Annotated in this window: 217 protein-coding genes, 1 tRNA gene, 2 other RNA genes and 1 riboswitch (2 of these 221 only partly in view); of the genes, 123 read left to right on the top strand and 97 right to left on the bottom strand. The window is 35.0% G+C overall.

From position 1 onward, the window contains the following. From recQ to LUA91_RS03175, 3 genes are all read left to right on the top strand, one after another. A protein-coding gene (gene recQ, locus LUA91_RS03185; protein WP_231424561.1) for a DNA helicase RecQ crosses the window boundary here: on the top strand, positions 1 to 1,816 show its 3' portion. 374 nt of this gene lie to the left of the window's left edge; 1,816 of the gene's 2,190 nt are visible here — the last part of the coding sequence; its start codon lies off the left edge, out of view; its stop codon occupies positions 1,814 to 1,816. A gap of 100 nt (positions 1,817 to 1,916) precedes the next feature. Beyond that, a complete protein-coding gene (gene kdsA / locus LUA91_RS03180; RefSeq protein WP_231424520.1) occupies positions 1,917 to 2,729 on the top strand; it encodes a 3-deoxy-8-phosphooctulonate synthase in 813 nt (270 codons plus the stop codon). After that, on the top strand, positions 2,729 to 3,448 hold the full coding sequence (locus LUA91_RS03175; protein WP_231424518.1) for a YqjF family protein: 720 nt from the start codon (positions 2,729 to 2,731) through the stop codon (positions 3,446 to 3,448). Before kdsA ends, LUA91_RS03175 begins: the two co-directional genes overlap by 1 nt. A 240-nt stretch (positions 3,449 to 3,688) precedes the next feature. On the opposite strand, the gene LUA91_RS03170 is transcribed toward LUA91_RS03175, so the two are convergent. Both LUA91_RS03170 and LUA91_RS03165 read right to left on the bottom strand, forming a co-directional pair. Further along, positions 3,689 to 5,575: an OmpA family protein gene (locus LUA91_RS03170; protein ID WP_231424516.1), complete on the bottom strand. Its 1,887-nt coding sequence runs from the start codon at positions 5,573 to 5,575 to the stop codon at positions 3,689 to 3,691. A gap of 39 nt (positions 5,576 to 5,614) precedes the next feature. After that, the gene (locus tag LUA91_RS03165; RefSeq protein WP_231424514.1) at positions 5,615 to 6,238 is read right to left on the bottom strand and encodes a 7-carboxy-7-deazaguanine synthase QueE; all 624 of its coding nucleotides are present in this window, start codon (positions 6,236 to 6,238) and stop codon (positions 5,615 to 5,617) included. 106 nt (positions 6,239 to 6,344) lie between these two features. On the opposite strand from LUA91_RS03165, the gene LUA91_RS03160 reads away from it, so the two are divergent. Next, positions 6,345 to 6,680: a Rieske 2Fe-2S domain-containing protein gene (locus LUA91_RS03160; RefSeq protein ID WP_231424512.1), complete on the top strand. Its 336-nt coding sequence runs from the start codon at positions 6,345 to 6,347 to the stop codon at positions 6,678 to 6,680. 82 nt (positions 6,681 to 6,762) lie between these two features. Here the strand turns inward: LUA91_RS03160 and LUA91_RS03155 are convergent, their stop codons facing one another. The 5 genes from LUA91_RS03155 to LUA91_RS03135 form a co-directional block, all read right to left on the bottom strand. Beyond that, on the bottom strand, positions 6,763 to 7,179 hold the full coding sequence (locus LUA91_RS03155; protein WP_231424510.1) for a PIN domain-containing protein: 417 nt from the start codon (positions 7,177 to 7,179) through the stop codon (positions 6,763 to 6,765). Positions 7,180 to 7,182: 3 nt separating this feature from the next. Further along, positions 7,183 to 7,443, bottom strand: coding sequence for a DUF6364 family protein (locus tag LUA91_RS03150; protein WP_231424508.1), 261 nt, complete (start codon positions 7,441 to 7,443; stop codon positions 7,183 to 7,185). A gap of 144 nt (positions 7,444 to 7,587) precedes the next feature. Further along, a complete protein-coding gene (locus LUA91_RS03145) occupies positions 7,588 to 8,469 on the bottom strand; it encodes a bifunctional 5,10-methylenetetrahydrofolate dehydrogenase/5,10-methenyltetrahydrofolate cyclohydrolase (protein WP_231424507.1) in 882 nt (293 codons plus the stop codon). An 83-nt stretch (positions 8,470 to 8,552) separates the two neighbouring features. Then, positions 8,553 to 10,340: a translation elongation factor 4 gene (lepA, locus tag LUA91_RS03140; RefSeq protein ID WP_231424506.1), complete on the bottom strand. Its 1,788-nt coding sequence runs from the start codon at positions 10,338 to 10,340 to the stop codon at positions 8,553 to 8,555. 224 nt (positions 10,341 to 10,564) lie between these two features. Beyond that, entirely contained in the window at positions 10,565 to 11,047 is a 483-nt protein-coding gene (locus LUA91_RS03135) for a thioesterase family protein (RefSeq protein WP_231424505.1), read from the bottom strand. A gap of 67 nt (positions 11,048 to 11,114) precedes the next feature. Between LUA91_RS03135 and LUA91_RS03130 the strand changes: the two genes are divergently transcribed. Beyond that, positions 11,115 to 11,549 carry an Hsp20/alpha crystallin family protein gene (locus LUA91_RS03130; RefSeq protein WP_231424503.1) on the top strand — a complete coding sequence of 145 codons (435 nt, stop codon included), beginning with the start codon at positions 11,115 to 11,117 and terminating at the stop codon, positions 11,547 to 11,549. A 251-nt stretch (positions 11,550 to 11,800) separates the two neighbouring features. After that, a complete protein-coding gene (locus tag LUA91_RS03125; protein ID WP_231424501.1) occupies positions 11,801 to 13,117 on the top strand; it encodes a nicotinamide mononucleotide adenylyltransferase in 1,317 nt (438 codons plus the stop codon). A 54-nt stretch (positions 13,118 to 13,171) separates the two neighbouring features. Here LUA91_RS03125 and LUA91_RS03120 read toward each other — a convergent pair whose 3' ends face one another. Next, complete coding sequence (locus LUA91_RS03120) at positions 13,172 to 14,194, bottom strand: LD-carboxypeptidase (RefSeq protein ID WP_231424499.1); 1,023 nt, start codon at positions 14,192 to 14,194, stop codon at positions 13,172 to 13,174. A 365-nt stretch (positions 14,195 to 14,559) separates the two neighbouring features. Here LUA91_RS03120 and LUA91_RS03115 point away from each other — a divergent pair, with 365 nt between their 5' ends. Then, complete coding sequence (locus LUA91_RS03115) at positions 14,560 to 15,057, top strand: HAD-IIIA family hydrolase (protein ID WP_231424498.1); 498 nt, start codon at positions 14,560 to 14,562, stop codon at positions 15,055 to 15,057. Positions 15,058 to 15,231: 174 nt separating this feature from the next. Here LUA91_RS03115 and fsa read toward each other — a convergent pair whose 3' ends face one another. Both fsa and ffs read right to left on the bottom strand, forming a co-directional pair. Continuing rightward, positions 15,232 to 15,891 (bottom strand): fructose-6-phosphate aldolase, encoded by a 660-nt coding sequence (fsa, locus tag LUA91_RS03110; protein ID WP_231424497.1) that lies wholly within the window; start codon positions 15,889 to 15,891, stop codon positions 15,232 to 15,234. Between the two features lie 86 nt (positions 15,892 to 15,977). Beyond that, an RNA gene (gene ffs / locus LUA91_RS03105) (signal recognition particle sRNA small type) lies at positions 15,978 to 16,077 on the bottom strand. A 413-nt stretch (positions 16,078 to 16,490) separates the two neighbouring features. Between ffs and gltB the strand changes: the two genes are divergently transcribed. Continuing rightward, positions 16,491 to 20,990, top strand: a complete 4,500-nt coding sequence (gltB, locus tag LUA91_RS03100; RefSeq protein WP_231424496.1) for a glutamate synthase large subunit — start codon at positions 16,491 to 16,493, stop codon at positions 20,988 to 20,990. Positions 20,991 to 20,993: 3 nt separating this feature from the next. Next, positions 20,994 to 22,460: a glutamate synthase subunit beta gene (locus LUA91_RS03095; protein WP_231424495.1), complete on the top strand. Its 1,467-nt coding sequence runs from the start codon at positions 20,994 to 20,996 to the stop codon at positions 22,458 to 22,460. A gap of 249 nt (positions 22,461 to 22,709) precedes the next feature. On the opposite strand, the gene LUA91_RS03090 is transcribed toward LUA91_RS03095, so the two are convergent. The 7 genes from LUA91_RS03090 to LUA91_RS03060 form a co-directional block, all read right to left on the bottom strand. Then, a tRNA-Arg gene (locus tag LUA91_RS03090) sits at positions 22,710 to 22,783 on the bottom strand. A gap of 108 nt (positions 22,784 to 22,891) precedes the next feature. Then, positions 22,892 to 23,329: a Fur family transcriptional regulator gene (locus LUA91_RS03085; protein WP_231424494.1), complete on the bottom strand. Its 438-nt coding sequence runs from the start codon at positions 23,327 to 23,329 to the stop codon at positions 22,892 to 22,894. Positions 23,330 to 23,340: 11 nt separating this feature from the next. Continuing rightward, positions 23,341 to 23,790, bottom strand: coding sequence for a hypothetical protein (locus tag LUA91_RS03080; protein ID WP_231424493.1), 450 nt, complete (start codon positions 23,788 to 23,790; stop codon positions 23,341 to 23,343). Next, complete coding sequence (locus LUA91_RS03075) at positions 23,787 to 24,227, bottom strand: hypothetical protein (RefSeq protein ID WP_231424491.1); 441 nt, start codon at positions 24,225 to 24,227, stop codon at positions 23,787 to 23,789. Before LUA91_RS03075 ends, LUA91_RS03080 begins: the two co-directional genes overlap by 4 nt. Beyond that, the gene (locus LUA91_RS03070; RefSeq protein ID WP_231424490.1) at positions 24,227 to 25,432 is read right to left on the bottom strand and encodes an FtsX-like permease family protein; all 1,206 of its coding nucleotides are present in this window, start codon (positions 25,430 to 25,432) and stop codon (positions 24,227 to 24,229) included. Before LUA91_RS03070 ends, LUA91_RS03075 begins: the two co-directional genes overlap by 1 nt. Further along, entirely contained in the window at positions 25,432 to 26,058 is a 627-nt protein-coding gene (locus LUA91_RS03065) for an ABC transporter ATP-binding protein (protein WP_231424489.1), read from the bottom strand. The genes LUA91_RS03070 and LUA91_RS03065 overlap by 1 nt, the downstream gene beginning before the upstream one ends. Positions 26,059 to 26,284: 226 nt before the next feature. Beyond that, a complete protein-coding gene (locus tag LUA91_RS03060) occupies positions 26,285 to 26,671 on the bottom strand; it encodes a MerC domain-containing protein (RefSeq protein WP_231424488.1) in 387 nt (128 codons plus the stop codon). A 179-nt stretch (positions 26,672 to 26,850) separates the two neighbouring features. Between LUA91_RS03060 and LUA91_RS03055 the strand changes: the two genes are divergently transcribed. The 3 genes from LUA91_RS03055 to LUA91_RS03045 all read left to right on the top strand — a co-directional run bounded on the left by LUA91_RS03055 (position 26,851) and on the right by LUA91_RS03045 (position 30,242). After that, positions 26,851 to 29,310, top strand: coding sequence for a TonB-dependent receptor (locus LUA91_RS03055; RefSeq protein WP_231424487.1), 2,460 nt, complete (start codon positions 26,851 to 26,853; stop codon positions 29,308 to 29,310). Positions 29,311 to 29,458: 148 nt separating this feature from the next. Then, on the top strand, positions 29,459 to 29,899 hold the full coding sequence (locus tag LUA91_RS03050; protein ID WP_231424486.1) for a PaaI family thioesterase: 441 nt from the start codon (positions 29,459 to 29,461) through the stop codon (positions 29,897 to 29,899). Positions 29,900 to 30,062: 163 nt separating this feature from the next. Continuing rightward, the gene (locus LUA91_RS03045; RefSeq protein ID WP_157255629.1) at positions 30,063 to 30,242 is read left to right on the top strand and encodes a hypothetical protein; all 180 of its coding nucleotides are present in this window, start codon (positions 30,063 to 30,065) and stop codon (positions 30,240 to 30,242) included. 78 nt (positions 30,243 to 30,320) lie between these two features. On the opposite strand, the gene LUA91_RS03040 is transcribed toward LUA91_RS03045, so the two are convergent. From LUA91_RS03040 to LUA91_RS03030, 3 genes are all read right to left on the bottom strand, one after another. Next, complete coding sequence (locus LUA91_RS03040) at positions 30,321 to 31,592, bottom strand: nucleoside recognition domain-containing protein (protein WP_231424485.1); 1,272 nt, start codon at positions 31,590 to 31,592, stop codon at positions 30,321 to 30,323. Between the two features lie 117 nt (positions 31,593 to 31,709). Further along, complete coding sequence (locus LUA91_RS03035) at positions 31,710 to 34,574, bottom strand: prolyl oligopeptidase family serine peptidase (RefSeq protein ID WP_231424484.1); 2,865 nt, start codon at positions 34,572 to 34,574, stop codon at positions 31,710 to 31,712. A gap of 205 nt (positions 34,575 to 34,779) precedes the next feature. Then, on the bottom strand, positions 34,780 to 35,115 hold the full coding sequence (locus LUA91_RS03030) for a MerR family transcriptional regulator (RefSeq protein WP_056096320.1): 336 nt from the start codon (positions 35,113 to 35,115) through the stop codon (positions 34,780 to 34,782). A gap of 115 nt (positions 35,116 to 35,230) precedes the next feature. On the opposite strand from LUA91_RS03030, the gene alaS reads away from it, so the two are divergent. Then, entirely contained in the window at positions 35,231 to 37,846 is a 2,616-nt protein-coding gene (alaS, locus tag LUA91_RS03025) for an alanine--tRNA ligase (protein ID WP_231424483.1), read from the top strand. 104 nt (positions 37,847 to 37,950) lie between these two features. Here alaS and queG read toward each other — a convergent pair whose 3' ends face one another. Further along, positions 37,951 to 38,883, bottom strand: coding sequence for a tRNA epoxyqueuosine(34) reductase QueG (queG, locus tag LUA91_RS03020; RefSeq protein WP_231424482.1), 933 nt, complete (start codon positions 38,881 to 38,883; stop codon positions 37,951 to 37,953). A gap of 135 nt (positions 38,884 to 39,018) precedes the next feature. Between queG and LUA91_RS03015 the strand changes: the two genes are divergently transcribed. Then, complete coding sequence (locus LUA91_RS03015; protein ID WP_231424480.1) at positions 39,019 to 39,225, top strand: hypothetical protein; 207 nt, start codon at positions 39,019 to 39,021, stop codon at positions 39,223 to 39,225. Positions 39,226 to 39,286: 61 nt separating this feature from the next. On the opposite strand, the gene LUA91_RS03010 is transcribed toward LUA91_RS03015, so the two are convergent. The 3 genes from LUA91_RS03010 to LUA91_RS03000 all read right to left on the bottom strand — a co-directional run bounded on the left by LUA91_RS03010 (position 39,287) and on the right by LUA91_RS03000 (position 42,995). After that, the gene (locus LUA91_RS03010) at positions 39,287 to 40,795 is read right to left on the bottom strand and encodes a carbon-nitrogen hydrolase family protein (protein WP_231424478.1); all 1,509 of its coding nucleotides are present in this window, start codon (positions 40,793 to 40,795) and stop codon (positions 39,287 to 39,289) included. Positions 40,796 to 41,044: 249 nt separating this feature from the next. After that, positions 41,045 to 42,067: a Holliday junction branch migration DNA helicase RuvB gene (gene ruvB / locus LUA91_RS03005; protein WP_231424477.1), complete on the bottom strand. Its 1,023-nt coding sequence runs from the start codon at positions 42,065 to 42,067 to the stop codon at positions 41,045 to 41,047. A 31-nt stretch (positions 42,068 to 42,098) separates the two neighbouring features. Next, positions 42,099 to 42,995, bottom strand: a complete 897-nt coding sequence (locus LUA91_RS03000) for a 3-hydroxybutyryl-CoA dehydrogenase (RefSeq protein ID WP_231424475.1) — start codon at positions 42,993 to 42,995, stop codon at positions 42,099 to 42,101. A 1,146-nt stretch (positions 42,996 to 44,141) separates the two neighbouring features. Here LUA91_RS03000 and LUA91_RS02995 point away from each other — a divergent pair. From LUA91_RS02995 to LUA91_RS02985, 3 genes are read left to right on the top strand one after another with little or no spacing between them, the layout of a single operon-like run. Beyond that, on the top strand, positions 44,142 to 47,240 hold the full coding sequence (locus LUA91_RS02995) for a SusC/RagA family TonB-linked outer membrane protein (protein ID WP_231424474.1): 3,099 nt from the start codon (positions 44,142 to 44,144) through the stop codon (positions 47,238 to 47,240). A gap of 7 nt (positions 47,241 to 47,247) precedes the next feature. Then, positions 47,248 to 48,858, top strand: coding sequence for a SusD/RagB family nutrient-binding outer membrane lipoprotein (locus tag LUA91_RS02990; protein ID WP_231424473.1), 1,611 nt, complete (start codon positions 47,248 to 47,250; stop codon positions 48,856 to 48,858). A gap of 12 nt (positions 48,859 to 48,870) precedes the next feature. Further along, the gene (locus LUA91_RS02985) at positions 48,871 to 49,812 is read left to right on the top strand and encodes a DUF1735 domain-containing protein (RefSeq protein ID WP_231424472.1); all 942 of its coding nucleotides are present in this window, start codon (positions 48,871 to 48,873) and stop codon (positions 49,810 to 49,812) included. Positions 49,813 to 50,013: 201 nt separating this feature from the next. Here LUA91_RS02985 and pdxH read toward each other — a convergent pair whose 3' ends face one another. Further along, positions 50,014 to 50,664 carry a pyridoxamine 5'-phosphate oxidase gene (gene pdxH / locus LUA91_RS02980; RefSeq protein ID WP_231424471.1) on the bottom strand — a complete coding sequence of 217 codons (651 nt, stop codon included), beginning with the start codon at positions 50,662 to 50,664 and terminating at the stop codon, positions 50,014 to 50,016. A gap of 46 nt (positions 50,665 to 50,710) precedes the next feature. On the opposite strand from pdxH, the gene LUA91_RS02975 reads away from it, so the two are divergent. Beyond that, on the top strand, positions 50,711 to 51,274 hold the full coding sequence (locus tag LUA91_RS02975) for a YqgE/AlgH family protein (protein WP_231424469.1): 564 nt from the start codon (positions 50,711 to 50,713) through the stop codon (positions 51,272 to 51,274). Between the two features lie 68 nt (positions 51,275 to 51,342). On the opposite strand, the gene purE is transcribed toward LUA91_RS02975, so the two are convergent. Both purE and LUA91_RS02965 read right to left on the bottom strand, forming a co-directional pair. Further along, positions 51,343 to 51,861 (bottom strand): 5-(carboxyamino)imidazole ribonucleotide mutase, encoded by a 519-nt coding sequence (purE, locus tag LUA91_RS02970; RefSeq protein ID WP_231424468.1) that lies wholly within the window; start codon positions 51,859 to 51,861, stop codon positions 51,343 to 51,345. A gap of 86 nt (positions 51,862 to 51,947) precedes the next feature. Further along, positions 51,948 to 53,087 carry a 5-(carboxyamino)imidazole ribonucleotide synthase gene (locus LUA91_RS02965; protein WP_231424466.1) on the bottom strand — a complete coding sequence of 380 codons (1,140 nt, stop codon included), beginning with the start codon at positions 53,085 to 53,087 and terminating at the stop codon, positions 51,948 to 51,950. 54 nt (positions 53,088 to 53,141) lie between these two features. Here LUA91_RS02965 and LUA91_RS02960 point away from each other — a divergent pair, with 54 nt between their 5' ends. Beyond that, positions 53,142 to 54,332 (top strand): NAD(P)/FAD-dependent oxidoreductase, encoded by a 1,191-nt coding sequence (locus tag LUA91_RS02960; protein WP_231424464.1) that lies wholly within the window; start codon positions 53,142 to 53,144, stop codon positions 54,330 to 54,332. A gap of 39 nt (positions 54,333 to 54,371) precedes the next feature. Here the strand turns inward: LUA91_RS02960 and LUA91_RS02955 are convergent, their stop codons facing one another. Beyond that, the gene (locus LUA91_RS02955) at positions 54,372 to 55,088 is read right to left on the bottom strand and encodes a hypothetical protein (protein WP_231424462.1); all 717 of its coding nucleotides are present in this window, start codon (positions 55,086 to 55,088) and stop codon (positions 54,372 to 54,374) included. 302 nt (positions 55,089 to 55,390) lie between these two features. Between LUA91_RS02955 and fabF the strand changes: the two genes are divergently transcribed. Then, positions 55,391 to 56,641, top strand: coding sequence for a beta-ketoacyl-ACP synthase II (gene fabF / locus LUA91_RS02950; protein ID WP_231424461.1), 1,251 nt, complete (start codon positions 55,391 to 55,393; stop codon positions 56,639 to 56,641). Here the strand turns inward: fabF and LUA91_RS02945 are convergent, their stop codons facing one another. Next, positions 56,642 to 57,292: a YceH family protein gene (locus tag LUA91_RS02945; protein WP_231424460.1), complete on the bottom strand. Its 651-nt coding sequence runs from the start codon at positions 57,290 to 57,292 to the stop codon at positions 56,642 to 56,644. A 268-nt stretch (positions 57,293 to 57,560) separates the two neighbouring features. Here LUA91_RS02945 and LUA91_RS02940 point away from each other — a divergent pair, with 268 nt between their 5' ends. The 3 genes from LUA91_RS02940 to LUA91_RS02930 are packed head-to-tail and all read left to right on the top strand — an operon-like array spanning position 57,561 to position 61,296. After that, the gene (locus LUA91_RS02940) at positions 57,561 to 58,184 is read left to right on the top strand and encodes a (2Fe-2S)-binding protein (RefSeq protein ID WP_231424458.1); all 624 of its coding nucleotides are present in this window, start codon (positions 57,561 to 57,563) and stop codon (positions 58,182 to 58,184) included. Then, positions 58,181 to 59,164: a xanthine dehydrogenase family protein subunit M gene (locus tag LUA91_RS02935; RefSeq protein WP_231424457.1), complete on the top strand. Its 984-nt coding sequence runs from the start codon at positions 58,181 to 58,183 to the stop codon at positions 59,162 to 59,164. The genes LUA91_RS02940 and LUA91_RS02935 overlap by 4 nt, the downstream gene beginning before the upstream one ends. 2 nt (positions 59,165 to 59,166) lie before the next feature. Beyond that, complete coding sequence (locus LUA91_RS02930) at positions 59,167 to 61,296, top strand: xanthine dehydrogenase family protein molybdopterin-binding subunit (protein WP_231424456.1); 2,130 nt, start codon at positions 59,167 to 59,169, stop codon at positions 61,294 to 61,296. A gap of 65 nt (positions 61,297 to 61,361) precedes the next feature. On the opposite strand, the gene LUA91_RS02925 is transcribed toward LUA91_RS02930, so the two are convergent. The 4 genes from LUA91_RS02925 to LUA91_RS02910 all read right to left on the bottom strand — a co-directional run bounded on the left by LUA91_RS02925 (position 61,362) and on the right by LUA91_RS02910 (position 64,797). Then, entirely contained in the window at positions 61,362 to 62,975 is a 1,614-nt protein-coding gene (locus LUA91_RS02925) for a S8 family peptidase (protein ID WP_231424455.1), read from the bottom strand. A gap of 147 nt (positions 62,976 to 63,122) precedes the next feature. Beyond that, positions 63,123 to 63,719, bottom strand: a complete 597-nt coding sequence (locus tag LUA91_RS02920; RefSeq protein ID WP_231424454.1) for a DUF4142 domain-containing protein — start codon at positions 63,717 to 63,719, stop codon at positions 63,123 to 63,125. A 59-nt stretch (positions 63,720 to 63,778) separates the two neighbouring features. Beyond that, complete coding sequence (locus LUA91_RS02915) at positions 63,779 to 64,228, bottom strand: GNAT family N-acetyltransferase (RefSeq protein ID WP_231424453.1); 450 nt, start codon at positions 64,226 to 64,228, stop codon at positions 63,779 to 63,781. A gap of 77 nt (positions 64,229 to 64,305) precedes the next feature. Beyond that, a complete protein-coding gene (locus tag LUA91_RS02910) occupies positions 64,306 to 64,797 on the bottom strand; it encodes a YajQ family cyclic di-GMP-binding protein (RefSeq protein WP_056849049.1) in 492 nt (163 codons plus the stop codon). Positions 64,798 to 64,873: 76 nt separating this feature from the next. On the opposite strand from LUA91_RS02910, the gene LUA91_RS02905 reads away from it, so the two are divergent. From LUA91_RS02905 to LUA91_RS02895, 3 genes are all read left to right on the top strand, one after another. Continuing rightward, positions 64,874 to 65,626 carry a hypothetical protein gene (locus LUA91_RS02905; RefSeq protein ID WP_231424452.1) on the top strand — a complete coding sequence of 251 codons (753 nt, stop codon included), beginning with the start codon at positions 64,874 to 64,876 and terminating at the stop codon, positions 65,624 to 65,626. A 129-nt stretch (positions 65,627 to 65,755) separates the two neighbouring features. Next, positions 65,756 to 67,813, top strand: a complete 2,058-nt coding sequence (gene ppk1 / locus LUA91_RS02900) for a polyphosphate kinase 1 (RefSeq protein ID WP_231424451.1) — start codon at positions 65,756 to 65,758, stop codon at positions 67,811 to 67,813. After that, positions 67,813 to 68,694, top strand: a complete 882-nt coding sequence (locus LUA91_RS02895) for an exopolyphosphatase (RefSeq protein WP_231424450.1) — start codon at positions 67,813 to 67,815, stop codon at positions 68,692 to 68,694. Before ppk1 ends, LUA91_RS02895 begins: the two co-directional genes overlap by 1 nt. An 82-nt stretch (positions 68,695 to 68,776) precedes the next feature. Here LUA91_RS02895 and pgl read toward each other — a convergent pair whose 3' ends face one another. The 4 genes from pgl to LUA91_RS02875 all read right to left on the bottom strand — a co-directional run bounded on the left by pgl (position 68,777) and on the right by LUA91_RS02875 (position 73,422). Then, positions 68,777 to 69,502: a 6-phosphogluconolactonase gene (gene pgl, locus LUA91_RS02890; RefSeq protein WP_231424449.1), complete on the bottom strand. Its 726-nt coding sequence runs from the start codon at positions 69,500 to 69,502 to the stop codon at positions 68,777 to 68,779. 100 nt (positions 69,503 to 69,602) lie between these two features. Then, on the bottom strand, positions 69,603 to 71,117 hold the full coding sequence (zwf, locus tag LUA91_RS02885) for a glucose-6-phosphate dehydrogenase (protein ID WP_231424448.1): 1,515 nt from the start codon (positions 71,115 to 71,117) through the stop codon (positions 69,603 to 69,605). 28 nt (positions 71,118 to 71,145) lie between these two features. After that, entirely contained in the window at positions 71,146 to 72,561 is a 1,416-nt protein-coding gene (gene gndA, locus LUA91_RS02880; protein ID WP_231424447.1) for an NADP-dependent phosphogluconate dehydrogenase, read from the bottom strand. Positions 72,562 to 72,663: 102 nt separating this feature from the next. Then, entirely contained in the window at positions 72,664 to 73,422 is a 759-nt protein-coding gene (locus tag LUA91_RS02875; RefSeq protein ID WP_231424446.1) for an ROK family protein, read from the bottom strand. A gap of 163 nt (positions 73,423 to 73,585) precedes the next feature. Here LUA91_RS02875 and LUA91_RS02870 point away from each other — a divergent pair, with 163 nt between their 5' ends. The 7 genes from LUA91_RS02870 to LUA91_RS02840 all read left to right on the top strand — a co-directional run bounded on the left by LUA91_RS02870 (position 73,586) and on the right by LUA91_RS02840 (position 85,088). Next, positions 73,586 to 74,809, top strand: coding sequence for a sterol desaturase family protein (locus tag LUA91_RS02870; protein ID WP_231424445.1), 1,224 nt, complete (start codon positions 73,586 to 73,588; stop codon positions 74,807 to 74,809). 512 nt (positions 74,810 to 75,321) lie between these two features. Beyond that, positions 75,322 to 78,657 carry a SusC/RagA family TonB-linked outer membrane protein gene (locus tag LUA91_RS02865; RefSeq protein WP_231424444.1) on the top strand — a complete coding sequence of 1,112 codons (3,336 nt, stop codon included), beginning with the start codon at positions 75,322 to 75,324 and terminating at the stop codon, positions 78,655 to 78,657. A 13-nt stretch (positions 78,658 to 78,670) separates the two neighbouring features. Next, a complete protein-coding gene (locus LUA91_RS02860; RefSeq protein ID WP_231424443.1) occupies positions 78,671 to 80,248 on the top strand; it encodes a SusD/RagB family nutrient-binding outer membrane lipoprotein in 1,578 nt (525 codons plus the stop codon). 28 nt (positions 80,249 to 80,276) lie between these two features. Further along, the gene (locus tag LUA91_RS02855) at positions 80,277 to 81,896 is read left to right on the top strand and encodes a DUF5689 domain-containing protein (RefSeq protein WP_231424442.1); all 1,620 of its coding nucleotides are present in this window, start codon (positions 80,277 to 80,279) and stop codon (positions 81,894 to 81,896) included. A gap of 124 nt (positions 81,897 to 82,020) precedes the next feature. Continuing rightward, positions 82,021 to 83,433, top strand: coding sequence for a calcineurin-like phosphoesterase family protein (locus LUA91_RS02850; protein ID WP_231424441.1), 1,413 nt, complete (start codon positions 82,021 to 82,023; stop codon positions 83,431 to 83,433). Between the two features lie 42 nt (positions 83,434 to 83,475). After that, positions 83,476 to 84,381, top strand: a complete 906-nt coding sequence (locus LUA91_RS02845) for a glycerophosphodiester phosphodiesterase family protein (RefSeq protein WP_231424440.1) — start codon at positions 83,476 to 83,478, stop codon at positions 84,379 to 84,381. A gap of 26 nt (positions 84,382 to 84,407) precedes the next feature. Next, on the top strand, positions 84,408 to 85,088 hold the full coding sequence (locus LUA91_RS02840) for a GDSL-type esterase/lipase family protein (protein ID WP_231424439.1): 681 nt from the start codon (positions 84,408 to 84,410) through the stop codon (positions 85,086 to 85,088). 78 nt (positions 85,089 to 85,166) lie between these two features. Here LUA91_RS02840 and LUA91_RS02835 read toward each other — a convergent pair whose 3' ends face one another. Both LUA91_RS02835 and LUA91_RS02830 read right to left on the bottom strand, forming a co-directional pair. Next, positions 85,167 to 85,616, bottom strand: a complete 450-nt coding sequence (locus LUA91_RS02835) for a hypothetical protein (RefSeq protein ID WP_231424438.1) — start codon at positions 85,614 to 85,616, stop codon at positions 85,167 to 85,169. A gap of 77 nt (positions 85,617 to 85,693) precedes the next feature. Continuing rightward, positions 85,694 to 86,470 carry a LexA family transcriptional regulator gene (locus LUA91_RS02830; RefSeq protein ID WP_231424437.1) on the bottom strand — a complete coding sequence of 259 codons (777 nt, stop codon included), beginning with the start codon at positions 86,468 to 86,470 and terminating at the stop codon, positions 85,694 to 85,696. Positions 86,471 to 86,602: 132 nt separating this feature from the next. Between LUA91_RS02830 and LUA91_RS02825 the strand changes: the two genes are divergently transcribed. Next, positions 86,603 to 86,953, top strand: coding sequence for a GIY-YIG nuclease family protein (locus tag LUA91_RS02825; RefSeq protein WP_056849298.1), 351 nt, complete (start codon positions 86,603 to 86,605; stop codon positions 86,951 to 86,953). Between the two features lie 56 nt (positions 86,954 to 87,009). On the opposite strand, the gene bla is transcribed toward LUA91_RS02825, so the two are convergent. From bla to LUA91_RS02810, 3 genes are all read right to left on the bottom strand, one after another. Then, positions 87,010 to 87,861, bottom strand: a complete 852-nt coding sequence (gene bla, locus LUA91_RS02820) for a subclass B3 metallo-beta-lactamase (protein WP_231424436.1) — start codon at positions 87,859 to 87,861, stop codon at positions 87,010 to 87,012. Positions 87,862 to 87,900: 39 nt separating this feature from the next. Further along, positions 87,901 to 91,074, bottom strand: a complete 3,174-nt coding sequence (locus LUA91_RS02815) for a basic secretory protein-like protein (RefSeq protein WP_231424435.1) — start codon at positions 91,072 to 91,074, stop codon at positions 87,901 to 87,903. A gap of 143 nt (positions 91,075 to 91,217) precedes the next feature. Then, the gene (locus LUA91_RS02810) at positions 91,218 to 93,671 is read right to left on the bottom strand and encodes a transglycosylase domain-containing protein (protein ID WP_231424434.1); all 2,454 of its coding nucleotides are present in this window, start codon (positions 93,669 to 93,671) and stop codon (positions 91,218 to 91,220) included. Positions 93,672 to 93,812: 141 nt separating this feature from the next. On the opposite strand from LUA91_RS02810, the gene LUA91_RS02805 reads away from it, so the two are divergent. Further along, positions 93,813 to 94,691, top strand: coding sequence for a polyphosphate kinase 2 family protein (locus LUA91_RS02805; protein ID WP_231424433.1), 879 nt, complete (start codon positions 93,813 to 93,815; stop codon positions 94,689 to 94,691). Positions 94,692 to 94,754: 63 nt separating this feature from the next. On the opposite strand, the gene LUA91_RS02800 is transcribed toward LUA91_RS02805, so the two are convergent. Next, complete coding sequence (locus LUA91_RS02800; RefSeq protein WP_231424432.1) at positions 94,755 to 96,026, bottom strand: serine hydrolase; 1,272 nt, start codon at positions 96,024 to 96,026, stop codon at positions 94,755 to 94,757. 85 nt (positions 96,027 to 96,111) lie between these two features. Further along, a riboswitch (cobalamin riboswitch) is annotated at positions 96,112 to 96,300 on the top strand. Positions 96,301 to 96,396: 96 nt separating this feature from the next. Here LUA91_RS02800 and LUA91_RS02795 point away from each other — a divergent pair. From LUA91_RS02795 to LUA91_RS02765, 7 genes are all read left to right on the top strand, one after another. Continuing rightward, on the top strand, positions 96,397 to 98,280 hold the full coding sequence (locus LUA91_RS02795; protein WP_231424431.1) for a TonB-dependent siderophore receptor: 1,884 nt from the start codon (positions 96,397 to 96,399) through the stop codon (positions 98,278 to 98,280). 103 nt (positions 98,281 to 98,383) lie between these two features. After that, positions 98,384 to 98,974 carry a DUF6580 family putative transport protein gene (locus LUA91_RS02790; protein WP_231424430.1) on the top strand — a complete coding sequence of 197 codons (591 nt, stop codon included), beginning with the start codon at positions 98,384 to 98,386 and terminating at the stop codon, positions 98,972 to 98,974. A 134-nt stretch (positions 98,975 to 99,108) separates the two neighbouring features. Next, positions 99,109 to 100,044: an ABC transporter substrate-binding protein gene (locus LUA91_RS02785; RefSeq protein WP_231424429.1), complete on the top strand. Its 936-nt coding sequence runs from the start codon at positions 99,109 to 99,111 to the stop codon at positions 100,042 to 100,044. Positions 100,045 to 100,117: 73 nt separating this feature from the next. Beyond that, complete coding sequence (locus LUA91_RS02780; RefSeq protein WP_231424428.1) at positions 100,118 to 100,804, top strand: Sir2 family NAD-dependent protein deacetylase; 687 nt, start codon at positions 100,118 to 100,120, stop codon at positions 100,802 to 100,804. Further along, positions 100,794 to 101,519, top strand: coding sequence for a diphthine--ammonia ligase (locus LUA91_RS02775; RefSeq protein ID WP_231424427.1), 726 nt, complete (start codon positions 100,794 to 100,796; stop codon positions 101,517 to 101,519). Before LUA91_RS02780 ends, LUA91_RS02775 begins: the two co-directional genes overlap by 11 nt. 125 nt (positions 101,520 to 101,644) lie before the next feature. Continuing rightward, a complete protein-coding gene (locus LUA91_RS02770; protein ID WP_231424426.1) occupies positions 101,645 to 102,142 on the top strand; it encodes a YMGG-like glycine zipper-containing protein in 498 nt (165 codons plus the stop codon). Between the two features lie 84 nt (positions 102,143 to 102,226). Further along, entirely contained in the window at positions 102,227 to 102,562 is a 336-nt protein-coding gene (locus LUA91_RS02765; protein WP_231424425.1) for a Dabb family protein, read from the top strand. Between the two features lie 203 nt (positions 102,563 to 102,765). On the opposite strand, the gene LUA91_RS02760 is transcribed toward LUA91_RS02765, so the two are convergent. Continuing rightward, the gene (locus LUA91_RS02760) at positions 102,766 to 103,017 is read right to left on the bottom strand and encodes a hypothetical protein (RefSeq protein ID WP_231424424.1); all 252 of its coding nucleotides are present in this window, start codon (positions 103,015 to 103,017) and stop codon (positions 102,766 to 102,768) included. 27 nt (positions 103,018 to 103,044) lie between these two features. Further along, positions 103,045 to 103,737: a DUF3291 domain-containing protein gene (locus tag LUA91_RS02755; protein WP_231424423.1), complete on the bottom strand. Its 693-nt coding sequence runs from the start codon at positions 103,735 to 103,737 to the stop codon at positions 103,045 to 103,047. A gap of 115 nt (positions 103,738 to 103,852) precedes the next feature. On the opposite strand from LUA91_RS02755, the gene LUA91_RS02750 reads away from it, so the two are divergent. The 9 genes from LUA91_RS02750 to LUA91_RS02710 all read left to right on the top strand — a co-directional run bounded on the left by LUA91_RS02750 (position 103,853) and on the right by LUA91_RS02710 (position 110,771). Next, entirely contained in the window at positions 103,853 to 104,341 is a 489-nt protein-coding gene (locus tag LUA91_RS02750; protein WP_231424422.1) for a GAF domain-containing protein, read from the top strand. A gap of 1 nt (position 104,342) precedes the next feature. Further along, positions 104,343 to 104,948 carry a DNA-3-methyladenine glycosylase gene (locus LUA91_RS02745; protein WP_231424421.1) on the top strand — a complete coding sequence of 202 codons (606 nt, stop codon included), beginning with the start codon at positions 104,343 to 104,345 and terminating at the stop codon, positions 104,946 to 104,948. 54 nt (positions 104,949 to 105,002) lie between these two features. Then, the gene (locus LUA91_RS02740) at positions 105,003 to 105,491 is read left to right on the top strand and encodes a pyridoxamine 5'-phosphate oxidase family protein (RefSeq protein ID WP_231424420.1); all 489 of its coding nucleotides are present in this window, start codon (positions 105,003 to 105,005) and stop codon (positions 105,489 to 105,491) included. Positions 105,492 to 105,559: 68 nt separating this feature from the next. Then, the gene (gene kynU / locus LUA91_RS02735; protein WP_231424419.1) at positions 105,560 to 106,855 is read left to right on the top strand and encodes a kynureninase; all 1,296 of its coding nucleotides are present in this window, start codon (positions 105,560 to 105,562) and stop codon (positions 106,853 to 106,855) included. 3 nt (positions 106,856 to 106,858) lie between these two features. Beyond that, positions 106,859 to 107,719: a bestrophin family protein gene (locus LUA91_RS02730; RefSeq protein ID WP_231424418.1), complete on the top strand. Its 861-nt coding sequence runs from the start codon at positions 106,859 to 106,861 to the stop codon at positions 107,717 to 107,719. Further along, complete coding sequence (locus LUA91_RS02725; protein WP_231424417.1) at positions 107,719 to 108,621, top strand: histone deacetylase; 903 nt, start codon at positions 107,719 to 107,721, stop codon at positions 108,619 to 108,621. The genes LUA91_RS02730 and LUA91_RS02725 overlap by 1 nt, the downstream gene beginning before the upstream one ends. Before the next feature lie 23 nt (positions 108,622 to 108,644). Then, positions 108,645 to 109,328, top strand: a complete 684-nt coding sequence (locus LUA91_RS02720) for a pseudouridine synthase (RefSeq protein WP_231424416.1) — start codon at positions 108,645 to 108,647, stop codon at positions 109,326 to 109,328. 38 nt (positions 109,329 to 109,366) lie between these two features. Further along, complete coding sequence (locus LUA91_RS02715; protein WP_231424415.1) at positions 109,367 to 110,101, top strand: hypothetical protein; 735 nt, start codon at positions 109,367 to 109,369, stop codon at positions 110,099 to 110,101. Positions 110,102 to 110,150: 49 nt separating this feature from the next. Beyond that, positions 110,151 to 110,771 carry a hypothetical protein gene (locus LUA91_RS02710; RefSeq protein ID WP_231424414.1) on the top strand — a complete coding sequence of 207 codons (621 nt, stop codon included), beginning with the start codon at positions 110,151 to 110,153 and terminating at the stop codon, positions 110,769 to 110,771. Here LUA91_RS02710 and LUA91_RS02705 read toward each other — a convergent pair. The 3 genes from LUA91_RS02705 to LUA91_RS02695 all read right to left on the bottom strand — a co-directional run bounded on the left by LUA91_RS02705 (position 110,764) and on the right by LUA91_RS02695 (position 113,371). After that, positions 110,764 to 112,119 (bottom strand): MATE family efflux transporter, encoded by a 1,356-nt coding sequence (locus LUA91_RS02705; protein WP_231424413.1) that lies wholly within the window; start codon positions 112,117 to 112,119, stop codon positions 110,764 to 110,766. The two genes, LUA91_RS02710 and LUA91_RS02705, sit on opposite strands and share 8 nt — an antisense overlap. 131 nt (positions 112,120 to 112,250) lie before the next feature. Next, positions 112,251 to 112,877, bottom strand: coding sequence for a helix-turn-helix domain-containing protein (locus LUA91_RS02700; RefSeq protein WP_231424412.1), 627 nt, complete (start codon positions 112,875 to 112,877; stop codon positions 112,251 to 112,253). A gap of 8 nt (positions 112,878 to 112,885) precedes the next feature. After that, positions 112,886 to 113,371: a PaaI family thioesterase gene (locus tag LUA91_RS02695; protein WP_231424411.1), complete on the bottom strand. Its 486-nt coding sequence runs from the start codon at positions 113,369 to 113,371 to the stop codon at positions 112,886 to 112,888. Between the two features lie 286 nt (positions 113,372 to 113,657). Between LUA91_RS02695 and LUA91_RS02690 the strand changes: the two genes are divergently transcribed. From LUA91_RS02690 to hemF, 3 genes are all read left to right on the top strand, one after another. Continuing rightward, positions 113,658 to 113,867 (top strand): coproporphyrinogen III oxidase, encoded by a 210-nt coding sequence (locus LUA91_RS02690; RefSeq protein ID WP_231424410.1) that lies wholly within the window; start codon positions 113,658 to 113,660, stop codon positions 113,865 to 113,867. A gap of 103 nt (positions 113,868 to 113,970) precedes the next feature. Beyond that, positions 113,971 to 115,200: an MFS transporter gene (locus LUA91_RS02685; RefSeq protein WP_231424409.1), complete on the top strand. Its 1,230-nt coding sequence runs from the start codon at positions 113,971 to 113,973 to the stop codon at positions 115,198 to 115,200. A 105-nt stretch (positions 115,201 to 115,305) separates the two neighbouring features. Beyond that, positions 115,306 to 116,199 (top strand): oxygen-dependent coproporphyrinogen oxidase, encoded by an 894-nt coding sequence (gene hemF / locus LUA91_RS02680; RefSeq protein WP_231424408.1) that lies wholly within the window; start codon positions 115,306 to 115,308, stop codon positions 116,197 to 116,199. On the opposite strand, the gene LUA91_RS02675 is transcribed toward hemF, so the two are convergent. From LUA91_RS02675 to gyrA, 4 genes are all read right to left on the bottom strand, one after another. Then, complete coding sequence (locus LUA91_RS02675; protein WP_231424407.1) at positions 116,196 to 116,897, bottom strand: endonuclease V; 702 nt, start codon at positions 116,895 to 116,897, stop codon at positions 116,196 to 116,198. The genes hemF and LUA91_RS02675 overlap by 4 nt on opposite strands. A 136-nt stretch (positions 116,898 to 117,033) precedes the next feature. Further along, on the bottom strand, positions 117,034 to 118,179 hold the full coding sequence (locus LUA91_RS02670) for a lipopolysaccharide assembly protein LapB (RefSeq protein ID WP_231424406.1): 1,146 nt from the start codon (positions 118,177 to 118,179) through the stop codon (positions 117,034 to 117,036). 110 nt (positions 118,180 to 118,289) lie between these two features. Next, a complete protein-coding gene (locus LUA91_RS02665) occupies positions 118,290 to 119,378 on the bottom strand; it encodes a lipopolysaccharide assembly protein LapB (RefSeq protein ID WP_231424405.1) in 1,089 nt (362 codons plus the stop codon). A 25-nt stretch (positions 119,379 to 119,403) separates the two neighbouring features. Next, positions 119,404 to 121,992 (bottom strand): DNA gyrase subunit A, encoded by a 2,589-nt coding sequence (gyrA, locus tag LUA91_RS02660; RefSeq protein WP_231424404.1) that lies wholly within the window; start codon positions 121,990 to 121,992, stop codon positions 119,404 to 119,406. A gap of 267 nt (positions 121,993 to 122,259) precedes the next feature. Here gyrA and LUA91_RS02655 point away from each other — a divergent pair, with 267 nt between their 5' ends. After that, the gene (locus LUA91_RS02655; RefSeq protein ID WP_231424403.1) at positions 122,260 to 123,471 is read left to right on the top strand and encodes a TCR/Tet family MFS transporter; all 1,212 of its coding nucleotides are present in this window, start codon (positions 122,260 to 122,262) and stop codon (positions 123,469 to 123,471) included. Here the strand turns inward: LUA91_RS02655 and LUA91_RS02650 are convergent. Both LUA91_RS02650 and LUA91_RS02645 read right to left on the bottom strand, forming a co-directional pair. Continuing rightward, complete coding sequence (locus LUA91_RS02650) at positions 123,468 to 124,187, bottom strand: hypothetical protein (protein WP_231424402.1); 720 nt, start codon at positions 124,185 to 124,187, stop codon at positions 123,468 to 123,470. The two genes, LUA91_RS02655 and LUA91_RS02650, sit on opposite strands and share 4 nt — an antisense overlap. Before the next feature lie 83 nt (positions 124,188 to 124,270). After that, a complete protein-coding gene (locus LUA91_RS02645; protein ID WP_231424401.1) occupies positions 124,271 to 125,623 on the bottom strand; it encodes a PhoH family protein in 1,353 nt (450 codons plus the stop codon). Positions 125,624 to 126,363: 740 nt separating this feature from the next. On the opposite strand from LUA91_RS02645, the gene LUA91_RS02640 reads away from it, so the two are divergent. Then, entirely contained in the window at positions 126,364 to 128,538 is a 2,175-nt protein-coding gene (locus LUA91_RS02640) for an FUSC family membrane protein (protein WP_231424400.1), read from the top strand. On the opposite strand, the gene LUA91_RS02635 is transcribed toward LUA91_RS02640, so the two are convergent. The 3 genes from LUA91_RS02635 to LUA91_RS02625 are packed head-to-tail and all read right to left on the bottom strand — an operon-like array spanning position 128,535 to position 132,364. Continuing rightward, the gene (locus LUA91_RS02635) at positions 128,535 to 128,975 is read right to left on the bottom strand and encodes a hypothetical protein (RefSeq protein WP_231424399.1); all 441 of its coding nucleotides are present in this window, start codon (positions 128,973 to 128,975) and stop codon (positions 128,535 to 128,537) included. The two genes, LUA91_RS02640 and LUA91_RS02635, sit on opposite strands and share 4 nt — an antisense overlap. Before the next feature lie 3 nt (positions 128,976 to 128,978). Then, complete coding sequence (locus LUA91_RS02630) at positions 128,979 to 129,974, bottom strand: PorP/SprF family type IX secretion system membrane protein (protein WP_231424398.1); 996 nt, start codon at positions 129,972 to 129,974, stop codon at positions 128,979 to 128,981. Then, positions 129,974 to 132,364 carry a gliding motility-associated C-terminal domain-containing protein gene (locus LUA91_RS02625; protein WP_231424397.1) on the bottom strand — a complete coding sequence of 797 codons (2,391 nt, stop codon included), beginning with the start codon at positions 132,362 to 132,364 and terminating at the stop codon, positions 129,974 to 129,976. The genes LUA91_RS02630 and LUA91_RS02625 overlap by 1 nt, the downstream gene beginning before the upstream one ends. A gap of 270 nt (positions 132,365 to 132,634) precedes the next feature. Here LUA91_RS02625 and LUA91_RS02620 point away from each other — a divergent pair, with 270 nt between their 5' ends. Together LUA91_RS02620 and LUA91_RS02615 are read left to right on the top strand one after the other, a co-directional pair. After that, positions 132,635 to 133,834 carry a glycosyltransferase family 87 protein gene (locus LUA91_RS02620; protein ID WP_231424396.1) on the top strand — a complete coding sequence of 400 codons (1,200 nt, stop codon included), beginning with the start codon at positions 132,635 to 132,637 and terminating at the stop codon, positions 133,832 to 133,834. Positions 133,835 to 133,870: 36 nt separating this feature from the next. After that, positions 133,871 to 134,281, top strand: a complete 411-nt coding sequence (locus tag LUA91_RS02615) for an organic hydroperoxide resistance protein (RefSeq protein ID WP_231424395.1) — start codon at positions 133,871 to 133,873, stop codon at positions 134,279 to 134,281. Positions 134,282 to 134,336: 55 nt separating this feature from the next. Here LUA91_RS02615 and mgtE read toward each other — a convergent pair whose 3' ends face one another. The 3 genes from mgtE to LUA91_RS02600 all read right to left on the bottom strand — a co-directional run bounded on the left by mgtE (position 134,337) and on the right by LUA91_RS02600 (position 137,487). Beyond that, positions 134,337 to 135,686, bottom strand: coding sequence for a magnesium transporter (gene mgtE / locus LUA91_RS02610; RefSeq protein ID WP_231424394.1), 1,350 nt, complete (start codon positions 135,684 to 135,686; stop codon positions 134,337 to 134,339). 65 nt (positions 135,687 to 135,751) lie between these two features. Further along, positions 135,752 to 136,873, bottom strand: coding sequence for a magnesium/cobalt transporter CorA (corA, locus tag LUA91_RS02605; RefSeq protein ID WP_231424393.1), 1,122 nt, complete (start codon positions 136,871 to 136,873; stop codon positions 135,752 to 135,754). A gap of 2 nt (positions 136,874 to 136,875) precedes the next feature. Then, the gene (locus tag LUA91_RS02600; protein WP_231424392.1) at positions 136,876 to 137,487 is read right to left on the bottom strand and encodes a WbqC family protein; all 612 of its coding nucleotides are present in this window, start codon (positions 137,485 to 137,487) and stop codon (positions 136,876 to 136,878) included. Positions 137,488 to 137,526: 39 nt separating this feature from the next. Here LUA91_RS02600 and LUA91_RS02595 point away from each other — a divergent pair, with 39 nt between their 5' ends. Next, complete coding sequence (locus LUA91_RS02595) at positions 137,527 to 138,408, top strand: lysophospholipid acyltransferase family protein (protein WP_231424391.1); 882 nt, start codon at positions 137,527 to 137,529, stop codon at positions 138,406 to 138,408. Continuing rightward, positions 138,405 to 139,418 carry a glycosyltransferase family 2 protein gene (locus LUA91_RS02590; protein WP_231424390.1) on the top strand — a complete coding sequence of 338 codons (1,014 nt, stop codon included), beginning with the start codon at positions 138,405 to 138,407 and terminating at the stop codon, positions 139,416 to 139,418. The genes LUA91_RS02595 and LUA91_RS02590 overlap by 4 nt, the downstream gene beginning before the upstream one ends. Here the strand turns inward: LUA91_RS02590 and LUA91_RS02585 are convergent. Beyond that, positions 139,411 to 140,133: a TlpA disulfide reductase family protein gene (locus LUA91_RS02585; protein ID WP_231424389.1), complete on the bottom strand. Its 723-nt coding sequence runs from the start codon at positions 140,131 to 140,133 to the stop codon at positions 139,411 to 139,413. The two genes, LUA91_RS02590 and LUA91_RS02585, sit on opposite strands and share 8 nt — an antisense overlap. An 11-nt stretch (positions 140,134 to 140,144) precedes the next feature. Next, positions 140,145 to 140,561 (bottom strand): type II 3-dehydroquinate dehydratase, encoded by a 417-nt coding sequence (aroQ, locus tag LUA91_RS02580; RefSeq protein WP_231424388.1) that lies wholly within the window; start codon positions 140,559 to 140,561, stop codon positions 140,145 to 140,147. A gap of 60 nt (positions 140,562 to 140,621) precedes the next feature. Between aroQ and xerD the strand changes: the two genes are divergently transcribed. Continuing rightward, positions 140,622 to 141,521, top strand: a complete 900-nt coding sequence (gene xerD, locus LUA91_RS02575; RefSeq protein ID WP_231424387.1) for a site-specific tyrosine recombinase XerD — start codon at positions 140,622 to 140,624, stop codon at positions 141,519 to 141,521. Here the strand turns inward: xerD and prmC are convergent. Beyond that, positions 141,496 to 142,377 carry a peptide chain release factor N(5)-glutamine methyltransferase gene (gene prmC / locus LUA91_RS02570; protein WP_231424386.1) on the bottom strand — a complete coding sequence of 294 codons (882 nt, stop codon included), beginning with the start codon at positions 142,375 to 142,377 and terminating at the stop codon, positions 141,496 to 141,498. The two genes, xerD and prmC, sit on opposite strands and share 26 nt — an antisense overlap. 81 nt (positions 142,378 to 142,458) lie before the next feature. On the opposite strand from prmC, the gene ribD reads away from it, so the two are divergent. The 4 genes from ribD to LUA91_RS02550 are packed head-to-tail and all read left to right on the top strand — an operon-like array spanning position 142,459 to position 145,882. Then, complete coding sequence (gene ribD, locus LUA91_RS02565; RefSeq protein WP_231424385.1) at positions 142,459 to 143,511, top strand: bifunctional diaminohydroxyphosphoribosylaminopyrimidine deaminase/5-amino-6-(5-phosphoribosylamino)uracil reductase RibD; 1,053 nt, start codon at positions 142,459 to 142,461, stop codon at positions 143,509 to 143,511. Continuing rightward, positions 143,512 to 144,378, top strand: a complete 867-nt coding sequence (locus tag LUA91_RS02560; protein WP_231424384.1) for a DMT family transporter — start codon at positions 143,512 to 143,514, stop codon at positions 144,376 to 144,378. It abuts the gene before it with no gap. Further along, entirely contained in the window at positions 144,365 to 144,979 is a 615-nt protein-coding gene (locus tag LUA91_RS02555; RefSeq protein WP_231424383.1) for a YigZ family protein, read from the top strand. The genes LUA91_RS02560 and LUA91_RS02555 overlap by 14 nt, the downstream gene beginning before the upstream one ends. 42 nt (positions 144,980 to 145,021) lie before the next feature. After that, a complete protein-coding gene (locus LUA91_RS02550; protein ID WP_231424382.1) occupies positions 145,022 to 145,882 on the top strand; it encodes a nucleoside phosphorylase in 861 nt (286 codons plus the stop codon). Between the two features lie 249 nt (positions 145,883 to 146,131). On the opposite strand, the gene LUA91_RS02545 is transcribed toward LUA91_RS02550, so the two are convergent. Beyond that, on the bottom strand, positions 146,132 to 146,527 hold the full coding sequence (locus tag LUA91_RS02545; RefSeq protein WP_231424381.1) for a DUF1398 domain-containing protein: 396 nt from the start codon (positions 146,525 to 146,527) through the stop codon (positions 146,132 to 146,134). Positions 146,528 to 146,530: 3 nt separating this feature from the next. Next, on the bottom strand, positions 146,531 to 147,577 hold the full coding sequence (locus LUA91_RS02540; protein WP_231424380.1) for an aldose epimerase family protein: 1,047 nt from the start codon (positions 147,575 to 147,577) through the stop codon (positions 146,531 to 146,533). Between the two features lie 74 nt (positions 147,578 to 147,651). On the opposite strand from LUA91_RS02540, the gene LUA91_RS02535 reads away from it, so the two are divergent. The 4 genes from LUA91_RS02535 (at position 147,652) to LUA91_RS02520 (ending at position 151,576) form a co-directional block, all read left to right on the top strand. Further along, positions 147,652 to 148,803: a galactokinase gene (locus LUA91_RS02535; protein ID WP_231424379.1), complete on the top strand. Its 1,152-nt coding sequence runs from the start codon at positions 147,652 to 147,654 to the stop codon at positions 148,801 to 148,803. Between the two features lie 62 nt (positions 148,804 to 148,865). After that, positions 148,866 to 149,396: an RNA methyltransferase gene (locus tag LUA91_RS02530; RefSeq protein ID WP_231424378.1), complete on the top strand. Its 531-nt coding sequence runs from the start codon at positions 148,866 to 148,868 to the stop codon at positions 149,394 to 149,396. Between the two features lie 9 nt (positions 149,397 to 149,405). Beyond that, positions 149,406 to 150,071 carry a YdeI family protein gene (locus tag LUA91_RS02525; protein ID WP_231424377.1) on the top strand — a complete coding sequence of 222 codons (666 nt, stop codon included), beginning with the start codon at positions 149,406 to 149,408 and terminating at the stop codon, positions 150,069 to 150,071. A gap of 224 nt (positions 150,072 to 150,295) precedes the next feature. Continuing rightward, the gene (locus LUA91_RS02520) at positions 150,296 to 151,576 is read left to right on the top strand and encodes an OmpA family protein (RefSeq protein WP_231424376.1); all 1,281 of its coding nucleotides are present in this window, start codon (positions 150,296 to 150,298) and stop codon (positions 151,574 to 151,576) included. A 137-nt stretch (positions 151,577 to 151,713) separates the two neighbouring features. On the opposite strand, the gene LUA91_RS02515 is transcribed toward LUA91_RS02520, so the two are convergent. Then, the gene (locus LUA91_RS02515) at positions 151,714 to 153,012 is read right to left on the bottom strand and encodes a DEAD/DEAH box helicase (RefSeq protein ID WP_231424375.1); all 1,299 of its coding nucleotides are present in this window, start codon (positions 153,010 to 153,012) and stop codon (positions 151,714 to 151,716) included. 373 nt (positions 153,013 to 153,385) lie between these two features. Between LUA91_RS02515 and LUA91_RS02510 the strand changes: the two genes are divergently transcribed. Continuing rightward, positions 153,386 to 153,547 (top strand): hypothetical protein, encoded by a 162-nt coding sequence (locus LUA91_RS02510; protein ID WP_231424374.1) that lies wholly within the window; start codon positions 153,386 to 153,388, stop codon positions 153,545 to 153,547. Between the two features lie 240 nt (positions 153,548 to 153,787). Here the strand turns inward: LUA91_RS02510 and folB are convergent, their stop codons facing one another. Further along, positions 153,788 to 154,159, bottom strand: a complete 372-nt coding sequence (gene folB / locus LUA91_RS02505; RefSeq protein ID WP_231424373.1) for a dihydroneopterin aldolase — start codon at positions 154,157 to 154,159, stop codon at positions 153,788 to 153,790. Between the two features lie 113 nt (positions 154,160 to 154,272). On the opposite strand from folB, the gene LUA91_RS02500 reads away from it, so the two are divergent. The 5 genes from LUA91_RS02500 (at position 154,273) to LUA91_RS02480 (ending at position 157,649) form a co-directional block, all read left to right on the top strand. Beyond that, positions 154,273 to 155,463: an acyl-CoA dehydrogenase family protein gene (locus LUA91_RS02500; RefSeq protein ID WP_231424372.1), complete on the top strand. Its 1,191-nt coding sequence runs from the start codon at positions 154,273 to 154,275 to the stop codon at positions 155,461 to 155,463. Positions 155,464 to 155,636: 173 nt separating this feature from the next. After that, positions 155,637 to 156,032 carry a GxxExxY protein gene (locus tag LUA91_RS02495; RefSeq protein ID WP_231424371.1) on the top strand — a complete coding sequence of 132 codons (396 nt, stop codon included), beginning with the start codon at positions 155,637 to 155,639 and terminating at the stop codon, positions 156,030 to 156,032. A gap of 138 nt (positions 156,033 to 156,170) precedes the next feature. After that, on the top strand, positions 156,171 to 156,551 hold the full coding sequence (locus LUA91_RS02490; protein ID WP_231424370.1) for an SRPBCC domain-containing protein: 381 nt from the start codon (positions 156,171 to 156,173) through the stop codon (positions 156,549 to 156,551). A gap of 177 nt (positions 156,552 to 156,728) precedes the next feature. After that, positions 156,729 to 157,388 (top strand): hypothetical protein, encoded by a 660-nt coding sequence (locus LUA91_RS02485; RefSeq protein WP_231424369.1) that lies wholly within the window; start codon positions 156,729 to 156,731, stop codon positions 157,386 to 157,388. A 48-nt stretch (positions 157,389 to 157,436) separates the two neighbouring features. Then, the gene (locus LUA91_RS02480) at positions 157,437 to 157,649 is read left to right on the top strand and encodes a hypothetical protein (RefSeq protein ID WP_231424368.1); all 213 of its coding nucleotides are present in this window, start codon (positions 157,437 to 157,439) and stop codon (positions 157,647 to 157,649) included. An 80-nt stretch (positions 157,650 to 157,729) separates the two neighbouring features. On the opposite strand, the gene lysA is transcribed toward LUA91_RS02480, so the two are convergent. Next, on the bottom strand, positions 157,730 to 158,899 hold the full coding sequence (lysA, locus tag LUA91_RS02475; RefSeq protein WP_231424367.1) for a diaminopimelate decarboxylase: 1,170 nt from the start codon (positions 158,897 to 158,899) through the stop codon (positions 157,730 to 157,732). A gap of 165 nt (positions 158,900 to 159,064) precedes the next feature. Here lysA and LUA91_RS02470 point away from each other — a divergent pair, with 165 nt between their 5' ends. After that, a complete protein-coding gene (locus tag LUA91_RS02470) occupies positions 159,065 to 159,229 on the top strand; it encodes a hypothetical protein (protein ID WP_231424366.1) in 165 nt (54 codons plus the stop codon). On the opposite strand, the gene LUA91_RS02465 is transcribed toward LUA91_RS02470, so the two are convergent. Continuing rightward, entirely contained in the window at positions 159,218 to 160,531 is a 1,314-nt protein-coding gene (locus tag LUA91_RS02465; RefSeq protein ID WP_231424365.1) for an aspartate kinase, read from the bottom strand. The genes LUA91_RS02470 and LUA91_RS02465 overlap by 12 nt on opposite strands. Positions 160,532 to 160,799: 268 nt before the next feature. On the opposite strand from LUA91_RS02465, the gene LUA91_RS02460 reads away from it, so the two are divergent. The 10 genes from LUA91_RS02460 (at position 160,800) to LUA91_RS02415 (ending at position 170,543) form a co-directional block, all read left to right on the top strand. Beyond that, entirely contained in the window at positions 160,800 to 162,536 is a 1,737-nt protein-coding gene (locus tag LUA91_RS02460; protein WP_231424364.1) for a phospho-sugar mutase, read from the top strand. A gap of 247 nt (positions 162,537 to 162,783) precedes the next feature. Beyond that, a complete protein-coding gene (locus LUA91_RS02455) occupies positions 162,784 to 163,155 on the top strand; it encodes a hypothetical protein (RefSeq protein ID WP_231424363.1) in 372 nt (123 codons plus the stop codon). 212 nt (positions 163,156 to 163,367) lie between these two features. Next, the gene (locus LUA91_RS02450; RefSeq protein ID WP_231424362.1) at positions 163,368 to 164,138 is read left to right on the top strand and encodes an MbnP family protein; all 771 of its coding nucleotides are present in this window, start codon (positions 163,368 to 163,370) and stop codon (positions 164,136 to 164,138) included. A gap of 28 nt (positions 164,139 to 164,166) precedes the next feature. Next, positions 164,167 to 165,177, top strand: a complete 1,011-nt coding sequence (locus LUA91_RS02445) for a cytochrome-c peroxidase (RefSeq protein WP_231424361.1) — start codon at positions 164,167 to 164,169, stop codon at positions 165,175 to 165,177. Then, positions 165,140 to 166,117 (top strand): transporter, encoded by a 978-nt coding sequence (locus LUA91_RS02440; protein WP_231424360.1) that lies wholly within the window; start codon positions 165,140 to 165,142, stop codon positions 166,115 to 166,117. The genes LUA91_RS02445 and LUA91_RS02440 overlap by 38 nt, the downstream gene beginning before the upstream one ends. 3 nt (positions 166,118 to 166,120) lie before the next feature. Then, positions 166,121 to 166,576, top strand: a complete 456-nt coding sequence (locus LUA91_RS02435; RefSeq protein WP_231424359.1) for a hypothetical protein — start codon at positions 166,121 to 166,123, stop codon at positions 166,574 to 166,576. A gap of 153 nt (positions 166,577 to 166,729) precedes the next feature. Beyond that, complete coding sequence (locus LUA91_RS02430; RefSeq protein ID WP_231424358.1) at positions 166,730 to 167,380, top strand: SCO family protein; 651 nt, start codon at positions 166,730 to 166,732, stop codon at positions 167,378 to 167,380. A 92-nt stretch (positions 167,381 to 167,472) separates the two neighbouring features. Next, complete coding sequence (locus LUA91_RS02425; protein ID WP_231424357.1) at positions 167,473 to 167,895, top strand: cytochrome c; 423 nt, start codon at positions 167,473 to 167,475, stop codon at positions 167,893 to 167,895. 59 nt (positions 167,896 to 167,954) lie between these two features. Beyond that, positions 167,955 to 168,332, top strand: an RNA gene (gene rnpB / locus LUA91_RS02420) — RNase P RNA component class A. A gap of 804 nt (positions 168,333 to 169,136) precedes the next feature. Next, the gene (locus LUA91_RS02415; protein ID WP_231424356.1) at positions 169,137 to 170,543 is read left to right on the top strand and encodes a sigma-54 dependent transcriptional regulator; all 1,407 of its coding nucleotides are present in this window, start codon (positions 169,137 to 169,139) and stop codon (positions 170,541 to 170,543) included. A 96-nt stretch (positions 170,544 to 170,639) separates the two neighbouring features. Here LUA91_RS02415 and LUA91_RS02410 read toward each other — a convergent pair whose 3' ends face one another. From LUA91_RS02410 to gatB, 6 genes are all read right to left on the bottom strand, one after another. Beyond that, entirely contained in the window at positions 170,640 to 172,430 is a 1,791-nt protein-coding gene (locus LUA91_RS02410; RefSeq protein ID WP_231424355.1) for a chloride channel protein, read from the bottom strand. 26 nt (positions 172,431 to 172,456) lie between these two features. Then, positions 172,457 to 173,179, bottom strand: a complete 723-nt coding sequence (locus LUA91_RS02405; RefSeq protein ID WP_231424354.1) for an RluA family pseudouridine synthase — start codon at positions 173,177 to 173,179, stop codon at positions 172,457 to 172,459. Positions 173,180 to 173,362: 183 nt separating this feature from the next. Continuing rightward, positions 173,363 to 173,794, bottom strand: a complete 432-nt coding sequence (locus tag LUA91_RS02400) for a phage tail protein (RefSeq protein WP_231424353.1) — start codon at positions 173,792 to 173,794, stop codon at positions 173,363 to 173,365. Positions 173,795 to 173,900: 106 nt separating this feature from the next. Then, positions 173,901 to 174,590 (bottom strand): response regulator transcription factor, encoded by a 690-nt coding sequence (locus tag LUA91_RS02395; RefSeq protein ID WP_056870373.1) that lies wholly within the window; start codon positions 174,588 to 174,590, stop codon positions 173,901 to 173,903. A 103-nt stretch (positions 174,591 to 174,693) separates the two neighbouring features. After that, the gene (locus LUA91_RS02390) at positions 174,694 to 175,806 is read right to left on the bottom strand and encodes a TlpA disulfide reductase family protein (RefSeq protein WP_231424352.1); all 1,113 of its coding nucleotides are present in this window, start codon (positions 175,804 to 175,806) and stop codon (positions 174,694 to 174,696) included. After that, positions 175,806 to 177,263 carry an Asp-tRNA(Asn)/Glu-tRNA(Gln) amidotransferase subunit GatB gene (gene gatB, locus LUA91_RS02385; RefSeq protein ID WP_231424351.1) on the bottom strand — a complete coding sequence of 486 codons (1,458 nt, stop codon included), beginning with the start codon at positions 177,261 to 177,263 and terminating at the stop codon, positions 175,806 to 175,808. Before gatB ends, LUA91_RS02390 begins: the two co-directional genes overlap by 1 nt. A gap of 144 nt (positions 177,264 to 177,407) precedes the next feature. On the opposite strand from gatB, the gene LUA91_RS02380 reads away from it, so the two are divergent. Continuing rightward, entirely contained in the window at positions 177,408 to 178,022 is a 615-nt protein-coding gene (locus tag LUA91_RS02380) for a hypothetical protein (RefSeq protein ID WP_231424350.1), read from the top strand. Between the two features lie 123 nt (positions 178,023 to 178,145). After that, positions 178,146 to 178,652: a hypothetical protein gene (locus LUA91_RS02375; RefSeq protein ID WP_231424349.1), complete on the top strand. Its 507-nt coding sequence runs from the start codon at positions 178,146 to 178,148 to the stop codon at positions 178,650 to 178,652. A 35-nt stretch (positions 178,653 to 178,687) separates the two neighbouring features. Here LUA91_RS02375 and LUA91_RS02370 read toward each other — a convergent pair whose 3' ends face one another. Together LUA91_RS02370 and LUA91_RS02365 are read right to left on the bottom strand one after the other, a co-directional pair. Then, entirely contained in the window at positions 178,688 to 180,547 is a 1,860-nt protein-coding gene (locus LUA91_RS02370; RefSeq protein ID WP_231424348.1) for a M1 family metallopeptidase, read from the bottom strand. Between the two features lie 22 nt (positions 180,548 to 180,569). Continuing rightward, on the bottom strand, positions 180,570 to 181,523 hold the full coding sequence (locus tag LUA91_RS02365; protein WP_231424347.1) for a 3'-5' exonuclease: 954 nt from the start codon (positions 181,521 to 181,523) through the stop codon (positions 180,570 to 180,572). 183 nt (positions 181,524 to 181,706) lie between these two features. Between LUA91_RS02365 and LUA91_RS02360 the strand changes: the two genes are divergently transcribed. Then, positions 181,707 to 183,680 carry a DUF3857 domain-containing protein gene (locus LUA91_RS02360; protein ID WP_231424346.1) on the top strand — a complete coding sequence of 658 codons (1,974 nt, stop codon included), beginning with the start codon at positions 181,707 to 181,709 and terminating at the stop codon, positions 183,678 to 183,680. A 1-nt stretch (position 183,681) separates the two neighbouring features. Next, positions 183,682 to 185,589: a DUF3857 domain-containing transglutaminase family protein gene (locus tag LUA91_RS02355; RefSeq protein ID WP_231424345.1), complete on the top strand. Its 1,908-nt coding sequence runs from the start codon at positions 183,682 to 183,684 to the stop codon at positions 185,587 to 185,589. Positions 185,590 to 185,731: 142 nt separating this feature from the next. Here the strand turns inward: LUA91_RS02355 and LUA91_RS02350 are convergent, their stop codons facing one another. After that, a complete protein-coding gene (locus LUA91_RS02350; protein ID WP_231424344.1) occupies positions 185,732 to 187,180 on the bottom strand; it encodes an SDR family oxidoreductase in 1,449 nt (482 codons plus the stop codon). A gap of 209 nt (positions 187,181 to 187,389) precedes the next feature. Between LUA91_RS02350 and LUA91_RS02345 the strand changes: the two genes are divergently transcribed. Beyond that, positions 187,390 to 188,175 (top strand): murein L,D-transpeptidase catalytic domain family protein, encoded by a 786-nt coding sequence (locus tag LUA91_RS02345; protein ID WP_231424343.1) that lies wholly within the window; start codon positions 187,390 to 187,392, stop codon positions 188,173 to 188,175. Here the strand turns inward: LUA91_RS02345 and LUA91_RS02340 are convergent. After that, positions 188,172 to 188,615: a hypothetical protein gene (locus LUA91_RS02340; RefSeq protein ID WP_231424342.1), complete on the bottom strand. Its 444-nt coding sequence runs from the start codon at positions 188,613 to 188,615 to the stop codon at positions 188,172 to 188,174. The genes LUA91_RS02345 and LUA91_RS02340 overlap by 4 nt on opposite strands. A gap of 161 nt (positions 188,616 to 188,776) precedes the next feature. Between LUA91_RS02340 and LUA91_RS02335 the strand changes: the two genes are divergently transcribed. Next, complete coding sequence (locus LUA91_RS02335; protein WP_231424341.1) at positions 188,777 to 190,627, top strand: DNA topoisomerase 3; 1,851 nt, start codon at positions 188,777 to 188,779, stop codon at positions 190,625 to 190,627. Here the strand turns inward: LUA91_RS02335 and LUA91_RS02330 are convergent. From LUA91_RS02330 to LUA91_RS02310, 5 genes are all read right to left on the bottom strand, one after another. Beyond that, positions 190,624 to 191,001: a response regulator gene (locus tag LUA91_RS02330; protein WP_231424340.1), complete on the bottom strand. Its 378-nt coding sequence runs from the start codon at positions 190,999 to 191,001 to the stop codon at positions 190,624 to 190,626. The two genes, LUA91_RS02335 and LUA91_RS02330, sit on opposite strands and share 4 nt — an antisense overlap. A gap of 147 nt (positions 191,002 to 191,148) precedes the next feature. Beyond that, entirely contained in the window at positions 191,149 to 193,056 is a 1,908-nt protein-coding gene (locus LUA91_RS02325; protein WP_231424339.1) for an AAA domain-containing protein, read from the bottom strand. Positions 193,057 to 193,107: 51 nt separating this feature from the next. Then, entirely contained in the window at positions 193,108 to 193,491 is a 384-nt protein-coding gene (locus LUA91_RS02320) for a DUF3037 domain-containing protein (RefSeq protein WP_231424338.1), read from the bottom strand. After that, positions 193,469 to 194,260 (bottom strand): HipA family kinase, encoded by a 792-nt coding sequence (locus tag LUA91_RS02315; RefSeq protein WP_231424559.1) that lies wholly within the window; start codon positions 194,258 to 194,260, stop codon positions 193,469 to 193,471. Before LUA91_RS02315 ends, LUA91_RS02320 begins: the two co-directional genes overlap by 23 nt. A gap of 105 nt (positions 194,261 to 194,365) precedes the next feature. After that, a complete protein-coding gene (locus LUA91_RS02310; RefSeq protein ID WP_231424337.1) occupies positions 194,366 to 194,554 on the bottom strand; it encodes a hypothetical protein in 189 nt (62 codons plus the stop codon). Between the two features lie 104 nt (positions 194,555 to 194,658). Here LUA91_RS02310 and LUA91_RS02305 point away from each other — a divergent pair, with 104 nt between their 5' ends. The 3 genes from LUA91_RS02305 to LUA91_RS02295 are packed head-to-tail and all read left to right on the top strand — an operon-like array spanning position 194,659 to position 196,007. Further along, the gene (locus LUA91_RS02305) at positions 194,659 to 195,039 is read left to right on the top strand and encodes a hypothetical protein (RefSeq protein ID WP_231424336.1); all 381 of its coding nucleotides are present in this window, start codon (positions 194,659 to 194,661) and stop codon (positions 195,037 to 195,039) included. Positions 195,040 to 195,067: 28 nt separating this feature from the next. Beyond that, positions 195,068 to 195,271, top strand: a complete 204-nt coding sequence (locus LUA91_RS02300) for a KTSC domain-containing protein (protein ID WP_231424335.1) — start codon at positions 195,068 to 195,070, stop codon at positions 195,269 to 195,271. Next, the gene (locus tag LUA91_RS02295) at positions 195,264 to 196,007 is read left to right on the top strand and encodes a DNA-formamidopyrimidine glycosylase family protein (protein ID WP_231424334.1); all 744 of its coding nucleotides are present in this window, start codon (positions 195,264 to 195,266) and stop codon (positions 196,005 to 196,007) included. Before LUA91_RS02300 ends, LUA91_RS02295 begins: the two co-directional genes overlap by 8 nt. 176 nt (positions 196,008 to 196,183) lie before the next feature. Here LUA91_RS02295 and idi read toward each other — a convergent pair whose 3' ends face one another. From idi to LUA91_RS02275, 4 genes are all read right to left on the bottom strand, one after another. Then, on the bottom strand, positions 196,184 to 196,708 hold the full coding sequence (idi, locus tag LUA91_RS02290) for an isopentenyl-diphosphate Delta-isomerase (RefSeq protein ID WP_231424333.1): 525 nt from the start codon (positions 196,706 to 196,708) through the stop codon (positions 196,184 to 196,186). A gap of 6 nt (positions 196,709 to 196,714) precedes the next feature. Then, positions 196,715 to 197,551 (bottom strand): squalene/phytoene synthase family protein, encoded by an 837-nt coding sequence (locus tag LUA91_RS02285; protein ID WP_231424332.1) that lies wholly within the window; start codon positions 197,549 to 197,551, stop codon positions 196,715 to 196,717. 1 nt (position 197,552) lies between these two features. After that, positions 197,553 to 198,440: a MerR family transcriptional regulator gene (locus LUA91_RS02280; protein ID WP_231424331.1), complete on the bottom strand. Its 888-nt coding sequence runs from the start codon at positions 198,438 to 198,440 to the stop codon at positions 197,553 to 197,555. 139 nt (positions 198,441 to 198,579) lie between these two features. Then, the gene (locus LUA91_RS02275; protein WP_231424330.1) at positions 198,580 to 198,861 is read right to left on the bottom strand and encodes a hypothetical protein; all 282 of its coding nucleotides are present in this window, start codon (positions 198,859 to 198,861) and stop codon (positions 198,580 to 198,582) included. 317 nt (positions 198,862 to 199,178) lie between these two features. Here LUA91_RS02275 and LUA91_RS02270 point away from each other — a divergent pair, with 317 nt between their 5' ends. The 6 genes from LUA91_RS02270 to LUA91_RS02245 all read left to right on the top strand — a co-directional run bounded on the left by LUA91_RS02270 (position 199,179) and on the right by LUA91_RS02245 (position 203,587). Next, positions 199,179 to 199,919: a LytTR family DNA-binding domain-containing protein gene (locus tag LUA91_RS02270; protein WP_231424329.1), complete on the top strand. Its 741-nt coding sequence runs from the start codon at positions 199,179 to 199,181 to the stop codon at positions 199,917 to 199,919. A gap of 106 nt (positions 199,920 to 200,025) precedes the next feature. Continuing rightward, positions 200,026 to 200,388 carry a response regulator transcription factor gene (locus LUA91_RS02265; protein WP_231424328.1) on the top strand — a complete coding sequence of 121 codons (363 nt, stop codon included), beginning with the start codon at positions 200,026 to 200,028 and terminating at the stop codon, positions 200,386 to 200,388. 10 nt (positions 200,389 to 200,398) lie between these two features. Then, a complete protein-coding gene (locus tag LUA91_RS02260) occupies positions 200,399 to 201,028 on the top strand; it encodes a hypothetical protein (protein WP_231424327.1) in 630 nt (209 codons plus the stop codon). Between the two features lie 170 nt (positions 201,029 to 201,198). Then, complete coding sequence (locus tag LUA91_RS02255) at positions 201,199 to 202,572, top strand: exonuclease domain-containing protein (RefSeq protein ID WP_231424326.1); 1,374 nt, start codon at positions 201,199 to 201,201, stop codon at positions 202,570 to 202,572. Positions 202,573 to 202,727: 155 nt separating this feature from the next. After that, positions 202,728 to 203,081, top strand: coding sequence for an MmcQ/YjbR family DNA-binding protein (locus LUA91_RS02250; RefSeq protein ID WP_231424325.1), 354 nt, complete (start codon positions 202,728 to 202,730; stop codon positions 203,079 to 203,081). An 89-nt stretch (positions 203,082 to 203,170) separates the two neighbouring features. Continuing rightward, on the top strand, positions 203,171 to 203,587 hold the full coding sequence (locus tag LUA91_RS02245) for a VOC family protein (RefSeq protein ID WP_231424324.1): 417 nt from the start codon (positions 203,171 to 203,173) through the stop codon (positions 203,585 to 203,587). A 174-nt stretch (positions 203,588 to 203,761) separates the two neighbouring features. Here LUA91_RS02245 and LUA91_RS02240 read toward each other — a convergent pair whose 3' ends face one another. Beyond that, positions 203,762 to 204,214 (bottom strand): NUDIX domain-containing protein, encoded by a 453-nt coding sequence (locus LUA91_RS02240; RefSeq protein ID WP_231424323.1) that lies wholly within the window; start codon positions 204,212 to 204,214, stop codon positions 203,762 to 203,764. Next, complete coding sequence (locus tag LUA91_RS02235) at positions 204,201 to 205,187, bottom strand: cation diffusion facilitator family transporter (protein WP_231424322.1); 987 nt, start codon at positions 205,185 to 205,187, stop codon at positions 204,201 to 204,203. The genes LUA91_RS02240 and LUA91_RS02235 overlap by 14 nt, the downstream gene beginning before the upstream one ends. Positions 205,188 to 205,299: 112 nt before the next feature. On the opposite strand from LUA91_RS02235, the gene LUA91_RS02230 reads away from it, so the two are divergent. Then, a complete protein-coding gene (locus tag LUA91_RS02230; protein WP_231424321.1) occupies positions 205,300 to 206,496 on the top strand; it encodes a pyridoxal phosphate-dependent aminotransferase in 1,197 nt (398 codons plus the stop codon). Positions 206,497 to 206,595: 99 nt separating this feature from the next. Here LUA91_RS02230 and LUA91_RS02225 read toward each other — a convergent pair whose 3' ends face one another. Further along, positions 206,596 to 207,840, bottom strand: coding sequence for an ABC transporter permease (locus LUA91_RS02225; protein WP_231424320.1), 1,245 nt, complete (start codon positions 207,838 to 207,840; stop codon positions 206,596 to 206,598). A 200-nt stretch (positions 207,841 to 208,040) separates the two neighbouring features. On the opposite strand from LUA91_RS02225, the gene queA reads away from it, so the two are divergent. Both queA and LUA91_RS02215 read left to right on the top strand, forming a co-directional pair. Continuing rightward, positions 208,041 to 209,090 (top strand): tRNA preQ1(34) S-adenosylmethionine ribosyltransferase-isomerase QueA, encoded by a 1,050-nt coding sequence (gene queA, locus LUA91_RS02220; RefSeq protein ID WP_231424319.1) that lies wholly within the window; start codon positions 208,041 to 208,043, stop codon positions 209,088 to 209,090. Between the two features lie 84 nt (positions 209,091 to 209,174). Beyond that, positions 209,175 to 209,840, top strand: a complete 666-nt coding sequence (locus LUA91_RS02215; RefSeq protein ID WP_231424318.1) for a 2-C-methyl-D-erythritol 4-phosphate cytidylyltransferase — start codon at positions 209,175 to 209,177, stop codon at positions 209,838 to 209,840. A 97-nt stretch (positions 209,841 to 209,937) separates the two neighbouring features. Here the strand turns inward: LUA91_RS02215 and LUA91_RS02210 are convergent, their stop codons facing one another. The 6 genes from LUA91_RS02210 to LUA91_RS02185 all read right to left on the bottom strand — a co-directional run bounded on the left by LUA91_RS02210 (position 209,938) and on the right by LUA91_RS02185 (position 213,033). After that, positions 209,938 to 210,096 carry a lmo0937 family membrane protein gene (locus LUA91_RS02210; protein WP_131557824.1) on the bottom strand — a complete coding sequence of 53 codons (159 nt, stop codon included), beginning with the start codon at positions 210,094 to 210,096 and terminating at the stop codon, positions 209,938 to 209,940. Between the two features lie 168 nt (positions 210,097 to 210,264). After that, complete coding sequence (locus tag LUA91_RS02205) at positions 210,265 to 210,486, bottom strand: DUF2795 domain-containing protein (RefSeq protein WP_010603503.1); 222 nt, start codon at positions 210,484 to 210,486, stop codon at positions 210,265 to 210,267. An 85-nt stretch (positions 210,487 to 210,571) separates the two neighbouring features. Beyond that, positions 210,572 to 211,120 (bottom strand): cob(I)yrinic acid a,c-diamide adenosyltransferase, encoded by a 549-nt coding sequence (locus LUA91_RS02200; RefSeq protein ID WP_231424317.1) that lies wholly within the window; start codon positions 211,118 to 211,120, stop codon positions 210,572 to 210,574. Positions 211,121 to 211,201: 81 nt separating this feature from the next. Further along, on the bottom strand, positions 211,202 to 211,960 hold the full coding sequence (locus LUA91_RS02195; protein ID WP_231424316.1) for an ABC transporter ATP-binding protein: 759 nt from the start codon (positions 211,958 to 211,960) through the stop codon (positions 211,202 to 211,204). Positions 211,961 to 212,014: 54 nt separating this feature from the next. After that, entirely contained in the window at positions 212,015 to 212,305 is a 291-nt protein-coding gene (gatC, locus tag LUA91_RS02190; protein ID WP_231424315.1) for an Asp-tRNA(Asn)/Glu-tRNA(Gln) amidotransferase subunit GatC, read from the bottom strand. Continuing rightward, positions 212,302 to 213,033, bottom strand: a complete 732-nt coding sequence (locus LUA91_RS02185; protein WP_231424314.1) for a 1-acyl-sn-glycerol-3-phosphate acyltransferase — start codon at positions 213,031 to 213,033, stop codon at positions 212,302 to 212,304. The genes gatC and LUA91_RS02185 overlap by 4 nt, the downstream gene beginning before the upstream one ends. Before the next feature lie 306 nt (positions 213,034 to 213,339). On the opposite strand from LUA91_RS02185, the gene trpS reads away from it, so the two are divergent. The 19 genes from trpS to LUA91_RS02090 form a co-directional block, all read left to right on the top strand. Next, positions 213,340 to 214,338 (top strand): tryptophan--tRNA ligase, encoded by a 999-nt coding sequence (trpS, locus tag LUA91_RS02180; protein WP_231424313.1) that lies wholly within the window; start codon positions 213,340 to 213,342, stop codon positions 214,336 to 214,338. Between the two features lie 78 nt (positions 214,339 to 214,416). Further along, entirely contained in the window at positions 214,417 to 215,031 is a 615-nt protein-coding gene (locus LUA91_RS02175) for a deoxynucleoside kinase (protein WP_010603424.1), read from the top strand. 51 nt (positions 215,032 to 215,082) lie between these two features. Next, the gene (locus LUA91_RS02170) at positions 215,083 to 215,286 is read left to right on the top strand and encodes a DUF5808 domain-containing protein (RefSeq protein WP_231424312.1); all 204 of its coding nucleotides are present in this window, start codon (positions 215,083 to 215,085) and stop codon (positions 215,284 to 215,286) included. A 24-nt stretch (positions 215,287 to 215,310) separates the two neighbouring features. Beyond that, positions 215,311 to 216,072, top strand: coding sequence for a 3-deoxy-manno-octulosonate cytidylyltransferase (kdsB, locus tag LUA91_RS02165; protein WP_231424311.1), 762 nt, complete (start codon positions 215,311 to 215,313; stop codon positions 216,070 to 216,072). 45 nt (positions 216,073 to 216,117) lie between these two features. Further along, a complete protein-coding gene (locus tag LUA91_RS02160) occupies positions 216,118 to 216,681 on the top strand; it encodes a DUF3575 domain-containing protein (protein ID WP_231424310.1) in 564 nt (187 codons plus the stop codon). Positions 216,682 to 216,729: 48 nt separating this feature from the next. Beyond that, positions 216,730 to 217,269 (top strand): hypothetical protein, encoded by a 540-nt coding sequence (locus tag LUA91_RS02155; protein WP_231424309.1) that lies wholly within the window; start codon positions 216,730 to 216,732, stop codon positions 217,267 to 217,269. Between the two features lie 50 nt (positions 217,270 to 217,319). Then, positions 217,320 to 218,591 carry a hypothetical protein gene (locus LUA91_RS02150; RefSeq protein ID WP_231424308.1) on the top strand — a complete coding sequence of 424 codons (1,272 nt, stop codon included), beginning with the start codon at positions 217,320 to 217,322 and terminating at the stop codon, positions 218,589 to 218,591. A 13-nt stretch (positions 218,592 to 218,604) separates the two neighbouring features. Then, complete coding sequence (locus tag LUA91_RS02145; protein WP_231424307.1) at positions 218,605 to 219,120, top strand: hypothetical protein; 516 nt, start codon at positions 218,605 to 218,607, stop codon at positions 219,118 to 219,120. A gap of 285 nt (positions 219,121 to 219,405) precedes the next feature. Continuing rightward, positions 219,406 to 221,022, top strand: coding sequence for a CTP synthase (locus LUA91_RS02140; protein ID WP_231424306.1), 1,617 nt, complete (start codon positions 219,406 to 219,408; stop codon positions 221,020 to 221,022). Positions 221,023 to 221,042: 20 nt separating this feature from the next. Further along, complete coding sequence (gene yidC / locus LUA91_RS02135; protein WP_231424305.1) at positions 221,043 to 222,842, top strand: membrane protein insertase YidC; 1,800 nt, start codon at positions 221,043 to 221,045, stop codon at positions 222,840 to 222,842. 196 nt (positions 222,843 to 223,038) lie between these two features. Beyond that, positions 223,039 to 223,839: a hypothetical protein gene (locus LUA91_RS02130; RefSeq protein ID WP_231424304.1), complete on the top strand. Its 801-nt coding sequence runs from the start codon at positions 223,039 to 223,041 to the stop codon at positions 223,837 to 223,839. Between the two features lie 25 nt (positions 223,840 to 223,864). Further along, complete coding sequence (locus LUA91_RS02125) at positions 223,865 to 224,818, top strand: helix-hairpin-helix domain-containing protein (RefSeq protein WP_231424303.1); 954 nt, start codon at positions 223,865 to 223,867, stop codon at positions 224,816 to 224,818. Between the two features lie 39 nt (positions 224,819 to 224,857). Further along, on the top strand, positions 224,858 to 225,859 hold the full coding sequence (locus LUA91_RS02120; RefSeq protein ID WP_231424302.1) for a hypothetical protein: 1,002 nt from the start codon (positions 224,858 to 224,860) through the stop codon (positions 225,857 to 225,859). A gap of 3 nt (positions 225,860 to 225,862) precedes the next feature. Continuing rightward, positions 225,863 to 226,405 carry a DUF4131 domain-containing protein gene (locus tag LUA91_RS02115; RefSeq protein WP_231424301.1) on the top strand — a complete coding sequence of 181 codons (543 nt, stop codon included), beginning with the start codon at positions 225,863 to 225,865 and terminating at the stop codon, positions 226,403 to 226,405. Further along, entirely contained in the window at positions 226,372 to 227,634 is a 1,263-nt protein-coding gene (locus LUA91_RS02110) for a ComEC/Rec2 family competence protein (protein ID WP_231424300.1), read from the top strand. Before LUA91_RS02115 ends, LUA91_RS02110 begins: the two co-directional genes overlap by 34 nt. 3 nt (positions 227,635 to 227,637) lie before the next feature. Beyond that, complete coding sequence (locus LUA91_RS02105) at positions 227,638 to 227,871, top strand: hypothetical protein (protein ID WP_231424299.1); 234 nt, start codon at positions 227,638 to 227,640, stop codon at positions 227,869 to 227,871. A gap of 1 nt (position 227,872) precedes the next feature. Next, positions 227,873 to 228,649: an enoyl-CoA hydratase/isomerase family protein gene (locus LUA91_RS02100; protein ID WP_231424298.1), complete on the top strand. Its 777-nt coding sequence runs from the start codon at positions 227,873 to 227,875 to the stop codon at positions 228,647 to 228,649. A gap of 22 nt (positions 228,650 to 228,671) precedes the next feature. Further along, entirely contained in the window at positions 228,672 to 229,355 is a 684-nt protein-coding gene (locus LUA91_RS02095) for a hypothetical protein (protein ID WP_231424297.1), read from the top strand. Between the two features lie 94 nt (positions 229,356 to 229,449). Continuing rightward, a protein-coding gene (locus LUA91_RS02090; protein WP_231424296.1) for a S9 family peptidase crosses the window boundary here: on the top strand, positions 229,450 to 230,686 show its 5' portion. 935 nt of this gene lie beyond the right edge of the window; only the first 1,237 of its 2,172 coding nucleotides appear in the window; it begins with the start codon at positions 229,450 to 229,452; the stop codon falls past the right edge of the window.

Genomic DNA, 230,686 nt, shown 5'->3' with positions numbered 1-230,686 from the left:
GCAAGACAATATTGAGTTTCTGAATTTAATAAAAATATCGTTTGTAGCTGTTGATGAAGCACATTGTATATCAGAATGGGGACACGATTTCAGGCCTGAATACCGTAAAATTAAACAAGTTATTGCTGGCTTAGGAAACAATATTCCGATTATCGCTTTAACGGCCACTGCAACCCCAAAAGTTCAGCAGGATATTATGAAGAACCTTGGCATGACTGAGGCTACTTTATTTAAATCATCATTTAACAGACCAAATCTGTTTTATGAAATCCGCCCAAAAAGAGATATCACCAAAGAAATTATAAAATACATTAAATCTAATCCTGGTAAATCAGGAATTATTTATTGCCTTAGTCGTAAAAAGGTAGAGGAAGTTGCAGAAGCCTTAAACTTAAACGGCATCAGCGCTTTACCTTACCATGCTGGTTTAGAGCCAAAAATTAGGGCCGAAACCCAGGATAGATTTTTGATGGAAGATGCAGAAGTAATTGTAGCCACAATCGCTTTTGGTATGGGAATCGATAAGCCAGATGTTCGTTTCGTTATCCACCACGATGTACCTAAAAGTATGGAAGGTTATTATCAGGAAACAGGAAGAGCCGGACGCGATGGCGGTGAAGGTGTTTGTATTGCTTTTTACGCTCAAAAGGATGTAGATAAGCTGGCGAAATTTATGAAAGACAAACCGGTTTCAGAACGCGAAATTGGTACACAGATATTAAAAGAAGTAATTGATTATGCAGAATCGGGTGTTTGCCGCCGTAAGCAGATTCTCCATTATTTCGGCGAAAACTTTAATGAAACAGGTTGCAATTGCATGTGCGATAATTGCAAAAAACCTAAGAAGCAATTTGATGCCGAAGAGCAGTTATCAACCCTATTAAAATTTATTGATAAAACTGGAGAAAAGTTTGATGATGCACATTTATTAAACGTATTTCTTGGTTTAGAAACCGCTCAAACTATCGCTTATGAGCATAGTAAAGTTCCAGAGTTTGGAATTGGCAAACAGGATGGTATGCTGCTTTGGAAATCGGTTATTCGCCAGGCAGTTTTAAATAATTATCTTTTTAAGGATATTGACAATTATGGTTTATTAAAATTAACTAAGCAGGGAAAAGATTTTATTATTAATCCTTATAGCTTAAAATTTATTTTAAATGAGCCAATTGAAACTGGTGCTGAAGATGATGAGGATGATGTAAAGCATGGAACAGGTGCTTTAGATACTCATCTTTTGCAATTGCTTAAAGATTTGCGTAAAAAGATTGCCAAGCAAAAAAGTGTGCCGCCATTTGTGGTTTTCCAAGACCCATCATTGGAAGAAATGTGTACTCATTACCCGATTACTTCTGACGAGTTGAAGCAGATCCATGGCGTAGGCTCGGGTAAGGCGATGAAATTTGGTACACCATTTATCGAGCTGATTAAAAAATATGTGGAAGATAACGACATTGAGCGCCCAATTGATTTGATTATAAAAACTCAAGCCAATAAATCGCAAATGAAAGTTTCCATCATCCAAAATATCGACAGGCAAATTGGTTTAGAAGATATTGCAGATTCAAAAGGCATTACCTATGAGGAAATTTTGAAAGAAGTTGAATCGATTGTTAATTCTGGAACGAAATTAAATTTAAACTATTTCATTGATGAGGTAATTGATGATGATAGGCAAGATGAAGTTTTTGATTATTTCAGAGCTGCAGAAAGTGATTCTATCGATGAAGCACTTAACGAACTAGGCGAAACAGATTACACACGCGAAGAAATTCAATTAATGCGAATTAAATTCATGTCAGAACTAGGAAACTAGCGTTGATGTAAGATGGTAAATGTGAGATGGATAATGGGGTTTAAAAACTTAAATTATTCCTTTCCATTTGCCATCATACATTTTACATAATCCATTATACATGCTTAACTATTTAGATAAAATAAAAAATACTGAATCAGGTAACTTCTTTTTAATGGCTGGTCCGTGTGCAATCGAGGGCGAGGATATTGCCATGCGAATTGCCGAAAAGATTATTGCAATTACTGATAAACTTCAGATTCCTTACATTTTTAAAGGTTCATATCGTAAAGCAAATAGAAGTAAGGGCAGTTCTTTTACCGGTATTGGCGATGAAAAGGCATTGCGTATTTTGGAACGTATTGGTCGTGAGTTTGGCGTTCCAACCGTTACTGATATTCATGAAAGTGGAGAGGCCGCTATGGCTGCTGCTTATGTTGATGTATTACAAATTCCAGCTTTTCTTTGCCGCCAAACTGATTTATTAATCGCTGCTGCTGAAACAGGCAAGGTTGTTAACGTAAAGAAAGGACAGTTTCTTTCTGCTGGTTCGATGAAATTTGCAGTTGAAAAGGTAAGAGAGGCAGGCAATAATAAAGTGATTTTAACCGATAGGGGAAATACTTTCGGATATCAAGATTTAATTGTGGATTATCGTGGTTTACCTGAAATGCAAAGTTTTGGAGTTCCCGTGGTGATGGATTGTACCCATTCTCTACAACAGCCAAATCAAGCCAGTGGGGTAACTGGTGGTAAGCCCGAGTTAATTTTGACCATAGCGAAAGCAGCAATTGCCGTTGGTGCAGATGGTTTGTTTATCGAAACCCATCCAGACCCAGCAAATGCAAAATCTGATGGAGCCAATATGTTGCATTTAGACTTATTAGAAGAAACATTGACAATGTTAATCCGTATCAGACAAGCAATTTTGTAATGTCGGCAACTCCAAAAGTATTTCTCACAGCAGAATGGCGGAAACTTGCTTTAGCTCAATATGAGGTAAGTGCAGAAATTCTTAATAAATATTTGCCACCTCATACCGAATTGGATGATTGGCAAGGTAAATATTATGTAAGCCTGGTTGGTTTTATGTTTGTTGATGTAAAACTGCTAGGATTTAATATTCCTTTACATACCAATTTTGAAGAAGTTAATCTACGATTTTACGTTAAATACGAAGATGGCGATGAATGGAAGCGGGGAGTAGTATTCATAAAGGAAATTGTTCCTTTGCCCGCCATAACTTTTGTAGCAAATACCATCTACAAAGAAAATTATCAAACATTACCAATGAAACATAATTGGGTAGAGCAGGAGGATCAACTTGAAGTAGAATATCTTTGGAAAAACAAAACCTGGAATACGTTTTCAGTTACTGCTTCATCAAAAGCTGAAGAAATTGCTATCGATAGTGAAGAAGAATTTATAACCGAACATTATTGGGGTTATACTAAAATCGGTGTGAACAGAACTTCAGAATATGGTGTAGAACATCCACGTTGGGAAGTTTATCCAATAAAAGACTACAAGATCGAAGTTGATTTTGGAGTGAATTATGGCAATGATTTCGCATTCTTAAATCATGCTAAACCAGATTCGTTAATGCTTGCCGAAGGTTCTGAAATTAGGGTGATGAAAGGAAAGAAGTTCTAGGGATTTGCTTCACACAGTTAATTTGAGTGATGCGTTTAAAGCGGTCGTCATTGCGAGGTACAAAGCAATCTCATAAATCAAATCCATTTCTAATAAGATTGCTTAGATCGAACAAAATTGATTTTGCAGCACGGTAAGACATTCACGATGTACTAAAAATCTACAAATACTCATTCAACGAAGTTCTGCATCACTTAGAAATTCTTCACAGTGTTCAGAATATAACTTTTTTAACGTATATTAAATCTTTGTAATCACAAATGATGTTCTTCGGTTGTTTTTCCTTCCTATTTCAGTTTTATTATCTGCAATTGGTTTGCTGGCACCAAAGCCTTTAAATGTTAGTCTTTTTGCATCAATATTATTTTTCATTAAGTATTCATAAACAGCGTTTGCTCTGTTAAATGAAAGTTTCTCATTCAATTTGGCATCACCAACATTATCAGTATGACCTTGAATTTCGATATTTACACTTTCATTTTGATTTAAAAAATCAATTAACAAATCCAATTCTCTGATTGATGCAGTTAATAAATTAAACTTATTGGTATCAAAGAATATATTTTTTAAAGTCACATTTCCACCTTGCTTTATTTTTTCAATATAGACTTCAATCTGATAAGGTTTATTAATATCTCCCGCTTTTAGTTCAAAGTTTTCTGAATAAAATAAATAACCTTCGGCATTAACATTGAAAAGATAGTTGCTTCCGATTGGCATTACCGCTAAAAATTGCCCAGTTTCAGCATCGGTATAATCATCAAATACGGTTTTATTTGATTTTAAGTCAATTACCTGAACATTACTTTCAATAGTTTTCTTGGTATCTTTATCCCGAACAATTCCTTTTACATAAGAAACTTTTAAAGGTTTAGCCGCTTCAGGGATGCCGAAGCTGTAAATATCCTGTCCGCCAAATCCATCTTTTAGATTCGAAGAAAACATACCAAAATTTCCATCGGCGCTAACGATTAAGCCACTTTCATCATCAAATGAATTAATGGGGTAGCCTAAATTAATGGGTTTTTGAAACTTCCCAGCATCATCCATTCTGCTATAATAAATATCCTTACTGCCAAAGCCAGGCAAACCATCAGAAGAAAAGTATAAAGTTTTTCCATCTGCATGAAGAAAAGGCGTGTTTTCATCATAAGCTGTATTGATTTCTGGCCCAAGATTTACAGCTGGTCCCCACTTGGCATCATCGGTAATGGTGCTTTTCCAAATATCGTATCCACCAGAACCGCCAGGACGGTTGCTAATAAAATACAAAGTTTTACCATCGGGACTAATAGCAGGTTGCGATTCCCAATATTCAGAATTTACAGGCTTGCCAACATTGTAAGGCTCGCCCCAATCTTTACCTTCACGATGTGAAACGTAAATATCACAACGGCCTAAACCGTCTGGCCGATTGCACCCCGTAAAAAACAGATATTTTCCATCGGGAGAAATGGTTTGAGCACCCTCATTATATCTTGTTGTATTAATTTTAGCTGACAATGGCGTAGCTAATCCCCAAGAATTATTCTTGAATTGAGAACTCCAGAAATCTTCATTTCCGTTTACCTGCCGTGTAAAAATCAAGGTTTCGCCATCGGCAGTTAGCGCTGGGAAATATTCAGAATCAGTAGTATTTACACCATTTCCTAAGTTGGTTGGTGCGTATTTTACAGGCTTCATTATTGCAAGAGCAGCAAAATCGCAATCAGTTAAATATTTCTTTGCTCTTTTTGCCCGGTCTGAAGAATTATCTAATACCAGAAATTCTTTGAAATGCTGCTTGGCCTTATCATATTCCTGCGTTGCAAATTCCATTTCCGCCAGGCCAAATACAACTTCTGGCAAAACATTTTTATTAATGAGAATGACCTTTTGATAGGCCGCTTTTGAATCGATATATTTCCTTTGCGTTTTGTACACATTAGCTAGTAAAATATATGCATTTTGAAATAATGGATCAGCCTCGACAGCATTTTTTAAAACCTGTTCTGCAGCTGGATAATCCAATTGATCAATATACGGACCAGCTCTTTCAAAAAAAGTTTGCGCCTTCCTATTTGATGAACTTTGAGCGTAACAAAAAGCACTTGATATGCAAAGGAATAAAAGAAACCAGTATCTCATTACATTAACATTTGGTTGTCAAAGCTAATGTAAAGTTAATTAAGGAATATTTAAAAATTTATGCGTTTGCAGGGATATTTCCCATTTCGGATTCGCCATAACATATTCTATAATCAAGGGCGTAACTTCTTTTGATTTAGACCACTCAGGTTGAAGATATAGTTTACAAGTTGGAGAAACCATCGCCGCGTATTCTTCTGCCCATTTAAAATCGCTTTTATTAAAAACAATAACTTTCAGTTCGTGTGCAGAAGGCGTAATATCCGGACGAGGTGATTTAAACTTTTTGGGTGATAAACAAATCCAATCCCAATTTCCCGATAATGGATAAGCGCCTGAAGTTTCGATAAAAGTTAAAATTCCTCTATCTTTTAATTTACTGGTGAGGTAGTCGAGGTTATAAATGAGTGGTTCGCCACCTGTAATTACAACAGCTTTCCCAGGATATTGAGCAGCATTTTCTACAATAACATCTGCAGGTGTTAGCGGATGCATTTCAGCATCCCAGCTTTCTTTAACATCGCACCAATGGCAACCTACATCGCAACCGCCCAGGCGGATGAAATAAGCTGCTTTTCCAGTATTAAATCCTTCGCCTTGTATTGTATAGAACTCTTCCATTAAAGGAAGTAATGTGCCGTCTTCTGGTATGTCTTGTTTCATTTTTGAGGATGCAAATATCCTAAAAAAATATGGTGTAGTGGTTCCACATTCAAAAATTAATTCAAAGATGAAATAACACTGATATTTAAATACTTATTTTAGCCTAATGAAGTGGTTTAAAGCGCTAAATATTACTCAAATTCCTGATGCTGATTCGATTAAAACTGTTGAATTGAATGGAAAACAACTTTGCATTATCAACAGTGATGATAAAATTAAGGTTACGCAGTCTTATTGTCCGCATGCGGGAGGCCATTTTTCTGGAGGCTGGTGTAAAAACGGGCATCTGATTTGTCCGATACATCGTTATTCGTACGATTTAGAAACCGGAAGAGGAGCAGAAGGACAAGGCGATTATATTGATATTTATCCTATTGAGTTACGAGAAGATGGTTTGTATGTTGGTTTTGAAGAGAGCTGGTGGAGTAGGCTTTGGGGTTGATAGATAAAAGAGTAAGGAGTAAAGATTAAAGATAAGACGAGAATGGTGATTATCCTTCATCTTTGTTCTTTTATCATTATTCCTACTGTAAATGTCTTTTGAAAAAGTCCTGGCAATTCAATACCTCAGTATCAGCGAAATAAAAATCTTCGATATCTTCTGTGATGATACACTTGCAACCAGCAGATACGGCAGCATAATATTCTAAACCATCTTCAAAATCGTGAATGGATTTGTTTGATAATGTATCAAAAACCCCTTTTGATGAATTTGGCGCAATTTTAATGTGCTGGCAAAGCAAATCTATTTTTTGTTTAGCCAACTGAGATTTATGTTTCTTTTCTGCAAAGTAAAAAGCAATAGCCAAACGAAGTGGAGAAGTGTAAACTTCAAATTTTGGATGTGATGCTAAACTTAAAATCCTCGAAGAATAAGTAAATAATGGATATTCCTTGTTCAATACTGAAACAAGAATATTGGCATCTAAAAATATTTTCATTAATTACTTTTTAGAAGAAAAGAATTCATCTTTTAATGCCTTGCGACTTGGCTTGACGGTTTTTTTATATTCTACTTCTCCCTCTGCAACCATACTTACCCAATCAGAAATTGGATAATCTTCTAGCGATTTGTAATCATTTGCAGTAACTTGGGTTAATAAATGTTCAATTAACCTAGATAAGCTAATGTTGTTGTCAGCAGCATATTTTTTTGCTTTAGTAACTACATCCTGATTAAAACTTAGTGTTAATTTGGTATCCATGGCATTATAACTTATATCCAAATGTAATAATTTACGTATAAATAAAAAATATCATACGTAAAAAAAGCAACCCGAATTTTGAATTGCTTTTAGATATTTATAATATTAGTCTTCGCTTTAGTCTTTCAGCTTTTACCTTTTAGCTTAAGAATAAATTTCTTTTCTAGCTGATGCTAAAGTATTCTTCAATAAACCTACAATGGTCATCAAACCAACACCGCCCGGAACAGGAGTGATGTAAGAGGATTTTGGAGCAACATTATCAAAATCTACATCGCCATAAAGTTTAAAGCCAGATTTCGTTTCTGCAGATGTTTCACGGTTAATACCCACATCAATTATAATAGCGCCAGGTTTAACCATATCAGAGGTTACAAAATTCTTTTTACCAATTGCGGCAATAATAATATCAGCCTGAAGAACCTGTTCTTTTAAATCTTTTGTACGGGAGTGTGTAAGCGTAACGGTACAGTTACCTGGGTTCGCGTTGCGAGCCATTAAAATACTCATTGGGCTACCTACAATATTACTTCTGCCCACCACAACGCAATGCATTCCGGTAGTATCAATATTGTATTCTTGCAACATCAATAAAATACCATAAGGTGTAGCCGGAATAAAACATGGTAAATTGCGCATCATTCGACCCAAATTTACAGGGTGAAAACCATCAACATCTTTGCGATAGTCAATCTTTTCAGTAACCTTTTCAGGGTCTATATGCTTTGGTAAAGGCAACTGAACAATTAATCCGTCTACATCAGCATCTTGATTAATTTCCTCTATTTTTGCCAATAATTCAGCTTCAGTAACTGTGTTATCATATCTGTGGAGCGAAGATTTAAAACCTACCTTTTCACAGTTTTTCATTTTACTGGCAACATAGGTTTCACTACCTCCATCATTACCAACCAAAATAGCAACCAAATGTGGTTTTCTACCAGTTTTATTTAAAAATTCAGCAGCTTCTTCAGCAATTTGAACTTTAACTTTTTCTGATACGTATTTACCGTCTAATAATTTCATTCTTCAAGTATCGAGTGTCAAGTATCGAGTATCCAGATTTGCAAATTGTCTTGCTGCTTGATACTTAAATCTTGCTACTATTTTTAATCCAATTTCAATACGGCCATAAACGCACTTTGTGGAATCTCTACGTTTCCAACCTGGCGCATGCGTTTTTTACCTTTTTTCTGTTTCTCTAATAATTTACGTTTACGAGAAATATCGCCTCCATAACATTTAGCTGTAACATCTTTACGTAGAGCACTGAGCGTTTCGCGGGCAATAACTTTAGCACCAATAGAAGCTTGTATCTTAATCTCAAATTGCTGACGAGGGATTAACTCTCTCAATTTTTCGCAAATTTTCTTTCCGAAATCGTAAGCATTACTGCGGTGAATTAATGAAGATAAAGCATCAACTGGTTCATCATTAATTAACATATCTAAACGAACTAAATCCGATTTGCGATAGCCAATCTGATGGTAATCGAAAGAAGCATAGCCCTTTGAAATCGTTTTCAATTTATCATAAAAATCGAATACAATTTCGCCCATCGGCATTTCGAAAACCAATTCAACTCTATCGGATGTTAGGTATGATTGATTTACAATTGTTCCTCTCTTCTGAATACAAAGTGACATTACCGGACCAACAAAATCGGCCTTAGTAATAATATTAGCTTTTATAAATGGCTCTTCTACTGAATCTAGTTTGCTTGGATCAGGTAAATCAGATGGATTATTTACGAAAATTTCATCGCCTCTAGTAGTGTGCGCAATGTATGATACGTTTGGAACAGTAGTAATTACCGTCATATCGAATTCACGCTCTAAACGCTCCTGGATAATCTCCATGTGCAACATTCCTAAAAATCCGCAACGGAAACCAAAACCTAACGCTGCAGAACTTTCTGGCTCGAAAACGATAGATGCATCATTCAGCTGTAATTTGTGCATCGCTTCGCGAAGTTCTTCAAACTCATCGGTATCAACAGGATAAATACCAGCGAAAACCATTGGTTTTACCTCTTCAAAACCTTGAATAGAATCCAGTGATGGCCTTGCAGTAGTTGTTATCGTATCACCAACTTTTACTTCTCTAGCTTCCTTAATACCAGAGATAATGTAACCTACATCTCCAGTTTTTACCACATTACGTGGAGCCATATCAAGCTTCAAAATACCCACTTCATCAGCCAAGTATTCTTTGCCAGTATTGATAAATTTTACTTTATCACCTTTTTTAATTTCGCCGTTAACTACCTTGTAATAAGCTATAATCCCTCTAAATGAATTAAAAACTGAGTCGAAAATTAAGGCTTGTAAAGGTGCTTCAGGATCACCGACCGGAGCGGGAACGCGGTCTACTATCGCCTGAATAATATCAGGAATTCCCATTCCGGTTTTACCTGATGCCGGAATAATATCCTCACGTTTACAGCCAATTAAATCAATAATCTGGTCTTTCACTTCCTCAGGCATTGCCCCAGGCAAATCCATTTTATTTAAAATCGGGATAATTTCAAGGTCGTGTTCAAGGGCTAAATATAAGTTCGAAATGGTTTGTGCCTGAATGCCCTGCGAAGCATCCACAATCAGTAATGCACCTTCACAGGCTGCAATCGAACGGGAAACTTCATAAGAAAAATCTACGTGTCCTGGTGTATCAATTAAGTTAAAATTGTACTCAATATCTCCAACTTTGTAGTTCATTTGTATAGCATGACTTTTAATCGTTATGCCTCTCTCACGCTCCAAATCCATGTTGTCAAGCAATTGCGCCTGCGCTTCACGCTGCGAAATCGTCGCTGTATATTCTAATAACCTATCTGCCAAAGTACTCTTACCATGGTCGATATGTGCAATAATGCAAAAATTACGTATATGCTTCATCTTTGCGCAAAGATATAGTTTTTAATGGAAATTTTGATGTGGAAAATAGGGTGCCAAACTGTAGTAATTTTCCCAGATTTGAGAAAACAAATTAAGCGGTCACCACGGAGAGTAGACTCGTTCGTATTCTGATATTTTATGAATATTATCTGTGAATTTCAGTGAATAATCTTCTTCCAATAATTAGGCTAGTGTTTAGCAAAAACAGTTTTAGCATAAACTTATTACAACTGTTCAAAACCTAACATCTTTTGCTTTTCAGCCTCTGGAATATTGGTTGGCCTTTTAGTAGTATAGTCAACTGCTATACAAACTGTTTTCCCTTTGCTGCAAATTACTTCCTCAGCCCCTTTAATTTTTACAATTTGATATTCCAGATCAAAACTTGTGTTTCCAATTCTGGAAGTTTTAACATGGATCGCTATTTTATCATTCATTACAATTGGCAATATGTAATCTATCTCAGCATGAGCGATAACAATTCCGGTTTTTTTCCAATCCCATTTTACAATTTCTTCCCAATATTTTGTTCTGGCAATTTCTAAATAGGTAAAATAAACAGAATTATTTACATGACCCATCATATCAAAATCTACAAACCTTAAATGAATATTCGTTTTATAGTTGAATTTGTCTGAAAAATCTCGAAAATCTGTCAATTTGTCTTTTGGTTTTGATAAATTTTGCCAAAATGTCTTAAAAGTCATAAATTTTTGGTTTGGTATATAAGTTGAATAACGGTTAATATCAATTTAAAAAATAAAAATTAGAGATATGACACTTGTAAATTTTAACAACAGAACACGTAACACAGCTCCATACTTCAACAATGTTTTTGATTCATTGTTTAGTGATGCAGTAACTAAAAACAAAATGGTTGATAAATCACCCAACGTAAATATTTATGAAAATGAAACTTCATATATTATTGAATTGGCTGCGCCTGGTTTAAAGAAAGAAGATTTTCAAATCAACTTAAAAAAAGATACACTTTCTGTTTGGGCAGAGGTTAAAAATGATGAAACGCAGGTTGCTAAAGATTTTACCCGTAAAGAATTTGATTACAGCTCATTTGCAAGATCATTTAATTTACCTGATTCAGCTGATGGCGATCAAATCACTGCAGAATATAAAGATGGTATTTTGAATATCAAGATTAGCAAAAAAGAAGATGCTAAATTACAACACAAAGAAATTGTAGTATCGTAATTAAAAATATTCTCGAAAGAGGGTTTTTCATAATAGTTTAGTTTAGGTTATGAATCTTGCATCAGCAGGGATTGTGTGAGCGAAATGTTGGTAGCTGTTGCAGGTTTCATAATAGTTTAGGTTTTATAAGGTTAGCATTGGATAATGCTAACCTTATTTTTTTTCCGGATGTTAATTGGTCAAGCTTCTATGCTTTAAACAATGAGCCAAATTACGATTGGACTAATGAACGATTTTCGTACTTTTGCGCCATGGAAAGAGAAATTCTGGATACTAAACGTAAAGCACTTAAAATAAATCTTGACCCAAGAATCTATGGCACTTTTGCCGAGATTGGAGCTGGTCAAGAAGTTTCAAGAAACTTTTTTAATGCTGGCGCAGCATCTGGAACAGTAGCAAAAACCATGTCGGCTTACGATATGACATTTAGCGATGCTATTTATGGTGCTGAAGCAAATGGTCGTTATGTAAGTCAGAATCGGCTTTTGCAAATGCTTGATCATGAATTTGGATTACTGAATGAGCGATTATCAGGAGAAAAGTATGAAAGCAGAACTTTTTTTGCATTCGCTGATACCGTTACTACCCTAAACTACAAACGCACTAACGAACCCCATGGTTGGGTTGGACTTCGTTTTCAAAATGAACCAGGAAGTGCTCCAAATGAAATATTTTTCCATGTTCGCTTGCTGGATACGGATGTGAACATGCAACAACGGGTATTGGGGATTATCGGTGTAAATCTGGTTTACGCTGCTTTTTATCTATATGGAGATCCAAAATTAATGGTCGAATCTTTAGCCGATAATTTGACTATTGGCTCAGTGGAGATCGATTTAATATCCGTTAAAGGCCCAGCCTTCCCCGATGTTGATAATATCTTGCTTAATCTGTATATGATTATGAAAGATTTTTCTGCAGCAGCTATTTTTGATGCAGATACCCATCCTCGCCAAGCTAAAGATTTATTGTATAAAAAGGATATCATGATTTTGAGGACTAAATATGGTCAGAAATCATTACCCAACTTTAATCTGTTTAATAAAGCTACCGAGCAGTTTAGAAGAACTAATAAAGTTGAAGAGGGAAATCTTGCCGTTATGATCGAGGTTTTATTAACTAATGTATTAACAGATGATCAGGAAACTCCAGATGATATCGATTTGGAAGCAGTTGCAAAGCGTACGCAGGAAATGTGCGATACGGGAAATATTGTAATCGTGTCGAATTTTACTCGTCATAATCGCCTTGCGAAATACCTGGCCCGTTGCAAGCCAAAAAGTGTGGGTTTAGCAACTAACATTAATAACTTGAAATTTGTATTTAATTCTACAAACTTTAAAGGCGAAAATTATTCTGGACAGCTATTAAGCTATGTAAACGACATGTTTAATACTAACGTGCGGTTGTTTGCCTATCCATTTTTGGATAAAAAGACTAATGAGGTGATTACAACTTCAAATATGCCTGTTACACCAGAGGCTAAACCACTTTTCGATTTCCTTTTGGTAAATGGATATATTACTGATATTGAAGATTATAGCGAGGATGAGGTGAAGACGGTTTAATGTATATGGTGATAAACTACTTCAACATCTTTTGAATTAATAGAATCAAATCAGCTATATACTATGAAGTGTTGTGCCACTTTCACTTACATTTAAAACATGTTTTACTCCACATTTTAATGCAAAATTATTCCGCTGATGGCCAACAGGAAAATCGAAAGCAACGGGGTATTTATATTCCGCAATTTTCTCCATTACAATTTCATAAATATTTTTGCCAAATTCTTCGCCTGCGTCATCAGGTTTTATCTTAAAACCGCCAATTAACAAACCTTTCAGGTTTTTTAGTTTTCCATTGCGTTTTAAATTCCAGAGCATTCTATCAATACTGTAAAGGTATTCTCCAGTATCTTCTATAAAAAGAATCTTGTTTTTTGTATCTAAATCTGAATCACTTCCTGCTAAAGTTTCTATGATGCTTAAATTACCGCCTGTTAAAATTTCTTCAACTTTTCCTATTCGATTATTTGGATTTACAGGCGCAATGTATCCCATTTGCTCGCCAAGCAATGCATTTTTTATTGATAAAATTGTTTCGATTTGAATGGGTTCAGCTTTGGTCCAATCATTAGGAAAACTATTGCACATTTTAGAATGAATGGAGGCTATGCCATAATTTTTCGCTAAATGACAATGTAAAACCGTAATATCACTAAAGCCAATAATCCATTTTGGATTTTTCTTAAATGCAGAAAAATCCAGTCGATCAATAATCCTTACGAAACCATAACCGCCACGGGCGCACATAATTGCTTTGATGTTAGGATCATCCAACATATTTTGAAAATCGGATAATCTTTCCTCATCTGTGCCACCATAAGTAAAATCCCTTTTCCCGATAGTACTTCCGATTTTTATTTTAAAACCCCAATTCTCCATTTGCAAAATCGATGGTTGAACTTGCTCCACAGTGATAAATCCTGCCGGGCTTGTTATTCCAATTACATCGCCTTGCTTTAAATATGGAGGAATTTCAAAAGATGAACGCTCACTTTCCGTAATATTCGCAAAGGTTTTAAAGGCAGGGAGTATACTTGCGGCGGCAATAAATGATGAAAGGAAGTGTTTTCTGTTCATTAAAATAGGAAATAATTTTTCGTTAGGCTAATATATGATTTAAAATTTTTGCATAAAAGAAAAGGGATTTATATCCATAAATCCCTTTTTTAAACCAAACAAATTAATCTGTAAAAGATTAGTATAATGTGAATTATATACATAACCAACAATAAAATAAAATGTTTGAAGATTTACTGATAATTATTTTTTTGGGATATTTTAGGATCGGAAACTGCTATTCGAAATAGTGATTTTTGATTTAAATGAGTTAAAGGAAGGTAAAATAGGATTTCGATTGATGCTTTTATTTTAACTATTTTCGCGAATAAATTTTAATAGAGATGGCTTAGTTTATGGCTGAACATTTCCAATCTGTAATTTAAATGAATAAAGCTATTTTTCTCGATCGTGATGGTGTACTTAACCACGAAATCTACGACTATATTTGTCGTGTTGAAGATTTTAAAATTTTGGATTATCAAATTCCGGTTTTAAAGAAATTATATGATGAAGGTTATTTGCTAATTGTGATCACCAACCAAGGCGGTATAGCTTTGAAAAGATATAGTGAGCAAGAATTGGCCATTATGCACCAGATGTTAAGAAATGCTTTCGTTGCAAAAGGTGCTGATATTGCTGGCTTTTATTATTGTCCTCATCACCCAACTGTTGGCGGCGAATGTAAATGCAGAAAACCTGCATCAGGAATGATTTTAGATGCCATTGACATGTATGACATTGATCCAGCACTTTCTGTAATGATTGGCGATAAACCACGTGATGTTGAAGCTGCAAATGGGGCAGGGGTGAAAGGAATTTTAATTGAACCCGATGAACAGATAAGTTACGAGAAGGTGAAAGAAGTTTTGGCAGAGATGTAAAATGGACTTCCATTCCGATATTTAGTTTATGAATTGCCCATTGCAATAATGCTAAATATGATGGTAGATATTTTCCTTTAAATTATTCATCTTAGTTTTGGATATAACAATAAAACCCTGGGTTTTGACTAATCAAAACCCAGGGCTTTTCATTTTAGATTATTAATTCAAAGTCTATTTACCTGCTGCCTTAGCGTGGTCTGCTAAGAAAGTGGCTAAACCGCTATCTGTTAATGGATGTTTTAACAATCCAACAATTGCCGCCAATGGCGCTGTAATTACATCTGCACCTAATTTAGCGCAGTTTACGATGTGTAATGGTCCGCGGATAGATGCAGCTAAAATTTGCGTCTCGTAACCATAATTATCAAAAATTGTTCTGATATCTTCGATCAACATTAAGCCATCGCTAGAAATATCATCTAAACGGCCTAAAAATGGAGATACATAAGTTGCTCCAGCTTTCGCAGCCAATAAAGCCTGACCAGCAGAGAAAATTAATGTACAATTAGTTTTAATTCCTTTTGATGAAAAATATTTGATTGCTTTAACGCCATCTTTAATCATTGGAACTTTAACAACAATTTTAGGATTTAAAGCAGCAAGTGCTTCACCTTCTTTAATTATTTCATCAAAAGTTGTAGAAATAACTTCAGCACTTACGTTGTCTTCAACAATATCGCAAATTGCTTTATAGTGGTTGATTACATTTTCGTCGCCTGTAATACCTTCCTTAGCCATTAAGCTAGGATTAGTAGTTACACCATCTAAAATGCCAAGATCATGCGCTTCTTTGATTTGATCAAGATTTGCTGTGTCGATAAAAAATTTCATGGTTTATAAATTCTTAAGTATTTGAGTTTCATGTTGAACCCTGAAGAATTTAATTCCCCCTTCAGGGGATTAAGGGAAAAGAAAAAAAAGGGCAAGCACCTTCTATCGCACCGCTACAACCTTCTACCCTTGCTATGTTCCCATCCTGGGGGAGTTCAAAGGGAGCTGGTCGTAAAAGACTTGCCCGCCACAAAGGTAGAAAAAGATGTTGTTTTGCAAAATGCATTTTTCTAATTTTTTAATCATTTAGGCTATGTTGTTGATTAGTAATTTAATAAAATGATATTAAAATATTTTCACTAAAATAAATCATCATATAAATTGATATAATATTATTTATTTATAAATGATCAATTTGTATATGAAAATTTTAATAAATCGATTTATTATCTAATCTTGATAAAAAGACACATTTTTAATGCTTTTTATGTATTACGAAATTTGTAAATTTTTTAGATAATATTTAATGATTATTTAAATTGGGTTTCATTTTTTGCTTTTAAACTAAAATAATCCTAAAAAGTATATCAACTCTGTAATTTAAGAATCGTTTTTTGTATCTTAGTGTTTCCTATACACTAACAACTAACGAGCAAAGAATGGAACCAAACAGTGGATTGTACGATGCGCAATTTGAACACGATGCCTGCGGTATTGGGTTCGTTGCACATGTGAAAGGGCGAAAATCGCATCAAATCATCTCCGATGCACTTACTATTTTAGAAAATCTAGATCATAGAGGGGCAAGTGGAGCAGAACCAAATACCGGCGATGGTGCTGGTATCATGATTCAGATTCCCCATGAATTTTTATACGATGAATGTTTAAAAGCTGGCTTTAGCCTGCCTGAAACCAATAATTACGGTGTCGGTCAGTTATTTATGCCAAAAGATATCCGTTCAAGAGAGGAATGTAGAGAACTGATTTACCGTGCTGCTGAAAAGTTGGGGCTGGAAATATTAGGTTTTAGAAAAGTTGACGTTGATACCACAGATATCGGAAGCATGGCACTTTCTGTTGAACCTGAAATTGAGCAGGTTTTTATCGCTCGTCCTTACGCTGTAAATCCTGGGGCTGATTTCGAACGAAAACTTTATATTTTCAAAAATTATCTGATTAAACTAATCGTTAATACCGTACATGGTGGTAAAGATTTTTACATTGTTTCGCTTTCTGCGCAAACGATTATATATAAAGGTCAGTTAACCTCGTTGCAGGTTCGTACTTATTTTAATGATTTAAGTGATAAACGTGTGGTTTCGGCTTTGGGTTTGGTGCACTCACGTTTTGCAACCAACACATTCCCATCGTGGAGGTTGGCTCAACCATTCCGTTTTATCGCACACAATGGTGAAATTAATACTTTACAAGGAAATTTAAACTGGTTTAGAGCAGGTGTTAAATCATTTGCATCCGCTTATTTTACGCCTGAAGAACTGGATATGTTATTGCCGGTAATCGACGAAACCAATTCGGATTCCGGTTGCTTGGATAATGTTATTGAGTTACTGCTTCATGCGGGCAGAACGTTGCCTCATGTTTTAATGATGCTGGTTCCAGAAGCATGGGATGGTAATGAGGATATGGATCCGATTAAGAAAGCATTTTACGAATTTCATGCTACTTTAATGGAACCTTGGGATGGACCGGCAGCCATCGCTTTTACTGATGGTAAGCTTATTGGAGCTACCTTAGATAGAAATGGTTTACGTCCTTCTCGTTACGCGATTACTTCTGATGATCGTGTGATCATGGCGTCAGAAGCAGGGGCGTTGGCTATCGATCAAAGTACCATAATCGAAAAAGGCCGCTTAACGCCTGGCAAAATGTTCGTTGTGGATATGGAGCAGGGCAGAATTATCAGCGATGAGGAAATTAAAACACAAGTGTGTAGTAAAAGTCCTTATGCTGATTGGATTAATCAATATCAAATCCGTTTAGAAGAGTTGCCAGAGCCACGCGTAATGTTTACTGGTCTTTCAAAGGAATCTATTTTTAAATATCAGCAGGTTTTTGGTTACAGTAGAGAAGATATTGATCTTTTGCTAAAACCAATGGCTGTTGAAGCTAAGGAACCAATTGGCTCGATGGGTACTGATACTCCTTTGGCTATTTTATCTAAGCGTCCTCAACATTTATCAAACTACTTTAAACAATTATTTGCACAGGTAACCAACCCGCCAATTGATCCGATTCGTGAGAAAGTGGTAATGAGTTTGGCAAGTTTTATGGGAAGCAATGGTAATTTGTTAGAGGAAAATCCATTGCAATCACACTGTGTAGCTATCAAACATCCAATATTAACAAATCAGGAACTAGAAAAGCTTAGAAGTATTGATACCGGTGTTTTTCAGGCTAAGACCTTACAAACCTATTTTAGGGCTGATGGAAAACCTGGCGCCATGGCAAAAGCTTTGGATCGCTTATGCCGTTATGCTGTTGATGCTGTGGAGGATGGTTTCCAGGTTATCGTTTTAACTGATAGGGCAATTGATTCTGAACATGCTGCAATGCCATCATTATTGGCAGTATCAGCAGTACATCACCATTTAATTCGTAAAGGATATCGTGGCGCTGTTGGTATCGTAATTGAAGGTGGTGATATTTGGGAAGTACATCATTTTGCAACCTTATTAGGTTTTGGTGTGACTGCAATTAATCCATATTTAGCGCTTGAAACGATTAATGGTTTTCAGGAAGAATCAGGATTATCAGCAGAGGAATTAACCAAGAATTATATCTACGCTGTAAATAGCGGCTTGCTCAAAATATTCTCTAAAATGGGAATCTCAACCTTGCAATCTTACCAGGGCGCTCAGATTTTCGAAATTTTAGGCTTGAACAAGCAAGTTGTAAATACTTATTTTACTGGGGCAGTTTCCCGCATTGGTGGTTTAGGTTTAGATGAAATTGCTAAGGAAACATTAATTAAACATCATCGTAGTTTCGGGCCAGCAACACAAACAGAAAACTTGTTGCCAGCTGGCGGTACTTATAAATTCCGTCGCAGGGGAGAAGCGCATTTATTTAATCCACAAACCATTCATTTGTTGCAAAATGCAACACGTAAAAACGATTACAATATTTTCAAACAATATTCGAAATTGGTAAATGAGCAAACCCAACAAGCTTATACCATTCGTGGATTGTTTGATTTCAATTATACTCGTCCATCAGTTCCATTGAACGAAGTTGAATCCACCGAAGCAATTTTAAAAAGATTTGCAACTGGAGCAATGTCGTTTGGATCCATTTCTCACGAGGCACACTCAACCCTGGCTATTGCGATGAACCGTATTGGAGGAAAAAGCAATACCGGTGAGGGTGGTGAAGACGAGATGCGCTACACCAAAATGGAAAATGGCGACAGTATGCGTTCAGCAATTAAGCAAGTTGCATCTGCTCGTTTTGGTGTAACCAGTTACTATTTAACCAATGCTGATGAGCTGCAAATTAAAATGGCTCAAGGTGCAAAACCAGGAGAGGGCGGACAGTTACCTGGCCACAAGGTAGATGATTGGATTGCAAAAGTTCGTCACTCTACGCCGGGTGTGGGTTTAATTTCTCCGCCTCCACATCATGATATTTATTCCATCGAAGATTTAGCACAGCTGATTTACGATTTGAAAAATGCCAACCGAGCGGCTAGGATCAATGTGAAATTGGTTTCTAAAGCTGGTGTAGGAACCATTGCAGCCGGTGTTGCAAAAGCACATGCTGATGTAATTTTGGTTTCAGGTTTTGATGGAGGAACTGGTGCATCGCCTCTAACTTCTATTCAACATGCTGGTTTACCTTGGGAGCTTGGATTAGCCGAAGCGCATCAAACTTTAGTTAAAAATAAGTTACGTAACCGCATCGTTTTACAAACTGATGGTCAGTTAAAAACAGGTAGAGATATTGCAATTGCTGCTTTACTGGGTGCTGAAGAATGGGGTGTAGCTACGGCAGCTTTAGTAACAGCGGGCTGTATAATGATGCGTAAATGCCATTTAAATACCTGTCCGGTTGGCGTGGCAACACAAGATCCTGAATTAAGAAAGTTGTTTAGTGGAGATGCAGATCACGTAGTTAATCTTTTCCATTTCTTGGCAGAAGAGTTGCGTGAGATTATGGCTGAACTGGGTTTTAGAACTATCCATGAAATGATTGGTCAGGCCGATATTTTAAAAGTTCGCGAATTACCAGAGGAAGACTGGAAATTGAAATACCTTGATCTTTCTGCTATTCTTTTCAAAGCTGAAGATAATGGTTTGCCTTTATTTAATACTGAACAACAGGATCATGGTTTAGAGCATGTTTTAGATCATCAATTGATTGCTGCTGCTCAACCGGCAATAAATAACAATGAACCTGTTTTTGCAAGTTTTAATGTAAAAAACACAGATCGCTCTTTGGGTACAATGTTATCTAATGAAATTTCTAAAGTTCATTTAGGTGCGGGCTTACCACCAGATACCATTAACTTTAAGTTTGTGGGTTCGGCAGGACAAAGTTTTGGCGCATTTAATACCCGTGGCGTAACATTATCTTTAGAAGGTGAAGCAAATGATTACGTTGGTAAAGGTTTATCCGGCGCTCGTTTAGCGATTTATCCCTTCTCAAATTCAACATTTGTTCCGGAACAAAATATTATCATAGGTAACGTAGCACTATATGGCGCAACTTCTGGCGAATTATTCGCTCGAGGTAAAGCAGGTGAGCGTTTCGCTGTTCGTAATTCTGGTGCTACAGCTGTTGTTGAAGGTGTTGGCGACCATGGTTGTGAATATATGACTGGTGGTGAAGTACTGATCTTGGGAGATACAGGTAGCAATTTCGCGGCTGGAATGAGTGGCGGTGTAGCTTGGATTTATGATGCTAAAGGAACTTTTGCCCGTAAGTGCAACAAGGAAATGGTTGATCTTGATCCATTACAAACCGAAGATGAACAAAGGATATTAGCTTTGCTTAAAACACATATACGCTTGACGGATAGTAAAGTGGCGGAGTTTATCTTAAGTGATTGGAAAACACAATCAAATCATTTTGTAAAAGTATTCCCTAAAGAATACAAAGCAGTTTTAGCAAAACGTAATCAACAAGTAAAAACACACTAAGCCATGGGAAAAGTAACAGGATTTCAAGAATACGATAGAGTTGCGCCCACAAGAGAAGAGGCTAAAACTCGTATAAAACATTATGGGGAATTTTTAAACGAATTACCCGATCAAGAATTAAATAATCAAGCTGCCCGCTGTATGGATTGTGGCGTTCCTTTCTGTCAATCGGGTTGCCCTTTGGGTAATGTTATTCCAGAATTCAACGATGCCGTATATCAAGGTAAGTGGGAGCAAGCTGCAAATATTTTATTAAGTACCAATAATTTTCCAGAATTTACGGGTAGAATTTGCCCGGCACCTTGCGAATCCGCATGTGTACTGGGAATCAATCGTCCTCCAGTTTCTATTGAAGAGATTGAAAAGCATATTATCGAAATTGCCTTTGAAAAGGGTTTCATAAAGGCAAAAAAACCATTAATCAGAACTGGTAAAAAAGTTGCAGTAATTGGTTCAGGTCCGGCGGGTTTAGCGGCTGCTGCTCAGTTAAATAAGGTTGGTCACGAAGTTACCGTTTTCGAACGTGATGATGCCCCAGGTGGTTTATTAAGATACGGTATTCCAGATTTCAAACTGCAGAAAAATGTGGTAGATCGTCGTATTGATTTGATGAAAGAAGAAGGTATCATCTTTAGAACAAATGCAAATGTTGGTGTAAATATTGAAATTAGTACGATTTTAAGAGACTATAATGCTGTAGTTTTGGCTGGAGGTTCTACCATTCCCCGAGATTTATCTATTCCTGGTAGAGAAGCTAAAGGTGTGCATTTTGCCATGGATTTTTTAAAGCAACAAAATAAACGTGTTGCAAACAGAGAAATTATCGTTGAGGATATTTTAGCGAACGGTAAAGATGTGATTGTAATTGGTGGTGGTGATACAGGTTCAGATTGTATTGGAACTTCCAATCGTCATGGAGCTAAATCGGTAACTCAATTTGAAATTATGCCAATGCCTCCACAAACACGAACTGATAATATGCCTTGGCCAAATTATCCAATGCTATTGAAAAATACTTCCTCACACGAAGAAGGTGCACAAAGGGCTTGGTCGGTAAACACAAAAAACTTTATTGCTGATGAAAATGGAAATTTAAAAGCGCTAAAAGTAGTAGATGTGGAATGGGAAATTGATGCTGTTGGACGTCCGGTTTCTTTTAAAGAAGTTGCTGGAACGGAAAGAGATTTACCTTGTGAATTGGTTTTCTTAGCCATGGGTTTCTTACATCCTCAAAAAGAAGGATTGCTAGAAAAGTTAGGCGTTGAATTGGATAATCGTGGTAATGTGAAAGCCTCAGAGCATACTTATCAAACCAATATTGCGAAAATTTTTGCAGCTGGTGATGTTCGTCGCGGACAATCGTTAGTAGTTTGGGCAATTTCCGAAGGAAGAGAAGCCGCTCGTAAAGTAGATGAATACTTAATGGGTGTTACCAAACTGGCATCGAGAGATGCAGTTGCTTATGCTTAATGAACAGGTTTTTAATTTTTATATTTTTAGGGTCGTGGTGCAAACCACGACCTTTTTTGTGGGTTGAAAATTCGATCGCTGCAGCTCTCAGATGATTTAAGGTAGTAAAAAGATAGATCTTAGAATCTACTATAAAAGTTTATTTTAATGAACTTGATTCAGTAACTATCAAATAGATTATACAGTAAAATAAATTGAATGGTATGAATAAAAAAAGCCTCCAACTTTTTAAAGTTGAAGGCTTAATTGTACCCCGGAAGGGATTCGAACCCCTGACCCACGGTTTAGAAAACCGTTGCTCTATCCAACTGAGCTACCGAGGCCCGTTTTGTAACGAGTTGCAAATATAGAAGTTCTATCTAATAAGCAAAAATATATTTTAATTATTTCTAATGATTTTTTTACCTCGCTTTTAAAGCTTTCAGCATTAATTAATTAGCTTGATTACAGTCTTTACAAATACCAGAAACAATTAGGTTCATGTCTTCAATTTTGAAACCTTTTTCGATTTTTAATGCAGGAATTTTAATCTCATCAAGGCAATAAACTCTTAAACAGTTGTTGCAATTAAAGTGAACGTGCTCATCATGATGATGATTTTCGCTGCATGAATTAGTGCAGATGGCATAATTTGCAGTTCCTTGTTTATCCAATACACGATGAATAATTCCTTTTTCTTCAAAAGTTTTCAAAATTCTATAAAGCGTAACACGATCGATATCTTTTCCAATTACATTTTCCAAATAGGGCTGTGAAGTTGCAGAATTGCGATGAGATAAAACATCCAAAACCTGTAAACGGGCGCCAGTTTTTTTTAAGCCATTTTTAACCAATAAATCTTCATATGCTTGTGTTTCAATCGTGTTCATAACTTAGATATTTAAATAATCAATTTAGCATTAATAATGGAAACAGGTGGTTGGTAAGTGGCATTGTCATTTGTTAATTTTAAAATTCCTTTAACCCGAATTGGCTTTTCGGTAAATGTAATGGCACTTTCCATTTCTATCATAATCATAATAGGCACACCATTTTGTCCGCAAAAATAACATTGGTTGATTGGTAAAGTAGCCAATAAAAATTTTCGTTGCTTTGGGCTGTTTTTTATCGGTATCAAATATCCTTGCAAATCAAACATCTTATTATTAAACCTGGTAATACTTTCTCCATAAATTGGCAATAATTCATTTTTATCGGTTAATTCGAATTTCACGGTTCCAATTACATCCCAATTTAATGATTTTAGCTGATCATTATTGGTGTGTTTTTTGTTTTGAGCAGATGCCAGATTAAAAATCAAAAGCATCAGAATACTTAATACACTTTTCATTTTACGATTTTGGCGGCCAACAGAAAAAATTCCGATCGATTATCTCCAGAATTATTAATTATAAATTTACCCTGAATTTTAATCGGTTTCTCAGTAAACGGGAGCGGTGAAGCCATTTTAACTTCTACCATGGATGGAATATCACCAGTTCCGCAAAATGGACAAGATTCTATAGGAACAATTGATAAAAGAAATTCGGAGAACTTTGAACCCACCTTAGTTGGATATATGTAACCAGGCAATTCTATGATTTTGTTATTGAGAGCCATCAGTTCTGGAGGGAAAATACTGGCCCATTTCAATGGCTCAACCTGCTTTTCATATCTTAGCCCAATTAAGTTCCAATTTTTTGTACGCATATCTTTATGCACTTTAACCTGAGCTTTTAAATGCTGTGATGCTATCGTTATAAAGATGAAAATCAGTATTCTTTTCATTATTTCTCTTTTGAAAGTGTGCTCGCAATATCAACGCGATAAGTTTGTAGAGCGGGTATTATAGATGCCACTACGCCAATAATTAAGCCAGCTACAATGAGGTAAAATTCTTCGTTTACAAAATAAAAACCTGTTAATCTGGCTTGTGATGATTCTTGATAATCCCCAATAACTTGTAGAGCGAAGTGCCCGATAAATAAACCCAAAATGGCTCCGCTCACCGTGATTAGTAATCCTTCAAGCATCACTAGAGAAAATAATTTAAATTGGGATGCTCCCAGCGAACGCATTACAGCTAAATCATACTTTTTCTCCTTCATGGCATTGTATAGACTGATAAAAACACTCAATGCTGATATCGCCATAATCAATACTGCAAACCATTTTAGCGTTTCAATTCCAACTCCAATTAAAGAAAACAACCTTGCGCTTTCCATTGCCGGTGAGGCCGCCTGCATGTTGGTACTCTGATTTACCATCCTGGGGAAAATTACAACCGACATTGGCGAACGATATTGAATAAGAATAGCAGTAATTTCCTTATTGTTAATTTCAGCATCCTCTGTATGCGTTTCACCTTCATCATGTTCAGGCTCATGCATTTTATAAACACTTCCAATATTGGTTAAAATTAAATTATCCGTAACGTTTCCTTGCGCTTGCAAAATACCTGTAACGGTATAGGCATGATGCTTGTGCTCATCGCTGGCATCACTTAAACCATGTGCACCGAAGAATTTATCGCCTACTTTTAAATGTGCTTCGGCTGCAACGCTACTGCCAATTGTAGCTTCTAAATCTTTTGTCCAAAACTTTCCCTTTGCTAGTTTTAAACCATATAAACCTACAAAACCCGAATCCGTACCCACAATTCTATGCCCTTGAAAGTTATCTCCCAAAGCTAGAGGAACCGCTTTTTTAACCATGGGATTCTGCATCAATTCAGTGGCATCTTTTAAGGGTATATTTCCAGTAGGGAAATCGATATGGTAAATACTGCTTAGAATTAATTGTAACGGACTTCCTTTGGCACCAACAACTAAATCAATGTCTTTAGCATTTTGCTCCAGTTTATTTCCAATTTGTGTAGATGCTAAAAAGAGTATCGATAAAATGGCTACACCAAATGCAACCAATATGATATTGAGAAAAGTAGTGAGCTTGTTCCTTAATAGGTTTTTTGTACTTAGTCTTAGTATGTTCATTACAGTAAATATTCCTTATTAAGTTTATCTTTTACTCTTTTATCATGTGTGGCAATAATCAACGAAGCATGGTTATCTGAAGCCTGTTGTGTAAGAATTTTGATTACTTTTTCTGCATTTTCATCATCAAGACTCGAGGTTGGTTCATCTGCAATAAGTAATGCCGGATTATTTACCAATGCTCTTGCGATAGAAACCCTCTGCAATTGCCCTTGACTTAATTCTTCAGGATAATTTTTTGTTTTATCAGCTAAACCCAAAGAAGATAGCAAATCCATTACTCTCGATTTATTAATTTTAAGGTCTGCCATTGATGACGCCAAGGCCACATTATCGAATACGTTAAGACTTTTTATGAGGTGCGGTTTTTGAAATATAATACCAATGTTCTGTCCTCTAAAACGATCCATTTCTTTAAACGATAAGCTGTAAACATCAGTTTCATTTAATTTAACCTGACCATTTTCCGGTTTAAGTAATCCAGAAATGATATTCAGCAAAGTGCTTTTTCCACTTCCGGAAGCACCTAGCAAAAGCCACTGTTCCTCATCTAATATCTCCCAATCTGGAAATTTTAAAATCGGTCCATTGTTATAATGATGGGATAATGATTGAATACTGATCATAACTTTTTTAAAGCTTTTATTACCTGAATATTTTTAATGGCATAGCGACGATAAAGTTCTTGCGCATTATTAGTGCTGTGCCTGCATGCAGGATTTAATGTGCAAATAAAAGAGAGTGTAGCAATAAAAAGTAGTTTTATTTTTCTTTGCATGGTACAAATATATAATCCTTTTCTAGTTGAAAAATTGTTTCAATGGTATTAATACAATAAATATTTCAAATTTGTTAATGTGAATGTTTACAGGTTTTTACCAATTTGAGATTAAAAAAATGTGCCCCTGCGATAGTAAATCCTCCAAGGGGAATCATAATTGGTTCTAAAATTTCGATACCTGAAAAATGCCCGAAAATTATAGCTGCAAAACCAAGCGCCAACATAATGATAGGATATTGGTTGTGATGGATTTTTCGGTACGATTTACTCAGCGACCAGATGCCAATAAATAATGATAAAACAATCATTGAAATTTCCAATGCAGGAGTAGCTAAAAATTCTAAACCCCACAAAGGCAGTAAGGTAAAAACAAATGGGAGTAGTGCACAGTGAATTGCACATGCTGTTGATGCCGTTATACCAAGCTTATCAAGATTTACTGTTTTAAAATTCTTCATAATGGTGATTATATATTTTCAAATATAAAAGCAATTATGTTGCATTTAAATTTATTTGCAACTATATTGCATTAGCGTGATAAACGCATATCAGTCTCATGCTTCAAAAATATTATTTGATATATTTAAAAATAGATTTAGATTTGTCTAAAAATATATTTAGATAAATATCATTTCCTATGAAAATAATCGTACCCTTAATAATCTTATTTTTCTTCTTTAGGCCGAATGGCTATTCACAAAACAGCGTGATAGTTGGTAAAGTAACCTCAAAGGAAAATTTTATTGAAAATGTTAATGTGAAAATTACTGGTTTCAGCAGATCCACTAAAACAGATAAATCAGGTTATTACCAGATTGATAAAGTTTCGAAGGGTATAGTTGAAGTTCACTTTTCGGGTGTGAACTATCAGTCTAGGCGGATAAAAGTAACAATGCAAAACGATACACTTCGATTGGATACCGAACTGCTTGAATCTGAATCCAATCTGGATGACGTAGTGATAACTGGTGTTAACCGAGCTACTGCACTAAGGAAAAGTCCGGTGCCAATTGCAGTTTTATCTAAAAAAGCAATGGATCAAAATGTAAATACAAACCTAATAGAAGCGATTGTAAAAGGCGTTCCAGGTGTAACAGCTGTAACCACCGGGCCAAATGTGTCAAAGCCATTTATTCGAGGATTGGGCTATAATCGCGTATTGACTTTGTATGATGGATTGCGCCAGGAGGGACAACAATGGGGAGATGAGCATGGAATTGAAGTGGATGAATATGGAATTGTTAGGGCAGAGGTAGTAAAGGGTCCTGCAAGCTTAACCTATGGATCTGATGCTTTGGCCGGTGTAATCAATATGATTCCATATACACCAAATTTTGAGGAGAATAAATTAAAAGGTGATTTTACCACAAATTTCCAAAGCAATAATGGTATGTTAGGTTCGTCGTTAGGTTTAGCTTATATAAAAAATGATTGGAAATATACGCTTAGGGCAACTGGTAAAGTAGCCCATAATTATTACAACAAAGTTGATGGTTATGTATTTGGAACCGCTTTTAGAGAATACAATTTATCGGCTAGTGCCCGTGTAGATAAGGCTTGGGGTTATTCGAAAACTGCTGTCACCTATTACGATAACTTAATGGAAATTCCGGATGGGAGCAGAGATTCGATTACTAGAAGATTTACGAGGCAGGTTTTAGATGATGGCGATGATATCAAAAACAGGCCGATTGTTCCAACGAATGATTTAAGAAGCTACAGCATAAATCCTTTGCATCAGCATATTCAACACTATCGTTTTTACAATAACAGTCAATTCAAGTTTGGATCGAGCGACTTAAATATTCTAGTTGGCGGCCAGCAAAGTGTTCGTAGGGAATACAATCACCCCACTGTGCCAAACCAGGCTGGACTTTACGTAGTTTTAAATACCTTAAATTATGATATTAAATACAATCTTCCTGATTTTGCAGGCATTGAAAGTACTTTTGGCGTAAATGGGATGTATCAAACCAATAGAAGTAAAGATGCCACTGATTTTCCTATTCCTGATTATAATTTATTTGATGTTGGTGCTTTTTATTTCGCGAAAAAAACATTGGGAAAGATTGATATTTCTGGAGGTGTAAGGATGGATCGAAGAAACATCAATTGGAATAATTTTTATGTAGGAACTAATGCCCAAACAGGTTTTGGTAGCCAGTCAAATAGCAATGATCCAGCTGCTGATTTACAGTTTCCATCTTTCAGCAAAAACTATTATGGATTTTCGGGCAGTGTAGGTTTAACTTATAATATCTCTGATAAATTATTGATTAAGGCCAATATTGCCAGAGGTTACCGAGCACCAAATATTACAGAAATTGGTTCAAATGGATTGGATCCAGGCGCTCATATAGTTTATTTGGGTAACAGAAGTTTTAAACCAGAATTTAATCTTCAACAAGACATTGGCATTATAGCTTACTTAAAGGATGTAGATATCAGCATGGAAATATTCAATAATAATATTCAAAACTATATCTATCAATCGCGTTTAACAGATGAAAATGGAAATCCAGTAGTAATTGTTCCAGGAAATTTGACGTATCAATACCAGCAATCCAAAGCTAGACTTTATGGCGCTGAATTGGCCATTAATTTGCATCCTTCCAACTTAAAATGGCTTACTTTTAATAATAGTTTAGCTTATGTAGTTGGATTAAACAAAAATGAAACCTTATTAAATTTGCATGGAAAGGCGGCGAAGTATTTACCATTTATTCCTCCTTTGCAAATCAGATCAGAAATAAAAGCAACTGCACAAAAAAACATAGGATTTCTTGATAAACCCTATTTTAAATTTGATGCTGTGATGTTTGCTGATCAGAATAATTTTTATGCGCTAGACGATACCGAATCTTTTACAAAGGGATATACTTTGCTTAATGCGGGTATTGGCTCGACAATAAAATCTAAATCAGGCAAAAATTTAATGGATATTTTTATTCAGGTGGATAATATATTTAATGTGGCTTATCAATCGCATTTAAATCGTTTAAAATATTTTGAATACTATGAATCATCAACCAATGGCCGGTCTGGAATTTATAACATGGGAAGAAATATGAGTTTTAAGATAGTTGTACCGTTTTAAAAATGTAAGATGTAAGATGGATGATGTGAGATGGAAGATGTGAGATGGATGATGTGAGATGGATGAGATGTGATTTTGAAACGAAAATACCACCTTACATTTATAATTTACTAATTTTATCTATCTTAATCAATACAATTTAAATCAAATGGAGGAATCACTTAGCGAACAACGACTTAATTTTTTAAGGCAATCCATCGGAAAGGTGATCACATCATCACCATCAAACTTTATGAATTGGCTGGCGCCGGTCTTAATTAAAGCTGAAAGCGGGATTCTGGTTTGTAAATACACTATTCGAAAGGAAATGACTAATCCTTATCAAATTTTACATGGTGGCGTTACAGCAGGCATTATTGATGATTTAATTGGTGCAACTGTTTACACTATGGGATTAAACGATCGGTATACAACGGTTAATAATTATATTGATTATTTTGCTCCGGCAGCCGAAGGTGATGAGATCGTTGCAGAAACTGCTATTGTGAAGCGGGGAAAGACAATATTAAATCTTCAGTGTGAGATATACTTACCTTCAAAAAAGCGTTTAATAGCTAAAGGTTATTCGAATATGTTAAATATAGGTTAACACATTCCCAATAGCTTTAAAATAATTTGTTAATTCCTTTAAATTAGCGAAACATTCTCATTTATACATTGTTGTAACTTAACCAAAAATATAATGAGCCATGTTAGAAAATTATTCCACCCTGCAATTCATTGTTAGAGGCAAGATTTTTAAAGGATTTTGCATGCGTATTCAAGATGACTTTCATGAAACTTATGCCGTTGTTTTAGATGGTTACCATTCTTTTTGTATCTGGCTGGATAACAAAAACGAAAAATGGTGTGCATCTAAAAACGTGGCCATTGATCCAGATGCGATCGATGAGATCATCAACAGGATTTCACCTCGTCCGCAAGTCTCTTAACAATTCATCAGAATAATGCTCAAAAAAAAATCCCTGCTATATTTTACCTAAGCAGGGATTTTTTATGATGTTTGGTTTTTATCCAAAGAACAAATAAGCTAAACTTATCGCGGTACAAACGCCAACCAAATCTGCCAGCAACATAGCGCCAACGGCATAACGTGTATTTTTGATGCTTACTGATCCAAAATAAACAGCAATAACATAAAAGGTGGTATCAGAAGCACCTTGGAAAATACCCGACAATTTACTTGGGAAGGAATCTGCTCCATATGCCGTCATGGTATCAACCATCATTCCTCTTGCTGCACCACCACTCAATGGCCTAATTAATGCGGTTGGAAGGGCTTCAACAAATCGAGTATCGGCACCAAGCATTACAAACAGGTTTTTTATACCCATTATCACCACATCAAAAGTTCCGCTTGTGCGTAACATGCTTATGGCAACCAACATCCCTACTAAATATGGAATGATTTTAACAGCGGTTTCAAAACCATTTTTTGCACCATCGATAAATGCATCGAACACGTCAATTTTTTTATATAAACCGCCCAGTACAATTACCAGGAAAACGAATAAAATTAATCCATTACTCAATAATCCCGAAAATGATTTAATACCATCAGCATTTAAGGAGGTTACGTACAAAACCAATAACGCAATCACGACTGAAATACTCAGCACCCATCCAATAATAACCGGTTGCAGCAAATTAATTTTTTGCTTAAACGCGACAATTAGCATGGCTGCCATTGTTCCTACGAAGGTTACGATGAGGCAAGGAATAAAAACATCGGTAGGATCGGAAGCATTTTGCGAAGCACGAATGGCGATTACACTGACTGGAATTAAACTTAAACCAGCTGCATGCAGGCACAAAAACATTATTTGAGCGTTAGATGCGGTATCTTTGCTTGGATTTAATTCTTGTAAACTTTCCATTGCCTTTAATCCAAAGGGTGTTGCAGCGTTATCCAAACCCAATAAATTTGCTGAAAAATTCATTATCATGTGTCCCATTGATGGATGGCCTTTTGGAATCTCGGGAAAAAGTTTGGAAAAAAATGGACCAACAATTCTTGATAATAAACGAATTCCACCAGCACGTTCAGCAATGCTCATAAAACCCATAAATAAAGCAAGAATTCCGATTAGTTTTAAACACAACTCTACTGATGTCCAGCAGGTTTCGATAATGCCATTAACTTTGGTTAGATTAGTGGGGTCATCGGCTTTTCCAATTACCATCCAGCTAAAAATTTCCGATTGCCCGAAAAAGAAACATTTAACGGCTGCAACAATAATTGCAATTACGATAAAGCCAGACCAAATTCTACTTAATGCCATTAGGGTTTTTTAGTTTGAAGAATGTAATGTAATAAGTTTTTAGTAGTAAGTTTTAAGTTATATCAATTTTTAAAATGATTCTTAAACATAAAACTTACCACTTATAACTTGCCACTTTTAAGGTTTATCATCAGTTAATTCGAAACCCCAAGTTTTGCCTTTTTCAGTAGCAGGAATTCCGCTCGTCATCCAGGCAGGAGCTTTTGCACCTTTTAGATAATAGTCAAAAAACTGTTGTTCACGAATTTGGATATCTTTACGGTTTTGGCGTTGTACCAGGTTGTGTGCTTCACCGTTGTAATTTAACATCCAAACGGGTTTACCTAAACGGCGTAGTCCGGTAAACATTTCTATTCCCTGATACCAAGGCACAGCTCCATCAGCATCATTGGCCATCACAACTACTGGAGTATTTACTTTAGGAAACATAAATAAAGGTGAATTTTCGGTATACAATTCAGGTTTTTCCCAAAGTGTGGCACCAATTCTACTTTGTGTTTTTTCATACTGAAACTGGCGGTTCATTCCACTTTCCCAACGGATCCCACCGTAAGCTGAAGTCATGTTAACTACAGGTGCGCCTGCCCATGCAGCAGCATACATGTTGTTTTGAGTAATTAAATAAGCTACCTGATAACCTCCCCAGCTTTGTCCCTGAATACCAATTTTAGTTCCATCAACCCAACTGTTTTTCTTTAAACTTTCTACACCAGAATTTATAAATTCAACTGCAGATTGACCAGGATGACCAGTTTCGTAACTGATATCCGGAGCGAAAACCAAATAGCCATTGCTCACAAAAAACGATATGTTCAAACGAGATGGGGTAGGCGCTGGCGCTTGGTAAGTGTATAATCCATCAGAAAGCTTTTCGTAGAAATAAGCAATCATTGGGTATTTTTTACCTGGATCGAAATTTTCTGGTTTGTATAAAATGCCTTCAGCTTTGTAGCCTTTTGGCGTAGTCCATTTTACCAATTCTGCAGTACCCCAGTTGTAATTTTGTTGCTGTGGATTGGTATTGCTTAATTTAGTTTCTGATTTGAAATCGGTAGTAACATACACATTTGGCGATTCTGTGTAGCTTGCTTTATCATAAATGTAAACATCTGCATCTTTAGCTTTTACTAAATTTGAGTACTTATATTTTGCCATTAACACCAATTCTGGTGCCTTTGCCGAGCTAACATTTGTGCGGTAAAAACCATTCTCTTTGGTTAAATTGTTAAATCCATCTAACCAAACCAACTCATTTGCTTTCACAAATTTATTATCTACCATACGGTTGAAAGGATTATTATCCTGTTCTACACGTTCGTAACGGAAAGTAATCTGATTGGCTCTACCAAAACCTGAAGTGATGTTTTTAGCCGGCGATTTTCCATCCGGAGAAAACGACCAAATATCATATCTATCATTTAATAAAACAGCTTTGTCGCCTTCAGTCCAGGTGGCTACACCATAAGCTGAAGGAAGATCAGGAACGTCGTTATCCTCATCTACAAACTTAACATTTAAGCTTTCAGTTAAGGCTACAACTTTACCACTTGCAGTAGCATAAGTATACCAATTGCCATTTTTTCTATTAAAATATAAAATATAATTGCCTCCTGGTGAAGCCATTGCATAACCATTTAATTCGCTGATGATTTTTTTGCGTTGGCCGGTTTTTGTATCAACTAGGTAATAATCTTTTGATGTTGCGCCACTCCATTGTGATTCAATTCGGCGACCAAAATCTGTAGAAGCTAAAACAAAGTTTGCATCACCTTCGGCAACCATATTGGCATCAGGTAAACTTAAATCAGTTAATGGGATTGCTTTTGGATCGCTGCTGTAAACATCAATTACCGATAAATAGCTTTTTTTGCTGTCGCGATCTGCATTTTTCAATTGCATTGGCTGCAAGTAATCATCTTTATAATTCCAAACATCAACCTTTGCTACCTCAAAATCAACGATGGTAGTGTCTTTTGGTTTTTTGATAGGAGAGATACCGAAAAATAACTTCTTTCCGTCTTTACTAAATGTTACTCTTCCATCACCATTTACCGACCATTTTGCTGGTAAACCAGGCATGTCGAAATCCACTATAGTTTGTGCGGTGTCTAGTGTTAAGGAATTATAATAAACATTGTAATTTTTAATTTCCTGTTTCTCTGGATCTTGCTCACCTACAAATGCCAGGTGCTCACTTTCATCATCAAAAGCAAAATTTTTGAAACTGCCTTTGCCTTTAATTAAGGTTTTAAGCGTTCCTTTTTCTGTATTTAATAAGAAGACACCTTGTGGTGCAGTTTTGTCTTTTTTAGAACCGCTGCAAGCAAACACCAATTGTTTTCCATCTTTACTGAATGAATAATCGGTAACATATTTATATGTTTTATCCGTTCCCGTTAATAAATTTTTAACAATTAGGTCAGTTCCTTCATCAGTTTTTCCTTTACCAGCAGGTTCGTCATCAGCAAAATCGATCTCCGAATCTTTCTTCTCAATAGGTTTAGCAGGTGTTTTTTTCGCAGTATCTGGCTTTTCAGTTAGATAAGCCATAAAACCATTACCTTCCTCAGGAAATTTGAACGATTTTACACGAGCTACTTTGGTAATGGCATTCGTGGTAAGATTTGCTATACCCAATGAATCCTTTGGCATTTCATCAGGTTTCCTTTTTTTAATTTTTGCCTGGCGAAGATCTTTATTTAATGGTCGGATATTGAAAACCGCAAATTTAGAATCGTTACTAAATTGCGAATTCATTCCCCTAGGAATATTTAGTTTAGCATTTGTTTTAAGATTGGTGATATAAAGCTGAGCATCGCCTTCTTGTTGCAGCACGCTATACATCGCCCAAGTGCCATTATTTGATAATTGCTTTGTGCCAATTGCTTCCCATTTATCATAAACACTATGATCTAAAGGTTTTTTTTGTGCATAGACAAAGCCGACAATGAAAAACAGAATAATTGTTAGTCCTTTTTGCATTTTTTAAAATGAATTAATTTGTTGGTTGAGATTTAATCTCCTAAAATTGGAAATTTTTAGATCATTTGAAAACTTGTACGCCAAATATTACATTATAGATATGTTTTTTGTAGCACAGGTTTATGTTTTACATCAATCTGGAATATTGATTTTGTTGCTTGCAAGAAAATAAGATAATTATATCTGTACACAAAAAGAAATTAGCTTATAACTCCTGCGCTAAATTCACCAAAAAACCCTTTAACTTTTCTAACGAATCGATGATTTTTTGATTTTCTTTAACATCACCTTTATTGTTTTTAAGATAATCTTTTGCGCCTTTTAACGTGAAGCCTTTCTCATCAACCAAATTGAAAATTATCTTTAAGTTTTCGATATCTTCTGGCGTGAATAATCGGTTACCTTTCTTGTTTTTTTTAGGTTGAAGAATGTCGAATTCCTTCTCGTAAAAACGGATTTGCGATGCGTTTACATTAAACATTTCAGTCACTTCGCCCATAGTATAATACATTTTATTGATGTCTCTTTCTTTATACGGCATAACTTGTGCTTGATTATTAAGGTTTTACAACGGTTAATTAAAGTATTCAAATGTAGCTCGATTTTTCCTGATTAACGCAATAAAATTTTAATTTTGTTCCTCCAATAATATACTAATGACAGCACAAGAGATTAGACAGGCATTCTTAGAATTTTTTAAAGAGAAACAACATCATATTGTTCCATCAGCACCGATTGTGGTTAAAAACGACCCTACTTTAATGTTTACCAATGCGGGGATGAACCAATTTAAAGATTTGTTTTTAGGAGAAGCACCAATAAAATATCCTCGTGTTGTTGATACGCAACGTTGTTTACGTGTATCGGGAAAACACAATGATTTGGAAGAAGTGGGTATCGATACTTATCACCACACCATGTTCGAAATGTTAGGCAACTGGAGCTTTGGTGACTACTTTAAGAAAGATGCAATTGCCTGGAGCTGGGAATTATTGACCGAAGTTTATAAAATTCCAAAAGATAAATTATACGTAACCTATTTTGAAGGCGATGAGAAAGAGGGTTTAGAAAAGGATCAGGAAGCTTACGATCTTTGGAAACAGTATGTTGATGAAAGCCATATTTTACCAGGAAATAAAAAAGATAATTTTTGGGAAATGGGCGATACGGGTCCTTGCGGTCCTTGCTCTGAAATTCATGTAGATTGCCGTACCGATGAAGAAAAAGCTATGGTTGATGGTGCTACTTTAGTAAATGCCGATCATCCGCAGGTTATCGAAATATGGAATAACGTATTTATGCAGTTTAACCGTTTAAAAGATGGTTCGTTGCAAAGCTTGCCTGCAAAGCATGTTGATACAGGAATGGGTTTTGAGCGTTTAGTACGTGTTCTGCAGGAAAAATCTTCTAACTACGATACTGATGTTTTCCAACCGATGATTCAGTTTATCGCTGAAAAATCTGGAATTAATTACGGTGCTGATGAGAAGACTGATATCGCCATGCGTGTTATGGCCGACCATATTCGTGCCATCTCATTTGTAATTGCCGATGGACAATTGCCATCAAATAACAAGGCTGGTTACGTTATCCGCAGGATTTTGCGTCGTGCTGTGCGTTATGCATATACTTTCTTAAACTTTAAAGAGCCGTTTTTAAATCAATTGTTGCCATTATTGGCTGAACAATTTAAAGGTGTTTTCGATGAATTAATTTCGCAACAGGATTTCGTTCAGAAAGTTGTTTTAGAAGAGGAAGTTTCATTTTTGAGAACTTTGTCTACAGGTATCCAACGCTTTGAAAAATACCAAGCTAACAATAATTTAGTTGAGGGCAATTTTGCTTTCGAACTATCCGATACTTTTGGTTTTCCAATTGATTTAACTGAATTAATGGCTAGAGAAAAGGGTTGGAGTGTTGATTTAGCTGGATATGAACAAGCCCTTAAAAAACAGAAAGACGATAGCCGTGCCGCTACTGCAATTGATACTGGCGATTGGATTATCGTTAACGCTGATGACCAGAGCGAATTTGTTGGTTACGATGATTTAGAAATTGAAACTGAGATTTTAAAATACCGTAAAGTTAAAGCAAAAGGTAAAGAGCAATATCAAATTGTTCTGCGCCAAACTCCTTTTTACGCAGAAAGTGGTGGTCAGGTTGGAGATACCGGACGTTTAGAAGACCACAGCCGCCAGTTTTGGGTTGATATTACGGACACTAAAAAAGAAAATGGCTTAACAGTTCATTTTGCAGATATTCTTCCTGATAACTTAGAGGGGAAATTTTGGGCAGTTGTTGATGAAGATAAACGTGTTTTAATTGAAGATAATCATTCGGCTACGCACTTATTACATGCAGCTTTAAAGCAGGTTTTGGGTAAACATGTAAACCAAAAAGGTTCTTTGGTAAATGCTGATTATTTACGTTTCGATTTTTCTCACTTTGCTAAAGTAACTGATGAAGAATTGGCTCAAATTGAGGTAATTGTAAATCAAAAAATCAGACAGAACATTAAACTTAAAGAGCAAAGGAATGTGCCTTATCAGGATGCGATTGAAAGTGGCGTAACCGCTTTATTCGGAGAAAAATATGGGGATTTTGTTCGTATGATTACTTTTGATGACCATTTTTCGAAAGAGCTTTGTGGCGGAACTCATGTAAAAGCGACAGGACAAATCGGTTCTTTCAAAATTATATCTGAGAGTGCGGTTGCAGCTGGTGTTCGCAGAATTGAGGCAATTACAGCAGATAAAGCCGAGCAATATTTCTTAGATCAAAGAAAAGAATTAGGTCATTTAAAGGCTTTACTAAATGGTTCTAAAGATTTATCGGCCTCGGTTCAGGCTTTACTTGATGAAAATGCGAAGCTGAAGAAAGAGATTGAAAAATCTACCTTAGAGCGTGTTAGTAACTTGAAACATGAAATTGTTCACCACGTTCGTGGAATAAATGGTATTAATTTAATAGCAAAGCATATTGATTTGCAAAGTGCCGATGCCATTAAAAACCTTGCTTTCTCATTGAAAGACATGATTGATAATTTATTCCTTGTTTTCACTACAGAAATTGATGGCAAACCAGGAATCACGGTAATGCTATCGGATGACTTAGTGAAAAATGGCATGAATGCATCAAACATTGTTCGTGAATTAGGTAAAGAAATTCAAGGCGGTGGCGGTGGTCAGCCGTTTTATGCAACTGCGGGTGGTAAAAACTCTGATGGTTTAAAAACCGTTTTAGAAAAGGCTGAAGGTTTTATCGCCAAATAATCTTTTCACCATAAATTTGCAAAGTGGAGAAATCTTAAGAATTTATTTTATAGTTCTAAAAGGTTTCTCTTTTTTTTATTTCATTTAAATAGAAATAATGTAATTTATGGTTTCAGGAAATCGATGTTTCTCTTTAAGCCGGCGAGTTTGGTGCGTTTAACAGCAGAGCCTTTAAAAACCTTTTTAAAAACTTCATCCGTAATTTCAGTCAGGTCTTTTTTTGTCAAATCCAACAATCCATTATCTGGATTAAATGCATCTTCTGTATGAGCTTTCGAAAAGCGGTTCCATGGACATACGTCCTGACAAATATCACAACCAAACATCCAATTATTCATTTTATCTTTAAACTCATTTGGAATTTCATTCTTCAGTTCGATGGTTAAATAAGAGATGCATTTAGTGCCGTCTACAACCTGTGGTGCAATAATGGCATCAGTGGGGCAGGCATCCAAACATCGAGTGCAAGTACCACAATGATCAGTTTGGAAAGGATGATCATAATCCAATTCTAAATCAATTATTAATTCTGCCAAAAAGAAAAATGATCCATCTTTCTTGCTGATAAGATTTGAATTTTTTCCAATCCAGCCAATTCCAGATTTTTTTGCCCAGGCCCGGTCGAGCACTGGTGCTGAATCTACAAATGCTCTTCCAGAAACTTCCCCAATATTTTCTGTTATAAAATTGGTAAGTTCTTTCAGCTTATCTTTTATTACATGATGATAATCTAGTCCGTAGGCATATTTAGATATTTTAGGCGCATTCGGATCTGTCTGTTTTTCTTCTGTGTAATAATTTAAAGATAAGGAAATTACCGATTTAGCATCATCAACAAGTAAGCGTGGATCAAGACGTTTATCGAAATAATTTTCCATATACTTCATTTCGCCGTGGTGATTTTGAGTAAGCCACTTTTCCAGCCTTGGAGCTTCTTCGGCTAAAAATTCTGCCTTCGAAATGCCACAAGATAAGAATCCCAAACGGATGGCTTCATCTTTTATTTGCTGGCTATATTTTGCAGAATTATTAATCACGAATAGCAAAGATAAGGCTTAAGAAGCAAAACCTTTTTAACAATCACTTGTTCTATTTACAGAAAACTAAATTAATTAATTGCAGTTCTTCAAAATTCGTTGAATTGGATTAAAAGAACTTAACTCACAATAGAAATGGAAAACATAGATCCAAAACATACGGAATCAGGAGAAGCTCCTAAGCCGATTGAACAAGATTACGAAAATCATAAAGAAGATCCAGGACCAGCGCAACCAGCTGTTACGGAGAGAGATGAAAATGGTGCAGGTTCAGTACTAAAATGGATTATTCCAATTGCAGTTGTGATTGGTTTAATCGTGTGGTTTGTAATGAAAAAATAATTAGCTTTAGATTATAAATTGAACGCCGGTTGTTGATGCGACCGGCGTTTTTTTTTGCTTATTATTTTAGAAGTTTGGTTTGATATAAATCAGTTCGTCTGTCTTTTAGAATCTTTACAGTACCATAATGATGCAATTCATCCAAAAGATGAAGATCAACATCTGCTAATAAAACCATTTCGGTATTTGGTGTTGCTTCTGCTTTAATCGCATTGGTTGGAAAAGCAAAATCAGAAGGAGTAAACACAGCCGATTGCGCAAATTGAATATCCATATTATTCACTTTTGGTAAGTTACCTACACAGCCCGCAATGGCTACGTAACATTCGTTTTCAATAGCTCTGGCCTGGGCACAATGGCGTACTCTGGTATAACCGTTTTGTGTATCAGTTAAAAAAGGCACGAATAGAATTTGCATTCCCTGATCTGCATAAATTCTGCTCAACTCGGGGAACTCTACATCATAGCAAATTAAAATACCCACCTTGCCACAATCAGTATCAAAAACCTGAACTTTATCTCCGCCTACCATGCCATAATATTTCTGCTCGTTCGGGGTGATGTGGATTTTTCTAAATTCATCAATTTTTCCCGTTCTGTGACACAGATAAGAAGCATTATATAGTTTACCTTCATCCAGCAAAGGCATACTACCAGTAATAATGTTGATATTATAACTCAATGCATATTCATGCATCTTATCAACAATTTCTTTGGTTTTTTCTGCGAGTTTCCGCATTGCTTCAATCTCCGGAAGATGATTATATGGCTGTAGTAGTGGAGTGTTAAACAATTCTGGAAACATCACGAAGTCTGATTTGTATCCACTAACTGCATCAACAAAAAATTCTACTTGTTCGTAAAAGGATTCCATATCGGGGAACAAACGCATTTGCCATTGTACCAATCCTAAACGGATGGTCATTGCAGAACGTGCTGAAGCATCGATGCCTTGATAATAGATGTTATTCCATTCAATTAACGTGGCATATTCTTTAGATTCTTTATCGCCTGGAAGATAATTTTTTAGCACTTTCCTAACGTGAAAATCATTGGAAATTTGAAAGGTTAACGTAGGATCGTAAATTTCTTTTGATTTTACTTTATCAATATATTGTCTTGGTGAAAGTGTTTCAGAATGCTGATGATAGCCTGGAATTCTTCCTCCGGCAATAATACTTTTTAAGTTGAAACTTTCGCAAAGTTCTTTACGAGCTTCATAAAGTCTGCGGCCTAACCTTAAGCCCCTAAAATCTGGATGTACAAATATTTCGATACCATATAAAGTATCTCCGTTAGGATCGTGAGTACTGAAAGAATAATCGCCGGTAATTAATTTATATGTATGTCTATCACCATATTCATCATATTCTACAATAATAGATAGGGAACAAGCTACCACTTTATCATCAACAGCAATACAAAGCTGACCTTCTGGAAAGATATTTAAAAGTTTAGCAATGCTGGATTTAGGCCATATAGACCCACCCATACTATCATAGGCTTGTAGCATTGATTCTTTTAAATCGGCATAATCTTCGAGCGTTAGCTTACGTAATTCGATATTCATAATTTGCTGGTTTTATAGGTATTGAACAGAAAACGGAGGTAAATGTTCAGATATATTTAAGGTTTTTTTCAAAAGAATCTTTTCGCTGTGCAATCATTTAACCTCTTATTGGCAATGTTAGTGTTGATTTTCATCAGAACACGGCATTCCGATTAAAAGAATATATCAAAAAGGAAATTGCCGAAATTATTGCAAAGAGATTTAGAATGATCTGCGATTTATATCTCTATAAATCTGATGAAATTTAACTTAAAATAACTTTCCAGTCTGCCCAGGGAAATTCTTTTTCAAATGCTTATAAGCTGCTTCTGTTACTTCACGTCCGCGAGAGGTACGCATAATGTAACCCTCCTGAATTAAAAATGGTTCATAAACTTCCTCGATAGTACCTTCATCTTCTCCAACGGCAGTTGCAATGGTTTTCAAACCAACAGGACCACCCTTAAATTTATCAATAATGGTAGTCAGAATTTTATTATCCATTTCATCCAAACCATGCTCATCAACGTTTAAGGCATTTAGGGCATAATTCGCAATTTCAGGATCAATATTTCCATTACCTTTAATTTGAGCAAAATCTCTGGTTCTGCGTAAAAGTGCATTTGCAATACGAGGTGTTCCACGACTTCGTCGGGCAATTTCATAAGCACCTTCGTCATCTATTGGAGTGTTCAAAATATCTGATGAACGAAGAACGATTGCGGTTAAAAGTTTAGCATCGTAATATGCCAAACGGCAGTTTATTCCAAAACGAGCCCTTAAAGGTGCGGTTAACAAACCTGAACGCGTTGTTGCGCCAACAAGAGTAAATGGATTAAGCGAAATCTGAACCGAACGGGCGTTTGGGCCAGTTTCGAGCATGATATCAATTTTAAAATCCTCCATGGCAGAATACAGATATTCTTCAACCAAAGGAGAGAGGCGATGAATTTCATCAATAAATAGAATATCTCCGGTATCTAAACCTGTTAATAAACCTGCTAAATCTCCAGGTTTATCCAGCACAGGACCAGAAGTTACCTTAATACCAGCACCCATTTCATTGGCGATAATATAAGATAAGGTGGTTTTTCCCAATCCCGGAGGACCATGAAGCAGTACGTGATCGAGAGCTTCTCCACGTAATTTTGCTGCCTGAACAAAAATCCGAAGGTTCTCCATCACTTTTTCCTGTCCGGTAAAATCTTCGAAAGCTTGCGGCCTCAAAACCCTTTCTATATCTCTATCGGTAGGTGTGAGGTTGTTTGCGTCGGGATCGAGATTTTCATTCATACAACAAATATAAAATTAAATGCTAAAAAAATTAGGATTTTTTGAATTTATCGGCAACAACTAATTCTTTTGATCCAGCGGTATATTTATAAAAACCTTCTCCAGATTTTACTCCCATTTTCCCTGCTGCTACCATATTTACCAATAGCGGACATGGTGCGTATTTAGGATTTCCAAATCCATCATGAAGCACTTTCAAAATTGCCAAACAAACATCTAAACCAATAAAATCAGCGAGTTGTAATGGTCCCATGGGGTGGGCCATACCCAATTTCATCACCGTGTCGATTTCATAAACGCCTGCAACACCCTCATATAAAGTATAAATGGCTTCGTTAATCATTGGCATTAAAATCCTATTGGCAACAAAACCAGGGTAATCATTTACTTCAACCGGTGTTTTTTCAAGCCTTTCAGAAAGTGACATAATTATTCGCGTAGTTTCATCGCTGGTTTGATAACCTCGAATAACTTCAACCAATTTCATCACCGGCACTGGATTCATGAAATGCATACCAATCACTCTATCGCCACGATTTGCTACCGCTGCAATCTGGGTAATGGAAATGGATGATGTGTTACTTGCAAGAATAGCATTTTCAGGTGCGGATTCATCCAAATCCTTAAAAATTTTAAGTTTTAAATCGATGTGTTCAGTAGCGGCCTCAACAATTAAATCAGCTGTTTTAACCCCTTCTTTTATCGAAGTGTAAGTTGAAATATTTTCAAGGGTTTTTGTTTTTTGATCTTCAGTAAGTAATTCTTTAGCAACCTGTCTATCCAGATTTTTTGTAATCGTTTGAATGGCCTTATCTAAAGCATTTTGGTTGATATCTACTAAACTAACAGTGAAATTATATTGTGCAAATACATGTGCAATACCGTTTCCCATAGTTCCCGATCCTATAATTGAAATATTTTGTATCATAAATGAAAATGATTTTTGGTTAGCCGCAAACTGATCTTATTTATTTTAGAAATTCTTCAAATATATTATTAAGTATCGTAAGTATAATATTGTTTTTAGTTTGGTTTTTAAAGGTTGTTACTATCAGTTAAATATATTTAATAACTCAAATTCTATATGTTTTGACTCAAAAAGATATTCCTAATTGATTTGTAAACAATCAGCATTATTTACATTTTAAGATCAGGTAAACTATTATAAATTCCATTTTCAATTATATTTAATTAATTGATTTACAAATTTATACAGTTAATAAATGTTAAATTGAATGTTAAAAATGCTTAAATATTTATTGGTCGATACAATGCGAATATTCATCGATACAAGCTTTTTTTGAGGATCTTTTTGACTGAACTTTGATGTATCAAGAAAACAAAAAAGCTTTTTAATTGCTTGATAAATACAAGAAAATAGTCGTTGGAGTTTTAAAAAACATAGACGTTTATATAAAGGTACTTCCTGATAAAATTTAGGTTAGTTAATGATTAGTTAAAATAGAGATATGGCTGGATGGCGTATCTCTATTTATTTTTAAAGCCATTTAAAATTACAGCAATATTAGTCTACCAATTTTTTTAAATCTGCATAGTGATGCTAAAGGCTGTAAAATTTTGATTATTTACTATATTATTATCGTTTGTATACCTCATGTCTAAGATAAAATAAATTTAAATCTAAATTTTGATCTATTTTGCTATTTATACGGCATAAAAAATTCATTAAAAGATGTAAAAGATAAATTTAATGATTTTATAGAGCTATTTTGTTTATTTTATCTAATCAATACAATTTCACCAACTTAATTGTGTGCTAATTTTACTTATATCTATACAATATTAACAAATCATTAAAAATTCATTAAATTATATTGCAGACTTCTATAATTTTAAATATTATTGCTCTCAGTAATAGTTTTAAAGAATTAATTCACGTCATCCCTGATTAGATTAGATCTTTCTAGCATTCAAAAATAAAATAAGCCAATAACTTGAGGCTTTTTTAACCAACAAACAAACAAACTCGTACATCAATTTTTACCAAATGCATATTTTGGCCGTATTGGTTATGGCCCATATATATTTATTATTAACCACTAACTAAACTTAAATGAAAAGAAAACTACTTAAATGTTTGTTATTCTTTCTTGTGCTATCTGGTTTAAAAACCTATGCTCAAGACAAAACAATTACAGGCTTGGTAACCGCTAAAGATGATGGTTTGCCAATACCTGGCGTAAGCGTAAAGCTAAAAGGTACAAATCGAGGCGTAGTAACCAATGCCAAAGGGTTGTATAGCATTAATGTTCCTTCATCAGAAAAGGATTTCTTGGTTTTCACCTTTGTAGGCTACAATGCAAGGGAAATCAGTACCTTATCTAAAACCATTGATGTTTCATTGGAATCAAATTCAAGTACCCTTGATGAAGTGGTAATTGCAGCTGGTGGTATTAAACGAGCCGCAAGAGAGCAGGGTTACGCAACTACCCGGATTGATGCAGAAACATTGACCGCTGGTAAATCGCCAACAATTGCTGGTGGTTTAACTGGAAAGGTTGCAGGTTTACAAATCAATGCTGTTGGAACTGGAGTAAATCCTTCGTATAGGTTGGTATTAAGAGGTGACCGCTCCATTACGGGAAACAACCAGGCACTCATCGTATTAGATGGTGCTATTGTTCCAAACGAACTATTAGGTAATATTAATCCTGATGATGTTGATGAATTAACAGTTTTAAATGGTGCCAGTGGTGCTGCTTTGTACGGGTCTGATGCTTCTAACGGCGTATTAATTATCAACACTAAAAGGGGCAAAAAAGGCGCTCCAATTATCAAGCTTTCCAATACAACTGTTGTAGAAAAAATTAGTTTCTATCCAGAACTTCAAAATCGATTTGGTTCTGGAACGGATGATTATCCGGTTGTTTATGAGCCAATTGAGAACCAACAATATGGTCCAGCTTTCGATGGAACGATAAAGCCTGTTGGTCGCATCAATCAATTTGGGCAAACGCAAATGGTTCAATATTCTCCAAATAGAGATAAATATGACTTTTGGGATACTGGATTATCTAATCAGACTGATTTTTCCTTATCATCTGGCGATGAAAAATCATCAACTTATATGTCTGCTCAATATTTAACAGGTAGTGGAACTACACCGAAAGATGAATATAATAGAATAGCGTTGAGGTTTAATGGTGATAGAAATATTACTAAAAACTTTTCTGCTAAGTACAACATCAGCTTTACTCAAAATAAGTATGATACCACCCCTAACACATCAGGTATTTACAATAATTTATTAAATACCCCAGCGCAAATTCCATTGTTGAGTTATACAGATTGGCAGGATTTAAGAAGCTGGGCAAATCAAAATAATTACTACAATGATTATTATGCAAATCCATATTTTTCTATAGACAATTCTCGCCAGAAACAAAAGAATGCATATATCACTGGATTGGCAGAATTAAATTACCACCCAACCGAATGGTTAAGTTTTATTTATAGAGCATCATTAAGTAACCGCTACTATGAAAGTAAAACAGGAACAGATGGATTTACCTATACAGATTTTGTATTGGGCTCAGGTTCATATAAATCAAATTCTGCAAGTAGTGTTACAGAGCGAATGTTCCAGAATAGCAATTTCAACACAGATTTTATTGCTAACGTTAAAACAGATGTAAAAGATTTTTCTTTTAACATATTGGCTGGCGCTAACTTAAGGAGCTTTAATTATAAAAATATGACTTCTTCGGGTAGTGGTTTACAAGTTCCTTATCTATATAATTTAGGCAATATTACGGGTACCCCAAATGCATCAGAAAATATTGAAAATACAAGAAGGTATGGTGTTTGGGGTGATGTTACAGTGGGTTATAAAAAATGGTTGTACGTTCATGTTACCGGAAGAAATGACTGGGTTTCAGTTTTAGCACCGGCAAATCGTTCATTCTTTTATCCTGCAGTTGATGTTTCCTTTATTCCGACAGATGCATTTGAATGGCTAAAAGGTAGCAAAGTATTAGACTATTTGAAAATAAGAGGTGGTATATCTAAAGTAGGTAATGTAAACGTAGATACTTATGCATTGCGTTCTACATTTGGATCGCAAACAGGTTATAATTATGGTACCGGATATACTCCAAGTGCTTCTATTGTATCGCCAGATTTAAAGCCGGAGATTACAAATGGTTATGAATTCGGTGCTGATTTTAGACTATTTAACGGAAGAGTGGATGGTACGGTAACCTATTACCATACAAGCTCAACAGGTCAAGCGATTAATGCTCAAATTGCACCAACAACTGGTTACACTGGCTATCTACTAAATGCTGGTGAATTAACAAATGCTGGTTTAGAAAGTGTTTTGCATATCACGGCTTTTAATAAGGGTAATTGGAAACTTGTAGTTGGTGGTAACTATACACACAATGAAAATAAATTGCTATCGTTAACTCCAGGTTTGACCCGTATTGGAGTAGGTGGTAGCGGTACTATTTTTGGTGATGTTAATGTGCAAACCTATCCCATAGTTATAGGTAGTGATTACAATAGAGATCCAGAAGGAAGAGTAATTATTGATCGCAATACTGGAAATCCAGTAGGTACAACCCCAGGGAAAGTTTTAGGTAATACACAACCAAAAGATAGATTAGGACTTGATTTTAATTTATCGTGGAAAGGTTTAACTCTTTCTGGATTATTTGAATACAGAGGTGATTTTGTTCAGTATTCAAGTGCCGGTAGCACTTTCGAATTCTCTGGATCAAGTATTCGTTCGGTTTATTACAATAGAGAGCGATTTATATTTCCAAACTCATCTTATTTTGATGCTGCTTCAGGAAGTTATATTGCGAATAATGATATCAGTGTATCCACCGGTAATTCAGGATTTTGGTCGAGCAGTCAGTTTAGAGGGACTACCAGTAACTACATTTATTCAGGAAATTTCTGGAAACTAAGAGAACTTGCAGTTTCCTACCGTCTTCCATCATCGGTTTTGAAAGACATTAAATTTATTAAAACAGCTACTTTAAGTGCACAAGGAAGGAATTTATTTATCTGGTTACCTAATTCAAATAAACTTGGTGATCCAGAAACCAGTAGCAATGGATCTGATAGCAATGCGGTTGGTATCACCTCTTTATCGCAAACGCCTCCAACCAGATATTTCGGTGGAACTTTAGCATTAACCTTCTAAATTTATTATGATGAAAAATTATTTTAAAATAACAACCATATTATTTGCACTGGTTTTTGGGTTTACTAGTTGTAAGAAAAGTTATTTGGATATCAATGAAAATCCAAACTCAGCCACATCTTCTACACCTCAGCTCGTATTGCCAGCTTTGCTAAATAACATGTCGAGCAATTTCATGACTTACTTTAATTATGGTGGTAGGATAGTAGGATACATGGCCAATGCAGGTGGGGTATCATTTGTTGGTAGCACCACAATAACCTATAATTTTGATAGCGGAAGTAACACTGGTTTATTTACAGCAGCTTATTCTGATTTGAGAAGTATACAATACCTCATTAATACAACAACTGATGCGCCGCAATATGCTCTTTATAACGGAGTTGCAAGGATTCTGAAATCTTATTATTACCAGCGTTTGGTTGATGAATATGGTGATGTTCCATATACAACAGCTTTAACCGGGGCTGATAATTTAACACCTAAATATGATAGTCAAACGGCAATTTATCAATCTATCGTTACAGAACTTGATGCGGCTATTGCTACGCTTAAAGCAAATGCTTCGTCAACAACTGTTACTAAACTAACCGTTAATGGTGCCGATATTGTTTTTGCTGGAAACGTTACGAAATGGATCCAATTTGCAAACAATATTAAATTGAGAATTTTAACCAGAGCACAATCCGGATCTTTAGCAAGCTTTGTAAACACTGCTTTTGGAACTTTCTCATCAGAAGGGTTTTTATTAGAAGATGTATTGATTCAGCCTGGGTATGTGAGTACAAGTGCTCGCCAAAACCCAGTTTGGGATGCATATCAATCTTCATATACAGGAACAATTACTGGTACTTCTTATATTCCAACAACATGGATGTATTCATTTTACAATGGTACAAAATTAACTGATGCTGGTAGAGGGGTGTTAACTTACCGATTGTTTAATGCAGGAACAACGCCGCGTGGACAACTTGGTGCTCCTAACAACCCAAATTCTGGCGGTCCGAACTGGTACGTTGGTACTGGTACAGGTTTAAATTCTACAGAAGCTGCCGGTTTATTGAAAAGTAGGGTAATGGGCTTGTGTATTTTTCCAGCATCAGAAACTTATTTCCTGTTGGCAGAAGCAGCACTTAACGGTCGCACTTTACCAGGTACTGCATTAGCGAATTTCGAAAATGGAATTAGAGCATCATATAATTATTTAGCCAAAACAGGTACCTCTACCGCTTCTCAATCTGCTACAGTATTGGATAATTATTTAACTGCTTATAAAGCCGCAAATACAACGAATGCAAATTTTAATTATTTAGTAAATTACAATCTTGCAACTACAAATGCACAAAGATTAGAGGCTATCATTACTCAAAAATATATAGCACTTAATTTTATTGAAGGTTATGAGGCTTGGCAAGAATACAAACGTACAGGCTATCCAAGAATAACGGGCACAACTGCAAGTACAACATTTGTTTCTACAGAATCTATTGCGCCAACTGCCGATCGTTTACCGGTACGGAATTTATATCCAACTACGGAGTATAATTTAAATCCAAATGTACCTCCGTTATCAAGCATCAATGTGTTTACAACTAAAGTTTTTTGGGATAATAATTAATAAAAAGAAAAAATGAAAATACAATCGAAAATATATACTGCAATAATTGTAATGGGTATCTGCCTTTTTACATCTTGCACTAAGGAAGAAAACATTTTCACCGATGATGGAAATGGTGGTGAAAGTGCACTTGTAGAATTAGGAGACTTGCCTCCAACCCGAATTGCGGGTATTCCAACCGTTACATATACTACTGTAACAAAATCATTTGATGCAGCACCAGAAGTAGATGTACCTATTATTGTTAATTACACTGGCGTAAATGGTGCTCCTTCGGATGTTACTATTCAATTAGGTGTCTTCAATGATGCCGTTACAACAATGAGTACAACAGCAGCTCCATTAACTATACTGCCTACATCTTTATATACAATACCAAACAATACTTTAATTATACCTAAAGGACAAAAGAAAGCTACTATGATTGTTAAAGTTAGGGCATCTGCATTTAATTTTGCTTTAACCTACGCACTTGGAATCAAAATTATGTCTAGTACAGCAGGTGTTATTAGCGGCAATTTTGGTACAGGTGTCTTTATTATGTCGGCTAAAAACCAATGGGATGGGATTTACCAAGTAGTTTCAGGTCAGGTAACACGTTTTACTGCAGTTGGTGTAGTTGAAAATCCTAGTACATTGAATGGATCATTAGCTGGAAATCCAAATATAAATTTGGTAACAACGGGAGCTTCTACTGTTGAAGTTCAAAATATGAAATGGTTTGGCGGATCGTCGAATGTAGCAGGTATTGATAACACACGGGCTACCGTAAATCCAACAACTAATGCGGTAACTATGGCAGCATTGGGTAATGCCACACTTGCCAATAGAACAGGATTGCTAAATGCTTATGATCCGGCTACAAAAACATTCACATTAAATTTCGACTGGAATCAAACTACAGCTCCAAGGCAAATGAATTTAGTATTGAAGTATATTGGTCCAAGACCTTAAATTGCAGATAATTCTTGAAGTAATCAGTTATCTTAGCTGATTACTCATTTGATCTATCCTATTAAAAAGGAATATATTCTGTTAGAAGATATCTTCAATAGTCAAAGATCAAATTAAAGATACTCCCTAAAATTAGGTAGTTAAATGATTAAATTGAAAGAGATCTGGCTGGATAGCAGATCTCTTTCTCATTTGTTAATATTATGGTGCTAACCTTGTTTTAATCCAGCTACCTTTTACCAATTCAAAATTTATTCTGTCGTGCAATCTACTGCGGCGGCCTTGCCAGAATTCAATTCTTGTAGGCTTAACAATATAACCTCCCCAGTGTGCTGGTTTAGCTATACTTTTACCTTCGCTTTTTGATTTTAACTCCTCAAATTTTTCTTCTAAAAACTCTCTGTTAGGTATCACCTGACTTTGCGGCGATGCTACAGCACCAATTTGACTGGCAACCGGACGGGTTACAAAATAATCTTCAGAAGTTTCCTTATCTAATTTTTCTACAATTCCTTCGATCCTTACCTGGCGTTCTAAATCAGGCCAGAAGAAAACCAAAGCTGCATATGGATTGCGTTTCAACTCTTTTCCTTTGGCGCTTAAGTAATTGGTGAAAAACCTAAATCCATCTGTATCAACGCCTTTTAATAGAACAATTCTTGCGTTAGGTCTTCCAGCTTTATCAGCAGTAGCCAATGTCATTGCATTAGGCTCATAAACTTGAGCTTCAACAGCTTGATCGAACCATTTTGTAAATTGGGTAATGGGATTGTTATCTACGTCAGATTCATCTAACGTGGCGCTTTTATAATCTTGGCGCAGGTTTTGTAGAAATTCGTTTGTAACTTGCATTTAACAAAAATAAGCATCTTTTATGGTGCTGCAAACCATTATCGTCATGCTGAACAATATAAAACCAAAAACAGGCCGATTATTAATTTCTGAACCATTTATGGCAGATCCAAACTTCAAACGTTCGGTTGTTTTGTTAACGGAGCATGGAGTGGATGGTACAGTTGGCTATATTTTAAATCAGGTTGGTAACTTACTTTTGAAAGATGTTATTCAGGATTTGTGGGATGCAGACAATCAAATTTATTTCGGAGGACCGGTTGCTGCAGATACCCTTCACTTTATTCACAGAGCCTATGATAAATTACAGAGCGGGGAGGAGATTGGAAACGGAATTTATTGGGGTGGAAATTTCGAAACGCTTAAAATCCTTATTAACACAAATGCAATCGATGAAAGTGAAATAAAGTTTTTTATGGGTTATTCTGGTTGGGATGACGGACAATTAACGAAAGAACTAGAACAGAATGCCTGGATGGTTAGCGATATTTCGCATCCTGATATTATTTTTGGTGATGATGATGAAAAGCTTTGGCGGGATGTTATTGTAAACTTGGGTCCGAAATATGCCCACGTAAGCAACTTCCCGATAGACCCAAGTTTGAACTAAGCTTTATTCAGAGATTTGATGTCTCAGGCAGTGGTGTTTGTAAGAACATCAAATCTTCCGAATTCATACTACATACTTTCTGCGCTTTCCTCAACTTTTCTTCTTAAATCGTCTTTATAAGCCTGCATTTTCACCGTTAACGATTCATCCGCAGTGGATAAAATTTGTACGGCCAATAAACCTGCATTTTTTGCAGCATTAAGTGCTACGGTTGCAACCGGAATGCCATTTGGCATTTGTAAAATGGATAAAATGCTATCCCAGCCATCGATTGAATTTGATGATTTTACAGGGACACCTATAACTGGCAATGTTGTAATTGAGGCAACCATACCAGGCAAGTGTGCGGCACCACCTGCACCTGCGATAATTACTTTTAAGCCTCTTCCTTGAGCTTCTTTAGCATAATTAAACATGCGTTCTGGGGTCCGGTGTGCAGAAACTACCGTGATTTCGTAATCGATTCCAAAATCTTTTAATACATCAGCAGCATCTTGCATAACAGGCAAATCAGATTTGCTGCCCATAATTATTCCTACTAAAAACCCCTCCGCCCCTAAAGGGGAACTTGAATTTCCATCATTCATATTTATTGCTTATTTTTTAGTGCTTGTGTTATTTGTTATGTTATTTCCACCCAGCTATTAGTTCCCCCTTCAGGGGGATAGGGGGCTTATGCGATTACTTTCAATGTTTTTTGAACGTATCTCGCTTTCTCAATAGCCTTTTCTCTATCAATATCAACAATGGTTACGTGGCCCATTTTGCGGAAAGGCTTGGTATATTTTTTACCATATAAGTGTACAAATACACCATCAATAGCTAAAATCTTTTCTAAATTTTCATATTTGGCAACCCCTTCCGAACCTTTTTCGCCAAGTAAATTAATCATGATGGCATTGGTAATGCTGGTTGTATCACCCAATGGAAAATTGTAAATCGAGCGAAGATGTTGTTCAAATTGAGAAACATAATTGCCTTCAATTGTTTGGTGCCCACTGTTATGTGGTCGAGGTGCTACTTCATTAACTAAAATTTCGCCATCTCTCGAAACAAACATTTCTACAGCTAAAATCCCAGTAATATTCATTGAGGAGGCAATATTCTTAGCAATGTTCTCAGCTTTTTGTTGCAAACTTTCAGCATAGGTTGATGGCGAAATCAAGAATTCAACTAAGTTGGCCTCAGGATTAAACTCCATTTCAACCATCGGGAAGGTTTTCATATCGCCGTTTGAATTACGGGCAACAATAACGGCTACTTCCTTTTCAAAATCAACAAGTTTTTCAATGATACATGGTGCTTCAAATGCTTTATCCAAATCAGCAGCACTATTAATTCTCATAACACCTTTACCATCATAACCATCTTTTCTGAGTTTGAGGATGTATGGAAAAGGAATTGAACTGTTCTCCATATCTTCCTTTGTATTTACAATTTGAAAAGGAGAGGTTGGGATATCATTTTCTTTGAAAAACTGCTTTTGAATGCCCTTATCCTGTATTAAACGAATCACTCTCGATTGAGGAAAAACCATTTTCCCCTCTTTTTCAAGTTGTTCCAAGGCTTCAATATTTACTTTTTCGATTTCTATTGTGATGATATCTGCCTTCTTCCCGAAATTGTAAACCGTATCGAAATCTATTATCGAACCGTTTTCAAAATAATTTGCAATGTGTTTGCAAGGCGCATCAGGGTCTGGGTCTAAAACTAAAGATGTTACATTATAATTTATAGCTTGCTGAATAAGCATTCTGCCTAATTGTCCGCCACCTAAAATACCCAATTTTAATTCGCTAATCTGTTTTGCCATGCGCTTGAAAATAATGCTACTTTTGTGCAAAAGTAACCATAAAAAGTTTTATTGATGAATGCAGATGCAATAATTATTGGTGCAGGTGCTTGCGGATTGATGTGTGCAGTACAAGCGGGCTATCTAGGCAAGAAGGTAATCGTGCTTGAAAAGAATGAAAAACCCGGTGCCAAAATTTTAATTTCGGGTGGTGGTCGTTGTAATTATACCAACCAATATGCATCTCCTGAACAGTTTATTTCTGCAAATCCGCATTTTCTCAAATCATCATTTACCCAATGGACGGTAGACGATACCATCAGCTTTTTTGAAACTTACGGTATTCAGGGTAAGGAAAAAACTTTAGGACAATTATTTCCGGATGAAAAAAACGCAAGAGATGTAGTGCAGGTTTTTACTTCGGTTTGCGAAGATTTTGGTCAGGAAATTCGTTGTAACGCCGATGTAAAAGACATTGAAATTCTGCCCGATGGTTTTCGGGTTACCTATGAGAAGAACGGTAAAAAGATTGTTTTAAAATCTGAAAAACTTGTTATGGCTACGGGCGGCTTACCCATTCCGAAGATGGGAGCTACGGATTTTGCTTTACGTTTTGCCCGAAAGCATGATTTAAAAATTGTAGAAACCGCACCGGCATTAGTTCCGCTAACCATTACCGGGAAGGATGAAGAATGGTTTGCACAACTATCTGGCAATTCTGTTTTTTGCGAAGTAAGTAACAATGAAATTGCTTTCGAAGAAAATATTTTATTTACACACTGGGGTTTAAGCGGACCAGCAATTTTACAAATTTCTACGTTCTGGAGAAGAGGAGAGGTAGTTAACATCAATTTATTGCCACATCATGATATCGTTGCTGTTTTAGATGAAGAACGAAAAATTAACGGCAAAACACTTTTATCAACGTTGTTAAATCGGTTTTACACCAAAAAGTTTACCGATGCTTTAGGTAAATTTTTGCCTTTAATTAAGCCAGTCGCTGCATTAACCAATGCAGAGCTTCAATTAATCAAACAAACCATTCATGAGTTTAAAGTTAAACCAGCTGGTGATAAAGGGTACGATAAAGCTGAAGTAATGCGTGGAGGAATTGATACCAATGAAATTTCATCTAAAACTATGGAATGCAAAAAAATACCAGGCTTGTTTTTTGGTGGAGAATGTTTAGATGTAACGGGCTGGTTGGGTGGCTATAATTTTCAATGGGCTTGGGCAAGTGGTTTTGTAATAGCGCAGAATATATAGTTCCAAGAAATTCTTTATTGAAACACGACAGTTTGCGCCTTACAAATAAACATTAGGCATAATTTCCCAGGCCCAAGGTTTTTTAAATGTTTTAAAAGTTCTCAATTGCGAAAAATAAAGCACCTCACTGGTTTTGATATTCGCCACATCCCTTCTGTGCAAATTGCCAATGGTGGTAAATAATTCGCGGGTTTTGAAATCATAAATCCTCTCAGTCATATCGCCAGTGTTTTGATTAAAATATAAGTTTATCGCACTCGTTAAAAACCAATCATTGTTCTCAAACTTAAATGTATAACCCATTTCCCAACGCCATTCTGCACCACCCTGAAAGCGGAGATAAAGTTGTTGGTCTTTAATTCCGATCTGGCTGAGCGGATCGCCGAGTTTGCCGCCCTCTTGAGAACGGAGAATAAAATCATTGTTTTGATTAGATAAGTAATAAACCCCTGACGATTTATCTTTAAAAAACAAAGCCAAAATTCTTGGTTTCTGTGTTTCCTTGATGATTTCGCTATTATTATCGCCGTAAGTTCTGGTTTCGTCTGTGATTTTATCCGATTCGAAAACCACCGCTAAATCATCGGTTCCATCATTATTTAAATCGCCGTTTGCAGTTTCAATCACCGTCCAGTTAATGGGTGTAAGCTGTTCAATTGAAGTGACTTGTGACTTTATTTTAGGGAAAACAAATGTTTTTTGAGCAAAGGCGATTTGCGCCAGGAGCATTAGAAAAAGAAAATTAAAAACTTTCATCCAGGTTGAAAACGGTGTTGATGTATTTGTAAAACGCTTGGATTAAGGATTTAGTTTAATTTACTCGAAGGTTAACTTATATCTGTACAAATACGGTTTGGTCATTTGGTATAAAAACACTGGAAGTTAAATCATAAAAAAAATATCTTCTGCCTTTATTATGGCAATTTTTACAATAGGAATTGTAACCTTTGCAGCCATAAGCATAACTTGGGTTTTGGCAACAAATTTTTAGAATATGTACTGCAAAGCTCAGGTTTGCATGGCTAGCCTGCTTGCAGGATAAAATAAAAACTAATAAAATGAAACGAGTAGTTGTAACTGGATTAGGCGCAATAACGCCCCTTGGGAACACTGTAGAAAGCTTTTGGGAAAATATTCTGGATGGTAAAAGCAGCGTTGGCCCGATTACCAAATTTGATACCACTAAGTTTAAAACACATTTTGCGGCAGAAGTGAAAGATTTTAATCCCGAATCTTTTCTTGATAAAAAAGAAGCCAGAAAATTTGATACGTTTACGCAATATGCCATTGCATCTAGCGACCAAGCAATTACTGATGCGGGCTTGGATTTTACCGCAATGAGTGATGAACAATTAGCTGAAGTCGGCGTAATATGGGCTACAGGTAATGGCGGTATAACTACCTTTGAACAGCAATTGGCAGAATTTCATCAAGGAGATGGAACACCAAGATTTAGTCCGTTTTTTATACCAAAAATGATTGTAGACATTGCTGCTGGCGCAATATCAATCCGCCACAAACTCCGCGGACCGAATTATTGTACGGTTTCGGCTTGTGCATCGTCAAACACAGCTATTATAAATGCGTTTGATACTATTCGTTTAGGGAAAGCAAATGTGATGATTGCAGGTGGTTCTGAAGCTGCAATAACAGAAGCTTCGGTTGGTGGTTTTAGTGCCGCACAAGCTTTATCTAAAAGAAATGATAGTCCTGAAACAGCTTCCCGACCATTTGATGAAACCCGTGATGGCTTTGTGATGGGCGAGGGTGCTGGTGCTTTAATTTTAGAAGAATTGGAACATGCACTTAAACGAGGTGCACATATCTATGCCGAAATTGTAGGTGGCGGAATGGCTGCTGACGCATATCATTTAACGGGAACTCCGCCCGATGGAATTGGCGCAACTCTGGGCATGAAAAAAGCATTAAGTGATGCCAATATTTCTCCAGATAAAATAGATTACATTAACGCTCATGCCACATCAACCGGTTTGGGTGATTTGAGCGAATTAAACGCGATCAAAAATGTATTTGATGGCTTGCCTGTGGTAATCGGTGCATCCAAATCCATGACTGGCCACTTGTTAGGTGCTGCAGGTGCTGTGGAAAGTTTAATCAGTATTCTCGCAATTAGAGATGGTGTAATTCCGCCAACTATAAATACTACAAAGCTCGATGAAAAAATTCCACAAGGATTAAACATTGTACTCGGTCAATCGATTAAAAAGGAAATTAACTACGTTTTAAATAACACTTTTGGTTTCGGCGGACATGTAGCCAGTACAATTTTCAAGAAATACGAAGCTTAATTATTTATCCATTAAAAGATTGATAAGTTCTTTAAGCTCCTCGATTTCTTGCTCCAGTTTAGCAACACGATTTTCCAGCTCTTCACTGGGCTGGGAAATTGTTGTATGCGCAGCCTGTGGCTCTCGTTCCTGAATATCAGTTTGCTCGCCCAGCAAATGAACAAATCTAGCTTCTTTTTGTCCGGCTCTTTTAGGAAGTAATTTTACATAAGGTGTTTCCGATTCTGACAGTTTCTGCAGTTGTTCCAAAATTTCTTCAATGCTTTCGAATTCATAAAGTCTTCCTGAATTACTATTGATTTCACCCGGCGTTAACGGTCCTCTTAAAAGCAATAAACAAAGAATAGAAAGATCTGATGGAACCAGAGGATAAACAATTCCCAAATTATGTTTATATTTAATTACTCTACTCGAACCACCTGTTGCAGTGGATATTAAACCTTTAATTTTCAAAGCATTTAGAGTCAGTGTTACCATTTCCTCATCATAATTTACAACGGGATTTCTTGAGCTCTTCTGGTTACAAGCTGCCGTTAAACTGTTTAAAGTCATCGGATAATAATCTGGCGTAGTTCTGCTTTTTTCAATTAGTGAACCTAATACACGTTGTTCCTCAGTTGATAAATCGGGTAGTGGTTTAATGTCTTCCATTTGCTAAAAATAGAAATTGAGATCACATTTTCGAAATTATTTTGTCAGAAAGAGTAGGCATCTTTTCGACCGAAGCGTAGCGTAGTGGAGATATCTTTGGTTCATGTGTAAATTACAAAGATTTCTCCACAATGGTCGAAATGACGATTTGAATTAAACCTTGCTTGGAACATTAACAAATTCTCTTATTAGAATTATTCTAAATTTCTAAATTAAGCTAATTTAAGCCTAATATTAACGAACTTAGAGAACATCTCAAAACATATATATGCAATCATCTGATAAGGAATCAAATCAGGGCGACAGCAGAAGAGACTTTTTAAAGAAAAGCTCACTTATCACTGCCATCGCTTTAACACCATCTGTTGCGGTTAAAGCTGCAGAGAATCAAGCTGATGAGCGTTTCGCCGAGCTTTTCGAAAAAATTCCGCTAAACCTTACCGTAAATAACAAGGCTTATAAAACCTCAGTCGAACCTCGGGTTACGCTTTTGGATTATTTGCGTGAAGAGCTTCACCTAACAGGAACTAAAAAAGGCTGCGATCATGGTCAGTGTGGCGCTTGTACCGTACATGTAGATGGAGAAAGGGTAAATTCGTGCTTGAGTTTGGCCGTAATGAATGAAGGAAAAAAAATCACTACAATTGAGGGGCTGGCTAATGGAGAAGAATTGCATCCAATGCAGGCCGCATTTATTAAACACGATGGTTTTCAATGTGGTTATTGTACACCTGGACAAATTATGTCGGCGGTTGCTTGTGTAAATGAGGGGCATACAAATTCAAGAGCAGAAATTAGTGAATACATGAGCGGAAATATTTGTAGATGTGGTGCTTATCCTAACATAGTTGATGCAATTGTTGAAGTTTCGAAAGGAGGAACTAAAGCATGATAAACTTTCAATACTTAAGAACAACCTCTGCAAAATCGGCCCTGGCTTTGTTGGTAAAGGATAAAAACTCAAAATTTATTGCCGGTGGAACAAACCTCATCGATTTAATGAAAAGAGGCGTAACAGCTCCTGAAAAATTAATTGATATCAATCATGTTCCGTTAAAGCAAATCGAACTGGTTGGCGATAAAATCATTATTGGTGCCCTAGCATCAAATACCGCGGTTGCAGAAAGTTCATTGATTAAGGAAAAACTTCCGCTTTTGGCAATGGCTCTAAATGCAGGTGCATCTGCACAATTAAGAAATGTGGCTACTGTTGGTGGCAACATGATGCAGCGTACTCGTTGCGGTTATTTTTATGATACAGAGATGCCATGTAATAAACGTCAGCCAGGTTCTGGATGTGGCGCTATTGGTGGCTTTAATAGAATGCATGCTATTTTCGGAACATCAGATAAATGCATTGCCGTTCATCCGAGTGATATGTGTATTGCACTAACCGCTTTTGATGCAAGTGTTGTGCTGGCAAATAATAAAACTGAACGCAAAATTTTATTTAAAGATTTTCATCGTCTTGCGGGAGATACACCGCAGTTAGACAATAACTTAAAAACAGATGAAATGATTATTCGATTGGAAATCCCAACAAATAATCTTGGTAAAAATTCCCATTATCTCAAAGTGAGAGATAGAGCATCTTATGCTTTCGCATTGATTTCTGTAGGAGCCGCATTAGAAATTTCGAACAATAGAATTACTGATGTTCGCCTGGCAATGGGTGGCGTTGCACATAAACCATGGCGTTTAACAGCATCAGAAAACTTTTTAAAGGGAAAGGAAGCAACAGTTGAAAACTTTGAGAAAGCGGCAAAACTTGCAATGGTGGATGCAAAAGGATTTGGAGAAAATGATTTTAAACTTCAAATGGCACCAAATTCAATAATCGAGGCATTAACAGTAGCAAAATCTAAAGCTTAATCATGGAAAAACAACTTTTAAGAGATGAAAATGACCGTGTAGATGGCGTTTACAAGGTTACAGGAAAAGCTAAATACTTTGCTGAATATGAGCTACCTGGATTAACTTATGGTGTTTTGGTTACCAGCACCATTACGAAAGGTAAAATTACTTCGCTTGATACAAAAGCTGCTGAAAAAGCACCTGGCGTAATTTCGGTAGTATCGCACTTAAATAAACCATCGGCTCCCGCTTATGAGCAGGAAGGTGGTTCGCCATTTAAAATTTTCTATACCGATAAGATATTTTTTAATGGACAGCCAATAGCCATTGTGGTTGCAAATACTTTCGAAAGGGCTACTTATGCAGCATCGCTGATTAAAGCAACTTACGCAAAAGAAGATTTTAATACTGATTTCGAAAAGGCAGTGGGAGATACCAAAGCCAAGAAACTTCAAGGTCAGCCTGATTATAAACGTGGGATTGAAAATGCGTACAAAACTGCTGAAGTTATTGTAGAACAGAAATACCATCTTCCAATTGAAACGCATAATCCGATGGAATTACATGGGATTATTGCCGATTGGCGCCCTAATAATCAGGTTACGGTTTATGCAAAAACACAAGGTGTAAAAGCTACACAAGGTACAATAGCTAATGTTTTTAAAATTCCTATTGAAAATATCCAGGTAAATTCTGAATTTGTTGGCGGTGGTTTTGGCATGGCCTTAAGAACCTGGCCTTTGGAAATCGCTACCGTTATGGCATCAAAGCATATCGGTAAACCTGTAAAGTTGGTTATTACCCGAATGCAAATGTTTACTATGGTTGGCAATCGCCCGGCCGCTGTACAAACCATTGGTTTAGGTGCAAATAGAGATGGAAAATTAACTGGCATTACACACCGTGCTTTCGGCGAAACTTCGGTTTACGAAAATTTCACTGAGGGCGTGGTTAACATGGCAAAATTCATGTATCAATGTGATAATGTGAATACTCAATACACAGTTGTTCCTGTTGATTTAGGTGTGCCAATTTGGATGCGTGGACCAGGTGAGGCCACAGGTGCTTTTGCATTGGAAAGTGCAATTGATGAAATGGCACATGCTTTAAACATGGACCCACTTGAATTTAGAATTAAAAATGATCCTGAAAAAGACCAGCAACGAAACAAACCTTTTTCAGATAAAAATATTAAAGAAGCTTATCGTATTGGATCACAAAAAATCGGTTGGAAAGAACGCAAAAACAAACCTGGTAGCCTGGTTGATGGTCAATGGAAAATGGGTTATGGCGTAAGTATCGGTGTATTCAATGCAAACAGGGGCAGAGCCAGCGTAAAAGGTATTTTGAAAGCCGATGGTACATTGGTTTTGCAAAGTGCAACCAGCGATATTGGTCCGGGTACAGGAACCGGAATGACTTTAATTGCCAGTAAATTATTAAAGATACCTGGTGATAAAATTAAGTTTGAACTGGGAGATTCTTCTCTTCCACCTGCACCTAGCCAAGGTGGCTCTGCTACACTTTCAACGGTTGGTTCGGCTGTAAATGATGTTTGTGTGAGCTTAAAATCGACTATTGCAGAACTTGCCGCAAATTCGAATATGGACGCCACTTCTAATTTTATCGATGTATTAAAGAAAAATAATCTTCCATCAATTGAAGTAACTAAACAAAGTCAGGCAGGAAAAGAGCGTGATGATTATTCCATGTATTCGTTTTCTATCCACTTTGTGAAAGTAAAAGTGCATAGCCTAACTGGAGTAGTAAAAGTTGATAAAATTGTTTCTGTAGGTGATTCCGGAACAATTGTGAGTCCAAAAACTGCTCGCAGCCAAATGGTTGGAGGTGCAGTTGGAGGTGTTGGAATGGCGCTTACAGAAGAATCCATAATCGATCATCGCTACGGAAGATACATCAACAATAATTTTGCCGATTACCATGTTCCGGTTAATGCAGATATCCCTGAAATTGAAGTTCATTTCATTAACAAGCCAGATCCTTACATTAATCCAATGGGGGCAAAGGGAATGGGTGAAATTGCTTTAATTGGTTTCTCTGCGGCAGTTGCGAATGCGGTTTTTAATGCCACTGGAAAAAGAATCAGAACCTTGCCGATTACGCCAGATAAGATTTTGGCCACTGCTTAAATTATATCACAAAAAAAAGGGCGAACCAAAATGGTTCGCCTTTTCTATGTAAAAATTTTTAGTGATTACTTTGCAGCTGTTTTACCACCATAAGTAGCGGCTAGTTTCAAAGCTTCATAAGCATTAACAATACCACCACTAATGCATAAATCAGAGAAAGACACAGAAACTGATTCTTCGCTACCTTCTTCTCCTTTTTTGTAAGAAACATTGTGATTAACTTTTGTAACCGATTTAACAATGATTTCTTTCACTTGTGCAGCAGATAATTTTGGGTAATAAGAACGAATTAATCCAGCTAAGCCGGCAACAACAGGTGAAGCCATACTTGTTCCATTCAGATTTTTGTATTTAGAGCCAGTAACAGTCGAATAAATTTGAACGCCCGGAGCAAAAACATCCACTTGGGTTTTACCAAAGTTTGAGAAACTTGCTTTCAAAGTTTCATCATCCTTCGGTCCTGATGCACCAACTGTAATCCATGATGCAATTGTTTTTTCATCTAAATCTTTATGGTTAGGGAAATTATTCTCTGTATCGATATCTTTATTTTCATTTCCGGCGGCTTGAACTATTAGAACATCTTTCGAAGCTGCATATTTCATCGCCTCGTTTACAACAGCTTTATCCCAGCTATAAGCTTTACCAAAACTCATGTTAATTACTTTTGCGCCATTATCTACCGCATAACGAATACCATTCGCAACATCCTTATCGCGTTCATCACCATTTGGAGTTACACGAACGCCCATAATAGCAACATTATCAGCTACGCCCATAATTCCAAGTTTGTTGGTTCTATCAGCAGCAATAATTCCTGCAACGTGAGATCCATGCATTGCGTCAGGGCCAGTTACATCGTTATTTCCATAAAATTTTTCCTTTACATCGTTTGGATTATCGCCTACAATGGCACGTGGATCATAGTCAACATTTAAATTGTATTCTGCCTGGCGTGTGTAGTACTCAAAGCCTTCCTTAATCTGATCTTCGTAAAAATCTTTAAAACTGGTATTCCCAAGTTGTTGTACCAAAATACCTTGAATCCGACCATCCATTTCTGATGTTGGCTTGTAGCTTTTAATTTCTTCTAAAGTTGGATTTTCTTTACCCATCTTTTTTATAAACGCATCCAAGGCGTTTTTAAAACCAGAAATGTTAGCTAAACCTGCTTTAGCTTCACCAAGTTGTTTCTCTAAATCAGCTCTTCTGGCTTTAAAAGCATCAAAATCAGCTTTGTCTTTCGCTGCAACATCTGCATCGGTAGTATTTTCAAACCGAGCTTGATCACGACGAACCAAACGCGTTAATTCCAAAGTTTCGAAATTGACAGATTCTTTTGGTCCGCCAATGAAATTCCAACCGTTGATATCGTCAGCGTAACCATTTTTATCATCGTCTTTACCGTTGCCAGCAATTTCCTTGGCATTTACCCACATGATTCTTTTTAAGTCTTCATGCGTAGCTTCCACGCCGCCATCATTAACGGCAACAATTACCTTCGTCGATTTTTTACCTTTCAGAAGTTCTTTATATGCTTTTTCGGTACTGATTCCAAAGGTAGAGTCAGTTTTAAGATCAAGATTTTGCCAATTTGCTTTTTGTGCATTAGCTATAAATGGTACTGCACTAACCACAGCAGCGCTCAATAACGCTCTAAAAATTCTACTCTTATTCATTTATTTATTTTTGTATTAAACGGCGAAAGTTAATTTTAATTTTTCAAATTAATTAAAATGTATTAAAAATGATGATTTGTACACATTTCTAAAATGCAAAAATCCCGATCAGTAAAACCAATCGGGATTGAATATGTAATTTATAACTTATTTTAATCCAGAAGCAATTTCCTTTGCAGTAACATCATGTCCTTCAATTACTTTGAGGGTTTTTGTTGCCCAGCTTTTAAGACCGGCATCACGATTTTCAGCTCCATCTTTAAATAGCGCTATGGTTTTTTCATGATCTGTTACCATCATCGTCATATAATGCTTGTCAAATGCTGCACCAGTCATTTTTTTCATTTCATTAAGATGGATCTGGTCATCAGCTGGCAAAGCATCGGGCGTAATAACTTTCTTTTCTACGGCAAAGGCTTTAAGTTCTGCATTGGCTTTTGTATGATCGGTTAACATTTGCGAAGCAAAATCTTTTACCTTTTGGCTTGAAGCATTTTTAATCGCAATTTTAGCAGCTTCCACTTCCATAATGCCTCCAACTGCAGCTTTTCTTAAAAAAGTTGCCCCAGCCTCATCCAAACCAGATTGTGTACTTTCAGCTCCGGTAACGTGATTCCCATTTACCATATTGGTATCATTTGCTACACTATCTTTGGTGGTAGCCGATTTTTTATCTGCAATTTGACAAGCTTGAAAACTAATTGTAAATGCAATTGCTGTTGATAGCAAGAATATCTTTTTCATGTGATTTCGATGTTTTGATGTGTATGGAAAACAAGGAAGCTTGAAAAAGGTTTTTCGAATTAATCTTCAGTTGATGATGAATAAGCATCGGGAATCACGATTGCCATTTGTCGTTCTGGATTTTGAACAGGTGAAAAACCAAACTGTTCGTATAAACCATGCGCATCTAATGTGGCCAATTGATAGCGACGTAAATTTTGCAAATCGGGATGAAAAATCATAAACGACATTAGTTTTTTTGATAAGCCTTTACCTCTATGAGCTGATTCTACATAGACATCGCAAAGCCAGGCAAATGTGGCTTTGTCAGTTATCCAACGGGCAAAACCAATTTGTTTGTTATCATTATAAATGCCAAAACAAAGTGAATTTTCAATAGAGCGTTTTACTGTATCCAAAGGAATATTTTTCGCCCAATAAGATTCTCCACTTAAATAATGGTGAATGGAATCGATTTGGAGCAATTCCTTATTATCAGAAAATATAAATCCGTTTTCGGTTATTTCCATTTTTTTTAATGTAATGATCCACTGATTTAATTGTTAGATGGGAATAAAAGCCGATTAAGCAATTTAACAGTTACCAATTAATTACGCATATTAATAAACTGCAATGGCTGATCAAAATCTTCGCCCCGGCATAGAGAAATCACTGCTTGCAGATCATCAATTTTTTTGGCCGTAACACGTACCTGATCATCCATGATGGAAGGCTGTACTTTTAAACCGCTAGCCTTAATTTTAGCCACCACTTTTTTAGCTGCTTCTTTGTCTAATCCTTCCTTAATCGTAATTTCCTTGCGGATCATATTACCAGAAGCAATCGTCTCTTTGCCAAAATCCAAACTTTTAGGATCTAAATTTTGTTTCATCATCCTAGAAATAATAGACCCTTCAATTGCTTTTAAACGCATATCATCTTCTGTAACAATGGTAACTACGTTTGTTTTTTTATCTAAATCAACGGTACTTTTCGAACCATTAAAATCAAATCTATTGAGGATTTCTTTTTTGGCATTGTTAATCGCATTATCAAGAGTTTGCGCATCAACTTTACTTACAATATCAAAAGAAGGCATGTTTTTAGCTTTAAATTAAAAAATTAAGTAGATTTAGTTGAAAATAAATCTAGCGCACAAAAAAACGAAAAATAATATGAAAACCACTAAAGCGAAGTCTCAAAAAAAAGCTACAAAAAAAGAAGCAGCCAAACAATTGGAGCAATCTATTGCCTCACAGTTTTTAGATGTAATTAAAAGCTTAGGTCATGATGCATCGGAAATTAGTGCTGAAGTTGCAAAAGCAAGCAAACGTGTGGCTAAAAAATTAACCAAAAAATTTACTGTCATCAAATCTGATGTCGGCCATAAAATAGATGATTTATTAAAATCGTCAAAATCTAAAGCTAAAGATGCTAAAAAGCCGATCACAAAAGCCGTTAGCAAGGCGGAAAAATCGGCTGCCAAGGTTGTTAAAAAAGCAGTTTCAAAAGCTAAGCCAATTGTTCAGAGTGTTAAAGTAGCAACAATAGCTTCGCAAGAGAAAGCTGAAAAAGCATTATCCAAACCAGTTGAAGCTGTTAAGAAAGTAGTAAATAAATCTGCGGCAGCAGCAAAACCAAAATTGGCTACTGCAAAAAAAGAAGTTAATAAAGTAGCAGCTACGCTAAAACCAAAAGCAGCTGCAATTAAAGAGACAGTTACAGATGAAATAAAGGAAGTAACTAAAACTCCTGCGCCGGTAAAAAAAGCTACAACTGCGGTAAAACAAAAAGTTACGGCCGTTAAGAGAGAAACCAATCCTGTTAAAAAAGTTGTAAATAGTGCGGTTAAACCAATTGCAAAAGATGCGGCAAAAGTTGATGGAGACAAACCAAAAGTTAAAACTACTCCAAAAAAATTACTTTAGTTTTTATATTATGTGTTAATGAGTATACAATTTGTTAACGTTAACACTTTGATTTATTAACATCAATTTAACAAATTATTTTGCAGCTTTGAGCATCCCTGTACCTACAGGGATTTTTTATTTTTTTAGATGAGCAAGAAAAAAATACCATTTTTAAACCGAGAGATTAGTTGGTTATATTTCAATGATCGCGTGTTACAAGAAGCGGCTGATGAAACGGTTCCACTCATCGAACGGATCAAATTTTTGTCCATCTTTTCATCAAACTTGGAAGAGTTTTATAGGGTTCGTGTAGCTACAATGTCGCGGTTAACCAACCTCAACGATAAAGCAAAAGCATTATTAGGCTTTAACCCAAAGAAAATCCTCAATGAGATTAAAAATATTGTAGTGAAACAGGAGCGAAAATTCGATCAGTTGTTTCAGGCTACACTTATTAATGAATTGGCTCAAAATCGGATTTTCATATTAAATGATACGCAACTCAACGTTAACCGTGGTGAATTTGTAAAAAACCATTTCCGCGATAAAATTTTATCCAATTTAGTTCCCATCATGTTGGATATGGATAAGCCATTTCCCGAACTAAAAGATAGGTTTTTGTACTTCTTCGTCAAGTTATCTAAAAAAGATACAAAGGTTAGAGAAAAATATGCGTTGATAGAAATACCGCCTAGTTTACCTCGCTTCCTTGTCTTGCCAGAAACAAATGATTTGAAATTTATCATCTTGGCTGAAGATATTATCCGTTATTGTTTGGATGATATTTTTTATGTTTTTACCTACGATCATTTAGAAGCATATTCTATCCAGCTAACCAGAGATGCTGAATTGGATATTGATAAAAACATTGATGATAAGTTTATCGAAGATTTAAAAAGCAGTTTAGAGAAACGTAAAAAAGGAAAACCCATGCGTTTACTTTACGATTCGGCAATGCCATTAAACATGCTAACTGTTTTGGTAAATAAACTAAAATTGGATGCCGATAGCCTAATTCCGGGAAATAGTTATCATAAATTTGGCGATTTTATTTCCTTCCCAAATGTGGGTAAAAAAGAATTGGAATATGCTCCAAATATTCCTTTAAAAGTACATGATTTACCTCGAACACAAAGTGTGTTTAGTAGAATTGCCCGTCGCGATTATTTGGTAAATCTTCCATATCAATCGTACGATTATATTATTTTGTTTCTTCGCGAAGCAGCCATTGATCCAAAAGTTACCGAGATACAGATCACACTTTATCGCCTCGCTGAAAACTCAAAGGTGATTAACGCATTGATCAATGCAGCAAAAAATGGCAAATCGGTTTCTGTGGTCTTGGAATTAAAAGCCCGTTTTGATGAGCAGGCCAATATCTTCTGGACTTCGCGTTTGATGGAAGAAGGTGTGAAGGTAAATTATGGTTTAACCGATTACAAAGTTCACTCAAAAATTTGCTTAGTAAAACGTATAGAAAAAGATAAACCCGTTTATTATGCAAACTTAGCTACAGGTAATTTCAACGAAAAAACCGCAGGCTTGTATTGCGATCACAGCATTTTTACAGCTAAAAAAGAAATTACCAATGATTTAGTAAAGCTTTTTGATGCGCTAAATAAACGTACAGTTACCAAAGGTTTCAAACATTTAATCGTTTCACCTTTAGAAAGTCGTTCGAAGCTGATCAATTTCATCAATAGAGAAATAAGAAATGCTAAAGCGGGTAAGCTGGCTTATATTATGCTTAAGGTTAACAGTTTAGCTGATGAAGGTATTATTTCTAAATTATATGATGCCAGCAACGCCGGAGTAAAAATTCAATTGATTATTAGAGGGATTTGCTGTTTAGTGCCAGGTGTAAAAGGCTTTAGTGAAAATATAACGGCCATTAGTATTATCGATAAATTTTTGGAGCATGCAAGGATTTATATTTTTAGTAATAACGGCAAAAATGATATGTATTTATCTTCTGCAGATTTAATGAGCAGAAACTTCGAACATAGGGTAGAGGTTGGCTTTCCGGTTCTCGACACAGAGGTAAAACAAGAAATTCAGGATATAATTGATCTTCAATTGCAAGACAATACAAAATCGAGACAAATTAACGCATCCAATAACAATAGATATCATAAAAATAGATTGAGCAAAAAAATCAGGGCTCAGGTAGATATTTATAACTATTTAAAAACCAAACACCAATAATGTTAAGATACGCAGCTATAGATGTTGGCTCAAACGCAGTTAGATTACTTATCGCAGACATTAGCAAGAGCGATGGAAAATACAAATACAAAAAGAACACTTTAATTCGAGTGCCGTTACGATTAGGCGATGATGCTTTCTTAGATCAGCATATTTCTGAAAGGAAAGCTGGTGATTTAGTGAAAACGATGTCGGCCTTTAAAAGTTTAATGGATGTTTATCATGTTTCAGAGTATTTGGCTTGTGCTACATCAGCCATGCGTGAGGCCAGTAACGGACAGGAAATTGTTAAATTGATTAAAGCGCAAACCGATTTAAACCTGGAGATTATTGAAGGACAAAGAGAAGCCAATATTATTTATGCCAACCATATCGAAGCAGATTTAGATGAAAGCAAAACTTATTTATACATTGATGTGGGGGGAGGAAGTACAGAACTTTCGGTATTTGTGAAAGGAGTTCCAGAGGCTTCGAGATCATTTAACATTGGAACGATAAGGATGCTCGATAACCAGGACAAAGAAGAAACCTGGGATGAGATGAAAGAATGGGTAAAGGAACATACTAAAAATCAAAAACAGCTGGCTGCAATTGGAACGGGTGGTAACATTAATAAATTATTCAGAATGAGTGATGAAAAAGATGGAGCTCCACTTTCAATTCAAAAATTGAATGGCCTTTATAATAAATTAACAAGTTACTCATTGAAGGAACGTATTCATGAGTTAGGTTTAAACCCCGATCGTGCTGATGTAATTATTCCAGCAAGTGAAATTTATTTAACTTTAATGAAGTGGACGGGTATTAAACAGATTTTTGTACCGAAAGTTGGAATGGCCGATGGAATTATAAAATTGCTGATCGAAGAAAACCTGGACTAGATAAATAATACTGCATAAAAAAACGGAATAAACTTAAGGTGTATTCCGTTTTTCTATTTAAAATAAGTTAATTATTTAGCAGTTATTCTTCCAATAATTTAGTCGCTGCCTCGTCGGTAAAGAACGTTAGCTTACCATCAATAGGATCGATTAGTTGTGATGGATATTGGTCGAAATCTTTCTGTTCATCGCCAATAACATGCTTAATGGCTTCAGCTTTATTCTCTCCAAAAACAAGAAATGCTACATTTTCTGCTTTATTGATTAGCGGAGCAGTAAAACTAATGCGATATGTATTTAGCTTCTCTACAAATACAGATGCTACATCAACCTCTTGATCCTTAATTAATGTTGTGTGTGGGAAAATAGAAGCCGTATGTGCATCATCGCCCATTCCGAGCAAGATGAGGTCGAATACTAGATCTTCACCATTAAAGTGCTTATCGATTGATTTTTTATATTCAATGGCTGCCTTTTCCGGGGCCAATGAGGTGTTCACATAGAAAATATGGTCCTCTTTAATGTTCAATGGATCAAGCAAAGTTTTCTTTGCCATTAAGCCATTATAATTTTCATCATCAGCAGAAACATTACGTTCATCGCCAAAGAAAAAGAACACTTTTTCCCAATCTATCCTATGTTCGCATTCTTTTGCAAGATATTGATATAACGCTTTAGGCGAACTACCACCAGTTAAAACGAAATTGAAACGATCATTTTCTTCAATGGAAAATTCGGCGATCTTAATAATAAAATCAGCTAAATCTTCGGTAAGTTCTTCAAGCGTTTTATAAATTAATAAATTCATATATCTAAAATGTTAAACGTCATTGCGAGGCACGAAGCAATCTTATCAATCAATTCCCGGGAAATAGATTGCTTCGTACCTCGCAATGACGAGTAGTTTATTATTCTTTATTCTTAAGAGGCAAATTAAACCAGTGGAAACCATCTCTGGCAATAAGGGCTTCAGCTTCTTCAGGACCCCAACTATCAGCAGGATAATTAGGGAAATTGATAGATTTTTTGCTTTCCCAAGTATTTATAATCGGCATAACCAATTCCCAGGCAGCCTCTACCTGATCGCCACGCATGAAGAGTGTTTGATCGCCCATCATGGTATCTAACAATAAAGTCTCATAAGCTTCAGGTGTATCGCCTTCATAAGTTCCTTTGTAATCAAAAACCATGTCAACAGGATTTAGCACCATATCCAATCCAGGTCTTTTTGCCTGCACTTGCATGCGAATACTCATTTCTGGTTGGATGCTGATCACTAAACGATTTTGTTGCCAGCTTTCCGTTACATCTGAAGAAAAGATTTGATGAGGAACATCTCTAAACTGAATGGTAATTAATGATGAAGTTTGATTTAAACGTTTTCCAGTTCTTAAATAGAACGGAATTCCCTGCCATCTCCAATTATCAATATGGAATTTAACTGCTGCAAAAGTTTCTGTATTCGAATGTGCATCAACACCTTTTTCCTGGCGGTAACCCGGAACTTCTTTTCCTTCTACCCACCCTTTGCTATATTGGCCACGAACGGTATGGAAACGAATGTCTTCAGCTGAAAACGGACGCATGGCTCTTAAAACTTCAACCTTACGATTTCTAATTTCATCGGCATTGAAGTTAATTGGTGCTTCCATTCCAATTAAACATAACAACTGCAGCAAATGGTTTTGAATCATATCGCGTAAAGCTCCGGCACCTTCATAATAGCCACCACGATCTTCAACACCTAATTGTTCGGTAACCGATATTTGTACATGATCGATGTACGATCTATTCCATAGCGGTTCGAAAAGTGCATTAGCGAAACGGAATGCCATCATATTCTGAACGGTTTCCTTGCCTAAATAGTGATCGATGCGATAAATTTGTTTTTCCGTAAATATGGTACTCAACAATGCATTCAATTCTTTTGCTGAGTCTAAATCATGGCCAAAAGGCTTTTCAATCACAATGCGACTATTGTCATCCGTTTCGGTGATTTTGTACTTTTGCAAACATTCTGCAATAACCGGGAAGAAATTTGGTGCTACGGCTAGGTAAAATATCACCTGTGTATCCCCTCCAAATTGTTCCTTATACTTATCGACTGATTTTTTTAAATTTTCAAAGGTTTTAGGTTGAGCAAAATCCGTTGGACAGTAATGAATAGTGTTTCCAAAATCATCCCACAATTCCTTTTTTACTTTACCACTACGTGAAAACTGGTTAACAGCTTTTTCTAAAGCACTTTTATAGCTATTATCTGTAAATTCAGTTCTACCTGTTCCAATGATGGCAAATTGATCAGGCATGTAACCCTCAATGTATAAATTGTATAATGCTGGAGCTAATTTTCTTTTGTTTAAATCACCTGTACCACCAAATATTACAAATATTGTAGGGTTTAATGCGGTTTTGGTTTTCATTATATTTTAAAGTTCTTAATCAAATTTATTAGGATAATTTGTTCCAATCAGCGTGGAATACACCGTCTTTATCTATGCGCTCGAAAGTATGCGCTCCAAAGAAATCTCGTTGCGCCTGAATTAAGTTTGAAGGCATTCTTGCGGTAGTAATGGTATCAAAATAAGTTAGGGTAGAGGCGAATGCCGGAATGCCAATACCTGTATTGATACAAGCAGAAATTGTTTTTCTGGTGCCCGAAAGAGTAGTTTTTATGATTTCCTGAATACCGCCATCTCCAAATAAATGCTCTAATGCATTATTTTTATCATAAGCCTGATAAATATCTTCTAAAAACTTTGCTCTGATGATACATCCACCACGCCAAATTTTCGCAATTTCCTGTAACTGAAGATCATATTGATATTCTTTTGATGCTTGCACCAATAAATGCATACCTTGCGCATAAGCACTAATCATAGAAAAATAGAAAGCATTCTCTAATTCATCAACAGTAACATCAATCTTGTTATCTTTTTTTCCAAAAGCCTCTTCCAATGAAACTCTTAATGCTTTAAATTTTGATAAATCGCGATTTGAAACAGCTTCGTTTATGGTTGGTACAGGCAATTGAAGTTCCATAGATACTTCTGAGGTCCACTTTCCTGTTCCCTTTGAACGTGCTTCATCTTTGATTTGATCTAACAGATCGTTCTGTGTTTCAGTATCTTTAAACAAAAATATTTCAGCTGTAATTTCTAAAAGGAACGATTGGAGTCTGCCCTCATTCCATTTTTTGAATACCTTATAAATTTCTGCATTTGAATAACCTAAACCGTTTTTAAGTACTCCGTAAACTTCGGCAATCAATTCCATAATGGCATACTCAATACCATTGTGTACCATTTTTACAAAGTGACCAGAAGCACCAGGGCCAATGTAGGTTACGCAAGGATCACTACCCACTTTTGCCGCTACGGCATCAAAAACATCCTTTACCACATTGTAGGCCTGCTTATCGCCACCTGGCATCATACTCGGACCAAATCTAGCGCCTTCTTCGCCACCAGAGATACCCATACCGAAGAAATGCAAACCTTCTTTTTCCAATTCATCAACACGGCGATTGGTGTCGGTGAAATGAGAGTTTCCGCTGTCAATAATGATATCTCCCTTACTCAATAAAGGTTTCAATTCGTTAATAACGCTATCTACAATTGGTCCGGCTGGAACTAATAAAATTAAAGTTCGGGGTGTTTGTAAACTATCGATGAATGAGTGAATATCATCATAACCTTTTAGATGATGTTCCTTTCCCTCTTCTTCCAGTTTGGCGATCATTTTATGATCTTTGTCGTAACCTGTTACAGAGAAACCTTTATCTGCCATGTTTAACAATAGATTGCGGCCCATAGTGCCCAAACCTATCATTCCCAATTTGTAATTTTTAGACTCGTTATTTGACATTTTTTGATTTTTTGCTTGTTACCCAAAATTAGGGTTTACATTTTAATATAAGAGATGATGATGTTAAATGATTGTAATAAAAATATCCAATTAGTGTACAATTTACACTTTGGGTTCAACCGTAAATATATTGTATTTATCGGCTAATTTCCAAAGCTTGGCGCCACCTTTTATTCCATCTCTATTGGTTACGAGTTTAATATTATCATCCAATTTAAAATCTATTTGTTTAGAGTTACCGCCGCCAATGTAAAGAAAGTCGTAATTGAACACTGTTTTATAGGTTTCAATTACTTTTTTAAGGCGCTTGTTCCAACGTTCACCGCCAATTTTTTCGAAAGCTTTATTCCCAATATAATCATCATAATCTTCCTCTTTATTTAGTGGGAAATGGGCAAGCTCCAAGTGGGGCAATAGTTCGCCGTCAAATAGGAGGGCAGTTCCAAATCCGGTACCTACTGTAAAAACAATTTCGAAACCTTTACCATCAACCACTCCTAAACCTTGCTGATCGGCATCATTTACTAATCGTACAGGTTTGCCAAGCGCATTGGCAACACGTTGAGCCAAATCTACATCAGCCCATTTATTCTTCGCTAAATTAGGAGCAGTTTTAACAATCCCGTTTTTTACATAACCTGGAAAACCGATTGAAACCCTATTATATGTTGTAGGTATGGGTTTTATCAATTCTTCAATACCCGTAACAATATCCTTTGGCGTAGCACCTTCAGGCGTTTTGCTTTTCATATATTCTGAAAGCATGTTTCCATCCTCATCAAGCAATACTGTTTTAATACTGGTTCCGCCAATGTCTATCGATAGAATGTTTTTTTGATCGGTACTGTTTTTTGCTGCCATATCTATTTTATTATACTTTAACTGATTTTTACAAATTAATAGAATCAAAAAACATAAAACGAATAGAAAAGGATTTAATTGAAAATAGTAAACTACTAAATCTATGTAATTAGTAGAATATTATTAAGTTTGTAGCGTTAATTACGAAACAGATCCTACATATATGGGCTTAAACTATCTTGCATTTGCCATTCCAGCTTTCTTCCTTTTTGTATTTATAGAATATAAGATTGCCCAAAATCAAAAAAAAGCAAACGTTTTTAAATATGAAAGTACGGTAGCTAATTTTAGCATTGGTATAGCAGAGCGATTGTTAAATTTATTTATAGCCGCAAGCTTTTATCAGGTATACGATTTGGTATATCGCAACTATGCATTATTTGATATTTCATCTGCCTGGTACGTATGGGTTTTAATCTTGCTTGCAACTGATTTTGTGTGGTATTGGTACCATAGATTGGGGCACGAAATTAATTTCCTGTGGGCTGCACATATTGTTCATCACCAAAGTGAAGAATTCAATTTATCTGCAGCAGCAAGAATTACTACTTTTCAAGCCGTTTTCAGAAATGTTTTTTGGTGTGTACTGCCCTTTATAGGTTTTCATCCTACCATGATTATTACTATATTATTGGTGCATGGTGCTTATTCATTTTTTACCCATACGCAAATGGTGGGTAAATTGGGCTGGCTGGAAAATATTTTTATTACGCCATCACTTCATGGGGTACATCATGCAAGCGATGAAAAATATTTAGATAAGAATTATGGTGATGTATTTGTTTTTTGGGACAAGCTTTTCGGTACTTTCCAAAAGGAAGAAGAAGCACCGAAATATGGCTTAACGCATCCATTAAAAAGCTATAGTTTTTTATGGCAGCATTTTCATTATTATTTAGAAATAGGAGAGGCCTACAAAAGGGCAACAGGATTTAAAGCGAAATGGAATGCAATTTTCGGCAGCCCAGCTATGATGGACCAAAACATCAGGCCTATTTTAGAACGCAAGTTTCATCAAAACAAGGTAAAACAGAAATCGAATAAACATTTTAGGATTTATTTAAATATTCAGCTCATCACAGTAGTAGCCATGCTAACAGGTCTTACGCTATATTTTAATCAAATCGATACTTTAGGCCATACCGCTATTTTATTATTCATTTTAATCACCTTAATTAATATCGGCGCACTTTTGGAACAAAGAAAATGGATATACTATTTAGAGTGCTTTCGTTTAATATTAATTCTTGCTTATGTTTTCTACGTTTTAAATATTTTTAGCTTTGTTATTTTACCAATAGCCGTATTGATTACACTTGAGCGAACAATTTCTTTAAGTAAAATTTATATTAAATACGTATTCGCTTATCAAAATAGCAAAGTTTAATGTTTCTTTATCTTTCACTTATCGTGATACATGAATGTTACAATTGTGGTTTCATTTTATTTAAATTACTTTAATGAATATTTAATTGTATTTAAATAATTTAAATGTAACCACATTATTACATCTACCTAAACGTTTAAAATCATTAATTGGATTTCTTATTTTAAGGTTTTACGACCCTTTACAACAGCTAATTTAAGTTATTCAGCCTGCCTGAGTAATAAATTATTCTCCTCTTCATTTCCTTTCCATTATATTCGGTTGCCATTTAAAAAGACAATTTATTTCAGAATTTTACAAATTGTTTTTAGTTTCGATTTGTTTTGCTAAATTTATTTATCGAAACCATTAATAATGGCAAAACGAACAATTCGTAATTTTATGAGCGTTTCTTTTGTTTTCTTAATCGTTGCTTAACATATCCTTAATCTCCAAGGGCTTATTTTGCAACTATTCCGAAAGCGTAACTAAACGAAAATTACAAATTAAACAAGCTAATAACCGGATATAATATGAACAAACTTTTTACTAAAACTAGTTCCATGTTTTGGCATGGATCAAAAACTGTCGATGAAATCCCTAAGCATCTTCAGCATGATGAACAGAAGTCTTTTCTAGCAGTAGTGAGTCATTCCTTTTCATTTTACATCAAAATTTTTCTCTTGGGTATTTTCCTTTCTTCTAATTTAGGTGTATTTGCCCAGCAGCCTGCGCAGCGCTTTGTAATTAAAGGAAAAGTACTTGATGATGGAGATGGGCAACCACTAGTGGGTACAACAATTAGCGATGGTGCTAGAAAAGTTTTGGGCGTAACAAATGATAATGGAGATTTTTCGGTTACGCTTCAAGGTGCTGGTACAATTTCATTTAATATGGTTGGTTACACCGTTGTAAGCAGAAGCATTTCTGGAAACTTAAACGGACTTACCATTAGATTGAAATCATCAAATAGCCAACTAAATGAAGTTGTGGTTACCGCATTGGGTATCAAAAGAAATGAAAAAGCTTTAGGTTATGCTACCACTACTATTGATAGTACGCAATTAACAGAATCGGTGGCAACTAACTGGACTGATGCGCTTTCAGGTAAAGTAGCGGGTTTAAATTTAGTAAGATCAAATAGTGGCCCAGGTGGTTCAAACAAAATTATTTTACGTGGTGAAAACAACTTAACAGGTGATAACGAAGCTTTAGTTGTACTTGATGGAGTAGTAGTAAGTAGTAGTGGAGGTCGCCGTACTGCCGCTACATCTGGAGGGGTATACGGAACTGGAAGTGATAACATGCCAGCCGATTACGGAAGCACCATTAATGATATCAACCCGGAAGATATTGAAAGTGTAACGGTTTTAAAAGGCCCTGGTGCATCGGCATTATACGGTCAACGTGGTGCAAATGGAGCAATCATTATCACAACTAAATCGGGTAATTCTAAACGTAAATCAATAGGGATAAAGTTTACTTCAAATGGTTCATTTGAAGAGGTAAATCGTTGGCCTGATTTACAATATGAATATGGTCAGGGTTTGGATGGTGCTGCATATTATTCTTATGGTGCAAGTGCTGATGGCGCAAGTACAAGTGGAACAAGTTCTGCTTATGGACCAAGGTTCGACCCAAGTTTAAGCTTTTTTCAATATGATGGCAGCAGGCAAAATGTAGGCTTAACGCGTACGCCATGGGTGCCATATACCAATCAAATTAGAGAGTTTTTTAGTAAAGGCGAAAACTTAACCAACACTTTGAGTATTGACGGAAAATTAGGGAAAACAACAAATTTCCGTACATCGATATCTAATCAGAGCAATACTTGGATTATTCCACTTTCTGGCATAGAGCGTACCAATGCTTCATTGGCAATCAATTCTGATATTACAAAGAAGTTGAAGTTAGCGGCCAAAGTTAATTATGGTAACAGATATAGCGATAACTTACCTGGTAATGGTTACGGAAATCAATCCATTATGTATTGGTTCATCTTTTGGCAGCCAAATGCCGATTTGGAATCGATTAAAAACTACTGGGTTAACGGACAGGAAAACAGACAAATCAAATATCCTTATAGTTCTTTTCCCGAAAATCCTTACGCTGTAGTTAACGAATTTAAGAACAAGCAGCGCCGTAATAACATAACAGGAAGTCTTCAATTAAGCTACCAGTTTACAAAAGAATTGAGTTTATTGGTAAGATCGAGCATCGATTATGCTAAGCAGAAACAAATGCAGGAGCGTCCGTATGATGCTGGGAGTAAGTTGATTTTTGGTTCATATCGTGAGCAAAATAGCCATTCATCAGAAACAAACAGCGATTTCTTGATCAGATATGATAAAAAAGTAAGTAACGATTATAGCTTCAATCTATCAGCAGGTGGTAGTCAGTTAAGAAATAGATACGACAGATCAGACATTCGTGCTGATGGATTAAAAATTCCAAACATTTACGAACTTTCTAATAATTTATATCCGCTTTTATCAATTCCAGATACTTCTCGATTAAACATTAACAGTTTTTATGGGATCTTATCCAACAGTTATAAAGACTTCTTATTCTTGGATATCACTGCTCGTAAAGATTGGAATAGTGCATTGGCATCTGCAACAAGAACAGATAATGTAGGTTTCTTCTATCCATCAGCAAGTGCGAGTTTTGTATTATCTGAAATTGTAAAAATGCCAAAGTTTGTAAATATGGCTAAGTTCAGGTTCTCTGCTTCGCAGGTAGGTAGCGGAAGTTTAATTCCATACAGAACTGCATATACTTACGGACTTGCCTTTAGCGGATCTTATCCGGATAGTGCCCTGGCCAATCCAGGTTTATTAGCCAATAGTAATCTGAAACCTTTGAGAACCACCACTTATGAATTAGGTGCGGACATTAGGTTATTTAAAAACAGGTTAAATTTTGATTTTGCTGTTTATGCCGGTAAAACTAACGATCAGCATTTAACAAGGATTGTAGATAGGGCAACTGGTTACAACCAAATGTTAATCAACGCTGGTCAGGTGAATAATAGAGGTTTAGAAATTTCAGTAAATGGTAAACCTATTCAAAGTAGAAACGGTTTCAATTGGTCTGCATTTATGACCTTCTCAACCAACCAAAATAAAATTATCGACATGAATGGTGATAGTTCTGTAGTATTAAGAACCGGACCTGTAGCTGGCGGGCAAATTGTTGCCAAAGTTGGCGGTAGCATGGGCGATTTGTATGGTAGAGGATATGTTCGCGATCCGCAAGGAAATGTAGTGTTCGACGCTGTATCTGGTTTAGCAAAAATAACCAATGATGTGGTTTATTTAGGCAATACCATTCCTCGCTTTAAAGGTAGTATCGGAAATACATTCAGCTACAAAAATTTCAGCTTAAATGTATTGTTCGATGCTCAGATTGGTGCAGTAGCGCACTCATTATTAAATTATAAATTGGTAGAGCAAGGTAAACTGACTTCTACATTACCTGGTAGATATAGTGGAATTATAGGTAACGGTGTGGTTCAAAATCCAGATGGAACTTTCCGTAAAAATGATGTAATTGCAACTGATATTGATGAATATTATCGTTCAAATATGGGAGCTGATAACGCTGAAGGTAGTACTTTCAGTACCGATTTTATCAAATTTAGAGAGGCTGCCATTACTTACAAATTCGCTCCAAAATTCCTGAAGAAAATTGGTTTAAACACAGCTTCATTCGGGCTTTATGGACGTAACTTATTTATTTGGTCTCCATGGCCAATGTTCGATCCTGAATTTGGTACCATTAGCGGTTCGGATATCGTTCAGGGATTTGAAATTGGACAATTCCCATCAACCAGAAGTTATGGCTTTAATCTATCAATTGGAATATAACTCGAAAACAATCATGAAAAATAATATAAAAAAGCTTGTTATACTTTTAGTTGGCTCCAGCTTAACATTTAGCTCTTGTCAGAAAGATTTTATAGCAATTAATACAGACCCGATTAACATTATCGATACTACACCTGATAAATTGATGGCGCCAGCATTGGTTAATTCATTATCATTAGGCATGTTTCGCAATAGAAACTTCAGTAATGAATTGATGCAGGTTACTGTAAATCAAGATGATGGTGATGCAACGGTTTTCAGGTATCAGTACAGGCGTACATTTGCAGATTATCTTTACAATGGTTGGTATATCCAATTAACCAATTTTAAGGATATGTATACTAAAGCTTCAGAACCTTCAAAGCTAAATAAATCATATCAAGGTATTTCATTGGTGATGCAATCGTGGCTATATGCGAATTTAACTGATACTTATGGCGATATTCCTTTTACGGAATCGAATAAAGGTTCAGAAATTACAGAGCCTAAATTTAATACACAGAAGGATGTTTATCTGGGTATTTTCAAAATGCTGGAAGAAGCCAATACTTTGTTAAGTACAGGAACACCAATTGTTGCGATAAGCGATCCATTATTTAAAGGAGATGTAGCAAAATGGCGTAAATTTTCAAATTCATTATATTTAAGGTTACTGTTGAGGGTATCTAGAAAATCTGATGTTTCTGCACAGGTTATTGCTAAAATGAAAGAAATAGCAAATACCAATACCACTCAGTATCCAATTATATCGAACAATGGCGAGTCTGCAAGACTTCTGTGGAATGGCGGCATCAACGTATCCGATCCTTACACTTCACCATTGGTTAATGGTATTCGTGAACAGGATTACAGAGCACCTGCCATTGCAAGTTTCTTTATCGATAGATTAGTAGGATGGAAAGATCCACGAATTGATATTTCTGCCGCTAAAGGTTATGCAAATGCTGGAATCAACAGATGGGGGATTTCTCAAGGGCCCTCAGGTTTTGCAGGTGTACCAAGTGGATATATAGTTGGTGGAGGTGCGCCGAAACAATCATATTTTTATTCATTTGCACAAACGGTATCAAGTGTAGCATTAAATGCAAGATCATTACAAGCCAATCCGTTAACTGGTATTTTTATGAATTATGCAGAGGTGCAGCTCATATTAGCAGAAGCAGCTTTAAAAGGATATATCACCGGTTCGGCTGAAGCTTACTATAATACAGGCATAGCAAATTCAATTAATTATTGGGTGCCAAGTTTTACCACATCTACCACAGCAGCAGAATTTTTAGATTATATAAATGAGGCTGATATCGAGTGGGGAACTTATAATACTGGTCAGTTTGAAGATAAAATGGAACAAATACACATGCAAAAATACTATGCTTTGTTTATGGTAGATATGCAACAGTGGTACGAATATCGCCGAACAGGTCACCCTTATTTACCTAAAGGTCCTGGGCTTTCTAATGGTGGCGTTATGCCAGCTCGTATGACTTATCCTGTTTATATCCAGTCGACTAACCCAACAAATTATAAGTTGGCACTAGCCTCTATGGGTGGCGACGAAATTAGCACACAAGTATGGTGGCAAAAACCATAAGCGTTAAACAGTATTAAAAATTATCGACATGAAAAAAATTCTAATAAATAGCTTCATCTTATTTTCAATGGCCATTATTGGTTTTGGATGTAAAAAGCAAAATTATCCGGGCGGAGAGGTAAGCCCTTTTTTACCTATTTTTGATTTACGAGGCTTATATAAAGGAGCAGATATTACCCTTAATCCTGATAATATGTATGGCTCAAGTAGCATTTCTGCTGTTGTAGTTTCTGACCATTCTGGCAAAAACTTACCATCGGGTTTATTAATTGTACAAGATAAAAAACGTTTATCTCAACTAAGGGGTATTGCCATTCCACTAGGCGCAGATGCAGCTAAATATGTGCCTGGTGATTCTGTTGTCATTAATGTATCAGGCGGTATTCTTAGTCGCGTAGATGGAATACTTCAAATTAAAGGCATTGCTCCAACTGCTGTAAATCGTGTAGCGCAAAACAAACCAATTGCTAAAAATCGCGTTCCAAGTAGTTTTATTTTAGCTGATCCAAATAAATACGAAAGTACTTTGTTAGCCATCGTAAAAGGTGGTTTTGATCCGCTACCAACCCCAACAGATGTATTATCAGGAGACAAAACTTTAAATGATGGTTTTGCAAACATTACCTTACATACTGAAGCAACTGCCACTTTTGCCAATAATCCATTGCAATTTTCAGCAAATTACTATGGGATTTTGTTCAATAAAGTAAATTCATCAGGCAACCTGGTTCCCGAGCATCGCATGAGAACAGCTAGTGATGTGATCACGCTAAGTTCAACTCCAGAAATTCCTGATTTTATTATTTCAGGATGGATTCCTGATCCAAGGGGTACAAACGCCAATAATAATTATATTCAATTTATTGCTACCAGAGATATCAACTTCGCGGTAACCCCATTTTCTGTGGTAACTACTAACAATGCTGGTGCTTCAACACCTGCAGGTTTTCCAACCAATGGTTGGGCAACCGGAGGCTTGCGTACATATAAATTTAATTTAACAACTGGTACTGTTAGAAAGGGTGGTTATTTTTATGTAGGTGGAACAGGAAGAACGATAAACAGTACGGGTTCAACACCAATACCAACTGCACAATATATAAGAGGTATAAATTATTCTACAACTGCTGGAGACGGATTTGGTGCTATAACCAGTACATTATTAGCTAATAGTGGAAATGCCTATGGAATTGCTGCTTTTAGAGGTACAACTGTAACTGCTACTACAAGGCCAATTGATGTTGTATTTATCCACAACGGTGGTAGCTTATTTACTCCAGGACCGCCAGCTGTTGGTTATCTCATTGCAAATAATGATTTTTACGATGTATATGATCCATTAGAAGTTGACCCAGCAGATCCTAATAAAGGTTTTCAACCTTTTTATTTACAGGGTACAAATACCATAAGATTCAGTTATCACAACAATACAGTAGCCGATCTTGGTTGGTATTATAAAGCTGGAGGTATTTACAGTGTAACTTTAGGTAAATGGGTTAAAGCGAGAGATATGAAATACATTATTTTGCCGAAAGACAATTCGCCATCAAATATGTCGATAATTGAAGATGACAATATTGTTGTTAATACAAATGCGGCAGGTGTAGAAATTGGTAGAGATACCATTCCACCAACAAGAATTAGATAATATAAATCATAAATTATAGATGCCCAGGATTTAAAAATATTTTGGGCATCTTTTTAACCGCTCAATTAGCAAGTAAAGCACATGATGTTGATTGAGGTATTTATTTTCATCATCCCTAAATAAAATGAACAGAAGATCATTTATCCAAAAAACTGGATTACTTACTACAACGTTATTCGTTAGCTTAAAATCATATTCAGCATTTTCCTTTCTAGATTTAGACAATAAAGTCAGCGGGCGAGTAACCAGCAAAGGCAAAGGAATCGCAAATGTTGTAGTTTCGGATGGTTTTAATGTAATTCAAACCGATAAAAACGGGAAATATTCAATTGAGGTGAACCCTTTAGCTAAATTTATTTGGATTAGTACACCATCGGGATTTGAATTTACCACAGATAGTCACTTAGCTAAATATTACGAACAACTCAATGCAAAAACTGAATTAAATTTCGAGTTGAAAGCAATGAAGCAAAATGATAACCGCCACAATTTTATTATTTGGGCCGACCCACAGGTGAAAAATAAGAAGGATGTAGAGAAAATGATGACTACATCAGTTCCTGACACTAAAAAAGTAATCCAATCAATGGGAAATGTTCCGGTACATGGCATAACCGTTGGCGATATTGTATGGGATAATCATGAGTTATTTGCCGATTACAATATTGCGGTTAAAGAAATGGGTATTCCATTTTTTCAGTGTTTGGGCAATCATGATATGGATTACAGAATGGGTGGTGATGAAACGTCGGATAAAACTTTTCAGGAACATTATGGGCCAACCTATTATTCTTTCAATCGTGGCAAAGCGCATTATGTGGTTATGGATGATGTTCGCTATTTAGGCGAAGAGCGAAAATACGATGGCTTTATTTCTCAACAGCAATTAGATTGGTTGGCAAAAGATTTAAAATTTATTGCAAAAGATGCGCTCGTGATCATCAACCTTCATATTCCGGTTCATAATTCAGTAAAAAATAATACCGATCTATATGCTGTTTTAAATGGTTTTACCAATGTTCACATCATGTCTGGCCATACGCATTACACTCGAAATGTAATAACAGGTAATGTTTTTGAGCACAACCATGGTGCAGTATGTGGCGCCTGGTGGACAGGCCCTGTTTGCGAAGATGGAACGCCAAGAGGTTATGGCGTTTATGAAGTTGATGGTACCAATTTGAAATGGTATTACCAACCAACAGGCTTAAGCAGAAAAGAACAAGTTCATATTTATGTTGATGAATTGACCAATCAAAAAAGATTAATCGCCAATGTTTGGAACTGGGATCCGCAATGGAAAGTGGAATATTTTCTCGATGGAAAAGCAATGGGCGTAATGGAAAACCAAAAAGGTTACGATCCGCAAACTGTTACTTTGTATAAAGGTCCAACTTTGCCTGCCGGAAGAACTTTTCCCGAACCACATTCAACTGAACATTTATTTGTTGCACATTTTGCACCAACAGTAAAAACAGTTAAGGTTGTAGCTACAGACCGCTTTGGTGAAAAGTTCGAAGCTGAATTTAAAGGATAATAACATTTAATCGAGATAAATATTTTATTTAAATTAATCTATATGTATTTTAAAGCAGCAGTTACAGTTTTTTGCGTTGCACGTTTATCAGCGTCAGTTGGCTTTACGCAACAAGTCAAATTTCCAGCTTTTAGTGCTGAAGCACACCGGGGCGGGAGAGGTTTATATCCTGAAAATACCATTATGGCCATGTTGAAAACCATGAAAATTGATGGAATAACCACCTTGGAAATGGATACACACATTACAAAAGATGGAAATGTAGTAGTAACACATGATGATTATTTGAGTCCGGCATTTATGTTAACGCCAGATGGAAAAGAAATCCCCAAAGGTGATGCTAAGAAATATGTGATTTTTGGAATGAACTATGATGAATTGCGAAAATTTGATCTTGGTACAAAACCACATGAATTATTTCCTCAACAACAAAAATCAAAGGAATATATTCCACTGCTAGCCGATTTAATTGACTCTGTACAGTTGGATATTAAGAAAAACAAACGCAAACAATTTTTTTATAATATTGAAACAAAGTGCAATCCGAATGAAGATGGCATTACAAATCCAGTTCCTGAAACCTTTGTTAAATTATTAATGGATGTTATTGAAAAGAAAAAAATAACGCCTTATGTAGTTATTCAGTCTTTTGATAAAAGAACGATCCAGATTATTAATAAAAAATATCCTGAAGTAAAAACCTCCTTTTTGGTTGCCAATAAAAAAAGTTACGAAGAAAACATTGCAGATTTAGGCTATAAACCATTCATTTTAAGTCCGGTTTGGCAAATGGTTACCGAAGAAATGGTAACGAAGGCGCATAATGATGGTGTAAAAATTATTCCTTGGACCGCGAATACCGCTGAAGATATAAAAAAATTAAAAGCCTTAAAAGTTGATGGAATAATATCAGATTATCCGGATGTTTTAGTTCAAACTAACTTATAGTCTAACTTCTTCAAAGATCATTCTTTATGAAAAAAACCTTAATCGCATTATTTATTTTATCGTTTGCATGCTACAGCGATGTTTTTGCACAAACTGTAAAATGGGATAGCACTTACCGTCCGGGGAAATATGTTGAAATTGTAAACAAATTTCAAGCCGATACCAAATCAAAAAAAGATATTGTTTTTTTAGGGAATAGTATTACAGCTGGAACTGATTGGGCAAAATTGCTGGATCTACCACAAGCAAAAAATAGAGGTATATCTGGTGATATTACTTTTGGTGTACTTGATCGTTTGCAGGATATTATTGACGGCAAACCTGCTAAAATCTTTATTCTAATTGGAATCAATGATATTTCAAGGAATATTCCCGATAGTGTAATTTTAAGGAATTATAAATCAATGATTTCGAGAATTAGAAAAGGATCAAAAAGAACCCAGATTTATTTTAATACACTTTTGCCTGTAAATAGTTCTTTTGCAAAGTTTAAAAATCACTATGGTAAAGATGAGCACATTCTTTGGTTAAATGAAGAAATCAAAAGGTTTGCCGCGAAGAATGTAACAGTTATTGATTTATACTCAAACTTTACTGACCAGGATAAACATTTGAGAGCCGAATTAACCAAAGATGGATTGCATCTAATTCCTGAAGGATATAAAGTTTGGGCAGATTTCTTGAAAAAAACAGGCTACTTAAATTAATGTAATTTGTTTCAGATGTATAAAAAGAAAGCGACCAAATGATGAGTTTGGTCGCTTTTTAAATATCGAATATTTTTTTTATCCTTGAGTAGGTGGGTTAGAAACCACTGGTGGTTTTTCTCTTTTACCTTTGCCCATACCTTTTCTCATTCTATCACCTTTCTCTCTGGCTTCAGATCTTATCGCCTCCATCTTTGTTTTTTGTTCAGCTGTTAAAATGCCATCAATTTTAGCTTTTTGCGCTTGCATCGATTCTTTACGATCTTTCATTTTACCTTTCATATCGCCTTGATCAGCCGATCTCCATGTATCAATCTTTTTCGCATTTTCCAATTCTACTGCATAAATCTTAGTTTTTTGATCTGCTGTTAAACTAAGTTCTTTCTCTAATCTTGCCGTTGCTTTCTCTGCTCTTTGTTCAGCAGTCATTTTAGGCATTTGTTTTCTAACTCTTTTGGTCGTGTCTTGAGCAAATGCAGCAGTTAAACCCATCACTGCAATTGCTATTGTTAAAATTGCTTTTTTCATGTCTATTATTTTATGTGTTTGTTTTTTAATAGATATGAAATAGGGTCAACGGTTTAATCGCAATAAGTTAAAAAGTGTTAATTTTTATTTAGCTGAGAAATTGATTTCTGCATTTGCGACATCATTTGTGTTAACGTTTCCATCGTTGGATCAGGAGCAGGCTCTGGTAGAGATGTAGATATATATGCCTTGGCTTTCCAAATTTCCAAAATATCATCGGCTGCGATAGTGTATGGATCGTAAACTTTATTATCTGATATCAACTTTAGATCTTTATTTTCTTTGAAGCGATTGCCGGCTCTTTTGTAAACAACACCTTCATTTTTGCTAATCACGATATAAGTTTCGCCAGTTTTTACTTCATTCCAATTATCCAAGTACTCTCCAATAATTACGCTGCCTGGCTGAACTGGTAACATACTGTCGCCCATAATCTCAAAAGCTCTAAAAGTACCTTGCCTTAAAGCTGGAAGTGGAAGCTGGAATTTTGGCAGATCGCTAATATATTGAGGATCAGAGAAACCATTTAAATAACCAGCACTTGCTTTAACAGGAACCAATTCTATATTTTCTCTATCATTTTGATCAACAGAAATACTAAGTACTCTTAAGTTTGATCCAGAGCTTTTTGGTTTCGGTTTCCAGCTATCGCTAATCTTTTCATTGATAAATTCATCAATAGTCAGATCAAAATATTCAGCTATTTTTTTTAGTAAATCATATTTGGGTTCTGCCCGGTCTTCTTCATAAGCTCCAATTAATGATCGCTTAATTTCCATGATATCAGCAAAATTCTGCTGCGTATGGCCTTTTTTCTTCCTGAGGTACTTTAAATTATTTGAAATATTCGACATAAAAATAAATTTTAAAATAAATTTGGAATTACTAAAATAGTTAGTAATTTTATGCTCATAAAGTTAGTAATATTATTTTGATTTGCAAGAGGGTATACTAAATAGTTTAGTTTTAATTTATAATCCGTTATTATGAAAAAGTTTGTTTACATCGTTACCGACAGAAACCGCACCAGCATGCATGTAGGCATGAGTTCAGATTTAATTAAAACTTTGGATTTTTATAAGCAGATGCCAAATTTATTCTTCGATAATGGAAAGCAATTAACGCGTTTGGTTTACTTTGAAGAGTTTAAAACCGAGCCACAAGCATTGGCTAGGTTTAAAGTAATTAGTCGATTTACCCGCATGCAAAAAGAAAGATTGGTAAGATCTTGTAATCCTGACTGGATCGATTTAACTATAGGTTTGGATTTCGAAAATATATTATTGCATAGAAATATGACTAACCAGGTTAAACTTGCATTTACAAGTTTATCATAAAAATTATTGAAATTTTAAAATAGCACTTAAAAACTTAACCATTCGGTGCAGGCCTATTATTTAATCTTTTGAAGGAAAGCATTTTCTAAATTACTAAGACTTTTAAAGTAAGCTTCTTTATCCGAAAATAATTTTGGGTTATAAGGAGCTCCAGGTTTGCGTTTTTCGTGTAAGTTAAATTGACTAGCATGAGAGGCAACCCATAAATCGAAATTGATATTTTTCATCGCTTTAAACGTGTTGGCATAGTCGTTTTGAATGCTTGGATAATCTTTCACTTCAGAAAATTTTCTGTCGATAATGATCGATGGAAGATTTGCGATTAAAACTTTATAGGTTTGCTTGCTATCTTTTGTGTCAAAGATAAAACTGCAAGAACCTTTGGTATGCCCGGGATGATGAAGCATGGTAAGTGTAACGTTGCCTAAACTTATTTTCTCGTTATTTTTTAATAGATGATCGGGTTTAATAGGCTTAAAAGTTACCCCATATTTTCCCATTTCATAATCAGATTTTCCTCCAGAAATAATTGCGTCAGCATCTTTTTCATCAACATAAAGTTTTGCACCTGTTTCGCCTTTAATATCGGCCATAGCACCCAAATGATCAAAATGGGCTTGGGTAAGCAATAAAATTTTTATTGCTTTATAATTAAATCCTAGCGTTTTAATGTTCTCTTTAATAATAGGAAGAGAATTCGCTAAACCTGTATTGATTAATATGTTACCCTTGTGGGTCACAATTAAATAAGCGGCAAGATCATAAGTGCCCACATAATAAAGGTTTCCTGCAATTCTGAATGGTTCTGTTTTTTCCGACCACTCTTTAGGATTATTTTTTGGTTCGTTTACCTGTGCAAACAATCCTAAGCTACATAATGTGAGTAGTAAGAATACAATATTTTTCATTTTGTATATTCAATCAAATAACAATTTATCATTCACCGATTACCAGCCTGGAGCGAAAGTTAAACCAAAAACACCTGCTTTAACATCCTTACGCTGGAAAGGAATTGCATAATAAGGCTCTAAAACAAAATAGCCAAATACATTTACCCTTAACGATATACCCACACTCATGGCTGGTACGCGTTCATTTGTAGCTTTATAGGTAACCTGATTACCTTTACTATCTACAACAGGAACCCCATTAGCATCTCTAACTACTTCAGTTGTATAAGTTGGCTCACTTTTAAATTTAACCTTGGTATCATTTGTCCATGCTAAACCTGCATCAAAAAACAAATTTAAATCGCTAAATAACAATCCAGATGGAATAGCAGCCAATTTCTTCGGACCAGTAAAAGGTAATCGCAACTCAAAATTAAAAACCGCTATTTTACTTCCCGTTAGTTGGTTAATATCAAACGATTCTGAAGATTGAGCAGAAGTTGTTTTATAGATTGAATTAGATTCGTAACCTCTAATTAAATATGGATAACCAACATACATTGGATATAAACGATCGGCATCTTTTCCAATTCTGAAAGTATTATAAGACCTTGCTGCGATAGTTACTGGTTTTAACCGCCAATATTTCCTTAAATCCGCAGTAGCACCAGCAAAATTATATGTTCCGAAATATTTCTCTCCACTAACACGATATCTAAAACCATCCAATGGTCCTGTTAAACCAAATATGGAGTTATCGCCCACGAAGCCTGCATTTAGTTGGTAAAGTGTAAATGAATTAAAGGGCACACCATAATCTAAAGTAGCCTGCTCATTATCAAGTCTTTTTCTATCTGATCCAATATAGTTACCTGCAGTATTATAATAATTGCTGTAACGATCAATTCTATAACTATATCTCGAAAATGCACCACCAAGTTCAAATCGATGGATCTTACTGAAAGGGTAGGCCCCGAAAAGTTGAACTTGATCTTCGAAAGTTCTGATGATATCGGTTCTCTCGTTCAGTGCATCAATTGTAGTATTATTATCGGCAGGCAGCTTTTCATATCCATAAGAACTGAAACCAGAAACATATGGTATGTGTGAAATCGCTGCACCCCAATTAATTCTGCTTTTCTGGTTAATGTAACCAACTAAACCTCCTGCATCGTAAATTTCTCCGTTTACAGATATGTTGGCAATAATTTGATTGGTTCCTAAAATATCGCTAAACATACCAACAATTCCTCCAGAAACGCCGGCTCCAAATCGACTGGTAGATACACCGACGCCACTATTTGCTAAATAATCGAGTTTGAATTTCGGCCGGTAAGCAACCGTTTTTATTGAATCGGCTACGATTTTCTCAAACCTATCAAAATTATTTAGGTTAGAATTGATGATGTTTACGCCATAATTTTCCATTGGAGGTAAAATGGCTGCATCGAAATTCTCTTCCTGGTTGCCAATTCTTTTCTCTTTAAAACTGCTTAATTTTGCATTGTAAAGTGTGTAGCGTTGATAGCGATAATAACTGTAAACGATATCATCAGTATTTGAAACTGAAATCGCGGGCGAAAATTCTGTAATACCGCTAATCCCGGTAAAATAATCGGTTAATTGATCTACTGAATTATCTGCAAAATTATATTTATACAAATTTCTAAATCCATCTCTATTTGATAAAAAATATATTTTCTGACTATCAGACGAGAATTGTGCATTTAAATTATTTGCTCCTGGAAAAACATCGAGGTTATTTACAGTTTTAGATATAATGTCGTAAATAGCCAAATTGATTGGCAAAACTGCATTGATATTTTTATTCTGTATGGCAGCTCTATCAGATGAGAAAACTATTTTTTTACCATCAGGAGAGAAGCTTGGTGCGTAATCTGAATAAACATCTTTGGTAATTTGTGTAATTACCTTTGTGTCTAAATTGTACGAGAAAATGTCACTCTGGCCTTCAACCATACCTGAAAATGCAATGTCTTTTCCATTTGGCGACCAAGTTAGGTTTCCAAACTGCTGTACCTGATCCATTGCCGTTTGTGAAACTGTACTTCCGTTTGCCACATTTATAATCATCATTTGGTTTTTACCATGACTAAATATGCTAAAGGCAAACTGTTTGCTATCTGGCGACCATGCACCTGCAGATTCTATAAAGTTAAAATCATCGATATGTCCGTTGGAAATTTGGCTGGTGAGCTTTCGAATAATACGACCTGTTTTGGCATCGGCAAGAAATAAATCGATGCCGAACAAATCCTTTTCAGACATGAAAGCAACATATTTTCCATCGGGGCTGATGGCAGGAGCCACGTTCATGTTTCCTGCATTTTTATTATCGATGATTTTTGTTCCTGTGATCTTTATTTGCGAACTATCAGCTTTAAGCATTGGTTTGTAATGCGCATCGATGGAGTTTTTCCATAAACCAGATAAGGTTTTGTCATCATAGCCAAATGTATACCTGATTGCATTTTCATACCCATATTTAGCTGTGTTTTTAAACAATGGAACAATGGTCGTATCACCATATTGTGAACCAATATAAGTCCAGAATGCTTGTCCATAGCGATAAGGAAAGTATTTATTTGAATTTGTAAGATCCTTTAATGATGGAATATCCCGGTTCAGCATCGCATCACGCATCCACATGGAAGTAAAGGCATCTTTTTTACCGATAGATAGATATTCTGCCATCCCTTCAACCATCCAAAGTGGCGTTTGGCCAACATTTTCTAAACTGATAGAATCTTTCTCCAATAGAATATGGTACTGAAATGCGTGAACCAACTCATGACCTAAAACGTGGCGAGTTTGGCTATTCAACTCCATAACAGGCATAATTACCCGATTTTTTAAAGCTTCGGTAACGCCACCAGTCCCAATTCCAATTTCTCCTTGCAGTGCAGTAGTTTGCTGAAAATCAGGGTGATTATTGTATAAGATGATTGGATTTTTAGTTAAAAATGTATCCCTGAAAACTTCCTGGTGCATTTTATACCAGGTTTCTGCATCCTGAGAAAAACGCTTTAGCATATTTTCGTTTTTCAGATAATAATAAATCTCAAAATGTGGTGTTTGCAGAACCTTAAAATCAAGCTTTTTATATCTTACTTTATTTTGCCCGAAGTACTGAGCCTTTGCGGAAAAAGAAAACATAAGCAAAAGCAATACTGGAATATACTGCTTCATATAAGTAGTGCTTATTTTCATAAATGTGTGTTTTTTGGTTATTCAATAATTACTCGATGAAGAGCTATTTTGGAAATAAAAATAGTAATACTTTAAATTACAATCAGGAATTTAACAGTTTTTAAAGGTGTTAAAACAACTTAGATAATTAATAGCGATATTGATTAATTCCCACCATTCTCATTTTTCTTCTTTTCACGTTCTTCTTGTCGTTGCTTCCTCCGCAATTCTCGCTCTTCTTTTTTAGTAAGTGGGGCCGTTGTAGCAGGTTGGTTTTGCACAGGATCTGGTTTCTTCTCATCCTTTTTAACTTCTTGTTCGGTAGGTGTAACTGGTTGCGCAACCTCCGGAGTTTCAGTCGGACTAAAATCAGTAGAATCTACTTCCACGCTATCTGTTGAAGTGGTATCACGAACATATTGCGGACTAGGGCAGTTATAAGTTCTGGTAATTTCAACTGTTGCTTTTGGAAAAGGACCATAAGTGTAACCACTTGAGGGATCCATGTAAACCTTGTCCATAAATTTAGCAAAAATCGGTAAGGCAGTTCTCGAACCTTCGCCTTGTTCGCCATTTTTGAAGTGAGCAGTTCTTTCATCACAGCCAACCCAAACACCTGTTACCAAATCTTTAGTTAAGCCCATATACCAGGCATCAACGTAGTCTGACGAAGTTCCGGTTTTACCGCCAATCTGGTTATTTTTCTTAAATAAATTTGGCCATTCCCATAACGCTTGCGAGGTGCCTCTCGGCTCTTCCATACCACCACGGAACATGTAAGTCATTAACCAGGCAATTTCTTCAGATAAAACTCTTTTCGTTTTGGGTTTAAATTCCTCTATGATGTTATTATCCAGATCGGTAATTTTTTCCACCAAAATCGGATCGGTTTTAATTCCTTTGTTCATGAAAGTGGAATATGCTTTAACCATTTCATAAACACTAACATCATTTGAACCTAAACTAACTGATGGTACAGATTCCAGATGACTATCAATACCGCATTCATGAGCATACTTCACTACATTATCCCATCCCACTTTTTCGGTTACTTGTGCCGTAATGGTGTTTACTGATCTGGCCATTGCCCAACGCAAACTCATTTCCTGGTAGGTTACACTATAATCGGCATTTTTTGGCTCCCAATATTTGGTCTCACCTTTATCTTGGTAGGCAATTTTAACAGGCTTATCTGTAAATTTATCGCATGGACTCATTCCTTGCTCTAATGCAGTTAAATAGGCAAATGGTTTAAATGTAGATCCAGCCTGGCGTTTAGCCTGATTAACATGGTCATATTTAAAGAACTTGTGGTCGATACCACCCACCCAAACTTTAATTTTTCCACTGGCAGGTTCCATCGTCATCATACCCGTATTTAATATTTTTCCGTAATAACGGATGGAATCTAAAGTTGAAAATAAAGTATCTCGATCGCCTTTATAAGTAAAGATTTGCATCCTTTTCTTCTTATTGAAATAAGCCGCAACCGAATCTGGTTGATTTGGAAATTTCTTTTGAAGCATTGCATAAATCGGAAGGTTCTTCATTGCCCGATCTGGATAATCAACCTTCTTTTTTTCAGAATCATACCAAGGGTCTTCATTTCCCCAAACACTATAAAATCTGCGTTGTAAAGTTTTCATTTGTTCGGCAACCGCTTCCTCGGCATATTTTTGCAATTTAGAATCGATGGTGGTGTAAATCTTTAAACCGTCTTCATTTAAATCATAGCCATTTTCAGTACACCATTTTTCTAAGTATTTCGAAACAGCAGCACGTAAATAAGAATCGCCATCGCTGCCATCTTCCATTTTACCTTCTTTAAGTTTGATGGGTTCTTTGGAAAGTATGGCCAAACTATCTTTGCTTAACTTGTTGTTCTTATTCATTTGGCTCAATACCACATTTCTGCGGATCAAAGCCTTCTCTGGATTTTTGGTAGGGTTGTACAGACTGGTACCTTTTAACATTCCAACCAGCATGGCAGCATCGGTTGTTGCTAAATCTTTAGTTTCCTTATCAAAATAAATACGTGCTGCTGTTTTAATTCCGTAAGTATTATTTCCGAAAGAAACCGTGTTTAGATACATCGTAATGATATCATTCTTTGAATAGTTCGATTCCAGTTTTACAGCAGTTAACCACTCTTTAAGCTTTACGATTAAAGTTCTCACCAAAGGGATTTTGACTAAGAAACCTTGCGATTTATTGTATCTGGTTCGGTATAAATTTTTTGCCAATTGTTGCGTAATGGTACTGGCACCACCATCTTTACCTAATCCAACTACAGCACGCCCAACGGCTTGTGCATCAATACCCCAATGTTTATAAAAACGGACATCCTCTGTAGCTACCAAAGCATTGATTACACTTGGGGCAATATCTCCAAAACTAACTGGAGTACGGTTTTCTTTAAAATATCGGCCAATTAGTTTTCCATCGGAAGTATATAATTCAGAACCAACACGTAAAGTAGGTGTTTTAATGTCACGATAACTTGGTGAGTAACCAAATAACCATAAAAAATTCAGTTGGAGAGCCGAAAAGAAAATAATTATAAAGAATATAAAGATTGTAAAATAACGTAAGTACTTGTTTTTTATCTCTTTGAACATATTGAATGGGCTGATAATTTGGTAAATGCCGTGGCGATAAATATAAAAAACTCTCTATGCAAATTAACGTTTTTAATTTACTAAATTTTTAGTACTATATTTAAATCATTGATGCTGCAATATTCTAAAACTTAATAAAAAATGAAAAACGAATTTAAGGAGCTTATTATACAAGGAGATAAAAAATTTACAATTAAAGGGGCAAAAACTGATTTTACCGGGGGATATAATAAAGAAAAAGCCAAAGATGCGTTGGTAAAATCTAAAATTGAAGTGAATCATTTACAGGAAAAATTATACGCATCAGCAACGCATTCACTGTTAATTATTTTTCAGGCAATGGATGCTGCCGGAAAAGATAGTGCCATTGAACATGTTATGAGTGGATTAAATCCACAAGGATGCCAGGTTTTTAGTTTTAAAGTTCCAACATCAGAAGAATATAAACATGATTTTTTATGGCGACATGTAAAAGCCTTGCCCGAACGTGGACGAATCGGAATCCATAATCGTTCGCATTATGAAAATGTATTGGTATGTAAGGTTCATCCTGAATACATTTTAAGTGAAAGCATACCCGGATTTGATGAAGTAAAAAAAATCAATAAAAACTTCTGGAAGCAGCGCTATGAAAGTATTAGAAATTTTGAAGAACATTTGTGTGCAAACGGAACCGTGGTGCTCAAGTTTTTTTTAAATGTAAGCAAAGACGAACAAAAGCAACGTTTTTTAGATAGGATAGAAGATCCTACTAAAAACTGGAAATTCTCTTCGGGTGATATAAAAGAAAGAGCGCTCTGGGATGATTATATGAAAGCTTACGAAGATGCCATTAATGAAACCAGTACGAAAGAATCTCCCTGGCATATTATCCCGGCAGATAAAAAGTGGTTTGCCAGATTGGCCATTAGCGAAATCATAGCTGACAAACTAAAAAGCTTGAATATTAAATTTCCTGTTTTGGATGAAATTGAGCAAGGAAAGTTAGCAGAAACTAAAACAGCATTACTAAGCGAATAACGTTACCCACTCCAAATGTTAATCCGAATACATTCTTCTATGGTTCATTTGGAGTGTCCCACTTTAATCTTTAGCTAAACACATTTCATCATTACCTGTAATCATTTTAAATTTAGATAGATCGGGTTTTTGCTTTTTGCGATTTAATTCAAGTTCATAGATCATCCTACCCAAATTTTTCATAAACGGAAAACACACCGTTTCGTATTCATATTTATTATCATTAAAAATGCCATCTTCATTACTTTGAATTACAGCAGTTAGCAGGTATTCGACTCCATTTTTAAAATCAACAAAATAGGAGTTATCAATGATATAACCATAACTGTCTCCGTATTTATTAAAAATCCTGATGTTTGGATCTAATGTTACGTTTTTCTCTCGTCCATAATAAAGCATTTTTGCATAGGTTGGCCAAAATTCTTTCAGATCATATTTTGGAAAATTACTCTCCGTTGGATATTTACTCATGTACGTGTAAATCAACTGATAATCCAATGGTGTCAAATCAAATCTTTCTTTTGCTGGAAAGGCTTCGGGAAACATCAGTTTCTGCATAAGATGATGCTGATCATTAATGGCAAAAGCATTTTTGTTGGCTAAACTAAAAGGTTTGTTCACTAATCGATCTGCACTATCTAAATAACCTTTTCCCATAACCAGATTCGTTAACTGCAATTCATATTCTTTTGGATCATATTGGGCTTTTTGATCATAAACTAATTGCTTATTGTTGTAAAAATGAATAGGATTGGTATGCTTGGCGCTTTCTCCTGCGTCACCAATTGCCAACCTGTTTAAGATACGACTGTCGATAAAGCCATATTTTTTTAGCTTCTGATTTATTTCAGCTCGCCCGATAAACTCAAATAAGCGGTTAAAAGCATCGTTATCGCTGGTAAGTAAAATCTTTTTAATATAATGCTCAATAGATGGGAGACCATTTTCTGCACTGGTATCTTTTAAAACTTTGGTTTGACCACGAAAGGTACTATCGGTAATCATAGCGCTTTTAGTCGTAAGCCCTGTACTTTTTAATTGGTTCACTTTTTCCAAAGCAAAAATAACTGCAGCCAATTTAACCGTACTGGCCGGATAAAAATAATGGTGCGGGTTTAAATTAAAACTATAACTTTTAAACTTCGGTTTGTTTTTGGCATCACGGGTAATCTGTGTATATAAAATTTGAACTTGATTTTTATCTGGATGATTAAGAACTGTACTGAAAAATTCAGGCTTCGATTCCATTAGCTTTTTTAAAAAAGTTGTGTCGGTTTTTTGCGCCATTGTAGCAATTGTGTTCATTAAAAAAATGATCAAAAGGAGGGTTCTCATTGGTTTAGATTTGATATTTAAAGTTAAACTTTTCAATCAAAAGAGCGGTTTTCCATCATCCATTTTACAACTTGTTTAATTTTGCTAGCTTTGCCCCGCTTTTGGTTTCTGTGCTGCCACAGAATTAAAAGGGAATTTGGTGTAAATCCAAAACTGTCCCGCAGCTGTAAACTCTGTAATGATTTTTATTTCGATGCCACTTTTTCAATATTGAAATGGGAAGGCTAAAAATCAGGAGTGAGTCAGAAGACCTGCCTTCAGCATATAATTTCATAGCTTTCGGGGATTGAAGCTTGGATTGAGGTACTTATCGATTTTGTATTTTCATTTCCTTTTCTATCTGCTGGCTGTGGGCAAAACTCACAATCAAATGAACAAAACTAAAATTTTAATTGCTGCAGGTTTAGGCCTTGGGCAGATCGTAATTGGCCAATCGGCAAATGCACAAGACACTTTGAAACTGAAAGATGTTGTAATTTCAGCTACCAAGAACGATCAAAAACAATCACAAACTGGTAAAGTAGTAAGCATTATCAGCCGTGAGACATTGGAGCGCAGTCATGGTAAATCGTTGCCAGAACTTATCAGTGAACAAGCCGGTATTATCGTAGCCGGATCGGGAAGTAATCCAGGCGCCAATAAATCTGTGTTTTTCCGTGGTGCAGGAAGTGCCTACGCCGTTGTGCTGATTGACGGTATCGTCCAAAATGATCCTTCAGGAAATGGTGGCGCATTTGATCTTCGTTTATTTGCAATTGATCAAATCGATCACATTGAAATTTTAAGGGGAGGCCAATCGACCATTTACGGTTCTGATGCGATTGCTGGTGTAATCAATATCATTACGAAAAAAGGTGGTCCGAAAGGCAATACGATCTATGGCGTAGCAAGTGCGGGCAGTTATGAAACTTATAAGGGTACAATTGGCCTAAATGGTAGTGTTGATGCATTTACTTATAATATCAACTATACCCATCATAAAACCGATGGAATATCTGAAGCGGCAAATCCAGTTGGAAACAATACTGAATTTGATAAAGATGGTTTTAAAACAGACGGTGTAAATGCCAATTTTGGAGTAAAACTAGATCAGCACTTTTCCATAAATCCTTTTATTAGGTATTTTGAAGGCGATTACAAAATAGATGAAGGTGCATTTACTGATGGCATCGCTGCAAACCATTCAGTGCTCAAAAATTTTAGCACTGGTATAAATTCAAAATATGAATTTGGTACAGGTAAAATCAATTTAAATTATAGTTATCAAAGCAACTCGAATAATACTTTAAGCAGTTTCGATGGTTTTCCTTACGAAAGTAAAGGTGCTGGAAGAATTAGTTTGCTCGATTTATTTTATAATCAAAAGCTAGGAAACAATCTTGATTTATTGGTAGGAATAGACAACAGGGTGATGAAACTTTCGGCTGGCGCAAATAAACCTGAGAGTAATATTTTTGCAGCTTACGGATCATTGTTTCTGCATGATTTAAGTGTTTTCAATTTAGAGGTTGGAGGACGTTATAATAAACATGAACAATATGGAGAAAACTACACTTACACCATTACACCCAGTATCAATGTAATTAAAGAATTAAAATTATTCGGTACAGTTTCAACAGCATTCAAAATCCCAACGTTGAACATGTTGTTTGGTCAATACGGTGCCAATTTAAATCTCAAGCCAGAGAAATCGCAAAATTATGAAGCCGGTTTTAGTTTGAGTTTATTGGAAGATAAGTTCTCATTACGTGGTGCAGCATTTAAACGCGATTTAAAAGACGCCATTATTTACGACTTTGCTGTTGGTTACATCAACCAGGAAAGTCAAAAAGTGAAAGGTTTTGAAATTGAGCCTGCATTCAAAGTTTGGAAACTAACTTTTAACGGTTATTATGCATACACAGAAGGAAATGAATATAATAGTGTAAATAACAAAGTTGAAGATTTCCTTTTCAGAAGACCGAAACATGTTTTTGGAATTACTACAGGAATCCAGGCTACAGATAATTTATTTGTTAATGCTAATTTCAGGAATTTTGGTTCACGTACTGACGGTAATTTTACCGATTATGTTGTTGAAACATTGCCTGGCTATAAACTGCTAAATGCCTATGCAGAATATGCTGTTGCGAAGAAACGTGTTAAAATTTTCTTTGATGCTAAAAATATCCTAAATGAAAAGTACAATGAAATCATTGGATATAATACTATGGGTTTCAATTTTAATACAGGTGTTAGTTTTAATATCCGCTAATAAAAATTTACCTTTGCATAAAGGTTAGTGGTGTTTTTATAAATGAACTATCTTACTACTAAGCACTATACAATTTATACTAACTACTATATACTTATAATATATGTCTAACTTAAAATTTAATCCGCGTAACCTCATTCTTCTATTAATGATATTGGTTATAACATTATTTCGATTATTAGTTACTTTTAATTCAGATGAGTTGCAATTTGCTAATTTTTCAAGTATTGGGGCAGTGGCACTCTTCGGTGGCGCTTACTTTAAAGATCATATCAAGGCCTTTGCTTTTCCGTTGGTAAGTTTATTTTTAAGCGATTTTATTTTAGCCAGTACAATTTTTAGTAAGTATAGCAATGGAATTTTATACGATGGCTGGTATTGGACTTACCTTGCCTTTGCTTTGATGGTTCTGGTTGGAAGAGTTTTACTAAGAAAAATTAATGTAGTAAGCTTGCTGGCATCAACTTTAACTATCGTTTTTATCCATTGGATTGTAACCGATTTTGGAGTATGGTTTCAAAACCCTTCATATACGCAAGATATTGCTGGCTTTTGGTTATGCTTAGAAAGAGCAATTCCATTTGAGATAAGATTTTTAGAAGGAACTTTAATTTATGGTACAATTCTTTTCGGAGCATTCGAAATATTAAAGTCTAAGTATCCAGTATTGAAACTCCAAACTCAAAATGCTTAAGATTTTTAAATAATACATTCAATCCTCTTTTGACCTGCTTCAAAAGAGGATTTTTTTTAACTTTATGTTTTTCAGACTGGAATTACTCCATATGAAAAATATCGTCCATTTTCTACTATAACATCTTACCTCCAATGAAAGTTGTTTCCTTTTTACCTGCCGCAACCAAAATGATTTACGATATGGGCTTGCAGGAATATTTACACGGTGTAACATTCGAGTGTCCGAAAGAGGCGGCAGATCAACCAAAAGTGGTAAGATGCATTTTAGAAGGTAAAAATTATTCCAGCATCGAAATCGATCGAATTTTTTCTGCCTCAAAAGCGCAGGGAAAAAGTTTGTATTGGGTTGATGATGAACTTTTAGAAAGCATTGCTCCGGATATTGTTTTCACACAAGATATATGTGAAGTTTGTAATATCGACACGGTTTGCACAGAAACAGCTGTAATGAAGCTTTCTAAAACACCAAAGTTGGTTCCGTTATCGCCTAATAATCTTCAAGATGTTTCTGAATGTGCAATAACCATAGCAAAAGCATTGGGTAAAGAGGAAGTTGCGTTAAAGTACCTGGCTAGTCTTCAAAACAAAACAGAATACATTTTAGATCAATTAAGAGCAAATAAAGCGCCTTTAAAACGAGTAATGCTAATGGAATGGATTGAGCCAATATACAATTGCGGACATTGGATTCCTTTTCAAATTGCAGCGGCAGGTGGGATTGATATGTTGTCAAATCCTGCTGGAGATTCAATTGTTACCCAATGGGAGAAAGTAGTTAAATATAATCCTGAGGTTTTAGTTATTGCACCATGTGGTTTTGATAAAACCAGAACGCTTGAAGAAATGAGTCTCCTTGTAACCAAAAATAATTGGGATCTATTGGAAGCGGTTAAAAATAATCAGGTTTATATTGCAGATTTTGACATGTTCACACAGCCTAGCATAGGCACTTTGGTTGATGGTATACAAGCTTTAGCATGCATGTTTCATCCCAACATATTTAAAGCCGATAAAAGAATTAGTGAAAAATTCATCAATTTTTCTGATGCCAAAGTACTTCAGTTTTAATACATCTAGTTACTAATCAAATTATGTTGATTGTGCATCAATCAGTTCGATAATTTAGTTTTATAAGCTACATATGAAAATAGTTGTTTTAACTGGAGCAGGTATCAGTGCCGAAAGTGGATTAAAAACATTCAGGGATTCTGATGGTTTGTGGGAAGGTTATAATGTATATGATGTAGCTACCCCAGAGGCTTGGGAACGTAACCCTAATTTGGTACAGGAATTTTATAATGAGAGAAGACGCCAAATAATTGCTGCCGAACCCAACCAAGCTCACCAGATTTTAGCTCAGTTAGAAGAAACATTTGATGTCGAAATTATTACACAAAATATAGATGACTTGCATGAACGAGCTGGTTCAAAAAAAGTTACCCACCTGCACGGAGTGATAACAAAATCGCAATCTGACCTCAATCCAAATCTTACCTATACCGTAAATGGAGCAGAAATTAAAATGGGCGAACTTTGTGAATTGGGTTCACAGCTACGTCCGCATGTGGTTTGGTTTGGCGAGGCTGTACCCATGATTGAAGTTGCCGCTCGAATTTGCACCCAGGCTGAGGTTTGTGTATTGATTGGAACTTCATTAGCAGTTTATCCTGCAGCTGGTTTGGTAGATTTTGTGCCTTCTGAAGCGACTAAATATATCATAGATCCAAAAACCCCCAATGTTAAAAGATACAAGAACATTGTCAAAATTGAAGAAAATGCTGTTCAGGGTATGAAAGAATTAAGAAATATGCTTCTTAATGGAAAATAAAAAGCTTTGCATTTTCAATTGGAGCGGTGGAAAAGACAGTGCCCTAGCGCTTCATGATGTACTTCAAGATCCATCTATAGAAATAAAATACCTTGTTACCACAGTCACCGATCAATATAACCGGGTTTCGATGCATGGTGTAAGGGAATCTCTATTAATTGCTCAGGCTGAAAGTATTGGAATACCACTTTATCAAATCCGTTTAGGAGAAATGCCAGATATGGAAAGTTATGATCGGGTAATGCATTCGCACTTATCAAAATTTAAAGATGAAGGCATTACACATTCTATTTTTGGCGATATTTTTTTGGAGGATCTTCGTAATTACCGCGAAACAAAACTTGCAGAAGTAGGAATGAAAGCCATTTTTCCACTTTGGAAAAGTGATACTAATCAACTCATTAAAAAGTTTTTAGATCTGCACTATAAAACCATCATTGTTTGTGCACAACAAAATTTGGAATTATTTTGTGGAGAAATATTAACCATTGATTTAATATCTAAACTTCCATCGGATATTGATCCTTGCGGTGAAAACGGAGAGTTCCATACCTTTGCTTTTGAAGGCCCTATTTTTAAAAAGAATATTCCATTTAAGTTAGGGGAGAAAGTTTTTAAAACTTATAATCAACCAAAAAAAGACAATAATATTAAAGATGATATTGATTCAAAAAATGATAAAATTGGATTTTGGTATCAAGATTTAGAAAATTAATTACACTCATTAAAACTTTTTGGCATCATTTTTTCTTTAGTGTATGTAATTAACTAAAATACACATCCTAATGAAACCTGTTTGTGAGGTTAGGTAGCAAACAAGATTCATATAAACAAAAAGTTATGAAAAAGATATTTGTAGTAATCGCATTGAGTTCAGTAATGTTTGCTTGTAACAATAAAGCAAAAGAAGAAGCTGCATTGAAACAACAAGAAGCAGAAAAACAACTTGCTATTAAAGCAGTTAAAGATAGTTTAAGGTTAGATAGTTTTAAAAGGGCAGAAACTGCCAAAGTTGAGGCTGAAAAAGAAGCTCAGCACCAGGCAGAATTAGCTGCAGCGAGAAGAGCTGGTGCAGCTTCATCAAAATCATCTAGATCATACGCCAGTTCAGGCGGTAGCAGCTCAAGTTCTTACGGAGGTACACAACCAACAGCTAAGAAAAAAGGCTGGAGCGATGGTGCTAAAGGTGCAGTAATTGGTGGTGCAGCAGGTGCAGTTGGTGGCGCACTAATTGATAAGAAAAAAGGTAGAGGTGCAATTATCGGTGGTTTAGTAGGTGCTGGTGGTGGTTACTTAATCGGTAGAGGTGAAGATAAAAAATCCGGAAGAGTACAGTAATCAATAAAATAATAATTATTTCAAGAGCGGCTATTTAATAGCCGCTTTTTTTGTTTAAATAAATCATATCCAAAAGATATTATCATGATAGGAAATATAAACCTTAATCAGGGAAAAATTCAACACTTCGTTTTATTTTGGTTAAAACCTCAACTCACAAAAACTGAAATTCAAGATTTTGCCAACTTTTTTGAAAGTTTAAAACCTATAAAACTGATTAAAAGTCTCCATTATGGTCTAGCGGCAAATACACCAGCAAGACCTGTAATTGATAATTCATTTACCTACTCGCTTTCAATTATTTTCGATTCAATAGAAGATCATAATGCTTACCAGGAGGATAAGATTCATTTAGATGCAGTAGAAAAATTTTCTAAAAATTGGTATAGGGTAGTGGTGCATGATACCGTTCTCGCTTGATGTTTATTTTATTTATTTGGTAAATATTGATACAAAATATTATTTTGTATCGATTATTATTTCCTTTTATATCAGCAAGTTAAGTTAATTTAGCTAAATAAAGAATTTAATTATTATAAGATTATTTGGAAAAGATTGATCCATTTCGCGAAATAAAATTCTGATCACAACTATAATGCATTGAAAGAGAATGCTTTATCGTACTAGAATTGATGCCTTTTATATGCTGCAGTAAAATCACCACGCATAAGCTTAAATCGATCAATTACTGTCGAAATAAATTCTTCATCCAAAATTTCAAAAACATCATTAACACCACCTCCACTCAAATCCAATTCGGCAAGTTTATAACTTTGCTCAAATGTTCCTTGCTCAAATTTTACGATGTATTTATGATTCATTGAAAAAATGCTAATCTTACATTCTGGATGTGGTAATTCTGCAATAATTCTCATTTACTTTTGTTCTTTACTGATGTGTATTTATTTGATTGAAAAAGATTTTCCGTTAAGTGTGCCCCAGCTTTTAATAATTTCAAAACGGGCAAAAAGTTCTTCAGAATACCATTTGCGTTCTCTTGTTAGTTTGATTACGTCAGCATGATTATGTGATTTGTAGGCGTAATTTTTCATGCTTTGCGCATTTTCCCATATTGAAAATGTAGCCTGATCTAAAAGCGGATTTTCTCCAACGCCGGCAGATAGGATGTATCCTTCTGCATTTCGCATTTCAGTCGCAGCCCTTTTAATATTGGTTCTGAATTCTTTTACCTTTCTAAATCTGATAGCAGCTCTGGTAATTACTGCTATATTACCACAGGAAGGTGTGTAATTTTTATCATATATAAATGGTTGTTTTCCAGACCATAATCCATGAGAAGATAAAGGATTTAATAATATTGTGAATTCCTCGTTACCAAATAATCTAAACCACTTTATCGGAAAAGATTTTCTATAAAACTGATCACAATCTAATTGATTATTCCATGTTGTTAAAATTGCCCAGTGCTTAAAATCTGGAGGAAGATCTACTTGTGCATCTCTACCGCTACCCATTAACTTCCAAAAATTACAATTTCTATTTAACCATAACGGAACCCGCAAAATGGCCATTCCTAAAAAAGCAAATGGGATAGCAACTCGATTGAATTTGGTAATGGTTAAGGCAACAATCATTTTTAAGGATTAAATTGTTTCAAAACTAATGAAATTAATATGGCGTATCATTCAATTTTTTGTCATTATCAATCAATAGCTCAAAATTCAGGAAAATCCTATTTAACTTTGGATAATGGCAGAAGATTTAGCAATTAACAGAACCGCAACAAAAACTGAACAATATCAATCTATAATTCCGCAGATTAAGGCTTTGATTACTGGAGAAACAGACTTCGTGGCAAATATGGCGAATGTTGCCGCCGCTTTAAAGGAGCAATTCAATTGGTTTTGGGTTGGTTTTTACCTTGTAAAAAATAACGAATTGGTACTCGGGCCATTTCAAGGACCAGTTGCATGTACAAGAATAAAAAAAGGAAAAGGGGTATGTGGAGCGTCTTGGGAACAAAATAAAACTTTAATTGTGCCCGATGTGGAAGAATTTCCAGGGCATATCGCTTGTGCCTCAGCATCCAAATCGGAAATTGTACTGCCACTAATAAGTGAAGGGGTAGTAATTGGTGTATTAGATGTAGACAGTGAATTTTTAAACCATTTTGATGAAACTGATCAGGTTTATTTAGAGCAGGTTATATTAATTTTATTAAATCATTCATTTAAATAAATTGAAACTCTCTCCCCATTATTATTTGAATGAAGATGTTGTAAATCTAGCAAAGGATTTGTTGGGCAAAGTGTTATATACCAATATCGATGGACAAATTTCTGCAGGTATTATTGTGGAAACTGAAGCCTACTTTGGGATTAATGATAAAGCTTCTCATGCTTATGGTGGAAGAAGAACCAATAGAACGGAAACCATGTACGCCGAAGGTGGTGTAGCCTATGTTTACCTCTGTTACGGAATGCATAACCTTTTTAATGTGGTAACCTCAGCTATCAATGATCCTCATGCGGTTTTGATTAGAGCAATTGAGCCTTTGCTAGGTAAGGAATTTATGGAGGAGCGAAGGAATATGCCATCTACTAAGTCTGCTATTTCTTCTGGACCTGGTTCTGCTGCTAAAGCTCTAGGTATAGATCGTACATTTAATGCAAAGGATTTAACTGGCAATGAAATTTGGATTGAAGACCACAAAATTAATTACGATGATAATGAAATTGCAGCGCTCCCGCGTGTTGGAATTGCCTACGCACAAGAACATGCATTACTTCCTTGGCGTTTCTTTGTTAAAGGCAACAAATATGTAAGCAAACCCAATAAGGTTTAGTTTTAATCAAACATTTCAATCTTCCTGCTGTTTTTCATTCAAATATCTATGATCATGAAAAACGAAAAAAATATAGCAATATTAAAAGAAATGGCCGAAAGTGTTCGCACCTGTATGTTTACCACTTTTTCGGCAAGTGATGAATTTGGTAGCAGACCAATGGGCACCGCTAAAATTGAAGATGATGGAAGCATTTGGTTCTTCACAAATGAATACTCTTTAAAATCAAAAGAAATTTCTAAAGAAAATAATGTATTGCTGGCCTACAGCGATCCCTCTAAAAATACTTATTTAACGGTTAAAGGTAAAGCTGAATTGGTGGATGATCAGGTTAGAAAGGAATCTTATTTTTCGCCTTTTGTTAAAGCCTGGTTCCCTGATGGAGTGGAAGACCCGAGGCTGATTTTAATTAAAGTTACGCCCGAAGAAGCCGAATATTGGGATGCATCATCATCAAAAATTGTGGTGCTTTTTAGTATGCTGAAAGCTGTTGTAACTGGAGATACGCCCGATTTAGGAAAACATGATACTATAAAATTTTAGTGATTTAATTACACTTGAAAAAAGGCAGGATTGGAAACAATGCCTGCTTTTTTTGTATTATTGAGGCGATGAAACCAGAAAATACCTTAGCCTTTGCCAATGAGCTTGATGAAAGAGATGAACTTAAAGATTTTAGGTCACAATTTCTTTTTCCTAAACACAAAAATAAATCATTTATATATCTGTGTGGTAATTCGTTAGGGCTTCAACCTAAAGTTGCAAAGGATGTTTTAAATAGGCAACTAGATAATTGGGCAAATCTTGCAGTGGAGGGTTGGTTTGATGGAGAAGAACCTTGGATGTTTTATCATAAAGAGCTTAAGAAATTAATGGCTCCAATAGTAGGTGCTTTGCCGAGTGAAGTTTGTCCAATGAATACGCTCACAGTAAATTTACATTTGCTAATGGTGAGTTTTTACCAACCGAAAGGTAAAAGATTCAAAATAATTATGGAAGGTGGTGCATTTCCGTCTGATCAATATGCTATTGAAAGCCAGGTTCGGTTTCATGGATTTGATCCCAATGAAGCAATTATCGAGGTGTTCCCACGCGAAGGTGAAGAGATACTTCGAACCGAAGATATCATTGCTAAAATTGAAGAGAACGGTAATGAAATTGCATTGGTTCTTTTTGGCGGAATCAATTACTATACTGGTCAGTGGTACGACATGGAAACCATTACAAAAGCTGGCCATAAGATTGGTGCAATCGTTGGATGGGATTTAGCACACGCAGCTGGAAATGTACCTGTTAAACTTCATGATTGGGACATTGATTTTGCCTGTTGGTGCTCATACAAATACCAAAATTCTGGGCCAGGTGGAATTAGTGGAATATTTGTTCATCAAAAACATTTCGGCAATACAGATTTAAACCGCTTTGCCGGGTGGTGGGGTTATCAGGAAAATAAGCGCTTCAAGATGGAAAAAGGATTTATTCCCGAAGCCGGGGCCGATGGTTGGCAGGTGAGTTGTACCCAGGTAATGCCAATGGCTTTATATCACGCCTCACTTCAAATTTTTGAAATGGCAGGTTATCTAAACACTTTGCGGAAGAAAAGTATAGATTTAACTAACTATCTAGAATTTATTATAAATGAGGTGAATAAAGAAATTGGTTTATTGCAATACAAAATCATTACACCAAAAGATCCAAAGGATAGAGGTGCTCAACTATCCATCATTGCCGCTCAAAAAGGCAAAGAAATTTTTGATGGATTGGTAGATTACGGAATTCTGGGCGACTGGCGTGAACCAAACGTAATACGATTAAGTCCTATTCCATTATATAATTCATTTGAAGATATCTATCTAACTGGCCAGGCACTTATTGAAGTATCTAAAAAGCTCTTAAAATCAAATTAACCCATGATTAATTATAACCCTAAAGATTGGTTTACGTTTATTTTTCATTTCCATAAAGGCGATACTTTCCGTAAACTATGGCCATTAATGATCAGCATGTCGATTTTTTCGGCTTTTGTTGCTTTTCTCGAACTCAATGTATTTAAACTTTCTAAAAGCGATTATGTAAGCAATATTGGAATGATGCATAGCCTTTTAGGATTTGTGATTTCGATGCTCTTGGTATTTCGAACCAACACCTCTTATGATAGATGGTGGGAAGGCAGAAGACTACTTGGTCAATTAACCAACGTAAGCCGCAACTTTGCAATGAAAATAAAGGCTTTAAATTTACCATATGAAGAAATAAGATTTTTTGAATATGGCATTCCTAAATATGCTTTTGCTTTAAAAGAACATCTTCGTGAGAAGAAATATTTTGGCAAAAACAGTTTTTTAATTGAAGTACAAGAAAGCAAACACATACCAAATCAAATCGCCAGCAGCATGATTTCCCGTTTGTATGACTTAACCAGACTAGGTTTGGTTTCTCAAGAGCAGCTGATTGTATTAACAAACGACGTCAATCAATTTACTGATATTTGCGGCGGTTGTGAGCGTATTAAAAATACGCCTATCCCATTTTCATATAGTGTGTTTATCAAGAAATTTATCTTCATTTATGTTCTAACCATCCCAATTGGTTGGGTGTTTAGCTTAGGCTACTATTTGGTACTTATTGTTCCTTTTATCCTCTATGTATTAGCGAGTTTGGAGCTGATAGCTGAAGAAATAGAAGATCCATTTGGATATGATCCCAACGACTTACCAGTTGATCAAATTTCGAATAACATTGAGAAACACATTGAGGAAATTTTAGGGTAATGATCAAAATTGCCTGGCATCCTTTATATGCACACCCTCTACCCGAAGGGCATCGTTTTCCGATGTTAAAATATGAATTGATTCCAGAACAATTACTTTACGAGGGGACAATAGATCAGGGTAATTTATTCACTCCGGAATTAGTTGATGAGGAGATTATTCTCTTAACTCATCAAAATAAATATTGGGAGCAACTCCGCGATTTAACATTGCCGGCTAAAGAGCAAAGGAGAATAGGCTTTCCCTTAAATGCCCAACTGTTGGAACGGGAGTTGCGCATAACCCAAGGCACGATTGATGGAACTGGATTTGCGATTGAAAGCGGAATTGCTTTTAATGTGGCGGGAGGCACGCACCATGCAGGTAGTAATTGGGGCGAAGGATTTTGCTTATTAAATGATCAGGCAATCGCAGCTAACTATTTACTAAATAAAAAGATAGCCAATCGGATATTAATTATAGATTTAGATGTTCACCAGGGAAATGGTACTGCCGAAATATTCCAAAATGAGTCGCGAGTATTTACATTTTCAATGCATGGCGATAAGAATTTTCCTTTTAGAAAAGAAGTTTCAAATTTAGATGTGCCATTAGATGATAATCTGGAAGATGATGCTTACCTATCTCTACTTGAAACGAATTTGAAGATTGCTTTTGAAAAATCTGATCCAGAATTTGTATTCTATTTATCTGGGGTTGATGTACTCTCAACTGATAAGCTGGGAAAGCTATCATTGAGCAAGTCTGCTTGCAAAGAACGAGATAGGATGGTGCTAGAAACCTGTAAAAATAAAGGCCGTCCGTTACAGGTGAGTATGGGTGGTGGCTATTCTACCGATATTAAAGATATTGTAGATGCGCATTGTAATACTTATCGTTTAGCTTTTGATCTGTATAGTTAATTCAATATCCTTATCTTCGCCGCATGTTGGAGATCATTTATCAGGATGAATATTTAATAGCCATTAACAAACCGCATGGACTTTTAGTGCATCAATCGTCGATTGCAAGAGATGCCACTGAATTTGCCTTGCAAATGTTGCGAGATCAGGTAGGGAAACATGTAAGCCCTGTCCACCGATTGGATCGAAAAACGAGTGGCATATTACTGTTTGCTTTTGATAAAGAATCTGAAATTGCCATGCATCAGCAGTTCATGAATGCAGAAACCAACAAAAAATACCTGGCCATTTTAAGAGGCTTTACACCAGAGCAAATGGATATTGATTATCCTTTAGCCAAAGAAAATGGAACCATGCAAGATGCCTTTACTTCGTTTAAAACATTACAACAAGCAGAAGTTGATGTGGCATTTGGAAAACATCAAACTTCAAGATATTCGCTGGTGGAAGCAAGTCCTAAAACTGGTCGTATGCATCAGTTAAGACGGCATTTTAGTCATATCCTACATCCTATAATCGGTGATAGGACACATGGTTGCAACAAGCAAAATAAATTTTTCCTCGAACAATGGAACATGACAACTATGCTTTTACATGCTTCGGAATTAAGTTTCGCTCATCCCAAAACATCTGAACAAATACATTTAAAAGCAAATTTGCATGATGAATTTAGAAGAGTGATGGATTTTATGAAAATGAAACTTTAACACAATTTTTATCGCGAAAAACTGTTTATAAAACATCTATGAATAAATACTTACGTTTAGCCTTTCCAATATTAGCGCTTTTTGCCAGCAGTTGTTCTTCAGTTTATATGCCCAATGTTCCAAACACTCCAATGCTAAGTAAACAAGGCGAATTTAGTGGTGGTGGTCACATCTCACTTAAAGGAAACGCCAGTATTAATGGTGCTTATGCTGTTTCTAACCATATCGGTGTGTTATTTAGCGGCTCTTCTATGAGTAATGAAAGAAGAAGTAAGGATTTTGGACATAAATTAATTGAAATTGGTGGCGGATACTTCGACACATTCGGTCCTGATAACAATAGAATTATCGAAATATATGGAGGAGTAGGAAAGGGTTGGAGTGACATTACTTTTAGAGATTACAAAAACGATGTTTTAGTAAGTAGCGAACTTCAGGAAGTGGATTATCGAAAATCGTTTTTACAGGTTAATTATAGTTCAAAAAAGAAAAACAATTTGAAGTTATTTGGTAAAGCGTTTCCGTTGAATTATGGTACGGCGCTAAGAATTAGCCATGTGAAAATGGATCGTTTTTTCTTAAATGGAGTTGTTCAGCCTAAAGAAGATAATATATTCTTTGAACCCATATTTTTCACCAGAATGGGTTTGAGTAAAACTATTCAGCTTCAATACACTACGAGTAGCAATATTGGATTGAAAAATCGAGATTATATGTCTGCAGGGAATTCCATATTCACTATTGGCGTTGTGGTTAATGTTGGCGGAAAATAAATTTATCTCACCATTTAATTTTATATTTTAGCGTTCTATTTTCAAAAAAATGCTTTCTATAAAATCACTATCAATCTCTATAATTGTTTGGTTATTTCTTTGCTTTAATCCTTCTTTTGCACAGAAAAAATCAGATTATGTAATATTAAAATCTGGCGACACAATTTTCACCGACATTGTTCGAAAATCCAACGATTTTTTCTTTAAAGTAAAACAAACCGATACACTCGAAAAAATTACAGCCGATAACATTAAAGCGTTTTTCATTGTCAAAAATAAAATTCCTTTAGCTTTAAAATATGTTGAAGGGAAAGATAAGCCTGTGTATCTGACCATTTTAGAAAGTGGAAAAATTAATCTATTTGAATCTTCATCGTCAAATTCTGTAGCTGGTGTACACATTAGCGGCATGGCCGGAAGTGGCACATTTGGTGGAGGAAGATCATCAGATATTACTTATTATGCACAAAACAATGGTGCAGATAGCCTTCTTTTTCTTAAGACGAATGGTATAAGTAAATCAAATGCCAAAGGTAGGCTATGCTTCGAAAACTTAATTTCTGATGATAAAGAATTGTTCGATTTCTATAAATCAAAGGAAGAATATAGTTTTGATGTAATTAGGGCGATGATAAAAGCATACAATCGGAGACACACAAAAGTTAAATAGCTATTTTCTTGGTTTTATTTTGAAATCGTAAAAACAATAAGATCGAAGCTGTTAACAAGCCGAAAGTTAGTCCATACCAAATACCATTTACACCTAAGCCGAAGGTAAAACCCAATAGGTAACCAACAGGAATACCTACAACCCAATAAGCTAAAAATGTGATAAATGTTGGCATATTTACATCGCCAATACCGCGAAGCACTCCTAAACCAACAACTTGGGTTCCATCAAATAATTGAAAAAATCCTGCAATAATTAATAACTGACCAGCAATGCCTACTACTTTTAAATCATCGGTATAAATAAAAGGCATAATATGATGAGCAATTATGAAAATAATTGCGGTAAAACTCATAAATAACAATATTACATGGTAACTGGCTATTGCTGATTTACGCAAATCATCAAAATTTTTCTTGCCAAAATTGTTACCGGTTTTAATGGTTGCCGCCGATGCGATACCACTGGCAATCATATAAGTCATTGCGGCTAAACTAATGGCGATTTGATGTGCAGCTTGTTCAGTTGCTCCAATTGTACCAATTAGAATTGCTGCACCACTAAATGCACTAATTTCGAAAGAGTATTGCATGGCAACCGGCGCACCAATCTTAATAATTTTCAGGGCGTATAGTTTATCAATAAAGGTAGCCCTAAAACCAATGAGGTATTTTTTGAAATGTTTTGATCGTAGAACGTAAATAGCCATCACAATTGCCATTAATGATCGATCGATTAATGTACTTAAACCAACGCCGCTTACGCCCATGGGTTTAATGCCAAACATCCCTTTTACAAAAATAATACCTAGGGTAATATTTAAAATGTTTCCCCAAATGGAAACGTACATTGCCTGTTTGGTAAAACCTAAACCTTCTGCAAACTGTTTGAATGTTTGAAAAACCAATAAGGGAATAATAGATATCGATAATAAGCCAAGGTATGGTTTTGCATAAAATACTACTGCAGGTGTTTGATTCAAATGATCTATTACCAACAGTACGCCGAAATGCACCAAAATATAAAGAAATATGCCCACCAAAATATTGATGATCAAACTGCTTGACAAAAGCTTTCCGCACTCTTGATCATTCTGCCTGCCATTTTCTTGTGCTATTAATGGCGTTAAACCATAAGATATGCCCAAACCAATAACCATGATTAAAATAAAAATGCTATTTACTAAAGAAACTGCCGCTAATTGAGTTGTATCGGTAAAATGCCCAATAATTACACTATCGGCCATGTGTACCAATGTGTGGCCAACTTGCGAACCCACAATTGGGAGTGCCAAATGAAGATTTTCTTTGTAGTAAGGCTTGTATTTGGCGTAAATTTTAGAAAACATAAGTCTGCAAAGGTCGGTTTTTTTAACATTAAAAATAAAACCTGTGAAAAGTTAATTTCAGTATTACAAATTCTGCTGATTATACTTATAATAAAAATGTGATTTGTAGGCTCGCAGGATATACTGATTATCTATACGGCAACAAAATACTCTTCTTTTTCTGAAGTGTAAGCTCTAATAACATTCGTTAGAATAAGGCTAACCAGAATTTTTTGCGCCTTGCGATAGGAGCAACGAAGCAATTTGCTCAGTTGCTTTAATGTAATGCGTTCGTTAGCATTCAAATACTCCAAAAGCTTCTTCTCATTATCTGAATAGGAGATGAGTACGCCTGTATCTTGGTGATCATTTTTTAATACTTCAACAATAATCTTACTTGCTAAAACACTTTTATCATCAATCCGAATATAAGCCCACCATTTTTGATGATCATCTAAAGCATAATGTGGTTTAGTGTCGCTCTGCGGAATATTTACAACCAAAACGAGCTTATCATCTACATATATTTCTTCGAAATTAGGCTCTATAGCAGGTTTACAAAATTGATGCGCAGCAGTCAAGATCATGTATTTTTCTTCTTCTTCTGATTTAACGCCTTTAATTGTACCATCATCGGCCACGCCAATTAACAATTTACCACCTTTGTTATTTGCAAAAGCCACCAAACTCTTAGCAATTTTTTCAGTATTGGTTATTGTCTTTTTGAAATCGAGCATAACGCCCTCACCCTGTAGAATCAAACTTTTAATACTCGGCATATCAGCAATTAGTAAGCAACCGTTGGCGTTTCGCCTTGGTGCAGGTTTCGGATGTAAACTTCATTCATTACGGTAGCGCAAAGCTCTCCGTTTTTATTGGTAATTTCCATTGGGTAAGCTTTTACAAACTTTCCAATAGTTTTTAATGCTTCTTCGGCCTCTGCAATCATCTCATCAGAAACATTAATGGTGAAATACAAATTCTCACGCCCAGGTTTTAAATATTGGATGGATGCACTTTTTAACCAAACCCTCACTTTAAAACCCCTGCGCTGCATTAACTGATCAAATAAAAGCGCATAAAATGGATCGGTTGCTGCATAAATTGTTCCGCCAAAAATAGATCCATTATAATTTTTGTTTAAAAAGCTTTTGCTTAGCTTAACTGTACAGCTTCTAAAATCATTTTCAAATTTCTGAACCCAAATGCGCTGAAAAAATAGAGGTGGATAAAAGCGCATTACCCATTTCAAGGTATTTTGAGAAATAATCATATTGTCTAATATCAGAAAGATTTGCCACCTTTTAAAGTTTTACTAATGTTGATTGAGTAATATTTTGGTAAATAACGTGGAAGTGTGTTTGTACAGAATAATTCGAAATAACCTGTATTATTGTCATATCTATAAATTGCAGTTTATTCTATGGTTATGTCGTCTAAATCAAATCGTAAACAGCCTATTAATCAGTGTAGTAAAATAAAAATAATGATGTTCGGAAGAAAAAAGTAAAACCAAATGATTTAAAGGTTGTTAAGTTTACAGATAACAATAAAAAACTATGAAAAAAATAATTTTAAGTCTTGCTTTTGCTGGCTCATTAATGATAGCCACATCTGCATGCAATTCGTCTAAGAATATGGCTGGAACATCAGATACTACTATGACGGATTCTACAACAACGGCTCCAATGGATACGACGAAAACAACAACACCGCCAGATACATCTAAAACGATGCCACCTGATACGACTAAAACACCTCCAATGTAGGATACTAAAAGCCGCTCTTTACCGAGAGCGGCTTTTATTTTTGCAATCTATTTTATTTATTTGCGCTTATTTGTACTTTCATCAAATAAACCAAATATCACAAATGGACCCCCAATCAAAAGCCAACAACCGCAATGTAATTTTCCTGGTAATTGTAGCCGCACTTGGCTATTTTGTAGATATCTACGATCTTGTTTTATTTTCTGTTGTACGTGTACAAAGCTTAACTGAAATTGGTGTTTCTGCAGAGAATATGCAATCTGATGGATTTCTAATCATTAATTCGCAAATGTTTGGTTTGCTATTAGGCGGAATTTTATGGGGTGTGCTAGGCGATAAATTGGGACGCATTAAAGTGCTTTTTGGTTCTATATTATTATACTCATTAGCCAATATTGCCAATGGTTTTGTAACATCCGTTAATAGTTATGCCATTATAAGATTTATTGCTGGAATAGGTCTTGCTGGCGAACTTGGAGCTGGAATAACGCTAGTTGCCGAAACCATGGATAAAGAAAAACGTGGCTATGGAACTATGATTGTTGGGGCAATTGGCTTATTAGGTGCAGCAGTAGCCGCAACTGTTGCTTCTAAATATACCTGGCAAACTTCATATTTTGTTGGTGGAGGAATGGGTTTGGTTTTACTTCTTTTACGTGTTGGCACCTTCGAATCGGGCATGTTTAAGCATGCTGCTAATACAGATGTATCGAAAGGAAACATCTTTATGTTGTTCAATAACAGAAAAAGATTCTTAAAATATTTGTACTGTATATTAATTGGGATTCCGTTATGGTTTGTAGTTGGAATATTAGTTACGCTAGCCCCGGAATTTGGAAAAGCTTTAGGCGCTACCGAACCATTAAAAGCTGGAACTGGGATTATGTTTACCTATTTCGGAATTGCTATTGGCGATGTAGTTACAGGATTACTTTCACAAGTGCTAAAATCTAGAAAAAAGACTGTGTTTATTTTCCATTTGTTATCTGTACTTAGTGTGGTGGTTTATTTAACCAGTTATGGATTAACAAGTAGTTCCTTCATTTGGATTTGCTTGTTTATGGGATTTTCGGTTGGTTATTGGGCAACTTTTGTAACCATCGCATCTGAACAGTTCGGCACCAATATTCGAGCAACAGTAACCACTACAGCTCCGAATTTTGTAAGAGGGGCACTTATACCAATTACATTTCTTTTCGAATTTTTAGCCAAAAAATACAACCTTATCACAGCAGGTTATTTGGTTATGTCCATATTAACCGTTATAGCTGTTTTTGGTTTAAGTCAGTTAAAGGAAAGTTTTAACAAGGATTTAGACTATCTAGAAGAATAAAGCTTAGCGCATTTCTTAATAATGTCAATCAAATGTACTATCTAAACATAAATCAATATTGCTGTTTTAATAGCTTTAAATTTGCGTGTACTTAATCGCACCGCCATGTTTAAAGAAGAAGTTGCAGAACGTTATAAGCAGATACAGGATGAAATTTGCAGAGGATTGGAAATTGCTGATGGAAAGGGCAAATTTCAAGAAGAGCTTTGGGAGAGAAATGGTGGGGGAGGTGGCCGCACCCGGATTATGCAAAATGGTTCGATCATTGAAAAAGGTGGTGTAAATTTTTCTGCTGTTTATGGAAAACTTCCTGAAGCAGTTAAAAAAGCTTTTAATGTTACTGAAGAAGATTTTTTTGCTACTGGCGTATCAATTGTAATACATCCAAACCATCCATTAGTGCCGATTATACACATGAATATTCGGTATTTTGAATTAAATGAGGAAACCCGTTGGTTTGGTGGTGGAATTGATTTAACACCGCATTATGTTTTTGAAAATGATGCCCGTTTTTTCCATCACAAATTAAAACAAGCATGTGATGACTTTAGCACAGATTTTTATCCAAAATTTAAAAATCATGCTGATGATTATTTTTTCATTAAACATCGTGAAGAAACCCGTGGCATTGGTGGTATTTTTTACGATCGCTTAAAGCCAGAGAATACAAACTTATCATGGGAAGAAATTCTTGATTTTTCATTAAATGTTGGTGAAACTTTTTTACCAATTTATACAGAATTGATCGATCGCAATCGGGATAAGGATTTTACCGAAATACAAAAGGAATGGCAATATCAACGCCGTAGTCGTTATGTTGAATTTAACCTGGTATATGATTCCGGAACTAAATTTGGTTTGGAAACCAATGGCAGAATCGAATCTATACTAATGAGTTTACCACCTCAGGCCAATTGGGGTTACAATGTTCAACCAGAAATTAATTCTGAGGAACATAAAACAATGCAATTCCTCAAAAAAGGAATTAATTGGGTTTAAAATAAAGTTAAAAGCTGGTTTACAGTGTGATAACCAGCCAATAATTTTCCCAATCTAAATTGATTAACAATTTCGTGAGCCATTCTGGTTGGTTCTGGTATTCTATAATTTCCAATACATCTTTTCATTATAGCTAAACTTTGTTCCTGCGTTATCAGATGACCAGCAGAAATATAAACTGCTTCACAATTTAATTTAGTTTTTAAGGCAAAGCCAATTGTTGTGCCATCAATATTTCTTATTTCTGCGGTACTATATTTGGCGTTTTCTGGTTGATGATTTGATCCGTGCAGCAAGCTTTTCGCACAGCCAATTGTGGATTGATTGGCTAAAATCCCGAAATGAGATGCAACACCCATACTTCGTGGATGCAGAATTCCATTTCCGTCCAGGACAACAACATCAGGTTTATTGTTGATTAGTTTCCAAACTTTCAACAGAGCCGGCACTTCTTTAAATCCTAAAAATTCTGGCTTGTATGGGAATGTTGTTTCGAAAGTTTCGACTGCAAATGATTGCAAAATCATTTCTGGACATTTGAAAATAACAATTCCTGCAAACATTGTTGAGCTATCTTTATTAAAAGAAATATCAGCGCCAGCAATGGTTGTGATTTGGCTTACAGCTTGAAATTTTAATTGCAGTGCCAATTCATTTTGCAGTTTTGCTGCTTCTTCAAAAGACAAATGATCATACATAAATTATTCAACAACCATAAACTAATATTAGTTCTACAGACAAATAAAAATTGTATTAAAATAAGTCTTATAATTAATATTATGTTAAGTTGATGTTTTCAGCATCCTATCGCCCTTCTATAATTATCATCAACAATTAAAGTTCTTGGAGTTTACGATTCAATTCTTGAACCTTATCAGTGGCATTTTTTTTGGTGTAGATATCAACAAGTAACTGAACTGTTTTTTTATCATTCGGATTTATTTCGTTGGCACGTTGCAATGCAAATTGCGCTCGGTTTATTAAGTTATTATATTTGGCCGATTTATCTGCTTCATTTTTTGCAAGCGTTTCATTCGCACTATTTATATAAGCCAAACTTATTTGGTACAATGCATCAAAATAATTTTGATCTGTGCTGAGTGCTTTATCGTATGCTAAAATTGCTGTAGAATTATTACCACCTGCTTGTTGCAAATATCCATAAAGGAAATATAAAAGTTTATTCCCTTTTTCCACTTTTAAATTACCTTCGATAAGTGCGGCAGCCCTGGTGTAATTTTCTGTATCCAATAAAAGATTAATATAATCATTGGTTAAATTTCTTTGAAATGGATTTTTGATCAAACCATCTTCTAAAGTTTTGATCGCAGTTTCGTTATCATATTTACCTACATAAAGTTGGGCAAGCTTTTGAAACATTCCTGCATTTCGAATTCCATTATCTTGAGCTCTTTTAAAATAATTTATTGCTTCATCATAATTTTGAATGTTTAAAGCACAAATTGCAGTGTTTAATGCCAGAGTTGTATCCGCTGGGAAATTATCGCTTACTTCTTTTAAATCGGTATACGCTTCGGTAAAATCATTATTAAAGAATGATGAATTTGCCTTTTCTTGTTTTTTGATTAATATGTTATGATGTGAAGCTTTGATTAAGCCAGAGTTATCTTCGTATTTATCCAAGCTCCTCGCCTGTTTGATTGCTGCATTGGCAGCATCATAAAATTTATCCGCATTTGCTTTATCGGTATCAATTAATGATGCGTAAGAAGTTAAATACGATTTTATTGCCCAGGTTTCTGCCCAGTTTTTTGTTTTGTTATCTTTTTCAGCAGATTCTATTGATTTAAGACCTTCAGTAATTATAGCCAGTTGTTTTTTTTCATCTTCCTTGTTACCAATTGAGGCCTGTAATTTTCCGACCGAATTTCTAGCGATTAAAATTTGACTTTTTTGAGCTAAAGCATTAAGTGATGTGAAAATTAAGAGCACTAATAATAACTTTGAACCGCTTTGCATAAAATAATTGTTGTGTAATAAATGATAAAAATAAATGCTAATGCTGTAAAAATAAGCAAAAAAAAAGAGTCCCGATTTAATTCGGGACTCTTTTTTAGTTTTACGATACTTTATTGTTTCGGAAGCGCATCTAAACGTTTCTTAATATCCTCATAATTTTTGGTATCATTTCTAAACCCATAAATGGTTTTTAAAGTTTCTAATGCACCAACATTTTTAGCATCAATTTCTAATGCTTTTTTGTAAAAAGGTAATGATTTATCTAACAAACCATTCATTTTAGCAGTTACATCATTAAACTCTTTTACTTTTTTAGCATCAATTTTATTTCTATCATTTTGAAGCTTCAATGCTTGAGAAAAATAAATGTTACCTAATAATACCTGATAACTAGCATTGTTTGGTTCTTTCGTTGCCAAAGAATTTAACATTTGCTCCGATTTTGCTGCATCTCCCCTGTCAATATAAATTTGAGTTTCTGTTTTAATTAACTCAACATTTTCAGGATATTTTGCAGCTGCTTCTTTAATTAAAGCCAATGCAGCAGTTGTATCTTTTTGCTTACGTAAAGTAATGTCAACCAACTCATTATATAAATCTGATGATTGTGGAGAATTTAAAGAAATCACCTTTTTAAATTGCTGAATTGTTGCAGGATAATCTTCAATATTTCTTGCTGCAATACCAGCATTTAAATACATTGAGGTATCTTGTGGATTAATAACTGTAGCCTGAACAAACTTTGCATAAGCAGTTTTATAATCCTTTTTATTATAAGCATTAACACCTGCATTTCTAATCGCATTAGCAATATTGGTTTCAGCTAAAGCAAAATTATCCTTTTCAGCGCCTTTGGTATCTATTTTTTTGCCTTCAGCAACAGCATCTTGAGCAATTTTTAAATTCGCCTCAGCATTAGCTACATCAACTGTATCCATAATTGCTGCAGATGAAGCAAATAAGGCACGGTATGACCAAGCTTCTGGCATTACTTTAGATTTCTCATCAGCAATAGCTTTATCAGTGTTTGCTAAGCCAGCTTTTATAGCATCCATTTTCTTCGCCAAAGGCGTGCTAGCGCCCTGAGAAGTTAATTGGAAAATACCCCATTTCTTTTTTGCTTCGTTAACCTCATTTTTCTGAGCAAATGCAGTGCTTACTGCACCTGCTAAAATTATACCTAGAAATACTCTTTTCATAATTTTTATTCTAATCCTTATTTAGTTAATTTTCTTCTTCCGTTTCATCATCAGCATCTGCTTCATCATCAGTATCTTCAGCTTCTGCAGTATCTGGCTCTAATTCCTCACCATCTGTAACTACAACATCAGTTAAATCTACTGCTTCTTCTTCATCCTCTTCATGATCGATTTTAGTTACCGAAGCAATTTCATCATCACCTTTAAGCGATATCAAACGAACTCCCTGAGTGGCTCGGCCCATTACTCTTAAGGCAGAAACTGGTATTCTAATTACAATTCCAGATCTATTGATGATCATCAAATCTTCGCTATCCGTAACGTCTTTAATTGAGACTAATTGTCCTGTTTTTTCGGTAACGTTAATTGTTTTTACACCTTTACCACCACGATTTGTCACACGATAATCTTCAATGTCTGTACGCTTTCCGTATCCTTTTTCTGATACTACTAACACCGTAACCTCCGGATTGTTTACAGCAATCATGCCAACAACTTCATCTTTGTCATGTGCCAATCTAACTCCGCGTACGCCAGTTGCTGTTCTACCCATCGGACGAACCGTACTTTCGTTGAAACGAATCGCTCTTCCTGAACGTAAAGCCATTACCACTTCACTCTGTCCATTGGTTAAACAAGCTTCTAATAATACATCGCCATCATTAATGTTAATAGCATTTATACCGTTAACACGAGGACGTGAATAAGCTTCGAGAGAAGTTTTCTTAATGGTACCTTTTTTAGTACACATAATGATGAAATTGTTCTCTAGATATTCCTGATCCTTAAGGTTTTTGACTTTGATATAAGCCTTAATTTTCTCGTCTTTTGGAATGTTGATGATATTTTGAATCGCCCTTCCTTTACTAGTTCTCGAACCTTCCGGAATTTCATAAACCCTTAACCAGAAACATCTTCCTGCTTCGGTGAAGAACAACATGTAGTTATGGTTGGTGGCCACCAGCATATGTTCAATAAAATCTTCATTTCTTGATGTACTGCCTTTTGATCCTTTTCCACCTCTACCCTGCGCCCTAAATTCTGTTGCTGGTGTACGTTTAACGTAACCTTCGTGAGAAATTGTGATAACCACTTCTTCATCATCGATGAAATCTTCCATGCTCATATCTTCAGCAGAATGAACAATAGTCGTTTTACGTTCATCACCGAATTTTTGCTTAACTTCTTCTAGTTCATCTTTAATGATTTGCATACGCAAACCTTCGTCGTCTAAAATAGATTTTAAATATTCGATGGTTTTCATTAATTCAGCATACTCTTCTTTAATCTTATCACGTTCTAGTCCGGTTAAACGACGTAAAGTCATATCCAGGATTGCACGAGCTTGAAGATCGCTCAAGCCAAATTTTTCCATTAAGCCAACACGGGCTTCTTCTGGAGTTTCTGATGCACGAATTAACTTAATTACTTCATCTAAGTGATCTAAGGCAATTAAATATCCCTCTAAAATATGAGCACGTTTTTCAGCTTCAGCTAATTCATACTTGGTGCGGCGTACAACAACATCATGGCGGTGATCTACAAAATGAACAATTAAATCTTTGAGATTTAACATTTGAGGGCGCCCTTTTACCAATGCGATATTATTTACACTGAAAGAAGTTTGTAGAGCCGTATATTTATAAAGATTATTTAAAACGATTGATGCATTGGCATCACGCTTAATTTCGTAAACGATACGAATACCATCTTTATTTGATTCATCTTTAATATTAGAAATTCCTTCTAGTTTTTTCTCGCCAACCAATTCAGCAGTACGCTCAATCATTTGTGCTTTATTCACCTGGTAAGGAATTTCGGTAACGATAATTACCTCGCGGTCTTTAATGCTTTCAATTTCTGCTTTGGCACGCATCACAATACGTCCGCGACCCGTTTCGAAAGCTTCTTTTACACCTGTATAACCGTAAATGATACCACCTGTTGGGAAATCTGGAGCTTTTACAAACTTCATTAATTCCTCTATAGTGATGTCTCTATTATCGATATAATTTACAATACCTTCAATACACTCCGTTAAATTGTGGGGCGCCATATTGGTAGCCATACCCACCGCAATACCACTCGATCCGTTGACTAAAAGGTTGGGGATTTTTGCTGGTAAAACGGTTGGTTCTTGTAAGGTATCATCAAAGTTTAACTGAAAATCTACAGTATCCTTATTGATATCAGCAAGCATTTCTTCAGCAATTTTAGAGAAACGTGCTTCAGTATAACGCATTGCAGCAGGTGAATCGCCATCTATGTGACCAAAGTTTCCCTGTCCATCTACCATTGGATAGCGTAAGCTCCAATCCTGAGCCATACGAACCATTGTAAAATATACAGATGCATCACCATGCGGGTGATACTTACCTAAAACCTCACCCACGATACGGGCAGATTTTTTATGGGGCTTATTACTGGTTACACCAAGATCGAGCATGCCATATAAAACGCGGCGGTGAACTGGTTTTAATCCATCGCGTACATCAGGCAAAGCCCGGGATACGATTACCGACATTGAATAGTCAATGTAGGCCGATTTCATCTGCTCCTCTATATTAATTTGGATGATTTTGTCGTTTTGTTGATTTTCTAAATCTTCTGCCATAAATTATTATTCTCGTTATCAAAAACGATATTTCAAAAAAGGTATTATTATAACCTTGCGAATTTAGCAAAATTATGCCGAAATAAGGCATTGTGGAAAAGTTTTGAGCTTTGATAAGGGTTTTCTGGTTCGATCTTTTTTTTAGTTTCTTAAAGAGGTGTTTAAATGATTTTTAATTTCGGTAAATCCTCAATAATTAAACGATTAGCTTTTGAATCTGAAATTAATTGCGCTAAATTTCTATTTTTGTGTAAAATCCCCAACTTAATGGCTAAGCAGAAAAAATCAGCGATGATTTTTATAATGATCACTCTTTTGATTGACTTTACTGGTTTCGGAATCATTATTCCAGTATTGCCGAAATTGATACAGGAATTTACTGGTGGCAGCGTTAGTGTGGCCGCAGATTATGGTGGTTATTTAATGGTTGCCTTTGCTTTGGCACAATTCATCTTCTCTCCAATTATGGGAGGTTTAAGTGATAAATTTGGAAGAAGACCGATATTGTTATTTTCGCTTTTCGGTTTAGGCATCGATTATATTTTTCTTTCATTTGCACCATCCATATTTTGGCTTTTTATAGGTAGAATTATTGCTGGAATTACCGGCGCAAGTTTTACAACGGCTATGGCTTACATCGCAGATATATCCGAACCAGAAAAAAAAGCGCAAAATTTTGGTTTAGTTGGTGCTGCTTTTGGTGTAGGCTTTATATTAGGCCCCGTAATTGGTGGGTTGTTCAGTACCTTCGGTTTAAGGGTGCCATTTATGATTTCAGCTGGGTTGGCATTAATCAATTGGTTGTATGGATATTTCATTTTACCCGAATCTTTAAGCAAAGAAAAGCGCAGAGATTTTTCGTGGAAAAGGGCTAATCCTGTAGGCTCTTTTTTAAATGCATCTAAATATCCAGCTATTTTAGGTCTGCTAGCCACACTCCTACTTTTATATATAGCAAGTCATTCGGTTCAATCAAACTGGTCGTATTATGTGATTGAAAAATTTCAATGGAACTCTACCATGATTGGTTATTCTTTAGGTGTGGTGGGTTTAATGGTTGCAATTGTACAAGGTGGTTTAATCAGGTTTATCATTCCAAAAATTGGAAACCGAAAGGCTATTTATTTTGGATTAATACTTTATGTGATTGGCTTTGTGTGCTTTGCTTTTGCAAACAGCGGCTTAATGATGATGATCTTTATTATCCCCTATTGTTTAGCCGGAATTGGCGGACCTGCCATGCAGAGTATCATTTCCAATCAGGTTCCGGAAAATGCACAAGGTGAAATCCAAGGGATTACTACAAGTTTACAAAGTTTAGCAGCCATAATTGGCCCATGGTTAGCCAGCCACATTTTTGTATATTTTATTCAGGATGGAACACCTTTATATTTTCCTGGTGCACCCTTTATATTAAGTGCCTTTTTAACATTGATAGGTTTATTTATCCCCATCAGAGCCATGCGGAAGTATCATTAAAAAGCAGCTTTTAGAATTTTATATTCATTGGAAGCCATTACTACATTATAAACGATTAGTATTATGGCTTCAGTCTTGATAATTTTAGGCGTATCAATTTTTGTTATTTCGCCAAAAATAAAAATCATCACAATTAACCCGATAGAGATAAAAAAGGATAATTTAAAAGAACGGTATAGCATTGATAATCTAAATAAAGTTTTTTTCTTAAAGAGTACAGGATCTTTGATTAACTGAATGATATTACCCAGCACAAAAAATAAAATCAAAATTATTGTAATGCCTGATGCGGTGCCCTGATTTAAATTTGGGATAACCAATAGTCCATCATAAATAAAATAGGCTACAATTAAAATGCATACCACTAATTTTAAGAGTTGCCAATTTCTCCCTTTCAATATCCACCTCATAGATTCAAATTCCGTTCTATTGGTTAGTGTTTCTAATTTTATTCTGGCTTCATCCGAAAATGATACAAATGGATTGATTATACTGACGATAACAATGAGTAAAGTACTCACGAATTGAAAAATACCGTCAGAAACAAGTATGTGGATTCTATCTTCGGTTAAGATTTTTGGGCTAAAAAACGAAGCGACTATCAATATAATAATTACTACATGAAAAACGAGTGGGAAATAGTTTTCAATATTTCCGTTCTGAGCATTGGGATTATCAGCGAGATTAAATTTATCGTTATCAAGATATTTGTTCATTAACCGAATAATGACCAATAAAATAAAGACTGAGAACATGTTAAAAGAGTTATGGATTTATATCATACACACAAGTATACAACTTATAGCAATACATTAGCAAGATTAGCCAATTCGCTCCGCTCTCCTTTTTGTAAGGTGATATGTGCATACAGCGGATGATTTTTTGCATTTTCAATTAAATACGATAATCCGTTACTTTCTGAATCTAAATATGGCGTATCAATTTGATAAATATCGCCTGTGAACACAATTTTAGTATGTTCACCTGCCCTGGAAATAATAGTTTTTACTTCGTGAGGAGTTAGGTTTTGTGCTTCATCGATAATGAAGAAAATTTTAGTCAATGTTCTACCTCTAATGAAAGCCAATGGTGCTATGGCAATTTTTTCTGTCGTAATCAATTCATCAATTTTGGCCGACATTTTATCATCACCAATAAACTGATCTTTAATAAAGCGAAGATTATCCCAAATGGGCGCCATAAAAGGATCTGTTTTTGATTTTGCATCGCCAGGCAAAAAACCAATATCTTTATTGCTTAATGAAACAATTGGACGGGTAATGTAAATTTGCCTGAAATTTCTACGCTGTTCTAAAGCGCTTGCTAGCGCCAAAAGTGTTTTGCCTGTTCCGGCATTTCCCTGGATGCTTACGAGTTTGATATTATCATCTAATAAAGCATGAATGGCAAATGCCTGCTCAATATTTTTAGGTTTTATTTTAAAAATTGCATCAGTAGAAACCGATGAAATGGTTTGATTATTATGGTTATAAAAAACGTTGGCAGTTTTTCGTTTATTTTTTAAAATAAAAAAATGATTTCCCTCTTTAATTGGAAGTCCTATATTTTCAGAATCTAAAATTTTAACTTTTTTAATATCATCAATTATTAATTCGTTAAAATTAACAAGCTCAGTTTTACCGGCATAAAGTTCATCCACATTTTTAATTTTACCGGTTTCATAATCTTCTGCATGTAAATCAAGCGCTTTAGCTTTTAAACGCAAACAAATATCTTTAGAAACAAGAACAACTTTTTTATCTGGATATTCTTCTCTTAAACTTAAGGCTGCATTTAATATTTTATGATCGGTTTTGCCCTTTCCAAAAACCTCTTCAGCATTTATTTTTAATGGTTGCTCGTTTAGTATTACCTTAAACTTACCTGAATTTTGCGCATTAAGCGCAACCCAATCGCTTATTAATTTTTGCTTTGATGTTTGATCTATCAATCGAATAAAACTGCGGGCTTCAAAATTTCGGGTATCGTTACCACTTTTAAAATTATCAAGTTCTTCTAAAACCTGGATTGGAATGGCTACATCATGCTCGTGAAAATTATTAATCGCATCATGATCATATAAAATAACTGATGTATCTAAAACGAAAATCTTTCTTGTGGGGATTAAAGCTGATTTACCTTTTGTGGCCATTTGGTAAATTTAATGTTTTAGCAATAATTAGCCACAAAATAGATCATTCTTTTTTCAAGGATTAAAAAAAGAGCAAAAACAAAAACGGGGTTCTTCTTCTTTCGATTCAGTTCCCCGTTTTAACCTTAAAATCAACCGTAGTTGTGTTTTAAAGCATCTAATTCTTGTTACTTTGATTTTTCCGTTTTCGCTAGGTTTTGCAACTTTTACGATTCGTGAAAATTTATTTCCAACTATTCTGTCCGTAAACTTCCTAGTTTTCCATAAGCTCTGTTTGGGCCTATTCGATTTTCTTATATAACCAATCTTTCGATTTGGAATATGTATATTCTTAATCGGTTTAACCCTTTTAGAAATCAATCGTTTTCCCTGTAAACTTATCCGAAATAAATCCCTTTTCAGTTCTTTATATCTTTTGGATTGTTTTGTCAGAATTCAAAGTACTTCGTATTTGATATGATCTAATTTAGGTGGAAATCATACATCTGTCAAGAGAAAAATTAAATAAATTATAAACAAAGTTATCCACTTAAATACCCTGCTTATCAACATCTTAAATACGATCATTCTTTATTTTACAGGTGATAATTGATAATACCTAAAAGTTTATTAACATTTCTTTAATGATGAGTTATGAACATTGACTAACTTTTTGATAATCAGATCAATATTGAATTCCTACCTAAAAGGGTAATTTTTTTTAAAAACTTAATTTTACAGATAACAAAAACATCTGTATTATGTTATTTTTGTACATGCAGATTAGGCAACCCATCAGAAATATTCAGGACTTTTTATTGAGTACCTATTTTGCTGATGGTTTGCGCATTACCATTGGTGTACTTCTCCCCTCACTCATTCTGGCACAATTTAGTATGCTAACCTATGGCATGACGCTATCTCTTGGCGCCTTATGTGTTAGCGTGGTTGATAGTCCTGGACCTATGGTACACAGGCGAAATGCCATGTTGGTTACAACAGTACTCATATTTGTATTCTCGATTATTACGGGCCTAACCAATAAAAGTCATTACTTTATAGGTTTTTTATTAGCCATTTCGAGTTTTATATTTTCGATGTTTTACATCTATGGCGTTCGGGCAGCATCTGTAGGAACAGCAGTGTTACTAATTATGGTGTTGAGTATCGATGATGTTCGCCCGTGGCAAGATGTAATTATACACGCTTTAATGGTTTTGGCTGGTAGTTTATGGTACACCGGGTTAAGTTATTTTGTTTACCGCCTCCGCCCCTTTCGTTTAGTTCAACAATCTTTGAGCGATTCTATCCTGGAGGTAGCTGAATTTTTAAGAGAGAAGGCAAAATTTTATCACCAAAATAATAATTACGATAAAACATACGCAGATTTATTGCAATTGCAGGTTTCTGTTCATGAAAAGCAAGATGCTGTACGCGAACTTTTATTTAGAACCAGAGAGATTGTAAGAGATTCCAGCCCGGAAGGACGTTTTTTGCTATTGGTATTTGTAGATATGGTTGATCTTTTTGAGCAAGTGATGTCAACATATTACAATTACCAGCAATTGCATGATCAATTTGATAAGGCTGGTATTTTGTCGGATTATGAAATGGCCATTAAGCGAATATCTTATGCTTTGGATGATATTGCATTTGCCCTAAAAAGCGGCGGTAAACCCGTAATTTCTAAACGGTTATTAATTGAAATTGAGCGTTTAAGAATCAAAATCAATAATCTGGAGAAAAATAATACCAATCAGGAATATAGCACAATAGGAATTATTGCCTTAAAAAATATTGAAGTTAATATCGAAAATATTTTATCGAGGGTAAAAACCATATTCAGCTATTTTAAAGTTCGAACCAATAAAGATATTCGGCAGGCAGAAGTTGATACCGAAAAATTTATTAAGCGGCAGAAATTCGATTTTGATCTTTTTAAGGAAAATTTAACCTATAGCTCATCAACTTTTAGGCATTCGTTACGGGTAACAGTTGTAATGTCGCTCGGTTTTATCGTTTCTCAAATCCTTGATTTCTCGCACAGTTATTGGATCCTGCTAACCATTTTGGTTATTTCTAAACCTGGTTTTAGCTTAACGAAAGAGCGTAATTATCAGCGTTTAATTGGTACAACGGTTGGTGCATTTATAGGCATGGCGGTAGTGAGTTATATTCACGATAAAAATGCATTATTCATGATTTTGCTGATTTGCATGATTGGCAGCTATAGTTTTCAGCGTAAAAATTATGTAGTGAGTGTTTTATTTATGACGCCATACATATTAATACTCTTCGATTTTTTAGGGATGGGTTCTATCGCACTGGCTCGTGAGCGTATTTATGATACTTTTATCGGTTCAGGCATTGCTTTACTTGCGAGTTATTCGCTTTTTCCAACCTGGGAACATGAAAAGCTAAAGGAAGCAATGACTGACATCATCAAAGCTAACAAAGCTTATTATGAGCAGGTGGTGCGATTGTATTTTGAGAAAGTGTATAACAGAACAGATTATAAACTGGCTAGAAAAGAGGTTTATGTGGCAACAGCTAATTTGGCTTCGCTGTTTCAAAGAATGTTTTCAGAGCCAAAAAGTAAACAACTGTATATCAAAGAAGTGCATCAATTTACAGCACTGAGCCATTTATTATCATCATACGTAGCCACACTTTCGCTCTATAATAAAGAGCATGAGTTTACTTTTGAAAATTTTGATTCACTTAAACCAATGGCTCAAAATACCGATTACTTATTGGATACATCAATAAATAATCTCATTGAAGGTAAAAATACAATTGAAAATGTTCCGCTAATTAGATTGGCTGATACTGGAATGAAAATAAATGAAGGTAAAGATTTAGTGCCCGAACAATTTGATTTGATTCAAAAGGTTGCCTACGATATTTACAAATTAACAGTGAAAATAAAAATTTAATTTTTGGCGATATACTTTATCGCATTGCAAGTATTAAATGGCAAGATGTAACTTAATCCAGTATTGAGCTTAAATACAATTTCTGCTTCACAGGGAATTTTTCTATCTATTAAATCTTTTGCATCAAATATTATTGGATAAAACTTCTGCTCAGGATTATCAGATTTAACAACTTCTTCTCTTACTTTAAATTTCAGTTTTAATTCTGTTTCTCCAGATTTTAAATACACTTTATCTATTTTTTTAAAATTAACGTTAGCCGTAAAATTTATCATCAATTGATTATTAACAGCTTTATTATCAATGGTGAATAATTCAAAGGCATAATAATTGGTGTTATCTCTGAAATACTGGTAATCGATACTCTGCTTATTTTGCTGACTATATGCCAATTGTCCGATTAGAATTATAGTAAATAGTAAAATTGTGTTTTTCATAATTTAAAACTTAGGACAAGGAACTTTAAAACCTTTAAAATTGTTATGCCTGTATATAAGCGATAATTCATAAGTACGCGGAGTTGCACTCATCAATTTGTCACCATAAACGGTATAGTTTAAACCTGCACTTACATTTCCCATAGTTACACCTAAGTATGGATAAAAAGATGCTTCATTAAATTTAAACCACATACCAAAATTTAACTTCAAACGAGTTTCATCATTGGGTTTTAAACCTACTACAGAGCCAATTATGGTGTCTTTATTGTTGCGTTGAACGTTATAAACTCCAGTTAAGTTTAAATCGACATAGTTATTTAGTAAATAAAGCATGCCAAAGTTAACAGTCTGCCGTGTGGGTACATATTCATTTACATTGTTTAATAATGTTTCTTGCGGTTTAGTTAAATGATAATGTGCATAGCCTAAAACAAAACTCACATGGTCAAAAGTTGCAGAGAAATTTCCCCCAATATTTACATCAAAGTATGATGTTTTATCATTTTTCAAATCCAGGTAATTGGGTAGTGAATTATCAAAGCCTCCATCGGTATATTGAGATGCAAATGTTAATCTATTATAATCCAGGTATCTTGAAACATAAGAAACTTGTGGCGCTAAACCGAATTTGAATCGATGATCTACATCTAAATATTGGTAGTAAGACATGCTTGCACTTATGTACTGCGATTTTAAAGCCTTATTAAATGATTCATCAAATAGTCCACTTAATCCTAAACTGAAAACACTGTTTGTAAAATTTTCATCTTCTACCAATTTTACATCGCCAGAAACGCTGTAGGTATTATAAGGATCGCCTAAATTTCCCCATTGCTGGCGTGTGTTAAGGGCCAGACGATATTCTCCATCAAAAAAACCGGTAAAAGCGGGATTTAAAGTTAATGGCGATGCAAAATATTGTGAGAATTTTGGATCCTGTGCCGAACAACATATTGTAATTAAGCACAAAAATGAAAGGAGAATCGATTTGTACATTATAGTATTAATATGGTTTTGCCTGTAGTTTGAAATTTTCCACCAAATGCATCAATGCCCTCTGCAAACCATGAAAATGTTTCCAAAGGTTGCATTTTACTTTTAAATTGTCCATCCCAACCATTTGACGCTAAATCAGTTTGGAAAACAAGAATCCCCCATTTATTAAAAACTTTAAAGCTTGTTAATTTTTGGATACTTACTAAGAATGGATACAATCTGTTATTGGTTTCTTTGTGCGGCGTAAATGCTGTTGGTACAACAATTTTAGGTTGTGGTAAAATATTAAGTTCAATCGAAGCTGAAACAGAACATCCCTTATCATTTTGAAGTGAGATGTAGTACACGCCAGCTTTATTAATCTTTGAAGGATCACTGATCGGTCTGTTTAACGATGCATCATAAAAATATCCGGTTTTTGAATAATCTTTACTGCCTTTAATAATTTCTGCTGATGTAAGATCAATAAAATCATAGTCAAAAATAGGTTTGGGCTTATTTATAACAATGGTTGGTAAAGTATTGATCACCACATTTATTTTATCAAAAGCATAACAACCCGAAGAATTGGTAGCTTTAACATAATAATTACCAGATTTGCCAACAGCTTTTGGATTGATTAGTTTATCTGTTAAAGCCTCGTTGGTGTAAAATGAATAATTTAGTTTTTCAGAGCTTCCTTCAAATAAGTTCGTATTGGTAATATCTACTTTCTCTGGATAACATACTTCCGAAGGATTTTTGACCACTAAAACAGGTAGATCATTAACGACTACATCAATTTTATTATTTGCATAACAACCTTGTGCATTGGTAGCAGTAACATAATAAGTTCCTGTTTTACTGATTTTCGGATCGGTTATGGGAATGCTCAGTGCGGCATCTTCAAAGAATTTATATTGAAAAGTCGCCTCATTGCCTGTAAAGATGTTCGCAGCAGAAATATCAACTTTATTTGGAAAACATACAGCATTTGGATTATTGATATTTAATATCGGTTTCGGATTAATTGTAACTACGACAGGCACAATTTTATTACAACCAAAATTATTTTTTAAATTGATAAAGTAGGTTCCAGATACTTTTATAGCATTTGGGTTCGCAAGCGCTTTCGTTGCTTTATCATCAATAAAATAACTTCTGGATATTCCATTCAAATTGGAATAAAGTTGTTCATTTGTGATATCGACAGTTTCATTATAACAAACAGCTAAAGGATTTTTGATGGTTAAATTTGCGATATCAAAAACGGAAACATCGATGGTTGCAAAACTTTCGCAGCCTTTGTAATTGGTAGCTTTAATATAATATTTACTATTTCCTGTAATTTTGGCTAAACCTGTAATTTGCTGGGTTAAATCTTTATCCTGATAGATTAAATAGGTAAAACCGTCATTTTTGTTTAAAATATAGTCTGCACTGGTTAGATCAATTTCAGCATTTTCACATACTGTATTTTTTTCTCGTACCAAAACTTGATAATCTACACTATGCACCACAGTTTCTACCGAACTTGGGCATCCAAAGCCATCATAAGGAATTAAATCCAAAATTATTTTTGAACCTTCTGCAGGTGTTGGCTTTAGGGAAATGGATTGCCCAAAACCATATTTAATAGTTTTATCTGCATTAAACCAGTTGTAGGTTTTAAAACCACTTGGTCCTGATATTTTTAACTCATCGGCACTTTTGCAATAGGTGTTTCCAACGATTAAATCGCCACACAGATTATTCACATCTACATAAGCATAGCCAAAATGACCTCCCAAAGCACAATCGGCGCTTATAAATTCTATTAATAATTTTTTACCCTGATAACCTGATAAATTGATGGTTACTGGTGTCCAATCTTTATAAATGACTGTATTTGCAACCTTTGATTTCGTAAAGCCAGGCAAAGATGAGGTTGCCACATACTCGAATGAGGCGCAAGAGATATAGGTGTTCTGTTCTACATCTTTAACTCTTGCGATAAACCTGGGCTGTTCTTGTAAAGGATGATTTGGGTCTTCCAAAACCACAGCATATTGATAGGTTAAAGTAAATTCTGGCCGATCAGCAGGAACATTTAATAAATAGGAAATACCATCTACTTGTGCTCCTGTTCCATTGTTGCCCAATTTTACAGTAAAATTGCCGCCATTTTTTGGAATTAAAGGAAAACCACCATAATAATCTTTTTCTAATTTATTAGAGATGATGGTATGCCTCCCAAAAGCTGGAGTGTTGATCTCATTGGTGTAGATAACATTCTTATTTTTATCAATAGTTGCAAGACCGGTAAAAAGCTTCCAATTCGAAAAATTTCCATTTTCGAACCCTATATTCTCCGGACAAGTTTGTGCACACAATTTTGATGGCATAGCAAGTACTGCTACGAGCAATATCAACAACAATTTATTAATCAACGGGACGATAATTAAAATGTGATATCGTAAAAATATTGTTTTAGTATATGCTTAACATTCGTAGCATCGCTTAAAATCATTTTTTTACACGAAGTCTTATTGTTGTTGTTTAGAACAGTTTTCTTTATCTATATTTGTATAAGAAAAATAAAATTATAAAATACTGTTAATCAACTATTTAAAATTTATTAACTTGATTTATTTTTGCCAAAAAATTATTGTTATAAAATATTACGCTTAATATTCTTTTGAATGAATCCCTCATTTTTTACACAAAATATTAAATCTTTTTACCATAATTTCAACAAAACAGGTGTCATTTTATCCATTTGGTTAATTATAACCCTTGTATTTTCACTTCAGGGCCTACTCTCATTTCGCTACAATAACTATCTCATTTTTGAAAATGCCTGGAGAAATTTAACTCTTCATCAGAATTTTTACTTGCCTTACCCAAACTTTCATGAAGATGCTAATCACTACGGACCAATTTTTAGTGTTTTTATTGCACCATTTGCCTGGCTAAATAACGGTATTGGACTTTTTGCATGGAATATTTTCAACTGTTTGTTTTTATTTAAAGCCATTCAAACACTAAAAATTACTGAACAATCAAAAATAAATATCAGTTATATCGTGGTTCCTTGCCTTATTGTATCCATGCTTAGTGAACAATTTAACCCTACAGCAGGAGCCTTGATTATCTTAAGTTACACACAACTCAATAAAAACCGTGGGTTTTGGGCGGCTGCGTGTATTGTGCTCGGTACCTTTATAAAACTGTACGGCATTATGGGTTTGGCATTTTTCTTTTTTGTAAAAGATAAACCCCAATTCATTTTATATGTTATTCTTTGGTCGGTGATACTATTTATTTTACCAATGTTGTTTTCTTCGAAAGATTTCATTTTACAATCTTATCAGGATTGGTATCATTCTTTAGTACATAAAAATCAATCGAATGTTGCAGATAGTTCTTCAGACTTATCAATATTAGGATTTATAAGAAACGCTTTAAATTCACCTGACATGTCGAACTTGCCAGCGTTAATTTGTGGTTGTATATTGTTTCTAGTACCATTTTTGAATATCAAAAATTACAGTACAAAAGAGTTTCAATTGTATATTCTGGCTTCTGCATTATTATTTCCCGTTTTATTTAGTTCGGGTGCAGAAGATTGTACATATGTAATCAGCATTGCTGGCGTTGGTATTTGGTTTATTTTAGGAAAGCCAGGTTTAGTGAAAAATATTCTCTTAGCAATTCTATTGATTTTTGCGTGTAACCTTCCTTTGGCCATTTTTCCAAAATTTGGAAAAGAATATCCAATTTTTATGAGCATTTTGAGCGTTCCATTTTTTATCGTTTGGTTGATTGTTATTTACAATGCTACCTTCTTAAAAAAATCTTCAAATCAGATGCTTGTAGATTACAATCCAAACAATGGTTAAAACTGTTTGTTACTCCATGTAAATAAAGAAAATATTATGGAAAAGCTATATACAGCTGAAGTTACAGCTACTGGAGGAAGAGACGGACACATTAAATCGAGCGATGGAATTTTAGATTTCGAACTGAGAAAGCCAAAAGAACTTGGCGGACAAGGCGGGGCTACAAACCCTGAAGAATTATTTGCTGCAGCCTGGGGACCATGTTATTTAGGTGCTTTAGGTTCAGTTGCAGAACGTGAAGGCGTTGATGTGAGTGAAGCAAATGTTAAGGTTTTGATATCGTTTAATAAGGATGGAAATGCTTTTGTTTTGTCTGCAGATTTAGATGTGCATATTCCTGGAATATCGCATGAAGAAGCACAGGCTATTGCTGAAAAAGCACATAGGGCTTGCCCATATTCGAAAGCGGTTAAAGGAAATATCGAAGTAAGAGTAACTGCAGTTTAAGTAATCTGCAATTATTATGATAAGTCGGAGGATTAAATTCTTCCGACTTTTTTGTTTATAGCAATAATTTACTTGCTAAACCTAAAATTAAAAGGAAGCCAAAAACATCAGTAAAGGTTGTTATAATGATAGATGATGCGATAGCCGGATCGATCCCAACACGTTTCAAAATTAATGGAATTCCTGCTCCTGTTACTCCAGCAATTAAGAGATTCCCTGTCATGGCTAAAAATATTACCAAACCCAACATTGGGTTTCCATCAAAAAAGAAGGCAAAAATAAATACGATCAGTCCATTTACAGCCCCATTGATTAGTCCAACCGTAAACTCTTTCAAAACCGTTCTATATGCTTGTTTATCAGTTAAATCGTAAAGTGAAATACGCCTTACCGTAACCGCCAAAGCTTGTGTGGCTGCGTTACCGCCCATCCCTGCAATTATAGTCATGTAAGCCGCCAAAGATGGAATTAACTTTATTGTAGGATCGAAATAACGCACTACAGATGACGCTAAAAATGCCGTACCAAGATTGATAATTAACCATGGAAGACGTGATTTTACTGCCTCAACCCAATTACCACTCAATTCCTCATCTTCTGATACCCCAGATATTTTTAAGATATCTTCAGTACTCTCAGCCTCCATAACATCGATTACGTCATCAAATGTTACACGGCCCAACAATCTTTGGTCGTCATCAATTACCGGAATACTCGTTAAATTATATTGGGAAATTAGATTTGCAACTTCTTCCTGATCGGTATTTGGATGTACATAAACAGCATCCATTTTAACCAACTCAGTAATTTGAGCGTTATGCTTTGCTTTGATAATGTCTTTTAATGAAACTATTCCTTTGAAAATTTTTTCGTCATCAACCACGTAAATGGTATAGAATTCTTCCATTTCCTCACTTTGACGAATAATTTCTTCAATGGCATCCTTTTTAGTCAGGTTGATATTAACACAGATTAATTCTGTGTTCATTAAACCCCCTGCAGTTTTTTCGTCGTAGGTTAAAAGGTTTCTAATTTCTGATGCATGCTCATCTTGCAGATCTTCTAAAATTTCTGCCTGTTCATGATCTTCAAGTTGAGAGATGATATCTGTTGCATCATCATAATCAAGTTCCTCAACAATTTCAGTTCGTTTATCAGGATGAAGTTCGAAAAGTAAATCCTCGGGATGAGATTCTTCATCCATTTCGGAAATAATTTCTGATGCAATTTCTGCAGGAAGCAGATTAATAATGTGCCTTTGCTCCGATTTATCTAATCGTTCGAATAAAATAGCAATTTCCGAAGCATGGTATTCATCCAAAACTTCTTTTAAAGTTTCATCTCCAGCTAAAATGGCATTTTTTACCTTTAGTACATCGCTTTTATCTATCTCGAATGACTGCATTGCTCCTGTAACCTAACCAAAATGTGTTAAATGCCACTAAGGTATAAAAAGCAAATAGAATTTTCTTACTTAAACCAGCCCTTACGCCAAAAATAAATCACTTGTACCACAGCAATAACACCCATTACAATCCAAGTCCATGTGTAACCATGTGGACTGTAAAGTTCTGGCATATTATCTGGCATTACTTTGCCTGTTACAGGATCTTCTCTGCTGAAATTCATGCCGTAAATACCGGCAATAAATGTTAAAGGAATAAATATGGAAGAGATAATCGTTAATACTTTCATAATCTCATTCATCCGATTACTAATGATGGAGAGATTCATATCAATATTTGCAGAGGCAATTTCTTTTAACGATTCTATAAAATCAATGATTTGAATACAATGATCGTATGCATCTTTCATGTATGTTTTAGTGAGATCAGAAATGAGTGGACTATCTGTTCTAATAATATCATTCAATTTATCTCGCTCTGGCCAGGCAATTTTTCTTATGGTAATTAATGATCGTTTTATAGCCTGAGTATCGTACATTATCCTCTTATCCGGGCGATCATAAAGTCTATCCTCAATGGCATCAAGTTCCTCTCCCCAAAAATTTAGCAGAGAAAAATAATTATCAACAATCACATCCATTATGGCGTACATTAAATAACTGCTTCCCCCAATTCGGATATTTCCTTTACCAATTTCCAGGCGTTTTCTAACCGGCTCGAAACAATCAGAATAAGTTTCCTGAAAGGTAATTAGTGTTCTTTCAGAAAGGATAAATGAAATTTGATCATTGCATAATACATCCTCTTCACCCAAATAAAGGTGTCTGCTAACTGCAAATAGATATTTATCGTTATCATATTCATCGAGTTTTGGCCGTTGATAAGAACTTGTAATATCCTCTAAAACCAATCTGCTGATGTCGAATTTCGAAGAAAGCGTTTCAAAAATATTGGGATCTGCTAAACCCTTAATGTCGAACCAATAATTGAAACTTTTATCCTGAATTAATTTTTCGATGTTGCTTATGTTTTTTAATTCTTCTTTTTTATAAGATTTGTCGTTATAGGTATGAAGAACAATTATGGGTTTCAAAGCCTCATCATCAATGGCGTATAAACCAGGACTAGTTCCCGGAGCAGGAACATTATAATGCTTGTGGCGACTACGAGGTTTGTTTTTTCCCATTTCTATAAATACAACTTGGCCTGCGGACCTTGGTTAAACAACAAATCTACTATACTTAAGTTGTTTAAAAATTGATGTCTGTCTTCAAAAACCTGATAATATGGTTTATTGTTTACAATTTCGCCATTTTTTTTAGGATTCATCATTCCCCTGTAATCTAGTTCCGGAGCAATTGCATCTTCATAAGAAGAGGTTGTGTTTAGCGCAAGCTTTAATTTCAATTTTTTAGTAAGCCATTCTATCAATTCCAAATTGTAGTCAAATAAAAATTCAAACTTATCTTGATAAAATCTTGATAGTTCATCCTCGTAGTATTCAAAATATGCGGAGCTGCGGTAACAGGTTTCCAAACTAAGCCAATGTAAACGTTGCCAATTAAAATCGTAACTGATGCGAACATCTTTCATTTTTTTATGTGTTTTAGAACCCTTTACCAATGGAACGGTTAAATCTAATTTTCCATTTGGAGAATAAATGCTTGCCCTGTTGCGGTAAGTTTGTTTTGCTAAATGCTCGTGTTTTTCAATTAAAAAATCATCACCCAACTGTTGTAATAAACTGAAATAACCTACAGGTGGTAGATAAAATAATGGTAGTATAGCTGTATTTTGCATTTGAAAATTTATGTTTGTAGCTGGAAACCAATAAAAATAATGATTAAAAGAGTGATAGCGCACCTAGGCGTATTTTTTTTATACCTCGTGTCGTTGCTTCCACTGCCAATATTATTTTTTTTTGCAAGATTACTATATTATCTCCTTTATTATGTAATCGGCTATCGAAAAAAAGTTGTTCGTCAGAATTTAATTAATTCTTTCCCCGAGAAGACTACTGCTGAAATAATTTCCATTGAAAAAAAATTCTTTCTTTTTTTATCAGAATTGATCTTTGAAATCGTAAAAATGACGACTATTTCTAAAAAAGAAACTTTGAAAAGAGTGAAGTTTTCGGGCTTAGAACACTTAGAAAAGCATTTTGAAGCTGGTGAGAGTGTATTGGCTTGTACAGGCCATTATGGTAATTGGGAATTAGGAACGTTAGCTCTTGGTTTAAATATATCGGCTAAAACAATGGTGATTTATAAGCCTTTAACCAACAAGATTTTCGAAAATTGGTTTAACAGGTTTAGGACAAAATATGGTAACATTTTTATCGCCATGCGACAAACATTAAGGGGAATGGCTGCTTATAAAAATGAGCCGACTTTACTATGTTTTGCCAGCGACCAAGCACCTACACGAGAAGAAACAAAGTATTTTGTCGATTTCTTACATCAACCTACTGCTGCATTGTTGGGAGTAGAAAAAATTGCCAAATCAACCAACAGGCCAATCTATTATTTTAAAGTTACGGTGGTTAAAAAAGGTTATTATCATGTTGCCGTTTTGCCAATGTGTTTAAATCCATCAATAATGGATGAGTTCGAAATTACTAACTTGCACTTCAAATTTTTAGAAGATATTATTAAAGAGCAGCCTCAATATTGGTTATGGAGCCATAAACGCTGGAAATTTAAACCCGAATCGAAAGAATGAATCCATCAGTAGCCGTCGTAATATTAAACTGGAACGGAAAAGCCTTTCTACAAAAATTTCTACCGGGAATATTGCTTTCCCAATATGATAATTTACAAGTCATTGTTGGAGATAATGCTTCTACAGATGATTCTGTGGCATTTTTAACCGAACACTTTCCGACCGTTAAAATTATTCAGAACGATTTAAATTATGGCTTTGCAGGAGGTTATAATAAAGTTCTTGATCGTGTTGATGCCGATTACTTTGTGCTTTTAAATTCGGATGTGGAGGTAACGCCCAATTGGATTAAACCCGTTATCGATTTAATGGAAAGCGATTCTTCTATTGCGGCCGCACAACCAAAAATCAAATCGCAGTTAAAAAAAAATGATTTTGAATATGCAGGTGCAGCTGGTGGTTTTTTAGATATTTATGCTTATCCCTTTTGTCGCGGCAGGTTGTTTAATGTATACGAATCAGATCATGGCCAATACAATGATCAAAAAGAAATTTTTTGGGCAAGTGGTGCCGCATTTTTTATCAAAAGCAAATGTTGGATAGAAACTGGTGGTTTAGACGCCGATTTATTCGCCCACATGGAAGAGATAGATCTTTGTTGGAGATTGAAAAATTTAAACTACAAAATTATGTACTGCCCAAATGCCGAAGTTTTTCATGTTGGCGGCGGCACTTTGCAAACTGAAAATCCATTTAAAACCTATTTAAATTTCAGGAATAACCTAATCATCATGCAGAAAAATTTACCCGCTGATGATGCTATTTTTAGAATAACCATTAGAATGTGGATAGATTTTGTGGCTTGGTGGCATTTTCTGCTATCTGGAAAGCCAAAATTTACAATGGCTGTAAGCAAAGGGCATTGGCATTTTATTAAATCAGTTTTTAAAACAAACAGAAAACGTAGCTCAGTACAAAAACCTTATGCTAAACATGCAGGCGTATATAACAATAGCGTAGTTTGGGCATTTTTTATTAAGAAGATAAAATACTTCAGCAAGCTTAGTTAGCTTTTAATGATTCATCAATTGATTTTTCGATCCATGATATGGTGTTTGGAGCTAAACCAACTGTTCCAAATTTAACTTTACTATTCCTATCTATTACGGCATGCGTTGGATAAGCAGCAACTCCAAATTTATTGGCTAAATATCTTCCGCCATCAACAATATTATAGTGGTATGGATTTATTTTTAAGAAATTTTTAATATCATATTTTTCATCAAGCGCTATAGCGAGAAAAACAACATTTGGATTATCTTTATATGCTGCAACTAATTCATTTAATTGCGGGATTTCATCAACACAAGGCGGACATTTTATAAACCAGAAATTCAATACCAGCACTTTATCTTTCGCCGTACGGAAATCAAACTTATTTCCATTCATATCCGTTACCTTAAAACCCTTGAAGTCATCTCCCTCTTTAAATGCATCACTTGGTCTTGGCTTTGGTAGTTTATCGAAATAAGCTGCTCGTTGATCTGCTGTTAATTCGTATAACAAATATTCTGGATTTCCTCTATCTGTGGAAGTATTTCTTCCCTTTATAGCATATTTACCAGTTGATATAAGTTTCTTCCATGAAGAATATGGATAAACTAAGCCATCTTCACCCCTCACAACAGATTGCTCATTTAAAATATTTCTTTTTGAAGTGTTTTCCTGAGCTATGCTGTGAAGCGAAAACGATATTAAAATGATGGAGAGCATTTTTTTAAGCATGATATTATTTTTTATTTAATTAAACTTTCAATTGCTAAACGATAGCCTTTCATTCCAAAACCAGTTAAAACCCCCTGGCAATTTTTACCAGTTAATGAAACATGCCTGTATTCTTCGCGAGCATAAATATTTGATATATGCACTTCGACCACAGGCGTTTTAATTGCCGCAATTGCATCGGCAATTGCTACAGAAGTATGAGTATAGCCTCCAGCATTTAATACGATGCCGTCATAAATAAAACCAACTTCATGTAATTTATTAATAATTTCGCCTTCTAAATTGCTTTGAAAATACAGTATTTCTATAGTTGGATATAGTGATTTTAGTTCCTTAATATAATCTTCAATACTGGTGTTTCCATAAATAGAAGGTTCGCGAACGCCAAGCAAATTTAAATTTGGACCGTTAATTATTTGAATTTTCATGATTGATTAATGGTTTAATATTGTAACGTTGCAATGTTATAAAAAATCTTAAATAAAAGCATGCTTTGGCAATCATATATTAAAGGGTTTAAGGCTTATTTAAAACTCGAGAGGTCACTTTCTCATAATTCAGTTGATGCATACCTAAATGATATCGATAAACTAAATCAATATTTTGCATCCATAAATGAAGAACCTAAATTAGTGGATATTAAGGCTGCGGATGTGAAATTATTTATTACCTGGCTAAATAATTTAGGTATGTTGGCCAGTACCCAGGCTAGGATAATTTCAGGTCTGAAAGCATTTTTTACCTACTTGATGTTGGAGGACGTCATTCAAAACGACCCCATGGCATTAATTGAGGCACCAAAATTAAGCAGAAAATTGCCTGATATGCTGAATATCCATGAGATTAATGATCTCATCGCAGCAATTGATGCTTCAAAGCCTGAAGGTATGCGTAACAAAGCCATTATCGAAGTGCTTTATGGATGTGGATTGAGGGTGTCTGAATTAACAGATTTAAGAATCTCAAATTTATATCCCCAAATTGAATTTATTAAAGTTATAGGTAAAGGTAATAAAGAGCGTTTGGTACCAATTGGCGGGGTGGCATTAAAGTTATTAGATATTTATCTACATGAAGTTCGCAATCATATGTCAATCAAAAAAGGAAATGAAGATTATATTTTTCTAAATCGCTTTGGTGCAAAACTTTCACGTATCTCCATATTTAATTTAGTAAAAAGTCTTGCGGTTGCTATTGGACTTAAGAAAACCATTAGTCCGCATACCTTACGCCATTCGTTTGCTACACACTTAATTGAAGGCGGGGCAGATTTACGAGCTGTGCAAGAGATGCTGGGCCATTCGAGCATTACCACTACAGAAATTTACACACATATAGATCGTGATTACTTGCGTGAAGTGATTACACAATTCCATCCCAGATCCTAGTATAAATTTTCCTGCTAGCCTTTATCATGCGGTCTTTACTTTGCATATCTTTTTTCAATTCAATTTCGGCAAAGCCCTTACTATTGAGCATTTCAATGGTTTCATCTGATAGGTATTCATTAATTTCAAAATAAAGGTTACCTCCGGGTTTTAAATTGGTTATAGCAAAGTCTGCAATAGCATTGTAGAAAATCAGTGGATTATCGTTTTCAACGAATAATGCTAAATGTGGTTCATGATTTAGCACATTATGATGCATCTGTTCTTTCTCTAAATCCCTGATATAAGGTGGATTACTCACTATTACATCAAATTTTTCTTCAGTTGAATAAGTTAATATATCTGCATGGATAAAGTTTATTGATATATTAAGGTTAGTCGCGTTTTGTTGAGCTACCTCAATTGCAGCAGATGAAACATCTAATGTGGAAATCTCAGCTTTTGGCAAGTGTTTTTTTAAGGTGATTGGAATACATCCAGAACCGGTTCCAATATCTAAGATTTTGATGTCAGTGAAGTTTTCCGTTTTGAAATCAGCAATAATCCAATCAACCAATTCCTCTGTTTCTGGTCGTGGGATCAGCACATGTTCGTTGACTATAAAAACTGACCCGTAAAAATGGGCTTCACCCAATATGTGCTGAATGGGTTTACCAATGATTAGATCATTCAGGATACTTAACATTTTTTGAAGATGAATGAAATCCATGGCGCTATCACCCATCATCCGCAATTTACTGGGCGAAAATTTTAAAACGTGTTCAGCTGCCAAACTAAATAGTGCCTTAGTCTCATCGCCATCATACTGCTGATTTAATTCTTCTACAAAATGCTCTTCTAGCTCACCTAATTTCATTGCTGTAAAATTACTTATTTTGAAACCATATCAAATTGTTTTTGTAGCACTCATGACTCATTTTTTAGTATTTTTGCGCAAATGACCGATGAATTTTACATGAAACGCTGCTTGGAATTAGCGGCGTTAGCAATTGGAAACGTAAGTCCAAACCCGATGGTTGGCTGCGTAATTGTTCATAACGGAAAAATTATCGGCGAAGGTTATCATCAAGAATATGGTAAAGCTCATGCTGAACCTAATGCTATACAATCAGTTTTCAATCGCTTTGGCGATGAAGCAGGCCATTTATTAATACAAGCTACTGCTTATGTTAATTTAGAACCTTGCGCCCATTTTGGCAAAACGCCTCCTTGTGCAGATTTATTTGTGAAACATCAATTAAAAAAAGTGGTGATTGGTAATCGCGATCCTTTTTCTGGTGTGGATGGGAAAGGAATAGAAAAGCTAAAAAATGCCGGAATCGAAGTTACCAGTGGCATTCTAGATGAAGAGTGCAGATACTTCAATCGAAGGTTCTTTACAAGAATCCAAAAACAACGCCCTTACATTATCCTTAAATGGGCAGAAACTGCAAATGGGTATTTTGCTACTAAGGATGGTCATCAAAAATGGATTAGCGGGGCTTTGGCGAAAAGATTGGCTCATCAATGGCGTACAGAAGAAGACGCAATTCTTATTGGGAAGCAAACAGCGATAATTGATAACCCTCAACTTACAGCAAGAGAATGGCCAGGTAAAAACCCTGTTCGATTGGTTATTGATAAAAACCTACAAGTTCCGCAAAACAATCATATTTACAATGATGAAGCAAAAACCATTATCTTCAATGAAGTTAAAACAGATGTGATTGGAAACATTCATTACATTCAAATGGAGGATATGCAATTCTACCTTGCCCAAAAAATAGCTTTCCAGCTTTATTTAATGGATATTCAATCGGTAATTATCGAAGGTGGAGCAAACATTTTAAACAAATTTTTAGATTCTAATCTTTGGGATGAAGCCCGCATTTTTACTTCGTCGGGCAGTTGGAATGATGGGATTGCCTCGCCAGTAATCAACGGCTATTTACAAGAGCAGATCAACATTCAATCTGATAAATTATCAATCTATATAAATCCACTCAATTAAATGATATACATCCTATTAAGTATTATTTGTAGCGTTACTGTTGCCGTTTTACTAAAATTGGCAAAACGTTATCAAATTAATATCATTCAGGCGGTTACTGTAAACTATTTTGCTGCTTTAACATTTTGCTATATTTTTTTTAAGCCAGATATTGCTCTTTTAGATTCTCATGCCCCTTGGTCAATTTATTTAAGCTTGGCTATTTTATTGCCTTCTGTATTCTTATTTCTTGCTGCATCGATAAAGAATTTGGGGATTGTGAAAACAGATATTGCACAGCGTTTATCTCTTTTTATTCCCATTTTGGCAGCGTATTTTATTTTTCAGGAAGATTTCAACCAATTAAAAATTATTGGCTTATTAATTGGTTTTCCAGCTATATTTCTAACCTTTCTACGCAAGCAGGATATTAAAGAACAACAAGGCAACTGGATTTACCCAGTAATGGTTTTTGTTGGCTTTGGGGTAATAGATGTACTTTTCAAGCAAATCGCTTTATACAAGTTGCTTCCTTACACCACCTCACTTTTTATTGTTTTTTGCTTGGCTTTTATAGTTTCGCTTGTCATTGTTATCGTGATGGTAATTAGGAGAAAAATGAAAATTCAGCTGGTTAATTTAGCATGCGGCTTGGTTTTAGGCCTGTTCAACTTCGGTAATATTTTGTTTTATATGAAAGCCCACAAGGCACTTGCCGAAAACCCATCAACTGTTTTTGCTGCAATGAATATGGGTGTAATTGTGGTCGGCAGTTTAATTGGCATCATCGTATTTAAAGAGAAGTTAACCAAAATCAATTATCTAGGAATAATTTTAGCTCTTGCGGCTGTAATTTTTATCACCCTCTCGCAAAATGCTGTTCGATGATTCTTATAAAACAATCGAAAATCCTTCAGAAGGAATATTTCGAGATAAAGGTAGTAAGTTCATCGCATATGCCTATCCCATTCGCAATGAAGATGAGGTTAAACCAATCATTGCTAATTTACGCTCCGAGCATTCGAAAGCAAGGCATTGGTGTTATGCCTATCGTTTAACACCCGATCGTTCTGTTTTCAGAATCAATGATGATGGCGAACCATCGGGAACAGCCGGACGACCAATTTTGAATTGCTTGCTTTCTGCGGATATTACCAACGTCATAATTGTAGTTGTCCGCTATTTTGGTGGGACTTTACTGGGCGTTCCGGGTTTGATAAATGCGTATAAAAATGCCAGTTTGGATGCTATTGCTACAGCATCAATTGTTACTAAAACGGTAAATGATTTATATGAGGTTTATTTTGAATACCTGCAAATGAACGACGTAATGAAATTGGTTAAAGAAGAAAACCTAATCATTTTAAATCAGCAATTTGATTCCAATTGTATTTTAAAATTTGAAGTAAGGAAAGCACAACTAAACCAAGTTTTAAGTAAGTTTGATAAAATTGACCATGTAAAGCTAAAATACTTACAAACAATTTAAGGGCTTAAAAAACAAGTGTTTAAATATTAAATCTAACCAAACATGAAAATTGCCGAAAGCGACTTAATTATTAATCCTGATGGAAGTATATATCATTTAAATTTATTGCCTGAAGATATTGCAGAAACCGTAATCACGGTTGGCGATCCCGATCGTGTGGGAGAAGTAAGCAAGTTTTTCGATCACATAGAATTAAAAAAGGGTAAAAGAGAATTCATTACGCATACGGGTTATGTTGGTAAAAAACGGGTTACAGTTTTATCTACCGGCATCGGCACTGATAATATCGATATCGTTTTTAATGAACTAGATGCTTTGGTTAACATCGATTTCAAATCCAGAGAGATCAAAAAAAGCCTTACCTCTCTAGATATCATTCGGGTAGGTACTTCCGGTGCTGTGCAGGCAGATATACCCATGGGTACCATTCTGGCATCGAGCTATGGTTTAGGTATGGACGCCTTGATGAATTATTATGTGCATGAAATTGCTGGCGATGAACGAACTTTAATGGACGATATTAAAAGCCATTTTGGACATTTAAAAAACATTAATCCATATTTAACTGCAGCGAACGATACATTATTAAGTACAATTGGTAAAGATTTGCCTAAAGGAATTACCATTACTGCCCCCGGTTTTTATGCCCCGCAAGGAAGAATAGTTCGGGCAAAAAATGCTATACCCAATTTTATCAGCCTAATAAACAGTTTCCAAAGCAATCAACATCGCATTACTAATTTAGAAATGGAAACTGCTGGCATTTATGCCTTGGCCAAAGTTTTAGGACATAAAGCATTATCAATCAATGCAATACTAGCAAGTAGAGTAAACTTCGAATTTAGCAAAGAACCCAATAAAATTGTAGAACAGGCGATTAAGTTGGTATTGGAGCGGATATAATTTGTAGAGATATGTGAAAATGAATGCAGGTAGTTCTTCGGTTAAAGCAGCCCCGCTAACGTTTCAAATCCTATACCGTTAAGGTTAGCAGGTAAATTTTGTGTCAGCAATACGGTATATGGGTTTTCCACTTATATGGGTTTATAAACAGCAGAACTATTCCATGTAGCCGAGGCCTGCTCCCACCAAAATATAAATCCGACAGCAATGGAAATATTTTTTTGTTGCACCTTTGAATATATTGTCATGCTAAACAACAGGAATTTTTTCCTGTACCAATTCATTTCCTTCACTATCTAAATAAGTACAGGTCATATGGCCTAAATCGATCACCCACTTTTCTACACCAGCATCTGCTGCCTGTTTACAAAAAGTAAAATAATCTGTTTCTCCATTCTGATGGATTTTTAATGCATGCGTTAATTTATCTGCAGATGATTCATCGTTTACAACAAGTTCTGGATAATCTGCCGGACTTGCTTGCTGTACATTATCTTCATCATCAAAATAAATGGATAATCCGTTGGAAACGTACACATCATTTCTAACCACACCCATTTCTTTAATTTCTTTAATGAACTGTGGGAAATCTGCACCTGTTTTAATTTTTGCTTCTGCAGCTTTAATATCCTGAAGGCTAAACATATATTATTTGGTTAGTGATATTTTATAAATTGTGGTTTGTGTGTATAAATCGTCGGGTTGTAATACGGTGCTTGGAAATTCTGGAATATTAATTCCATTTGGATGATGTTGGGTTTCAATACAAAATGCACTATAAGCTCCATAATCCTTACCACCTTTTCCATTTTTAACATCTACGTATTTAGCAGTATATAAATGGGCAACCGGTTCTGTTGTGTATACACTTAAGTTCAAACCGCTTTTAGGTTCACTTGTTTTACTAGCCAAAGATAAATCACCATAAATCTTATCGAGCACTATGGTTTGATCATAACCTTCTTCCGGGTTCCAATCTTTACCAATTTCTTTTGGTTGTGTAAAATCAAGCGGTGTACCATTTACAGGAACTAGTTTCCCGGTTACCGAGTAATTATCATCTTGCTCTAAATAATTAGAACCAAAAACCTGAAGCTGATGATTCTGAATATTTTCACCATCTGGAGATAGATTGAAATATCCATGATGCGTTAAATTGATTGCTGTAGCTTTATCAGTTTCTGCTTCGTAACTTAAAATAAGTTCATCGTTTTCAGTCAGTTCAAAAGTTAATGCAATAACCAAATTTCCAGGGAAATTTTCCTCCCCATCTTCACTTTCATATTCTAAAGTAACAGATGATTGTGCTTCATTAATATCAACAATATCCCAAACCTTCCTATCAAAACCTACCGTACCACCGTGTAGTGTTGCAGCACCAGAATTTTGAACTAATTGATAACTGTCATCACCAATAGTAAAGTGACCGTCTTTGATGCGATTGGCATAACGACCTATCACTGCTCCGAAATAGGGATAATTTTTTAAATATGCAGGATCAAGATATTGTTCAAAATCATCAAAGCCCAATACAATATCCTGCATTTCTCTTTTAGCATTTTGAACTATAAATTTGTTAATGATGGCTCCGTAATTGAATATTTTAACGTAAGTACCTTTATTATTGGTTAGTTCGATTGCGAAAACCTCTTCGCCATCAATAAATTTTCCCGTTGATGTTTGCTGAACGCTCATAAATTGTAACTTAGGATTTTTGTTTCCTTAACAAACATAGCATTATTAATGCTATGATAAATATTTTTAACCAAATGAAAATTGAACTTGAGCAAAATTTTTTAGCACAATATCATCGAAATCATGAAGCTGTTTACTTCACTCCAGGACGTATAAACTTGATTGGCGAACATATAGATTACAATGGTGGTTTAGTTATGCCCTGCGCCATTACCCTTGGTACCTGGGTTGCAATTGCCGCGAACACAGATGGAAAATTTAGATTTAAGAGTTTAAATTTTGAAGCACAAACTGAAGTTGAAAGCAATACCATACATGAGAAAAATGGTAGTTTGTGGGCAAATTATCCAATCGGTATTATAAATGAATTCTTGAAAGATGGAAAAGAAATAAATGGATTTGATTTTCTGTTCTTTGGTAATATTCCAATCGGTTCTGGCCTATCTTCTTCAGCTTCCATTGAAATTGCTACAGCATTTGCATTAAACGATTATCTTGATTTAGGCTACGATAAATTGGAGCTCATTAAAATTGCCAAGCGGGTAGAAAATGATTTTATCGGATTAAATTCTGGAATTATGGATCAGTTTGCTGTGGCAATGGGTGAAAAAAATAAAGCCATTGTGTTAGATTGTGAAACATTGAAATACAAAATGGTTGATGTAGATTTGGGAAAATACGTTCTGGCAATCATAAATACCAACAAACCAAGAGAACTTGCTGAATCGAAATATAATGAGCGTGTTGAAGAATGCCAAAAAGCTTTAAAATTGTTGAAAGAGGAAATTACACTTCATCATTTATGCGAACTAAATGCCGAAAAGTTTGCTTTGCATAGCCATTTGATTCAGGATGAAACTATTCTAAACCGTGCAACACATGTTGTTAAAGAAAATGATCGGGTACATCTGGCTGCTAAAGCACTTAATAATGGAAATTTAGAGGAATTTGGCCGCCTAATGTATACTTCACACAAATCGTTGAGAGAACTTTACGAAGTTAGTGGAAAAGAATTAGATGCTGTTGTTGATTTTTGTACAACTTACCACCATGTTATTGGTGCACGAATGACAGGTGCTGGCTTTGGTGGATGTGCCATTGCTTTGCTTGAAAAAGGATTCGAGGAAGATTTCGCCAGGCATTTAACTAATTATTATGTAGAAAAAATTGGTTATCCTGCAACTATTTACATCAGCGAAATCGGTAATGGGCCAATTAAACTTTAAATTAATTATCAAAAGCAATAGCAATAATATTAGAGATAAACTGCAATTTTGCGGTTAATAAAATGAGGAAACTGAAATTAGACGAGCTTAATCGTCCGGATATTGAGAAATTTAAAACACAGGAAAAACTGCCTGTTGTGGTGGTGTTAGATAACGTTCGTAGCATGCATAATGTAGGCTCAATTTTTCGTACCGCTGATGGATTTGCTTTAGAAAAAGTTGTTTTATGTGGAATTACTGCCCAACCTCCACATCGCGAAATTGAGAAAACCGCTTTAGGAGCTACACAATCTGTTGAATGGATTCATTATCCAGATACTTTATCGGCTTTAGATTCATTGAGAACAGCGGGTTATGAAATTGTTGCTATAGAACAGGCTGAGAAAAGTACTATGCTAAATACTTTCAAACCAGATATAAATAAGAAATACGCCTTGATTTTTGGAAACGAAGTTGATGGCGTAAGTGATGAAGTTATGGCAACCATAGATGAATGTATCGAAATTCCACAATTTGGAACCAAACACTCTTTTAACATAGTAATTTCTGCGGGTATCGTATTTTGGGATTTCTTTGCAAAATTAAGACTCTAGTTTATTGTAATGGAGAATTTGTTTCTTAAAAAACTGAAGGTAAAGCCTGGCAACAAAGTTAATATTACTGGCGCCCCGGCAAATGCCACATCTATTTTTGGACAAATTCCTGATACTGTAAATTTATCTTTTGATAATTTATCAAGTAGTGATGTATTAATATTTTTTGTGTTAAGTAAGGAACAATTAGATAATCAAATTGAGTCTTATTTGAATTACATAAATGCTAAAACTATTTTTTGGGTTTTTTATCCAAAGAAATCCTCTAAAATCAAATCTGATTTAGACTTGATGAAATCTTGGCAAGAGCTGTCTAAATACCGCTTAGCACCATGTTCATCAATATGTGTAGATGAAACCTGGACAGGCTTACGTTTGAAGTTTGAAATGGAAATTAAACCTTCAGGAATGCGTAACGATCATATAAAAACCAATTTGTATGGTGAATATATCGATCCAGACACTAAAACAGTAAAACTTCCTTCTGATCTGGAAGTGGAATTGAGTCAACATCCCACAGCTTTAAACTATTTCGATACACTTGCATACAGCCACAAAAAGGAGTATGTTTTATGGGTAATATCTGCTAAGCAAGATGCAACCCGGAGTGCAAGAATCGTTAAAATGATCAATCTTCTTTTAAAGAACAAGAAAAATCCTTCCGATAAAAACTGACTTGTTTTTAATCAGAATCTAATGTCTGTATACAATTGCATACAGTTTTCGACTTTAGTATGAGGTATAAGTAACATTTTTGTGTATTATTTTTAATCATCTAATCTTCTGATTTTATGGTGTTTGAGGCGGTTTTTTATATTATGGCAAGGTTTTTTCTTATGGCAAGCAAAACAGAATTATAAAAAAACTGTTAAGAGACTATTATTTATAAATTGAAAAAAATGAATTCGAAAATTACAAAATCAACAATGTTGGTTGCCTTATTAGGATTATCATCACAATTATTTGCACAAGAGACTCCAACTACAACAAGTAGATTTGGTAAACAATCACTAAGAACTTGGAGTGTTGGTGCTCATGGAGGTATTTTAAGTCAAAACACTTTTTTAGGTGGACAAAGCGTTAAAGCTAGAGAATTTAAAAGTATTGGTTATGGTGCTTTTGTTAAAAAGCAAATCCTTCCAGCTTTAGGTCTTCAAGCTGATTTCTTACGTGGAGAAGTTAAAACATTAAATACTACAAGCACTATTGAGCAAGTAAACAGCATTAACTGGTCTGGATCATTAACAGCAGTATTAAACATTGCAAACTTCAGCTTGAATACTGAAAATGCAGTTTTAATTCCTTACGTTAAAGCGGGTGCTGGTTATATGTCATCTGACTCTCAGGTTGGAACTGTTCAATCATTTACTGATAGAGAAGGATGGTTTATCCCTACAGGTGTTGGATTTAAGTTAGGTGTGTCTAAAGGAATCAACTTAGATTTCGGTTATGACATTAACTTCATCAAATCTTCTCCAACTGTTAAGAGTGTTTATAATGAAAGCAGATTTTCTTACGCTCACGCAGGTTTAGAGTTTGCATTGGGTAACAAAGAAAACTCTCAATTACAAAATTATAGCGCTATTGCAGACTTACGTAAACAAAGTGCAGAAGAAAGTGCTGAATTAAGAAGAGCATTATCTACAGCTGAACAAAATGCTGCCAGAGATAGAGAGCAATATGCTAAAGATTTAGCTGATGATGATAATGATGGTGTAGCAAACAAATTTGACAAATGTCCAGGAACACCTTCAGGAACAGTAGTTGATGGTTCTGGTTGTCCATTAGCAGCTCCAAAAACGATTATTAAAGAAACTACTGTAATTACAGAAGCAGATCGTAAAGTTGTTAAAGATGCGATTTCTAACTTAGAATTCGATTTAGGTAAATCTACTATCCGTTCTAAATCTTATGCTTCTTTAAATAGAGTTGCTGGTTTATTAGTAGAGAAAAACTTTAGCTTGAAATTAGCTGGTCACACAGATAACACTGGTGGTAGAGAATTAAACTTACGTTTATCTAAAGAAAGAGCAGAATCAGTTAAAGCTTATTTGGTATCTCAAGGTGCTAATGCTTCAAGAATCGAAGCTACTGGTTACGGACCTGATCAACCAATTTCAACTAACAAAACTGCAGCTGGTCGTCAAGAAAACCGTCGTGTAGAATTTACATTATACTAGTAAATAGTTAAATGAAATAGAAAAAGCCCCGATGCAAATCGGGGCTTTTTACGTTATTAGTATTTTCGTCATTGCGAGGCACGAAGCAATCTAATTAATCTAAATAGATTGCTTCGTGCCTCGCAATGACGGATTTTTTATGATAAACCTTTTTTATTTTTATAAGTCATTTTTGCTTTAGTACCAGCGCTGTAATTATAATTTTTTAAATTACTAGCCTTCTTTTCGTGGAAAGCTGCACCACGTTCAGACTCATCTTCTTCCTCTTCTTTTTTCTTTTTCTTAGTTTTAGCAGCAACATCAACTACTTTTAAATCATCAGGCAAATCCATTACATCCATACGCTTACCTATGGCCTGTTCAATTTTCTTTACCTCAATTAATTCAATATCTGTAGAAAAAGTGATGGCTACAACATCCTCATCATTATGTTTTACAATACGTTGAATGAGCGTTTCTTTTTGCTCTGGTAATTCCAAATGTAGAATAAATGGAATGCCCTCAATGTTTAAATCATCTAAATTTTCGTTGGCAACGATTAGAATCCGAGCGTCTGGATTTTCTTTAAAATCTTCAATATCATCGTAACCTTTGTCATCAAAAAATAAAGACCGATAGATACTAACTTCACCAACTTTTGGATTGTTAAAGTTTTTATAAACGGTTTGGGCAGTTAATCTGGTATTTACAAATACAACAACTTTATCGAAAAACTCGGCGTCGTTCAATAGTAAAGTTAAAAGATTAAGCTTAGTTCTAAAATTTGGGACTTGATATAACATCTGCGGATAAACCTCTGCTTCTTTCTCGCCAATTTCATCTACTTCTATAGTCGTTGCAGAATCCTTCATAAAAGGAGAAATCATGTGGTTTAATTTTTCATGCATAACCTCTGTGAATACTACATGTTGAGATTTATATGCACTGTTAGCCAACTCAACAACAGGCAACTGCAAACCTTTTTTCACAATCAGTTCGGCATTATCAACGATAAACAACTGAATTTTGTTAGTATTTAAAGCCAGCTTTAAGTATAAAGCTCGTGCTCTATCAGGCACTGCAACAATAATATCACAGCCATCCGTTATTTCATTCATTTGTGTATCAACAGCTCCTCGACTGTCGATTCCTAAAATTCTGAAACTATTATTGCGGTTCAATAATTTAAATTGTTCTAAAACATGATCAACATGCTCCGCATCCGGAACTAGGATTAAAGCTCTAGGTGCCTCCTCAAAGGCATATTTTAATTTCATTAGCGTGGCTAAAACATAAGTCGTTGTTTTTCCTGCTCCCTCTGGTCCTACCGCTATAACATCCTGGCCACCTAAAATTCGAGACATAGTTTTAGTCTGGATCTCCTTCGGAGTTAAAAATCCAGCCTCAGTCATGGCTGCTACAAGTGGTTTGCTAAGTTTTAATTTTTCTAATGACACTCTTATCGTTTTAATGTATGAAAGTGCAAATATCCTTAAAATAATTAGCTTTTCAGAAATTGAATTTATGGGCTTGGAAATGAGTGCCGCTAATTCTTAGATACTTCAGCCCTGCTATCCATTACTTCCGATGAAACCTGTGCAACAAGCAAGCATACCATTAAAAAGAAATACTCATGCTTAAATCGGAATCATTTCTATCAGGTTTAGATAACAAAATTCGATTGTATATAAACGCTCTACCTCATTTAAAAAATTAATATACTGATTATAAATAAGTTAAACATTCAATCAAATTAAATACTACTAATTCTATAGATATTATATACTTATTTATATATTTGTCTCAACGTAATTATTTAACAAAAAAATCATGTCGATCTATTTTCAATATCCAGCAATAGATGAATATCCAAACTTGAATAATCAGGTTAAGATTGAAGTTTTAAATAAACAAATTTCAAAGGATAAAGATAATCTAAATCAGGAGCAGATGGTAGAATTAAAAGATTTTTTAGCATTAAAACCAATTTAATATATACGGCCAGTTGACCGATTGGGAGGTGAAAGTTTCATAAACTTTTAAATAATGGTTCGAATCCATTACTAGGCCGCTAAGTGTATCTCATAGCACTTAAACCTGATTCCTGCTCAGATCAGGCAAGATTTGGTTATCTTATATTTGTTTTGTTGTTAGCAAAGGCTACCTGCGATGGGTAGCCTTACTTATGTTATGATGTCTAGCGGTAATGCTCATCATTAGTTTTCAATCTGATTAAATATGCGCCTTTAGGTAAGATAATTTAACAAATGAATGCCCGATTTGTCCTGGCATTGGTGGATTTAATTTTTTCATACTCACATTTACAGTATCTACAAAAGGATAAAGCTCTATAACTTTAGAGATGATATTGTTCAAAACCGTTTCTAAAAGTTTTTGAGTATTTTTCATTTCCTCACGGATAATCGTATTCAAATCTTCATAATTTACCGTTTGGGCAAGTTCATCATCGAAACCCTGAGGTGTAAATTCAGCGTCTAAATCGATAATAAAATGATTTCCGATGATTTGTTCTTCAGGGTAATAACCATGCAAGGCAAAGCATTTTACATCTTTTAAAGCTACAGTTTGTTTAAATCGACTCATGTATGTTTTGTATGCTGTAAAATTAAATTTTTATTCACGAATATAATGCCCCTTGCGGTAAATTGTTACCTTTGAAATGAACGCGATTTCTTAACCAGATAAGACGATATTACATGAGCAATTTAGTGAAAAAAGACCTGTACGAGGCACCAGATTACTATTTATTGGATGAATTATTAACCGATGAGCATAAATTAATTCGTGCTACGGCAAGAGAATGGGTAAAAAAAGAAGTAAGTCCGATTATTGAAGATTACGCTCAAAAAGCTGAATTTCCGAAGCATTTAATAAAAGGATTGGCTGATATTGGTGCTTTTGGGCCAACAATTCCTGTAGAATATGGTGGTGCTGGTTTAGATTATACAGCCTATGGAATTTTGATGCAGGAAATTGAACGCGGTGATTCGGGAATTCGTTCAACTGCATCTGTTCAGGGCTCATTGGTAATGTATCCTATTTATGCTTACGGTAGTGAAGATCAACGAAAAAAATACCTTCCAAAGTTGGCAAGCGGAGAAATGATGGGCTGCTTTGGTTTAACCGAACCTGATCATGGCTCTAATCCTGGCGGAATGGTAACCAATATAAAAGATGCTGGCTCCCATTACATTTTGAATGGTGCTAAAATGTGGATTAGCAATGCACCTTTTGCAGATATTGCGGTTGTTTGGGCAAAAGATGAGGCTGGAAAAATACGAGGAATGGTTGTTGAACGTGGAATGGAGGGGTTTTCGACACCTGAAACACACAACAAATGGAGTTTAAGAGCTTCGGCAACAGGCGAATTGGTTTTTGATCATGTTCAAATTCCCAAAGAAAATGTTTTCCCGGAAATTAGTGGATTAAAAGGTCCGTTAGGTTGTTTAAATCAAGCACGTTATGGAATTGCCTGGGGTGCTCTGGGCGCCGCAATGGATTGTTACGATACTGCATTGCGATACTCTAAAGAAAGAATTCAGTTTGGAAAACCAATTGGAGGATTTCAATTACAACAGAAAAAACTGGCCGAAATGGTTACGGAAATTACCAAAGGTCAGCTTTTGGTTTGGCGTTTAGGTATGCTGAAAAGTGAAAACCGAGCCACTGCTGAACAGATATCAATGGCTAAAAGAAATAGCGTAGAAATTGCTTTGGATATTGCCAGAAATGCCCGTCAAATGCTTGGTGGAATGGGAATTACGGGCGAATATTCTATTATGCGCCACATGATGAACTTGGAATCAGTAGTTACTTATGAAGGAACCCACGATATACATTTACTGATTACAGGAATGGACGTGACGGGGTTGAACGCGTTTAAGTAGAGAATAGAATTTTATGTGATTTTAGGATTTACAGGATAAGGCGCATATTAACAGGTTCAAAACAATAAAATTATAATTCATTTAATAAATCTTTTAAGTATGGATTTTTCTAACTAAATCCTTAATTCCAATTCCCCTATTGTTATAATTTCTAATCCACAAATTTTAATAAAATGGATATTGAAGATTTGACTTATCGGATAAACGGATGTGCAATGAAAGTACATAAGGTTTTGGGAAATGGATTTCAGGAAGTAATTTATCAGAGATGCTTAGCAATCGAATTAAACAAAGCTGGAATAAAATATAAGAGAGAAGTTGAACAAGATATTTTCTATGATGGTTCAATTGTAGGAAAGCGTCGTGCTGATTTTGTAGTTGAAGATTTAATTACTGTTGAACTCAAAGCATGTGTGAATTTGGAAAATCACCATTTAGCTCAAGCAAAAAATTATGTTGTTGCTTATAATTTCAATATCGGATTATTGATTAATTTTGGTGCATCAAGCTTACAATTTAAAAAGATTTACAACCCTTTAATAAATAAGTATAGGGCAGGTTTAAAATGATTTAAGAATTTGAATCATAATGCGTAATAAATAACAAAAGAAAATAAATTTCCATAAAAATAAAACCTCAGATGGGATGTTGAATTGATAGAATCCATAATCTTGAAAATCCTTATATCCTACAAATCTTGATACAGAATGAAAGATTATAAAAAATACACCTACATACCAGGTTCTCCTGAAGAAGTTTATTTAGCACTTACAAAAGATATTAGCATTAAACTCTGGACCGGTGCCGAAGTAGTATTCGAAGAAAAACCCGATACTGAATTTTCCCTTTGGGATGGTGATATTGTTGGAAAAAATCTTGAATTTGAAACCAACAAAAAAATTGTACAGCAGTGGTATTTTGGAGAAGATGCTGAACCATCAATCGTTACCATAAAACTTCATGAAGATAAAAAGGGTACATCACTTGAATTTAAACAAACCAACATTCCCGATGAAGATTATAAGGATTTCACAGATGGAATTGAGGAATATTTCCTAGGTGGATTAGTCGATTTCTTTGATGAATAACTTAAATCTATAAATTAACGTATTAAATTAATCATGCTCTACTCTAAAAATTCGTTAACAATAATTGCCTCATTTGCAATTCTCTTACTTTCATCCTGCAGTGGCTATGTCAGTAATCTTCCTGTCTTTTATACTCCCGCTGTAACTTCAAATCATATGTCGTATATGCCAAAACCTATGATGGAAGATAGTTTGAAAGTTAAAAATTATGTAAGTGCCAGTTTTGCAAATAATAGCTTACCTTATGAAACTGGTGACATGGCCATGGGTTATTTGAACTATAATCGATCTCATGTGGTAAAAAATGTAAACTTTGCATATGGAGGCTTCGCATATTTTGGAGGTACATCTCGTGGATACGAAAATTCAAGGCGAAAAATAAATGAGGAATATCATGATAAAGGTTTTTATGGTTTAGGCTTGAGAACATCTATTGGCCTAGCTGAAAAATCTGGCAATACCGAGTTCAGGATCTTAAACTGGGAAAGTGCGTTAAGTTACGAAGCAGGAAGTTACGCGTCATTTAGAAAAAAATTACGATCCACAAATGATCCATTATCGATAGCATCTGATAAAACGACACTATTTACCACGGGAGGATCAACGGAAATTATTTGGTCTGGACGAAAAAATACAGACAGACAATATGGCTTCCGTTTATTTATAGGAAGTACCATTGGCTTACAGAAAAACATGAATTATAGCGAAGAAAAAATCACAGGTCTGGCTTCAGATTTTTCTTTTTTTATAAAAATTAAAAATGCCTACGGAATTCTTAGCAATGGAAATAATTTAATGAATAATTCTGGCAAAATTACCTTAGGATATTCATTCTAGCACAAACTTATAATGCTATATGATGTTTAATACCATAAACAAAATATCATGAATAAGACCTTAGGATTAATACTAATCATCGTTGGAATTTCCATGCTGGTTTGGACTGGCTTTACATACACCAAAAAAGAAAAAATTGTAGATGCTGGTCCGATTCAAATATCGGCTGATAAAGAAAAATCTGTGAATTGGCCGCCTTATGCTGGTGGAATAATTTTAGTAGCAGGCGTTTTTATATTTGTGGCATCGAAAAGGAAATAATTAAAACGTCATTGCGAGGTACGAAGCAATCTTATTAGCAAGATAGATTGCTTCGTGCCTCGCAATGACGACTTTGGAAACTATATTTCGTTACTATAAACAGATCTTATGACATCTCTCAAATTATATTTTGATGCCATTACTTCTCCATAAGCGCCTGCGCTACGAATGGCGAAAACATCTCCTCTAAAAGATTCTGGTTGTTCTACTTCTTTCCCAAAGCAATCGGTACTTTCGCAAATTGGTCCAACAATATCATACTTTATGATTTCAGATTTATGATTTACGACTTTAGATTGTGTTAAATTTTCAATTTTGTGATATGCCTGATACAAAGCAGGACGCATTAATTCCGTCATACCCGCATCTAATACCACAAAGTTTTTCTTCTTACCTTTTTTGATATACAGGGCTCTTGTAATTAGTGAGGCAGATTGACCAACCAATGCTCTTCCTAATTCAAAATGAACTTCTTGATTTGGTTTTACTTCTAAAAAATCATTAAATATTTTGAAGTAAGATTGGAAGTCAGGTATTTGATTATCAGGATTGTAATAATCGATACCTAAACCACCACCTACGTTAAGAACTTCGACAACAAAGCCTTTATCTTCAAACCAAGCACAGAATTCATTTACACGAACGCAAAGGTTTTTATACACATCAAGATTGGTAATTTGAGAACCGATGTGGAAGTGAATTCCAATAAATTTTAGGTTTTTTGCAGATTTTAATGTTTCTGCACATTCTGGTAAATCCCATGAGTTGATTCCAAACTTATTTTCATCCAAACCAGTAGTAATGTTATGATGCGTGTGTGCATCAACATTTGGGTTAATGCGAATGGCTACTTGTGCAACTTTTCCCTTTGCGGCTGCAAGTTCATTTAAAACTTCCAATTCCTGAATAGATTCTACATTGAAGCAGAATATATCCAAATCCAAAGCCTCATTTATTTCTTTATCAGATTTACCTACCCCTGCGAAAACTATTTTTTTATTTTCGAATCCTACCTCAACAGCTCTTCTCACCTCTCCAGCGCTTACGCAATCAGCTCCGAAACCAATTTGCTTAATTTGCTCAAGCAAAACAGAATTGAAGTTGGCTTTTAATGCATAATGGATGTGAAACTGATATGGTTTTGCAGCATCGGCACAAGCGCTTAAAGTTTTCTGCAATAAATCCGTATCATAATAGTAAAATGGCGTTTCTATATTGCTAAACTTTGATATATCTTTATCGGCGAACATGTTTAAATTCCTTATTATAATTTTAATTTTATTCTTTGGGCTAATTTATTTGGGTAATTACCTCGATTTAAAACATGGAAGAATTACCCGAAAACAATACAATGGAAAAATCCGATTTTTTATCGTTTTGCTCTTAATAGTATTGTTCCTTTTATTTATTAAAAAATGAAAATAATAGCTGCCATATTTATCGTTTTAATCATCTCATTAGGATTGTTTAATTCTTACAAGAAGCATAAAAACGGATTATTACCATCAAACTTTCTGGCTTTTCATTTCCTCATTGGCTTGCTGGTAATTTTTGGTGCATTCTATTTGCTATTCGAATAATCTATTGTGCAAACTTCGCAAAGCCTCTGTTTTATATTCGCTTAAAATCAAAAGAGAAACATTATAATTACTTCCTCCATAAGAAATCATTCGGATTGGAATATGTTTTAATCCCTCTAAAACCCTGCTTGCAAAACCATGTTTCTCTGAACCGAAATCGCCAACAACACACACAATGCTGTGGTTGGTATCTACTTCAACTGTTCCGAAGCTTTCTAATTCCTCGATAATCTTTGGCAGATTGCCTATTTCATCAATTGTTAATGAAACAGCCACTTCAGATGTGGTAATCATATCAATTGGCGTTTTATAACGCTCAAAAACTTCAAAAACACGACGCAGAAATCCGTAAGCCAATAACATTCTGCTCGATTGAATACGAATTGCTGTGATACCATCTTTAGCAGCTATAGATTTAATTTTACCTTTTTCGCTGTCATGAGTAATCAAAGTTCCCGATGCACTTGGCTCCATCGTATTCAACAAACGAACTGGAATTTTATATTTCTGTGCCGGAAACACAGATTGAGGATGCAAAATTTTAGCTCCAAAATAAGCTAATTCAGCTGCTTCATCAAAAGATAATTGAGCAATCGGTTTTGTTCCTTTAACAATCCTGGGATCATTATTATGCATTCCGTCAATATCAGTCCAAATTTGAACTTCTTCGGCCATTATAGCAGCCCCTAATAAAGATGCGGTATAATCACTCCCTCCTCTGCGTAAATTATCTACTTCGCCGAAACTATTGCGGCAAATAAATCCTTGCGTAATAAATAACTTATTTCCTTTATTCGCCTCTAATAATGGTGTTAAATGCTTTGTTGTAAATGGAATATCTGGTTCGTTATCTTCATCAGTTTTCATAAAATCTAGCGCAGGAAGCAAAACTGATTCTACACCTATAGATTTTAAATAAATATGATACAATGTTGTGGATAATAATTCACCTTGAGCTAAAACAACTTTCTCCTCAATTGAAGTAAAAATATCATTGGTTAAAACGGCTAAAAAGCTGAAATGATAATCTATCACTTCGTTACCCATCTCCTGAAAATCGGCAGATGGTAAAAGTTCAATAACAAAATCCTTATATTTTTGATACAAATTTTCTACGCATTCGCTGCCCTTCTTCTTATCTCCTGCTAAAAAATAATTAGAAATCTCCACTAAACTGTTTGTCGTACCAGACACAGCTGATAAAACAACAATTTGTTCTTCGTTTGGATTAATGATATCCAACAACTTCGTCATGCGCTCGGGACTACCTACAGAAGTACCCCCAAATTTTAGTATTTTCATTTACTTTATTATTGTTTTTAACGGTAATGAAGCTATCATAATTTATTTAATTACTTTTGGCTATAAAAAATTATGATGTTTTCATTTTTGTAATGGAATATGTAATTTACTTTATTATTGTATCGGGGCGTGAAAATAAGCAAAAGCAGTTTAAAAGCAACATCCTCAACAAAATAAAATTTGGAAGAATCGAAATATTTTCTTTCAAACCAAACTTCATTGAATCAAATTTGTTCAAAACCAGATATTAAATTAAAAATAAAGCTCAATGCAATCAATTGATCAATCAACTCAAGCCACAATTAATCAGTGGTTAAGCGGAAATTACGACGAAAAAACGAAGTCAGAAATTCAAACTCTAGTAGATAATAACTCCACTACCGAACTTACAGATGCTTTTTACAAAAGCTTAGAATTTGGTACCGGTGGTTTACGTGGCATTATGGGTGCTGGTTCTAACCGTATCAATAAATACACTATTGGAACTGCAACTCAGGGTTTGGCAAACTATTTAAACAATAAATATCCAGACGAAAAAATCAGCGTTGCCATTGCGCATGATAGCAGAAATAATTCTGATTATTTTGCAGGAATTACGGCAGATGTATTTTCTGCAAATGGTATTCACGTTTACTTTTTCGAAGCATTAAGACCGACACCAGAATTATCTTTTGCGGTTCGTCATTTTGGTTGTAAAAGTGGTGTAATGTTAACAGCGTCGCACAATCCAAAAGAATATAATGGCTATAAAGCTTACGGTGCAGATGGCGGTCAGTTTACTTCTCCTGATGATAAATTGGTTATTGATGAGGTAAACAAAATCAAAAGCATTGATGAAGTGAAGTTTGAAAGAGTTGATGCAAACGTTGAATTAATTGGTGAGGCCATTGATAAACTTTATTTAGATGGTATCACTGCACTATCAATTTCTCCTGATGCGATTAAAAGACAACATGATTTAAAAATCGTGTACTCTCCTATTCATGGAACAGGGATTACTTTAGTACCGAAAGCTTTGGCACAATTTGGCTTTACCAACGTTACACTGGTTGAAGAACAGAGCACACCTGATGGTAATTTCCCTACAGTAGTTTATCCTAATCCAGAAGAAAAAGATGCGTTAACGTTAGCGATGAATAAAGCTAAAGAAATTGATGCTGATTTGGTTTTGGCAACTGACCCCGATGCTGATCGTGTTGGTATTGCTGTGAAAGATAATAATGGCGAATGGGTTTTGCTAAATGGTAACCAAACAGGAAGTTTACTGATTAACTACCTTTTAACTGCCTGGCAGGAAAGCGGTAAACTAGATGGCAATCAATTCATTGTGAAAACGATTGTAACTTCAAACCTAATTGAAGAAATTGCTAAGAAAAAGGATGTAACTTATTACAACACCTTAACTGGTTTTAAATATATCGGTCAGTTGATGACAGAATTAGAAGGTAAAAAATATTTTATCGGTGGTGGCGAAGAAAGTTATGGTTATTTAATTGGCGATTTGGTTCGCGATAAAGATGCTGTAGTTTCTGCTGCTTTTATTTCTGAAATGACTGCTTACTATAAAGATAAGGGCGCAAGTTTGTACAATGCTTTGTTAGATATGTATGTTGAATACGGTCTGTACAAAGAAGATTTGGTTTCGCTTACTAAAAAAGGCAAAACTGGTGCTGAAGAAATTAAAGCGATGATGGAAAAATTCAGGAATAACCCACCTGCAAGTTTGGGCGGTTCTAAAGTTTCTGTATTGAAAGATTACGAACTAAGCCAGGAAACAGATTTAGCTACAGGAAAAGTTACGAAACTGAATTATCCAACTTCAGATGTTTTACAATTTATTACTGAAGATGGAAGTATTGTTTCTGCTCGTCCGAGTGGTACCGAACCTAAAATTAAATTCTATTGCAGCGTAAATGCACCATTAGCTGATAAAGCAGATTTCGCTAAAGTAAATGATGAATTAGGTGATAAAATTAAAGCTGTTATGGCTGATTTGCAGGCTTAGGTTTAGCCACATATTTGCAGATTAAATATTAAAACCAGATGTACTAATGCATCTGGTTTTTTTTGTTACAAAATATTGCGTCAGGGGAAACTGATGGCTATAAATGAAATAGCAATTTGCTGACCTTTCTCGATTTTTCCTTTTTCAATCCTGTTCAGTATTTATGCCAGTTGATTTCAATCAATAGTTTAAAAAATGCTTTTTCTTTGCTGCAACCAATTTCTTTAATACTTTTGCAGCAGATAAAATGTTCAAAAAAATCCTGATATACCTTTTAGTGATTTGCTCGGTTTCAAATGGGGCGATGCAGTTAGTGGTTTATTCTGGTTACAAAATGAACAAAGAATACATTACCAGTGTGTTTTGTATCAACAAAGAACACCCCGAATTGCATTGTGACGGACAATGTTTTTTAGCTAAAAAATTGAAAGATTTAGATAGCAAAAATAAACAGGTTCAGGAAAATTTAAAACGAATTGTAGAAGCTGAACCGAAATTTCAGATTACTGCAATCAATCACCAAATCCCATATTTCATTATTAAATCAGAAAACGGTTATATCGAAAAGCCGGTTAAAGATCTTTCTGTTTCTATTTTTCATCCACCGAAAACGGTTTAAGTTAAATTTTTTTTTTACTGTTCGTCATCCTCAAATACCGATATAAAATCATTAGGTAACTTGGTTGGCATTTTACATGGACGGTCGTCACTCTGAACTTGATTCATAGCCTTTGTAGCAAGACGGCTTAGCATGAAAGATGCTGAAATAAATTCAGCATGACGACTGTATTAGAACACACTCAATTTTATTACTTATCCAAATTTTCAAAAATGAAAATATCACAATATTTACTGGCATTGTTATGCCCAATTATACTTTTATCATCATGCAAAAAAAGCGATGATGATATCACAGCAAATACGAAATCAAGCTTTACCATCGAATTTGAGCACCAGGTTAATGGTGCAGCTTTGGCTTTAAATACGAATACTTACAAAAATGCAAAAGGCGAAGATTTTAAAATTAACGTATTCAAATATTACGTAAGCAACATTAAATTAAGCAAGGCTGATGGATCAACTTATTTGATTCCTGAAAGTTATTTTTTAATTGATGAATCAAAAAGTGCTTCAAAATTGATTACTATAAATGATGTTCCAACAGGAGATTATACTAAAATTGAATACACCATTGGCGTAGATTATGCCCGCAATTTTGCAGGTGCGCAAACAGGTGCATTAGACCCAATTAATGGAATGTTCTGGACCTGGAACAGCGGTTACATTTTTGTGAAATTGGAAGGTAGCTCACCGAAATCCACAGCAACAAGCAATATGTTAACTTTTCATATTGGTGGAGTTGTCGACCCGAACAATACCATTAGAACCTTTTCTACCGAAATCAATGCTGCGAATCCTTTACGAATTAGGACCGACGCCAAACCCAATATGCACTTTATTGTAAATGCTGCTGCATTATTTACAGGTACAACCGATATCAGCTTTGCTTCCTTAAATTTTACAATGGGTGGCGCTAATTCGGTTTTGGTAGCTAACAATTATGCGAAAGGTTTATTTCGTTTAGACCATATTCATAATTAATATGTGGCGGAAATCAATCGTCTTTGCAATGCTTGTTCTGAGCATTGCATTGATGTATGCTTGCAGTAAAAATGAAGATGTAATTAATCCTGAAGAAACGAAAATAACTTTTTCGGTTCCATCAAATTTCCCATCGCCAGCATATCAATTCGAAGATAATCAACTAACAAATGCAGGTTTCGCATTGGGCAAAAAGTTGTTTTATGATGCTCGTTTATCGGCTGATAAAAGTGTTTCTTGTGGCAGCTGCCATCAGCAATTTGCAGCATTTGCAAACCTCGACCATAAGGTTAGCCACGGGGTTGATAATTGCCAAGGGAAAAGGAATGCCCCACCCCTTTTCAACTTGGCTTGGCAAAAGGCTTTCTTTTGGGATGGCGGTGTAAAAAACCTCGAAACATCCCCATTGAACGCCGTTACCGATGCTTGTGAAATGAGAACAGATATTGAAACCATTATTGCTTTTTTAAAAAGTACAGCTCCTTATCCTGAGTTATTTAAGCAGGCTTTTGGTTCTACTGATATCAATTCACAAAGGATTTTGAAATCGATGACGCAATTTACAGCTGTACTGGTTTCAGGAAATTCCAAATATGATAAGGTAATGCGTAAAGAGAGCGGTTATTCATTTTCATCAACAGAATTAGCAGGATATAACTTATTCAAAGAAAAATGTACATCATGTCATGCAGAGCCATTCTTTACTGATTTTTCATACAAAAGTAATGGCCTGGATTTGGTCAGTGCTGATGAGGGTCGATCGCACATTACAGGCCTGAGTACAGATTTTGGAATATTCCGAGTACCCACACTGCGCAACATCGAATATACTGGACCTTACATGCACGATGGCCGTTTTTACAATTTGGATGAAGTTTTAGAGCATTACAATTCAGGCGTTAAAGCAGCGACAAATTTAGATGCCAGATTGAAAAATGGCATCTCGCTCAACGAATCAGAAAAAGAACATATTAAGGCATTTTTAAAAACATTAACAGACAATGAATTTATCAAAAACACATTGTATAGCGAATCGTAAATTACTCATCGTGCTATTCGTTTTGGTGAACAGCAATGTTTTTGCATGTGATATTTGCGGCTGTTTTATGGGCATTACACCATATTATAATCGCAATAGCATCAGCTTATTATATCGCTATCGCTCATTTAATGGTTACGATGGTCAGCCACATTCGCTGTTTCCTAAAGGAGGAAAATTTTTTATCCCCGCCCGAAGTCAGAATTCACCGATAACTAGCCATGCAGGTAATCCTGATGATTATGAATTGTATCGTTCTATGGAGATCAGAGGAAAATACTTTATCAACAGCAGATTGGAAATCAATGCCATTCTTCCTTATGTATCAAATAGCGAGCGATATAATGGCTATACTTCATCCATTTCGGGGATTGGTGATGTTAATTTTTATGTAGGATATCATGTTGTCCAAAAATTGGAAGATAATTTTAAGCAACAACTCATTGCCGGCGTAGGATTAAAACTTCCGACAGGAAAAAACGACTTCAAAAATATTGAGGGAATTCGTTATTCATCGCTAATGCAAGGCGGAACAGGAAGCACTGATGGTTTTATTTACCTAAACTATATGGTTGGTTTAGGCAAATTTGGTGCAAATATAAACACCTCTTATAAAATTAATGGAACAAATAGCCGTGATGAGGGAATTGCAAACAGCACCACCAGTTTCCTTAATATTTTCTACACCCAAAGAATTGGTAAAGATGTACAAGTGATGCCATCAGCCCAGTTTTTCTATGAATATTCTGGAGGAGAAAAATACAAAGGCATAAAAACAGGCGAACACGTAATGAATAACTTGATGGGTGGTGTTGGTGCAGATATTTTCTATAAAAACATTGCGCTTAATGCTGGCATTCAGAAAAACATTTGGGAAGCAAAAACCGACCATCCCATGAGTGCAGGTAAAGTTTATGTTGGTTTAACCTATAATTTTTAAAAAATGAAAAATAAAATAACAGTAATTGCATCAGCGCTAATCTTGTTTTTTGGTGCCTGTAATACAGATCCTAAAGCGAACGATATTAAAAAAGAAGTTTTAAATATCCACGATAAATTAATGATGGATGGCGAAAAAGTGATTAAAAATAAAATGAAATTAGAATCTATTCTAAAATCTGATAAAATTAAATCTGCTAAAGATTCTCTAAGTTTAGCTGAATTAATCTTCAGATTAAACAAAGCCGATGAAAATATGATGGATTGGATGCATTTCTTTAAAGATGATTTTAAAGGTAAAACTGAACAAGAGGATTTAGATTACTACAAATCAGAAATGGTAAAAATCAGAGCAGTTGAAGATGGGTATATCAAGGTTACCGGAGAATCAGATTCTGTTTTAAAAGTTTATAATATTTTGCCAGCTGAAAAGATAGACACAATGCACCATAAACATTAGGTAATATATTTTCCTGCGGATTACGCAGATTAACATTAAAAATTAACAAAATCTATTTAATCCGTAGGAATCAAATTTAAACAAAACAATAAAATCTCTATAAATTGCCATCTGCAAAACAGAGGTTGTATATTTACACTTTAAGAAATCACCATGAATAAAATTATTTCTTCAATAGCATTTTGTTTGCTATTTATTACAATACTTTCATCTTGTCAGCAAGAAAAGAAACTGCCATTTTACGGCGAGCGCCATGCAGAAACTGTTAAAGATGCAGCTGGCGTTGAGAAGATTGATACCGTTTATCAAACCATCCCCAATTGGTCTTTTTTAAATCAGGATAGCATTGTTACCACTAATAAAGCAACCGACGGAAAAGTGTATGTGGCCGATTTTTTCTTTACATCTTGCACCACAATTTGCCCAACTATGCACCGCAATTTGATGACGGTTTACAATGAATTTAAAACCAATCCCGATGTAATGTTTGTATCTCATACCATCGATTTCAAGTACGACAGGCCATATGTTTTAAAAAAATATGCTCAAAAATTAGGTGTTGATGGGGCTAAATGGCAATTTCTTTATGGCAGTAAGGATAGCGTTTACACTTTAGCAGAGAAAAACTATTTAGTAGCAGTTGGCGAAGACAGCACAGCAAAAGATGGCTATATTCACCAAGGTTATTTGGTTTTAGTTGATAAGGATAGGCGGATCCGTGGTGCTTATGATGGAACCAAAGAAGACCAGGTAGAACAATTGAAAAAGGATATTCCTGTTTTATTAGCAGAATATAAAAAGTAAAATATTTAGCCACGGAAACACAGATTTACACGGAATAAATTTCTAATTTTCTGTGCTTTTAGTGTTTCCGTGGCAAATAAAATAAACCATCTATGCGCAAATACATCATCAATTCTATTTTTCTGCTTTCAATTGTTGCTATCATCGTTTCTTGTCAAAACCAGGAAACCATCGATTTACAGAATTATATGTCTAACGGTAAAGATATCTACAAAGCTAAATGTCAAAATTGTCATGGCGAAAATGGTGAAGGTTTGGGTCAGCTTGCACCTCCGTTAACCGATTCAGTTTTCCTTAAAACCAACAAAAACCGTTTAGCTTGCATTATTAAAAATGGAGCTAACGAAACTTTTACTATTCATGGCAAAGAATACAAAGAAAAAATGCCAGCATTTCCCGAATTAGCAGATATTGATGTGGCGCAAGTGATGGTTTTCGTTACCAATTCATTCGGGAACAAACAAGGATTTGTACCGTACACTCAAGTCTCTACTCAACTGCAAAATTGTAAATAACTGCAAAAATCTTAGTTTTCTTGATGTCTTTGTGGTCAAAAACAAGCATCTTTGCGCAAAATGCAGGTTGTTCTATCGCTGTCCCGATTTATTGGGAGAGAGGAAAGTCCGGGCAACGCAGGGCATCTCGCTTTCTAACGGAAAGGAATTCAAGAATGAAAACTTGAATTACGGATGAGTGCAACAGAAAATATACCACCCAACGCAAGTTGGGAAAGGGTGAAAACGTGTGGTAAGAGCGCACGAGCATTGCAGGCGACTGCAGTGGTTTGTAAACCCCGGGAGTTGAAAGACCAAATAGGCTAACGCATGTAGGGCTGCCCGTCCGATGTTAGTGGGTAGGTCGTTAGAGGTAAATGGCAACGTTTACAGTGGATTAATGATAGAAACCTTGAGCAATCGAGAAACAGAACCCGGCTTACAGACCTGCATTTTTTTATTTTTTTGAAAAGCGAAAACAGTAACTCTTCAGCTAATTCAGCCCTGCTTTCCATTACAATCTTTTTGCGTTTTTTTTATGCGTTATGGTCGTTGTTGCTAGTGGGAAGGAATTGGAAAACTATTAACTTTGTACAACAAAAAGTATTTTTATTTCAATCAGGTTTAAAAAACAAAACCTGTAGCATTGAACTTAAAAACCTACCCAAAGCCCTAATTAACTCGAACTTCCTTTTAATGTTTTGCCACGGAAACACAGAAAGCACGGAAAAGGGTTTGATTTTTCATAGTTATGCTATTATTTAAAATATTGAAATTGTTTCGTCTTCGTTATTTCGATTGGAGCGCAGCGAAATAGAGAAATCTTTTGAATCTAACAATATATGCCAAAGATCTCTCGGCTTCGCTCGAAATGACGATTTAATTTTATTAACAGTTTCCAGATGATGTTAGATGCAGAAAATTATGTAAAATAAACCTGATGGAAATGGCAGCCCCCGATTTAAACCGCTGTTTATTTTTTATCAGGTAAGTTTTGCTTTTGCACAGGTATATATCGGGGCTACAATGTACAGCAGGACTATTTCATCCGATGAAATTCTATCTAATTGTTTCTAAATAATTATAAACGCTCTCTCAAAAAAGAATAAACTAAAGGATGGATTTTCTATCCTATATTTTTGAGATAAAATTTAAAACCTTTTTATCGATTTCTCGTTTATAGCCTAAATCATTGTATAAAAAACTATACATTAATTTAAAAATAATATATTCGCATATCAATTAGAATAAACACATATTAAATGGCCAAACTACTAATTATTGATGATGAGCGGGCGATAAGAAGCACCCTTCGAGAAATCTTAGAATACGAAAACTACGATGTTGAAGATATCGATAATGGTATCGATGGCCTTGAAATGATTAAGAAAACCAATTTCGACTTGGTTCTTTGCGACATTAAGATGAATAAGATGGATGGTATGGAAGTGCTAGAACAGGCACAAATCATCAAACCAGATTTACCTTTCATCATGATTTCTGGTCACGGAACGGTTGAAACGGCCATTGAAGCCAGCAAAAAAGGTGCGTTCGATTTTATTTCAAAACCACCAGATTTAAACCGTTTATTAATTACTGTTCGTAATGGTTTAGACCGTGGAACTTTAGTTACTGAAACTAAAGTATTAAAGCGTAAGGCAAGTAAAACCCGCGAAATACTTGGCGAATCCGAAAGCATTTCCAAAATTAAAGAAACTATTGAGCGTGTAGCACCTACTGAGGCCCGTGTTTTAATTACAGGCGCAAATGGAAGCGGTAAAGAATTGGTAGCGCGTTGGTTACACGAAAAATCAAATCGTGCTGACAGCCCTTTAATTGAAGTAAATTGCGCTGCAATTCCATCAGAATTAATTGAAAGTGAATTGTTTGGCCATGAAAAGGGCTCATTTACTTCAGCTGTAAAACAACGCATTGGTAAATTCGAATTGGCTAACGGCGGAACTCTATTTTTAGATGAAATTGGCGACATGAGCCTTTCTGCACAAGCAAAAGTACTTCGTGCTTTACAAGAGCATAAAATTTCTAGAGTAGGTGGTGAAAAGGAAATCGAAGTTAATGTTCGTGTTTTGGCAGCGACCAATAAAGATCTGTTAAAAGAGATTGAGGATGGTAATTTCCGTATGGATTTGTACCACCGATTAAATGTAATAAATATTCACGTTCCGCATTTAACGGAACGAACTGATGATATTCCGGTAATTGCACAAAATTTTTTAGAGAGTATTTGCAATGATTACGGCATGCCGGTTAAAAAAATTAACGACAGTGGGATGGCAGCTTTACAAGCTTTGCCATGGACAGGTAATGTTCGTGAGTTACACAACATGATCGAACGATTAATTATTTTAAGTGATAAAGTAATTACTGAAAATGATGTTCGTGCTTTCGCTAATCCAGGTGGTGGAACAAACATTGGTGCTGCATCAAGCACACAAATAGCAGGCAATTCAGGAGGTTCGGGTATGTCATCTTCTTTCGATAGTTTTAATAATTTTCAGGATTATAAAGACCACGCAGAAAAAGAATTTATCAAATTTAAACTCGAGAAAAACAACTGGAATGTTTCCAAAACTGCTGATGAGATTGACATTCAAAGAAGTCATTTATACAGCAAGATTGAGAAGTTTGGGTTGAAGAGAGCAGAATAACATCAGTTGAAAAGTTAAAGATTATAAGGTTGAAATGTTCAGGGCTACCAAAACGTTTCAACCTTAAAACTTATCAATATTCCAACATTTTTAATTTTAACCCATATAATCGTTCTGCCTCATTAGCAAAGCCCTATATTTATTGAAGATGGCTGTTTTCGAAACAAAGCCCTTATAATGATTATCACTATCAATTACAGGTAAAATCCATGCATTTTCTTCTTCCATTTTTTCTAGAATCTGTTTTAGATCGTCGTTCTGATTAACGGTATTTGGCGCCTGCTGAAGCAAATAGGATGCAGTTAAAGAATCTTTATTATCGTTTTTCATTATCTCATTAAAAACTTCTTCCACATATATAATCCCTTTAAAATCACCCGATTCGTCGGTAACTGCGCAAATATTTTTATGAGATTGTACGATTTCGTTCATCTTCAATGAAATTAAATCATTCATATTTAGCGTTGGATAGTTTTTCTCAATCAAATACTTCAATTTCATTTGATTTAAAACCGTTGTATCCTTATCCTCATGAGATAGGAGTTCGCCTTTATCAGCCAATGCTTTTGTATAAATAGAATGCTTTTGCGAACTGCGGTTAACAGCATAGGATATGGCCGTTGTTATCATTAAAGGAACCATTAAAATATAGCCACCTGTAATTTCTGCAATTAAGAAAATGCCCGTTAAAGGTGCATGCATAATTGCGCCTAACGCGGCTGCCATACCTGCGACAATAAAATTTGACACATTTAAATGCGCAATTCCCGAAAGATTAACAACGTAAGCGAAAACAAAACCAATCAATCCGCCCATAATTAAACTTGGGGCAAAAGTTCCTCCATTTCCGCCAGCACCCAATGTAACCAATGTGGCTATTGATTTCATAAAAATAGTAACCACAGTAAAGAGAATAATTAACGCAGGAATGGTATTATAGTCAGAGAAAATGCTATTATTAATAACAGCCAAATAATCACCCCTTAGCAAACTTTTAATCGTGATGTATCCTTCGCCATACAGCGTTGGAAAGAGGAAAACCAAGGCTCCAAGCATTAAACCACCAATAATTACCTTCGTATATGGATGTTTGATTTTATAGAAAAAACCTTTTACCGCATAGTTGGCTTTTGTGAAATAAATCGAAAACAAACCAATTAGTATGGCCAAAATTACATAGTAAAATAAAGCGTTTATTTCCCAGCCCTCAGTAACTAGGAAGAACAATTGTTGCGTATAAAATAGCCTCGCTACCACTGCTGCAGTAGCAGCTGAAAGTAGCAAAGGAATAAATGCAGGAATGGTAAATTCAGGGAGTAATATTTCAATGGCGAATACTATTCCGGCAACAGGGCTATTAAATGCACCAGCGATTCCTGCAGCTGCGCCACAAGCCACTAACATGGTTATTTCCCGGTAGGATAAGCCCAAAATCCGGCCTAAGTTTGAGCCTATAGCCGAACCACTCGTTACAATTGGTGCTTCTAATCCTGTTGAACCACCAAAACCAACAGTAACAGCGGCAGTAATAATTTGTGAATAAATATTGTGGGCTTCTACCCTGCTAGATTTTTTAGAAATCGCATACAGCAAAGGCGTTAAACCTGTTTCGAATTTGCTTTTGCGGATAAAGTATTTGATGTATAAAACTGTAAGAAATATACCAATCATCGGGAATAGCAAATAGAGATAGTATTTGTATTTCCACTGCCAATCTGATTGAAGAAATTCTTCGATATGATGCGTTAAGCTTTTTAAAGCTGCTGCTGCCAAGCCTGCCAAAATACCAACAACAACTGCAAGTATTACTAAGAAATTACGGTTTGATATTTTTGATTTTCTGTATCGGTTAATCTTATCAAGGTAATTTACAAAGCGGATATACATGTTATTTTATTTCTGGTTATTCAAGTTTAAGCATCGAATTTGTCAAGCAGCTTAATTAAGGTTGCAAAATCTTTTGGATATGGCGCATCAATGATAATGTCTTGATCATCCATTCCTTTGAATACCAAATGACGGGCATGAAGTGCAAAACGTTTCATAATGGGTTGCTCTTCTTCGCCTTTGGTTAATTTATAGCCGCGTTTAATTGATGATAGAAAAACTGGTTTCCCTCTATACATTTCATCGCCCACAATCGCTGCACGTTGGGTAGCCAAGTGAATGCGAATTTGGTGCATACGGCCTGTAATTGGCTTACATTCTACCAAAGTGTAATGCTTATAATATTTTAAGGAATCAAAAATGGTTTCAGCTCTTTTTCCCTCTGCCCTATCAATGGTTACGTTTTTATTCCCGTCGTTTAGAATGGGTAAATCAACTAAAAGTTCATCGAAAATAACATGTCCATCAACCAGAGCATGATAAGTTTTATTTACTTTTCTACGTTCGAATTGCATAGATGCATGCCGATAAGCCTCTGGATTTTTTGCAATAATTAAAGCCCCAGAAGTTTCCTTATCCAAACGGTGGCAAACCTGTGCATCATCGCTATACTGCTTAGCTAAACGCAAAACATTGGTTTCGCCAGAACCACCTCTTTCATCAAGTGAGGCAAGAAATGGTGGTTTATTGATAACGATGAAATCGTTGTCTTCGAAAAGAATAAGATCTTTAAAATTTGGGTACTTCAAACTGTAGTGCTATTAATGAGCCGCAATAATACGGATTTATTTTAATTGCGATAAGAATTAGCTACATATAAAGCATATGATCATTGATAGTAGGTTTTAAAACGACTATTGTTGTAATGAGAGATGAAATTTTTTCGAAGAAAAAGAATAATTTTTTAGTTATATCCTCTAAACAATTACAAGCTATGGAGTGGTTACGGTTAAGCCCTCATGCGTTAATTCAAGCGTTTCAAATGCAATTTCACTATCATTTGAAATCAAAATTGGACCATTATATTTAACAGGAAAAGCATTTTTTACCATCCATATAAAAATGGGTTCGTGCTCTTCATTAAGTAATTTAATGGTGATATTCCTTCGTTCTATATTTCCAATACTTTTTGTGTTAATCCAGTTAAAAAAATCATTGTCGTTTTTAGCAATACCTCTTTTTAAAATAATATTTGAAAACTTTCTAAGACCAGGAATCTTTCTACCACTATCAACAGGATTTGAGCTATCTCTCGTGACAACAGCCTCTATTTCAATATCCAATCCTGATATTTCAGTAAAACCAATTCTACTTCCTCCCCAATCTGCTGTAAAATGGTATCGATTAATCGCGTTTTCGGACATAACACTCTATTTAATTACTTGAAATACAATATAATAACAAAATTCAAACAAACAAAAAAGCCAAAGATTAATAAATCTTTGGCCTAATATTTTAAATTTTAATTTATCAAGAAAGCTCAAACTTATAACCAACACCTTTTACAGTTGATACATAAGTTTCGCCTAACTTTTCGCGTAGTTTCCGAATGTGAACATCAATGGTTCTATTGGTAACTACAACAGAATCTTCCCATATATTTTTAAGGATTGATTCCCGGGTGTAAACTTTACCAGGTTTCGATGCCAAAAGATATAACAATTCAAATTCTTTTTTAGCCAAAACAACCTTGTTTCCGCCTTGAAAAACCAAATAAGCTTCACGGTCGATCACTAAATCACCGATTTCTAATTTATTTTCTGATACCTCTTCTGTACCAGAATTTCTTCTTAAAATAGCATTGATGCGACTAACCAAAGCACGTGGTTTAATCGGCTTTGCGATATAATCATCAGCACCTACATTAAAGCCAGCTATTTCAGAATATTCTTCGCTCCTTGCGGTTAAAAAGACCATGAACGTATTTTTGAATTCAGGAATGGCTCTCATTAAGCGACAAGCTTCAATTCCATCCATTTTCGGCATCATGATGTCGAGAATAATTAAATCGGGATGAACCTTCTTGGCAACTGTAATTCCCTCTTGTCCGTTAGATGCCGTAAAAACCTGATAACCCTCTTTTTTTAAGTTGTACTCAATCAACTCCAGAATATCTGGTTCATCATCAACAATTAATATTTTCTGACCTGCGTTATTCATAGTTAAATATTTGTTACGAAAGTACTGTCTCTGATGTAATTTTCAGTTAAGCCTAAGTTAAGAAATTGTTAACCACTTAAATTAGTTTAACATTGAGTTTCTTTTAACGTAACGTTTTTGCTAAAAATGCATCCAGTTCATCGCCTCTAAGGTTTTTAGCCGCAATTTTTCCAGTAGTATCTATAATGTATGAGGTTGGAATAGCCTGAACCTGATATTTTTTAACCGTTTCTCCATTGAAATCTTTCAATTCTGAAACATGGGTCCACATTAAACCATCTGCTTTGATTGCGCCTAACCAGGCTGCTTTGTCTGTATCTAAAGAAATACCTAAAATGTCGAAATTTTTAGCTTTGTATTTATTGTAAACCTTAACAACATTTGGATTTTCCTGGCGGCAAGGTTGGCACCATGATGCCCAAAAATCAACCAATACATATTTTCCTTTGTAATCTGCTAAGCTTACAGGTTTTCCATCAGCTGTATTTAAAGTAAATGCCGGTGCAACCTGACCAACCTGAACGGTTTTTAATAAAGTCATTTGCTTAACAAAAGTATCAACAGTTGCGTTCCCTTTAATCTCGTCTTTCACCTCATCAGCAAATTTTACCATTTCAGCTTCAAACTCTTGCGGACTCAAAGTATTCATCGCGTAAAAACTAGCTAAAGTTCCTTTGTTATCTGCAGCAAATTTTAAGATTTGAGTATTCAATTGTTTGATATAAGATTCATATCGAGGCTTCATTTCCTCTAAAATGGTTGCTCTATTTTGTGGTTGCGTAGCCACTTTAGCCTCAAAATCAGCTTGTAACTTCTCAGCTTGTTTAGCAAAATTATTTCTAATGGTATTCAGTTCTGATAATTTTTCTACTTCATTGGCGCCAGAGATTTTGTAAGCCATTGTTTTATTAGTTAAATCGGCTTCTAACTTAATTTCATCGCCATTTTTGGCAATTAACATAAACTCATGGTTGCCAATAGAAACACGGAAAAAATCAACTGACGGCGTTTTGCGGATAAATTTAAATTCACCCTTTTCTGATAGATTAGTAGAATCGATGGCCACCATTTGGCTGCTTTGCATTCCATATAAGTAAACTTTCTTTTCCGTTCCGGGATTTTGGAAAGTTCCATCAATTGTAAAACTATCTTTTGGTTTACAAGCTGTAAAAGCAATCGCAATTAATACGATAAGGCTTAAGGTTTTTAATCTCATTATTTTAATTTTTCAAGTATCAATTCATTTAATTTTTTAGCATCTGCTTTGCCTTTGGCCAACTTCATTACATCGCCAACAAACAAACCTAAAACGCCCTTTTTACCTTTTTTATACGCATCAACCTGCTGTGGATATTTATTCAGTACTTCATCGATAAAACCACTTAATTCATCGCTATTTTCAGAAATCAGTAAGTTTAATGATTCTGCTAAAGCTGCAACATCAACATTTTCATTTTCTTCGATAGCTGGTAATAACTGTTGAATGGCAATTTGTTGTGTAAGTTTCTTATCATCAACCATATTTATTGCAGCGCCCAGCTGTTCTGGTTTAACATTATAATCACTAATTGCTATTCCCTTTTCGCTTAAAATAGCCCTAATCGGACCGATTAACCAATTGATTAATGTTTTTTTAGTGTTTACAATTGGCAATGCTTGATTGAAATAAGTAAGTAGATCTATATCTTCGGCAAATAAAGTTGCGTCTGCTTTGCTGATACCGAATTCAATAACCATTTGTTTCGAAATTTCATTTGGTAAAGCAGACATTGCCGATTTAATTTCGGCCAACCAATCATCAGAAATAAAAATGGGCTGTAAATCTGGATCAGAGAAATAACGGTAATCGTTCGCCTCTTCTTTAGTTCGCATTGGCGATGTTGTGCCTTTATCAGCATCAAAATTCAAAGTACTTTGGATAATTATTCCACCATTTGAAATCACCTCCACTTGTCTGCCAAATTCAAAATCCATCGCTCTACGTACGTTACGCATCGAGTTTAGGTTTTTGACTTCGCAACGAGTGCCAAATTCTGCTGAACCATTTTCACGGATGGAAATATTTGCATCGCAACGCAAACTCCCCTCTTCCATATTGCCATCGCTTACGTTTAAGTGGCGAACGAGCTTTCTTATTTCACTTAATAGCGCTGATGCTTCTTCAGCACTGCGAATATCAGGTTCGGTAACAATTTCAATCAAAGGTACACCAGCACGATTTAAATCAACCAATGAGTAATTATCATCCTGATCGTGAATACTCTTGCCGGCATCTTCTTCCAAGTGAATTCTATTAATTCCTATTTTCTTGATGGAACCATCAGCTAATTCCACATCCAAAAAACCATTCACACAAATCGGTTGATTATCTTGTGTAATTTGATATCCCTTTGGTAAATCGGCATAGAAATAATTTTTTCTATCGAAATGGTTGATTTGATTGATGGTACAGTTTAAAGCAAGGCCAATTCTTATTGCTTTGGCTACCACTTCTTTGTTCAATTTCGGCAAAGCTCCGGGCAACGCAAGAGAAACTGTAGATATATTTTGATTAGGTAAAGCCCCGAAAGATGCACTATCAGCAGAGAATATTTTGGTATTTGTATTTAACTGAACATGTATTTCCAGTCCTGAAACGAGTTCGTAATTGTTTTCGGTTGTCCCTAAACTCATATTAGAATGATGCCTTTAAATGTATTGTGCAGGCAAATATAGTTAAAGAATGTTAAAACGGATTGCATCATTTAAACTACTCTGTAATGCTTCTGTCTATTTCAATAATTAACACACACAAGAAACCTATAATTTAAAAACGTTATGAAAAAATTAGTATTATTTGCTGCAATTCTGACGGTTTCATTATTCAGCATTAACAGTGCAAATGCACAAGTTAGTTTGAACATTAACATTGGTCAACAGCCAGTTTGGGGACTAACAGGTTACGATCACGTAGACTATTATTATTTTCCAGATATCGACGCTTATTATAACGTTCCATCTGGTCAGTATATTTATTCTAATGGCGGTCGTTGGGTTTGGGTAAACAACTTACCAAGTCAATACAGAAACTTCAATTTATACAATGCCTATAAGGTTGTTGTAAATGAACCTAAACCATATTTACGAAACAACGTTTATGTAGCCAAGTATAGTAAATTTAAAAACTACAATGGCCGCCAGGCGCTAATCAAAGATAGTCGCGATAGTAAATATTATGTGGTTAAAGGACACCCGAACTACAATGTGAAAAATAATAATAGCAGAGTAATACAGGTTGTTCGTCCTCAAAACAGCAATCGCCCAGCTCGCCAACAAGGAAATGTTAACAGGCCAAATCAACAAGCAAAACCTGGCCAAAGCAATAATCGTGGAAATAATATGAAGGCTGGAAATAATCGCCCTGATAGAAATAACGGCAAAAGCCGCGGATAGTAAATATTTAGCTGTGATTAGAGGGAGTTTCGAAAGGAATTCCCTTTTCTTATATCTCTGTTACAATAGAAATTTTGGCATAGCGTTTGAATTATTTTTACCACACAAAAAAATGAACCGATTATGAAAAAGTTACTCATCATCTCCGCGATTGTAGGTATCGTGGCTTTAACATCTAATCAATCTAATGCTCAAGTAAGCCTTAATGTAAACATTGGGGCGCAGCCGGCTTGGGTTCCTGTTGGTTACCAAAACGTTAATTACTATTATTTACCTGAAGTTCAATCTTATTATTATGTTCCGCAAAGGCAGTTTGTTTATTTAAACGGAAACCGTTGGACAAGGTCTCGCCATTTGCCAGTAAGATATAGAGGTTATAATTTGAGCCATGGTAGAAAGGTTGTGGTTTATGGAAACAATCCTTATCGCAGTTACAATACGCATAGGGTGAGATATTCTAACCATAAAAATGTCTATCGCTCATCTTACGGAGGCGGGTACAATACTGTTAGATATGGAACTCCAAAAAAATATTATAAATCAAAAAATATCAATTACAAACATCATGATAAACGTGGGCCTTCAAGATCATTTTCTAGAGGACACAATTTAAAACATGGAAGACATTAAATAAAAAAAGAGGCTTTAGTCCTCTTTTTTTTTGATCAATTTGCAGAAAATGTATTATCGCTTTTCACTTTATCTGGTACATGGCTACTTCCCATTACCACTTTATTTAGCTTTTTAGCAGTCTGAATTTTAACCTCAACTTGCTTGCTTCCACTCTCCCAGATACCAATGCTATTGTGATTTGTTTCTTTTGAACCATCGCTATAACTCAATGTTAAATCAATTGGCAAGGCTTTGTTGCCTTTATTTTCGATTATTATGGTATATCCGCTATTTGTCTTGTCGACAGATTTAATGGCCATATCTAAAACCCCACCTTCAAAAAACCATGGCTTCCAAAACCAATTTAGATTTTTGCCGCTTCCTTCGTTCATGCTATTAAAAAAATCGTAAGGCATGGGGTGCTTTCCATTCCAGTTTTTGATGTAGGTATGCAGTGCTTTTGTAAATAATTCTTCGCCTAAATAATCCTTTAGATACAAATACGCTAATCCGGGTTTTGGATAAGAATTGGTAAAACTTCCTGATCCTTTTAAATCCGGAGTTAAGGTCATAATTGGAGAATCATCTCTACTTCCTGATGATGAAGCAGTTGGCTGAATGCCATATTCATCTACAATATTTGAATCTATCATTGGAGAAATTAGCCACTCGCCTATTGTAGCCCAGCCTTCGTCCATCCAACCGTATTTAGTTTCATTTATACCCATATAAAATGGGAACATCGTATGAAAAATTTCATGATCAGTTAAGGTAATGGCGTCTTCCCTATTATCGACTGGATTATCATTAACCATCATTGGATATTCCATTTGATCTAAACCATCAAAAATTGTTTCATGGCTGTAAGGAAATGGCCATTTTGGAAATTTATAACTCATTGATTCTACTGTTTTACGGGCAAAATCAATCACTTCATAATAATCTTTATGCTTAGGATTAAAAACAGCATCAACTCGCGTTCTTCTTTTTGTTTTTGGATCAACAACTAAACTGGTCGATTTCCAAAGATAGTGATCACTTAATGCAAACACAAAATCAGTAACATTCTTGGCCTCAAATTTAAACGTATTGAAAGTATTTTGTTTCACTACTTTCTTGCTTGCTAAATCCTGATCTGTAATTACATCTACAACCGCATCATTTTTTTCTGCCCGAACGATACGCTCTACAATTTCCCTTTGGAAAACATCGCTTGTATTTTTTAAATCGCCAGTTGCCCAAACGCTAAGACCGCCCGGAACTGTAATTTCTGCATCAAATTGATCAAAGTCATTGTAAAACTCTTCTGCGCCTGTGTACGGAAATTTATTCCAACCATCAACATCGTCATACACTGCAATTCGAGGAAAAAAATAGGCTACAAAGTGTGAGCCTTCATCAACCTGACCGGTACGCACATGAGAACCCTTGTTTAAAACATAGTGATAATCGATCGAAAAATTGATTGTTTTGCCAGGTAATACTGCAGGAACGGCAACTGTCATATTTGTTCCATCGATTTTAAAGTCATTTAAAGCTTTACCGCTCGCAACCAGTTTTTCAATTTTAACTCCCTCGCCCAAATCAGACTCTGAAATTTTTGATTTTCTTACAGAACCTTTTTTATACAAATTTGGGTAAAGTTTAAACCAAATTTCTTTTAGTGTATCAGGACTATTATTGGTATAAACCACATTAACTTTACCTTTTAGTAAACGTGAAACTGGATTAAAATCTACCTTCAAATCGTACTTAGATGAATTTTGCCAATAATTTTTACCAGGTTTACCAGATACACTTCTGGTTCCCTTTTGATAAGTGTTTTGATAAACAGGTTCAATGGGGAGTTGAACTTGTGCATCTACGCAAACTGCAGAAAACAACAGAACGCAAAATATTTTGAATACTTTCATATTTGTATTTGAGCGTTTTGTATTATTTACCAAACTTCATCTTTAACTGTTCAAGCATATCATTATTAATTGGTTGAGCAGGTTTATCTGGCTTTTGTTGAGGCTTCTGCTGATATTGAGGCTTTGGTGCTGCTGCATTTGGTTGTGGTTTTGCTACACGATTCTCGTTTTTCTTCGCATTAAACTTTGCCCACTCTTCGTCCAATTTCTTTTTAGTATAAAGTGGAAAATCTCCTTGTTTCATCCATGCATAATAACTTGGTTCAACAGAAAATACTTGTTCAGTTGTTTTTCCCTTATGCTTTCCGAAGTTAAAACAAACCTCATTTTTATCATTGTAAACCATTCTGCCAGCAAAATCAACAGGTTTATGAATATTGGTAAATATATGCAAAGCATCAACATCATTAACAACAGGTATACTTTTGTTGCCTTGTTTGTCTTCAAATTCTTTTTCCTTATACATTTCCAGCTGACCAAGCAAAACTTTATACGTTGCAATAACATCAGCCTCTGCTGCGTGTGCATTTACTAAATCTTCCTGGCAATAGAATTTGTAGGCCGCTTTTAATGTACGCTGTTCCATTTGGTGGAAAATATTTTGTACATCAACAAACTTGCGCCCGTTCATATCAAAATCCACATTGGCTCTTAAAAACTCTTCTAAAAGCATTGGAATATCAAATTTATTGGAGTTATAACCTGCCAAATCACTATCGCCTAAAAACTCGGCAATTTCATTTGCCAGCGCTTTAAAGGTTGGTTCGTTTGCAATATCTTCATCGTAAATACCATGAATTAATGAAGTTTGCAAAGGAATTGGCATTTCAGGATTTACACGCCAGGTTTTAACTTCTTCTGTACCATCTGGATGAGCTTTTAAAATGGCTATTTCAACTATTCTATCAGCACCTACATTTATACCAGTAGCTTCTAAATCGAAAAATGCTAACGGACGTTTTAAATTTAATTTCATGTTATTGGATATGAGAAAATAATACAGGATTACACTGTATAAAAAATTTATGTTTACTCAAAAGTGCTAAAAAGGATTGATTTGTTCGTAAAACCCCGTATTAAATTCAAAATTTAATTTTCAAATTATTTCTAAATGTTAAATGCTAGGTTTAAATTGCTGCAATATTTACCAACGCACTCCATGAAAAAAATATTTTTCTTTCTTCTGCTGTCTTCTACCTATCTCACTGTTTTTGCACAGAATTTTGACTTTGGCTCTATTACTTATGATGATTATGAGTTTGATAGAAAAAAGCTTGATAGCAATGCCAATGCAGTTGTACTTAAAGAGTTTGGAACGGCAAGGGTTGAAATTGATGATGCTACCGGAAGACTTGAATTACTTTTTGATTATCATGTAAAAATTAAGATCTACAATAAAGAAGGTTTTGAGAACGCAAATGTTATTGTACCATTATATAAAGATGATTCAAGGGAAGAAACCATTAACGATTTAAAGGCATCGACTTTCAACTATGTTAACGGAAGATTTGTGGAAACCCCAATGGATAAAAAGGCTACTTTTTTCGAAAACCGATCGAAATATACCAAACTTTTAAAATTTACGCTGCCTAATTTGAAAGAAGGTTCTATAATTGAATATAGCTACAGATTAAAATCGCCCAATTTATTCAATTTTAAAACATGGGAATTTCAGTGGAAGATTCCAAAAGTGATTAGTGAGTATTTAGTTTACATTCCTGGTATTTATAATTACAATGTATCGCTGCGTGGTTATCAAAAACTAACTGATCAAAAGGTAGAATTGGCTCGAGAATGCCTAAGACTCAATGGTGCAAATATCGACTGCTCGAAAATTACTTACTTAATGAAAGATATTCCGGCATTTATTGAGGAAGATAATATGACCGCTCCAAGTAATTTTAAATCAGCCATATATTTTGAACTTTCTGATGTAACCAACCCTTCAGGTGCTAAAACATCATATACTAAAACATGGAAAGATGTAGATTATGAGCTTACCAGCGATAAATCTTTTGGATCTCAAATGAAACGAAAAGATTTTTATAAAGAAATTGTTCCGGCGATTGTAAAGGATGCTCCGGACGACTTAACGAAAGCGAAAGTCATTTTCCAGTATATCAAAAAGCAAATTAAGTGGGATAATTATTATGGAATTTATTGTGCAGATAACATTAAAAAATCATTCGATAACCGATCAGGAAACGTGGCTAATCTTAACTTGAATTTAATTGCTGCACTATCGGCTGCCAATCTCGATGCTGAAGCTGTGATATTATCAACAAGGGAAAATGGAATCATTAACAAACTATATCCGGTAATTTCTGATTTCAATTATGTTGTGGCAAAATTAAATATTGGCGACAAGAGTTACATGCTCGATGCCACAGAACCACTTTTACCATTTGGATTGTTGCCTCTACGCTGCATGAATGATCAAGGTAGAGTGATAAATCTTAAAAAACCATCTTATTGGATAGATTTAAAAGCAAGCCAAAAAACGGTTACCAATTATATTTTAAATGGAAAATTAACCAATGATGGCAAAATAGTTGGAACGTTAACCACTATATCTCAAGGCTATGCAGCTTATGCTAAGAGAAAAGAAATTAAAAAATACAGCTCGCCTGATGAGTATGTAGAAAAATTAGATGATCGATTGGTTAAAATTAAAATTTCGGAGCATGAAATTAATAATTTAGATAGCGTAGATAATCCCCTTACCGAAAAATATGAAATCGAATTTACAGTAAATGATGGTTCCAATAAAAAAGAGTTTTACTTAAGTCCGTTTTTCATTAATGCAATTTCTAAAAATCCATTTAACTTAAATGTGAGAACATATCCTGTCGATTTAGGCGCAGCATCTGATGAACGGATTATCATCAACATTGATTTGAAAGATAAATACAGTTTATTAGAAAAGCCTAAGAATTTAGCTATTGCCTTACCAAACAGTGGTGGTAAATATTTGCTACAAACACAATTAGATGAAAATATTCTTTCATTAAGTCAGATATTACAGTTTAATAATGCTGTTTATCAACCAGAAGAATATCCTTTTTTGAAGGAGTTTTACAGTAAAATCATCCAGAATCAAAAGGTAGAATACCTATTAAAAAGAGCAGACTAATATGAAATACACATTAGTTCTTATTAGCCTCTTGGCAATTTTTAATGGAGCATTTGCTCAAGATAATTATGATGTAGATTTAATACCTGGTGCGTTAAGAAATAGAGCAAACTCTTGCATTAGAAACGAAGAAACAGTTGTTGATATGCGTGCGCCAGAAAACGTGATGGTAACCGTTAAAAGAGCCATTACTGTTTTTAATGAGAATGGTGAAGACGAAGCCCGGTTGGTATTGTACTACGATAAAAATACTTCTATCAAAGCAATTAAAGGGGAAGTTTACAACGCGGTAGGCAAACCCATTAGTAAATTTTCGCAAAGTGATTTTAGCGATATGAGTGTTGCCGATGGATTCTCGTTGTTTGTTGATAGCCGTGTAAAGCATTATTTGCCGAACATAAATCAATATCCATATACCATCGTTTATAATTATGAGATCAGGAACAAGCAAAACTTAATTATTCCAAGATGGATTCCAAAGCCTGGTGATGATGTTTCGGTTGAGCGGAGTTCGTATACCTTTATTTCGAAGCCAACTGATGATGTTCGTATAAAAACCCTCAATTTTACTGGCGAACCAGAAGTAACAATTGACGATAAACAGAAGAAGATGATTTGGAAAACCAGCAACATTCTGGCTGTTAAAACCGAACCATTTAGTCCTGACCCAGAAACATACAGAACAAGTGTTCAAATTGCCCCAAAACAGTTTACTTATTATAATCACAAGGGAAGTTATCAAAATTGGGAAGAACTGGGTAAATGGGTTTATAACGATCTGATTAAACAACGTAATACGCTGGCTCCTACAACAATCTCAATGGTAAAGGATTTAGTTAAAAATGAAAAATCCGATAAAGATAAAGCCAGAAAAATTTATCAATATTTACAGGAAAAAACACGATATATCAGCGTTCAGATAGGTATTGGTGGTATGCAGCCAATTGCAGCAAGTGAAGTAGATCGTTTGGGTTATGGCGATTGCAAAGCACTGGTAAATTACATGCAAAGCTTATTAAAAGCAGTAGATATTGATTCTTATTATTGTATTGTTGAAGCGGGTAATGAAAAAGTTAGTGTCGATCCTCAATTTGCAGATTTGGCTCAAGGCAACCACATTATTCTATGTTTGCCATTAAAAGGTGATACGATATGGTTGGAATGCACCAATCAGAAAATTCCTTTTGGTTATTTAGGCGATTTTACGGATGATCGTTTGGTTTTTGCCTGTACACCTGAAGGCGGTAAATTGCTCCGAACACCTAAATTAACTGCCCAAAATAATCTTCAGGTGAGGAAAGTTAGTTTGAACATTAAAGATGATGGTACGGCTAATGGCAATATGAATACAGTTTTTTCAGGATCACAATATGATAATTCAGAATCAATAATAGGGAAATCGCTAATTGAGCAACAAAAATTTCTTAAAAATTCTTATAATATTGATAACATTGATTTTGAGAACATTACTTATTTACAACAGAAAACCGAAAATCCAAAAGTTATTGAAGATATTAAAGTAAATCTGCGTCATTATGCAAACATTAATAACGGTAAAATGTACCTGCAATTGAATGCTTTTAATGTTACACGATCCATCCCAGAGATTAAGGCAAGAAGACTTCCTGTTTACATTAATAGAGGTTATACAGATGAAGACACCATAATTTACTCTCTTCCAGATAACATATCTACTGATTTTATTTTACCACTGAAAAAGAGTTTCGAGAGCGATTTTGGAACTTATGAATCGAATGTTAGTCTTGATGGAAAAAAATTAATCTATCACAGAAAAATCAAGATTATTGATGGAACTTTTCCTGCTGAAAAATATGCTTTATTTTCTAAATTCATGAGCGATGTCAATATGGCTGATCATCTAAAACTGATGCTTAGCTTAAAAAAATAATTCCAAGAGTAATACCAATGATCATGATTAGGTACATTAATATTTCTGTACTGGCAAAGCGCTTGTATTTTGTCCAGAAGGAGTAATCGTTATCTTGATTTGGCATTTTCGAAACTTGAAATGCAAAAATAACAAAATTGCTTTATGTTTTGGGCTGATAAGTGGTAATCTCTCTGGCCATCCCTTTAAATAATACAATATGAAAAGGCCACATGGCATACCAATACATGCGGCCCCACAAACCTCTTGGTCTAAAAGTAGCAACCTGCGATAAAAACGCCTGACCATGAAATTCGATTAGTTTCAATTCCAGCCAAGCTTCCCCCGGAACTTTCATTTCAGCATAGAGCAATAACCTTTTATTCTTACGATCAGCTAAAAGTACCCGCCAAAAGTCGAGTACATCACCAGCCTGAAGATCTACATTACTTGTTCTGCCTCTTCGAGTGCCCACGCCACCGAAAATCTTATCTAAAAAACCCCTAAGCTGCCACAACCAATCCATAAAATACCAACCTCTACTCCCACCAATACTCCAAATATTTTCAAAAACTTCTTCTGCTTTGCGATCAAATGGCATTTTCACTTTGTATTCGAGGGTACCGTTTTGCGGCACTTTTATTTGATCCATGAAATCAGTTTGAAGATATCCCCTATTTAAAGCATCTTTCCAACTTGAAACAATAGAATTCTGGTCTATTTTTTCAAAAGCCAAATGCAGAGCTTCCGAATAGGTTAAACACTGTCTGGGTACAACATTTTTTATCCTATCATCTTTACAAACTACCTCATTCTTCATACTATCTACCAAACTTCTTGCTAATGAATATGGAACCGGAGTAATAAGGTTTAGCCAAAGTGATGATAATTTAGGTGTAAGAACAGGAACGGTAATAATCCATCTTTTGAGACCACGTTCATTGGCATATCCCAGCAACATATCTCTGTAAGTTAATATATCTGGTCCACCAATATCAAATGTTTCATTAAAGGCTTTTTCATTATGTAAAACACCCATCAAATAGCCAAGCACATCGCGAATTCCTATTGGCTGACATTTAGTTTTCACCCATTTGGGTGCCACCATTACCGGGATTTTTTCTGTTAAATCTCTTATAATTTCAAAAGACGCACTGCCTGATCCAATAATTATAGCCGCTCTTAAAATTGTACAAGCGATACCTGATGATTTTAATTCTTCTTCTACAGCCAGGCGTGAGCCTAAATGCTTGGATAAATGCTCATCATTGGCAATGCCAGTTAGATAAATAATTTGCTTACAGTTCGTTTTTTTTATAGCATTTGAAAAATTTTCTGATGATTTCTTTTCCAAATCAGAAAACCCTTCTTCACTGGATGACATCGAGTGAACCAGATAATATGCTGCATCAATATCATTAGGAATTTCAGTTAACGTATCAACATTTAATAAATCGCCACTAATGATTTGAACTTGATCAGTTAAATCAGACTGTGCTGCAAATCTGCGTTTATCCCTAACCATACAAACTACCTGATGCCTTTCATCCAATAACAATGGCAGCAACCTTGTACCTATATAACCATTAGCACCAGTAAGTAGTATTTTCATTAGGTAATAATTTATATAACAACACATTAAGTTGCCTTTTGTTACCAAATTCAGATGTTCAATTCCTAAATCAGCATTCTTGATAGCTCTATTATCATCTACAAAGTCATTTCTGAGTAAAACAAGACGTATTATTAAATCTACACTAAATTTCAGGCAACATTTTTTTTGTTTGATCGTATATAGTAGTATAAACCAAACATTTTTGTATGAATAAATACATTTTGGGCATTGCTGCTATTGTTCTAGCATTAATAAGCATTGTCGGAACCAGTTGGAAAGCGGTGGAGAAACCACAAACACAACAACAAGCGCTACTTAATATAGCTGCAGATAGTATTTACAATCAATACATTTTAAATTTATATCAAGCTGCTCATTTAGATTCAGCAGGCTTAAGTGAGCAAGTTTTTGAGAAAGCATTAACGGGTTATTACAACATGAAATATTCTGGTTTATTGCAGGATAAATCTATTTTAACCATTGCAGATTTCGATCAGGAAAGTTCCAAAAAACGTTTATATATTATTGATCTGGAGAAAAAGGAATTAATTTTAAATACCTGGGTGGCTCATGGTCAGAATAGTGGCGGTGATAAACCCTCCTATTTTTCTAATACTCACAATTCAAATCAAAGTAGTTTAGGTTTTTATCTTACTGGTGAAGTTTATTTTGGGAAACACGGCAGATCGTTAAAGTTAGATGGAATGGACCAGGGATTTAACAGCAATGCAAGGGATAGAGCTATAGTAGTTCATGGTGCCAATTATGTTTGTCAGGAAACCATTAATCAGCTTGGTAGATTGGGAAGAAGTCAGGGCTGCCCTGCTGTACCAACGAAATTGGCAAACAAGGTAATTGATGCCATTTCCGATCGTACTCTTTTGTTTATAAATAATTCCGATCAACAATACCGTTCATCATTTTTAAATGAAGCCTTGGCATCAAGCGTAGCTTTGAATTACAATAAAATATTTACAGCACAAATGGATTAATAAATTTTAAGATTAGTATTATTCAGGTTTCGAGGTAAAATTTTGATAAAAAACCATTCTAAACCTGATAAAAAATCCCAGACCCAACGGTTGCTATCTTTGTCTTGCTCACCGCAATCTACAACTTCAGCTCGTTCTAAAAGCTTATTTACAAAATTGTTTAATGGTTTAAGCTTGATGAATTTATTAAATTTAAGTCCAAGATAATCACAATAAACGTGGACCAATATTTCGACAATTAAGGAATTATCTGAAATCTGCAGGTTTTTCTGGAACTGATCTTTATAATCAGCCTTAATAGTTTGCACAAGCAATCTAAATCTTTCATTCGCCTTGCCATCTAAAAAACGCCATAATTCAGCATTGCTAAAAACCCTAATAATGCCATCATTAAGTTCAACTTTTATTTTACAATGCTCTAGCTCATAAATTCTCTCCATCAAAATTAAGATTCTGGTATCATTATTTTGTTACTAATATTGCATTTCAAACAGCTTAAGGTCGAAAATGTTTAATCATCAAGCAATTAGCATGTGAGTAAAATTTTAGTTTTTAAACGATTATTTTAGTCATCTTTGAGGTTGAAAAATAAGCCCAATTCATGAAGATTGTTATTGCAGAAAAGCCCTCTGTTGGTCGGGAACTTGCTAAAGTTTTCGGTGCAACTACTAGGAAAGATGGATATATCGAAGGCAAAGGATATTCATTTACCTGGGCTTTTGGACATTTACTTCAGTTGGCACCGCCACAAGATTATGGTTTTATTGGATGGAGGAAACAACATTTACCCATGTTGCCAGCCAAGTTTAAGTTAGCCGTAAGAAAAATAAAAACAAAGGATGGATTTGTGGAAGATCCGGCGGTTCGTAAACAGTTGGATACCATTAAACGCCTTTTCGATGAAGCAACCGAAATTATTGTGGCAACAGATGCCGGGCGTGAAGGAGAATTAATTTTCAGATACATTTACTATTATTTAAAATGTAAAAAGCCATTTAAACGCCTTTGGATATCATCACAAACAGATGAAGCCATTAAAGATGGTTTTAGAAACCTGAAACCGGGTACAGATTACGATACGTTATTTAATTCAGCACATTGTCGCTCAGAATCAGATTGGTTGGTTGGCATGAATGCTACACAGGCCCTGAGTATTTCTGCCGGAAATAGAACCGTACTGTCATTGGGAAGAGTTCAAACCCCAACACTTGCAATGATTTGTGCCCGCTTTTTGGAAATCAAGAATTTTGTTCCACAAACCTATTATCAAATCAGCATTCAACTGATAAAAGATGAGCAAACTTTCAAAGCCGTTTCAACATCGAATTACAAAGATAAAGAGGAAGCTGAAAAACTTTTTGCATTAGTTGAAGATGTCGCCTCAGGTTTTTCAACAGGTGGAAATATTACCGTTGTTGAGGCAAAACCGAGGAAAGAACCACCGCCCCTTTTACATGATTTAAGTAGTTTGCAACAGGAAGCCAACAAAAAGAAAGGCTACACCGCTGATCAAACCTTGAATATTCTACAAAATTTATACGAGAGTAAATTGGTTTCTTACCCACGTACTGGATCGAGATATATTGGCGATGATGTTTTTGCAGGAGTGCCAGAATTGATAACCAAATTTAGTAATCATCCTGATTTTGGCAAACAGGCACAATACCTTCAAACGATAAGTTTAAATAAACGAAGTGTTAATGCAAAGAAAGTAACTGATCACCATGCGGTTTTACCTACCGGTGTGGAAGCATATGGTTTAAGTAGCGATAAGCAAGCGGTTTACGATATGGTTGTTGGACGAATGATTGAAGCATTTCATCAGGAGTGTTTAAAGGAAATAACTAAAATTACTGTTCAATCTGGTCTTACTTTCATTGCCAATGGAACAGTAATTCGTTCTGCTGGCTGGCGTTCTGTTTTTAATGAAACAGAAGACGATAAGAAGGATGAAGATAATGCCGCATTACCGAAAGTTGCTGTGGGTGAGCAACTTCCGATTGTAGAAAAATCATTGCTGGAAAAACAGACCAAGCCAAAATCAATGTATAATGAAGCATCACTTTTAAAAGCGCTTGAAACCTGTGGCAAGGAGATTGAGGATGAAGAGTTGCGTTATGCCATGAAGGATAGCGGTTTAGGAACACCAGCAACCCGTGCATCAATTATAGAAACTTTAATAACAAGAGAATATATTACACGTGAAAAGCGTAATCTTCTTCCAACTACTAAGGGTTTGGCCGTTTACGAAGTAGTTAAGGATAAGCAAATTGCACAGGCAGAATTAACCGGACAGTGGGAGAAACGATTGGAAGAAATCCGGTCAGGATCGTCAGTTAAAGATTTTAAATTTGAAATAACTGAATATACCAAAATGATTACCAATGAATTATTGATTGCTGGTGCAAGTATTTCCGGAAAGTTGGAAGATAAAAAGTTAGAAAAGGTTTAGCCAAATACTTCTTTTAAAATCTGTTCAATTGCAATGCCCATGTTTTCCCCTTTTTGGATGAAACCAATAGCTCCGGCTTCAAGATACTGTTGTTGCAATGTAGCTTTGTCATTGCCGGTGAACATGCAAACCTTAATTTCTGGCTGTATTGTATGAACTTTTTTAACTGTTTCGGGGTTACTATCTCCCCTTGGCATATTAATATCTAATAGCAATAAATCGAATTCAGTTTGGTTTAGCAACTCAAAAGTATCTGGAAAATTTGTTGTTTCCGAAATATTTGGCGATTCAAGCAGTTTTTTAAAAAACCCTTTCATCACCATTCTCATCAATTCACTATCATCTGCAATTAAAACTCTAATTCCTGCTTTCATTTGAATATTGTTATTGTCAAATCATCATTAATTATAATGATATATATAACACAGTTTTTTGCCTAGATAGTTTAGCAAATTTACAGCGATAAAATAAATCTGGGATGACTTAACCAAATGTAACGATTTCTTCGATAATTTAACTTATTAGCCATTCATAAATTCCCAAGCACTATGGTAAGCATTTAATTTTTCTGCATATTCGATAAAATCTGCATAGAATTTAGATTTCGAAAGTGTGGCGCTGTCACCGATTATCACTAATTTTTTCCTTGCTCTGGTCATGGCTACATTCATCCTTCTCGTATCTGATAAAAATCCGATTGAGTTTTGAGCATTACTACGCGTTAAGCTGATGTAAACAATATCTCGTTCCTGACCTTGAAAACTATCAATAGTATTTACAGCAATTTTATCTTGATGAGTAATTAACATTTCGTTTTCTTCAACCAATGTTTTTAAGAACTGAATCTGTTGTTTGTAAGGGGAAATAATTGCTATTGATGGAAAGTTGATAATATTTTTTGATTCTATTTCTTTTACCAAAGCAGTTAAATGAGTTACTAAAAAAGCCGCTTCATCAGGATTTGTAGTACTTGTGCCATCCAGTTTCTCATCAAAACTACAACCAGCAGTATCAATAAAAGTTAGTGGTTTGTCATTTGCAAAAAGTAAATGATTGGCTACAACACGATGTGCTTTTAGCTGGTTATTATAAAAGACTTTAGACGAGTAATTCATAATATGCTGATGCATCCGATACTGCTCGTTTAAAAGCACAACAGCTTCAGGATGAATGCCAACTAATTTTTCTAGTAAAGTTTTACTTAATCCACTGTTTCCGGCTTCATGTGATTTTATCGTAGGCGATAATTGAAAATGATCCCCTGCTAAAATTACTTTTTGTGCCTTTAGAATAGGTATCCAGCAAGCTGGTTCCAAGGCTTGTCCGGCCTCATCAATAACTACTGTATTATATTTTAAATTTCGAACGGTGTAATGATTAGCTCCAACTAAGGTGGCGGTTATAATTTGGGCTTTACTAAACAGATTATCGATAATGTATTGTTCATTTTTTTCTACTTCTCTGCCAATTTTATGTGCTTCATCAAACAAAGCTTTACGCTGATCCCGCTCCGCCTTTCCAAAACTTCGCTTATATTTATGAGCCATATTCTTGTATTCATTGGCTTGTTTTTTAAGCGATTTAATGGTCTTCATGTCTGGGTGATCAGCCATTTTATGATCTAACGTTGATGCCAGCAAACGTTCTGATACTCTAGCCGGATTACCTACACGAATCACGTTTAAGCCCTCATGAGCTAGTTTTTCTGTCAATAAATCAACAGCAGTATTACTTGGTGCAACAACTAAAATCTTTTGATTGTTATGTTTGATCAATGATTTGATGGCTTGTACCAGCGTTGTGGTTTTTCCGGTACCCGGAGGACCATGAACAATTGCTAAATGATCAGCAGTGATAATTTTATTCACGGCCAGTTGCTGCGATTCATTTAACTGATCTGAAATAATAAACTTTTCTTCATTTTGGAACGATGGCTTTGCTCCTGTAGTCAATATTTTTACGAGTCGATTTTCTTTATTTTCTCCGATATTTATAGCTTGTTTCAGTGCATTTTGCATTTCATCATAACTATTATTATCGAAAAGTAAGTCAACACCAAGCTTTCCATCTTTCGTCCAATCAGGTAATTCATCAACCCTGAAACTGATTTTCATTTTACTACCAGTTTGGTGGGTAATTGTTCCTTCCAGTTTATCTACTTTAGGATCGTGATTGGAAAATAGAACTACAGCAGATCCAAACCTGAATTGATGCGAAAAATCTTGATGAGTGGTACGTTCTAATTCAACCGTTAAATAATCGCCTCTGCCTATCTCATTATTTCGGATAGCAATCGGATACCAAGTTAATCCCAAATTACGGCGATCAGCTGCAGATGTATTCTCGGTAATTTTTAAATAAGATTGTAAATCTGCTTCACGCTCAATATTTAACAGCGCTTGAAGTTTATTAAAATATTCTTTTGGCAAGGATGGATTGTATTAATTGTTTAATTGACGAATTGTTGAGGAAATTTACAACTACAAAACCAATTCTTGATGCAGCCTCACCATTGTTTCATAAGGATCGGGGCTAAAACCTGGATGTACTTTTGAGCATTGAACTACAGTGCTTCGGGTGGCGGTAAGCCACCTAAAACGCGAAGCTTGATCATACTGGCCAATCGGTCCAGAATTTTTAGCACCTATGCTAATTCTCTCAAACGCAGAAAGATTTGCACGAACTTCATCGACATCGGTTTTACCGGAAAATGCTTTTATTTTATTTTCATCCACAATAAAAACGCTTTGTAAAAATTTCTTTTTTGCACAAAAAAGAATAATGCCAACATTTATAAATTCCTCTCGTTCTACCCTAGGCATTACGCGAATCACAGCATACTCAAATAAGAATCTCTCTTGCATGCTGTGCTTCTTTTAAAAATGAATCAGAGTTTGCTAAACGCGTCTCTAAAAAAAAGTTATACGCTTGTCGGTGTGCTTCTTTACTTTCAAAATTTGTCTCCCCTTCAAGCCAATTATCAGGTATTAAATTGATAACTGCCTGAATTTTTTCTGCATTTAGGATGGAACGAAATTCTTGATCTACTTCCACTAATTCGGATGCCCAAGGTAATAAAACATGATCCTTAACCAGGAAAAAAGGTCTGGTAGCCTGTTCTTCCCAATTTTGCCATGAATGATGAAAATATAATGATGCACCATGATCTATAAGCCAAAGTTCTTTATGCCAAATAAGCATATTGGTATTTCGGCAGGTGCGATCCATGTTGGTTAAGAAACAATCTAACCAAACAATCTGCGATGCTAATTTAGCATCAACAGTAGTTACAGTTGGATCAAACGTAATGGCTCCCGATAAATAATGAAGTGCTAAATTTAATCCAACACTCGCTTTTAACAAATCTTGAATTTCCTCATCGGGTTCTGTTCTACCAAATGCTTCATCCAAATTGGCAAATACCAATTCTGGCACTTTTAAACCTAGTAGTCTGGCAATCTCTCCTCCAATTAACTCTGCTATTAGCGCTCTTGTACCCTGGCCTGCTCCACGAAATTTTAATACATATAAAAAATTATCATCAGCTTCGGCAATGGCAGGCATAGAACCGCCCTCACGCAAGGGCGTAACATATCGGGTAACGTTAACTGTTCTAAGTTGAATATTGTTCATAAGGCAGGAAAGAAAATCATCTTTAGGATGAATTTCTAACTCAGCCACAAATTTAGAAGAATAATATTAATAATTGCAGCGAAGATATCGACTGCAATGTTAACTTTAATCGTGGCCCAAATATGCATTTCCAGCAGGCGTCATCACAGCTGCCCACTGAACCGATTCGCGATTTATTTTTACCAAACCCATACTTTCCAACTCTTCGTAATCTTCTTCCATCCCACCTAAAATTGGAGAATTTACTTGCTGATTGATGATCTCGAGTAGAGATACAATTTCTGATCTTTCCATAATAATGGTTTTTGATTTACTTAACAGATATGGTAGTAAAATGTTTCTCTCATTATTTAAACTTTTTAAGCACTAAATAGTTGTATTAAAATAATTCGTTTTCTATGGAACTACACATCTATTACATTTTTGTATTGGCGCTTCCTGTTGCTTGTATTGCATGGACGGTTACCAAAGAGGAAATTTTTAGGGAAGCGAGAGAATTTTGTGTCGATAGATCTAAGAACTGCAATAAATTAATAAAACGAAAATTCTTTTACGTTTTTACCTGTGAGTATTGCTTTAGCCATTACGTTACCATATTAATTCTACTGATAACGAACTACACGCTTATTTATCCAGATTGGCGAGGAACAATTATTGCATTCTTTGCAATTGTTTGGATCGCAAATGTTTACATGAGTTTATATAATATCATCAGAATTGATTTAAAGAAAGAGAAAATAAGAGTAGCAAAAGAAGAATCTGAACTTAAGGATAATTAGGTGATTTAATTTTTTATTAATTAACATTATGCTTTCATCGGTTATCCATCATTATAGCTACAATCCTGACACTAAATCACTCAAAATAGCCTTTGTTTCAGGTTTGGTTTATCAATATAAAAATGTTCCTAAAAGGATATTTAAAGGGTTAACAGAAGCTACATCTAAGGGCCAATATTTTAATACGTTTATTAAAGATCATTATTCATTTAGCAAAGTTGAAGATGCCTGAAGGACCATCAATTATTATTCTGAAAGATTTAATAGCAGATCTTCATTTAGGAAAACCAAAAGTTTTAGAAGTTGCCGGTAACGTAACAACTATTGATAAGGAACGACTTCTACATCAAAAAATTAATAGCTTTAAAAGCTGGGGTAAACATTTCCTTATTTGTTTTGATGATTTTACCATTCGTATCCACTTCATGCTTTTTGGCACATATTTAATAAACGAAACGAAAAAAACTCCAGTTAAACTTGGCCTTACTTTTAAGCAAGATCAGATAAATTTTTACACCTGCAAAGTCGATTTGTTAGAGGGCGATATTAATGATCACTATGATTGGAGATCGGATATTATGTCTGAACATTGGGATAATAAACTCGCAGTCAAAAAATTAAAAGAAATACCATCATCATATATTTGTGATGCATTGTTAGATCAGGATATTTTCGGAGGCGTTGGTAACATTATTAAAAATGAAGTACTCTATCGAACTAAAGTTCATCCGCTTAGCAAAATTGAAGATATTCCAATTGCTAAACTAAAGGCCATTATTAAAGAAGCTCAGCATTATAGTTTTGATTTTTTAAAGTGGAAAAAGGAAAATACGCTAAGCAAACATTGGGAGGTTTATCAACAAAAAAAATGTACTAAAGATCATCAGGTTACAAAAAAAGAATTAGGCAAAACTAAGCGACAATGTTATGTATGCACTATTTGCCAAAAAAAATACACGCCAAAATAAATTTATTCGGATAAATGATTTGATAATTAAGCAATTAACTATCAGATAATTTTTACTCTATAATTTTAAAGTAAAAGAATTGTTAAACTATTAGGAAATTTATAAACTACTCATATATTTGTCCTCGAGAGCGTTAATTTAGATACGGGTATATGGCTTAGGCTGTATGCCCGTTTTTATTTAATATTCATATCAATATGAGCAATTACTTTATCTAAACAGATTTTAAGCCAGATTGTATAATTATTGGGATTAGCTTCTATATCTTTTTTCAGCAGGTTCAGACTGATGTATCTAAAATCCATCACCTCATCAGCATTAATTACAGGTTGCTCATTTGATTTTCCAAAAAATACGTGATCAAGTTCATGCTCAATTAACCCATCTTCAAATTCAACTTTATAAAGAAAGTTAAACGCATAAGATAATTCGCAAGCCATTCCCATTTCTTCATGTAATCTTCTTTCTGCAGCATTTAAATTGCTTTCTCCCTCACGTGGGTGACTGCAACAACTGTTTGTCCATAAACCTCCGGAATGGTATTTGTTTTGTGCCCGTTGCTGAAGTAAAAGTTCCTGATTATCATTAAAAATAAAAATGGAAAAAGCCCTATGAAGTTCACCCTTTTGATGCGCTTCTAACTTTTCCATTCTGCCTTGCGGCATATCGTGTTTATCTACCAGTATTACGTGTTCTTCCATAAAATTTTAAATCACGTTTAATTTATGTCGAATCATAGAATCGAACATTAAACCAATTTTATGGTGATTAGGAATTCTTATCCTTTCAGTCATAATTTTTTCTGCACTTAAACCCTTAATTTTGTTAAATAACTTTTTGTAATAGATATAAGATAAATAAACACCGTTTCTTGAGCTAACAGGCAACATTTTTATGCCGATTAAAGCATCTTTAAACTCAGCTTCAATTTCTTGTTCGATGATACGCTTTTCATTATCGCAGAAAGCTGCCAAATTTACATTTGGAAAATAATTTCTGTTTAATGCCTGGTGATCTGCCTTTACATCTCTTAAGAAGTTTACCTTTTGGAAAGCAGATCCTAACTTCATTGCGAAAGGTTTAAGTCGGTTATATTCAACTTCATCGCCGTTGGTGAAAACCTTCAGGCACATCAGGCCAACAACTTCTGCCGAACCTAAAATGTATTCATTGTATAAATCTTGAGTATATAGCTTATCATCAAGATCCATTTCCATGCTTTTAAGAAATAAACGGATCAATTCATGATCTACTTGATATTCATTAACAACCTTCTGGAACGAATTGATTACAGGATTTAAACTAATGCCCAAATCAATCGCTTCGAATGTATCCTGTTTAAATTTTTCCAGTAAATATTTTTTATCGAAATTGTGAAAACTATCCACAATCTCATCCGCCAAGCGTACAAAGCCATATATTGCATAAATGGGTAAGCGTAATTCCTTTCCTAAGAAATATATGCCGAAAGAAAAACTAGTACTGTAGCTGGTTGTAGTGAGCTTACTGCAAGTCGCAGAAAGTTTATCGAAAATTTCTTTCATATTAGGTAGGGATTTGGATTGATTTTTCAAAATCATCAAGCGATTTAAACCAATTAATGTGATTAATATTTTTAAGTTTCTCAATCATATTGGTATTTCCTGCCAGATGAATTTTAACAGCATTACAGGTTTCTGATAATTGAATGATATAGTTATTTGCTGTTTCCTCTAATCGCGATTTGATCATAAAAAGTAAAGCATGATCTATATGCACAGTTGATAACACTGCAGATAAAGAATTTAATGGAACTTTACTGCCAAGATAAATAACATTTTGATGATTTAATTTAAGCATATAATACGCGAAGATTAAGCCAATATCGTGATCTTCATCTTCTGGTAAAAAAAGTAGCCATGTATCTGATTTATCATTTGTTGATGGAAGTTTATTTATTTCCGAAAAAAGTTTTTGCTTTATGATGTTACTCATGAAATGTTCGTGGGCAGGACAAATATCATCTTTTCGCCACATCAATCCTAAACGAACCAGTAAAGGGTATGTTACTCTACGGTAAGTTTTGTCAACTCCAAGAATTTCTATACAATCATTTAATAAATTATTAAATGCTAAATCGTTAAACTCTAAACCAAATTTAATCAGCCTTGAAACATAAAATTCAGCCAATTCATCATTAGTTTGATGATCAAATTTTTGATCAAGAAGATCTTCAATAGCTTTATTTGATAAACTGCAGATTTTTGAAATTTTTAAACCAGACTGATTTAAACTCACAATGTTTAATAGTTTAACCAACTGACTATCATCATATAACCTTGTGTTGCCTTGGGAGCGCATGGGTTTTAATGCGTTATACCTTTGCTCCCATATCCTTATGGTATGAGAATGAATGCCCGAGAGCTGTTCAAGATCAGAAATGGTATAAGTCATTTTTTGTTTAAATATATTGAATAAAATCTAAACAAAAAGAATGTGCAATAGTTTTACATCCAGAAACTAAAATGCAAGTTTAAAAATAGATAAACAAGACGCAAAATTTGTTGGTGAGGCTGTAATTACAGCCTCATCGTTATTTAATTATAGGTTTTTCGGTAAGTAGAACTCCCCTTTCACCATTTCCGGTAACAATGGTATGAACATGTTTATAAGTTGAACTGAAAAAGTCATATCCATGCTCCATTCGCTCTATAGAAACAGATTTTATAGGATACTTTATATTAGTTTGCAAACACAGTAAACTGTCGTTGGCAAGTATAAGGAAATCACAATCGTAGCCTTTTTCTTGCAATTCAATCACTTTTCTAGTAATAGATACATTTAACCTGTTGGTTATACGGGTTCTGTTTTTCATAAGGTATTGTTTTAGGTAAGTGATAAATTATTTTCTTATAAATAATTTATCATCTATTTATTACGGTTTAAAATGCAATATATTGCTAAACAGCTGATTAATTGTAAATCACTTCATTCATTTTAGTTGGAAAGACAGATCCATTATTATTTAATGCATATTAAACATCTAACAAAATGTATTATACTTGTATTTTAGTAATTCAAGACAATAAAATTATCACTACATAATTAATTCGGCTCATTGAAAACCTTTTATAAATTATTTTTCGATATTATCGCTCTAAATCGTAATTTGCAGCATCTAAACCTCCTAAAATGTCTATAAGTTGCATCGCTATTGATGATGATCCCCATTCTTTAGAAAATCTAATTGCTTACATGGAAAAAGTGCCAGAGCTTAATCTTGTGCAAACTTTTACCGAACCCTTGCAAGCATTAGCTGAAATATCTATGGCCAATCCTGTCGATATTATTTTTATGGATGTGGAGATGCCAACAATATCAGGCATCGAACTGGCAGGTTTGTTGAGACAAAAAGCCAAATACCTTATTTTTACAACTGCTTATCCGAGATATGCGCTCGATGCTTTTAAAGTAGAGGCCGATGCCTACCTTTTGAAACCATATTCAATTCTTCATTTTACAAAAACCATAAACAACCTTTTTCCTACCGGTAATACTGATCAGCAACCATTATCTATCTTCACCGATCATTATTTTTATATTCCTTTACATAATGAAAATGATGAATTGGTAAGGGTGAATTTTGATGACTTGATTGCAGTAGAAGATCATAAGCAGGATATAAATTTTATTACTACCAATATTTCCATCTTAAGCGCAAAAATTAATTTCGCCAAGATGATTAATATGTTACGATCACACCCTGGTTTCATTCAGGTTAGTGCTGACGTAATTATCTCAAAAAAGCATATAAAAAGCGTTCTGGGAAATCAGGTATTACTTGCCAGTGAAGTTTCTTTCAATATTGAAAATAGTCATCGATCACTTTTTACCGACTTTATAAATAGTAATGCTTTAAAGGGAAGCTCTTAATTAATTCGTAGTGATATTTTCCTTGTAAATTTTTATTACAGTTAAAACATTCCCGTTATTTCTTTGTATTAGGGATAGTCTATTTTTTATTAATTGAAGATCCATTTTGAAAAGAATATTAGTTGTTGATGATGATCCCGATATTTTAGAGGTTTTTCAGATGGCACTAGAAACTGAACATTACAGCGTTTACCCATTACTATCTCCAAGATTTATATTTAAAACGATAAAAGAATTTAATCCTGATTTAATTATTCTGGATATTATGTTGAATGGAATGGATGGGAGAGCTGTTTTTAAGGAATTGAGATTAAATCCTGATACCGAAAACATTCCAGTAATAATGGCTTCTGCCCGCTATGATGAAAATTATATTATATCGCAAAAACTAGATCCTGATGATTATTTAGTTAAACCATTTAACATTACCGATTTACTTCAGAAAGTAAATAAACTAACAGCAAATTAAAAAACCATATATGAAATTAAAATTACTAACCCCGATCATATTGCTTTGCGCTGCAATATCTATGAAAGCTAGCGCACAAAGTAGCCGTCCTGATAAACTTTATTCCATGAGTGGAATTGGGTTTGCGTTTCCTATGGGAGAAACATCAGATTATTTTAAGCCTAAATTCTCCACATCACTTGGTGTGAATTTAGCTGTTGGTAATGGAGGCTTATTTGTTTATCCGAAGGTAAGCTTACATGCGTTTACTTTTAATCAGCAAATTGCTGATGCAGGTTATACTTACACCATTCAAAAAGGCCGATCAACAACATATTTATTAAATATTGCTTTGGGATATCGTAAAATAGTTGATAAATGGGCGTTTTATGGTTTTGCTGGTGCAGGTGGCGGTTTTATTTTAACTCCTCAAGCAGGCGTTAATGCCAGTACATTGCAAGTTAATATGGACAATAAAACCAATAGCATGGGCATTGCAGAAGGTGGTGGCGGTATTGAATACAATATTGGTGGCGCAAATTTATTTGTTGAAGCGAGTTATATGTACGGCTTTGGCAAAATTCAGAATCGTGTTTTTAACACTGTTCCAATTAGTATCGGTATTAAACCAAATTTGAGTAAATTGTTGAGTAAATTATAATAGAAATTAAATAATAGATGAACAGCGGCTACGTTATTACGTGGTCGCTGTTTTTGTTTTTAGGTAGTTTGTTATTCATAATTAGGAACTAAAAAAACAATCATAAAATAGCAGAAATATATTTTTATTACTAACTATTTTAGCATAGATTTGTAGTTATAAATTTTTGAATGTTATACGCAGTTGTAGATATAGAAACCACTGGTGGCCATGCTTCGGCAAATGGAATTACCGAAGTTGCCATAAACATACATGATGAAAATCAAGTGGTCGAATCTTTTACTACATTAATAAATCCAAGACAATTTATTCCATCTTACATTACGGCCCTTACCGGAATTGATAATGAAATGGTGGAAGATGCACCATATTTTGAAGATGTTGCTCTGCAGATTTATCAACTTTTGAACGATAAAATTTTTGTAGCCCATAATGTAAATTTTGATTATTCTTTTCTAAAACATCATTTATCTGCTGCGGGTTACGATTTAAACTGCCGTAAGCTGTGTACTGTTAGATTAAGCAGAAAATTGGTTCCCGGAAAGGTTTCTTATAGTTTAGGGAAATTATGCAGCGCATTAAAAATCCCCATTCAGAATAGGCACCGTGCCGCTGGAGATGCCGATGCAACTAGCATATTGTTCAATATGCTTTTGGAGACTGATCATGAAGGCATAATTGCTGAAATGTTAAAGAAGACCTCAAAAGAACAGGTATTACCACCGCATTTAGATCGTGCTTCAATTTTAAGATTACCCAACCAACCTGGCGTATATTACTTTAAAGATAATAAAGGAAAGATTGTTTATGTTGGTAAGGCTAAAAACTTGAAAAAGCGAGTAATCAGCCATTTTACGGGTAATAAGCCTAATAAACAACGACAAGACTTCTTAAGAACCATTTATAATGTTGACTATGTAATCTGCGGTACGGAATTAATGGCTTTGATTTTAGAAGCTAACGAGATTAAAAGACTTTGGCCAGAAAATAATAGGGCCATGAAACGTTATGAGCATAAGTACGATCTGTATATTTTTGAAGATCAAAATGGTTACATGCGTTTAGCGATAGACAAGCATAAAAAGAACAATAAATCGCTGCAAAGCTTTAACAGCCTACTAGAAGGTTATAATTTCTTAAACCAATTAATCGATAAATATCAGCTTTGTGCTAAACTGTGTTATCTTCAAAAAACAGCAACAAAGTGTTCTGCTCACGAAAATGGGCAGTGTTTTGGCGCTTGCAGCGGTATCGAAACGGTAGCTGTTTATAATAAAAGATTAAATAATGCTTTATCAGAAATTCAGAATTTACAACCAAGCTTTGCTTTAGTTGATGATGGCCGCGAAGAAGAAGAATTAAGCTGCCTGGTTGTGGAAAATGGAAAATTTTATGGAATGGGATATTTTAAAGACAAGACTTATCTAGCAGATGGCCTCGCTCCCATTAAAAATGATTTATCTGTTTATCAATCGAATAGTTATATTATAAATTTAATTCTAAATCATGCGGCTGAATTCCCACAGAAATTATATAAATTGTAATTCACTTTAGCAAAACTATCACACTCTTATTTATCTAAATGATATTTTTTTATACTTTTTAATAGACATAATGAATGTTAAAAACTGAAAATTCGTGTAGATTTGTCAATCAATTTTGAGAGTAACCCTATTTTAGATTATATTAAAAACATATTATGATATCTCCAGATTCTTTTAAAGAACTTGCCTTGTCTTTTGAAAACGTAGTTGAAACACCGAACGCCAATAAAAATTCATTTAAAGTTGACGATAAAATCTTTATCACCATTGATAATTCTAACTTAAAAGCCGTTTTTAGATTATCACCAAAAGACCAAAACAAATTTTCAGATTTAGATCCATCTGCAATTTATCCTGCACAAGCTGGCTGGGGCAAACAAGGCTGGACAATTTTTGAATTAAGCTTCATTGAAGAAGATGTACTAAACGATGCGATAAGACTTTCATATTGTACTGTAGCTCCAGAAGATTTAGCGAAGAAATACAAAAAGAAAGCAGTAAAGAAATAATTAATTGCATTAATTACCCTTAAATTTTCCCATTTACTTTCTTTCACTTTCTAGAAAATCTTATTAATCTTAAATAAATAATTATAGCTATGATAAAATCGTTATGGATTAATCTCCCAGTAAAAGATGTACAGAAATCAAAGGAGTTTTTTACTAAATTAGGTTTCCAGTTGAATTTGCAATATGGTGTCCGCAATGATAGTGCAAGCTTTTTGGTTGGAGATGCAGGTTTGGTTTTAATGCTTTTTGAAAAATCCTTATACGAAGGTTTTGCTGGAACAACGCTTTCAGAAAGACCATCTGGCAGCGAAGTCTTATTTTCTTTTGATGCTGAAAGTCCAGAAGAAGTTGATGATTTAGCTAAAAAAGTAATTGATGCTGGAGGATCTATATATGGTGAACCTGGCTATAAAGACGGCTGGATGTACGGCTGCGGATTTATAGATTTAGATGGCCAAAGATGGAGTATTTTATATATGGATTTTGGTAAAATGCCTTTAGGATAACCTTTAAGTGTATTTTGAAGCTCAATATCAAAATGCCATATTAACGAATGTGATCCTGATCTTGTTTCATCAGAATCTTAATAAGGTAAATACTAACTGCAAAATATTCTGATCCCCGTTTTCGGGACAGTAAATATGTACTAAACTTTGAGTTTCTTTCTAAAGGTTGTCACTCTAAATTGGCGAATGGACTGTTGCTTTCAATAATGTGACTACTGTTTTATCTGTTTTAAAGGTGATCTCATTAATATCCAAATCTTTAACTGCCACCCAACGAAACGCCTGAAGCACTTCTCCTTTTGAATCAAAATCAAAAATTTTAGTTTTAAACGCCAACTGTAATGGTGCTTTTTCTTTTACCAAATAATAAACGCTTATTACCTGACTGTCGTTAAAAGATGATTTCTCAAAAAAATCTGTGGTGTAAAAATGAGATACTACATCTATTTCAGCATTACACTCTTCCATAAATTCTCGTTTTAAGCCATCAATTAATCCCTCACCAAATTCCAATCCACCACCTGGAAATTTACTAAAACGAAAACCGTACTCCTCTTCATCGCTAACTAAAACCTCCTCCTTTTTATTAATAAGCAGTCCGTAAACCCTTACATTAAAGTAGCTCATTTTCGTAATGTTTTTTGTTTTTAATTACAATTTCTGGTGTCCAAATTATTTCCTTTTTAAAAGCTTCTGCCCTAACCTTACATTCACTCATGTGGCAATAATGGCAACATGCTGGTAAACAAGGATCGGCATGAATAAATAATTCGGCTTTACGAAATCCACTTTTATTAATAAGTTCATCGATCTGAGAAATTTCTCTATGTACCTGGTTTAAATCGAAATAATAAGGAAGTGTAACATGGCAATCTATGTGAAATTCAGGTCCATATTGTTGTGTACGAAGATTATGAACATCAATCCATGGGTTGTGCCTGCTCTTTTGCAATATATCAACTACTTCCTCCACTAAAGTAAAATCGCTTTCATCCATCAACCCACCAACCGATCCCCTTGTAAGCTTATAACCTGAAAAAACGATGTAAAAACCTACAAGAACAGATAATAAACTATCCAGCCAAATTATATTTGTTAGCTGAATCAAGATCAAGCCTACAACAATCGCAATACTGGTATAAGTATCTGTTAATAAGTGCTTTCCATCTGCCTGTAAAGTTACCGAATGTTGCTCTTTTCCAACCCTTATTAAGTATAAACCTACGATCATATTTATCAATCCCGTAGCTCCGATAATGATTGTTCCTTCTAGAAGTTTCCCGACAGCATGGGGATAAATTAAATTGTAGGACGATTTAAATATGATGATTATACCTGCCAAAAGAATTAAAATTCCTTCAACAAAAACAGAAAAAAATTCAACCTTTCCATGTCCATAAGGATGATTTTCATCACGAGGTTGTGTGCTTAAATAAATACTATAGAAGGCAAAACTGCCTGCAATAACATTAACGATGCTTTCAGCAGCATCAGTCAAAATTGCATTTGATCCAGTAATAAAATAGGCTACAAACTTCGCCAGCATCAAAACTATGCTAACTACTAATGAAATTACAATTGCCTTTTTTTTAACTGTCACGGGATTTTTTTTTACAAAAATACGTTTATCACTTAATTAAATGATAAAAACTATCGCTTTTTTAGTGCAGAATAATATTTGGTTTATATATTTGCGTTCAAAGTAATTATCCATGAGCACCTTATCGAAAAGAATCAACAGTCTATCAGAATCTGCAACCCTTAAAATGACCAAACTTGGCCGTGAATTGGCCTCGAAAGGAATAAATATTATTAGTTTAAGTGTTGGTGAACCCGATTTTAATACACCAGATCATGTAAAAAATGCTGCTAAAAAGGCGTTAGACGACAACTACACCCGTTATTCTCCTGTTCCAGGTTACCCTGACCTACGCCAGGCAATTGTGAACAAATTAAAGACAGAAAACAATTTGGATTACGATATTTCACAAATTGTTGTTTCTACCGGTGCTAAACAATCATTATCGAATGTTATTTTAACTTTAATCGATCCTGATGATGAAGTTATAATTCCAACACCTTACTGGGTTTCTTATTCAGAAATGGTGGTTTTGGCTGAAGGTAAATCTGTTTTTATTGATACTGATATCGAAAGCAATTTCAAAATTACACCTGAACAATTAGAAGCAGCGATTACGCCAAAATCTAAATTGTTTATGTTTTCTTCGCCATGCAATCCAACCGGATCTGTTTACAGCAAAGAAGAATTAGCAGCTTTGGTTAAAGTTTTCGAAAAACACCCAAATATTTATATTTTATCTGATGAGATTTATGAGCACATCAATTTTGTTGATCAACATGAATCTATTGCTCAATTTGATAGCATCAAAGACCGTGTAATTATCGTAAATGGTTTTTCAAAAGCATTTGCCATGACGGGTTGGAGGTTAGGATACATCGCCGCAAATAAGGAAATAGCTGCTGCCAATGATAAATTACAAGGCCAAACTACCTCAGGAACTTGTTCAATTGCACAGAGAGCAGGTATTGTAGCCTACGAACAAGGTTTGGATAGTATATTAAAAATGAAAGAAGCTTTTCTGCGTCGCAGAGAGTTGGTTTATAATTTATTAAACGAAATCCCTGGCGTAAAAACAAACCTACCAGATGGCGCATTCTATTTCTTTCCTGAAATCAGTTCTTTTTTCGGTAAGAAAGATGCAGATGGAAACGTTATTAAAGATTCTTCTGACTTAGCCTTATATCTACTCAATGTTGGCCATGTAGCTACTGTGGGTGGCGATTCATTTGGCAATAACAACTACATCCGTTTATCTTATGCTGCCTCTGATGAAAGTTTGGTGGAAGCTTTAAGAAGAATTAAAGATGCTTTAGGAAAATTGGCATAGTTAGTCTAGTTGCCATATAATATAAAACCCGTCGCTAGAGATAATCTTAACGACGGGTTTTTATTTATTAAAGATTTTTTTTGTATTGACTAAAGAAGATTAACTTCTAATTGCTTCAACTGGATCTAATCTAGATGCCGAATATGCCGGCCAAAATCCTGAAATTGTTCCTATAATTACGGAAATCCATATTCCAAGTAAGATATTATTGATCCCCAAAATAATATAAAATCCCGTAGCAGCACCCAATAATAAGGCTATGAGATAAACTAATAAGAGCCCTAACAATCCTCCCAAAATACACAACGATATGGATTCAAAGATAAACTGCAAAAGAATAAAGTAATTTTTGGCTCCAAGCGATTTTTGAATACCGATAATATTTGTTCTTTCCTTTACCGAAACAAACATGATGTTGGCAATACTAAAACCGCCTACCAGGATAGAGAAACCACCGATAATCCATCCTGCCCAGTTCACCATAGTAAACATCGAATCCAATTGATTAGAAAGAATGGTTGTTTTATTTAAGGCAAAATCCTCTTCTTGTCCAGGTCTTATTCGATGAATTGATCGCATCAAACCCTTTAGTTCGCTTTCCACCTCTTCTAGCGACACATTATCATTACCACGAACCGTAATTTGCGGTCCGTAACGTTCATTTTGAATATCTAATATACTTTTGGCAAAATTTATTGGGATGTTAACATTCTTATCCAAAGAAGTTCCCAGCATATCTTCACCTTCTTTTTTAAATACACCAATAACCGTTAATCTTCTTCCTAATATTTGTACCTGCTTTCCTATCGGATCATCGCCATCAAATAAACCATCAGCCACATCAGCACCCATCAATAATACAGGTGAGCCATTGTTACTCTCCGTTTCAGTAAAGTAACGACCAGCCTGAAGTTCAAAATTCCAAGTTTTATCAAAATCATGAGAAGCAGCAGAAACGTTTATTCCTTCAACAGAATTACTTCTGTACTTAATTGTTCTGTCACTTGTAGATATTTCAAATGTAATTCCCTGGGCATTACCCATTCTCTCTCTCAAAGCAGCAAAATCACGTAGAGAAGGCTGTGGTCTGTTCATATACTTCCACCAGGGATAATTATCGCCAAAACTCCAAGGCCACTTTTGAACATAGATGGTATTCGATCCTAATTTATCTACACTTGATTGAAGTTTGCCACGAAAAGTATCTACAGCTGAAAAAACTGCAATAATGGTAAAAATTCCAATTGTTATTGCAAGCAGCGATAACATGGTACGCATTTTATTTTGGCGTAATGCATCAAAAGCAAAACGAAAACTCTCACCTATTAGCCTAAAGATTATCATAATTAATGGTTAGATGCAAAGCATGTAAAAAGGTTACAACTGATTTCCAAAACTAATTAATTTTACCATCGCTCGTAATCATTAACCTGCTAATTTTATTAAATATTCAATTAAAACATTGTATCATGTAATTACGTTTGATAAAATAAGGAAAAGAAAAATTAAATTCGTATTTTTGCACCTCAAAAAATTCATCAAGAATGAAATTATCACAATTCAAATTCAACTTACCAGAGTCATTAATTGCTAACAATCCAGCCGAACAACGCGATGAAGCACGTTTGATGGTTTTACACAAAGACAGTGGTAAAATTGAACATAAAATTTTCAAAGACGTACTGGGTTATTTCGATGACAAAGACGTAATGATATTAAATAATACTAAGGTTTTTCCAGCTCGTTTATACGGTAACAAAGAAAAAACTGGTGCTACTATCGAGGTGTTTTTGCTTCGCGAATTAAATAAGGAGTTACGTTTATGGGATGTTTTAGTAGATCCAGCTCGTAAAATACGTGTAGGAAACAAATTATATTTTGGCGACGATGATTTATTAGTGGCCGAAGTCGTAGATAACACAACCTCTCGTGGGCGTACCATTCGTTTCTTATTTGAGGGAACAGACGAAGAATTCAGAAAAAATGTTGAAATTTTAGGAGAAACTCCACTTCCAAAATACATTAAGCGTAAAGCAACTCTTGAAGACAAAGAGCGTTATCAAACTATTTTCGCTAAACACGAAGGTGCTGTTGCAGCTCCAACCGCAGGTTTACACTTTAGTCGTGAGTTGATGAAACGCCTTGAACTTAAAGGAGTTGAATTTGCAGAAGTTACACTACATGTTGGTTTAGGTACATTTAGAACCGTAGAGGTTGAAGATTTAACCAAACACAAAATGGACTCAGAGCAATTTATCATCGAACAAAAAGATGCCAATATTGTAAATAAAGCCATTGAAGAAAAAAGAAGAATCTGTGCTGTTGGAACTACTTCTATGCGATCAATTGAATCTGCTGTATCAGCGAACAGAACTTTAAAAGCGGCAAACGACTGGACAAGTAAGTTTATATTCCCACCTTACGAATTTAATATTGCCAATTCAATGATTACTAATTTCCATACTCCAGAATCTACATTATTGATGATGGTGAGTGCTTTTGGTGGTTACGAAAATGTGATGAATGCTTACGAGGTTGCTGTTAAAGAAAAATATAAATTTTATAGCTACGGCGATGCTATGCTAATTATCTAGAATAGATTCAAGTATTAAGTATCAAGTATCGAGACAAAACTCTATAACTTGCTACTTGATACTAAATACTTGATACTTTTGAAGATGAAATACTACGCTATAATTGTAGCAGGCGGTTCTGGAAATCGGATGCAGACAGAAATCCCAAAACAATTCTTACTGCTCAAAAACCTCCCGGTTTTAATGCATACTATAAAAGCTTTTGCGCAAAGTGATGCCCAACCTAAAATTTTACTGGTTTTAAACAAGGATCAACAAGGATATTGGAAAAGACTTTGTGAGGAATTTAATTTTCGTGTGCCCCACGAAGTAATTGATGGTGGCACAGAGCGCTTCTATTCTGTTAAGAATGCTTTAAATTTCATAAACGAAGAATGCATTGTGGCCATACATGATGCTGTTCGTCCATTAGTTTCTAAAGCATTAATTGATAATTGTTTTAAAGAAGCAGTATTACAAGGTAATGTAATCGCTGCTGTTCAATCGAGTGATAGTGTTAGAATGCTTCAAGAAAATAAAACTTCTGCGCTTAAGCGAGACGAAATTTATTTAGTACAAACACCGCAGACTTTTAATGATAGAGTTTTAAAAGAAGCCTATCAACAAGATTATTCACCCTATTTTACTGATGACGCAAATGTTGTAGAAGCAATTGGCGAAGATATACACATTATAAATGGTGAAAGAAATAATATTAAAATTACTTTTCCAATTGATTTAGAACTGGCAGAATTACTACTAAGAAGTTAAAAAGAAAAGGTGTTTCATAAAAATGAAACACCTTTTCTAATTCATCTATTTTATAAGATATCCTTTTAAAAACTGATGAATATTCGCTTAATAAATTTTATGTTGCTCTTCCGATAACTTTAAGCAAAATTGCAATAATTGCGATTACTAATAAAACGTGGATGATATTACCCACATCGCCAAAGCCGTGGAATACGAAGCCGATCACCCATAGTATAACCAATACTACTGCTACTAAATACAATAAATTTCCCATAGTGTTAATTTTTTAAGTAAATGTTGATGTATTAACATACCTGGAATACTTTTGTTTAAAAAATGTAAAATATATTTATAAAAAACTGATAATCAAATACTTTTAAGTTGTAAACAGATCAAAAAAAAAACCTTCTAATAAATATTGGAAGGTTCTTATTTTTAAATTTTAGTATTCATCCTCGTTAAAGAAGAAATCCTCTTTTGTAGGATAGTCTGGCCAAATTTCCTCAATGGTTTCATAAGGCTCTCCATCATCTTCTAGTGCTTGTAAGTTTTCAATAACTTCTACAGGTGCTCCAGAACGGATACCGTAATCAATTAATTCATCTTTAGTTGCAGGCCAAGGTGCGTCTTCCAAGTGCGATGCTAATTCTAATGTCCAATACATATCTTCAATTCAATTAAATTCTTGTTCTTAACAATGCGCAAAGTATATTAAAATTTTTGAGCAAAGCAAACTTATTTTTCCACTATTAAACACGCGGTATCCAGATATTTTCTTCTGCGCTAAAATCCATATTCAGTTTTCGTGCCAAAACAAATAAGTAATCGCTTAAACGATTCAAATAAATGCCTACACGCTCATCCACAAAGCTATTTTCTGCAAGCTCAACAGTTAATCGCTCTGCCCGTCTGCAAACGCATCGGGCAATGTGGCAATAAGAAACAACAGTATTTCCGCCTGGCAAAACGAAATGCTTTAAAGGTGGTAAAATTTCATTCATTAAATCCATTTCCTTTTCAAGCAAAACAATATCGCTATCGTGTAAATCAGGAATTTTCATTTTCGATTTTTCTGGGTCTGCAGCTAATGATGCACCCACTGTAAATAATCGATCTTGAATTTCTTTTAATAAATTTTTATAATGTGAATCAATATCCTGGCACATGATTAAACCTATGTACGAATTTAACTCATCTACAGTTCCATAAGTTTCAATACGTAAATGATATTTAGGCACACGCGTACCGCCTATTAATGATGTTTGTCCTTTATCTCCTGTTTTTGTGTAGATTTTCATGTTGAAAAGTATTAAGTTGTAAGTTATACGTTTTAAGTATATCCAAACCGTATAACTTATAACCTACAACTTAAAACTTCATTAATTTATCTTTTCCCAATCGCTGCCGCTATCATTTAAAGCCTGCAAACGCGGAGAAACATTTTTGATATCAGTATTTACATAATCGTTCTCGATTAAACCATCACGCATACGCACAATTCTATGCGCATGTTGGGCAATGTCTTCCTCGTGTGTTACTAAAATAATGGTATTGCCTTTGCTGTGAATTTCTTCGAGCAAGCCCATAATTTCTATTGAGGTTTTGGTATCCAAGTTACCCGTAGGCTCATCAGCTAAAATGATTGATGGATTATTGATCAATGCTCTGGCTACAGCAACACGCTGACGCTGACCACCAGATAATTCGTTGGGTTTGTGATCCATACGATTACCCAGGTTCACGTTTTCTAGTGCTTTTGCAGCTCTTGCCTCACGATCTTTTTTACTGCTTCCTGCATAAATTAATGGTAACGCCACATTATCTAAAGCAGTTGAACGTGGCAAAAGATTAAAGGTTTGAAAAACGAAGCCAATTTCCTTATTACGTACTTCAGCTAAGGCATCATCGCTCATCTGACTTACATTGGTTCCATTTAAGATGTATGTACCACTTGATGGCGTATCTAAACAACCCAATATATTCATTAATGTTGATTTTCCGGATCCTGAAGGACCCATTAAAGCAACAAATTCACCTTTATTAATATCTAAAGAAACTGATTTTAAAGCATGGATAACTTCTGATCCGATAACATATTTACGGCCAATTTCTTTTATGGTAATAAGTGGTTTCTCCATGTTTTTTCTTTTTTAGACAAGCGCAAAGGGTAAGATGTTACAAGGCTATCGAAATTACTTTTCAATAATTTTGGGTACCATGAAAAATTGATCAGTGTGTTTTGCAGCATTCTTTAATCCATCCGCTGTCGATATTTCTTGTTTAACAACATCTTCTCGCCAAACATTTGTGGTTTCATTCATGTAAACCAATGGCTTAACATTTGAAGTATCAAGCTCATTTAGCTTCTCCATAAATGAAAGTATTTTATTCATTTCAGGAATTAAGGTATCAACTTCTTTTTCATCGATATGAATTCTGGCCAAATCGGCGATTTTGTAAATGGTTTGTGCGTCTAAATTCATTTGTATACTAACTTACTTTCAATGAGTTGAAATACTTTTTCCTTTAATACATCAGAATCAACATCGGCCAACTCTGCTGTATTTATAGGTTTGTGGACGTAAATATCGCAAATTCCGGGCTTACTTCCATATTTAGCACCATCATCCCAATTTATTTTCCAAACATTTGTAATGCTTACCGGCACTAAAGAAATATTTTTATCAATGGCCAAACGAAATGGGCCATTTTTAAATTCACCGAGTTTAGGTGGGTAGTGATCATCAATTTTTCCTTCTGGGAAGATGATTAAGCTCATCCCCTTTTCTAAATTTTCGCCAGCCTTTTTAAAGGCCCGAAAAGCAGAAATTTTACTATCGCGGTTTACCGATATATCAATGGTTTTAAAAAAAATTCCTAAAACAGGATTATTTAGTAACTCATCTTTACCCATAAAATGAAACTTTCCGTGGCACATGATGCAGAAAACCATAATATCTAAATTAGAAGTGTGGTTTGCACAATAGATATAGGTTTGGTTATCATTCAGTTTTTGATCGTAATGATAACTATACCAAACACCAGATAGCAGGCTGCAACAAAAACTGTTTGCCTTTCTACAAAAATTTAAGATTCCGTAATATTTTGGATCACGAGAAGTAAGGTAATACAATGGATAAAATAATATGAAGAAAAAAAGTATCCAAAATAAAAACCATACCCGGTGTACCTGCCTTAGAAAGTGAATCATAGATAATCAAAAATATAAAATACTTTCATATTTCAAATACTAGCATACCAACCCAAACTTTTATTAAGCTATACTAATGAATTAACATGAAGTATTTTAAAATTTGGATGGTATTTAACTTAGTTTATTGCAGTGATAGATAATTCGAACTGATATCATCGAAATACCAATTTCTTCAATCAAGCAATAGTCTTAGCAGATAATGAATGCGAAGAATTCATACTATTGCTTCCCAAAAAATCTCTTGATATAAAATTGAATATAACTTATACTTTGCTTGTTTTTTATTTTTAATTTCGTGCCATTATGAAAGAAACAGTGGTGAGTGGCATTAGGCCAACAGGAAAGCTACATTTAGGAAATTATTTTGGTGCAGTAACCAACTTTGTAAAGATGCAGTACGATTATAACTGCTATTTTTTTATTGCTGACTTACATTCTTTAACCACCCACCCTACACCTGGCGATTTACATGGTTACGTTCGCCACGTATTAGTAGAATATTTAGCCTGCGGAATAAATCCAGAAGAAACCACAATATATGTACAATCTGATGTTCCAGAGGTTTCGGAGCTATATCTGTATTTAAATATGAATGCCTATCTAGGCGAGTTAGAACGAAGCGCATCATTCAAGGAAAAAATCAGAGCAAACCCAGATAATGTGAATGCAGGTTTATTAACCTATCCAACTTTAATGGCTGCCGATATTTTGATACACAGAGCAACCAAAGTGCCAGTTGGAAAAGATCAGGAACAGCACCTGGAAATGACAAGGAATTTTGGCAATCGTTTCAATAGAATGTATAATGCCGATTTCTTTCCAGAATCTTTCGCCTTTAATTATGCTGATAATTTAGTTAAAGTACCAGGTTTAGAAGGCAAAGGAAAAATGAGCAAATCTGATGGTGATGGAAATTGCATTTACCTATCTGATAGTCCGGAAATTATTAGAAAGAAAGTTGCAAGGGCAGTGAGTGATAGTGGGCCGACAGAAGAAAATCAAGCAAAGCCAGAAGCCATTCAAAACCTTTTCGATTTGATGAAAATTGTTTCTACGCCTGATACAATTGAACATTTTGATGGATTATACAATAAAATGCAAATCCGTTACGGCGATATGAAGAAACAATTGGCCGAAGATATGATTGTTTTCAATTCACCAATTAGAGAGCGGATTGAAGAACTTTCGAAAGATGATTTATATTTAAGACAAGTTGCAAAACATGGTGCCCTAAAAGCCCGCGAAAGTGCGCAAAAAACCATTAGAGAGGTTCGTAATTTAATCGGGTTTAAAAGTTTTTAATTTAACTTGCGTTAAGTGACAAGCGTATAGCGGGTAGACCGCTTAATGCAAAGCGCCCATCCGCAGAACATAAAATATATGCACATAGCAATAGTAGGAAATATCGGCGCTGGAAAAACTACTTTAACAGGTTTGTTAGCCAAAAATTATGGATGGGAAGCTTTATACGAAGCTGTAGATAACAATCCATATTTGGAAGACTTTTACAGTGACATGAAACGCTGGAGTTTCAATCTTCAGATTTATTTTTTAAATAGTCGTTTTCAGCAGATTACTGATATTGAGGTGAATAAACGTAATGTGATCCAAGACAGAACTATTTATGAAGATGCCCATATTTTTGCAGAAAACTTGCACGATATGGCGCTGATGACTACCCGCGATCATGATAATTACAGGGCAATTTTTGATAACATTACCTCTTTTATCAAGCCACCAGATTTGTTGGTTTACCTGCGTGCATCGGTACCAACCTTGGTCAATAACATTCAACGCCGTGGGCGTGAATACGAAGCAGGCATTCGCATTGATTATCTTTCAAAATTGAACGAAAAGTACGAAGCCTGGATTAAAGGTTATAACTTAGGCAAGCTTTTAATTTTGGATAAGGATAAGTTGGATTTTACAAATAACCCCGAAGATTTAGGTACTGTAATTCAAGCAATTGAAGCTGAAATAAACGGGTTATTTTAGAAATATAATATCTGGTTCATTCGTTAAAATTTATTTTTTCGTAATTTGTTAATGATGAAAAAAGATTTTGATCATGATAATCCTCAAAATTGGAAATGGGGAAGTATTTATTTTAATAAAAAAGATTCAAGATTAATCATCCGTAAGCGTACAGAATGGATGGGCTGGACATTAAACTTTGCTCATCCAGCATCTTATTTTTTTATGGCATTCATCCTTGCATATGTTTTATACAAAATTTATTGGTTTAAGTAATTGCAAATAAACATCATTCACGCTTTGGAAAATCAAAAAATCATCGGAATTATTCCTGCTCGTTATGCATCAACTCGTTTTCCTGGAAAACCATTGGTTGATATTGCAGGCAAAACCATGATCCAGCGTGTTTACGAACAAGCATCAAAAGCGCAAAGTTTATCTAAAGTAGTTATTGCTACCGATGATGAGCGCATTGCAGATGAAGTAAAAAGGTTCGGTGGCGAATACGTTTTCACTTCATCAAACCACCAAAGTGGAACGGATCGCTGTGCAGAAGTGATTGAGCAACTTTCGGATTTCGATATTGTAATTAATATTCAAGGAGATGAACCTTTCATCGAACCTGCTCAAATTGACTTATTAACCAGTTGCTTTAATGAAGAAAAGGTACAATTGGCTACGCTGATTAAGCCTATTCAAAGTCAGGAAAGTATCTATAATCCAAATAGTCCGAAAGTGGTGATTGATATCAATGGTAGAGCAATGTATTTTAGTCGTAGTCCAATACCTTTTATTAGAAATGGAGAGCCAGGTGTTTGGGCAGAAAAACACCAGTTTTATAAACATATTGGTATTTATGGTTACCGGACCGAATCATTAAAAGCTATTACAAAATTACCACCATCATCTTTAGAATTGGCAGAAAGTTTGGAGCAATTACGTTGGATTGAAAACGGATTTTATATCCAAACAAAAGTTACTGATTTAGAAACAGTTGCCATTGATACTCCCGAAGATTTATTAAAATTAAATAAGTTGTTAGAGGCATTAAAGTTAGAATAAAATATTGTAGATTACGTTACGTAACATCTCCAAACTTTGAGCCAATTGAAATACGTTCTAACCATTTTTATTGCTTTAATAACTATTAAAACGGCAAGTTCACAAGAACCTGCCGGAATTTCTGTAAAAACCAATTTATTAAATTTGGTTGCCAAGCGCCCCTCCTTTTCCATTGAAAAAACATTTGCACAAAAATATGGCTTAGAGGTATCTTATTCCTCAGGTGAATTGAATTGGGGAAGAGAATATAAATACGATGGTTTTTTGTTAAGAGGAAAAATGTATGCCAATAAAATCGAAAGTAAAGAGGTTACACCCTTCTTTGGAATATATGCTGGAAACCTGAACAAAACAATCATATCAAATAATGCCTATGTTCATCCTACTGGATTTTTATCCTTCGGAAATAATAGAAATTTCAAAGCAAACTCCATCCGTTCAGGTATTAATTTAGGTTTTTTATATCTTCCATCTAAAAGGTTTTTGCTAGAAACTACCACTGGAATAGGTTATGGCAAGTATTTCAATATGAAAACATTCGAGGGAAGGGATGCTCCAAAGGGATATTTGGATTTTCAGCTTTGGCTATCTGTGGGTTATCGTTTTTAATTTTTGATTTAAATATTTGATAGAAAGTTTAAATTTGTATTTTCGAAAATGCGAAAATTATTGCTCCTCTTAACTATCATCACATTATTTCTATCTTGTCAAACAGATAAAAAAGAAAAAGACAATTCTATTGAATTTAAAAATGTAAATCAAAGTATTGCGAAGTCGTTTTCTGATCTTAATAAACTAGATACTTTTAAAATTGAGTTGGTTGGTAGAAAGCCCGAAGAAATGGTCTTAACTTTTACAATTAAAAATTTTGCAGGCAAAGAAATCTATAACGCCAAGCTCAAAGGCACTGATCTGTTAGGTAGTACCGATCCAAACTTAGATTTATCAAAAGAAAAGGCACAGATTGTATTTTTGAAAACCATAGCTGATGATTTTTTTGCTGATGATAATTTTCTTGAACCAGCGGTGATGCCTGAAGATAAAGCAGATAATTATGTTCCGGATAAGGCACTTTATGAAGAGCTTAAAAAATCGGGTTTAAATGGCTTTAAATATCGTTTGGGCAAAGAAAACAATCTTTACATCGCCTGGAGCGAAAAAGAGCAAAAGGTAAAAATTTATTATAACTGCTGCTAAATCCCTATTTATTTCAGACATCCCTTTTACTAAAGATTAATTTATCTGTTATGAAAAGAGTGATTTTATTATTTTTTTGTGCTTCAATTTCAATAGTTTCTTATTCCCAAAGCATTTTCATAAAGGCAAAGCCGTCAGGCGAAAAGGCAGCAGTTGGCTTTACTGAATCTTCTCCTAGCGTCGTGTTTTTTGGAATCGATGACGAAAGCCAAGGTTTTAAAAATCACATGCAAAAAAGCAAGGAAGTTAATACTTACTTCGGCTCGGTATACACCAGTTTTCCGATATTCAATATTGGGAAAGAGAATATTGTAGAATACACCAATGTAAACGGTAAATATATTTTCTATCGGCCAAATGTTAAAAAAACGTTCGGGATGATTCTTTCAAATGGTAAAGAACAACCGGTTTTAGTGAGTAATCCTGATCAGTATTTAAAAACGATCAAAACTTATTTGAACATAGGCAATGCCGATTACCTGGTTCCTAAAACACTAGATGAGCGTAATCAAAAAAATGCACAGTTAGACATGCAAGCTGTACTTAAGATAAAATTCGCACCAAATGAATTCTATGCTCAAAAATTAATAAAAAATTCTAATTCAGTTCATTACAGCAAAGCTAACAATGATGGCAGTCCGAAAATGACGTGTACAAAAAGAGTTTTTGAAATGTTTAGCGATAGTTTAATGACTACAAAATCGCCATATGGCGGAAACTATCTTTACAGTGATAAAAACGAAATGCTTTCATTGGAAAATACGTTAAATGGCAAAGCCAATGGCTATTCAAAATATGTTCGAGATCATAATAGCTTAATCAAAAAAATTATCAGTGGCGACGAAAATTCAACTGATTCTACTGTTTTTATTTACGAAAAAGACAAATACCATACGGTTAGCTTTAGTGGTACAAGGCCGTACTCACTTGAAACTTTTTTCCTGAATGACCAAATGCAATGTGTTCGTAGGTTTTCTAAAAGATCAGATCAATCCATCATTTCAGATATTACTTACATATACGATAAATTTGGCCGTATAATTCGCGAAGGACAAGTAGAAAGTGAAATGATTTACAGTTATAAAACTGACTCCGATTTAATCTTTTCCGGCTTCAAATCTTATAAACTAAATCCTCGAAAACTGGAACTTCAAAATGAAATAATTAGAGAAAAAAACAAGCAAACTTTTATAGGGAAAGATGGAACCGGAGCACTAAATTTTAAATCCGTCACATTCGTTGCTAAAGATGGTTCGACTAAAACATATTCTTACGACAAGACTAATAAACTAACAAGTTTTGGTGTAATGCGTTGCTTATAATAATTGATAACTTGTGATAAAACAAATTACTTTCAGTTTATCTATTACTTTTCTCTCCTGGATTATTGGGATGATTATTAATGCCTTCCTGATAAAAACACCTTTCTACAAAGAAAAATTAACAAATCTTAATTTTGTGAAGACCAAAAAGCTTAACAAATTAATGGGTATTGGAGTAATTAAATGGATTATAAAAAATACGTTCTTTAAGTTTTTTAATCCAAAACTTAGAATGAAAAGTAAAATTGATCAAAATGAGTTGAGGGTTTTACGCTACGAGATGACCCTTGCTGAAGTAAATCATCTGATTGCATTTGCTGCAGTGGTTATTTTTGCATTGGTTATGGTTTTTAAAGAGAAATATATTTTGGCTTTAGTTATGATGATTGTGAATATGCTGATGAATTTATATCCATCATTATTGCAGCAAGAAAATAAAAGACGGCTTAATAAATTGGAAAGGATAATGAATTCAAAACATTTTAGTGATGTGACAACGGAAGATGAGCGCACAGAAATTGTTAATTAAACCTGGTTGCAGCGGTATCCTTTTTTGTTGCGCTACCATTAATTACCACTGCAGAAAGCAAAAAAGATATAGCGAAAAACAGGACTGACATTAATTATAAACACAGGTTTGGCTTTCCAAAATCTCAATAATTTCAGTTCTTTTCTGGTTAATTTTCTGATAAACATTACATTATCATATTTAAAATATCTAAATTTTAAATCAGCAGAAACGAGGAATTTTCTTACCTTTGTATCCCGTACAAAAAGCGGCAATATTTACCATTTGCCGCAAAAAATCACAAACATGACTAAGTATATTTTTGTTACGGGCGGTGTTACTTCCTCATTGGGTAAGGGCATCATTTCCGCATCTTTAGCTAAACTTTTACAGGCACGTGGCTACCGTGTAACCATTCAAAAATTCGATCCGTACATTAATATCGATCCAGGAACACTGAATCCTTATGAGCATGGCGAATGTTTTGTTACTGAAGATGGTGCCGAAACCGATTTGGATCTTGGTCACTATGAGCGTTTCTTAAACGTTCCAACTTCGCAAGCAAATAACATTACTACAGGTCGTATTTACCAGAACGTAATTAATAAAGAACGTAAAGGCGAATATTTAGGTAAAACCGTACAGGTTGTTCCGCACATTACTGACGAGATTAAACGCAACATGCGCATTTTAGGCGAAAGTGGCGAGTATGATATCGTAATTACAGAATTGGGCGGAACCGTTGGAGATATTGAATCTTTACCTTTTATTGAAGCCGTTCGCCAGTTTAAATGGGAAGAAGGCAGTTCGAATGCAATTGTGATCCACTTAACTTTAGTACCTTATTTGGCGGCTGCAGGTGAATTAAAAACAAAACCAACTCAACACTCTGTTAAGGCATTATTGGAATATGGTATTCAGCCAGATATTTTAGTTTGCCGTACTGAACATCATATTTCTGCTGAGATTAGAAAAAAAATTGCACTTTTTTGTAACGTTAACATCAACGCCGTAGTCGAATCGATGGATGCATCTACCATTTATGATGTGCCTTTGTTGATGATGAAAGAGCAGTTGGATAAAACAGTGTTAGCGAAATTGAAATTACCAACTAAAAACGAACCAGATATGGAAAGCTGGAAAGAGTTTTTAGGACATTTAAAAAACCCTACTGCTGATGTAACTATTGGCTTGGTTGGTAAATATGTAGAATTACCTGATGCTTATAAATCGATTATTGAATCATTTGTGCATGCAGGTTCAAAAAATGAATGTAAAGTTCGTGTTGAATATATCCATTCGGAAGGTATTTTCCCTGACAATGTAAAAGAAAAATTGGGTCATTTGCATGGGGTTTTAGTGGCTCCAGGTTTTGGTAGTCGTGGTATTGAAGGAAAAATTGATACGATTAAATATGTTCGCGAAAATAATATTCCTTTCTTCGGAATCTGTTTAGGTATGCAATGTGCGGTTATCGAATTCGGACGTAATGTTTTAGGCTTGAAAGATGCACACACAACTGAAATTGAAGCTGATTCTAAAAATCCTGTGATCAACATGATGGAAGAACAGAAAAATATTGTAAACATGGGTGGCACGATGAGATTGGGCTCATATCCTTGCGATATTAAAAAAGGAACAAAGGCATTTTCTATTTACGGTAAAGCGCACATCAATGAGCGTCATCGTCACCGTTACGAATTCAATAACGATTATTTAAAACAATATGAAGCGGCTGGAATGATTGCTTCTGGAATTAATCCGCAAACTAATTTAGTCGAAATTGTTGAGCTTAAAAACCATCCTTTTTTCGTGGGCGGACAATTTCACCCAGAATTAAAATCAACAGTTGCAAATCCTCACCCACTTTTTGTTAAATTTGTCGCCGCTGCGATGGAGTTTGCGAAAAAGAAAACGAATTAAAAGCAGTACAAACAAATATAATGGATAGAAATACCTTTACAGGATTATTCCTGATTATGATCATCTTGGCAGGATCATTCTACTTTTTTGGGCCAAAAGACGCTGAAATAAAAAAAGAAAATGCCAGAATCGACTCCATAAAAAGAGCCGACTCCTTACAGAAAGCTGGAATTAAACCAGTTCAAAAAGACACTGCTGCTGTAGTTGCTACTCCACAGGTAGATTCACTTGCACTAAAAGGTCCGTTCGGATCTGCAATTAATGGAACTGAATCAAGTACCGTTTTAGAAAACGAAAACTTATTAATTAAGTTGAGTAATAAAGGTGGTAGAATTTCTTCTGTTGAGGTTAAGGGTCAGAAAACTTATGCTGGTAAACCATTAATTTTATTTGATGGTAATGCTAACAAATTTGGTTTAACATTAAATGCAGCAGGTAAAGTAGTTAATACCAACGATTTATACTTCACGCCTACTAAAACTGGAAATACAGTTACCATGCGTGCAAACTATGGCGCAAATGCTTACGTAGAATATGTTTATGATTTAAAGGCAGCAAGCAATAAAGTTGGTTTTAACATCAATTTAGTTGGTTTGCAACAAGTAATTGCTGGTAACAACATTGCTTTAAACTGGCAGACCATTTTATTACAACAAGAGAAATCTTTAGAAAGTGAGCATCGCTATTCTGCACCGTATTACAAATATGTGGATGGTGATGTAGATCATTTAAGTGTATCCAAAGATGAAAAAGAAGAATTAGGTAAAGGCAAAATACAGTGGTTTTCTTTTAAGCAACACTTTTTCTCGGCAACTTTAATTGCGAAGGAAGGATTTGAAAAAGGAAGTTTAGAAGTTAAAATTCCTACAGCTCCTGGTCAGGTAAAGTTTTATGATGCCAATATGCAATTGCCTTATGCGCATCTTGCAAACCAGGGATATAGCATGGAATTTTACTTCGGCACAAACAAATTCTCTGCTTTAAAAGATCAAGGTTACGATTTAGAGAAGCAAGTAGATTTAGGGTACTGGCCATTAAAATACATTAACCGTTTCATCGTATTACCTGTATTTAATTTCTTAAACAATTTCGGCTGGAACTTCGGTTTAATCATTCTTGTTTTAACGATTTTATTAAAAGTTGCGCTTTCTCCGTTAACATATAAGTCATATTTATCTATGGCTAAAATGAGGGTTTTAAAGCCTGAGATGGATGAAATCAAAGCAAAGGTTGGCGAAGACAACCCAACCTTGGTGCAACAGGAATATTTGAAACTTTATAAAAAAGCTGGTGTAAATCCTCTTGGTGGATGTTTACCAATGGTTTTACAATTACCACTGGTGATGGCTTTCTTCTTCTTCTTCCCTAACCTTTTCGAATTGCGTGGAGAAAGTTTCTTATGGATGAAAGATTTATCAACTTATGATGAGTTTATTAAATTTGGATTTAAAGTTCCATTTATTGGCGATCACTTAAGTTTAATGTGTGTTTTGATGACGGTTTCTACCTTAATCATGACTTACTTTAACAATCAGGTTTCTGGAGCAACTGGCCAAATGAAATACATCGGTTATATCATGCCAATTATTTTCTTAGGTGTTTTGAACAGTTATCCGGCTGGTTTGAATTATTACTATTTCTTAGCCAACTTAATGACTTTCGGACAGCAGTTCTTAATCCGTAAAATGGTGGATGATGATAAGATTCATGCTTTGATTCAACAAAATAAAGCTAGACCAGCTGATGAAAAAAAGAAAAAATCTAAATTCCAACAGCGTTTAGATGATTACATGCGTCAGCAACAACAAGCTAAAAAATAATTTTAGTTTTAATTAATAAAGAAACCTCGATTGTTTATAACATCGAGGTTTTTTAATTTATGAGATGCCATACATCTTCAGAATTAAAAATAAATTGTGGAATAATAATAATTATCGATTCTGATTTAATTTCACTAAATTAGGATAACCAAACACAATACTCCCTATTATTTATTTACTGGTTTAACGCCCTCAAATGAAGATATGGAATGTATTGTTAATCTCCCTTACTCCTTTTTATTTATTTGCTCAAAACAGTTTGGGCCCGAGGCTTACTGCTATGGGCAACAATGGTGCGGCCATTACCGATGTATGGTCTCTACAGGCAAATCCATCAGGCATTAGCTCGCTTGAGAAACCAACTGTTTCCTTAAATTATATCAAACACCTTTTTAGCAATGCGATTAGTACCCAAGCCTTAGTTGCTGTTGTTCCATTTAAAAATAATTTTGTTGGTGCCAGTTTTCAGCGATATGGCCTTGCAGAATACAACGAAAGCAAAATTGGTTTTGCCTATGCCAAGAAGTTTGGCAATAAATTATCCATCGCTCTAAATGGAAATTACCACCAACTCAAAATTACTAACTATGGTTCATCAGCAGGTTTTTCTATAGATGTTGGTGCACTTTATCAACTCGATAAAGAATTTACTTTTGGTGCATTTGTAAGTAATCCATCGAAACAAGAGTTTTCCAATAAAGATGTATTAATGGAAATTCCGACTTCATTTAATATTGGGGCCAGTTATTTAGCATCCGATAAAGTTTTAATAGCCACATCAATTAGTAAAACACTTAATCAATCTATCGATGTGAGCCTGGGCATTGATTATAAAATTATCGATTTACTGAGTTTACGCGGCGGCTTAAGTGCTAAGCCGTTTAAACAATATGCTGGTTTTGGCTTAAATTATAAAAAATTCTTATTGGATATGGCAACTACTTACGATGCCAATCTAGGTTATGCGCCTCAAATTGCAATCGGTTATGCGTTTTAGGTAAATAACATTCGCATTTGTAGTGATGGGTTTCATTGCAAACGCTCAAGTCGCCGAACAGGAAATTGATGTACGTGATATTTTGGAAAGTGTAGCCGAAAATCTTCCTGACGATTACGATATGACAGAGTTGATTGATGTATTGACTAGATATAGAAAACATCCAATAAACCTGTATAAAACATCACCAGAAGAATTGAAAACCCTGGTATTTTTATCGCCGCTGCAAATCAGTAATTTCTTTTCATACATTAAAGAAAATGGAAATTTTGCTGATGTTTTGGAACTTCAAAGCATTGATGGTTTTGATGTAAATACCGTACAAAGCCTATTGCCTTTTGTTACTTTAAAAGCAACAACTGAATACGAAAAGCTCACATTCAGAAATATGATTAATTTGGGCGAAAACGATCTAGTAATGCGTTTTGCTCAAACTTTGCAAAAGCAAAAAGGCTTTACCGATTTGCCTGGAAATAGGTATTTAGGATCTCCAGAAAGATTTCAAACCCGTTACCGCTATCATTACGGAACAATTGTTTCAGCGGCTATTACACTAGATAAAGATGCTGGAGAAAAATTTATTGGCAAACCATTTGATTTTTATTCAGGAAATATTGCGCTTTTTAAATTAGGTCGTATTAAAAAGCTAGTAGTTGGCGATTATACTTTGCAGTTTGGACAAGGCTTAACCATGTGGTCAGGTTTTGCTTTTGGCAAAGGACCAGATGTAACCAGTGTTGCAAAGAAAGATTTGGGTTTGAGACCTTACACTTCTGCAAATGAATATTCATTTTTAAGAGGCGCATCAGCAACAATTAATCTTTATAAAAATATAGACATCACTCCTTTCGTTTCTTTTAGAAATCTTGATGCCAGTCAGGATGTAGATTTCGATGGCAATCTGGTTCAGGCCACCATTAAACAAAGCGGTTACCACAGAACACCAACTGAAATTGAAAATAAAAATTCCTTAAGCTAGCAAATTTACGGAGCTGTTCTTCAATATACCAAAAACGAATTGGGTCTTGGTGCCATTGCCTATCAAAGTAAATATGGAAACAGTTTCATTACTCAAACTGCCGTTTACGATAGGTTCAGTTTTACAGGAAATTCATTGACAAATCTTGGTGCTTATTATAATTACACCTATAAAAATATTTATTTCTTTGGTGAGGTAGGGAAAAGTTTAAATAGTGGCCTTAGTTATGTTAACGGTGCCTTAATCAGTTTATCTCCAACGGTTTCAGCAGCTATAACTCACCGCAACTACGCAAAAGATTATCACAACTTTTTTAATCAGGCTTTGGCCGAGGCAAGCGAAGCGATTAATGAAAAAGGATTATATGCCGGTTTAAACATCACGCCTAATAAACGATGGGCATTTTCCATCTATGGCGATTACTTCCAGTTCCCATGGTTAAAATACCGAGTTGATGCCCCATCAAAAGGACATGAAATTTTAAGCCAGGCAGTTTACAGTCCGAGCAAGACGTTTAGAGTTTTAGCCCGTTTCAAAACCGAAAACAAACAGCAAAATACAGATTTAGATGTTCCAATTAACTTTTTAGATAATGTTAAGAAAGAGGGTTATCGAATTGAAGTAAGTTGGCAACTTAATAAAAAATGGAGCTTTCAAAATCGCGGAGAAATTTCTCAATATAAAAAAGGCGGTGCAAATCGAGAATTCGGTTACTTGATTTATCAGGATATAGATTACTCTCCAATGTTTTCCAAAATCACTGGAAATCTGCGAATTGCTTATTTCGATACACCTAGTTACAATAGCAGAATTTACGCCTATGAAGATGATGTACTGTACAGTTTTGCATTCGGAATGTATAGTGGCAAGGGTTTCAGAACTTATTTAAACTTGAAATACAACCTGGCAAAAAAACTTAATGTTTGGGCCAGATATGCCATGTTCATTTACAAAGATGTAGAAACTGTTGGAACCTATCTCGATGAAATACAGGGTAATAAAAAATCAGAAGTAAAAATACAGTTGAGGTATCAATTTTAAGATATGTTTAAAGCAGAATATATTTTCGCCAGGATTTTACTTCCCCTCTTAATTGGAATTGGAGTATTCTATTACTTTCCTACAGAAAATAATATATTGATTTTGTTAACGGCATCAGCACTAATTTTTCTTTCCATTTTAATTATCAATATCACATATAAAAAATTTAAAGCTTACCAATTTAAAGGTATAACAGGCGGTTTGATATTCACATTTTTTTTCGTTTTCGGCGGGTTACTTTGCCTTTTAAATAACGAAAAACTCAAATCTGATTATTTCGCAAAAAAGAATTACACTTATTTAAAAATCTGGGTTAATGATGAACCTGAACAAACCAACGATATTTTAAGGTTTAATGCAAGAGTGGTTTCAGGTTATGAAAACTCAAAACAAATTAATTTAAGCGGACAATTATTGCTGGCTTTGAAAGTAGATAGCATCCATCCTATGATTTTAAGCACTGGTTGGCCAGCAAAAATGTTTATGAGCAAACGTTTATTAACCAAAATCATTTGCTTAAAACCAATCGAAATATTGGAAATCTGATTATTAAATTCGCTTTAGATTTAAGAGAAAAACAGGTTGCGAAATATCGAAAGCACATTAAAAACGATGAAGCTTTTGCTGTAGCTTCTACACTCATTTTAGGTTACCGTGCCGATTTAAGTAAAGAAACTTTGGCTGCCTATTCCAAAACAGGAACCATACATGCGCTATCCGTTTCTGGTAGCCATGTGGCGATAATTTTCTTTGTATTAGATGTTTGCCTTACTTTTCTAGATCGAAAACGATTCCTTAAAATATTTAAATTTATTTTAATCTGTAGCCTAATATGGAGCTATTCATTAATTACAGGTCTATCGCCATCTGTCGTTCGGGCAGCGATTATGATTAGCATTTTCATTACGGCCAAAACTTTTGCCCGAAATAAAAACAGCTACAATACTTTAGCTTTCGCTGCATTTTGCCAACTAATTTACAACCCATTTTTAATTTGGGATGTTGGTTTTCAACTTTCATACATCTCTGTTTTTGGATTAATTTATCTCCAACCAAAGATTTACAAATGGATTTACGTTAAAAACAAATGGCTAAACAAAGTTTGGGAATTGGTTGCGATTTCTTTATCGGCTCAATTAGTTACGGTTCTCCTTTGTATTTATTATTTCCATCAATTTCCTGTGTATTTTTTATTAGGAAATTTGTTCATCTCTATTCCACTTTTATTGATTATGATTTTAGGAATCGCGGTGTTAGCGCCATTTCTGGATATTATGTTTCCAATTTTCGAATGGATAATTGTTACTACAAATTTGGTTTTAAAATGGATTGCTGATTTACCATATTCAACATTTTCTTCAGTTTGGATTAATTTAACTGAAATCATTCTATTGAGTTTGGCCCTGGGTTTCTTTGTTTACGCATTGGCAAAACTCAACAAGAAATTCCTCTTTGCTTCGCTTTTAACATATATTGGATATACCTCTATTATAACTTATGATGATTGGAACGCTGTACATCAAAAGAAAATTATTTTTTTCACTTTAAGAAAAAATTATGCAGCAGCTTTTATTACCGGACATGAGGCGATATTGTTAACCGATTTATCGAAAGATGATAGAAATTATCAGTTTTTTATAGAACCTGCTTTGGAGCAATCTCAAATTGGTAACATCAATTTTATAAGTTTAAAACAGGATACTGTTTTGCACCATTTTGTTAAAAAAGCTATTCAAATCGCGTTCAATAATTATAATATCCTGTTAATTGATTAAAATATGAACTATAAAAATTTAGCTGTATCAGGAACGTTTGCTAGCATTTGGTTAACAGGAAACAGTAAGTTCAAAATTGAAAGTCTTCCAAAAGAATTAAAATGTAGAAATGTAATTATTGATGCAACTAACAAAGATTATAAAATTGCAGCGTTTAAAACTTTTGCAGAGAATAATAAAATTGAACCACATGTTTTAAAGAAAAATCGTGCATATTTGGTTTACCTAACCCAATAATATGGAAAACTTGGTTTTGTATAGTGTGGAAGAAAGAGTTGCCACAATAACCATCAATAGACCTGAAAAACGTAATGCATTAAATCCACAGTTAATTGCAGAATTAACAGAAACTTTTATTCGAGCATCAGAAGATGACAGGGCTAAAGTTATTTTACTTAAAGCCAACGGTGGTTCATTTAGTGCGGGTGCTGATTTGGAGTATCTTCAACAATTACAAAATAATACCTTTGAAGAAAATGTTGCCGATTCTAATAATCTTAAAAAACTTTTCACTACAATTTACTACTTACCAAAAATTGTTATTGCCCAGGTTGAAGGTCATGCTATTGCCGGGGGCTGTGGTTTAGCTACAATTTGCGATATTGTTTTTGCCACTCCCGAAAGTAATTTTGGTTATACTGAAGTTAAAATTGGCTTCGTTCCTGCTATTGTATCCTGTTTTTTAAAGCAAAAAGTAAACGAAACCATTGCCAAAGAGATTTTATTAACAGGTAAAACTTTCTCAGCAGAAAAAGCGCTTGAATATAAGTTGATAAATTTTGTAACAAATTCATCAGAAATTCATCAAACAGTTAAAGAATTTGCTTTAAGTTTGTGTAATGAAAGTTCAGGAAATTCGTTAATGATTACGAAACAACTGATTAACCAAACTACAAATCCGCTTCTTGAAAAAAGCCTTGAGTTTGCAGTACAAATAAATGCTAGGGTTAGAGAAAGCGAAGATTTTAAAAAAGGTATTTCAGCATTTTTAAACAAGGAAAAAATTAACTGGTAAACAACTAAACTTAAATAAAAACATGTTAAAATCAATCAAAACTAGCGTTGTCGCTTTAATCTTAGTTAGCGGTGCAATAATCGCTCATGCGCAAAAGAAAATTGCTGAAGGTACGCTTACTTACGGCTTAGAATATAAATTAACCGACGAACAGAAATCTGCAATGGGCGGTCAGGAGCCACCTGCAGAATTGAAAGTTAAATTCAATAATGGGTTAACAAAAATCGAAATGGAGCAAGGTCCTGCTTTAATTGGTATCGTATCTGATAACAATGAAAAAACTGGTTTATTATTAATTGATGTGCCTATTGCACAGAAACAATTTGCCGTAAAACAATCAAAAGAAGATGTTGAAAAAGCAATGGGAGCCATCGCTAAATTTTCTGATTTCAAGGCCACTGGCGAAAAACAAACCGTAGCTGGCTACAATGCTGAAAAATATACATTTAAAGATGATAAAGGTGGTGCTCACGTATTATGGGCAACTAAAGATATCGAACTTCCAAATGTAGGTGCTCAAAATTATTTTCCAGGTTTAGGCGCATTTCCAGTAAAATATACAATGGTTCAACGTGGTATTGAAACTACAACAACTTTAAAATCAATAGCTGAAGGTAAAGTTGGTGCAATTTCTAAAGAAGTTCCTGCAGGTTACGAAGTTGTAACGATGGATGAATTGATGAAGATGCAAGGTGGTGGCGAATAGCTAACTTATAACTTACAATCAAAGGCTTTTTAACTGCCGGCTTTTATTTAAATTAGCCCAAAAGTTAAAAAGCTTTTTTTATGACTAATTTTCTATGATAAAAAATTTATTGATCAAATTATCAATTGCCTGCATAGCCATCTGCTCGCTTGTTGATGCAAAGGCTCAAGGCATAAACTGGGCAAAGGATGGTAACTCCTATTATCAGATTACCAGTGGGGAAATCGTTTCGGTTACGCTTCCTAAAAATGATAAAAAAACAATTATAACCAGAGCACTCCTAACTCCTTCGGGCAAAGATGCACCCATTGCAGTTCGTAGTTTTCAATTATCTGCCGATGGAACTAAAGCACTAATTTATACCAACAGCAAAAAAGTTTGGCGTTACGATACACGTGGCGATTACTGGGTGGTTGATTTAACTGCTAACAAAATCAATCAAATTGGAAAAGACAAACCTGCATCGTCATTAATGTTTGCTAAATTATCTCCCGATGGAACAAAGGTTGCTTATGTAAGTAAACACAATTTATACGTTGAAAATATCGACGGTACTGGCTCCAAAGCTTTAACTACAAACGGAACCGATCGAATGATTAACGGAACTTTTGATTGGGTGTATGAGGAAGAGTTCGATTGTAGAGATGGTTTTAGATGGAGTCCTGATGGAAAATCAATTGCTTACTGGCAAATTGATGCAACCAAAATCAAGAATTTCCTGATGATAAATAATACCGATTCCATTTATCCTTATACCATTCCTGTCGAATATCCAAAAGTTGGCGAAAATCCATCGGCCTGCAAAGTTGGTGTGGTTGATGTCGCAACTGCGAAAACCAATTGGTTAAATGTTCCTGGCGATAATATCCAACATTACATCCCTCGTATGCAATGGGTACCAAATAGCAACGAAGTTATTTTACAGCAATTAAATCGTGAACAAAATGAAAGTATTGTTTTCATTTGTGATGCTGCCAGTGGAACTGCAAAAGCAATTTATACCGAAAAAGCTAAAGCCTGGATTGATGCCCAAGACGAATGGAAATGGTTAAATGATAATAAAGAATTTACCATCACATCTGATAAAGATGGTTGGAATCATTTGTATAGAATCAGTCGCGATGGCAAAAAGGAAACTTTGGTAACCAAGGGAAATTATGATGTGGTTGATGTAAAATTAATCGATGATAAAAGTAATTACTTATATTTTATTGCATCGCCAACTAATGCAACACAACGTTATTTATACAAAACCAAATTAGATGGAAAAGGCAAATTGGAGCAAGTTACGCCATCCATCCTGCTTCCGGGTACGCATAGTTACGATATTT

It is taken from the genome of Pedobacter sp. Leaf250, from assembly GCF_920984735.1.
In the GTDB taxonomy this organism is placed as follows: Bacteria; Bacteroidota; Bacteroidia; order Sphingobacteriales; family Sphingobacteriaceae; genus Pedobacter.
This window is presented reverse-complemented; position numbering and strand designations above follow the sequence as displayed.

Coding starts and splice junctions, on each gene's coding strand:
- LUA91_RS02095 (WP_231424297.1), top strand. CDS start 228,672: ATGTTAAAATCAATCAAAACTAGCGTTGTCGCTTTAATCTTAGTTAGC.
- LUA91_RS02425 (WP_231424357.1), top strand. CDS start 167,473: ATGCGCAAATACATCATCAATTCTATTTTTCTGCTTTCAATTGTTGCT.
- LUA91_RS02440 (WP_231424360.1), top strand. CDS start 165,140: ATGAATTTATCAAAAACACATTGTATAGCGAATCGTAAATTACTCATC.
- LUA91_RS02790 (WP_231424430.1), top strand. CDS start 98,384: ATGTCTAACTTAAAATTTAATCCGCGTAACCTCATTCTTCTATTAATG.
- LUA91_RS02470 (WP_231424366.1), top strand. CDS start 159,065: ATGAAAATAATAGCTGCCATATTTATCGTTTTAATCATCTCATTAGGA.
- LUA91_RS02115 (WP_231424301.1), top strand. CDS start 225,863: ATGTTTAAAGCAGAATATATTTTCGCCAGGATTTTACTTCCCCTCTTA.
- LUA91_RS02310 (WP_231424337.1), bottom strand. CDS start 194,554: ATGGAAAGATCAGAAATTGTATCTCTACTCGAGATCATCAATCAGCAA.
- LUA91_RS02275 (WP_231424330.1), bottom strand. CDS start 198,861: ATGAAAAACAGAACCCGTATAACCAACAGGTTAAATGTATCTATTACT.
- LUA91_RS02195 (WP_231424316.1), bottom strand. CDS start 211,960: ATGGAGAAACCACTTATTACCATAAAAGAAATTGGCCGTAAATATGTT.
- LUA91_RS02845 (WP_231424440.1), top strand. CDS start 83,476: ATGTATTTTAAAGCAGCAGTTACAGTTTTTTGCGTTGCACGTTTATCA.
- alaS (WP_231424483.1), top strand. CDS start 35,231: ATGACAGCACAAGAGATTAGACAGGCATTCTTAGAATTTTTTAAAGAG.
- LUA91_RS02285 (WP_231424332.1), bottom strand. CDS start 197,551: ATGAAAGAAATTTTCGATAAACTTTCTGCGACTTGCAGTAAGCTCACT.
- LUA91_RS02140 (WP_231424306.1), top strand. CDS start 219,406: ATGACTAAGTATATTTTTGTTACGGGCGGTGTTACTTCCTCATTGGGT.
- LUA91_RS02725 (WP_231424417.1), top strand. CDS start 107,719: ATGATCAAAATTGCCTGGCATCCTTTATATGCACACCCTCTACCCGAA.
- ppk1 (WP_231424451.1), top strand. CDS start 65,756: ATGAGCAAGAAAAAAATACCATTTTTAAACCGAGAGATTAGTTGGTTA.
- LUA91_RS02905 (WP_231424452.1), top strand. CDS start 64,874: ATGAAAACCACTAAAGCGAAGTCTCAAAAAAAAGCTACAAAAAAAGAA.
- LUA91_RS02865 (WP_231424444.1), top strand. CDS start 75,322: ATGAACAAACTTTTTACTAAAACTAGTTCCATGTTTTGGCATGGATCA.
- trpS (WP_231424313.1), top strand. CDS start 213,340: ATGAAAGAAACAGTGGTGAGTGGCATTAGGCCAACAGGAAAGCTACAT.
- LUA91_RS02535 (WP_231424379.1), top strand. CDS start 147,652: ATGAAAATTGAACTTGAGCAAAATTTTTTAGCACAATATCATCGAAAT.
- LUA91_RS02765 (WP_231424425.1), top strand. CDS start 102,227: ATGATAGGAAATATAAACCTTAATCAGGGAAAAATTCAACACTTCGTT.
- LUA91_RS02245 (WP_231424324.1), top strand. CDS start 203,171: ATGATAAAATCGTTATGGATTAATCTCCCAGTAAAAGATGTACAGAAA.
- LUA91_RS02705 (WP_231424413.1), bottom strand. CDS start 112,119: ATGTTTTCTAAAATTTACGCCAAATACAAGCCTTACTACAAAGAAAAT.
- LUA91_RS03170 (WP_231424516.1), bottom strand. CDS start 5,575: ATGAGATACTGGTTTCTTTTATTCCTTTGCATATCAAGTGCTTTTTGT.
- LUA91_RS02330 (WP_231424340.1), bottom strand. CDS start 191,001: ATGAAAGCAGGAATTAGAGTTTTAATTGCAGATGATAGTGAATTGATG.
- LUA91_RS02305 (WP_231424336.1), top strand. CDS start 194,659: ATGGAACTACACATCTATTACATTTTTGTATTGGCGCTTCCTGTTGCT.
- LUA91_RS02520 (WP_231424376.1), top strand. CDS start 150,296: ATGAATTCGAAAATTACAAAATCAACAATGTTGGTTGCCTTATTAGGA.
- LUA91_RS02215 (WP_231424318.1), top strand. CDS start 209,175: ATGAAATACTACGCTATAATTGTAGCAGGCGGTTCTGGAAATCGGATG.
- LUA91_RS02410 (WP_231424355.1), bottom strand. CDS start 172,430: ATGTATATCCGCTTTGTAAATTACCTTGATAAGATTAACCGATACAGA.
- LUA91_RS02545 (WP_231424381.1), bottom strand. CDS start 146,527: ATGTTTAGCCTTCAGGATATTAAAGCTGCAGAAGCAAAAATTAAAACA.
- LUA91_RS02715 (WP_231424415.1), top strand. CDS start 109,367: ATGAATAAATACTTACGTTTAGCCTTTCCAATATTAGCGCTTTTTGCC.
- LUA91_RS02600 (WP_231424392.1), bottom strand. CDS start 137,487: ATGCAAAATACAGCTATACTACCATTATTTTATCTACCACCTGTAGGT.
- LUA91_RS03000 (WP_231424475.1), bottom strand. CDS start 42,995: ATGATACAAAATATTTCAATTATAGGATCGGGAACTATGGGAAACGGT.
- LUA91_RS02875 (WP_231424446.1), bottom strand. CDS start 73,422: ATGGCAGCAAAAAACAGTACCGATCAAAAAAACATTCTATCGATAGAC.
- LUA91_RS02620 (WP_231424396.1), top strand. CDS start 132,635: ATGAATCCCTCATTTTTTACACAAAATATTAAATCTTTTTACCATAAT.
- LUA91_RS02675 (WP_231424407.1), bottom strand. CDS start 116,897: ATGTATGATCATTTGTCTTTTGAAGAAGCAGCAAAACTGCAAAATGAA.
- LUA91_RS02645 (WP_231424401.1), bottom strand. CDS start 125,623: ATGGCCACAAAAGGTAAATCAGCTTTAATCCCCACAAGAAAGATTTTC.
- xerD (WP_231424387.1), top strand. CDS start 140,622: ATGCTTTGGCAATCATATATTAAAGGGTTTAAGGCTTATTTAAAACTC.
- LUA91_RS02450 (WP_231424362.1), top strand. CDS start 163,368: ATGAAAATATCACAATATTTACTGGCATTGTTATGCCCAATTATACTT.
- LUA91_RS03120 (WP_231424499.1), bottom strand. CDS start 14,194: ATGAACAGAAAACACTTCCTTTCATCATTTATTGCCGCCGCAAGTATA.
- LUA91_RS02670 (WP_231424406.1), bottom strand. CDS start 118,179: ATGCAAAGCGGTTCAAAGTTATTATTAGTGCTCTTAATTTTCACATCA.
- LUA91_RS02730 (WP_231424418.1), top strand. CDS start 106,859: ATGATTAATTATAACCCTAAAGATTGGTTTACGTTTATTTTTCATTTC.
- LUA91_RS02800 (WP_231424432.1), bottom strand. CDS start 96,026: ATGAGAACCCTCCTTTTGATCATTTTTTTAATGAACACAATTGCTACA.
- zwf (WP_231424448.1), bottom strand. CDS start 71,117: ATGAAAACCAAAACCGCATTAAACCCTACAATATTTGTAATATTTGGT.
- LUA91_RS02210 (WP_131557824.1), bottom strand. CDS start 210,096: ATGGGAAATTTATTGTATTTAGTAGCAGTAGTATTGGTTATACTATGG.
- LUA91_RS03030 (WP_056096320.1), bottom strand. CDS start 35,115: ATGCCGTATAAAGAAAGAGACATCAATAAAATGTATTATACTATGGGC.
- LUA91_RS02935 (WP_231424457.1), top strand. CDS start 58,181: ATGATAAACTTTCAATACTTAAGAACAACCTCTGCAAAATCGGCCCTG.
- LUA91_RS03070 (WP_231424490.1), bottom strand. CDS start 25,432: ATGAACATACTAAGACTAAGTACAAAAAACCTATTAAGGAACAAGCTC.
- LUA91_RS02855 (WP_231424442.1), top strand. CDS start 80,277: ATGAAAAAAATTCTAATAAATAGCTTCATCTTATTTTCAATGGCCATT.
- LUA91_RS02710 (WP_231424414.1), top strand. CDS start 110,151: ATGCTTTCTATAAAATCACTATCAATCTCTATAATTGTTTGGTTATTT.
- prmC (WP_231424386.1), bottom strand. CDS start 142,377: ATGAAATTAGGTGAGCTAGAAGAGCATTTTGTAGAAGAATTAAATCAG.
- LUA91_RS02550 (WP_231424382.1), top strand. CDS start 145,022: ATGAAAATTGCCGAAAGCGACTTAATTATTAATCCTGATGGAAGTATA.
- LUA91_RS03130 (WP_231424503.1), top strand. CDS start 11,115: ATGACACTTGTAAATTTTAACAACAGAACACGTAACACAGCTCCATAC.
- LUA91_RS02995 (WP_231424474.1), top strand. CDS start 44,142: ATGAAAAGAAAACTACTTAAATGTTTGTTATTCTTTCTTGTGCTATCT.
- LUA91_RS02300 (WP_231424335.1), top strand. CDS start 195,068: ATGCTTTCATCGGTTATCCATCATTATAGCTACAATCCTGACACTAAA.
- LUA91_RS02480 (WP_231424368.1), top strand. CDS start 157,437: ATGAATAAGACCTTAGGATTAATACTAATCATCGTTGGAATTTCCATG.
- LUA91_RS02555 (WP_231424383.1), top strand. CDS start 144,365: ATGCTGTTCGATGATTCTTATAAAACAATCGAAAATCCTTCAGAAGGA.
- LUA91_RS02850 (WP_231424441.1), top strand. CDS start 82,021: ATGAACAGAAGATCATTTATCCAAAAAACTGGATTACTTACTACAACG.
- LUA91_RS02485 (WP_231424369.1), top strand. CDS start 156,729: ATGATGGAAGATAGTTTGAAAGTTAAAAATTATGTAAGTGCCAGTTTT.
- LUA91_RS03145 (WP_231424507.1), bottom strand. CDS start 8,469: ATGAAATTATTAGACGGTAAATACGTATCAGAAAAAGTTAAAGTTCAA.
- LUA91_RS02910 (WP_056849049.1), bottom strand. CDS start 64,797: ATGCCTTCTTTTGATATTGTAAGTAAAGTTGATGCGCAAACTCTTGAT.
- LUA91_RS03085 (WP_231424494.1), bottom strand. CDS start 23,329: ATGAACACGATTGAAACACAAGCATATGAAGATTTATTGGTTAAAAAT.
- LUA91_RS02780 (WP_231424428.1), top strand. CDS start 100,118: ATGAAAATAGTTGTTTTAACTGGAGCAGGTATCAGTGCCGAAAGTGGA.
- LUA91_RS02255 (WP_231424326.1), top strand. CDS start 201,199: ATGTTATACGCAGTTGTAGATATAGAAACCACTGGTGGCCATGCTTCG.
- LUA91_RS02350 (WP_231424344.1), bottom strand. CDS start 187,180: ATGAAAATACTACTTACTGGTGCTAATGGTTATATAGGTACAAGGTTG.
- LUA91_RS02170 (WP_231424312.1), top strand. CDS start 215,083: ATGATGAAAAAAGATTTTGATCATGATAATCCTCAAAATTGGAAATGG.
- ruvB (WP_231424477.1), bottom strand. CDS start 42,067: ATGAATGAAAATCTCGATCCCGACGCAAACAACCTCACACCTACCGAT.
- LUA91_RS02795 (WP_231424431.1), top strand. CDS start 96,397: ATGAACAAAACTAAAATTTTAATTGCTGCAGGTTTAGGCCTTGGGCAG.
- LUA91_RS02510 (WP_231424374.1), top strand. CDS start 153,386: ATGTCGATCTATTTTCAATATCCAGCAATAGATGAATATCCAAACTTG.
- LUA91_RS03150 (WP_231424508.1), bottom strand. CDS start 7,443: ATGGATACCAAATTAACACTAAGTTTTAATCAGGATGTAGTTACTAAA.
- LUA91_RS02530 (WP_231424378.1), top strand. CDS start 148,866: ATGAGGAAACTGAAATTAGACGAGCTTAATCGTCCGGATATTGAGAAA.
- LUA91_RS02225 (WP_231424320.1), bottom strand. CDS start 207,840: ATGATAATCTTTAGGCTAATAGGTGAGAGTTTTCGTTTTGCTTTTGAT.
- LUA91_RS02525 (WP_231424377.1), top strand. CDS start 149,406: ATGGAGAATTTGTTTCTTAAAAAACTGAAGGTAAAGCCTGGCAACAAA.
- LUA91_RS02770 (WP_231424426.1), top strand. CDS start 101,645: ATGAAAAAGATATTTGTAGTAATCGCATTGAGTTCAGTAATGTTTGCT.
- LUA91_RS02205 (WP_010603503.1), bottom strand. CDS start 210,486: ATGTATTGGACATTAGAATTAGCATCGCACTTGGAAGACGCACCTTGG.
- LUA91_RS02560 (WP_231424384.1), top strand. CDS start 143,512: ATGATATACATCCTATTAAGTATTATTTGTAGCGTTACTGTTGCCGTT.
- gyrA (WP_231424404.1), bottom strand. CDS start 121,992: ATGGCAGAAGATTTAGAAAATCAACAAAACGACAAAATCATCCAAATT.
- LUA91_RS02870 (WP_231424445.1), top strand. CDS start 73,586: ATGGGCTTAAACTATCTTGCATTTGCCATTCCAGCTTTCTTCCTTTTT.
- LUA91_RS02280 (WP_231424331.1), bottom strand. CDS start 198,440: ATGACTTATACCATTTCTGATCTTGAACAGCTCTCGGGCATTCATTCT.
- LUA91_RS02775 (WP_231424427.1), top strand. CDS start 100,794: ATGGAAAATAAAAAGCTTTGCATTTTCAATTGGAGCGGTGGAAAAGAC.
- LUA91_RS02500 (WP_231424372.1), top strand. CDS start 154,273: ATGAGCAATTTAGTGAAAAAAGACCTGTACGAGGCACCAGATTACTAT.
- LUA91_RS02975 (WP_231424469.1), top strand. CDS start 50,711: ATGCTGAACAATATAAAACCAAAAACAGGCCGATTATTAATTTCTGAA.
- LUA91_RS02185 (WP_231424314.1), bottom strand. CDS start 213,033: ATGATTCACTTTCTAAGGCAGGTACACCGGGTATGGTTTTTATTTTGG.
- LUA91_RS03075 (WP_231424491.1), bottom strand. CDS start 24,227: ATGAAAAGAATACTGATTTTCATCTTTATAACGATAGCATCACAGCAT.
- LUA91_RS03010 (WP_231424478.1), bottom strand. CDS start 40,795: ATGAATATCGAATTACGTAAGCTAACGCTCGAAGATTATGCCGATTTA.
- LUA91_RS02695 (WP_231424411.1), bottom strand. CDS start 113,371: ATGATTATTTCTCAAAATACCTTGAAATGGGTAATGCGCTTTTATCCA.
- LUA91_RS03045 (WP_157255629.1), top strand. CDS start 30,063: ATGCGTATTCAAGATGACTTTCATGAAACTTATGCCGTTGTTTTAGAT.
- LUA91_RS02945 (WP_231424460.1), bottom strand. CDS start 57,292: ATGGAAGACATTAAACCACTACCCGATTTATCAACTGAGGAACAACGT.
- LUA91_RS02595 (WP_231424391.1), top strand. CDS start 137,527: ATGATTAAAAGAGTGATAGCGCACCTAGGCGTATTTTTTTTATACCTC.
- LUA91_RS02615 (WP_231424395.1), top strand. CDS start 133,871: ATGGAAAAGCTATATACAGCTGAAGTTACAGCTACTGGAGGAAGAGAC.
- LUA91_RS02840 (WP_231424439.1), top strand. CDS start 84,408: ATGAAAAAAACCTTAATCGCATTATTTATTTTATCGTTTGCATGCTAC.
- LUA91_RS02825 (WP_056849298.1), top strand. CDS start 86,603: ATGAAAAAGTTTGTTTACATCGTTACCGACAGAAACCGCACCAGCATG.
- LUA91_RS02830 (WP_231424437.1), bottom strand. CDS start 86,470: ATGTCGAATATTTCAAATAATTTAAAGTACCTCAGGAAGAAAAAAGGC.
- lysA (WP_231424367.1), bottom strand. CDS start 158,899: ATGTTCGCCGATAAAGATATATCAAAGTTTAGCAATATAGAAACGCCA.
- corA (WP_231424393.1), bottom strand. CDS start 136,873: ATGGGAAAAAACAAACCTCGTAGTCGCCACAAGCATTATAATGTTCCT.
- LUA91_RS02940 (WP_231424458.1), top strand. CDS start 57,561: ATGCAATCATCTGATAAGGAATCAAATCAGGGCGACAGCAGAAGAGAC.
- aroQ (WP_231424388.1), bottom strand. CDS start 140,561: ATGAAAATTCAAATAATTAACGGTCCAAATTTAAATTTGCTTGGCGTT.
- LUA91_RS02640 (WP_231424400.1), top strand. CDS start 126,364: ATGTTATTTTTGTACATGCAGATTAGGCAACCCATCAGAAATATTCAG.
- LUA91_RS03065 (WP_231424489.1), bottom strand. CDS start 26,058: ATGATCAGTATTCAATCATTATCCCATCATTATAACAATGGACCGATT.
- LUA91_RS02760 (WP_231424424.1), bottom strand. CDS start 103,017: ATGAGAATTATTGCAGAATTACCACATCCAGAATGTAAGATTAGCATT.
- LUA91_RS03155 (WP_231424510.1), bottom strand. CDS start 7,179: ATGAAAATATTTTTAGATGCCAATATTCTTGTTTCAGTATTGAACAAG.
- LUA91_RS02360 (WP_231424346.1), top strand. CDS start 181,707: ATGAAAAAAATATTTTTCTTTCTTCTGCTGTCTTCTACCTATCTCACT.
- LUA91_RS02635 (WP_231424399.1), bottom strand. CDS start 128,975: ATGAAAAACACAATTTTACTATTTACTATAATTCTAATCGGACAATTG.
- LUA91_RS03035 (WP_231424484.1), bottom strand. CDS start 34,574: ATGCAAAAAGGACTAACAATTATTCTGTTTTTCATTGTCGGCTTTGTC.
- LUA91_RS03125 (WP_231424501.1), top strand. CDS start 11,801: ATGGAAAGAGAAATTCTGGATACTAAACGTAAAGCACTTAAAATAAAT.
- fabF (WP_231424461.1), top strand. CDS start 55,391: ATGAAACGAGTAGTTGTAACTGGATTAGGCGCAATAACGCCCCTTGGG.
- LUA91_RS02105 (WP_231424299.1), top strand. CDS start 227,638: ATGAACTATAAAAATTTAGCTGTATCAGGAACGTTTGCTAGCATTTGG.
- LUA91_RS02810 (WP_231424434.1), bottom strand. CDS start 93,671: ATGTTCAAAGAGATAAAAAACAAGTACTTACGTTATTTTACAATCTTT.
- LUA91_RS02490 (WP_231424370.1), top strand. CDS start 156,171: ATGAAAGATTATAAAAAATACACCTACATACCAGGTTCTCCTGAAGAA.
- LUA91_RS02690 (WP_231424410.1), top strand. CDS start 113,658: ATGAAAAAAATAATTTTAAGTCTTGCTTTTGCTGGCTCATTAATGATA.
- LUA91_RS02150 (WP_231424308.1), top strand. CDS start 217,320: ATGAAAAGAGTGATTTTATTATTTTTTTGTGCTTCAATTTCAATAGTT.
- yidC (WP_231424305.1), top strand. CDS start 221,043: ATGGATAGAAATACCTTTACAGGATTATTCCTGATTATGATCATCTTG.
- LUA91_RS02590 (WP_231424390.1), top strand. CDS start 138,405: ATGAATCCATCAGTAGCCGTCGTAATATTAAACTGGAACGGAAAAGCC.
- LUA91_RS02665 (WP_231424405.1), bottom strand. CDS start 119,378: ATGAAAAGAGTATTTCTAGGTATAATTTTAGCAGGTGCAGTAAGCACT.
- ribD (WP_231424385.1), top strand. CDS start 142,459: ATGACCGATGAATTTTACATGAAACGCTGCTTGGAATTAGCGGCGTTA.
- LUA91_RS02495 (WP_231424371.1), top strand. CDS start 155,637: ATGGATATTGAAGATTTGACTTATCGGATAAACGGATGTGCAATGAAA.
- LUA91_RS03135 (WP_231424505.1), bottom strand. CDS start 11,047: ATGACTTTTAAGACATTTTGGCAAAATTTATCAAAACCAAAAGACAAA.
- LUA91_RS02650 (WP_231424402.1), bottom strand. CDS start 124,187: ATGAACAAATATCTTGATAACGATAAATTTAATCTCGCTGATAATCCC.
- LUA91_RS02965 (WP_231424466.1), bottom strand. CDS start 53,087: ATGGCAAAACAGATTAGCGAATTAAAATTGGGTATTTTAGGTGGCGGA.
- LUA91_RS02740 (WP_231424420.1), top strand. CDS start 105,003: ATGAAAAACGAAAAAAATATAGCAATATTAAAAGAAATGGCCGAAAGT.
- LUA91_RS02365 (WP_231424347.1), bottom strand. CDS start 181,523: ATGAAATTAAATTTAAAACGTCCGTTAGCATTTTTCGATTTAGAAGCT.
- LUA91_RS02755 (WP_231424423.1), bottom strand. CDS start 103,737: ATGATTGTTGCCTTAACCATTACCAAATTCAATCGAGTTGCTATCCCA.
- LUA91_RS03115 (WP_231424498.1), top strand. CDS start 14,560: ATGAATAAAGCTATTTTTCTCGATCGTGATGGTGTACTTAACCACGAA.
- LUA91_RS02835 (WP_231424438.1), bottom strand. CDS start 85,616: ATGAAAAAAGCAATTTTAACAATAGCAATTGCAGTGATGGGTTTAACT.
- lepA (WP_231424506.1), bottom strand. CDS start 10,340: ATGAAGCATATACGTAATTTTTGCATTATTGCACATATCGACCATGGT.
- gltB (WP_231424496.1), top strand. CDS start 16,491: ATGGAACCAAACAGTGGATTGTACGATGCGCAATTTGAACACGATGCC.
- LUA91_RS03055 (WP_231424487.1), top strand. CDS start 26,851: ATGAAAATAATCGTACCCTTAATAATCTTATTTTTCTTCTTTAGGCCG.
- LUA91_RS02175 (WP_010603424.1), top strand. CDS start 214,417: ATGCACATAGCAATAGTAGGAAATATCGGCGCTGGAAAAACTACTTTA.
- LUA91_RS02685 (WP_231424409.1), top strand. CDS start 113,971: ATGGACCCCCAATCAAAAGCCAACAACCGCAATGTAATTTTCCTGGTA.
- pdxH (WP_231424471.1), bottom strand. CDS start 50,664: ATGCAAGTTACAAACGAATTTCTACAAAACCTGCGCCAAGATTATAAA.
- LUA91_RS02230 (WP_231424321.1), top strand. CDS start 205,300: ATGAGCACCTTATCGAAAAGAATCAACAGTCTATCAGAATCTGCAACC.
- kynU (WP_231424419.1), top strand. CDS start 105,560: ATGAAACCAGAAAATACCTTAGCCTTTGCCAATGAGCTTGATGAAAGA.
- LUA91_RS02750 (WP_231424422.1), top strand. CDS start 103,853: ATGGCAGAAGATTTAGCAATTAACAGAACCGCAACAAAAACTGAACAA.
- LUA91_RS02785 (WP_231424429.1), top strand. CDS start 99,109: ATGAAAGTTGTTTCCTTTTTACCTGCCGCAACCAAAATGATTTACGAT.
- LUA91_RS02200 (WP_231424317.1), bottom strand. CDS start 211,120: ATGAAAATCTACACAAAAACAGGAGATAAAGGACAAACATCATTAATA.
- LUA91_RS02345 (WP_231424343.1), top strand. CDS start 187,390: ATGAATAAATACATTTTGGGCATTGCTGCTATTGTTCTAGCATTAATA.
- LUA91_RS02955 (WP_231424462.1), bottom strand. CDS start 55,088: ATGAAAGTTTTTAATTTTCTTTTTCTAATGCTCCTGGCGCAAATCGCC.
- LUA91_RS02355 (WP_231424345.1), top strand. CDS start 183,682: ATGAAATACACATTAGTTCTTATTAGCCTCTTGGCAATTTTTAATGGA.
- LUA91_RS02390 (WP_231424352.1), bottom strand. CDS start 175,806: ATGAGATTAAAAACCTTAAGCCTTATCGTATTAATTGCGATTGCTTTT.
- LUA91_RS02430 (WP_231424358.1), top strand. CDS start 166,730: ATGAATAAAATTATTTCTTCAATAGCATTTTGTTTGCTATTTATTACA.
- LUA91_RS02460 (WP_231424364.1), top strand. CDS start 160,800: ATGCAATCAATTGATCAATCAACTCAAGCCACAATTAATCAGTGGTTA.
- LUA91_RS02930 (WP_231424456.1), top strand. CDS start 59,167: ATGGAAAAACAACTTTTAAGAGATGAAAATGACCGTGTAGATGGCGTT.
- LUA91_RS02380 (WP_231424350.1), top strand. CDS start 177,408: ATGAAAAAATTAGTATTATTTGCTGCAATTCTGACGGTTTCATTATTC.
- LUA91_RS02340 (WP_231424342.1), bottom strand. CDS start 188,615: ATGGAGAGAATTTATGAGCTAGAGCATTGTAAAATAAAAGTTGAACTT.
- pgl (WP_231424449.1), bottom strand. CDS start 69,502: ATGAATTTATTAATTTATAAAACGCTTGAAGAACTTACCGAAGATTTA.
- LUA91_RS02400 (WP_231424353.1), bottom strand. CDS start 173,794: ATGTCCGAAAACGCGATTAATCGATACCATTTTACAGCAGATTGGGGA.
- LUA91_RS02240 (WP_231424323.1), bottom strand. CDS start 204,214: ATGAGCTACTTTAATGTAAGGGTTTACGGACTGCTTATTAATAAAAAG.
- hemF (WP_231424408.1), top strand. CDS start 115,306: ATGTTTAAAGAAGAAGTTGCAGAACGTTATAAGCAGATACAGGATGAA.
- LUA91_RS02295 (WP_231424334.1), top strand. CDS start 195,264: ATGCCTGAAGGACCATCAATTATTATTCTGAAAGATTTAATAGCAGAT.
- LUA91_RS03040 (WP_231424485.1), bottom strand. CDS start 31,592: ATGGCATTAAGTAGAATTTGGTCTGGCTTTATCGTAATTGCAATTATT.
- purE (WP_231424468.1), bottom strand. CDS start 51,861: ATGAATGATGGAAATTCAAGTTCCCCTTTAGGGGCGGAGGGGTTTTTA.
- LUA91_RS03175 (WP_231424518.1), top strand. CDS start 2,729: ATGTCGGCAACTCCAAAAGTATTTCTCACAGCAGAATGGCGGAAACTT.
- LUA91_RS02985 (WP_231424472.1), top strand. CDS start 48,871: ATGAAAATACAATCGAAAATATATACTGCAATAATTGTAATGGGTATC.
- LUA91_RS02335 (WP_231424341.1), top strand. CDS start 188,777: ATGAAGATTGTTATTGCAGAAAAGCCCTCTGTTGGTCGGGAACTTGCT.
- gatC (WP_231424315.1), bottom strand. CDS start 212,305: ATGAATTTAGACGCACAAACCATTTACAAAATCGCCGATTTGGCCAGA.
- LUA91_RS02445 (WP_231424361.1), top strand. CDS start 164,167: ATGCTTGTTCTGAGCATTGCATTGATGTATGCTTGCAGTAAAAATGAA.
- LUA91_RS02125 (WP_231424303.1), top strand. CDS start 223,865: ATGGGTTTCATTGCAAACGCTCAAGTCGCCGAACAGGAAATTGATGTA.
- LUA91_RS02130 (WP_231424304.1), top strand. CDS start 223,039: ATGAAGATATGGAATGTATTGTTAATCTCCCTTACTCCTTTTTATTTA.
- fsa (WP_231424497.1), bottom strand. CDS start 15,891: ATGAAATTTTTTATCGACACAGCAAATCTTGATCAAATCAAAGAAGCG.
- LUA91_RS02630 (WP_231424398.1), bottom strand. CDS start 129,974: ATGTACAAATCGATTCTCCTTTCATTTTTGTGCTTAATTACAATATGT.
- LUA91_RS02805 (WP_231424433.1), top strand. CDS start 93,813: ATGAAAAACGAATTTAAGGAGCTTATTATACAAGGAGATAAAAAATTT.
- LUA91_RS02540 (WP_231424380.1), bottom strand. CDS start 147,577: ATGAGCGTTCAGCAAACATCAACGGGAAAATTTATTGATGGCGAAGAG.
- LUA91_RS02920 (WP_231424454.1), bottom strand. CDS start 63,719: ATGAAAAAGATATTCTTGCTATCAACAGCAATTGCATTTACAATTAGT.
- LUA91_RS02315 (WP_231424559.1), bottom strand. CDS start 194,260: ATGAACAATATTCAACTTAGAACAGTTAACGTTACCCGATATGTTACG.
- LUA91_RS02375 (WP_231424349.1), top strand. CDS start 178,146: ATGAAAAAGTTACTCATCATCTCCGCGATTGTAGGTATCGTGGCTTTA.
- gatB (WP_231424351.1), bottom strand. CDS start 177,263: ATGAGTTTAGGGACAACCGAAAACAATTACGAACTCGTTTCAGGACTG.
- LUA91_RS02270 (WP_231424329.1), top strand. CDS start 199,179: ATGTCTATAAGTTGCATCGCTATTGATGATGATCCCCATTCTTTAGAA.
- gndA (WP_231424447.1), bottom strand. CDS start 72,561: ATGTCAAATAACGAGTCTAAAAATTACAAATTGGGAATGATAGGTTTG.
- kdsA (WP_231424520.1), top strand. CDS start 1,917: ATGCTTAACTATTTAGATAAAATAAAAAATACTGAATCAGGTAACTTC.
- LUA91_RS02700 (WP_231424412.1), bottom strand. CDS start 112,877: ATGCCGAGTATTAAAAGTTTGATTCTACAGGGTGAGGGCGTTATGCTC.
- LUA91_RS02100 (WP_231424298.1), top strand. CDS start 227,873: ATGGAAAACTTGGTTTTGTATAGTGTGGAAGAAAGAGTTGCCACAATA.
- mgtE (WP_231424394.1), bottom strand. CDS start 135,686: ATGCAGTCATTCGAGATAGATAAAAGCGATGTACTAAAGGTAAAAAAT.
- LUA91_RS02960 (WP_231424464.1), top strand. CDS start 53,142: ATGAATGCAGATGCAATAATTATTGGTGCAGGTGCTTGCGGATTGATG.
- LUA91_RS02585 (WP_231424389.1), bottom strand. CDS start 140,133: ATGCTTAAAAAAATGCTCTCCATCATTTTAATATCGTTTTCGCTTCAC.
- LUA91_RS03160 (WP_231424512.1), top strand. CDS start 6,345: ATGAAGTGGTTTAAAGCGCTAAATATTACTCAAATTCCTGATGCTGAT.
- LUA91_RS03095 (WP_231424495.1), top strand. CDS start 20,994: ATGGGAAAAGTAACAGGATTTCAAGAATACGATAGAGTTGCGCCCACA.
- LUA91_RS02720 (WP_231424416.1), top strand. CDS start 108,645: ATGTTGGAGATCATTTATCAGGATGAATATTTAATAGCCATTAACAAA.
- bla (WP_231424436.1), bottom strand. CDS start 87,861: ATGAAAAATATTGTATTCTTACTACTCACATTATGTAGCTTAGGATTG.
- LUA91_RS02860 (WP_231424443.1), top strand. CDS start 78,671: ATGAAAAATAATATAAAAAAGCTTGTTATACTTTTAGTTGGCTCCAGC.
- LUA91_RS02415 (WP_231424356.1), top strand. CDS start 169,137: ATGGCCAAACTACTAATTATTGATGATGAGCGGGCGATAAGAAGCACC.
- LUA91_RS02435 (WP_231424359.1), top strand. CDS start 166,121: ATGAAAAATAAAATAACAGTAATTGCATCAGCGCTAATCTTGTTTTTT.
- LUA91_RS02370 (WP_231424348.1), bottom strand. CDS start 180,547: ATGAAAGTATTCAAAATATTTTGCGTTCTGTTGTTTTCTGCAGTTTGC.
- LUA91_RS02915 (WP_231424453.1), bottom strand. CDS start 64,228: ATGGAAATAACCGAAAACGGATTTATATTTTCTGATAATAAGGAATTG.
- idi (WP_231424333.1), bottom strand. CDS start 196,708: ATGGAAGAACACGTAATACTGGTAGATAAACACGATATGCCGCAAGGC.
- LUA91_RS02465 (WP_231424365.1), bottom strand. CDS start 160,531: ATGAAAATACTAAAATTTGGGGGTACTTCTGTAGGTAGTCCCGAGCGC.
- LUA91_RS03080 (WP_231424493.1), bottom strand. CDS start 23,790: ATGAAAAGTGTATTAAGTATTCTGATGCTTTTGATTTTTAATCTGGCA.
- LUA91_RS02250 (WP_231424325.1), top strand. CDS start 202,728: ATGATATCTCCAGATTCTTTTAAAGAACTTGCCTTGTCTTTTGAAAAC.
- LUA91_RS03050 (WP_231424486.1), top strand. CDS start 29,459: ATGGAGGAATCACTTAGCGAACAACGACTTAATTTTTTAAGGCAATCC.
- folB (WP_231424373.1), bottom strand. CDS start 154,159: ATGAGTCGATTTAAACAAACTGTAGCTTTAAAAGATGTAAAATGCTTT.
- LUA91_RS03060 (WP_231424488.1), bottom strand. CDS start 26,671: ATGAAGAATTTTAAAACAGTAAATCTTGATAAGCTTGGTATAACGGCA.
- LUA91_RS02395 (WP_056870373.1), bottom strand. CDS start 174,590: ATGAATAACGCAGGTCAGAAAATATTAATTGTTGATGATGAACCAGAT.
- LUA91_RS02320 (WP_231424338.1), bottom strand. CDS start 193,491: ATGCAAGAGAGATTCTTATTTGAGTATGCTGTGATTCGCGTAATGCCT.
- LUA91_RS02655 (WP_231424403.1), top strand. CDS start 122,260: ATGGCTAAGCAGAAAAAATCAGCGATGATTTTTATAATGATCACTCTT.
- LUA91_RS02155 (WP_231424309.1), top strand. CDS start 216,730: ATGCGAAAATTATTGCTCCTCTTAACTATCATCACATTATTTCTATCT.
- LUA91_RS02815 (WP_231424435.1), bottom strand. CDS start 91,074: ATGAAAATAAGCACTACTTATATGAAGCAGTATATTCCAGTATTGCTT.
- LUA91_RS02990 (WP_231424473.1), top strand. CDS start 47,248: ATGATGAAAAATTATTTTAAAATAACAACCATATTATTTGCACTGGTT.
- LUA91_RS02260 (WP_231424327.1), top strand. CDS start 200,399: ATGAAATTAAAATTACTAACCCCGATCATATTGCTTTGCGCTGCAATA.
- LUA91_RS02925 (WP_231424455.1), bottom strand. CDS start 62,975: ATGAATAAGAGTAGAATTTTTAGAGCGTTATTGAGCGCTGCTGTGGTT.
- LUA91_RS03165 (WP_231424514.1), bottom strand. CDS start 6,238: ATGAAACAAGACATACCAGAAGACGGCACATTACTTCCTTTAATGGAA.
- queA (WP_231424319.1), top strand. CDS start 208,041: ATGAAATTATCACAATTCAAATTCAACTTACCAGAGTCATTAATTGCT.
- LUA91_RS02895 (WP_231424450.1), top strand. CDS start 67,813: ATGTTAAGATACGCAGCTATAGATGTTGGCTCAAACGCAGTTAGATTA.
- LUA91_RS02455 (WP_231424363.1), top strand. CDS start 162,784: ATGTTCAAAAAAATCCTGATATACCTTTTAGTGATTTGCTCGGTTTCA.
- LUA91_RS03015 (WP_231424480.1), top strand. CDS start 39,019: ATGGAAAACATAGATCCAAAACATACGGAATCAGGAGAAGCTCCTAAG.